This is a genomic window from Maricaulis sp. MIT060901, assembly GCF_047123815.1.
Taxonomy (GTDB): domain Bacteria; phylum Pseudomonadota; class Alphaproteobacteria; order Caulobacterales; family Maricaulaceae; genus Maricaulis.
Genome location: NZ_CP138920.1, coordinates 1936725 through 2167410 on the forward strand (window position 1 = coordinate 1936725; position 230686 = coordinate 2167410).

A 230686-nucleotide genomic window follows, 5' to 3' on the forward strand; every position below is an offset into this window, starting at 1 on the left:
GCTGCCTGTATCCAGATAGGGCAGGCTGAATTTCTGCGACAGGGCTCGCGCAATCGTGCCCTTGCCCGAGGCCAGCGGTCCGTCGACGGCGATGATCATTCCGCCGGCTCCATTTGCGCGCCCAGGGACAGCATGTGATCCAGAAAGTCCGGATAGCTGGTTGCGATCATGCTGGCATCATCAATGGTCACCGCTTCCTCTGCGATCAGGCCCAGAACAAGGGCGCTCATGGCGATGCGGTGGTCGTGATGGGTGATGACATGGCCGCCGCCCGGGACGTCTCCGCCCGTGCCGACAACATCCAAACCGTCATCGCGAATGATTGTCTCGACGCCATTGGCTGTCAGAAGGTCCGACGTGCCCATCAGGCGATCGCTCTCCTTGGCCCGCAGTTCCGCCAGACCGTTCATGCGTGTCACGCCGTCGGCGGCCGCGGCAGCAACGCCCAGGATCGGGTATTCATCGATCATCGAGGGTGCACGCTCTTCGGGAACACTGAGGCCGTTAAGCTTGGAATAGCGTGCGCGAATATCGATGGTCTTTTCACCAGCCATGACCTGCGCAGGCGTGATTGTCAGGTCCGCACCCATCTCCTTGAGCGTGGTGTAAAGCCCGGTGCGCGCCGTATTATCCATCACGCCGCGCAGGGTGACGTCGGAACCCGGGGTGATCAGCGCGGCGACAACCGCGAAGGCTGCAGAGCTTGGATCGCCGGGTACACGGAGCGGCGTGGCGCTGAGTTTCTGTTCGCCTGGCAGGGAGATGGTCCAGCCGCTATCAACGTCCTCGATCGAGATCTCGGCGCCAAACAGCCTCAGCATGGTCTCGGTATGATCGCGGGTCGGGGTTGGCTCGTGGATCACCGTGGTGCCTCGCGCGCCCAGCCCGGCCAGTAACAGGGCAGACTTTACCTGCGCGGAGGCAACGGGCGGCGTATAGGAAATCGCATCGAGCGGTGCGGATTCGACGGTGACAGGCAGGCGACCTTCGGTGGTGGTGACATCAGCGCCCATTTCGGACAATGGATCCGTCACCCGGCGCATCGGCCGCCCTGTGAGGCTTTCATCGCCGACAAAACGCGCCGTTGCACCGGTTCCGGCGACGACACCCATCATCAGTCGCGCACCTGTTCCGGAGTTGCCGAAGTCGAGATCCTGCGCAGGTGATTCGAATTTTCCGCCGAGTCCAGTGACCGACCAGCGATTTTTCCCGAGATTTTTTACATCAGCGCCTAAAGCTGCAATTGCCTTGGCTGTATTGATGACATCCTCGCTCTCCAGCAAACCCTCGATCTGGGTGTTACCGTTAGCAAGTCCCCCAAATATAAGGGATCTGTGCGAAATGGACTTGTCGCCAGGCGCAGCGAAATCGCCATGCAGCGGCTTTGAGCGAGAGGCAGAAAAAGGGCCTTGCAGAGTGGGAGAATTTTGGGGCATCAAGAAAAACACAAGGATTAGGGTGACATCACGGTGATCGGGTTTTGACAGAGCGCGGTGATCGTGGCAACGGGACCCGCCGAAACGAATAGTGGTTGTGAAGGGAAGTCATGGCCAAAGCTGATCTTGGAACCAAGCGCACCTGTCCTAGCTGCGCTGCCAAATTTTATGACCTGGGCCGCCAACCTGCGCGTTGCCCGAAATGTGAGCATGAGTTCGATCCGGAAGCTCTGGAGCCGAAACTGCCGGTAGCGGATGATCCGAAACCGGAAGAGGCCGAGGAGAAGAAGGGCAAGGAAGCCGACGAACAGGACGGTTTCGAGGACGAGGCTGACGATACGCCTGAAGTCGATGAGGCTGCCAATGAGGCACCTGATTCCGATGAGGACGACAATGAGGACGGATCCGGCCTCAGTGACGACATCGGGGATGACTTCGAGTCCGAGGATGATCTCGAGGACGATGATGAGGACGACAACACCAAAGTCCTTATCGACGAGGAAGACGACGAGGATTTCGGCGACTTCAACATCGAGAAAGACGAAGATCTCTGATCTTCTGCAGTAAGGGGCGCAACGGGCTCTTGATCCGGACACGATCCGGGACTAGGTTCCGCGCCTCTTGGCCGCTGACCCCAATGCGGCCAGCCCGAGTTTCGGGGCTATAGCTCAGTTGGGAGAGCGCTTGAATGGCATTCAAGAGGTCAGCGGTTCGATTCCGCTTAGCTCCACCATTATCGAAAACCCCGCCGGAAACGGCGGGGTTTTTTGATCTGGGAGTTTCCCTGTCCTCGCCCCTGATGGGCGAGGTGCGCCGAAGGGGCGGAGTAGGTGGGCGTCGCAAGACGCCATAGAAAGCCCTCCCTGGATTTCTAATCGTACCCGCTAGAGCCTCTCAAGATACTGCGCGGACCGCTGCTCCGCTTCGGTCAACTGGGCTTCTTCGAGTTGGTCTTCGATGCTGGCGGCGCTTTCGGCGGCTTCTAGGTCACCGAGAATGGCAGCGGTATAGAGCAGGGCGAGGGCCTCGATCTGATCGACCTCCCCGCCGTCACCTTCCAGCATTGCCTGCGCGAGTGCGGCCATGCAGAGGCTGTCGCCGCCATTGGCCCCGGCCTGCCAGAAGGCGCGCGCAGCGACCGGGTCAGCCTCGCCTTCCATTCCGGTCATGGATCCGATGCCGAGAATATAATTGGCGCCGGCGAGGGAGGAGTCGGCCGCAAGGGCGGACCGAGCGGCAGCCAGGGCCCCGCTGGTGTCCTCGATGGCCTCCGGGCCGAACATCAGGGCTTCAGCGAGGCGCAGCTGGGCGAAGGCGCCCACATCATTGCGGGTGGAAAGCTGGCGATAGATCGCAAGTCCCCCCTCTGCCTCGCCCTCATAGTCATAGATAAGCAGATCGGCCAGATCGAGGCCGGCACTGGTGTTCTGGCCTTGCCAGGCGAGTTCAAAGAAGGCGCGGGCTCGGTCGAGCTCGGCATTCGTGCCGATGCCGTCGCGATAGACCAGACCCAGTACGTGATTGGCTTCTGCCAGCCCTGCATCGGCTGCCTGGACCAGCCAGTAGCGACCAATGGCGTAGTCCGGATCTCCACTGTCGGGAAAGGTCAGCGCATAGCCATAGCCAAAGGCTGCCGATGTGTCGCCAGCTTCCGCGGCGAGGCGTAGGTCGTCGATATTGTCCTGTGCGTACGTGGTCGAGCTCGAGTTGGCCAGGGCGACGGCCGGGGCAGGAGAGACGAGCAAGGCCGCAGAAATGACAAGTGTGGCGAGGCGCAACATGTGGGTCTCCGGAGACTGTTTCCCCGCAGCATGCCGATCCTAGCTGAATGTGCGATGAGCGCTTACGCAGCGTCTGTGGCAGGCTCGCCCGTGAGGACGGCGAAGATGGCATCCAAGTTCGGCGCGGCGCGCAGGCGCTGGCGGATATCTTCACGGCGCAACATGCGTGAAACACGTGCCAGGGCCTTGAGGTGCTCGGCGCCGGCATCTTCCGGGGCGAGCAGCATGAAGATCAGGTCCGCCGGACGTCCGTCGATCGACTCAAAGTCGACCGGCGAACGCAGGCGGGCAAAAAAGCCCTGCACCCGTTCATTCCCACGAATGCGTGCATGAGGAATGGCGACGCCCTGTCCCACGCCGGTCGAGCCGAGACGTTCGCGCTGAAGAACGGCGTCAAAAATCGTACGCGCGTTCAGCCCGGTAGTCTCTGCAGCCAACTCGGCGAGAGATTGTAGAACTTGCTTTCGGCTCGATGCCCCCAAATCAAGGATGACACCGTCGCCGGGAATGAGATCTGCTAACGCCATTGATAACTTCTAGTGTTTACGCGGTTTCTTTCCGCTCGGCTCGTGACGGGTCTACCCACCCAATGTTTCCATCAGGCCGTCGGTAGACGATGTTGACCCCCCCGTTTGCAGCATTCTTGAACAGCAGAAACGGCGAGTCTGCCGCGTCCAGTTCCAGAGATGCCATGCCCACAGTCATCGTGCGGACTTCACCGGGCTTTTCCGCGATCACTATCGGTTCCGGAGAACCGTTCGCTGCCGGCAGGCTGTCGTCTTCATCGTCGTCAGAGAAGCTGTCACGCATCCCCTTGAGAACGACGAAAGGAAGACTTTCGCCAGGTAGCTCGGACTTATTATCAGCGTGGTGGTTCTTCAGCTTGCGCTTGTAGCGGCGCAATCGCTTCTCCAGCTTGATCATGGTGTCGTCTGCCGCCTTGTAGGCGTCATCCGCTTCTCCATGGGCCTGGAGCATTACGCCGGACGGCAGATGCAAGGAACAGTCGACCCGAAAACCGACCCCCTCGCGTGCGATGGCTACATAAGCCTCGCCCGGGCGATTGAAGTATTTAGAGACCCCGTCCTCGACACGTCCGAGAATTTGTTCCCGAAGTGCATCGCTGACGTCGATGCCTTTGCTGACAACTTGTGTATGCATGCGCTCCTTCCCGCTGGCCATTCACCAGCATGTGAGGCGTTTCCGAACTGCTCCGCCCCTTGGAAAGCGGGCGGAACCTAGTCGCGGGCGGACCCAAGAGTCAATCTTGAAGTTCGTAACGAATCGCACGGACGCGTGGGTGCGCTTCGTCCCGCGAGGCGCTCATTTGCAGCAGACCCTAACCGGCGCGCTTGAGAATGCGTCGGCGCTGGACCGAAGAGGGTATGTTGAGCGCCTCCCTGTATTTGGCCACAGTCCGGCGTGCAATTTCAATCCCTTCGTCACGAAGAAGTTCAACAAGCTTGTCGTCGGATAGCACGTCAGCCAAGGTTTCCTGGCCGATCAGCGTCTTGATCCTGTGACGAACTGCCTCAGCAGAATGGGCTTCTCCGCCCCCGGCGGACGGGATGGCGGAGGTGAAGAAATACTTCAGCTCAAACATTCCGCGGGGTGTGGAAACAAACTTGTTGGACGTCACCCGGCTGACTGTGGACTCGTGCATGCCGATCGCATCAGCCACCGTCTTCAGGTTCAGCGGGCGCAGATAGGCCACGCCGTGAGCCAGGAACATGTCCTGCTGGCGGACGATCTCGCTGGCGACTTTCAGGATGGTGCGCGCGCGCTGATCCAGGCTTTTCACCAGCCAGGAGGCGTTCTGGCTGCATTCAGTGATGAAGTTCTTTTCGTTCTCGGTGCGAGCCGCCGTCTGGACCTCGTTGTAATATCGATTGTTGACCAGCACGCGCGGCAGAGTTTCCGAGTTTAGCTCCACCTGCCACAGACCATCGGGCGCCTGGCGGATGAAGACATCCGGTTCCACTGCCCGGGCTGAGTCATGACCGAAGGCCATGCCCGGCTTTGGCGTCAGCTCGCGGATCTCACCGATCATGTCGTCGAGGTCCTCGTTGTCGACACCGCAGAGCGATTTCAGAGCGTCGTATTCATGCCGTGCCAGGCGTTCCAGATTGTCCAGCAGGGTCGCCATGGCCGGGTCGAGGCGATCTTTTTCGCGCAGTTGCAGGGCCAGGCACTCGCCGAGATCGCGGGCCATGACGCCGGCAGGCTCAAAGCTCTGGGTCATTTCCAGCACAGCTTCGATGCGCGCGCGTTCCAGGCCGAGACGTGTGGCGATCTCGCTCATGTCGGAGCGCAAATAGCCGTCCTCGTCAGCCAGATCGATCAGGTGGGCTCCGATCATGCGGTCAATCGGGTCATTCGTGGCGGTAGCGAGCTGGTCATGCAGGTGTTCGGCAAGGGAGATCTCGCGCGATGAATTGGCGATCGCGTCATATTCCTCGCTGGCGGGACCAGCGCCGCCATTGCCCCAGCTGCCGCCCTGGCCGACAGCGTCAGCAGGCGTGCTCGAGGAAACACCGGACAGATCCGCCTTGGAATCATCGATGTGCAGGACATCCGAATCGGCATCGATCGATTCGTTTGCATCCGCAGATGGAGCGGACAATTCCAGCTCCTGTGGCTCGCCCTCACCTTCCTGGCGCGGTGATTCGGCACTTTCCGAACTCTCGTCGCGTTCCAGCAGCGGATTGCGTTCCAGCTCGCCCTCGACGAACTCGGCAAGCTCCACATTTGATAGCTGTAACAGCTTAATGGCCTGCTGGAGCTGTGGCGTCATCACCAGGGACTGGCCCTGGCGCATATCCAGCTTCTGCATTATTCCAGCCATGAAAACCTCTGTTTGGTACGTTTCCTGCAGAGGTTAATCAGGAAAAGCTTTCTCCGAGATAAACGCGCTTCACATCGGGGTCGGAGCGGATAGCTTCCGGGGAGCCTTCGAACAGCACTTCACCATCATAGATAATGGTAGCCCTGTCAGTGATTTCCAGCGTTTCGCGGACGTTGTGATCGGTGATCAGAATGCCGATTCCACGATCTTTCAGAAAGCGGATCAGGTCACGAATATCGGCGATGGCCAGCGGGTCGATGCCTGCAAATGGCTCATCGAGCAGCATGAAGGAGGGGCGAGTTGCTAGCGCGCGGGCGATCTCCACACGGCGGCGCTCACCGCCCGAGAGGGAGGGCGCGCGCGCGTGGCGCAGATGCGAGATGCGCAACTCCTCGAGCAATTGCTCGACCAGGTCCATGCGTTTTTCACGGTCCTTCTCGACGATCTCGGCGACGGCCAGGATGTTCTGCTCGACGCTCATGCCGTGAAAGATGGATTTCTCTTGTGGCAGATAGCCGATGCCCAGGCGTGCGCGCTGGTACATGGGCAGACGGGTGATGTCTTCGCCATCCAGCAGGATCTTGCCGTAATCGGCTTCGACCAGGCCGGTAATCATGTAGAAGCAGGTGGTCTTGCCAGCGCCGTTCGGGCCGAGCAGGCCGGCCACCTCGCCGCGCTGCAGGGTCAGGGACACGCCCTTGACGACCGGGCGCTTGGCATAGGCCTTGCCGATCTTCTCTACCGTCAAACCGGAAATGCTCGTGGGCGTCTCGACGACGCGTTCGGGGGTCATAACATCCATTGAAGAAGTATCCCGGCCCTAGTTTCCGTCCGTTTCCTCGTCTTCGGCGGGAACGAGTACGGCGCGCACGCGCTGGCCGTCACCCTGCTCGCCGAAGCGGGAATTGCCGCTGACCAGGTCGTTTTCAAAAAAGGTTGTGGTGACTGTGTTGTCGCCCTGGCGAATGACGACATCGCCCGTCAGGGTGATGGTTTCCGCGGCCAGGCTGTAGACACCGCGATCACCGCGCGCAGTCTGTTCCGGCGTGATGTAGAAAACGTCGGTTGTCGCCACGATACGGTCGATATCACCCCAGCCATTAGAGCCACCGGCACCGGTGCCGGTGTAATAGACGTCGATGCGGGCCGCGCGCAGAGCGCTGTCGCCCTGAACTGCGTTGACATTGCCGCGCCAGACGATGCGATGTTCTGCGTCCAGCACCTCGACATGGTCCGCCTCGATGTCCAGCGGCAGGCTGGAATTGCCGATTTGCGCCAGTGCCGGAGCCGTTGGCAGCACCAGAGCGGCGGCCATCAGTGCCATCAAAACCATGGTACGCATCAGTTTCCGTCTCCGTCAGTCTCGGTGCGAGTGCGATCTTGTACGATACGAGCGCGCACACGTCCTTCGAAAATCACACGATCCCCGCCATCATGTATCTCAAACCGGTCCGCACGGATCCGGCCCATCGGTCCATCGCCATCTACTGGCAGTTCTCCGACCACACGTTCCTCCCGCAGGAATACGCGGGCGTGGTCGGTGGCAAAGCTGTAGCCTTCAGCCGTATTCAGATTGACCGCGGTGTTAAGGTCAATGATGCGGTTGGACGGATCGTAGATGCCTGTCTCGGCCAGCACTTGAGAGCCGATGCCACCGCCAGTCAGAAGGTCGTATTCCAGGCGCGGTTGTTCCAGGTCGGTCAGTCCGATGGTGCTGTCGCTGCGCCGGATGGCTGAGTCTGCGGTCACCGTATAAGGCGTCAGGTTCTCGTCCCGACCGGTGAAGCGCGGGTTGAGCATGCGAACATCCGTGCTTACGGCTTCTGTCGTTTCAACGCTGCTGCCTCGATTGCCAAAGAACATCTGGGCAATGACCAACAGTGTGATGGCGGACGCGGCACTGGCAAAAACGATCCGCAGCAGGTTCACAAAAGCGGTTCGACGCCGCGCCGCATTCAGGGTCAGCGCGCGCCGGGGTTCCCAGTTTCCGTGATGTGTCGGCTGCAGGGCTTCCAGGCCCTGCGCGGCACTCGCAGTCATCACCTGATCACTTTCAATTTGGCGCTTGGTAACTCACCTGTTCACTAAGACCAGCCTTTGCGGGCCTTTTCAAGGCGAGCGGCGTTAGGAATGTGCGAAGATATCGGTTTCCGGCCAGCCCATCAGGTCCAGTGCTGCACGGGTCGGCAGGAAATCGAAACAGGCGCGGGCGAGATCCATGCGATCCTCGCGTGTCAGCATGGCGGACAGGCGGTCGCGCAGCTTGTGCAGGTGGAGGACATCCGACGCCGCGTATTCCAGCTGTGCCGGGGAGAGAGTTTCCGCACCCCAGTCAGAGCTTTGCTGCTGCTTGTTCATGTCAGCGCCGACGAGTTCGCGGGTGACGTCCTTCAGGCCGTGGCGATCCGTATAGGTGCGCACAAGCTTGGAGGCGATCTTGGTGCAGAAGACCGGGGTCATCGTCACGCCGAGATATTTGGCGATCATCGCCACGTCGAAACGGGCGAAATGCAGGATCTTCTCGACCTCAGGGTCCGCTAGCAGGCGTTTCAGGTTCGGGCAGTTATAGGACGAGCGGTCCATCTGGACGATGTGGGCATCACCATCACCGGCGGAAATCTGTACGACACACAGCTGGTCACGCACGAGCGACAGGCCCTGGGTCTCGGTATCAATGGCAATAAGCGGCCCCAGTTCGAGGCCGTCGGGCAGGTCGCCCTTGTGGTAGTGGATGGTCATTACTCGATCCTTGTCTGAACAGCCGTCCTAACCTTCCGGGGAAAAATGGGCAATGCCGCTTGCCGCTTTGCTGCTTTTTGAGAAGGGCGAGGGCATCAAGTCTTGCGGTCAAAACGGAGGGCGGCCGACATGCGAGGTGTACGGGGCAGGCATGGCGTTCGACATTACGGACATACAGGAGAAGCGTCTCCTGGTCATCGAGCACTGGGAAAGTGCCGCCAATGAAGTTGTGGTCGAGGCGTCTATCAAGATGGGCGCGCGTGTGGTCGAGCCGGTGTTCAGGCGTATTCTCATCGATGTGCCAAAAGCGTGGTCGAATTCGATCTGGACACTCTGGTCGAGAATAATCGAGACTTCATGGCGCTGACCGCTGACGATGCGCATCTTGCCTACGCCATGCATCCGACTCGTCACCGGGAACAAGCCGCTGCGATCTGCGGTGTTGCCGAGCGGGAGGATTTCGCTCTGTGCATCGACTTTGATCGCGAAGCGGCGCTTGCCTGGTTGATGGAGCAGCCGGTCGAATAGCGTCCGTTTATGACGACGTTTCTGTGACGTTCGCTGAAAAAATCAATATTTCTACATTTCGAGTATGCCCAAAATACAGGCGCTTTTTATTTATAATACCGTCCTTTGGTATGCATTCATGCGGTCTATTAATTGCGCAGTATACGGACTTTACTTTCGCGATCTTTGCTTGTTACAATAGTGTCACATTCAACGATGCACCTGTTCACATTCAGGAGGGTGAAGCATGAAAAAGACAAACATGATGTTTGCCGCATCCCTCGCAGCAATAACGGCTTTTGCGCCGCTTGCTGCCGCTCAGAACTATTCGCGTCCGGACGCATTCCTGCTGGAAGCGATGGGCGAACGCGGCTGGACGGTTTCCTGCCAGTTTGACCAGGCTGATGGCGATCGGGTTTCCACCCGTGATCGAGGCCGCGGTCTGCATGACAATGCGCGTGTTCTTGTCGGTGATGTTGTCAGCGGAACCTGTTCCTATGAGGTTCCGGAGCGTGGCGCGCTGAGGCTGACCATGCGCGTCGAACATACCCGGTTCGAATGCCCATTCACGATCACCGAAGAAGGCTTCTGTCGCGCCCACATGCGGGCAGGCACTTCGGGTAGTTTTCGGATCGAGCGCCTCGCCGGCACCGAAACAGGCACCGCAAGTTAGAATTCTTCCGTAGCGGGAAACCAGCAGGCAAGACCAGGCATGGTCCCTGGCCGCGTAGTGTCTTTCCAGAAGGTCTGCGCGGCCTTTTTGTATGCGGGGTCTAGGGAGGTCAGGCTTCGACCCGACGTTTACGAATATTGCCAAAACGTTCAGGGTTTATGTATTAGAATATTACTGGTCGGGCTTGGCTTCGACACGCATAAGTGGTGCGTCTTCGCGCCCCGCCCAAAGGTGTGAAGGTCTGCAGTCCCGGGCTCTCAACGATCCCGGGCCTCATCCAATGACTGCAAAACACTGCATGCATCCCGCTTCGGCCCCAAAACGAAGCGGGATGAATGCGTTCTGGCGGCCGGCTCCTGTTATCGTCAAAGGCACCCCGCTGTGCTTGTCTGGTCCGGTTCAAGGTTTCGCCGATCTGGCGATAAAGGCCGTAGAGAGACAATCCGTGCATCTGATACATGACGCCAACATGCCCGCGGCCGAAACCATCAGTTTTGAAGATTTTCTGAAGGTCGATATTCGGCTGGGCACGATCACGGAGGCCGAGCTTTTTCCGGAGGCGCGCAATCCAGCGTTCAAGCTTCGCATCGATTTTGGTTCAGGTGTCGGGATCAAGCGCAGCGCTGCGCAGATCACCGATCACTACACCCCGGAAGCGCTGGTTGGGCGCAAGGTGATGGCAGTGGTGAATTTTTCTCCGCGCCAGATCGGTCCTGTCCGTTCCGAAGTGCTGGTCCTGGGGTTCCCTGATAGTGAGGGCGCAATTGTTCTGGCCGCGCCGGATCTGGCCGCTCCAAACGGAGCACGGCTTGCATAGGCACAGGCACCGACAGATGCGGCAGCTGGTAGTATGTTTGAAAATCGGGGAATGGTGCCCAGGAGAGGACTCGAACCTCCACGTCCATACGGACACTAGCACCTGAAGCTAGCGCGTCTACCAATTCCGCCACCTGGGCAGGTGTCAGGAGCGCGGTAGGTAAAGAAGCACGCGGCGCGTGTCAACGCCTCTATGTGCATCGCGCATCTGGAAGTGCAGCGCTCACCATCTCGTCATTCGTGCAAACGCGCGGGCCATGCCATAGCGGTGCCCGGTGTGGCGCCAAAATTGAGAATGTCGATGAGAGTCTCCGTCCTTTTCCTGCTCACCTTGTTTGCAGGAATCGCGCCCGCCCCGGCCCAGCAAGATGATGAGCAGGCCATTCTTGCCATCCTGTCCGAAGGTCCTCTTAACATCGTTCGCGACACTCGTGCCTGGGCCGACAATTTTCACCCGGACTGGAATCTCTGGTTTGTTGGAAATGAGCAGCCCCGACAGCGCGCACCGCACATGCAGGCGGTCTTCGACTATGTCGAGCGCGGCGCAGTGGTCGAGGCCTATCAGCTGAACCTGGTGTCGCTGGAAATTTTCGGTGACCAGGCCCTCGCGCGCTATCATGCCCGAGAGCAAGTGCGCGATCCGCAGAACGGGCTTCGTCTGATCGACTATGCCGCTGTCACCTTTCTGGTGAGGGAGGACGGGCGCTGGCTGATCCGGGCGAGTTCCCTGACTTTCCCGGCAGGTTTCGAGCCGCCTGCCACCGAGTAGCGCTCCAATTGCAGGTCCGGGCCGGGCCGAGGCACATCAACGCATGGACATTGGGGGCGTTTTTTGGTCTACCCGAGGCCACACTCTTCTTTGATGAGGAAACCCTCATGCTTCGCGACGAAATGATCACTGTGTTTGGCGGTTCCGGCTTTGTCGGTCGTCATGTTGTCCGCGCGCTGGCCAAGGCCGGCTATCGCGTGCGTGTTGCCACGCGCCGCCCGCACCTCGCGCAGGACCTGCGTGTGATGGGTGTGGTTGGCCAGGTGCAACTGGTGCAGGCGAATATCCGGGTGCCGAGCTCGGTGGAACGCGCCGTTGAAGGTGCTTCCGGTGTCGTGAATCTGGTCGGCGTGCTGGCCGAGAGCGGTCGCCAGTCCTTTTCCAGCTTGCACGCCATGGGCGCCAAGACGATTGCTGAAGCCGCTGCCGCCGCCGGTATCGACAAACTGATCCAGGTCTCCGCGATTGGCGCCAGCGCCGAGAGCGAATCCAAATATGCCCAGTCCAAGGCCGCCGGCGAAGCCAGCGTGCTGGCCGCTGTGCCGAGTGCGACCGTCCTGCGTCCCTCGATCATTTTCGGGACCGATGACGGCTTCTTCAACATGTTCGGCTCCATTGCCCGCTTCGTGCCGGCACTGCCCTTGTTCGGTGGTGGCAAGTCGCTTTTCCAGCCCGTCTTCGCTGGTGATGTTGGATCGGCCGTCCTCGCGGCTTATCAGAGCGATGCAGCTCGCGGCGAGACCTACGAGCTGGGCGGTCCGGCGACCTATTCCTTCAAGGAGTTGATGGAATTCACGCTGCAGCACACCGCGCGGCCACGTTTCCTGGTGCCGCTGCCGTTCTCGATCGGACAGGTCATTGCGATGTTCGCGGAGATCGCAGCCATCCTGCCCTTCATCCCGTCCTATCTGACCCAGGACCAGCTCAAGCAGCTGCGCAATGACAATGTGGTTTCCGAAGGCGCCAAGACGCTTGAGGATCTCGGCATTGAAGCCGAGACAATGGAAGCGATCGTTCCGGGTTATCTGGCGCGCTATCGTCGTTACGGCCAGTTCCACGAGAGCGAGGCTTGATCCTTCAAGGCATCCGGACAAGCAAAAGGCGACGGTTTCCCGTCGCCTTTTCTTTTGCCTGATTGAGCGGCACTAGCCGGTAGCGGGTTTCCTGCGCCCCATCCGATAAAGAAAGATAAGGCCCCAACCGCCCCCCATGGCGGCAAAGCCCCCGACCCCGGTCAGCCCGTTCCAGGGCCAGGCGGGACTGGCCAGATACATCAGCGAAAATCCCGCCACCGCATTGATCGCACCATGCATGCCTGCAGCTGCGATCACACCGCCCCGTTCCCGGGCGAGGGCGTGATAAGGTGTCAGCATCACGGTGAAGCCGACCATGGCCGCGACGCCGGTCCAGCCCAAGTCGCCGTAGTTATGACCCATCAGGATGATCGGCAGGTGCCACAGGCCCCAGATCACACCAATGACGATGGAGGCGGGCCAGAAGCCCAGATCTGCCAGTCGCGGTTGCAGCCAGCCGCGCCAGCCCAGTTCCTCGCTGATCAAAAGGTAGAAGGTGTTGAACAGCAGGCCCACGCCAAGGCCGACCGTCATCTGGATCATCAACAGGTTTTCGATCGGCATGGGCGCTTCCACGCCCTGAGCATCCAGCTGGGTCTGCATGAAGGTGAGCGGATCGCCGAGTTGCTGCCCAAAGACGTGAACGGTTGCCAGAACCGATGCAATGGTAAGGGCGATCGCCGTGATCCAGCTCAGCACGGTCCAGCTGGCGACCTTGCCAAACCCGAAGCCCCTGAAGCCAAGCGCGTCTGCCCAGCGGTCGCGGTCAAACAGTAGTGTGCACACCACTGCGGCAATCGAGGGGCCGAGCATGAAGAGCATCAGGCTGACCGTGCCCATCGCCGCGCCAAGTCCCGCAAATCCTCCGGACTGGTGGATCCAGGCGGCGACGGCCCAGCTGAGGCCGAATGACAGGGCCAGGAATGTTGTTATCGCGCGCAATTTGCCCTCTCCGCATGTTATTTAGGAAAATCCCTAACATGCGGATCAAGAGTGACAAAGAACTATTTAGTGTATCGCCTAAATAAGGAAGATGATCAACGCGCCACCAAGGGCAAACCTGTAGAGCACAAAGGGCATGAAGCCGACACGGTCAACGAGCTTCATCAACACGGCGATCGCTGCCAGGGCCGAGATGAAGGCCAGCCCGGCCACGATCAACCCGGCCTGGAGGCCTGCCATTGGATCGCTCTCTCCGGCCAGCTGGATGATGGAGATGACAGTGAAGGCGGCGATGACCGGGATGGACATCAACATGGAAAATCGTGCGCTCTCGCTCCGGGTAAGGCCCAGTGCCCGGGCTGCCGTCATGGTGACGCCGGAGCGGGATGCTCCCGGGATCAGTGCGAACATCTGGGCGATGCCGATTAGGGCGGCGTCCTTGAAGCTCATATCCGCGGTCGTCTTCATTTGTGCGCCATAACGGTCAGCCGCCCACAACGGCAGGGCAAAGATGAGTGTGGCGCCTGCAATCACGGCGGGCGAGCGCAGGGCGTCCACCAGATCGAAGATGAACAATCCGCCTGCCAGCAACAGGACCGGAGGCAGGGATGCTGCGACCAGAAGCGCCAGCCGCCCACCTGGTGTGACCTTGCCGGACACCAGTGCGAACTTGCCTTGGACGACAGAGGCGATGTCCCGCCAGAAATAGACCAGTACAGCGATCAAAGATCCGGCATGCGCCATGACATCAATCATCGCACCCTGGTCCGCCGCACCCAGCACGTCCGGCACCAGGATAAGGTGAGCCGAGGAACTGATGGGCAGGAATTCGGTAATGCCCTGGACGAGGGCAAGGATGACGAAATGGATCAGGGACATGGGCAACTCGAAGGCATAAGGCGCACAATCCTTTCCTGTTTTGACGGTGAACGCTAGTCCGGCGCGATGTCGTTTTTGCGACGAAGAGCAGCCTGGAATGTGACAAGCGCGTTCAGCCGCATTGACGCTCGCGCTCCAGCCGACCTAAATCGGTCATCAGGAGATTTCATGCCTCACGATCATGCCAGTGCGACCGGACCGGGTCGGCTCGCCCCGAAGACGCCAAACGCATTACCGGCGCGGCCACCTGGGCCTCGCTGACGGTTGCCGCTGTTCTGGTTCTCTCCAAGGCGGTGGTCTGGTGGATGTCCGGATCTGTCGCGCTGCTCGCCTCGATGGCTGACAGCATTCTCGACCTGACTGCGTCGCTGACGGTGTTCTTCGCCGTACGTTATGCCGCTGAACCAGCGGACGCGGAACACCGGTTTGGTCACGGCAAGGCGGAGGCCTTTGCCAGTATTCTCCAGGCCATGCTGGTCGCTGTTTCCGCCGCACTCTTGCTGCGGGAAGGCATTGAGCATACCTGGCGCCCAGTCGAGATTCGCGCCAGCGGATGGGCTCTGGGCGTGATGATGCTCTCCATCGTTCTCACGCTGGGGCTGCTTTTTGTACAAACACGTGCGGTCGACGAAACCGGTTCGGTCGCGATCGAGGGCGACAGGGCGCACTATCTCTCCGACATCGCCGCTAATCTGGCCGTGATCGCCGGGATTGGTGGTTCCATGCTCGGATTTGCCCGGCTGGATGGTGTTGCTGCGCTTGTGGTCGCGGCCTGGCTAGGCTGGACCGCCTGGGAGGTGGCCAAACGCGCGCTCGACCAGCTGATGGACCGGGAATTGCCCGACGAGGAACGCGCGCGCATCCAGGAGCTCGCCGTGGGTCAGGATCCACGCATCATCGATGTTCACGATTTGCGCACCCGCGCCTCCGGCCCTCTGGTCCATATCCAGTTCCACCTGGCCCTGCCGCCGGAGATGTCGTTGGAAGACGCGCATGAAGTGATGGTGGAGTGCGAGAACCGTCTTCTGGCTGTGTATCCGGCTGCGGATATTCTCATCCATGCTGACCCGCACGGTGCTGCTGAACCGCATGGCGGGGCGTTTTTCCAGGGTGATGCAGGGGCAACTGACAATGGCGCATAATTCTGCCGCCAAACGAGGCTAGACCCGCACCATGCGTCATCTCTTTTTCTGGCCTCTCGATCCCTTTTCTCGCCAGGTCCGCCTGGTTTTGGACGAAAAATCCGTGCGCTACAAAGCCACGATCCTGGAGCCGTGGAAGCGACCGGAAGACCTGCTCACGCTCAACCCGGCCGGCATGACGCCTGTGCTGACCGACAATGCGGGTGGCCAGGAGCGCGTGGTGATCGAGGCGCGCGCCATCGTTGAATATCTCGAGGAGACCACGCCCAGTCCCTGCCTCCTGCCAGGCGGCCCGGCGGACCGGGCCGAGGCGCGCCGTCTGGTGGAGTGGTTTGACCGCAAGTTCGATGGCGAGGTGAATGCCTACCTCCTGCACGAGAAGCTGGAAAAACCGGTCCAGGGTCTCGGCGCACCGGACCCGCAATCCATGCGCGATGGTCGCGACCATCTCAAAGGGCATATGGAACACATGGCCTGGCTTCTGGAGAGCCGCGATGGCCTGGCCGGCCCGCGCTATACCTTGGCCGATATCGCCGCGGCGGCGCACCTGTCCTGCCTCGACTATCTGGGCGAGGTACCCTGGGACCAGTTCGAACCGGTCAAACACTGGTATCAACGCGTCAAATGCCGCCCGGCCTTCCGCAGCCTCCTGGAAGACAAATTGCCAGGCATCCCCCCGTCTGCGCACTATGCGGATCTGGACTTCTGACGGGGTCTGAATGGACCGGGGCGCTATCGAAAATCTGGCTTCTGATATCGGCTTCACTGCCGTGCGGGTGTGCCGTGCCGACGATGCGTGGGCGGCGGCGGAGCGGCTGTCGCAGTTCGTGGCCAAGGATTATCACGGCACGATGGCCTGGATGGAGGAGACGCTGGAGCGTCGCCAGCACCCCACCCACATGTGGCCGGACGCGAAATCGGCAGTGGTGTTTGGGCTGAATTACGGGCCGGATCACAATCCGCTGGCCGCGCTGGAGCGTCGCGATGAGGCGGTGATTTCGGTCTATGCCCAGAACAATGACTATCACGACCTGATCAAGAAACGTCTCAAGCGGTTCGCCCGCGAATTTGTTGCGCAGACAGGTGAGGAGGTGAAGGTATTTGTCGACACTGCGCCGTTGATGGAGAAGCCGCTGGCCGCCAGGGCCGGACTGGGCTGGCAGGGCAAACACACCAATCTGGTCAGTCGCGAGCACGGGTCCTGGCTTTTCCTGGGCGTGATGCTGACGACAGCCGAGCTGGAACCGGACGCACCCGAAACGGATCATTGCGGCTCCTGCACCGCCTGTCTCGATATCTGTCCGACCGATGCCTTTCCCGGGCCTTATCAGCTCGACGCGCGACGGTGCATCTCCTATCTGACGATCGAGCACAAGGGACCGATCCCGCACGAGTTTCGAGCGCCGATGGGCAATCGCATCTATGGCTGTGATGATTGTCTGGCCGTGTGCCCGTGGAACAAGTTCGCGGCGGTGAGTGCGGAGGCGGCTTTTCATCCGCGTGCGGAGCTCAAGGGGCCGCTCCTGTCGGAACTGGTCGTGCTTGACGATACGGAATTTCGCGAAGTTTTTACGGCCTCGCCCATCAAGCGCATCGGGCGAGATCGTTTCGTTCGCAACGTTCTGATTGCTATTGGAAATTCCGGCGATCAAAGCCTGGTTGATCCGGTCATTGAGCAGCTGGAAGATGTTAACGAGTGGGTGCGTGGTGCGGCTGTGTGGGCGCTTTCCCGTCTGGATGCGGATGAGTTTGAGCGTCAAAAAGCTGCGAAAAAGAAAAAAGAGATGGCCAAATCCGTAGTGCTGGAATGGGATCTCGCTAATTCCTGATACTTCGTTGATGGCGCGTTAGACATTTCCAAAGCCCTTTTCAATACGTTCAGGTTAGATGGCGAGGCCGGGGGCTCGCTGAACGGGCAAGTGATTTGGGCTTATGAGTGATACCACCGAGGCGTTTGGCGCCGGATCTCCGACAACACCGATCAGTGTGATGATCTGCGAGAACAGCGCAGTCCAGCTGCGCATCCTCTCCGAGGCGGTGAGGGATGCGGGTTACGAGGTCCAGACTGCAAAGTCAGCTGCCGACGCCCTGGAAGTCATGAAACTCATGCCAGTGGACATTTTCCTGACCGGTATCGAGGTTGGCGAAGTCAACGGAATGGAAGCCTGCTGGTCGCTCAAGGGCAATTCAGATACCGAGTCGACATACACGATTATTGTCACCGCCTCTGGTGAGGAACGGCGTCTCGAGGAAAGCCTGGATGCCGGCGCTGACGATTTCATTCGCAAGCCGGTCAACATGACCGAGCTGCGCGCTCGACTGCGCGCCGCATCGCGCCTGGTGCGCATGCAGAAACAATTCCGCCATCTGGCCGAAACTGACAGCCTGACCGGTTCCGCCAATCGTCGTGCCTTCCTGCAGTATCTCGAGATGGAAGTGCGGCGGTCCGAGCGTCATGCTGCCGAGACCTCCGTCATCATGGTCGATCTCGATCACTTCAAGAACATCAACGATACCTGCGGCCATGCGGCGGGCGACGCGGTGTTGCGTGAAGTCGTCAAAGCGATGCAGTCATGCCTGCGTCCGCGCGACATGCTGGGGCGCCTGGGCGGTGAGGAATTCGCCATCCTGCTCAACGGAACGGATATTTCCGAAGCTTCTACAATTGCCGAGGAGGTCCGGGCCTCGATCGAACAACGGTTGATCGAACTGCCCAGTGGCGAGAAACTCTCGGTCACGGCAAGCTTCGGAGTGTCCAATGTCTGCCCGGCCCTGGGTCAGGACACACCGGAAACCGTGCTCCAGGCCGCCGATGACGCGCTCTATTACGCCAAGCAGTGCGGTCGCAACCAGGTTATCGTCTGTGCTGCAGAGCCGGACGAGCAGCTCGCCGAAGCCTCCTGATCAATCCGCATCGCTACGGCGGACGGCCTCGCTGATGCGGCCTCTGAGAACATAGTGTTCCACCACATCCGGTTGTTGTTCGATGGCAACCAATATGTCTTCCATGGCCTGGTCCAGCGTGCCCAGATTCAATCGGGCTTCTGCGCGGACCGCGCGGGCTGAGGCGTTGTCCGGGTAGATCTCGATCAGATTGGATGCTGCGGTCTCGGCAGCGGGAAATTGTTCCAGGCCCAGATAGGCCTTTGCGTGACCCAGCATCGCGTGCGGTGACAGTTCGACTAGGGCCAGGGCGACCGCGAAACTGCGTTCGGCGGCCTCGAAATCCTCGATTTCCAGCCAGGTGGTGCCAGCTTCGAGCCACATGTCGAGGCGCTCCTGCATCAACAGACCCGGGCGCTCCAGCGAGGCGATGCTCTCGAGCAGGCTCGCGCCGGTATGCGGGTCGCCGACCGCGATGAGGGCCCGGGCCTGACAGTGTTCTGCCGGCCAGCCACCGCCATCATACTTCCATGCCAGGGCGTCTTCATAGGCTTCCACGGCCTCGGTCGCGATCCGTTCCATACACGCTGAATAGCGCTGGTGTTCGTTCAGTTGCGCTGAGCTCTGGGCGAGGGCTGTTGGGGGCGAAAGCAGGGCGAGGGCAAGGGGGAAAAGGATACGCATCAAACACTCCGGGGGACTTGAATGAAGGCTAGGCGGGCAGGGCTTACACGTCCAGAACGGATTGGCATCTGTGGTGCCGTCGCGCACAGCCTACTTGTCTGACGGCGCAAATTGCGCTTCGAAAGCCGGGATGAATATTCTCCAGGTCATACCTCAGCTTGATGCAGGTGGTGCCGAACGGACCACCCTTGAAGTCGCCGAGGCCATCGTCGCGGCGGGTGGCCGTGCGCTGGTGGCCAGCCAGGGCGGACGCCTGGAAGGCGAACTGAAAGCCGTTGGCGGCGAGCTGTTCCGCTTGCCCATGGCGACCAAGAATCCGCTTGTCGCGTGGCAAAACGTCTCTGCGCTGGAAAAAATCATCCGCGCGGAGAATGTCGCGATCGTACATGCGCGCTCGCGGGCGCCCGCGCTCAGCGCCAAGGCGGCCTGCAATCGTACCGGTGCTCATTATGTGACGACCTATCACGGAACCTACAACGCCCGGTCCGGTCTCAAGCGCTGGTATAACTCCTTCATGGCCCGGGGCGAGCTGGTGATCGCCAATTCGACCTTCATTCGCGATCATGTTCTGAGCGAGCACCGGATTGATGAAGCGAAAATCCGGGTCATTCCGCGCGGTGTTGATCTGGCTCGTTTCGACGAAGATGCCATAGACCCTGACCGCGTTCAGGCCCTTGCCGAGGCCTGGGGAATTGATGGCGCTGACCCGGTCGTGCTGATGCCGGGGCGCCTCACCGGATGGAAGGGCCAGCGTGAAGTCTTGCGGGCCTACGGACAATTGCATCGTGCCGGTGCGGCATTGCCGGTTCTGGTCCTGGCGGGCGATGCTCAGGGGCGGGACGCCTATGTCGCTGAGCTGGAAGCCATCATCGCGGAATACGAGCTGAACGACGGGGTCAAGCTGGTGGGCCATTGTTCCGACATGCCGGCAGCGCTGATGCTGAGCCGCCTCGTGCTGACGCCCTCGATCGAGCCGGAGGCGTTCGGGCGCACGGCGGCAGAGGCTGGTGCGATGGGCAAGCTGGTGATCGCGGCCGATCATGGTGGTGCACGGGAGGTCATCATCCAGGCCGATACCGGATGGCGCGTGAAGCCAGGAGATGTAGACGAGCTGGCGGCGACGATTGAACAGGCACTCAATCTGGACGAAACAAGCTATTCCGGCATGAGTGATCGCGCTAGGATGCACGTTCGCCAGTCGTTTTCGACGGAACAATTGCAAGCTTCGACATTGCGTGTCTACGAAGAGGTCTTAAACTCCGCAAAATGAGTGAACCGCAGCGTGATATTGTCTACGTCCTTCACTGGGGCGACCTGGCGAGCACAATCCGCATGTTGGCGATCGCGCCGACCCTGCGTGCCGTACACAAGCGTGACCGTATCGTCCTGCTCACCAAGCCGGATTTCGAGAGCTTTCTCAAACACAGCCCGTATTTCAACGCTATCGAGATCGATGCCCTGCCGGACCAGCGCCAGCTGGTCTCGATCCGCGACAAGCGGATCAAGGCGGCTCATCCGGTGCGCATTTATGATCTCGTAGGCAATAGTGACAGCCGCAAGCTGAAAAAGCTTATCCGGTTCTCCAAATGCGAGTGGGTTGAAGTTATTGCCGATCCCAAATCCGGCGAGCATCCGGTCGACGAGGTTGCCGGCAAGCTGAATGCTGCGTTGGGCTATCAGCCGGCACGTTACCAGCTGGGCGAGGCGCCGCCGCCGGATGCCTCCTGGGTCGATTACCTGGCCAAGAAATCACGCATGCTGGAGCCGGAATACTTCGGTCTTTCAGGTCCTTATGCACTTCTCTGCCCATCGGGCGAAGATGCCAAGGCGCAATTGCGCTGGCCCAAGGAAAAATGGGCGTCTCTGGCGCATGAATTGCTTCAGTTTGGCGTCACGCCCGCGCTGGTCGGCGGCCCCGACACACGCGAAGTTGGTCGTTATGTCAGTCAGGTTGCGCCGGGCGCGCGCGACATTACAGGCAAGGCCAAACTGCCCCAGCTGGCCGGTCTGGCGCGTCGGACCCGTTTTGTCTTCTCCGAGGACGTACCGCTGATGCATGTGCTGGTCGCAGCAGGCGCGCCGACACTCGCGCTGTATTGCAATGTCGAGGATCCTGCCTATATCGCACCGCGTGGCACTGCCCCGGTGATCCTTATGCATGCGCCTACCCTGGCGCAGGTCTCGCCGGCGGAAGCCATTCAAGCCATGAAATTTGCCGGCGGCTTTGCCGATGCGCCCGAGGCTGCCTGACCGCGTCTCACACTTGCTTAATGTGTTCAATTCACCATAGTGCGCGCTTTCCCGCGTGCTGACTGAGGATTTTTGCCCCTTGGGGGCTTGATCCGAAAGGCTTGCGGGAGGATTACTAGGCGACAGTTTGCCGGCCACAAGGGAGATCAGGCCATAGCCCGTAGACCACACGTTGCGACACCGCCCAAGAAAGAAGGGCCACGCATCAACCGAGACATTCGTGTACCGCGAGTGCTCCTCATCGACGAGAATGGAGAAAAGCAGGGAATCATGCCGACCGATGCCGCACTGGAAGCGGCCGAAGAGGTTGGTCTGGATCTGGTCGAGGTTTCACCAAACGCTGATCCGCCCGTCTGCAAGATCGTCGATTACGGCAAGCTGAAGTATCAGGAACAGAAGAAGAAGGCTGAAGCCAAGAAGAAGCAGAAGACCGTCGAGATCAAGGAGATCAAGATGCGTCCGAACATCGATGTGCATGACTATGGTGTGAAGACCAAGGCCATGACGCGATTCTTCGAGGCCGGCGACAAGGTCAAGGTGACCCTGCGTTTCCGGGGGCGTGAAATGGCGCACCAGAACCGCGGTATGGAAATCATGAACCGGGTCAAGGAAGACTTCGCTGAAACCGCCAAGGTCGAGTTCGAGCCGAAAATGGAAGGCCGTCTCATGGTCATGGTCATGGCTCCGCGCTAGGCGCCGGTTTCACTGTAATTCACGAAAAGGGCTGCCTCGGCGGCCTTTTTTGTTTGTGAAATCCCTCTCCGCCACGGGGAGAGGTGGAGCGCAGCGAGGATGAGGGGGCGTGAGCGCAGCGAACCACTAACACCTACCGTCCCAAGTTCCGCAGGATCTCCCGGGCGGCATTGTGCCCCGGAGCGCCGGTTACGCCGCCGCCGGGATGCGTGCCGGAGCCACACTGATAGAGTGCCTTGATCGGTGTGCGATGATCACCATGTCCCAGCACCGGGCGGGCGGAGAAGAGCTGGTCAAGGCTCAGCGCGCCGTGGAAGATATCGCCACCGATCAGGCCGAACTTGCGTTCCAGGTCGAGCGGGCTGTGGATCTGGCGGCCGAGGACCGATGCCTTGAAGCCCGGGGCCCATTTATCAACCGTCTCGATCATCAGATCGGCAACCTCTTCGCGATGATCATCCCAGGAGCGGCCATCAGGCAATTCCGGTTCGACGTGCTGGCAGAACAGGCTGGCGACATGTTGTCCGGCTGGTGCCAGGCTGTCATCGAGTGTGGAGGGGATCAACATCTCCACGATCGGTTCCTTCGACCAGCCGGTACGGCGAGCATCGAAATAGGCTTCTTCCATGTATTCGAGGCTGGGTGCGATGATGATGCCGGCCGTCAGATGATCACCCTCGCCGGGCAGACAGGTAAAGCTGGGCAGTTCCGACAGGGCGACGTTCATGCGGAATGTGCCCGAGCCATTGCGATATCGGCGCATGCGGTCGCGGAAATCATCCGGAAGCGTTTCACCGTCGATCAGCTGGTTGAACAGCAGGGAGGGGTTGAGGTTGGAGACGACGTGTTTGGCAGCGAAAACCTGACCGTCCACCGTGCGTGCACCGGCCGCATATCCATTGCGCACCAGGACCTCCTCGACCTTCGCCCCGGTCACGATCTTCACGCCACGCTCTTCACAGCACCGCGCCATGGCCTGGGTGATCGCGCCCATTCCGCCAATGGCATGACCCCAGGCGCCCTTCTTGCCGTTCACTTCGCCAAAGACGTGGTGCAACAGGACATAGGCGCTGCCGGGGGAGTAGGGGCTGGCGTAATTGCCGACAATGCCGTCAAAGCCGAGCAGGGCCTTGATCGGCGCGCTTTCAAACCAGCCATCCAGCCAGTCGCCCGCTGACTTCGAGAAGAGTTCGATCAGGTCGCGCTTGGCGGTCAGGTCGAGCCTGTTGAGTTTGCCGCCGACTTCCAGGGCGCGGAACATGTCCGGCAGGGCCTTCAGCAATCCGCCTTCGGGCAAGTTGGGCGGGGTCTCCAGTACCAGGTCACGCAGCACGTCTGCGATCGCTTCCAGCCGGTCGTTGAATTCATCGAGCCGTTCGGCGTCGCGCTGCGAGAATTTGGCTGTTTCGGATTTTGTCAGTTCATCGCCGGCCAGCAGATAGCCGTCTTCAAGCGGCAGGAAGTTTCCGATCTTGCGCTCGACGACCTTGAGGCCGTGACGCGCCAGTTCCAGATCCGCGATCACTTTCGGATTGAGCAGGGAGACGGTGTAGCTGGCGGCGGAATTGCGGAAGCCCGGGTGGAATTCCTCGGTCACGGCGGCCCCGCCCACGACATCCCGCGCCTCGAGCACGGTCACGCTGAGACCAGCGGCTGCGAGATAGGCCGCGCAAACAAGGCCATTATGTCCGCCGCCGATGATGAGAATGTCTTGTTCTGGGGCCGGAAGCGGCGAGGAAGTCTGGGTCATGACGGGATTGTTTCCACAGCCCGTCAGTTTCGGCAATGACTAGCCCCACGCGCCCGCGACATCCCGGGCCAAAACCAGCGCTCGTCCTCGCGCAATCAGGCGGCCGTTCTCGCTGCGGCAGGTGGTTTCCAGGTCGACCAGATGTTTGTCCGGGCGCAGGCGGGTGATCTCTACCCGTGCCGTCAGCTCCTCGCCATAGGCCGCATCGCCGAGGAATTCGGTTTCCTGTTTCAGGTAATTCGTGCCTTGGCCCGGCAGATCCACACCGAGTAGATAGGAGAACATGCCGTTGATCAGGGCTTCCGGTACTGCGTGCGTCGAGCCCGGTGCGCCCGAAAGCCGGATGAGATCGTCTCCGTCGGTTCTGGCGAATATGCGAGAGGTTTCGACGGCCTGGCCGGTAGCAAGGGCGGAATTCATCGTGCGATCTCCGTTTCCCCGAGACAGGTCGTCTCACCATCTTCCAAGCGTATCACTTTGAGGGATATCGTCATGTTTTCAGGTGTTTCGCTGGTCATTTCGGCCTCGAAACGAAGCGGGGTGCCGGCCGGCGAGGGTGCAGGATACATGGTCGATTGCCGGATCTGACGTGCGCCCGGGGCCAGTTCCTCGACCAGTCCGCGCAGAACGGAACACAAAAGCGCGCCATGAGCCACCGTCTTTCCAAAGCGGGTGTGTGCGGAAAATTCCGGGTCGACATGGATGGGGTTATCGTCACCGGACAGGCGCGCAAACGCGTCAAAATCATCCTGGGTGAAGGAGAGCTCCCTGACCGCGCGGCTCATTGTGTTGCCTCCGGGCAGGGCAGGAGGTGCTTTTGCACCTTGCCGGCCGCCGTGCGCGGCAGGTCGTATGTGAAGCGAACGTATTTCGGCACCTTGTAGGCCGCCAGACGTTCACGGCACCAGGTGCGCAATTCCTCCTCGCTGGCCTCCTGGTTGACGCGCAGGATGATGTGGGCACAGCCGACCTCACCCCATTTCTCGTCAGCCACGCCGGCAACGGCGCTTTCCTGGACGGCCGGGTGTTCGTCGAGAATATTCTCCACCTCGGCCGGATAGACGTTCTCGCCGCCGGAAATATACATCTCCCTGATCCGGCCGGCGATGAAGCAATAACCGTCCTCGTCAAACCGTCCCAGATCGCCGCTCTTGAGCCAGCCATCCTCGGTGAAGAGCTTTGCGGTCTCCTGCGGACGTTTCCAGTAACCCGGCGTCAGACCTGGACCGCGGAACTGAATTTCGCCGGTTTCGCCCGCCTCCAGCGGCTGGTTGTCCGGGCCGGCGATGCGCGCTTCCACCATCTGCTGGGCGCGGCCAACAGAGCCGATCTTGTCCAGGGCATTGGCTTCATCGACCAGGAAGGCCGTCGGACCGGTCTCGGTCATGCCGAAACCATTGCAAACCGTTGCGCCATGCCTGGCAAAGGTTTCCACCAGTACATCCGCCAGCGGAGCCCCGCCACAAGACCAGTGACGCAAACGGGTGAGATCGGTCTTCTCGAAATCCTCATGCAGGGCGAGGCCGCGATAACAGGCCGGGACACCGATGAAGACATCCAGCGTGCCTTGGCCGATCAGCTTGAGCATCGGGCCGGGCTCGAAACCGGGCAGGACGTGGACCAGCCCGCCACTCATCAATACGGGCAGGGTGTGCAAGTTGATGCCGGCAGTATGAAACAGCGGCAGGAAATTCAGCGTCGCGTCTCCGGGACGCAGGCCAATGGCCTGGCCTATATTGGTATAGTTCACCAGTGCCATCTGATAGGTCTGGATCACGCCTTTGGGTTTGCCCGTCGTGCCCGAGGTGTAGATCAGATACCAGGGCTCGTCGCCGGGCCAGATCTCGCGGCCGGCATGGGGCTCGCAGCGATCCCTGCCTGCGCAGTAATCGCTGTCGATGGCGAGCGGTTCCAGTCCGGTCAGCGCACCGGCCTCGGCGGCTGCTGCGGCGTCTTCCGCGCCTGTCAGCAGGAGTTTCGGCTTGCTGTCCTCGATGAGCACGGTGAGTTCCTTGCCCGGCATGCGCCAGTTCAAAGGCACCAGGATCGCGCCCAGCTTGCCGCAGGCGAACAGCAGTTCGAAGAACTCCACCCGGTTCCGACACAGGACGGAGACACAATCACCCGCTTCAATACCCTGTTCCGCCAGCCAGCTTGCGGCTTTTGATGCGCGCTGTTCGAGCAGGCGGTAGGTGATTTCCTCTCCCGTCTCGATGACATGGAAGGCGGTCGCATCCGGCGTCAGCTTGGCGCGCTGGCGGGTAATGTCGGGCAGGAAAAACATCTAACTCTCACCTTTGGGCGGTGTCTGCGGGTACAGGAAATCATGCATGCGCTGCACGGTCTCATCTCGATCGATGAGTTCGAGGAAGGCCAGGCGTTCGGCGTCCAGCGCTCGTGCAAGCCGGTCAGCGCCGCCCAGGCTGAGCAGGCGACCGGCGCGAATGCTGGCGCGATCAAGGGGCTCGCATTGAGTGATGAGCCGGGCAAGGCGATCATTGAGCTGTCGGCTCTCGCAGACCTCGTCAACAAGGCCCCGTCGGGCCATTTCGCCCGCGTCCAGTCGCTTGTCCATGCTGAGCCAATTGCGAGTGAAACCGGTTCCGGCCCGGTCTGGCATCATCGCCGTCCAGCCACCATCCGGGGCAAAGCCCACGCGGGCATAATAGGGTTGGGCGAAGGCTGTTTCGCTGGCGATGACATGGTCACAGGCCAACATCAGCCCGATGGATCCACCGGTCACAGGGCCATTGAGGGCGCAGACAAGAAGGGCGTTCTGGTCGACAATCCTGAGAAGGCTCTCGTTGAGCGTCCCGACAATGTCACGGGCGAAACCGAGTAGTCCTGCCCGGTTGTGCGAGCGGTCGTAAAACTCCCGGATATCACCGCCACAGGAAAAGGCGGTCCCGCTTCCGGTCAGCACGATCGTTCTGGCTTGCCGATATGTGTCCAGGGCCTGGCAGAGACTGCCAAGCAGTTCCGGCGTCAGCGCATTGCCCCGGTGCGGACGGTTGAGCGTCAGCGTTAGGCAATCACCGTCCAACCGGGTCTGGACCGGGTTATCGACAAGCGCGATCGTCACGGACGAATGCCTTCAGAGATCATCGCGATCGCGGCGTCTGCGACTTCCTCAGCCGGGCGTTCCGTGCCCCAGACACCGAAGCGCAGTCCCAGGAAAACACTCATCCCGATCAGGGCCCAGGCGCGGGTGGACACATCTCCTTCCGTGATCTCGCCGCGCTCCGCAGCTTCACCAAGATTGCGCTTATAACCCTCGGCGAAACGCTGATAGTGTGCCTTGTGTGCATCAGGAGCGACGAATTGTGCCTCCTCGATGATGCGGTAGAGATTCTGGTGTTCGCGGGCAAATTCGATGTAGGCGATCAGGCCTTTTCGCTCGGCATCGATGCGGTCTGTGGCCCCCTCGACGCGCTCGGCGATCCAGGCCCGGACCATCTGACCCATATGAGCCACAAGTGCCCGGAAAATCTCGTCTTTTGAGTCGAAATAGACATAGAAAGTGCCCAGCGCAACGCTCGCTCGACGGGTGATGTCACCGATCGATGTTGCGTGGAATCCATCCTCGCCAAACGCAAGTTCTGCGGCTTCGAGAAGCTTGTTCCGTGTCCGCTGTCCCCTGGCGGTTTTCGGGCTCTTTGAGCTCATGGCTGCATTTTCAGAAGTTGACATATGATTCAGTTTTCACAAGATTGACGATAAATCAATATGACACAATTCGCGCCACCACGATGCGCGAGGGGAGAAACGCCGCAGTGCTCCACGCACGTGCCCACCAGCCGGACGAAACCGGACGCCGCTCCAGCCTCGAATTGAGGGACGGGACCCTGTTGTCCTTCCTCGACGAAGGTTCCGGTGAGCCTGTTGTGCTGGTGCACGGCTGGGCGGTAACGGCGGAGTATTTCGACGCTGTCGCGGCCGAGCTTTCCAGCGATTTCCGTGTCATTCGACCCGACTTGCGCGCTCATGGGCTGACACCTTCCGGTGATCTCCCGCTGGAGATTGGAACGCTGGCTGCGGATCTAGCTGAGGTGTTGGAACAGCTCGATCTGACCAATGCCGTGATCCTGGGCTGGTCGATGGGTGCGCTTGTTGCCTGGCGTCATTTGCTTGAGTTCGGCAGTGAGCGGGTCTCGGGCCACATCATCGAGGACATGACCCCACGCGTGCTCAACACCGCCGATTGGCAGCTTGGCATGTCCAACGGGCTCGATGCGGCCGCCAGTGCCCGCGCCATCCGCGCGATGGAGCGTGATTGGCCCGCTTATGCAGAGGCCTTCACGCCGAAAATCATTTCCCGTGAGCGCGGTATCCGCGATCCGGAACTGATCGGACGTATTCGCGCGGAAATCCAGACACGTGATCCCAAGGCCATGGCCGCTCTGTGGAGCGCCATGGTCCAGGAAGACTTTCGGGCCGAACTGCCTGCCATCACCTTGCCGACCCTGGTGACCTACGGCGAGCGCAGTGACGCCTACGGACCGGAGACGAGCCGGTATCTCGTTGAATCTTTGCCGAATTCGGAACGGAAGGGCTTTCCGCGTTCGGGCCATGCACCGCATCTGGAGGAACCGGAAGAGTTCTCGGAAGCGGTTATCGCGTTCCTGCACCGTGTGCAGACGGGCAGGGACGCTGGACGTAATTTTGAGGGGAGTACCCAATGAAACTGTCAAACAAACTTACCCGCTCGCTGTTGATGGCGAGCACCATGGTGGGCGGCCTGGTTGTCACCGCGCCGGCGCTCGCGCAGGACAATTCCGCCAGTGACGAGGTCATCACCGTCACTGCGCGTCGTCGGGAAGAGAGCCTGCAGGATGTGCCGCTGTCCGTAACCGCTGTCAGCGGTGTCGAGCTGGAACGTTCCGGCGCCGTCGATATTGTCGCGATTGCGGATGTAACGCCGAACGTGACGCTCGAAGTTTCCCGCGGCACCAGTTCCACCCTGTCCGCCTTCATGCGCGGCGTTGGCCAGCAGGACCCGGTCGCCGGCTTCGAATCCGGTGTCGGCATCTATGTTGATGACGTTTATCTGAACCGTCCGCAGGGCGCTGTTCTCGACCTGATCGATGTTGAGCGCGTCGAGGTCCTGCGTGGTCCCCAAGGTACGCTCTATGGCCGCAACACCATCGGTGGCGCGATCAAATACGTGACACGTCGTCTGGATGTTGATGACCCGACCCTATCTGCGCGCGTCAATGTGGGCAGCCACGGCCAGTTCGACCAGATCGTCACGGCGTCCACGCCGCTGAGCGATACATTCCGCGTGGGTGGAACGTTTGCCAACCTGACGCGCGACGGTTTCGGCGAGAACGTCTTTCTCGGTATGGACAACTACAACAAGGACATTTTTGGCTACCGCCTGTCCGCCGAGTGGGAGCCCAGCGACACGGTCTTCTTCCGCCTCGCCTATGACAATATCGAGGACACCTCAAATCCGCGTGGGGGTCATCGCCTGATCCCGGGCGCATTCTCCGGAGCTCCGGTTCTGGATGATGTCCATGACACGCGTGCCGGCCTGATGGTTGTTGATCAGGAAGTCACCTCCGAGGGTATCTCCCTGCTGGCCGAGTGGGAGATCAATGAGAACTGGTCTGTTCGCAATATTCTCTCGGATCGTGAAGACCGTTCGGTCACCCCGATCGATTTCGATAATCTGCCGAGCGGCGATCTCGATGTCCCGGCAATCTATGAAAACGAGCAGTTCTCCGAAGAATTCCAGCTGCTCTATTCCGGCGACCGCCTGAACGGTGTGATGGGGTATTACTACCTCGACGCCAATGCCTCGACGGTCTTTGACGTGCTACTGGCCAATGTCGGTCCGCTGATCAACCTGCCGGGCCTGAATGCCCAGACCTTTGGCGATGTTGCTACCGAGACCTGGTCTGTCTTTGCCAATTTCACCTATGACATCAATGACGAGTTCAGCCTGACCCTGGGCGGCCGCTATACCGAGGATGAGCGTACATCCACGGTTCTGCGTCGCACCTATGTCGGCGGTTTCTCGGAGTTCTTTGGTGGCGCAGGTGTGCCGATCGCCACGACGTCTGACTTCACAGGCACGAACAGCTGGGATGATTTCTCGCCGACCGTGTCGCTGGCTTACCAGCCGAATAGCGCGAACAACTATTACTTCACATTCAGCCAGGGCTTCAAAGGGGGCGGTTTCGACCCGCGCGCCCAGACGACCGCCACGCCGGACTTTGACCAGTCTGGTTCCGTCACCGCGGACGAGATCTATGATTTCATGGCCTTCGATCCGGAAACGGTCGACAGTTTCGAGATCGGCTGGAAATACCAGAGCGGCAGCTATCGCCACAGCCTGGCGTTTTTCCACATGGACTATACCGACATCCAGGTGCCCGGTTCCGTGGGTGTGGACACCAATAATGACGGTGTGAACGACACCTTCACCGGTGTGACCACGAATGCCGGCGCAGCCACCATCCGTGGTCTGGAGTATGAAGGTATGCTCGACATGGGTCAGGACATGATGACCAGTGGCGACAGCCTCTCCCTGGGCTGGGCGATCGGGCTGCTGGACGGCGAGTATGACGAGTTCGTCAACGCTTTCGGTGTGGATGTCTCCGACCAGGTCGTCATCCAGAATACCCCCGATCTGACGGCCTCTTTCACGTTGATATATGTCCGGCCGGTCGCGGATGGAGATCTGCAGGTTTCCAATACGATCAGTCATCGCGGCGATAGCTCCCAGTTCGAATTCCCCTTCCCGGAACTCGACCAGGAAGCCTACACGCTGTGGAATGCGTCCGCTGTTTGGGAATCCGGTGATGGCCGCTGGCAGCTGGGCGTGCATGGTCGCAATCTGACAGACGAGGAATATCGCGTCTCCGGCTATGACTTCGTCAACAACGACACGCTGGCTCCTGAGCTGGGCCTGGAGGGCACGCTGATCGGCTATTACGGTCCGCCGCGCACAGTCACCGCAACGGCCGCCTGGCGTTACTAGGCTGAACATGAAACGGCGGGCCTGGCCCGCCGTTTCTCTTTGTGAGATCTGTCGCATGAGTTCGGGAGAGTGAGCGATGATGAAATGGATTCTGGGCCTGGTGGTCATCCTGCTGGTTGTGGTGGGCTGGATGTTCTTCAAGCCTGAACCGGCGGCGGACCTGCGCCCGGCCTCTGAACGTCCCGTTCCAACGTCGCCATACTGGAGCGAGGACGATCACTGGGTTGATGCCGACGGCATGACTTTCCGCGTCCGCGAGCAAGGACCGCAAGGCGCGCCTGTAATCGTGCTCATCCACGGTTTTTCCTATTCGCTGGAAAGTTTTGACGCCTGGGCGGAAGACCTCGCAGTCGATTATCGCGTTGTGCGCTTCGATCTGCCGGGCCACGCCCTGACCGGTCCCGATCCGCAGCAGCGCTATTCAGTACGCGAGACCGTCGCGCTGACTGCGTCTCTTCTGGACTCGCTGGGCCATGATGATGTGGTTCTGGTCGGTAATTCCCTGGGCGGGCTGGTGTCCTGGCGGCTCGCCGCCGAGCAGCCGGAACTTGTCTCCAGGCTGATCCTGCTGGCGCCGGGTGGTTTCTCAATCAATGGCGTCACCGAGAATCCGGTGCCGGTTCCTGCGCCGGTCGCCTTCTTCATGACCTCTGCTCCGCAAGCCATGGTCGGCGCGGCATCCGCGGGGCTGTTTGGGGACCCGACTAATATGCCGGCTGAATTACCGGGGCGCGTCCACGACCTGATGCGCCAGCCCGGTGTCGGTCAGGCCCTGGTCGAACGCCTGGAGGTCTTCACCCTGCCAGCCCCGGAAACAGACCTTGCCCGGGTCGAGGCTGATACGCTGATCCTGTGGGGCGAACTCGACCGCATCGTCCCGCCCGACCATGGTCCGCGTTTTGTCGACGCCATGCCCTCAGCGCGCCTGGAAGTCATGCCGGGCCTCGGCCATGTCGTGCATGAAGAAGCGCCCGAGGTGAGCCTGGAGCGCGTGCGGGCGTTTCTGGAGGATCAACCCTGAGCGCGTTTGGCGCGGCGCGCTTCGATTTCAGCCTGGAGGTCGGCCCAGTCCTGGGGGTCGATATCGCTTTCGCGCAGGACAACGACACCCGTGCCACCGGCCGGGCTTTCACCATTCAGCAGGCGGCCCAGGGCGTGGGTCTGGGCGGTCGAACGGTTGAGCAGCGGACGATAGGTAACCTGGCGGCCTTGCTGGCGGCGGTCGACCGCGCCTTTGCGAACCAGAGAGCGCAGCGTGTTGAGGGTCTGGCTGGCGCCCTGGCGTGTGGCCACGGCCAGTTCGCTGACTGACACACTGCCCTTGTCCCAGATCACACGCATCGCTTCGTTTTCGCGATTTGTAAGGGCTGTGGCAGACATCACGGACTCCAGACTAAGAACCAAGCGACCCATTCCTGAACAATGGAACAGGATTAACAAATCCTTTGCAATAGCGGGGCCGGTTAACGATTTGGGCGTTTGCAGTGACTGGTCTTGCTGCGTCCCTTCTGTGTTTCTGACCGGTCTCAGTGGAAATCCCGGCTTTTGGGCAGGATGTCTTCGAGGCGTTCGCCGCGCATGATCCGGCGATAGAGAGCGACAGTGCGGGGATCGGCCTGGGGGCGGTTGATCTCGTCGGCATGAGCGGTGGCCTCGGTGAATTCGCCGCCCTCGGCGAGGGCGGCCAGGCGCCAGCTCTGATCGTCGAGCCGGTGGGAGACGAGATGGGTGACCTGGCCTTCCTTCTGCAGGCGGCCGGTTACCGTCAACAGCTTGGCGGCCATGACGGTCTTGCGGTGGCGTTCAAAGGTCTTGGGCCAGACAATGACATTGGCGACACCGGTCTCGTCTTCCAGCGTGGCGAAGATGACGCCACTGGCTGAGCCCGGACGCTGGCGGACCAGGACGAGCCCTGCGATGCTGACCCAGCTACCATCACGCCGGTCAGCGAGTTGGTCGGCGCGTAAAAAGCCCTTCTCCTCGAACTCCTTGCGGAAAAAGCTGATCGGGTGTGCCTTCAGGGAGAGACGCAGGCTGGAATAGTCCTGGGCGACATTCTCAGCCAGCGAGAGCCGGGGCAATTCGACCGGGTTCTCAGCGCCATAATCCTCGGCCTGTTCAAACAGGGGCAGGGGTTTGCCGGCCTGGGCGAGGGCGGACCAGCTGGCCTTGCGGCGGTCCAGCGCGACAGAGCCAAAGGCGTCGGCCTGGGCAAGGCGGTCGATCGTGCCGCGATCCAGCCGGGCCCGGCGGGTCAGGTCGGACACGCTGTTGAATGCGCCACCGTCCTGGCGGGCGGCAATGAGGCGGGCGGCCATGGGTTCTTTCAAACCCTTGATCTGGCGCAGGCCCAGGCGCACCGCAAACCGCCCGCCGCCTTCACCGGTGGGCATGGCAAAGGGCAGGCGCCGATGGGATGAGGGGGGCTGGCAGGCCTCCAGCGTGCAGTCCCAGTCAGAGTGATTGATGTCAGGCGGCCTTACTTCAACACCATGATCGCGGGCATCCCGCACAAGTTGGGCCGGGGCGTAGAAACCCATGGGTTGGGAATTGAGAAGGGCGGCCAGGAAAACGTCCGGGAAGTAGCGTTTCAGCCAGCAGGAGACATAGACGATCAGGGCAAAACTGGCGGCATGGCTCTCCGGAAAACCGTATTCGCCAAATCCTTCGAGCTGTTTGAAACAGCGTTCCGCAAAGTCCGGCTCATACCCGTTGGCGATCATGCCAGAAACGAGTTTGCGGCCCATTTCATGGATGGTTCCGGAACGCCGAAACGCGGCCATCGAACGGCGTAGCTTGTCGGACTCGGCGGGAGTGAAGCCGGCGGCGACGATGGCGATACGCATGGCCTGTTCCTGGAAAAGCGGTACACCGAGTGTCTTGCCCAGAACCTCTTCCAGCTCGGTCGAGGGAAAGTCGACGGCTTCAAGCCCGTCGCGGCGGCGCAGATAGGGGTGGACCATATCGCCCTGGATGGGACCGGGGCGAACAATGGCAACCTCGATGACCAGGTCGTAGAAATTGCGTGGTTTGAGCCGCGGCAACATGGTCATCTGGGCCCGGCTCTCAATCTGGAAGACGCCGACCGTGTCGGCCTTGCAGATCATGTCGTAAACATCCGTATCCTCGGGCGGAATGTCGCTGACTTCCAGCGGGCGCTGATAGACGGTGCGGATCATATCCATCGCGCGGGCGACGCAGGTCAGCATGCCCAGGCCCAGTACATCCACCTTCATCAGGCCGAGCGCGTCGATATCCTCCTTGTCCCATTCCAGCACCGTGCGGTCGGGCATGGCGGCATTGTGCAGGGGCACGATCTCGTCCAGCCGCCCCTGGGTCATGACAAACCCGCCGGGGTGCTGGGAGAGATGGCGCGGAAACCCCATCAGCTCGCGCGCATACCGCAGGGTCTGGCGGATTTCGTCGGCATCGGGGTCCAGGCCCAGCTCGTCGCGAATGCGGTCATCGGTCAGATCGTCACTGTGCCAGCCCCACAGCGTCTTGGAGAGGGCCGAGATGATGTCACCGGACAGGCCGAAAACCTTGCCTACTTCGCGAATTGCACCGCGCGGGCGATAACAATTCACGGTCGCGGTCATGGCCGCACGTCGACGGCCATACTTTTCATAGACATACTGGATGACTTCCTCGCGCCGCTCGTGCTCGAAATCGACGTCGATATCAGGCGGTTCGCCGCGTTCGGCGGACACGAAACGCTCGAAGAGAAGGTCAATGCGCGCCGGGTCGACCTCGGTAATGCCGATAATGTAGCAAACGGCGGAATTGGCAGCCGATCCGCGCCCCTGGCATAAAATTCCCTGGCTGCGGGCAAAACGCACAATGTCATAGACGGTGAGAAAATAGGGCGCGTAATCGAGCTGGTCGATCAGCTGGAGTTCCTGTTTCACGGCCCGGGCGATCTTGCCGGGCGGGCCGGCGGGGTAGCGCATTTCCATTCCGTCACGAGTCAGGCGACGCAGGGTCTGCATGGGCGTCTCGCCTGCACCGATCACTTCGTCGGGATATTGATAGACCAACTCGTCGAGAGAGAAGTTGATCTCCTCGGCCAGGGCCAGGCTGCGGGCAACAGCGTCCTCATATCCCTGGAAGATCCGGTAGAGTTCGTGCGGGGGTTTGAGGTGGCGTTCGGCATTGGCGGCGAGAGCAAAGCCGGCGCGCTTGATAGACACGTGTTCGCGGATACAGGTGACCACATCGGCCAGGGGTTTTCGGCTCGGGGCGTGGAAACGCGCATCCGTGGTGGCGATGGTGGGAATGTCCCAGTCGCGGGCCAGGCGGGTGAGCTCATAAAGGCGGCGGCCATCGCGGCCGTCAAACCAGCGGGTCAGGGCCAGGGCGGCACGGTCCTGGAGGGCGGCGAGAAAGGTGGCGGTCTTGTCCTGCCAGTCCAGCTCGCTCTCGCGTGGCGGGATGATCAGCAGTATCTGGCGGTCGGACTCGCGGATGATATCGTCCAGCCAGAGATCGCACTGGCCTTTCACGGAGCGGAAATTGGCGTCGGTCAGCATGCGGGTCAGGCGGCCATAGGCCTCGCGGTCGCGCGGATAGGCAACGGCCTCGAAACCGCACACCGTGACCAGGCGCACCCCGACCAGGAGTTTGATGCCCGCATCGCGCGCCGCGAGATGGGCCCGCACGATGCCGGCGAAACTGTTGCGGTCGGCAATGCCGATGGCGCTGAGACCCAGGGCCGCGGCCTGCGCGACCATTTCATCGGCATGCGAGGCCCCGGTCAGGAAGGTAAAGTTGGAACAGGCGAGAATTTCGGCGGCATCAGGCATCACGACGCCCCGTGGACGAACCATTCCGGGCTCGTGGTTTCCAGACCGAACAGGCCTTCGCGGTAGAGCCAGAAACGGCGGCCTTCGCGGGTTTCCACACGGAAATAATCACGCGAACGGGGAGAGAGCTGGTCGCGCCACCACTCCGGAGCGAGACGTTCCGGGCCCTCGGCACGGTGGACGAGATGGCGGACCCGGCGCCAGATGAAGCTGCGCGGTGGACCATCGGGGATTTCGGCGACGGCCTGGGCCGGTTCCGGCCGGGCGAGGATGAGCAGGGGGCGATCCGGATCAACCTCGCTTTCCGGGCCTGTGAGCGCCGGTACGGGTGTGTTGTCGCGCACGGCAAGGGCCGTGCCGCCAGGCGCACGGGCGGTGCCTGCATGAGGGACGATGGCAGACCCGGGACCGGAATTCTGGCGCCAACCCGCGGCGCGCTCGGGGATATGGCTTTCCCGCCGGGCCGCACGCTGGACTTGATCATCTCCCAGGCGCACGACGAGACGATCGGTCAGGCGTGCCATTGTGTCCGGCGCCATTTCATCACTGTCCAGCAGGCCGGACTGATGGGTGTTGAGCGCGGTGGTTTCGCTGGCGCGCAATTCCACGACATCAATGCCAAACCCGATATCGATCTCGGCGCGATCGAGTTTTTCACTGAACAGGCGGGTGATATGGGCCGGGTCGCGGGCGGGCGCGGCCGTACCCAGGCTGAGCAGGAGCACTTTGCCATCCACCCGGTAGAGATTGAGTTCGGCGCGGCGCAGGCCCTGGCCATGGGCGTCGAGCTGTTCGCACAGCGTGTTGGCGGTTTCGCGCACAGTCTGTTTGATGCTGTCGAGCAGGAGCAGGGCCTCGGGGAAGCGCAGCCGGGCGCGATAGTGTGTGCGGGGCTGTAGCGGGCTGAGCACTTCCTCGTCCAGCCCGCGGGCCTGGTCGAGGCGGGAGACCAGCTCGCGGCCAAACCGCCGGGCCAGGCTGGCTCGGGGCAGACCGGCCAGATCGCCGACACGCTTGAGCCCGAAACGGCGGAGTTGTTCGGCCATCGCGCCGATACGCAGGGCTTCGACCGGAAGGGCGTTGAGCGGTTCGCTGACCGTGTCGGTGAGGATGAAGCCGGAGCTCTCCCGGCGGGCGGCATAACGCGCCAGCCCCCAGGCGAGGCCGAGGGTCGGGGCCGCCGCCGCGTAGGCGATATAACCCTGTTCCCGAACGGCCTCGAGCGTAGCGGTGACCAGTTTTTCCTCGCCGCCAAACAGGCGGGCGCAGCCGGTGATATCCAGCAATATGCCGTCTTCACCGGGCAGGCCCGGGTCCGGAGCCGTCCAGGGGGACCAGCGGCCACAGGCCCGGGCCAGGGCTTGCAGGAGGCGTTTGTCCAACGCCGGGGAGGCGCTTTCCACCTGCAGGCCCGGTTCCAGGGATTTGGCGTCGGCGACGGCCTGTCCGCGTCTCAGCCCGGCTGTACTGGCCGCCGCATTGAGGGCGTAGAGGCGTTCGCCGCCCGTGGTGGTGTGCACCAGCGCATAGGGGGCGTCAGGCGATCTGACGCTGCGCTGGTGCAGGGGGGAGGTCTGTCGCCGGTCTGTTGGCCAGCGGGGCAGGCTCAAGGACATGAAACGCCGCATGTTTCCACTCGATATCAAAGTTTCTCGGCGGGCCGCCCCGAACCCGTTCCAATTGCGCCCGGAAACATGGAGCTCCCATGCCGGGCAAACCTGTCGCCCCCCGCCAGGCCTCAGCGGGTGAGGGCCGGGCGGAAATTCGCCACCGGGTCAGTGCCGCGCTGGGCTGGACCCGGTCATGTGACCGCAGGATGAGGGCGAGCGCCCCGCGTGCCTGTGCGGCCATGTGCAATCGTTTCGAGGCGGTCAGGTCGTAACGGTGTTCCGCCCCGATCTCGCCCATCAGCCAGGCCCCGGAATTGAGGGCTTCCTCCATGGCCCAGAGCGTGTCGGTGACCTCGCTCGCCTCGACCAGGAGAATGCGTTCCGGGGGCAGGCCCCATTGTTTCAGGGCCAGCGGATAAGGCTGGCCAAAATCCTGGCTGCGCCCGCCCGTGCGCCGCACCCAGACGATGGGGCGGGCGCTTTCATGGCGGCGCAGGGCCTGGGAGAAAAACCCGGTCTGGACCGCCAGGGCCGAAGGCGTGTCGAGATAGTCCTGTGGACAGATCTCGTGCAGGCCCGATTGCAGGTTGATCAGTTCGCGCACCTCTCCCGAGGCCTGTCCCTGCACGCCCGGAGGGGCGGACATGGCAGGCAGGGCCCCGGGCGCAATGTCCCGGATTTTGGCGCGCAGCTGGTCCAGCTGCGGCCGCCCTTTTCGGCGAGAAGACGCAGATCGCATGTTCCAATCCATAATCGATGTTCTCTTTATGTTCTCATCTGGGAGCAAAGAGTCAAGCACAGAATCGCTACCGCGAATCCGGCTTTGAATCCGGGGTTTTGGCCCGGGGAAGCGCCATCACGGCCCCGGGGAGGGAGTTGACCGGCACACATCCGGGGCCTACCGCTGGGGGATGGATGATTTCACTGCCCGACCGGAGACCGGTCTGACCACGGCCCGGGCCCTCGACCCGAAATACTATCTCGGCGAGGACTGGCTGGCCTTTGACCAGAAACAGGTCCTGGCCCCGGCCTGGCAGGTGATTGCTCCGGTCAGCGCCGTGGCAGAGCGTGGTGATCATGTGGTGCGCGAGATCGGCGGAGTGCCGGTCATCCTGGTGCGAGACGAGGCGGGAAAACTCAACGGTTTCATCAATGTCTGTCGCCATCGCGCTGGCCCGCTGGCGCTGTGTGACGGAAAGGGCGCGAAACGCCTGCGCTGTGCCTATCACGGCTGGGCCTATGACCTGCAGGGACAGCTGAAAACGGCGCCGGAAATGCACAATGCGGAGGGGTTTGACCGCTCCGATATCCGCCTGGCCACAATAGATGTGCGCGAATGGGGTGGCATGGTTTTCGCCCGGGTGGGCGAGGGCGAGGCGTTCGAGGATGTCATGGCCGGGATCGCAGACCTGGTGCCGGAGACCGATCTGCTGGACATGCGCCATCACCATCAGCGCGTCTATTCGGTGGATGCGAACTGGAAGGTCTATGTCGACAATTACCTGGAAGGATATCACCTGCCCTTTGTGCATCCGGGGCTGACACAGATCGTGTCCTATCCGGAATACAAGACCGAGCTGGCGCGTTTCTGGTCGCTGCAACGCTCGCCGATCGATGCGGAGACTGCGGCCTATGCGGCGGGCGAGGCGCTCTATTTCTTTATCTATCCCAACACGATGCTGAACATCCTGCCGGGGCGCATGCAAAGCAATCGGGTGATCCCGGACGGGCCGGACAAGTGTCGGGTGGAGTTTGATTTCTATTATGCCCCGGGGGCGGAAAAACGGGCCGATGAAGACGACCGGTTTTCCGATGAGGTGCAGGATGAGGACCGCATGATCTGCGAGCATGTGCAGAAGGGCCTGGCCTGCGGGCATTACCAGCCGGGGCGTTTGTCCCCGGACCAGGAAGCCGGTGTCTGGCATTGGCAGAACCTGCTGCGGGAGGTCTACGCCGCAGCAGACTAGGGGGAGAAATGGCACAGTCAGAGTCGAAAAAGAGCAAGGCAGCGCTGGGGTTCTGGGGCTGTTGGTCGCTGACGGTCGGCGTCATGATCGGATCGGGCATATTCATGTTGCCTACCGTGTTGGCCCCCTATGGCATGATGTCGATGGGCGGCTGGGCGCTGACGGCGGGCGGGTCGATCATCCTGGCCCTGGTACTGGGACGCCTTGCGGGCCGCACCGAACACTCAGGAGGGCCCTACACCTATGCCCGGGAGAATTTCGGTGACCTGACCGGATTCCTGGTCGTGTGGGGGCATTGGGCGTCGTATTTTGTTGCCATTCCCGCGATCGCCATTGCCTTTGTCGGATATCTGGCCGTGTTTGTGCCGGGGCTGGACGGCAATGCCACAGGCCAGGCCGTCGCGGCGCTGGTCCTGATCTGGACGCTGACACTGATCTCGATCCGGGGCGTCAGTTCGGCCGGTCTGGTCCAGGTGATGATGACCCTTCTCAAACTCCTGCCGCTCTTGCTGATTATCGGCGCGGGCATGGCGATGGGCTCAACGCAGAACCTGCCTGCTCTCAATCCCAGCGGGGAGTCCTTGCTCTCCGTCCTGGCCGCGACTGCGCTGTTGACCATGTGGGCCTTTGCAGGCCTGGAGGCCGGCGTCATTCCGGCCGGTGATGTTGAAAACCCGAAAAAGACCCTGCCGCGAGCCGTGGTCACGGGGACGATTTTTACGGCGGTGATCTATGTCGGTTCGACGCTTGCTGTGATGATGCTTGTGCCGTCCGGCGAACTGGTGAACTCGACGTCGCCTTTTGCCGATGCTGCGCGGGCACTGGGCAGCTGGGGCGGGCCCCTGGTTGCCATCGGTGCCATGATCGCCACGGCCGGGTCGCTGAACGGGAATATCTTTACTGCGGGGCAATTGCCGCTTGCTGCGGCACAGGATCGTCTCGCCCCGGCCTGGCTGGGCAAGCTCAATGGCGGACATTCCCCGCAGGGCGCGTTGATCCTGTCCAGCGTGCTGGGTTCGGTCCTGCTGGTCGCCAATTATTCCCGTGGCCTGGTTGGAGCCTTCACCTTCCTGTTGATGATGAGCACGGTGTGCACGCTGGCGCCGCTGTTGATCAGCGCGCTGGCCGAGATCAAGCACAGTTGGCGTTCTGCTCGGGCCTGGGCGGTCGTGGCCTTGATCGGTGCATTGTATTCCACCTTCGCCATCTGGGGCTCCGGACTGGAAGTGATCGGCTGGGGAATCGTGCTGCTGATTCTGGGGCTTCCTGTCTATTTCCTGGGACGTCAGCGCTAGGGCTGTTCGCCTTACAGCCTATCCCGCTTGGCCAAAGGCCTCGTGAGTGCTACTTCGCGCCTCATGAGCAGAGATCCGTCCCTTATCCGCAATTTTTCGATCGTGGCCCACATCGACCACGGCAAGTCGACCCTGGCTGACCGCCTGATCCAGTTCACTGGTGGACTGAGTGATCGCGAGATGAAGGAGCAGGTGCTCGACAATATGGAGCTCGAGCGTGAGCGCGGCATCACGATCAAGGCGCAGACCGTGCGCCTGGATTACACCGCCAAGGACGGGCAGACCTATACGCTCAACCTGATCGACACGCCCGGACACGTGGATTTTGCCTATGAGGTGAACCGCTCGCTGGCCGCTTGTGAGGGCTCGCTGCTAGTTGTCGACGCCTCCCAGGGGGTCGAGGCGCAGACGCTGGCCAATGTCTACCAGGCCATCGAGGTCGATCACGAGATCGTTCCGGTGCTCAACAAGATCGATCTGCCGGCGGCCGAGCCGGAGCGTATCAAGGACCAGATCGAGGACGTGATCGGCCTGGATGCCTCGGAGGCTGTCGAGATCTCCGCCAAGACGGGCCTGAATATCGACCAGGTGCTCGAGGCCGTGGTTCAACGCCTGCCGGCGCCGGAAGCCGGTGATCCGAACAAGCCGCTCAAGGCGATGCTGGTGGACAGCTGGTATGATCCGTATCTCGGCGTGATCTGCCTGGTGCGGATCGTTGAGGGCACGCTGAAAAAGGGCATGCGCGTGCGCCTGATGGGAACCGGCGCGGCCTATCCGGTGGATGGTGTGGGTGTCTTCCGCCCGAAAAAAGAGAATTTCGATGCGCTCTATCCGGGCGAGATCGGCTTCCTGAATGCCTCGATCAAACAGGTTCGTGATGCGCGCGTGGGTGACACCGTCACCGACGACAAGCGCCCGACCGACCAGGCGCTGACGGGATACAAGCCGGCCCAGCCGGTGGTTTTCTGTGGTCTCTTCCCGGTCGACAGTGCCGAGTTCGAGGATTTGCGCGACGCCATCGAGAAACTCGCCCTCAATGACGCCTCCTTCTCCTATGAGATGGAAACATCGGCGGCGCTGGGCTTCGGTTTCCGCTGTGGTTTCCTGGGCCTGCTGCACCTGGAAGTCATCCGCGAGCGCCTCGAGCGCGAATACGATATCGAGCTGATCACGACGGCTCCGTCGGTAGTCTACAAGCTGACCATGACGGACGGCACCGAGATCGATCTGCACAATCCGGCCGACATGCCGGACCCGGTCAAGGTCGATACGATTGCCGAACCTTGGATCAAGGCCACCATTCTGGTGCCGGACGAATATCTCGGCGGCGTGCTGAAGCTCTGCCAGGATCGCCGCGGCGTCCAGGTCGAGCTGACCTATGCCGGCAATCGCGCCATGCTGATCTATGAGCTGCCGCTCAACGAGGTCGTCTTTGACTTCTATGACCGTCTGAAATCGGTCACCAAGGGTTATGCGTCTTTTGACTATCAGTGGATTGATGATCGTGTCGGCGAGCTGGTGAAGATGTCCATCCTGGTCAATGACGAGCCGGTGGACGCGCTGTCGATGGTTGTGCACCGCGCCCGCGCCGAGGCCCGCGGCCGGTCCATGTGCGAAAAGCTCAAGGACCTGATCCCGCGCCACATGTTCAAGATCCCGATCCAGGCCGCCCTGGGCGGACGCATCATTGCCCGTGAAACCCTCGCAGCGATGCGCAAGGACGTGACGGCCAAGTGTTACGGTGGTGACGCCACCCGGAAACGCAAACTGCTGGACAAGCAGAAGGCCGGTAAGAAGAAGATGCGTCAGTTCGGCAAGGTCGACATCCCGCAGGAAGCCTTCATTGCCGCCCTGAAGATGGATGATAACTAGGCGGCGACTTGCCTTTTCCTGTGCCTGCGCCACATTGAATGCTGCTTGCATACGAGGGGATTTCCATGCGCCGTTTTCTGATTGCTTCTGCCGCCGCCTTGCTTACCGCTTCTACTGCCATGGCAGACCTAGAAGCAGGTGATGCTGCCCCGGATTTTACCGTTGATGGGTATCAGGCGGGCGAGGCCCAGACGTTTACCCTTTCCGAAGCGTTGGAGAGCGGCCCGGTCGTAGCCTTCTTCTTCCCGGCGGCCTTCACGTCCGGGTGTGAAGCGCAGGCTGCGAATTTTGCCGAGAATATCGAGCAGTTTGAAGCGCTGGGTGCGCAGGTGATTGGTTTGACGGCCGGTAATGTTGACCGTTTGTCCGACTTCTCCACCCAGCACTGTGCCGATGCATTTCCGGTTTTTGCGGTCAACGACCAGATGATCAGCGATTATGACGCGCGGATGCGTCCTGGCGGCAATTGGACCGGCCGTATCACCTATGTGATCGACCAGGATTCCACGATTGCCTATCACTATGCTGACGGTAATCCCTATCCGCATGTCGACAATTCCCTGGAAGCCTTGCGGGCCATGGGCGGGGCGGACTAGCGCCCACCCAATCAAGTCCATTTCCTGACCGAATATGGCCGCTTTGAGGGCGTTCATGTTCAGGATGAATTCAGTACCCTGCGACAAGAATTCACCTTGCTGACACGTGTGTGGTGATTGCACACGGGTAGGAAGCATGTTCAGATTGGTTTCCTAGGGGGACTTATGATCGCACGCCTGACATCGTTGGCTCTGGCCTCGATCGTCTGCAACGCGCCTGCCATTGCGCAGGACGCCGAACGTGCGCCGCGCTGGGGTGGGATCTATCTTTCCGCCGGCTTTACCCCTGATCCTTATGAATTTGACCTGGAAGCAGGTGGTCCGGTGCATTCCGGCCGCGCGATCCGCAGTTCCTGCCCGGGCAATATCACCGATGAAGCGAGCGTCGAGATCTACTACAATGCGGGGTCATTCCCGCTGATCTTCAGCGCTTATTCCGGCATTGATGCTACGCTCGTCATTCTGGGCCCCGACAACGCCTGGCACTGTGATGATGACAGCGGGCAAGGCACCAATCCGCGCATTGAATTTACCCGGCCGAATTCGGGCAGCTACCTCGTCTGGGTAGGCAGCTATGCGGCCGACACCACCGCTCCGGCAGTTCTGAAAGTCTCGGAAATTGCCCGGTGAACCATGTCGCTCGATCAGGGGAGATGAGCAGATGAAACTACGCAACTGGATACTCGCCACGACATTCCTAGCCGCCGCGTGCGGCACAGCCTCGGCCCAGGACTGGAACGCCCAGCCTGCCTATGGCTCCATGCGCCTGGAGGCGGGATTTGCCGGTGATCCGCGATCTGTCGACATCCAGGCGGGTGGCGCAATCCCTGCACGCAATCTCGACCAGCAGTGCGCGGGTTTCATCACGCACCAGCCGAGTTTCTCACTGGACTACGAGGCGGGTGCTTTCTCGCTCTATTTTGCCGCCGGTTCCGATGCGGATGGATCCATGGTGGTGCGCGCACCGGACGGAAGCTTTCATTGCAATGACGACGCTACCGGTCACGGTCTGAATCCGGGCGTGGCAATCTCCGACCCGATGTCCGGTGAGTACGACGTCTGGGTTGGCTCGCTGGGATATGGCGATGGTTATACGCCGGGCGAGCTGCACATCTCCGAGATCGGGTTTGATACGTCGAACCGTTTCTCACGCTCTGCGGATGCGGAGCTGCAGCCGGACCACGGGCGACTGAATCTGCGGGCCGGATTTGACGATGATCCGCGGACGATGGGCATCCAGGTTGGCGGTGATGTTGATGGCGCGCGCTCTACCCAGAACCAGTGCTGGGGCTCGATCTCGCAGCAGCCGGATGTCTGGATCGACTATGATGCAAATGATGTGTTCGATCTCTATGTTTCCATGCAGTCGGAAGATGACACCACGCTGATCATCGCCGGACCGGATGGTGGGTGGCACTGCGATGACGACACCGCCGGCGAGCTCAATCCGGGAGTGCGTATCCGTGATCCCCAGTCGGGACGTTACGCCGTCTGGGGCGGAGTCTTTGGCGGCGGCGGGGGTGTTGATGCGACGCTCTATGTTTCCGAGCTCGGCTTCCTGGGTGATACGTCCGGTCCGCCACTGCTCGAGTGGAGCGGCACTCCCAATTACGGCGGCGTGTCTCTGGATGCCGGTTTCGCTCCGGATCCGCACAATATCTCGCTCTATGCCGGTGGCGACCAGGATGTTTTCGAAGCGATCGGTGAGAACTGCCGCGGCTATACAACCAGCCAGCCCGACTTCAACCTGGATTATGATGCAGCGATGCTGGATCTTTATCTCTCGGCCTCTTCCGAGGGTGACATCACGATGGTCGTCCGCGCCCCGGATGGTAGCTGGCACTGTGATGATGACAGCGCGGGCGATCTCAATCCGGGCCTGCATTTCGACGAACCTCAGTCCGGTATGTACAATATCTGGGTCGGCACCTATTCCGAGCGCGAGCCGATCCCGGCGACCCTGCACGTTTCCGAACTGGCTTTCGGTGATGAGTACGGAATGGACGAGACGCTCGATTTCAGCCTGGAGGCGAACTATGGCTCGGTAGAGCTTGAGGCTGGCTTCCTGCCGGACCCACATCGCCTGGACTTGCTGGCTGGTGGATCTGTCGAGGCTTCTTCCGGCGCCAACCGGTCTTGTCGTGGATTTGTCTCGGCTGCTCCGGACTATGAGCTGCAATACACGGCTGCCGAACTCGATCTCTTCATTTCCGCCTATGCAGACGGCCATGATCCGACGCTGGTTGTGAACACGCCGAGTGGTGAATGGGTGTGCAATGATGACGCAATCGGCCTCAACCCAGGTATCGCCTTCGAAGACCCGGAAAGCGGTGTCTACGATATCTGGGTCGGTACCTATCTGGAGGATGATTCCTTCGATGCCGAGTTGCAGATTTCCGAAATGGGCTTCGACCAGACGCGCGACTGATCCGGTCGCCTATCGGTGAAACAGGAGCGGCTCCGTGCGGGCCGCTCTTTTTTCATGCGTGGGCCGGTCTGGATGCTTGGCAGGACAAGGGCGTTATACTATATCATCACTCCCTTGCGAGCGCGGAGTACCCGGACGGCATGTCCAACAATCATCTCGATATTGGCGGCATCGCCCTGTCACTGGTTTGCGTGATGCATTGTCTGGTCTTCCCGGCTGCTGCGGTCGCCGCGCCTCTGCTGGCACCAGGGCTGGCCGAACAGATCGGCTTGGCTCATGAATGGCACCTGATCCTGATTGCCATTGCTGCACCTGTTTCCATCATCGCACTGGGCTGGGGCGTGAAGATCTCTGACGGCAGCTGGCGTCTTCTAGCTGCGGGACTTGTTGGCCTGGGTCTGATGGCGCTGGGGGCGTCGCACATGTTCAGCGAGCTGATCGAAACCCTGCTGACCCTGGCCGGTGTCACGACTGTCGCTGTCGCGCACGGATTGAACTACAATCAGCGTCGCCGTCGCGGACATGTGCACGAGCGAGATTGCGGCATGTGCGAGGATGATGTCGCTGCGGGTCGCTAGACTCGCATCCGCGCTTGCAATCACTGAATATCCGCGTATAACGCCCGCTCTTTGAGAAATGGCGTATTGGGCCCGATCGACATGCCCGTGCGCTGAACCCATCGAACGGACCGGGTCAAACCTGTCCTGAAAAGGAGATGTAAATGTCGAAGATGAAGACCAAGAGCGGCGCCAAAAAGCGCTTCAAGCTCACCGCCACGGGCAAGGTCAAGGCCGGACAAGCTGGCAAGCGCCACGGCATGATCAAGCGTACCCCCAAGCAGATCCGTAACAAGCGCGGCCAGACGACCCTGTCTGCCCAGGACGCGCGGATCGTCAAAAAGTACATCCCGAACGGCCTCTAGGCCGCTGGCACCGAGTTAGGAGCACACAGATATGTCTCGAGTTACATCCGGACCGGCGACCGCATCCCGCCACAAGAAAGTCATCAAGAAAGCCAAGGGCTATTACGGCGCACGCCGCAAGCAGTTCCGCACGGCTGTCCAGGCCGTGGAGAAGGCAGGTCAGTACGCTTACCGTGACCGCCGCGCCAAGAAGCGCAATTTCCGCAGCCTGTGGATCCAGCGCATCAATGCCGGCGCCCGCCTGCACGGCATGACCTATTCGGTCTTCATGAACGGCCTGTCCAAGGCTGGCATCGAAGTTGACCGCAAGGTCCTCTCCGACATCGCCATCCGCGAGCCGGAAGCGTTCAAGGCCCTGGTTGACCAGGCGCGCGCTGCGCTGGGCTAAACCCGGCTGAAAAGAATTCCGGAACAGGCCCGCAGGCGCACCGCCCGCGGGCCTTTTCTTTTGTCCGATTGAGTTTGACCGCGCCTCCCGGTCGACACCTGAAAAATCACCGGTTAAACCCTGCAGGACAGGTAAGGGTCACAGCATGACAGACACGTCCAATCTCGACACGCTTGAACGCGATGTCCTCTCCCAGATCGAAGCTGCCGGTAATGAGGCTGGTCTCGATGAAATCCGCGTTTCCGCGCTCGGCAAGAAGGGTTCGGTGAGCCTTATGATGCGCGAGCTGGGCAAGATGAGCCCGGAAGAGCGCCAGGTCATGGGGCCGGCCCTGAATGGCCTGAAGACCCGGCTCAATGACGCCATCACGGCACGCAAGGATACGCTGGAAAATGCGGCGCTAGATGCGGCCCTTGCCAGCGAGACCGTGGATATCTCCCTGCCGGTGCGCCCGCAGCCACAAGGCTCGCTGCACCCGATCACCCAAGTGATGGAAGAGCTGGCCGTGATCTTTGCCGATATGGGTTTCGCCGTGGCGGAAGGTCCCGATGTCGAGGACGATTTCCATAATTTCACCGCGCTGAACTTCCCGGAAGGCCACCCGGCCCGCGACACCCAGGACACCTTCTTCATGCAGCCGGATGCCGACGGCAATCGCAAGGTTTTGCGCACGCATACCTCGCCGGTCCAGATCCGCACCATGCTCGAGCAGGAACCGCCGATCCGCATTATCGCGCCGGGTCGTGTCTATCGCTGTGACTGGGACCAGACCCATACGCCGATGTTCCACCAGGTCGAAGGCCTGGTCATCGACAAGGGCACCCATATGGGCCACCTCAAGGGTGTGCTGCTGGATTTCATCGCCGCCTTTTTCGAGACCGACAAGGTCGAGGCGCAATTCCGCCCGCACCACTTCCCCTTCACCGAGCCGTCTGCAGAGATGGACGTGAAGTATGAGCGGGTTGGCCAGGCCGTGAAGGTCGGCCAGGGCGATAAATGGATGGAAATCCTCGGCTGTGGCATGGTCCACCCGAACGTGATCCGCAATTGCGGTCTCGATCCGGACGAATACCAGGGCTTTGCTTTCGGTATGGGCGTGGATCGCCTGGCGATGCTGAAATACGGCGCGCCGGACCTGCGCGACTTCTTCAATTCCGACAAGCGCTGGCTGGCCCATTACGGCTTCAGCCCACTGCTCCAGGCCAATCTGGCCACCGGCCTTAGCTAAGGAAGATTGCTATGAAATTCCCTCTTTCCTGGCTGAAATATCACCTCGAGACCGACGCATCTCTGGCCGAGATCGCCGATGCCATGACCATGGCAGGTCTGGAGATCGAGGATATCGACAATCCGGCCGAGAAGTTTGGCGAGTTTACCGTCTGCTACGTCAAGGACGCGGTGAAACATCCTGACGCCGACAAGCTGCGTGTGTGCACGGTCGACACCCGGGATGGCGAGAAGCAGATCGTCTGTGGAGCGCCCAACGCCCGTGCCGGCATGTATGCCGTGTATGCACCGCTGGGGACCCATATTCCGGGCCTCGACTTTGCGCTGGACAAGAAGCCACGCAAGATCCGAGGCGTTGAAAGCCATGGCATGATGTGTTCGGCCAAGGAGCTCGAGCTCGGCGAGGACCATGACGGCATCATCGACCTGGACGGCGAGTGGGAAGTTGGAACCCCGGCTGTCGTCGCCCTGGGCCAGGACGACCCGGTCATCGACTTTGAAGTTACCCCGAACCGTCCCGACTGGCTGGGTGTGCGCGGTATTGCCCGTGATCTGGCCGCGACCGGTATCGGTACGCTGAAGGATGTTCCGGTCAACGAGATCGAGGGCTCATTCCCGTGCCCGGTCGAGATCAAGCTGGACTGGCCGGAAGCCTGCCCGGTCTTCATGGGCCGCATAGTGCGCGGCGTGAAGAATGTGGAGAGCCCGGACTGGCTGAAAAAGGCGCTGACCTCCATCGGTCTGCGCCCGATCAACGCCCTGGCCGACATCACCAATCTGATTTCCTACGACCGCTGTCGTCCGCTGCACGTCTATGATGCCAGCAAGCTGACCGGCGCCATCCATGCCCGCAAGGGGGCTGGCGAGACGGACAGGTTCGAGGCGCTGGACAACAAGGAATATGTCCCGGCTGACAGCATGTGTGTCATCGCCGACGAGGCGCGCGCGCTCGGTTTTGGCGGCGTCATGGGCGGTGTTTATTCCGGCTGTGAGAGCGATACGACGGATGTCTTCATCGAAGCCGCCTGGTTCGATCCGCTGATCACCCGCGCCACCGCCAAGGCCACCGGCATCGATAGTGATGCGAAATACCGTTACGAGCGCGGTGTGGACCCGGCGTCCTGCCGTGACGGCATCGAATACGCCACTCGCCTGATCCTGGATATCTGCGGCGGTGAAGCCTCCGAGGTTCTGGTCGCGGGCGAAGTTCCGGCCAAGCCGGCCGACATCGAGTTCCCGGTCACCGAGGTCAAGCGCCTGACCGGGCTGGACCTTCCGCGTGAAGAGATCGTGCGCATCCTGGAAACGCTCGGTTTCGAACCGGTCGGCGAGGGCGATATGCTGACCGTGGGTGTGCCCAGCTGGCGTCTGGATTGTTCGCAGAAAGCCGATCTGGTCGAGGAAGTCGCCCGGATCCACGGGTTCGACAATCTCGAAGCCCTGTCCCTGCCGCGTTTGCCGGGCCGCCGCGAAGCGCCGGCCACACCGATGCAACTGCGTGCGCGTTACGCGCGTCGCGCCCTGGCCAGCCGGGGTTACAGCGAGGCCGTGACCTGGTCCTTCTGTGAAACTTCCCAGGCCGCGCTGTTTGGCGGTCATGGCGAAGGCCTGACGCTGGACAATCCGATTTCATCCGAGCTGGACGTCATGCGCCCGACCGCGCTGATCCACCTGCTGACGGCCATGCAGGCCAATGCGGATCGCGGCCAGGCCGGTGCAGCCCTCTTCGAGGTCGGACCGATTTATCTGTCCGATGCGCTTGACGGCCAGCGCCTTGTCGCAACCGGCGTCATGCCGGTGCAGGCGGACCGTCACTGGACCGGTCAGCGCGAGCCCGATGTGTTCGACGTCAAAGCCGATGTCATGGCCGCTCTGGAAGCGGCCGGTGCGCCGGTCGGCTCGCTGCAGACGGTGGCCGAAGCGCGCGAGTGGTGGCATCCGGGTCGTTCCGGTGTCATGCGCCTGGGGCCGAAAAACGTCATGGCCGAGTTTGGCGAGATCCATCCGCGCGTGCTCAAGGCGCTGGATATTGACGGTCGTGTTCTCGCTTTCGAGATCGTTCTGGACAATATCCCGATGCCGAAAAAGGTGTCCGGTCTGAAAGCCCGCACCCAGCTGGACAAGGCGGACCTGACGCCGGTGCGTCGTGACTTCGCCTTCCTGGTCGACAAGAGCGTTGCAGCCGATGCAGCGATCCGTGCGGCCAAGGGCGCGGACAAACAGCTGATCACGGGTGTTTCTGTCTTCGATGTCTATGAGGGCAAGGGTGTTCCGGAAGGCCAGGTTTCACTGGCGCTGGAAGTCACGCTCCAACCACGTGAAAAGACTCTGACAGACGAGGAAATCGAGGCGGTCGCCGGCAAGATTGTCGCCAAGGTAACCGGTGCAACGGGCGGCAGCCTGCGCAGCTAGTCCGGCATGGCCATCGATCTGGACGAGATCCGAAATGCGAGCCGGGACGTGCAGTCCCGGTTCGTGCTCGATGCCGTCCTGGCCAATCCGCACCATCGCGCCATCCTCGAGCACGATCTAGTCCGGGAGCTGCCCGAGCCCTTCCTGATGGCAGGCTCGGTCTACAAGGCCGTCTGGAATGCGCTGTTGGGCGAGGCACCGGATTTCGGCGTCAATGATTACGACCTAGCCTATTTCAATCCGGACGACCTGACCGAAACCAGCGAGGCGGCGATTGAGGTCTCCATCGCAGACGCTTTTCGCGAACGTGGTATCGAGGTCGAAGCGTGCAACCAGGCGCGTGTGCACATCTGGTTCAACAGGAAATTCGGCACCCGGCGGGAGGCATTGTCTTCATCGCTTGAAGCGGTCGAAAAGTTTGCTTCTCGTACCCATGCAATCGGGCTGTTTGTCGGCGCTAACGGCCAGCCGGCGCTGCATGCGCCTTTCGGTTTCGAGGAGCTTTTGAGCCTTCATATACGCCCGGCGCCGGACCTTTCCGGAGCGGCGGCATGGAATGCCAAATGTGATGAACAATCTTGCCTCTGGCCCGGCTTGCGTTTCGAGCGCGCCTGACTATCGCAATGCGAGAGCCTGATCGAATTAATTCAACCCATTGGGGAATCTCGTCTATTCCACCGAGAGTTGATCAATTTTTTGGGAAAAATCGTCTCTGGCGTATGGCCTGAAAGGACCGGTCGAGCTAACATGGTTAATGGAGCGTTAAGCGCCTGATTGCCCGTTACGGTTTATTGCCCGGGCTAATCGGGGGTGTTGCGGGGCGAATCATTTTGCAGCCGCAAGTAGTTTCCGGGGGGAGTATCGAATGCTGGAGCGGTGGACTGCCTTTCTCGCGCAAGCGGCTGCGACCGTGCTCGTGCTGATTGGCCTTGTCGTGCTTCTGGGCTTTACCCACATGCGAAGCTATCGCGCTGGTTTCTGCGCCAACAATGCCTGTGAATCCGAGGCTGCATTGCCACAACAGACCAGTGACCCCCTGGTGTTGCCGCAACAGAACGAAAGCGGTCTGATGACGGCTACCGCGGCCATGCCGGGCACACAATCGACCAATCCTGCGGCAGCCAGTGGCCAGCCCATACCCGATCCGCCGCCAAACCTGTCCGCGCGTCCCGCTACCGATGATGACGAGGATGAGCTGCCGGTGTCCGATCGTGTTTCGGGCACACGCCAGATCAACGGATCCTCGCGCCGCTCCGGCAGTTCCGGTCGTCGTGGCAGTTATGACGAATACTACCCGACACCGGGTGACGATATCTGCAACGATTATGAAGGCCCGGTGACGGACGCCGACCTGGCGCGTTGCTGGCTGCGCATCGGTGACGCCTATCAGTCCATCGGCCAGCTCGACTTTGCCCGTCGCGCCTGGGACCGCTCGCTGGAGATCGGCGCTTATCGTGGTGCCCAGGCCTCTCTGGTTGCCCAGCAGCGCATGCAGGCGGCGACACTCGCCCAGGCCTGCCGCACGACTTATGAAAGCCTTGAGCGAATTTCCCGTGGCCATCGCCTTGGTGAAGTCGAGGGCGGCGGTATCATCGATCTTCAACTGCGGCAGCAATCCCTGGCTGCGTTGGGGTATTACGCCGATGAGGTGGATGGGTCCTATGGTCCGAACACCCGCCGCGCGGTTCGCGACTTCCAGGCTGATATGGGCTTTGACCAGACCGGCGCGCTCAATCCGCGCGAGACGGTCGACCTGATCTGTCACGCTGCGATCACTGCTCGCGATCCTGGCGCCCAGAACCTGCTGGGCATCATGTTTGCGACCGGTCTGGGTGTGGAACTGAATGTCGACATGGCCATTGAATGGCTGGAGATCGCTGCGACGCGCGGTCATCCGGAAGCCAATTTCAACCTCGCCCTGATTTATGGCACCGGAACGATCCAGGGCAGCTATCGCATGTGCGGTGTCGTCGAGAGCCCGGAGCGTGCGGACAGCTATCTGCGCCGCGCCGCCGAGCTGGAGCACGGTCGTGCGCGCTTTATTCGTGACAATGAGGGTTTCCGCCAGGACGCGGTGTCACGCTGGGACAATATCGCGGCCCGTCTGGCCAGTGAGGCCGCCCAGGCCCGAGATCCGTTCTGGGAAGCCTGGCAGGCCCGCCTCGACGAGGCCGAGGCCGACGCAGCCTATCGGGCCATTCAGCCTGGATGTTATCTGACAGCGGTTGCTGAACGTGCCGCCGCTGCCGAAGAGGACCCGGCGCCCTGATCGGCGCCCGGAGGGAGTGGAAAGATGAAGAAACTCGGACTTGGACTTGCTCTTATCGCGCTGGCAGGCTGTCAATCTGCTGGTTCGCACGAACATATGTTCCACGCGGGTATCGTTCCGGCGGTTGATACCGACCTTGAGGCTCGCAGCATTTGTTCCGCGACCTCTTACGAACAAGATCGCAATATCTATCTCACGGGCGTGCGGGAGATGCGTCGTGGGTTGGGTATCATGCAAGGGCCGGAAATCGGCGGGGTAACGCTTCCGCAAGGCGCCCCGGATCAAAGCCCTCGTTCGCCGAGCGCCTATAACAACCACGAGCCGGCCGTTTCGGATGTGGTGTATCTGATTTCCCAGTTCGAGGCAGAACTTGATGGCTCCTATGACGCGGTCGTCCAGAGCTGTCGAGCTTATAATCAGTGCATGATCCAGAATGATTATACGGAGAGCGATTGTAACCGGATCCAGGGCCAGTGGTCTGACAGCCAGGTGCGCTTCCACCAATTGGCCGAGCGCATGGCTGATGTTCGCGCGCAGGTCGCCCAGTCCTGCGGTGACTGTGTTCCAAGCCATTATCGTGGCCATCACGCACGCCATGAGGGCGAGCGCGGTGATTACGGTGACTATGCCGGTGAGCGTCGCCGTGCAGATACGCCCGACAGCTATTACGGACCCTTCTCGGCCGGGAATGGGCAGCCGAGCACTGGTGACTGATCCAGGCGAAAGCGTTGAATGAGAACGGGGCCCCGCAAGGCCCCGTTTTTGTGTGTGCAGATATCCGGCTAGAAACTGCCGCCGATGCGGTTTTTCCAGTAGCCGACATCCTCGGCATATTTGCCAACCATTTCGCCCAGCACATTGTCCAGCAGCAGGCTGTCAAAACCGATCCACTCATCCTGGTTGATCTCGTCGATACTCGTCATCGAGTGACGCAGGAAGATCACATAAACCCCGATGAGGGCGATGAAGAGGAAGGCGAAGATCAGTCCGAGATCGGCAATGCGAGCCCAGAGGTCAAAGGCGAGGCTGTCGGCGAATATGCTGTTCACTCCGACCATGACGATCAGGAACAGCGCCGGGATCATCACCAGGTAATAGCCGGAATTGCGCAGGATCTGGAACATCACCCCGCGGATGAAGCTCTCGATGAAGAAGATGCGCCACGCGATCCACAAAACGGTCGTGTGCCATTTGCGGGCCTGTTTGGAGAATTCGCTGGCATCCTTTTCCTGACCGACAGTCACTGATTTCGCCAGCCCCTCGGCGGTGCGGAAATGGTCGTTCATGCGCGCCAGATAGCGGGTGATGAAATTGGACAGTTCGCGGAAGTTGTTGCGCTGATAAGGCGCGTACTCCACGTAATAGGCAATCCACATGGCAAAGGCGCCGCCCAGCGTCGTCAGGGCGGCAAACCCGGCCTGGTTGATGTCAGTCACATCCATTGCCAGCGGACCCAGCTGCAAACCATCACCCAGCCCCATCATCGCGGCCAGGCCCAGCGCCACACCATCATTATAGATCAGGTTGATGATCAGGATGGAGGAGATGATGGCGGAAAAGACCACAGTCAGCTTGCGCACATTGCCGTTGATCTCCTTGCGCATCTGGTTGAGCAGGTAAAGGCAGCCGGCATCTTCGGGGAAGTGGCGGGCGATGATCGCACCTTCCTCATCCTCATAGAGGTTCTGACAGTCAGCCGAGATCGGGACCCGACCGTTGAGGAAACGCGTACCTTCGGCGTGATAACGCTCGGCGACCTCATCGCTCAGCTCGGTGGGCATTTTGATATAACCGACAACCACGCTCAGCCAGTTGAAAAGCACGCCATGGCGAGTGATGTGTTTGTCTTCGTGCTTGAAATCCTCGCCCAGGGCCCGCTCGGTCTCGGTCTGTGGTCGCGAGGCCCGGGACAGGGCAGCCCAGGCACTGGTACCGCTGTGCGCAGACTTCACCATGCCCGCCGAGGCATTTCCGCTCGGCTTGATGCGGAAGATGCGCATGACCGGGCGGAAAACCGGGGCGACGACGCGGGAGAGCAATTGCAGTGGGATCTGCCGCGCCAGCACCAGCAGGATCAACAGCCCGATCCCGGCCAGAAGTACAAGTCCGTTCGCCATGATCTCTCCCCACTCTCAACAAACACGTCTTACGGGAAGTATCGCATTTTGAGAGGCTAGGGCGAAGGGGAAACGCCCGGGTCCCGTCCCCTTTTGGCAGCCGGTCGTCCCTGTGCGGCTTCAGTCCTCGTCCGCTGCGAACGCGGCGTGATAGGCAATCGTCACGTGGGTGACATCTATCGGCGCGCCAGACAGGCTGAGCAACTGGAAGGCATCGCCGTACGTCGCTTCCGGGTCAGCCTCCCAGAACCAGTTGATATCGCGTGCCGGCGTGAAGCCGAACCGCTTGTAGTAGGCGGGGTCACCGAGCAGGACGCAGAAGGGAACGCCCAGCTTCTTCAGATACTCCAGCCCGTGTTCGATCAGGGCGCTGCCGATGCCGCGTTTCTGTACATCCGGCGCGACAGCAACGGGGCCAAGCCCGATGCCGTAGAGTTCGGTTCTCGAGGTGGTCCGCCCTGTGACCGGGGAGAACATGATCTCCCCGACGATACGTCCATGGTCTTCGGCGACAAGTTCCAGCGTATCCGCGTCGGCCGCGCGAAGTGCGCGCACAATCCGGCTTTCTGCTACGCCATCAAAAGCGGCGTCCAGCAATTGCCGGACGCCGTCTGTCTCATCCTCGTCGAAAGCGCGGATCTGCATGGCTAGAACGGCAGCCAGCGGCGATTACGCGAATAGGCCAGATAGCCAACATTCGCACCGGCGCGCAGGCCGACACCGGAACGGATCGGGGCGAGGGTGATCTCGTCAGCGCGCTGATAATTCACGCCCAGGCCAGCGATGAAATAGGCCGATCCCTCGACGCCCGGAAAACGCTGATACAGGCGATCGACATCGTCCAGATTATAGACCAGCACAAACACGCGGCTGGCATTGCCACCGGCATCCCACCCGATGGAGGGGCCGCGCCAATAGACTTTCTCGCGCTCGCCGGATTTCAGTGTCAGATAGCCTTCGCCATAGCGAAGGCCGATGCCGACTGCGCCTGCGACTTCCTCGCCGGCAACATAGCCAACCGGGCGCCCGAGATCGGAAAACACGCGCTCCAGCACGCTGGCCGCAGCTTCCGCGGTGACGCCGAAGAAGTCAGCGACAGCATCGACGACCTCATCCTGGGAATAGGTGTCAACGGGTTCGGAGTACTCGCTTGGCTGACCATAATCGGGGTCCTGGGCCAGCCCGGGAGCGGCCAGAAGGCTCAGGGCAGCAAATGCAGAAAGGGCGCGGCGCATGATACTCTCCAAAACTGGGTTCGCGGATCTATTGCCAAGCGAATAGGGCGAGAGAGCGGCGAATCCCTTAGCGCTTGGTTAATCTCGCGAAGAGTTCATCTCTCCAGGCTGCGTCATGATGCATGTTTCATTTTAATCTCTTCCTTTCACTCGATAGATTTCCCGGCAGTGATTGCTGAAGGGGAAAACGCAATGCGCAATGTGCTTTTGATGTCCGTGGCGGGGCTGGCCGTTTTGGCGGCTGCCTGTACGCCGGACAGTGAGACTGAAACCGATATGACCGCTGCCAACGATGCCCAGGTCGAATCTGCGGCTGAGGCCACGATGTCCGACAATGTCCTGCTGGCCGAGTGGAGCGGCCCGTATCAGGGCGTGCCGAACTTTCAGAGCGCGACGCTGGCTGGCCTGCGTTCTGCGGTCGAGGAAGGCATGGCGCTGAACCTGGCCGAAGTCGATGCCATCGTGAACAATCCGGAACCCGCGAGTTTCGAGAACACGATCGTTGCGCTCGAGCGAGCAGGTCAGCCGCTTGGCCGTGTCTTCAGCTATTGGGGTATCTGGTCATCGAATGTGTCGACGCCGGAATTCCGCGATATCCAGCGCGAGCTCTCCCCGCAGCTAGCGGCGTTCAACTCCCGGATCACCCAGAACGAGGCGCTCTTCAGCCGCGTCCGTGCTGTGTATGAGGGCGCGGAAATGTCCGGCCTTCGTGTTGACCAACAGCGCCTTGTCCAGCTGACCTATGATGGTTTCGCCCGCAATGGCGCGACGCTGGAAGGCGAGGCGGCCGAGCGTTATGCGGCGATCCAGCAACGCCTGGCTGAATTGCACACGCAATTCTCCAACAACGTGCTGCACGATGAGGAGAATTACGTCACCTATCTGAGCGCTGACCAGCTCTCTGGCCTGCCGTCCGGCTTTGTTCAGGCGTCTGCAGCAGCGGCATCTGCGCGTGGCCAGGAAGGCCAGTACGCGATCACCAATACGCGTTCTTCCATGTCACCCTTCCTGACTTTCTCGGACGAGCGTGAGCTGCGCGAACAGGTCTGGCGCAATTATTACAGCCGCGGCGATAATGGCGATGAATTCGACAACAACGCCATTATCACCGAGATCCTGCAGCTGCGCCACGAGCGTATCCAGCTGCTGGGTTATGACAATTACGCTCAGTGGCGCCTGGAAAACCGCATGGCGGGCACACCCGAGCGTGCGCTGGAATTGATGGAAGGTGTCTGGGGTGCGGCAGTGGCGCGCATCGAGGAAGAAGTCGCTGATATGCAGGCCCTGGCGGATGCTGATGGTGCCGGCATCACCATCGAGCCGTGGGATTATCGCTATTACGCGGAGAAAGTCCGCCAGGCGCGTTATGACCTCGACAATAACGAGGTCGCCCAATACCTGCAGCTCGATAATCTGCGCGAGGGCATGTTCTACGTGGCCGGCGAACTGTTCGGTTTCGACTTCCGGGCTTTGCCGGTGGGCGAGGTCTCCGTCTGGCATGATACGGTGCGCGTCTGGGAAGTCACCAATCGCGAGACAGGCGAGCATGTCGGTCTGTGGTATCTCGATCCCTTCGCTCGTCAGGGCAAGCGTTCAGGCGCCTGGGCGAACAGCTTCCGTAGCCACACCACCTTTGATGGCCAGACCAATGTCTTGGCGACGAACAATTCCAACTTCGTCGAGCCGGCCCCGGGTGAGCCGGTCCTGGTCAGCTGGGATGATGCGGAGACCTTCTTCCATGAATTTGGCCACGCCCTGCACTATCTGTCTTCCAACGTCGCCTATCCGACGTTGAATGGCGGTGTGCGCGACTACACCGAGTTCCAGTCGCAATTGCTCGAGCGCTGGCTGTCGACCGAACCGGTGATCGCCAACTATCTCGTGCACGCGGAGACTGGCGAGCCGATGCCGGAAGCGCTGATCGAGCGCATCAATGAGGCAGCGAACTTCAATCAGGGTTTTTCAACGGGCGAATATCTCGCCTCGGCCCTGATGGACATGGTCTATCACACGACAGACCCGGCCGAGATCGGTGATCCGGACACGTTTTGAGCGCGAAACGCTGGAGCGTCTGGGCATGCCGTCGGAAATCGTTATGCGTCACCGCAGTCCGCATTTCGGACATGTCTTCTCTGGTGAGGGCTATTCCGCCGGTTACTACGGTTACATGTGGGCGGACGTCCTGACCGCTGACGCGGCTGAAGCCTTTGAAGCGGCACCGGGTGGTTATTATGATGCCGAGATGGCCCAGCGCCTGGTCGACTATCTGTTTGCGCCTCGAAATGCGATGGATCCGGCAGAGGCTTATCGCCTGTTCCGCGGGCGTGATGCCGAAGTCTCGGCATTGATGCGGGATCGCGGATTCCCCGTCACCGAATAGGGTCGACACGAATTGATCAAGGAAAAGGCGGCTCATTGGAGCCGCCTTTTTTACTGCACGCCGATGGATACTCCTGGCGAGCCCCGGAAGCCCAGAAAGAGCGCCCGGACATCTGGTGTGACACTGACGGGCAGAGCGCCTGCGACGCCAGTTGATGTCTATTGCTTCATGTCTGCTTGCGGGCGAACCTGCCGAGCGACATGGCACCCCATACGCCAGTCGGGGAAACAGCGCGTTTCGCCGTCTGTCTGCAGCACGACAACCGGGTTGGAGTGGCGAGAATCCGCACAAATCGCTTGATAGGTGGACTCCACGGCCGCCTTTGGCCCCTCCAGCAATTGCATGAAATGACCGTCCAGCGAGAGCAGGAAGCCCGTAATACCCATCTCGGCATTATTACGGCGTGCCGCGTCGAGAATAGCGTCCAGGCTCGGCTGGTCGAGACCAGGCGCTATCGTGGATACGTATACCAAGCGGTGTACCGCCATTAAATCCTCCAAACTTGTCGACTAAGCCGGGCTCCGCCTCTTCCACCATGTCGTGGCGCTCGCCGCGGCAGTCAATAATCGCCGAATGACCGGTTTATGAGTCCGGAATAGAAGACCGAATTCATGAACATGCGTTCCGTGCCGCGGAATGTCGCTCGGAAAGTCGGATTGTCCGCGAACAGGATGATGCTGCCGCGCCCCATGCGTTGGGCGATGACGGCCGGCGTACCGCCGATCTCGTTCTGGCGCCGCTGGGACGCATAACCGGCCAGCAGTGGATTTTCGGCATATTCCACCACGACCGCAAACGGATCCCGTTCGGGACGGGTGAGGGTCAGCGTGGTGTTGCGGTGCAAGGGAATCAGGCGGTCCGAATAGCCAAAGCCCAGCGGGTGGGAGGTGTCGAGATCGCCCTCGAAAATGGCACCGCCGATGACATGTTCCGCATCATCCGTGGACATGCGGGAATAGTCACGGCGTTCTACCGGTCCGTCCCGGTCGGAGGCGCTGCCGGAGCGGGCGTTGTCGCCGAGCAGGAAGTCACGCTGGACGCGGCGGGCGGAGGCGCGCATGGCGATGATCGTGCCGCCTTCCTCGCGGACCCATTGCTCGACACGTTCCTTGGCGCCGCCCAGATCCGCATTGCCGCCAACGATGACCAAGTGGGTGTAGCGTGACCAGTCGATCCCGCCCAGATCACTCTTGCGGCGCAGGGTGACAGGCATGTGCATGCGGTGATCAAGCTGGTGCCAGACCTCGCCAGTGTCGTAACGCGCCAGGCCATCGCCGAAGAGCACCAGAACTTCCGGCCGGTCCACGGAGCGGAAACCCGAGCCATCGCCCAGATCCGGCGTGTTGTCCGGGGTGGAACCGGAAACAGCGGAATAGACGGCGACACCGTCTTCTTCGGCAATCGTGCTGACCAGGGCGTGGATATCCTCGCGGCTGGCATCCTGGCCCATGAAGGGCACAAAGACAGTGCCCGGACCGAACTCGACCAGGCCTGCATGCGTGTTGATCGTGGTGCCCTGGGTGGCGATACGGACGCGGATGTCTTCGTCCAGCAAGCGATAGAGGGACCGTGGCGCGTAATAGTCCGACCAGCGCAGGATATAGCCATAGCTGGAGACCGGCGGTGCCGGACGGGCCAGCGGACCTGCCATCACCGGTTCGCCCAGCATGGCCGGGTTGAGCGTGTTCAGCGGTGCGAATTCCAGATCGAAGGCCAGCGGAAGGGTCCAGCCGGAGACGTCGTAGAAGATGTTCTCCGCGAACTCGGTCGGCTGGTCGAAGACCGAGCGCAGCATGGTGTACTGTACCTGTTCGACCGGGATCACATACGCCTCGCCCGGCCGATAGGATCGGCCGTCGGCGACGATCTCGCGACCAGCTTCATAGACGTCTATATCGTGGCGATTCATAAGGTCGACAAACATGTTGAGACGGGCCGGGTCACCTTCTGCCGAGAAGACATAACCGCGGATACGGCTATCCTGGGCTGCGGCCAGGCTGTCGGCGAAGAACTGGCGCTGATAGGCGGCAATATCATCGCTCTGGGCCAGGGCGCCGGACACGGTGGTCAGCGAGGTGCGGAAATGCGTCCGCACATTGTCGGCATGGCTGACAATGCCGCGATCCGCCTCGATGAGGCCGCCGCGCGCGGCACCGATTTCGAACAGGATGCCCAGCGAACCATTCACCTGCGGGTAGGTGGAACCCTTGCCGACATAAAAATTGTCGAAACCTTCCTCGGTCGTATAGAGACGGCCTTCACCGTCCAGGAAATCGATGTGATGGGTGGCGATGCCCTGGGTCAGTTCACGTGCCCGTTCCGGGATCAGCGGATTGCGGCGCAGCGGCTCACCCGGGTGGAAATAGAATGTGCTTTCCGTGCCCATCTCGTGGAAATCGGCGGAGACCTGCGGCTTCCAGCGATGCCACTGCTCCATCCAGGCGATACTTTCCGGCTGGGTTTGCAGCAGCCACTGGCGGTTGAGGTCGAACCAGTAGTGATTGGTCCTCGCCTCGGTCCACAGATTGTGCTGTTCGTGTTCCGGATTGGTGACGCGTGTCGTCGCCCCATAGGTCTCGACATGGTTCACACGGCGGGCATGGCCGTCCGGGTTGAAAATGGCCGTGATCAGGATGACAGCGTCATTGAGGGTCTGCTCGATCTCTTCACCTTGCGCAGCGGCATAGTGATAAAGCACCGGAATGGCTGCATCCATGCCGGCGGACTCGGCACCGTGCACGCCGTAATTCATCCAGATGACCGAGGGGCCATCACCCGCAGGGGATGACGGGTCAAGCTGGGCCAGGTGCGCTTCGCGGATTTCCTCGCGACGCGCATGGTTCTCCGGCGAGGTGACGACGAAGAACTGGATCGGACGCCGCTCGTGCGAATAGCCAATGGTTTCGACATGGATGCGGTCGGACTGTCCGGCGATCTCGGTGAGATAGCGCACCATCAGGTCATGGCGGATCGGATGTTCGCCCACGCCAAAGCCGAGGACTTCCTCGGGTGTTGTGATGGCGCTATCGTATTCGACACCTTCAACCTGGTAGAAGCTGACCGGCTCAGCCGCGGCACGGCCGGCAAAGGCGAGTGAAATCGCCAGTATCGCAAAGAGCAAGCGCATGAGGTCCCCTCGAATCTGTTTGGGGGAAAGCTAGCGCTGCTCGGTACTTGGTCCAATGGGGTGCACGATTAAGTTATGTTCGGGCGGGGTTTCTAGCTGCGCCTTCGGCGCGCACCCACTCCACCATTGCTGCGCAATGGTCCTCCTCGCCCATCAAGGGCGAGGATGGCTGTATCGCTGTTGGAGTTCTATCCTTTCCCTCGATGGGAAAGGTGCCCGCGAAGCGGGCGGATAGGGTGCGGCCCGAAAGGGCCGACTTGAAGGACACCCGTGACGATCACATCAGTCCGTTGCCACGAACGCCTTCTCGACCACGAAATCTGCAGGTGCGGCGTTGGAGCCTTCGACAAAACCCCGGTCCAGACAGATCTGGCGGGTGTCCTTGAGCAAGCCCTCGGATCCGCAGATCATCACCCGATCTACCGCCGGGTCGAAGGCCGGAACGCCGAGATGGTCGAACAGCTCGCCGGAATTGATCATGTCGGTGACGCGACCCTTCACCGGGCCGTCATCGCGGGTGACAGACGTGAAGTGCACGAGTTTCTCGCGCGCCATCTCGCCGATCAGCTCGTCTTCCTTGGTCGCGGCGACCAGCTCTTCGCCGTATTTGAGTTCCGCCAGCTCGCGGCAGGTGTGGGTGAGGATGACCTCGTCGAATTTCTCATAGGTCTCCGGGTCGCGGATCAGGCTGGCGAAGGGCGCGATGCCCGTGCCGGTCGACACCATGTAGAGACGCTTGCCCGGTTTCAGAGCGTCGAGCACCAGCGTGCCGACGGGCTTCTTGCCGAGCAGGATTTCATCGCCTTCCTGGATGTGCTGGAGGCGGGAGGTCAGCGGACCATCGGGAACCTTGATCGAATAGAAATCGAGCGCTTCATCCCAGAACGGGCTGGCGACCGAATAGGCGCGCAGCAGGGGTTTGCCGTCTTCTTTCGGCAGGCCGATCATGATGAATTCGCCAGACCGAAAGCGGAAGGCCGCCGGGCGGGTGATGCGGAAATGAAAGAGGCGATCCGTATAGTGTTTGACCGAGAGAACGGTCTCGATCGTATACGGGCCCGGCTTGGCCGAGATCTTGTTTTTTTCGCGCGCAGGCTCAGTGGTCATGACATTCATTTCGTAACTCGTCTGTCGGTGAGGCGCCTAGGCGTCTTCCCCGGGCGCTTCGGTAATCGTCCACGAGGGAACGGGCAAGCCCCGGCTCATAAGGAATTCAGGATTGAACAGTTTACCGGCATAACGCGCACCGGCATCACACAGCATGGTGACGATGGTTTTGCCGGGGCCAAGATCGCGCGCCAGGCGCATCGCGCCAGCGATGTTCACACCGGCAGACCCGCCCAGTGAAAGGCCTTCCTGTTTGATGAGATCATAGAGGATGGGCAGCATTTCCGCGTCTTCGATGCGGTAGATATTGTCGACCTCAAGCCCTTCAAGATTACCGGTGATACGGCCCACACCGATGCCTTCGGTGATGGATGAGCCTTCGCCCTTCAGCTCGCCGGTCGTGTAATAGCTATAGAGCGCAGCGCCCGCCGGATCGGCGACACCTATTTTCACGTCCTTGCTGAAAGCGCGCAGACCTGCGGCAACACCGGAGATCGTGCCGCCGGTGCCTGCCGCACAGATGAAGCCATCAACCTGGCCATGGGTCTGTTCCCAGATTTCCGGGGCGGTGGTTTTCTCGTGGGCCCGGCGATTGGCGAGGTTGTCAAACTGGTTGGCCCAGATCGCCCCGGCCGGATTGCTCTCATTGAGCTCTTCAGCCAGACGTTTTGAGAAGTGTACAAAATGGTTCGGGCTTGAGAACGGCGCGGCATCGACCTCGATGAGGCGGGCACCAAAGGAGCGGACCGTATTCTTTTTCTCTTCCGACTGGGTGCGCGGCATGACGATGGTGACGTCATAACCCAGCGCGCCGCCCACCAGGGCGAGGCCGATGCCGGTATTGCCAGCTGTGCCCTCCACGATGGATCCGCCCGGGCGCAGCGTGCCTGCGGCCTCGGCTTCACGCACGATATTGAGCGCGGCGCGGTCCTTGACCGAGCCGCCCGGATTGAGGAATTCGGCCTTGCCGAGAATTTCGCAGCCGGTCGCTTCCGACGGCCCGTCGAGCCTGATCAGCGGCGTATTGCCGATCAGGTCCAGAACATGTTGTGAAGACACGAGGCGTGCCCTTTCGTCTTTATTCTGCTGCTACCGGAGCTTCTAGCGGGCTCGGGCGGTGAATGCCACATTCTGACTTGTCCTGGCCGGACCAGCGGCCGGAGCGGACATCGCCGTCGGTTGCCGGTGCGGTACAGGTCCAGCAGCCAATGGAGGCATACCCCATTTCCGTCAGCGGGTGTCGCGGCAAATCGTAGCGTTCAAAATACGCATCGATCTCTTCGGCTGACCAGTTGGACAGCGGATTGACGCGAATACGGCCATTGATGCGTTCCACCAGGGGCAGGCTCAGCCGGTCGCCGCCATGGAAACGTTTGCGACCGGTGATCAGCGCATCATACTCGTTCAGCACGCCATCAAGCGGCCGGACCTTGCGCAGATCACAGCAGGCATCGGCATTGCGGCTCCACAGCTTGCCATCTGCATCCTCGGCAGAAATCTCGGTTTCGCTGGGGCGGATGACACGCACATTGGTCAGGCCGAGTTTCTCGCTAAGCTCGCGCTGATACTGCTCGGTCTGAGCAAACAGGCGGCCGGTATCCAGGAAAAGAACCGGGGTGTCCGGTGCCACACGCGATACCAGATGCAAGCCGATCGCGGCTTCGGCGCCAAAGGAGGACATGATCGCAATGCGGCCCTTCCAGGTGTTCTCGATGGCGTCTCGCAGAACTTCCAACGCGTCCTGCTCACGATATTTGGCGTTCAGCTGGGTCAGGTCAGCGCCCGAGCGCTCGCGCAGATCAATGATGGTCGCGGACTGGTCATTGGCCGGTTGATAGGCCAGAGAGAATTGCGCTTCCGCCTTTGCCCAGTCCGCCGCCAGATCGCCGCGATCGGGGGCGATGGCATCAAAACCCACACGCTTCAGGAAACCGGCCTGGTCCGGGATGATATCGCCTGTCGCCCGCAGGCGACCCGCAAAGCCCAGGCGCTGGCGCAGCTGGCTGGCCAGGGTGAAGCCTCGACCGTCCTTGAAGCTGTCGAATTCAATGTCGACCTGGATCGCGCCTTCGACGCGGTCCTTGACGTCGCGCCAGTGGTCCGCGCCATTCAGGGTGACGATATCGCCGCCTCCGGCCGCCAGCTGGGCGTCGGTGAGGGTGCGGGTCTGGTGATCAAGCTGCGAGGTCAGCATAGATAGCCTCCTTGAAAGCGTCGCTCCCCAGGCGGCGCAGCGTGTCGATGAAACATTCATCGCCCCGGCGTTGGGCGAGATAGGATTTGAGGATGCGGGCGATAGCGCCTGGCACGTCTTCCGCGGCCAGGCCCTTGCCGACGATCTCGCCGATCGAGGCATCGGCGCCAAAGGCACCGCCCAGGGTGATCTGGTAGAATTCCTCGCCACGTTTATCGACGCCGAGAACACCAATCGCCGCAACATGGTGGTGGCCACAGGCATTGATGCAGCCGGAAATCTTGATCGTCACCTCGCCCGCGGCCTCGGACAGGCCTTCGGCCTCCAGCGTGTTGGAAATGGCCTGGGAGACCGGGATGGAGCGCGCATTGGCGAGATTGCAGTAGTCCAGGCCCGGGCACGCCACGATATCCGTCGCCAGACCGGCATTCGCAGTTGCCAGCTTGGCATCAACCAGGGCCGTCCACACCGCGAACAGGTCTTCATTGCGCACATGCGGCAGGACCAGGTTCTGGTCCGGGGTCACGCGCACTTCGTCAAAGCCGTAACGTTCCGTCAGGTCAGCAACGACCTGCATCTGTCCGGTCGTGGCATCGCCCGGCGTGCCACCGATCGGCTTCAGTGAGATGACGACGCTGGACAAGCCGGCTGTCTGGTGGTCGCGGCGATTGTGCTTCAACCAGTGGCGGAAAGCGGCGGGGCCGGCTTCGGGCACCGGCGAGACTTCCGTGATCGACGGCGTGGAGAAGAAACTGCGAATGCGCAGGATCTCGCTCTCGGGCAGGCGCAGCTCGCCGTCGCGGATATAGGACCATTCCTCATCCACCTCGGCAGCGAACGCCTCGACACCCAGCGCATCGACCAGGATCTTGATGCGGGCCTTGTAGAGATTGTCGCGACGGCCGTGCTGGTTGTAGACGCGCAGGATGGCAGTCAGATAGCTCAGCAGGTCACGCGGCTCGACGAAATCCTTGACCAGGCGGGCCAGGCGTGGCGTACGGCCCTGACCGCCGCCCACCCAGACTTCAAACCCGCGTGCGCCGGCCTCGTTCTCAACGATCTGCAGGCCGATATCGTGCACACGAATGCCTGCACGGTCCTCGGCAGCGCCATTGATGGCGATCTTGAATTTTCGCGGCAGGAAGGTGAATTCCGGGTGCAGGGTCGACCACTGGCGAATGATCTCTGCCCAGGGGCGGCTGTCTTCCAGCTCGTCTGCGGCCGCACCGGCAAACGGGTCCGCGGTGACATTGCGGATGCAATTGCCTGAAGTCTGGATCGCGTGCATCTCGACCGAGGCCAGCTCCTCGAGAATGTCCGGGATATCGACCAGGGACGGCCAGTTGTACTGGATGTTCTGGCGCGTGGTGAAATGTCCGTAGCCGCGATCGTATTTTCCCGAGATCGTCGCCAGCATGCGCATCTGTTCGGCACGCAGGGCACCGTAGGGAATGGCCACACGCAGCATGTAGGCGTGCAGCTGCAGATAGACACCATTCATCAGGCGCAGCGGCTTGAACTGGTCCTCGGTCAGGCGGCCATCAATGCGGCGCTCGACCTGGTCGCGGAATTCGGCGATGCGTTCGCGGACAAGCCGGGCATCAAAATCGTCATAGCGATACATCAGGCCGCCCCCAGGGTGCGGGTCGTACCTGCTGTCGGGCCGGCGAGGCGAATGCCTTCGCGGCGCCATTTCTGGCCGCCGGGTTCGCCCTCGGTGTAATCGATCAGATAGGGGCCGACGGCGATGCCAAACTCGCCCTCTGCGATGGCGAGGGCATTGTCGGCTTCGTCATTGTCCAGCGGCTGGGCCTCAGCCAGGCTGGGCGTCCATTGACCGTCAGAGGTGCGGTAGATCACGCGACCATCGGTCAGGCGGTTTGCGGTGATGATTTTCATGCGGAGTACTCCAGCGCAGGCACAGCTGCGCGATTGGCAAAGGCGGCGGTCTCGCCGACAAAAATGATGGACGGCCCGGAGACCGCTTCACGCTGGACCAGGGCAGAGAGCTCACCCAGCGTTCCGGTCAGGCGCCGCTCATTGGCATGGGTGCCGTTTTCGACGATGGCGATGGGCGTGGACGGATCGCGTCCGGCCAGCAAGAGTTTTGTCTCGATCCGGGCCGAGGCACCAACACCCATGTAAAAGACACCGGTCGTGTTGGGGGCTGCGAGCATGCGGTAATCCGCGTCCGGGCCATCCTGTTTGACCACACCGGAGGCAAAGGTCACGCTTTGCGCGTGATCGCGATGGGTCAGCGGAATTCCGGCGGAGGCGGCACAGGCAACGGCGGCGGAAATGCCGGGCGTCACTTCGACATCGATACCGGCAGCGCGCACGGTTTCCAGCTCTTCACCGCCACGACCAAAGACAAAGGGGTCGCCGCCCTTGAGGCGGACAACGCGCTGACCCTTGCGGGCCTCGCGAATGAGAATGTCCTCGATACGTTCCTGGGGCACAGGGTGGTGACCCTGTTTCTTGCCGACATCGATGCGCGCAGCATCGCGGCGGGCCAGATCCAGTACCTCTTCACTGACCAGCCGGTCATGAACGATCACATCGGCTTCACGCAGCAGGCGTGCTGCTTTCAGCGTCAGCAATTCCGGATTGCCCGGGCCAGCCCCGACCAGGTGGACAATACCCGCGCGCTCCGGCGCAGGGGCATTGAGCTGGCGCAACATCTCGCGGCGCGCGCCGGACTTGTCACCGGCCAGCGCCAAGTCGCGGGCCTTGCCGCGCAGGGCGCGTTCCCAATAGGCGCGACGATCATCAAACCGTTCGAAGACGGTTTTGACCGTCGATCGCAGTTCACGCGCCAGATCGGCGATGACGCCGACACGCGCGGGAATGAGTTGCTCGATAGCGGCACGCAAATCGACCGAGAGAACCGGCGCGGCTCCGCCCGAGGCGATGGAAATGACGATGCCGTCGCGATCCACGATCGCAGGCGTCTGGAAATCGGATGCGGCGGGACTGTCAACGATATTGACCTGGGAACCAGCCTTGCGAGCCGCATCGGCCTGACGCTCGATCGCGTCCGTCTCGCCACCGGCAATGAAAACTAATGTCGCGCCACGAAAATCCTTCCGTGTCGGCTCACGGCGGATAACCTCGGCGTATTGGGCGATGTCCGAGGGTACGGGATCAGTGGCATCACCGATGAACCACTTCAATCGGCATGGGGAAGCCTTGAATAGACGTACTTTCGGCTCCGCCATCAGGCCGAAGCCCGACACGATGACCGTTTTTCCCTCCAAGGGAATGGAAGCTGGAAATGTACGCATTGTTCAATCCGATCCTGCGCTTTCGTGGCGCGACCGGTTCAATATTTCTATTGCTTATGGTGAATTCAAACGAGGAATATTGGCTTTTCAGTTTAGAAAAACTATATGAAAGCCATGTCCATCGATCGCCTGCCTCCGCTCAACGCCCTGCGCGCCTTCGAAGTCGCTGCCCGCCTGCAGAGCTTCTCCAAGGCAGCAGAGGAACTTGCCGTGACACCGGGTGCGATCAGCCAGCAGATCCGTCTGCTGGAAGATCATATCGGTCAGGCCCTGTTTGAGCGGCAGGGGCGGGTCATGGTGCTGACCGAGGCCGGCAAGGCCGGAGCGGAACTGGCCAGCGATGCCTTTTCGCGACTGTCCGACACGGTGAGAGCCATGCGCAGCCCGTCCCAGCGCCGCAGTCTGACGGTCTCTGTAGCGCCGTCCTTTGCCGGGAAATGGCTGGCACCAAGGCTTTATCGCTTCCAGGAAATCTATCCCGATATCGAGGTCTGGATTTCGGCCGATCGGGAGCGTGCGGACCTGTCGGGCGGAGCAGCGGATCTGGGCATCCGCTACGGTCCCGGCGGCGATGCGACGTTGAATGAACAGCGTCTCCTGAAAGAGGAGGTCCTGCCGGTCTGTTCACCGCAATTGCTGGGAAATGGTTCGAGCATCCGCTCACCGGCGGATCTGGCGCAGCAGACCCTGTTGCACGATGCCTCGCCGGAAAGTGATGTGGATGGCGCGGACTGGCCGTCCTGGTTCCGGGCGCGCGGTGTTCGCGGTCTGCGGGTCGAGGGCGGCGTCCGCTTCAACCAGTCAGCCCTGGTCATCGATGCGGCTGTTGCCGGCCGCGGTGTCGCCCTCGCCAAACGTGCCCTGGCCCAGAATGATCTGGCTGCCGGGCGGCTGGTCGCCATGTTTGCCGATGGCACGGTCCCGGTTCGGTCGGCCTATCACATCGTGACCGCCCGCAATCGCCCGCTCGACGTCGACGCACAGCGTTTCATCGACTGGCTCATTGCCGAGGCGCATGACCATGAACACTCGCTGGACGAGTTGTAGAATTGAGCGGCCCGACCGCCCGTGCAGAGCCGGGCCGCTCCGGGCCTAGAACCGGTAGCGGATGCCTGTGCGAAGGCCTGCGAAGTCCAGTTCATTCTCGCTGACAATACCGCCCTTGTCGCGCGGAGTGTCGAAATCGACATCCGTGCTGATGCGGTATTCGCCGAAGCCGGAAATGCGGTTCGTGAGCGCGATCTCGGCGCCGGCGCCGTAAACGAGGGCCCATTCGTCCTGCTCAACCAAATCGGTTGGCGGGGCGAAAGTGTAGGCGAGGTTGCTGTCGAAACGGTAGTTCGTGGCACCGATCAGGCCGTAGACGCCGAACCGGTCGGTGACGTCCAGCCCGGCGCGGAAATCGATGCCATAGGAGCTGTCCAGCTCGACATTCGAAATGAGAACATTGTTGATGTTCGTCGTTTCCGCCGTTTCATCGGCATAAAAAACCTCGATGGCGGTGAAGTAGTCGTTTTCCAGCTCCCATCGATAGCCCAGGCCCAGGAAGACACTAGCGCTGGTATCGCGGTCTCTGGAGCTGAGGCTGGGCCCGTCGGCTGGTCCGGTGGTTGGGCCATTGCTGCCGGTATTGCGGGTCAGACCCTGTTCGATAGTTGTGTTGTTGAGACCGCCGGAGACATAGAAGCCGTCCTGGGCAAAACTGGTGGAGGAGACGCCGAGCGTGCCGATGGCGATAAGCAGGGCAGTGGAGATTTGGTTTTTCATTTTCGATCCCTTTTTCGGTAGGCGCTTGGTGCGCTGCGCAGAAAAGGGATCGGTCAGCGATCACATTCAAATCAGCTAACCGGAAGAAAATGCTCACGGGGTGACACGGGTTTGCGCAGCGTCATCAACTCCTTGTGAGCTTTCGCGAATGTGAGGATTGCTCACGCCCTGCTTCCGGCGGGGCGTGGAAATGGCGCATGCCAAAACGCTCCGGAGGCCCGGAAAATACGCGCTCCCCCGATCAGGGGAAGGTAAATCGGCCGCGCTCGCGCTAACGTCATCGCTCACTCAGGAGATTGTCATGAAACAGCTGCTCGAACCCGTTTTCACCCTGCTGACTGGCGTCGGCTTCATGCTTTTCCTGGCTGTTGCGATGAAACTGCGAAGACGGATGAGTGATCGAGGTGGCCGGATGATCCTGTTTGGTTACCTGGCTTTTCCGCTGAGCTTCCTTCTCTTTTCCTTCGCCGGTCGGGAAAACACCCTCAACAAGGCGTCCGACATGATCCTCGCCGGTGGGGGTGTTGTGATGCTGGCCATGTTGCTGATCGGAGGTGGTCTCCATCTGCGCCAGGGACGCGATTGAGCTGTTAACGATCACATGACGGCGTTTTCTTGAGACCGCGTCGCAAGCGCAAACAAACAAGGTGTTGCAGGCGAAATCTCCTTGACCGGAAAGGAAGGCTGGTTGTGACTATGCCCTTCGAATGGATACGCAATCAGCCGTCCGGCTGATGTTCTCAGCGCCGGGGAGGGGATCTTGAAGCCGACCGATGTGAAGGATCCGGACTATTTCCATAAAGTCGTGGACTGTCAGTGGGCCTGCCCCGCGCATACGCCGGTGCCGGAATACATCCGGCTGATCGCCCAGGGCAAATTCACCGAAGCCTATCTGGTCAATCGTCGATCGAATGTCTTTCCCGGCATTCTCGGCCGCGTCTGCGACCGCCCGTGCGAGCCGGCCTGTCGCCGCGGTCGTGTCGAGGAAGAGCCGGTCGCCATCTGTCGCCTCAAGCGTGTGGCTGCGGACCATCGCGACGAGGTTGCGCACCTGGTGCCGCAAAGGCCCGAGCGAACCAATGGCAAGAAGATTGCGCTTGTGGGCGCTGGCCCAGCCTCGCTGACCGTGGCCAATGATCTGGCTCCCCTCGGCTATGAGTGCACGGTGTTTGAGGCGATGCACCGCCCGGGTGGTCTGATGATCTCCAACATCCCCGCCTTCCGTCTGCCGGAAGAAGTGCTGGATGAGGAGATCGGCTATATCGAGAAGATGGGTGTCGAGATCAAGCTCAACCACCGTGTCGAGAGCCTCAAGGCGCTCAAGGACGAGGGTTATGACGCCATCTTCATCGGTTCCGGTGCGCCCAAGGGCAAGGACCTGAAGATCGAGGGTCGCGATGAGGCGGAAGCCAATATCCATATTGGTATCGAATGGCTGGAAAACGTCGCTTTCGAGCACACCAAGGCTATCGGCAAGAAAGTTCTGATCATCGGTGTTGGCAATACGGCGATGGATTGCTGCCGGACCTCGCTGCGTCTGGGCGCGGATGATGTGAAGGTCATGGCGCGCAAGCCGCGCGAATTCTTCAAGGCCTCGCCATGGGAGCTTGAGGATGCCGAGGAGGAGAATGTCGAGATCCTCGTCAATCACTCCCCGAAGCGTTTTGTCGTCGAGAACGGCAAGCTGACCGGTATGGAGTTCGAGCTGATGGAATACCAGCTTGATGAAAGCGGTCGTATCACTGACACCAAGGTCGCCGGTCGCAAGATCATCCCTTGTGACGATGTCATTCTGGCCATCGGCCAGGAGAACGCCTTCCCCTGGATCGAGCGGGATGCGGGCATCGAGTTCGACAAGTGGGGCGTACCGGTCGTTGACGAGACCACGCATGAGTCCACGGTCAAGGGCGTGTTCTTTGGTGGTGACAGTGCCTTTGGTCCCAAGAACATCATCTGGGCCGTCGAACATGGTCACCAGGCTGCAATCTCGATCCATAAACACTGCCAGGGCGAAAGTGTCGCCGAACGCATGCCACGCGGGCTCAATCTCAACTCTGCCAAGATGGGCGTGAACGAGTGGATGTACTCCAACGCCTTCGACGCGTCGGATCGCCGGGAGATGCCGCTTGTGGAACTCAAACAGCGCCTGGCCGATCGTCGCAAGGAAGTCGAGGTCGGCTTTACCGACGAGCAGATCATCACCGAGGTTCAGCGTTGTCTGAACTGTGACGTCCAGACGGTGTTCGAGGCGCCGCTCTGCAAGGAGTGTGATGCCTGTCTGGATATCTGTCCGGTGGATTGCCTGTCGATCGTCCCGGCCGCGGAAGAGGCGGATCTGCGCCAGACGCTGCGTGTTCCGGCGAACAATACCGAACAGGCCGTCTATGTCTCCGAGCCACTCAGGGATACGGGGCGGGTCATGGTGAAGGACGAAGACCTGTGCTTGCACTGTGGCCTGTGTGCGGAACGTTGTCCGACCTCTGCCTGGGACATGCAGGACGCTGATATTTTCATTCCTCATGCCATCGAGGAAGCCGAGGGAGTCGCTGCAGAATGAATGCTGTTGCCAAGATCCAGCCCGACGTGCGGGTCAATGATTTCGTTCTCAAGATCGCCAATGTGAACGGAACCGGTTCTGCCTCGGCCAATGGTCTGCTGATGAAGGCCATTTTCCGCATGGGTGTGCCGGTGGTCGGCAAGAATCTCTTCCCGTCCAACATCCAGGGCCTGCCGACCTGGTACGAGATCCGTTTGACCAAGGATGGTTACCGGTCCCGTGCGGGTACGACAGAATTCATGGTCGCCATGAATGCGGAGACCTATGCCCAGGACCTCGCCGAGGTCTCTCCGGGCGGTGTGATCTTGTATGACGACACCTGGCCGCGTCCGGAGATGCACGCCCGCGAGGACATCACCGCGATCGGGGTTCCGCTGGCGCGCATGTGCAATGCCGAGTTCGACAATGCCCGCACCCGGGTGCTGATGAAGAATATGGCCTATGTTGGCGCAGTCGCTGCGCTGACGGGCATTGATGTTGAGATCATCCGCAGCATGGTCGAGGAGATGTTCGGCACCAAGGCGCATCTGATCGAAGCCAATATGAAGGCCATTCAGCTGGGTCTGGACTATATCCGCGAGAAACATGCAGAGCCGCTGAATCTGCGGGTTGAGCCGATGGACAAGACGGCTGGCCACATCATGATCGATGGCAATACAGCGGCCGGTCTCGGTGCGGTTTATGCCGGGGCGACATTCGGTGCCTGGTATCCGATTACCCCGTCGACCTCGCTGATGGATGGCTACAAGGCCTTCTGTGAGAAGTTCCGGGTCGACAAGGAAACCGGAGAGAAGAATTTCTGCATTATCCAGGCCGAAGACGAACTGGCCTCGATCGGCATGGCTGTAGGTGCAGGCTGGAATGGCGCGCGCGCTTTCACCCCGACATCCGGCCCGGGAATTTCGCTGATGAGCGAGTTCATCGGCTTTGCCTATTATGCTGAAATCCCGGTGGTGTTGTTTGACGTCCAGCGCGCAGGGCCCTCAACGGGCCTGCCGACGCGGACCCAGCAGTGCGATCTGACCATGGCGGCCTATGCCAGCCACGGAGATACCAAGCATATCTGTGTCTATCCCGCCGACCCGCGTGAGTGTTTCGAGATGTCGGTCCAGTCGTTTGACCTGGCTGAGCGTTTCCAGGCACCGGTTTTCTTCATGACCGACCTGGATATCGGTATGAATGACTGGATGATTGAGGAGCTGGAATGGGATGACAGCTACGTACCCGATCGCGGCAAGGTGCTGAGTGCCAAGGAACTTGAGGCGATGGAAAAATTCTATCGCTATGAAGATCGGGATGGTGATGCGGTGCCCTATCGAACCTTGCCTGGTACGCATCCCAAGGGCGCTTACTTCACCCGTGGTTCCGGCCATAACTGGAAAGGCGGATACACCGAGGATGGCGTTGAGTACCAGGAAGTGCTGGACCGGCTGACCCGCAAGTGGGAAAGCGCCGCTGACACAGTTCCCGGGCCAGTGATTGTCGACGCGGGCAAGCCGACTCGCCGGGCGATCATTTCGATCGGTGGTTGTGACGGAGCCGTGCGAGAGGCGCTGGACCGGTTCAATGAAGCTGGCTTGCCGCTGAATTACCTGCGAGTGCGCGGATTCCCGTTTAATTCGGAAATCGAAGCCTTCATGGCAGAGCATGACGAGATCTTCGTGGTCGAGCAAAACCGCGACGCCCAGTTGCGCAGCCTGCTGATCAACGAAACTTCGGTCGACAAGACCAAGCTCGTCCCGATCCTGGATTATGCCGGGATGCCCGCCAATCCGGAGTTCATCTACGACGCCATCATGGCGCATTGCGAGACGGAGGAGGCGTAGTCATGACCTCGATGCCGAAACCGAAAATCTCCAAACACCTGCCAACCAACGCGCTGGGCCTGACAATCCGCAATTATGAGGGCGTGATGTCGACGCTTTGCGCGGGCTGTGGCCATGACTCTGTCACCGCGGCCCTGGTCCAGGCCTTCTGGGAGCTGAACCTGGCCCCGGAAAGCGCCGCCAAGGTGTCCGGCATTGGTTGTTCGTCCAAAACGACGGCCTATTTCATGGGGCAGTCGCACGGTATCAACTGTGTCCACGGCCGCATGCCGTCGGTGGCGACAGGCGCAAACGCTGTGAACGGCGACCTGCACTATATCGGTATCTCCGGAGACGGTGACTCGCTGTCTATCGGTTTTGGTCAATTCGCCCATGCCATCCGTCGCAATCTCAACATGCTCTACATGATCGAGAACAACGGTGTTTATGGCCTGACCAAGGGGCAGTTCTCGGCCTCGGCGGATATTGGTACCAAGTCGAAAAAGGGGCTCGCCAACGAGCAGACTCCGATCGATCCGTGTGTCCAGGCGCTGACCCTGGGCGCGGGTTTTGTGGCGCGCAGTTTTTCCGGCGACAAGTCCCAGCTGGTTCCGCTGATCAAGGCGGCGCTGATGCACAAGGGCTTCGCGGTCATCGACGTGATCTCGCCGTGTGTGACCTTCAATGACCACGCTGGCTCGACCAAGAGTTATGCCCATACGTACAAGTATTATCATCCGCTCGTGCATACGGATTTCGTAGCGCAGGCTGACGAGATCACCGGCGCTCCCGATGAGGGCGGCCTGCTGAGCGTGACCTTGCATGACGGCGGCGTTCTGCGCCTGCGCCAGACAGAGAGCGATTATGATCCGCGTGATCGTGCCCAGGCCATTGAGACACTGATGACACCGTCCGATTCGGGCGAGATCCGTACGGGTCTCCTCTATCTCAACGAGGATATGGGTGACATGCACGCGTCCAACAGCCTGCCGGCTCGTCCGCTCAATACCATCCCGCAGGATGTGCTCTGCCCTGGCAGCGAAGCTCTGGCCAAGCTGCAGGCGCGTTACCGCTAGTCTGGGGTATAACTGGTGATGATGAGGCCGCCATCGTGTTCGCCGCGATGGGCCTCATAGTCAGCCTCGGTGGTTTGCGTCAGCGTGGCGTAGACATACCAGGAGCCCGTACCATCCCGCATGGGCGAATAGACCACCTGCCAGAATTGCGGCGGATTGCCCGCGTCCTTCCAGCTGCCGATGGCGCTTTCAATGCGTCCGGATGAGAAGCCGCGGTCGATGAGGGCGTTGATATGATGGCTCAGCTCGTCACCCGCAGTCATGTCTGCCAGCTCGCGCACTGAACCCAGATGGTCGCGCATCGGATCGCTGACCGTTTCCAATGCCAGGTCATCATTGTCCGTGTTCAGCAGGAAACAATGATAGGGACTATGCTCGATCGAGGCGACAAAGTCGTCGAAAGTGCTGCGCGTGTTCGGGTTTTTACGCAGTTTATCAATAGCTTCAATGATATCAGCTGTGGGCTCGGACAAGCCCGCCTCGATGCGCGAGATCGTGGTCTGGCTGGTGCCGACCATCTGCGCGAACGCGCCCTGTTTCAGGCGTAGTCTCTGTCTAAGCGACCGAACGGTCCGGGCCCAATCCATATTCCGACTTCAAAACACTCACTTTGCGGAGGTCAGAAGTCTTACGGCCCTAGGAAAAGTCCGGGCACTCATAGAATATGAATACCCAGACTATTTCATTGACTTGAATTAATTTATGCGAATTCGCCTCAGAAGAGTCCGACGACCTGGCCGTTGTCATCGAGCCCGATCTGTTCCGCCGCGGGATGGCGAGGCAGGCCCGGCATGGTCATGATCGCTCCGCAGATAACGACGATGAAGCCGGCGCCCGCTGACAGTCGGACCTCCCGGACGGGGACCGAGTGATTGGAGGGCGCGCCGCGAAGGTTCGGGTCTGTCGAGAAACTGTACTGTGTCTTGGCCATGCAGACAGGCAAGTGCCCGAAACCGGCCTCTTCCCATTCGCGCAACTGGTCCCGGATCTTCTTGTCAGCCAGCACTTCGTCAGCACGATAGATGGTCTTGGCGACTGTCTCGATCTTTTCGAACAGGCTCAGATCATCACCATAGATCGGAGCGAACTGGGCGACACCGCCTTCGATGATCTCGACCATACGATTGGCCAGGTTCTCAGTGCCTGCCGAGCCATCGGCCCAGTGGCGGCAAAGAATGGCTTCGCTACCCATGGACGCGGCGTATTCCTCGACAAGTGCGACTTCGGCGTCGGTATCGGAGGAGAAATGGTTGATCGCGACCACGGCCGGTACACCGTATTTGCGGACATTCTCGATGTGACGGCCGAGATTGGCGCATCCCTTCTTCAGGGCTTCGAGGTTCTCTTCATTAAGGTCAGCCTTGGCGACACCGCCATTGGACTTGAGTGCGCGGATGGTCGCGACGATGACGACGGCCTTGGGTGACAACCCGGCCTTGCGACACTTGATGTCGAAAAATTTCTCCGCGCCCAGGTCCGCGCCAAAGCCCGCTTCAGTGACGACATAATCGGCCAGTTTCAACGCCGTCTTGGTGGCGATGACCGAGTTGCAGCCGTGGGCGATGTTCGCGAACGGACCACCATGGATGAAGGCCGGATTGTTCTCGAGTGTTTGTACCAGGTTCGGCTGCAGAGCGGTTTTCAGCAGGACTGTCATCGCACCATCTGCCTGGACGTCGCGGCAGGTCACTACCGTCTTGTCGCGGCGGTAGCCGATGATGATATTGCCGAGGCGTCGTTGCAGGTCTTCCAGGTCCTCCGCCAGGCAGAGGATAGCCATGATCTCCGAAGCCACCGTGATGTCGAAACCGGACTGGCCCGGGAAACCGTTGGCCACGCCGCCCAGTGAAGCGATAATCTCGCGCAGGGCACGGTCATTCATGTCCAGCACGCGGCGCCAGACCACGCGGCGCTGGTCGATCTCCAGCGCATTGCCCCAGTAGATATGATTGTCGATCATCGCGGAGAGCAGATTGTGCGCCGAAGTGATCGCGTGAAAATCGCCGGTGAAGTGGAGATTGATATCTTCCATCGGCACGACCTGGGCATGTCCCCCGCCCGCAGCGCCGCCCTTCATGCCGAAACATGGTCCCAGGGAGGGTTCGCGGATACAGATGGTCGCGCGTTTTCCAATCCGGTTCAGCGCATCGCCCAGCCCCACTGTGGTGGTCGTCTTGCCCTCACCGGCGGGCGTCGGATTGACCGCCGTCACCAGGATAAGATTGCCATCTTCGCCGCCATTCAGCGATTTGATGTAGTCCGCCGTCAGCTTGGCCTTGTCATTGCCGTACTGGGCCAGCGCCGTGGACGGGATGCCGAGCTTCTCCGCGACGTCCGTGATCGGCAGCATGTTGGCCGCACGGGCGATATCGATATCACTGTTCAACGTCTTCTCTCCCCCTCGAAGGATATGGTCAGGCGAGCCGAGCCGCAGCCTTGCGGACGACCGGCAGCAAACTGTCTGGATGATCGGTGAGGACCGCCTGCAATTGCTCGCGCATGCGCGGTTCCCAGAAACTCTTGATGTGCTGTTCCACGCCCTCGATCGCCTCCTCCTCGGAATAGGGTTCGAAGAAGCCGGCGATCTGGTTGGCCATGGTGATGAGGCGGTTCTGGTCCATCGGGCCTAGACTCCCAATCGCACGACGCGGCCGCCTGGGCCACGTGTGAGGATTTGCAGATTGATGGCATCGGCCAGCTGCAGCGCCAGCGATGTGGGGGCGGACAGGGTGACCAGTGCTGAAGCGCCCGTCGCGGCGGTCTTGTAGACCAGCTCGTAACTGCACCGGCTGGACATCAGCACGAAGCCGGGCGCCTCGATCCGGCCCGCCGCTGCGAGCAGTCCGATCAGCTTGTCCAGTGCATTGTGACGACCGACATCCTCGCGCACAAACTCGATCACTCCGACCGGCGAACACCAGGCCGCGGCATGGACGCTGTGAGTCTGCTGGTTAAGCGTCTGCCGGTCAGAAATGTTGTTGAAGGCGCGTTCGATCGCGGCGTCGCTGATGTTGAGCGCGCGCCTCTGGCCGGGGCCCGGTGCATGCAACTCCGCCAGGCTTTCGATGCCACACAGGCCACAGCCTGTATGACCGTCGAGGGTGCGCCGGGTTAGGCGGTCACCATTGATGGCCTTCGCCGCGATCCGGATGTCGACCGTGGTACCTTCGGCATAGGTCATGATCTCGATCGCGTCCGGTCGGGCGTCTGCGTTCAGGACGCCTTCCGAGACCGCCAGACCGAAAGCCAGATCTTCCAGGTCACCGGGACTGGCCATCATCACGGTCCAGGCGCGCCCGTTAAAGCCGATCTCGACCGGGTGTTCCGTGGCAATAGCCCAGTGGCTTCCCTCCGCATCCGTGGACGCGATGGCGACATCGAGCGAGGCTTGCGGCAGGTTCAATCCGGTCACTCCGCAGCGGGCACGATATCGATGCGGGCGCGGCGGCGATCGCGTTCGGCCTGCCAGTCCGATGGCATGTTGGATGGGGCGACCTGTACAGCCGTGACCTTGTATTCAGGGCAGTTCGTCGCCCAGTCGGATAACTCGGTTGTCACCACGTTCGCTCCGGATTCCGGGTGGTGGAACGTCGTATACACCACGCCTGGCGGCATGCGATCCGAGAGGACGGCACGGACGGTGATCGCGCCCTTGCGGCTGGACAGGGAAACCATGTCACCTTCGGTGAGGCCGCGAGCGTCTGCATCGGACGGGTGGATCTCCAGCACATCCTCGTCATGCCAGCGCGAGTTCTCGGTGCGGCGGGTCTGGGCGCCGACATTGTACTGGCTGAGAATGCGGCCGGTCGTCAAAAGCAGCGGGAAGGCACGTGTGGTGCGTTCCTCGGTCGGGATGAACTGGGTCAGCATGAACTGGCCCTTGCCCCGCACAAACCCGTCGACATGCATGGTCGGCGTGCCGTTGGGCGCTGCATCGTTACATGGCCATTGCACCGAGCCCTCGCGATCGAGGCGGTCGAAACTGACGCCCGCAAAAGTCGGTGTCAGCGCCGCAATCTCATTCATGATGTCCGCCGATTTCTGATAGCGCATGGGATAACCCAGCGCCTCGGCGAGGCGGCAGACCGTCTCCCATTCCGATAGGCCCTGTTTTTCCGGGAAGGCCGGGCGCACGCGGTTGATGCGGCGTTCGGCATTGATGAAGGTGCCGTCCTTCTCCAGGAAAGACGTGCCCGGTAGGAAGACATGCGCAAAGGCGGCAGTTTCGTTCAGGAAAAGGTCCTGGACGACCACACAGTCCATGGAGCGCAGGGCCGCGATGACATTCTGGGTGTCCGGATCCGACTGGGCGAGGTCTTCGCCCTGGATGAACATGCCCTTGAAACTGCCATCCAGCGCTGCGGAAAACATGTTGGGTATGCGCAGACCCGGCTCGTCGCTGAGCGACTTGCCCCAGCTGGTCTCGAACAGGGCGCGGGTATCGATATCGGAGACGTGGCGATAGCCGGGGAACTCGTGCGGGAAAGACCCCATGTCGCAGGAGCCCTGGACATTGTTCTGGCCCCGAAGCGGGTTCACGCCGACGCCCTCACGACCGATATTGCCCGTCGCCATGGCCAGGTTCGCCATGCCCATCACCATGGACGATCCTTGCGAGTGTTCGGTTACGCCCAGCCCGTAATAGATCGCGGCATTGCCACCCGTGGCATAGAGACGCGCAGCCTGGCGGATTGTTTCCGCGGGCACACCGCTGACCGCCTCAACAGCTTCCGGGCTGTTCTGTTCCTGCGCGATGAAGGCTGCCCAGCGGTCAAAGCTCTCGGCCTCGCAACGCTCGGCAACAAACGCCCTGTCGACCAGGCCCTCGGTGACAATGACGTGGGCCAGGGCGTTGATGATGGCGACATTCGTGCCCGGTCGTAGTTGCAGGTGATGGTCAGCCTGGATGTGCGGAGAGCGGACAAGGTCCGTCGCCCGCGGGTCAGCGACGATCAGGCGGGCGCCAGCACGCAGCCGCTGTTTCATGCGCGAGGCAAAGACCGGGTGGGCATCGGTCGGATTGGCGCCGATGACCAGGATGACATCTGCCTGTTCCACGGATTTGAAGTTCTGTGTTCCTGCAGAGGTGCCGAACGTCGTCTTCAGGCCGTAGCCGGTCGGCGAGTGGCAGACCCGGGCGCAGGTGTCGACATTATTGTTGCCAAAGGCCGCGCGGACCATTTTCTGGACGACATAGACTTCTTCATTCGTACAGCGCGATGAGGTGACTGCGCCGATCGAGCTGCGGCCGTTCTCTGTCTGGATGGCCTTGAAGCGGTCCGCGGCGAAGCCGATGGCCTCGTCCCAGCTGACTTCGCGCCAGGGCTGGCTGATATCCTCGCGGATCATCGGCGACATCACCCGGTCGGGATGGCTGGCATAACCCCACGCAAATCTTCCCTTCACGCAGGAATGGCCCTCATTGGCACCGCCGGACGTGTCCGGTGTCATGCGCACAACTTCATCGCCCTGCAGTTCGGCGATGAAGGAACAACCAACCCCGCAATAGGCGCAGGTCGTGGCAACCTCGCGGCGTGGCTGTCCATGTTCGACGACGCTTTTCTCCATCAGCGTGGCGGTCGGACAGGCCTGGACACAGGCGCCGCAGGACACGCACTCACTGTCGAAGAAACCCTCATCGAGCCCGGCGGAAACCTTGGATTCGAAACCCCGCCCGTCAATGGTCAGGGCCAGCGTGCCCTGGATCTCGTCACAGGCGCGAACGCAGCGCGAGCAAACGATGCATTTGGAGCCATCGAACTGGAAATAGGGATTGGAGGCGTCGACGCCTTCGGCCAGGTGGTTTTCGCCCTCGAAACCGTAACGCACTTCGCGCAGGCCCACTTCGCCGGCGGTGTCCTGGAGTTCGCAATCACCATTGGCGGAACAGGTCAGGCAGTCGAGCGGGTGGTCGGAGATGTAGAGTTCCATCACGCCACGGCGCAGGGCTTCCAGGCGAGGTGTCTGGGTCTGGACCTTCATGCCCTCGGACACCGGTGTGGTGCAGGAGGCGGGGGTTCCCTTGCGTCCCTCGATCTCGACCAGGCACATACGGCAGGAGCCAAATGCTTCCAACCGGTCTGTGGCACAGAGTTTTGGGATGCGTGCTTCCACCTCGGAGGCGGCGCGCATGATGGATGTGCCTTCCGGTACGGTGACCGTCTGGCCGTCAATTTCCAGGCTGACGCGGGTCTCGCTTGTGCGGGCCGGCGTGCCGAAATCATTCTCGCGGCGGCTTCCCATCGCTTTAGTCTACCATGTCTTTGAGTTTCGCGTCCGAGGATGTGAAATCCTCTCGGAAATGGCGAAGCGCGCTCATCACCGGCATCTGGGTCAGGCCGCCCATGGCGCACAGTGATCCGTCCGTCATGATGGTGCACAGGTCTTCCACCAGTTCCAGATTGGCCTCGACATTCTCGCCGTCGCGGATCTTGCTGATCGTCTCGGCGCCTCGCATTGAGCCGATACGGCATGGCGTACACTTGCCACAGCTTTCCTCGGCACAGAATTCCATCGCGAATTCGGCCTGTCTGGCCATGTCGACCGTGTCGTCAAAGACGACGATGCCGCCATGCCCCAGCATCGCGCCAGCCGCGGCGAAGGCTTCGTAATCCATTGGCAAATCGAGACCGTCCGCAGGGATGTAGGCGCCCAGGGGGCCTCCGACCTGGACGGCCTTCAGCGGGCGGCCGCTCAGCGTGCCACCGCCAAAATCCTCGATCAGTTCACGCAGGGAAATGCCGAAATCGGCTTCCAGCATGCCGCCCCGGCGAATATTGCCCGCAAGTTGATAAGCCTGGGTGCCGCGCGAGCGTTCATGGCCGATCTCGGCATAGGCTTCGCCGCCATGCTCCAGGATCCACGGTACGCTGGCCAGCGTCAGGACATTGTTGACGATGGTCGGCTTTCCGAACAGGCCTGAAAGAGCCGGGATGGGCGGTTTGACCCGGACCTGACCGCGCTTGCCTTCCAGGCTCTCCAGCATGGCGCTTTCCTCGCCGCAGACATAGGAGCCGGCGCCGCGACGAACCTCGAGTTCAAATGCCTTCCCGGAGCCGAGAATATCCGCCCCCAGCCAGCCGCGCCCTTCCCAGGACGCGATCGCAGCCTTCAGCGTTGCAATGGCGTGCGGATATTCCGAGCGGCAATAGATGAAGCCCTTTGTGGCACCCACAGCGAGGCCGGCGATGATCATGCCGGCGATCAGCTGGCCGGGATCGCCTTCCATCAACATGCGATCGGCAAAGGTGCCGCTATCGCCCTCATCAGCGTTACAGCAGATGTATTTCTGGTCAGCCTGGGCTTCCGATGCGGTTTTCCACTTGATGCCGGCTGGAAAACCGGCGCCGCCGCGGCCACGTAGTCCGGAGCGAGTCACAGTCTCGACGATGTCCGCTGCGCTCTTGGCAAGCGCGGCGCGCAGGCCGTCCAGCCCGCCACTGGCCTCGAAGGCGTCCAGGTTCAGCGGGTCGATGACGCCGCAACGCTCAAAGATCACACGGCGCTGGATCTTCATCCAGGGCAGGTCCTCGACCTTGCCGACACAAGTCGCATCATCCAGCGGGAAGCCCGTCTCGGCCAGACGTTTTGCATCCATGACGGAGAGGGGACCAAAGCCGATCCGGCCCTCCGGTGTGTCGACTTCCAGAAGGGGCTCCAGCCATAACATGCCGCGAGACCCGGTCCGCACCAGCTGGTCCTGGGGCAGGGCCGCGGCAACGCCGTCGGCGCCGACGGAGAGGGCGGCGGCGTCCCTGGAGAGAAAGAGGCGGGTCGCATCAGCCATCGGCCAACTCCGCTTCCAGCAGCTCGGCGCTGGCGCGGCCGATCAGGCGCTTCCCGATCATCGCGGCCGGGCCCAGGGCACAATTGCCCAGGCAATAGATGGTCTCGCTTGCGATGCCCCTGGCCGACAGGCGCCGGGCCAGCTCTTCGCTGCCCACAGCCTGGCAGGCTTCGGCACGACAGAGTTTGAGTTTCGGCTTGTCGGTGTCGCGGGTGAAATCGCCATAGAAACTGCGAACGCCGTGGATGTCGGCGCGGGATATGTTCAGGTCCTGCGCAATCCGGCGCGCGGCCTCGTCACTGACGCAGCCGAAATGTTCCTGTGTGTCGTGCAGGATTTCCAGCAATGCAGCGGGATCATGATTGTGATGTGCGCAGATCTTCGCAACCACATCGATATCGTGCGGCACGCAGCTCTCCCCGGGAATTATTATTCGTTGCAGGGAGTTTAGCGCTCGTCGCGCCATTTGAAACTGTTTTGTTGACGCACGCGTCAGCCTATAGTCCGCCGCGACGGACTGTTCCCGCATGGACTGTCGCCCTCGCGGCAAGTGTCACACAAGTTTCAAAATCGCCCTGTTCATCTCGCGCAAACAGTGCCAAACAGAAACCAGCTTCCCAAAAATCGCGATTTACGTTATAAAATATAACTCAGAGCGTTACTGCATTCTTCGAAGGGCGGAAGAGTTGCATGTCAGCAATTGAGATTTCGCAGGAACTTCCCGAGCTGCACTGGCCGTCAGTGATCCGGCACTACCGGCATTCGACGGGGCTTAACCAGGGTCAGCTGGCGGATCGTCTCGCCGTGACCCAGACCATGGTTTCGCGATGGGAAGCTGCCGATGCCCGCCCCAGTCCTCGCATCCAGGAATTATTGTTCGATCTTTACTGGGCCGAAAGCGCGACGATTTCGCGTGATGTCTGGGAGCAGCGTGTCGCCCAGAACCCGGCCATTATCTGTGTCGCTGACGGGACCGGACGCATGGCTGTCGCTTCGCGCGGGCTGGCCCGGTTGATGGGGTCGACATCCGAAGAATTGTCGGGCCGCATGATGAAGCACCACTTCCGTGGCGAGATTTTTGACCTTTTTGCAACCTTTGGGCGTGCAGGCTTTTTCGAAGGTCAGGTGGCCAGCGCGGAGAGCGTGGACCTGTTCGAATACCGGCACGGTTCCGGGGAATGGAAACAGGTCTATCTGCACGGGCTGCACCGTCCGGTCCTGATGCCGGGGCCGCGTGTCCTGTGCATGATGTCCGGCGCTGTCGTGAATGAAAGCGTCTATCGCGATGTGAGAGAGCGGCTGGGTGGGCCGGTGGTTGTGCGAAAGGCACTTTGAGGAATGAGCACAGAGACAAACCGGTCCAGTAAACCGGCGCATCTGAGCTGGGGTGAAATTCTCAAACAATACCGTTTTACCAACAATATGAAGCAGATGGCTCTGGCCGATGATCTCGGGGTCACACAGGCGATGGTCTCACGCTGGGAGGCAGACCTGGTCGAGCCGGGTCGGGAAATGCAGGAACGCATCCTCACCCTAGTGTCACCCGAGGAATTATCGGCGCCGATGATCGGCTGGCGGTCCTACATGGCGGAAACCCCGGCCATTGCCGGCGTGGTGTCCAGCTCCGGCATTCTGGAAACGATCAGTGTCGGCATGGAACGCGAAACCGGTCTGAAGCGCATCGACTGCGAAGGCGAGGAGCTTTCTCGGAGCTTCTCGGAAGGACTGCCGCAACTTTTTTTGCGTCTAAAATCAATCGGATTCTTTGACGAACGCGTCGAAACCGTTGAAAGTGTGGACAAGTATGTACTCTGCGACGGGCCTCGAAAGGGTGAAACGCTGTTTGTGCATTCGATGAACTGGTGGCGACGGGGTGAAGACCTCCAGCCGCGCTGGGTGTTCAGCGGAGCGCAGGTCGGCGAGGACGAGTTCGAGGACCTCCAGAAGGAGTTTGGAAGCCAGATTCGTACAACGCCCATAGCTTAGGGCCTGCGGGGGGAACCGTGGCACAAGATTTAAATCTGCCTGTTGCATCCGGAAAAGTGAATTGGCCGTCCATCATCCGGAATTTCCGGATGTCCAAACGTCTGAAGCAGGCCGCTCTGGCTGCCGATCTCGGCGTTACCCAGGCGATGGTTTCGCGCTGGGAGAACGGAGAATCCGATCCACCCGAGCGCGTGAAGCGCCGCATGGCAGAACTTGTTCAAGACGCTTTTGTCGTGGCTCCGGCCCCGACCTGGATGGACCTGGTTACGCTTAATCCGGCCATCGAATTCGTCACCGACTCCCTGGGTATGTTCAAGGCGATCTCGCAAGGTGCAGTCGATATGTTCGGTGTCACTCGCGAGGAGATCGAGGGGCGTCAGGTCTCACAATTTCTGGGCGGCGAGTTTGTCGGCGCCATGGATAATTTGCGTGATAGCGGCATGTTCCAGAACAATCTCGCCTTTGCCCAGAGCATGGGCAGTGTCGAGATCAATGTTGCTTCGGGCATGAAGACGGTTCTGTGTGACTTTATCCACTGGCCGCGCATCTCCGAGGCGCGCACCGTCTATTGCGTGCACTCAGGTGCCGTGATCGACGAGGCAGCCTATTCCCAGCGCCTAGAAAGCCGAAATGGCGAACGTTTTGCGACGCGCAAGACGTTCTAGACAGACAGCTTCCACCCGGTATGAGATACAATAAAGGCGGCCTGAGGGGGCCGCCTTTTTCGTGCAGATGTCTCGCTGCCTAATCGGCGCGCTGGGCGTCGCGGAGTGCCCGGAACTCATTACCTTCATACCAGTTCGGCCAGTCCTGCGAATTCGCGAGACGGTTGCCGACATTGTAGAAGAGCTGGGCGTCTTCGAGCATGCCTTCCATGTTCCAGTCTTCAGAATACTCATCGCCCGGTGCGTGATAGCGATTGGCGCGGTAGTCGGCGCCAAAGGCCTCGCCGGCCTCGCGGCCACCCTCGCGCAGGTCGAAGCCACCGTCTGCATACAGCATCGGCACACCCTGCTTGGCCAGGGAGATGTGGTCGGAGCGGTAGAAATAGCCCGCCTCCGGGTTCGGGTCCGGGACAATATAGCGGTCCTGGTCGGCGGCTTCCTCGGTCAGGATATCTTCCAGCTCGGACGCGCCGTGACCAACAACGACCACGTCACGTGACCGACCGGTTGGCAGGATGGCATCGATGTTGATTCCGCCGACGGTCTGGGAGAGTGGCTCGATCGGATTGACGCCGTAATAAGCAGAACCCAGCAGGCCGGATTCCTCGGCAGTGACAGCCAGGATCATGACAGAGCGTTGCGGTGGATTGGCAGCAAATGCCTCGCCGATCTCCAGGATGGCAGACGTGCCGGTCGCATTATCGACAGCGCCGTTGAAGATACCGTCCTCACCGACACCAAAACGAATACCCAGATGGTCCCAGTGCGCGGTGTAGATGACAAACTCATCCGGACGCTCGGTGCCGCGGACAACACCGGCGACATTGCGGCTGTCCATGGTGCGGGTGGTGTTGCGCAGGGTGCCGGACGCAGTCAGGCCTGTCATTTCAACGGCTTCAAAACCCGGCTGTGCCGCAGCTGCGGTGAGTGCATCGAAATCCAGTCCGGACAGTTCGAACAGCTGGCGTGCGCCTTCCTCGGTGATCCAGCTTTCAACGCCAGCAAATGTGCCTTCACCCGGTTCACGGGCCAGATCCAGCTGGCCACCGGTCCAGGATCCGGAGACGACATTCCAGCCATAGGAGGCCGGGGCGGTCTGGTGGATGACGATGACGCCGTCGGCGCCCTGGCGGGCCGCTTCCTCGAATTTGTACGTCCAGCGGCCGTAATAAGTCATCGCATTGCCGTTGAAGAGTCCGCTTTCCGGATCGCCATAACCCGGATCATTGACCAGCATGACGACTGTCTTGCCGCGCGCGTCGACGCCTTCATAGTCGTTCCAGCCATATTCCGGAGCGACAACGCCATAACCGACAAAGACCAGTTCGGTGTTCTCGATGGCGACTTCGTCATCGGCGCGCTTGGTCCAGTAAACCAGGTCGTCCGGCATTGAAAAACCGAGGCTCTCGCCATTATGGGCGATGTCGAAGCTGGAATTGGCGGTATCCAGCGTGACCTCCAGCAGGGAAACCGGCTGGAAATAGCTGTCGCCATTGCCTGGTTCCAGGCCAATGCGTTGCATCTCGTCGGCGATCCACTGGCTGGCTGCGATGCCGCCGGAGGTCGCCGGAGCGCGTCCTTCGAACTCGTCGCTGGCCAGGGTGGCGATGCGATGGCGCAGGTCAGCTTCCGTGATCTCGGTGGATGTGATGGATGCGGAGTTGGTGTTTTCCGCGGCGTTATCCTCGTGGGCGGCGTCCTCCTCGCCGGCCTGAGTGCAGCCAGCAAGCAGCAAGCTGCTCGCGGCAAAGGCAAAAATCGCGTGTTTCATCAAATGTTCCCCTTGGCGATTGAGGCTGTAGCAGCCAATCTGCCGCACATCCTGCATTCGCAGGCCGGGGACGCAAGCACCTGTTGGCACCGCTTTGACGGAATTGGCATTTGACCATACCTGAATGGTCATTCATGTTTGCGTCCGCATCGTATCGCAACGGAAACATCCGGTGATGCACTCGAGGGGAGAATTAATGTCCGAAGAAACCAAGTCCGAATCGGTCGATACGGAGCCCAAGATCAGCAGCGGTTATCGCGGTGTTGTCATGCTGATGCTGTTCCTTGTTTACGCGTTCAATTTTCTGGACCGGCAGATCATCTCGATCCTGGCTATTCCGATCCAGGAAGAGCTTTCTCTTACGGATGAACAGCTTGGCTTGTTGGGCGGTATCGCCTTCGCGCTGCTGTACTCGACGCTGGGTGTGCCAATTGCCTGGTTTGCTGATCGCCTCGACCGAACCTGGATCATGACGATTTCCCTGACCGTCTGGAGTGGTTTCACGGCTCTCAGCGGTTTCGCGCAAAACTTCATGCATCTCTTCCTGGCGCGTGTCGGTGTCGGCGTTGGTGAGGCCGGAGGTGTGGCTCCTGCCTATACGATCATCGCCGATTATCATCCTCCGGAAAAACGATCGCGCGCTTTGGCTATCTATTCTCTTGGCATCCCCGTGGGCAGTGCGTTTGGCGTGATCGCGGGTTCTCAGATTGCCGGTGGTGCCATTTCGGATGCACTGGACTGGCGCTCCGCTTTCATCATTGTTGGCCTGGCAGGCGTCTTTCTCGCGCCGGTCTTCAAATTCCTGGTCAAGGAGCCCAAGCGTGGCCAGTTCGACGGCGGCAAGACAGTGGACTCTTCGCCTGTCCAGACGGTAGGGGCCTACAGCGCCGACAAGGTGCGCATCCTGTCCATGGCGGGTGCAGTCTTGTTTGCCTTGCCGAGCCTGCTTTCGCTGTTCAACGCGCTCGTCTTTGGCGCCGAGCCGATCCAGTCACCGCTGGTTCTGGTGGCTGGCGCCCTTGTTGGGGCGGTGACCGGCTGGCTGGCCGGAAGCTGGGTTGGCAAGACCACACAAGTGGTCCCGCTGTGCCTTGGAGTTGGTGTTCTGATGTTGCTGCCGGGCCTGGTGACCTGGAGTATTCCAGCCTTCGGCGGAGCCGGGTTTGGCCCGGCTGCGCTCGCATGGTTGGCAGGGCGTTTTATCGCCGGCCTGCTGATCGGTGCGTTCTTCTTTGCCTTCCGTGATTTCATGGAACTTGTGATCAAGAAGTGGAGCTTCTGGCTGATGGTCTTCGGCGCGTCTTCCTCGTCCATGATGGGGTATGGCGTCTTCTTCTGGATCCCGTCCTTCTTTGCGCGCAGTTTCGAACTGAGCCTGATAGAAACCGGCTGGGTCTTCGGCGGTATTCTCTTTGTAGCTGGCAGTCTCGGCATCTTCCTGGGCGGTGTAATGGGTGACTTCCTGGGCAAGAGCAAACGCTCCGCCTACGCGACCATTCCGGCGCTCGCCTTCCTGGTCAGCGCTCCTTTGTACTGGGCAGGCATCATGTCGCCGTCACCGATGTTGTCCGTGATGATCCTGTTCATCCCGACCGCTCTGGGCCTCGCCTGGCTGGGGCCGGTCATCTCAGCGTTCCAGCACCTCGTGCCCCCGCACATGCGTACCAGTGCATCCTCTGTCTTCCTGCTGATCAACAACCTGCTCGGGATTGGCGGTGGCGTTTACGTTCTGGGCCGTGTCTCAACGGTTCTGCAACCGACTTTCGGCGATGGTTCGCTGCGGGTATCGATTGCTATCGGCGCAACGCTTTACCTGGTCGCGGCGGGTTTCATGTTCTGGGCGTCGCGTTATCTGGAGCGCGATTGGGAAGCTGAATAGGGGCAGAGCCGGATGAGTTTCACCGAGCATTATTTCCAGACCGAGGACGGTCCGAAAATTCACTATCGCGATTATCCGGCTGTCGGCGAGGAACGGGGATTGCCCGTGCTCTGCCTGCATGGGCTGACGCGCAATGTGAATGACTTTGCCGAGCTGGCGCCACAGATCGCGGCGCTGGGGCGGCGGGTGATCGTGGCGTCCCAGCGGGGGCGCGGAAAATCGGACTGGGATCCCCGGCCAGAGCGGTATCAGCCGCCGATTTATACGATGGATATGGCGGCCTTGCTCGAAAATCTCGGCATTGCGCGTGCTGTTTACGTCGGCACGTCGATGGGCGGGCTGATGTCGCTGATCACGCCGACCCTGGCGCCGGGCAAGCTGGCCGCGGCGGTGATCAATGATATCGGTGTCGAGATCAATCCCGGTGGTATCGAGCGCATCAAGTCCAACGTTTCCGCACGCGGTGCGGTGAAAACCTGGGACGAGGCGATTGACCGGACGATTGCGTCCAACCTGGACGCCTTTCCCAAACGCAAAGGCGACAGGGAGTTCTGGGACTGGTTTGCCCGCAAGCTCTGGATCGAGGTCGAGGGCGGGTTTGATCTCTCTTATGACCAGGCCATCGTCGAGAAGTTCGACGAGGGCGGGGAACTGCCGGATCTCTGGCCGTTCTGGGAGCCTTTCAAGGCGCTTCCGGTGCTCGTTGTACGGGGTGGAAACACCGATCTTCTGACCATCGAGACCGTTGACAGGATGCGCTCGAAAAAGCCGGGCATGGCCTATACGGAAGTGCCTGATGTTGGCCATGCGCCCTTCATGACAGAGCCAGAGGCCTGGTCCGCAATCACAGACTTTCTGGAACAGGTGGACTAGCGCGCAAGAATTGGCTTGCCCCGAAGAGCTTCCAGCCTAATTCTCTCGCCATAATTTTCGAGGGAGGATGTCGATGGCCTGGAAGGCAAGATTACTCGTGGGCTCGGCGCTGATCGGTCTGGTCGCTGGCGCTGGATTTGCGCAGGATGCACCAATTGTTCAACCGGGGGCTCCGGGGGAGGCCAATCGCCAGCTGAGTGCCGAGGAAGCGGTTGAGATCGCAGCCAATCGGTACTCCGATGATGATGTGCGCTTCATGCAGGGCATGATCCTGCATCATTTCCAGGCGGTGCAGATGGCCGCCCTCGTCGGCGACCGGACCAGCACCCAGTCACTGGTTGATATCGCCAGCCGCATCGATATCTCGCAGGAAGACGAAATTGCCTTCATGCAGTCCTGGCTGCGTGAACGCAGCGAGGACGCGCCGGATCCGGCCAATGACCCGCATGCCATGCATCATGGCGGGCATCACAACATGTCAGGCATGGCCAGTCCGGCCCAGATGGCGGCGCTTGAAGCTGCCAGCGGAACCGCGTTCGACCGGATGTTCCTGGAGCTAATGATCGTCCATCATGATGGCGCCGTGGACATGGTTGACCATCTGCTGTCTCAGCGCGGTTCGGCCTATGACCCCGTGCTGTTTGATTTTGTCAATGATGTGCGCGGTGAGCAGCGTGCCGAGATCCGCCGCATGAATACGATCCTCTCCGGCCTGTCGGAGGACCCGCGCAATGGACTGGCAGCTGGTTTCCGGGACGCAGAGGAAGCGATTTCCAACCTGACCCACCTGGCGAGCCTGCCCAAACCGACCGGATTCTTTGATGTTGAGAACCCGGCGGGCCTGCCACCGGAGATTCCGACCGATGCCACTGACGCGGATATCGAGCGCCGCTTCGGTGATCGTGCGCCGTTCCTCAGCTTCTCCAACACGGATATGGCGTTTGCCGGTAATCTGATGGCGGCTGGTAATTATCACGGCATCAATCTCTACGACATTTCCGGGGACGAGCCGCGTCTGCTCAGCTCGCTGGTGTGTCCGGGTGGTCAGGGCGATGTCTCCATCGTCGGCGATCTGATGATCATGTCGGTTCAAGACACGCGTGGTCGTATTGATTGTGGGCGCCAGGGCATTGTCGAAGAGGTCAGCTCGGAACGGTTCCGCGGTATCCGCATTTTCGATATCTCTGATCCTGTCGCACCTCGCCAGGTCGGTCTTGTGCAGACTTGCCGGGGCTCGCACACCCATTCGGTGGTGTCTGCCGATGACGAAACCATCATTGTCTACAATTCCGGCACCAGCTCGATCCGTCCGGAAGAAGAGCTTGCCGGCTGTGTGGCCGGTTTGCCGGGGGATGATGAGACGGCGCTGTTCAGCATCGATGTCATCGAGATCCCTGTCGCCAATCCGGCGGCGTCGCGCATTGTCGACAGCCCGCGTGTGTTCGCGGATGACGAGAGCGGGCGCATTGCCGGTTTGTGGGCAGGCGGTGACCATGGTGACGGTACCCAGTCCACGCGCCGCACCGATCAGTGCCATGACATCACGGTTTTCCCGTCGCTGAACCTGGCGGCTGGTGCCTGTTCGGGCAATGGCATCATTCTCGACATCACCGACCCGCGTGCTCCTCAGCGTATCGACGCTGTTGTGGACCAGGGGTTTGCCTACTGGCACTCCGCGACGTTTAACAATGATGGCACCAAGGTCCTATTCACCGATGAGTGGGGTGGCGGTGGCCGCCCGCGTTGCCGTGCCCAGGATCCAAGCGACTGGGGTGCAAACGCCATCTTCGATATCGAGAATGGTCGCCTGGAGTTCGCGAGCTATTTCAAGATTCCCTCGGCCCAGACCGAGCAGGAAAACTGTGTGGCGCACAACGGCTCCGTCATTCCCGTGCCGGGGCGCGATATCTTCGTCCAGTCCTGGTACCAGGGTGGCATTTCCGTCATCGACTTCACCGACTCCGAAAACCCGTTCGAGATCGCCTATTTCGACCGCGGTCCGATTGATCCCGACGTGATGATCAGCGGCGGATACTGGTCGTCCTACTGGTATGACGGACGTATCTACGGCACCGAGATTGCGCGCGGCCTCGACGTTTTCGCGCTTTCGGCCAGCGAATTCCTCACGGATAACGAAATCGCTGCTGCCGGCCTCGCCAATCAGGGTGAGATCTTCAATCCGCAGCAGCAATTCCCGGTCAGCTGGCCAGAGCATCCGGTGGTCGGACTGGCCTATGTCGATCAGCTGGCTCGCGACGAGGTCCTGGCAGCTGACGCGGCGGCAAGCCTGTCTGAGGCCCTGCAACAGGCCGCCTCCACACTGGAAGCTGGTGAAGAGAACCGGTCGTTGGCATCCGATCTGCGTCGCATGTCTCGCGACCTGCCACGGGCCGAGCGCGGCAGCCAGTCGGCCAGCCGTCTGAGTGCGCTGGAAGATGTGATTGATGGTGTCTATCGCGCGCTGCGCTAGACGGTCTGTCACCAAGAAGGAAAGCCGCTGCCCGGAGGGTGGCGGCTTTTCTGCATTCTAGCCCAGGGCGGACCTGATGAGGTCGGCATTTGGTTTTTCGTTCCAGAACAGACGGCTGCCGCCGTCACCGCTGATGTCTACGGCGCAGGTATTACCCGTCTTGACCTTCACGTCCGCGTCCGGCCCGGTGAGCGCGTTGTACATGTAGCGCAGGATGCCGTTGGAGGTGATGACGACCGTCAGGCCATCCAGCTCGGCCGCAGCCGCCATGGAGGCGAGCGCATTGCTGCGCAGCGTATCCTCGCTGGGGGACCAGTCCGCGCCGGGCGGGCGTCGGTGGTGGAGATCCCATTCCTCGCGAGCCTTAGCACCGAATTCGGCAATGATTTCGTCACAGGACTTGCCGCCCCAGGAGCCGTAATCGATCTCGCGCAGGCGTTCGTCGATCCGGACCTCGCCGTCAAACCCGGTCAGTTCGGAGACGATTTCGGCGGCGCGGCGGGTGCGCTTGAGCGGACCGCAAATGATGTGCGCGGGCGTCAGGCCGGCATCGCGCAGGGCCTCGCCCAGAGCGGCGGCCTGTTGCTCGCCCTTTTCCACCAGCGGCAGGTCTTCCTTCGCGCCGACCCAGACGACCTTGTCGCCGGGACCGAATGTATTGCCGTGGCGGGCCAGCAGGATCTTGCTCATCACACGAGCTCCCCTTCGCGCTTGATAATGTCCTCGACGCGTGTCGCGTCCTCGGGGCTGTCGACAGACCAGGCCGAGCGGCCGCGATAATCGGTCAGCACGACCTGGATCGGAATGCCGTTTTCCATCGCACGAAGCTGTTCGAGGCTTTCGGTCAGTTCCAGCGGTGTGGGTTCGAGATCGACCAGTTGTTGCAGCGTGTCGCGGCGATAGCCGTAAAGGCCGATATGCTGATAGACCGGCGCGCCCGTTTCCGGCTTGCGGCGGAAGGGGATGACATTCTTGGAGAAATACATCGCGCGCAGGGTCTTGTCGAAAACCACCGTTGTGCCACTGGCCGAGCCATTGGCCTTGTCGACGCGCATGCGCGCTTCGGTGTCGGCAGGCAAGGCGACCGCGGGCGTGGCCATCGGCATGTCCGGATTGTCGCGCAGAGTGGTGGCCACATCGCCGATCACCCAGGGTGGGATCAGCGGGGCATCGCCCTGGACATTGATGATGATCTCCGCATCGCTCTCGAGGCGGTTCAGCGCATCGAGTGCGCGCTCGGTGCCGTTGCGGCAATTCTCGTCCGTCATTACCGCCTCACCGCCGGCCGCCTGGACGGCGTCAACGATGCGCTGGTCATCCGTCGCCACCACGACACGGTCCACGCCGTCAGCCGCCGCCGCGATGCGCCAGACACGCTCGACCATCATCTGACCGGCAATTTTCGCGAGCGGTTTGCCGGGGAAACGGGTGGAGCCGTAACGGGCAGGAATAACAGCAAGAACGGACATGGAGATCTCCTTCGCCTTCGGCTTGTTCCACATCCGCGGGCCGATTTCCACTCCCCGCGGCAATGCTGCCATGCTCGCGCGCGCAGGTTCAGGGTCTGGACATGTCCAGTGGCGCCCCCTAAGGCCTTGAGCTGGTTTTATTGCAAGCGCGAAAAGGTAAGCAAATGCGCCACTTCCTGACGACAGCCGATTGGTCCCGTTCCGAACTTCAGGGCCTGCTCGACCGAGCAGCCGCCTTCAAGTCCGGTGCGGTCAGCCGATCGCTCGAAGGGAAGTCCATCGCGCTCTTGTTTTTCAACCCGTCACTGCGAACCCGATCAAGCTTTGATATCGGGGCTCATCAGCTGGGCGGTCACGCCATTGTTCTGGACGCCAAGGGGGCGACCTGGCCGCTGGAGTTTTCTGACGGCACCGTCATGGATGGTTCCGAGGAGGAGCATGTCCGTGAGGCTGCGCGGGTCCTGTCGAGTTATGTCGACCTGATCGCCATTCGCTGTTTCCCGGAGTTCAAGGACTGGGGCGCGGAGCGTGAGGACCCGATGATCTCGGCCTTTGCCCAGCACGCCACGGTGCCGGTGATCAACATGGAAACGATTGTGCACCCCTGCCAGGAACTGGCCCTGATGCTGGCTCTGCAGGACCGTCTCGGATCAGTCGAGGGCAAGGAGTTCCTGCTGACCTGGGTGCCGCACCCCAAGCCGCTGAACACGGCGGTGGCCAATTCCGCCCTGTTGATTGCATCCAAATTCGGAATGAATGTCCGCATGCTGGTGCCGGACGAGGCCTATCGCCTGGACGAGCGCTACATGTCCGCCGCCGAGAGATTCTGCGGAGATGCAGGTGCTAATCTGACCCTCACAACCGATGTTGAGGCTGCCTACACCGGCGCGGATGTCGTTTATGCCAAGAGCTGGGGCGCCTTGCCGTTCTACGGCAACTGGGATGACGAGGCGCCGCTGCGGGCCAAGGGTGCGGACTTCATGATCACGCCGGAAAAGATGGCGATGACCAATAACGGTGTTGTCAGCCACTGCCTGCCCATGCGCCGCAATGTGAAGATCGCCGATGCCGTGGTCGACAGCCCGGCTTTCCTGGGTATCGAGGAAGCGGGAAATCGCCTGCACGTGCAAAAGGCCATCATGGAAACCCTGGCCAAACAGGGAGGGTCGTGATGAGCGAGAATTTTTCCGAGGTTCGCCAGACGATCGTCCAACTGCTTTCCCACATGCGGGACGGCAAGGAAATCCGTGAATATCTGAGCCGTTTCTCCGGCCTGGAACAGGAACGTTTCGCCGTCATCAAGGTCGGCGGTGCAGTGATCCGGGATGATCTGGAAGCGCTTTCAGCCTCCCTGGCCTTCCTGCAATCGGTCGGCCTCTCGCCCATTGTCGTGCACGGCGGTGGCCCGCAGCTGGACGAGGCGCTGGAGACGGCAGGCATCGAAACCGAGCGTGTGGATGGTCTGCGCGTGACCCGTGAGCAGGCGGTTCCCGTCATCCGCGAGACACTGACCCGCGCCAACTTGGCCATTGTTGACGGCGTACGCGCGGCGGGCGGCCAGGCGGCGGCTATTCCCGGTGGTGTGTTCGAGGCGCGCATGATTGACGAGGCCCGGCTGGGTCGGGTCGGTGAACCGACGGACATACGTCTCGACCTGGTCGCGGCGGCCGCCCGTGCCGGCCAGGCGCCGATACTGGCCTGTCTGGGTGAGACGCCGGATGGCAAGCTGGTCAATATCAACGCGGACAGCGCCGTGCGGGCACTGGTGGAGGCGCTGCAGCCTTACAAGGTAGTTTTCCTGACCGGGACCGGTGGTTTGCTGGATGCGGAGGGCGAGATCATTTCCTCCATCAACCTGGCGACCGACTACCAGGAGATTGTCGCGGCCGACTGGGTGTCGGGGGGCATGCAGCTCAAGATCGACGAGATCAAGCGCCTGCTGGAAACCCTGCCGCTGTCCAGCTCGGTGTCGATCACCAAGCCCAGGGCGCTGGCGAGTGAGCTCTTCACTCACGCCGGGGCCGGTACACTGGTGCGTCGTGGTGAGCGGATCTTTGCCCTGGATGACAAGACCGCGCTGGACATGGCCCGGCTGGAGGGGCTGGTTGCCCGCGCCTTTGGCCGTCCGACCGTGCCCGGCTATTGGGACGGGCTGGCGCTGGATCATGCCCTGGTCACGGAGAATTATCGCGCTGCCGCCCTGACGACCCGGCTGGCCGGGTCCATCTATCTGGACAAGTTCGCCGTGCTGGACGAGGCTCGTGGCGAGGGGTTGGGCCGTGCGGTCTGGCAGCGTCTGATCGAGTATGCGCCAGAGCTGGTCTGGCGTTCGCGCACGGATAATCCGGTCAATGGGTTCTATTTCGACCAGTGTTCGGGCGCTGTTCGCCAGGATGAGTGGACGGTGTTCTGGCGTGGTGAGAAATCAATGGCCGATCTGCAACCGGTATTGGAACAGGCCTTTTCACTGCCGGCAACGCTGGAGAGTGCGTCATGACGGTACGTGTCGGACTGGTTGGTGCCCGTGGTCATACCGGCCGTGAGCTCCTGCGCCTGATCGCAGGTCGTGACGATATGGAGCTCGTCTTCGCAAGCTCCCGCGAGTTCGCCGGCAAGCCGGTCGCGGATATGGCTCCGGAAGTAAGCAATGGTCTTGGTTTCGAGGCTCTGAGCCCAGCGGATGTCGCCTCGCGTGAGGTGGATGCCGTGATCCTGGCCTTGCCCAACGGGGCCGCTGCCGGATTTGTGAAGGCCATCGATGACGCAGGGCGAGACCCGGTCATTGTCGATCTCTCAGCGGACTATCGGTTCGACGACAGCTGGGTCTACGGCATGCCGGAAGTTTATGGGCGGGAGACCCTGGCCTCGGCGCGTCGTATTTCCAACCCGGGCTGTTATGCGACGGCAGGCCAGATGGCGATCGCACCGGTGCGCGAGCGTCTTGGTGCGCCGGCTCACGTTTTTGGCGTATCGGGCTATTCCGGTGCAGGCACGACGCCGTCACGCAAGAATGACCTGGCGGCGCTGAGAGATAATCTCATGCCCTATGCCCTTGCCGGGCATATCCATGAGCGAGAAATGAGTCGGCATCTCGGTGTCGAGGTCCAGTTCACGCCTCATGTCGCGGCCTTCTTTCGCGGTATCGTGGCGACCGTGCATCTGGGATTTGCCGAGGCGATTACCGGCGAGGAATTACGCCGTGCCTTCGCGGATTTCTATGCAGGTGAGGCACTGGTCGAGCTGGCTGATGGTATCCCGGAAGTTATCGATGGTGCGGGCAAACCCGGCATCACGATCGGTGGTTTCCAGCTGGCCGATGATGGGCGACGTGCCGTCATCGTGTCCACGCTGGACAATCTGCTCAAGGGCGCCGCGGTCCAGGCAATGCAGAACCTCACCCTTGCCGTTGGCTTGCCGGAGGAGCGGGGCTAGCGCGGGCGATTCATGTAAGCCACATCGTAGCTCGCCCACAGCTCGAGAAGCTCGCTTGTGCGTTCCACACGCTGATGCCCCGAGGCCCGCCATAACGTGAAATCGCGCGTTTTGTTGCCGTCGAGCGCGATCGAGATATCGCCGATTTGCTCGATCCGGGCGAAATCGCCCTGGAACATCGGCTCTTGCCAGCTGCGTTGCGAGACAATGAGGATATCACCGGTAAACTGCTCTGGCAGCGGCCAGCCCTGTTCAGCGTGATTGGTCGCGCCTGGAAAGCGCAGCCACATCTTCACGGTGTCTTCCGGTTGGTTTCCGTATCTCTGCACCTGGTGGAACACATTCCGGTTATCGAAGACAATGTACGTGTAGTCATCGGCTTGTGCTGCTTGGGAAATTCGGTCTGCGGTCTCCTGCCAGGCGCGGACACCCTTGGTGGAGTTGCTGAGTCCTGCGGCAACAGTCCAGGACGGAACACTCGCAATGACCATCAGTGCGATCATGCTGACGGAATGGGCGGCTATCGACCCCCAGAGCACAGAGCGCCGCCATCGAGGGCCTTGCAACAGGAAGAAGACCACCAGCAGGCTGCCGGCAAGGTAGGCGGACACGGCCCAGTTGGCATGTGCCCGGGAGATGAAGGCCTGAACGGATACGGTCAACAGAGGTGGCAGGATGAAGAGACTGAGGAGCAGGGCGTCGGGGTGAACCGATTTGCGCTGGCGCAGGGTGCGATACAGCACGCCGATCAGGATCACGAAGAGGGCTGGGCCGAAGACGCCAAGTTGACCAGACAGGAAGTCAAAAAGCTCTGCCGGGTGGAAGAGGTTGCCGCCCCAATTTGCGTTGGCCGCGGTGTGAGAGACCGTGGCGAAGTCGTGGGCAGCGTTCCAGAGCAGGTTGGGCAGCAGTATCAGGGTGCCAAGCACCGCGGCTACGACACCCTTCAGGGACAGAAGCGCTCGCCGCGCAGGCGCGTCCAGGACAAGCGACAGGCCTGTTCCCACGACAAAATAGATCATGGCGTATTTGGCGAGCATACCCAGCCCGATCGCGACGCCCAGTCCGACCGCATGACCCCAGCTGGCCTTCGTGCGCAGTGCGACTAGACAATAAAACGCCGCTGCCCAGGCCGCCATCATGGGGGTGTCAGTAGACATGACGGCGTTGGACATCCAGACCGCTGGAATGGTTGTGAAGGTCAGAGCGACCCAGAACCCCGTGCGCGCATTCCAAAGACGGCGTGCTGCCAGGAAGAGGAAACTCAGCGTGGCGATATTGAGGAGGGGCGCAGGCAGCCGGACTGCAAAGTCTGTGTCGCCGAACAGGCTGGTGCTGACGGCAATCAACCAGGCAATCATCGGCGGTTTCGAGTAATAGCCCCAGTCAAACTCGCGTGACCAAACCCAGTATTGCGTTTCGTCTGCGTAGAGTTCCAGTGGATTGAATGCCAGGGCGAGAATTCGCAGCGCGGCGGAGACGAGGATCAGGATCGCGGTGAACTGTGTCCAACGTGATTCTTCGGTTGGCGACTCGATGGGCGACATGTTCAGGATGGTCCAGCTGAATAGTGTATCATTTTCGCCGCAGCCTAGGCGGTTTCGATGCGATGTCCAGATTCAAGAAACTGTCACATAATTATCACCGGCGCATGGCCACCCACAAAATGTTGTGACTCGCCTGTCTGGCGAACAAGATCTGGTAAGGTTCGGGTATGTTCGTAATGTGACGTGTTTGTGACGCCGTTTCAGGGGTCATAAAAGCTTCATTCTGGCGTCTTGGATTCTTCTAACAGGCGGCGTAGGAGGCCCATGCTTCGTTAAAGAGGGCGTCTGCCCTCGTTGGTCGTTCTATTGGGGGACATCCAAATGTCTTTTACAAAAAAATTCGCCTTCAGCGCGGCGACGGTCGCTCTGCTGGCAGCAGCTCCCGCTGCCGTTTACGCACAGCAGACTACGTCTACGCTGCGTGGTTCCGTAACCTCTGAATCCGGTGAGGCTCTCTCCAACGCATCGGTTACCATCGTGCACCTGCCGACAGCGTCCACGTCGACGGTTCAGTCCAGCGCGAACGGTTCGTTCAGCGCAACCAACCTGCGCGTCGGTGGCCCTTACCGCGTCATCATCCAGGCTGAAGGCTACGAGCCGGCTGTTCTGGAAAACATCAACCTGGCGATCGGTTCCCAGGCACCGCTGCGTGTTTCCCTGTCCTCCGGTGGCACCACCGACATCATCACGGTTCGTGGCGAGCGTCTCGACACGCTGACCCTGGACACGGGTATCGGCTCTGTCTTCTCCGCCGCTGACCTGGCTGTTCAGCCGACCGTCAACCGCGACTTCACCGACATCCTGGCTCGTGACCCGCTGGTAAACTCCAACGGCAATGGCGAACTGAACATCGCTGGTGTTGGCACGAACTTCAACGCCCTGAACCTCGACGGTATCGAAATCGGCGAGCAGTTCGGCATCAACTCTGACGGTGTATTCCCGTCCCAGCGTCCGCCGGTTGACCTCGACGCGATCGAGTCCGTCTCCGTTACGGTTGCTGACTTCTCCGTCCTGAACAACGGCTTCCAGGGTGGTTCCATCAACGTTGTGACCCGCTCCGGTTCCAACGAGTTTGACGGCGTGCTCGGCTACTACCGTTCCGAAAGCGACTTCGTTGGTGATCGCGCCTTCGGTCGTGACTACGACGTGGGCAATTTCGAAGAAGAAGAAATCTCCATCAACATTGGTGGTCCGATCGTCGAAGACCGTCTGTTCTTCTTCGTCAACTACTCGGACTTCGAGCGTACGGCTCCGCAAAACCCGAACCTCGGTGATACGCAGGTCGGTCTGTTCGACGCCATTCGTACCCTGACGCAGAACACCTATAACTACGACCCGGGTGAAAAGACGCTCTCCAGCGATGCTGAGACGACCGAGCGCCTGCTGACGAAGTTCGACTGGAACATCAATGATGACCACCGTGCGACCTTCACCTACATGACGCTCGACGAAGGTCAGCTGGCCAGCACCGGCTCCTTCGACTTCCCGAGCGCGACGCGCCGCGAAACCGTTACCACCGACCAGTACTCCTTCGAGCTGCTGTCTGACTGGACCGACCGTTTCTCCACGCTCGTTCGCATCGGCTCCCGTGAAACCCAGCAGCGTCGTACGCCGCTTGGTCAGGCTGGCGGTCCGTCCGGCTCTGATTTCATGAGCTTCAACATCCGTGACATCGACGGTGCAGACCCTTGGTTCGCAGCGAACGGCCTCGACGGTGCCGCCCTGGTCGGCAGCTCGCCGGTCAGCGTTTTCCTCGGCCCAGATCGTTTCGATCAGGCGAACGCCATCGACGACGAGCTGTTCACGGTTTACGCGCAGGGTAACTACGCCTGGGGTGACCACAACATCACCTTCGGCATGCGTTACGAAGACTACTCGGTCCTCAACGTATTCGTACCGGGCTCTTCCGGTGTTGCAGTCTTCGACAGCATCTCGGACTACGCCAACCAGCTGGCTTCGGACTTCTTCGTTGACCTGCCGGCGTCCGGTAATGTTGCTGACGGCATCACCAACTACTCCTACGAGCTGTGGTCCTTCTTCGCGGAAGACACCTGGGCTGTTACGCCGACGTTCGAGGTCAATTACGGCCTTCGTTACGAGCGCATCTCCCAGGACGACCTCGCTCCGGAGCGTCTGGACACGATCCTTGAAAACGGTGACCGCCGCACGTTCCAGGAACTCTATGGCATCTCCGGTCGTGACAATCTCGACGGCGTTGACATCCTGCTGCCGCGCGTTGGCTTCAACTGGTCTGTAAACGACCGCCTGACGGTTCGTGGTGGTGCTGGCCTGTTCTCTGGCGGTTCCCCGGCAGTCTTCTTGGCCAACAGCTTTGTTCCGCTGACCTTCCGTGGATCCATCGATCCGCTCGCGGGTATCCAGGGCAACACCATCCCGGCTGCCGCTCTGACGCAGATCGCTGATGCTGCTGCCAATGCCAACGGTCGTTTCGTCCCGGCATTCGGCGTCTTCGGTCCGGACTTCGAGATCCCGGGTCAGTGGCGTTTCGCACTCGTTGGTGAGTACAACCTGAACCTCGATCGCTGGGGTCTGGGTGACGACTACCGTGTCACGGCTCAGTACGTTCACTCCGAAGCCCACAATCAGCTGCACTTCGTCAACCTCGGTTGGCAGCGTGCTGATCTGCAGGAGTTCGTTGGCGTCGCACCGGACGGCCGTGTGATCTACCCGAACATGAACGAGCTGGAAGAATCCGCTCCGATCCTTCTGACGAACACCGACGAAGGTTCTGCGGACATCTTCTCCATCGCTCTGGCCAAGCGCTATGAGAATGGCTTCTCGTTCGACATGTCCTACACCAACACGAGCGCAGAAGACGTGTCCCCGTACACCTCCTCGCGCGCCATCTCCAACTTCCGCGGCAATCTCGGCCCGGATCGTCAGGCAGATGTTGCTCACACCTCTACCAACGAGATCGAGCACGCATTCAACATCTTCCTGAGCTATGAGCGCGACTTCATCGGCGATCTGACGACGAACGTCTCTCTCTTCGGTACGATCCAGTCCGGTCGCCCGTTCGGTTACGGCATGCGCAGCTTCCGTCACCTGTTCGGTGTCGCCTCTGACGGTGAATTCCCGTACGGCAACAACGACCCGCTCTACATTCCGGAGCTCAACGCTGCCGGTACGGGCTTCGACGATCCGCTCGTGACCTTTGCTTCCCAGACCGTGCACGATGAGCTTTTCGAGTTCGTCCAGGCGCGTAGCCTGGAAGGCTATGCAGGTTCCATCATGCCGGTTCTCAGCGACAACGGTCCGTGGACCCAGCGTTGGGATCTGAGCCTCGAACAGGAACTGCCGGGCATCGGTGCTGCCGATCGCTTCGTCGGTGACAACAACTTCAAGCTCACCTTCGACATCTTCAACGTCATGAACCTGCTCAATGATGACTGGGGTCAGCGCGTGAACGGTCCGAGCTTCCAGGGCGAGACCACGGTTCGTGCCCGTCTTGTTGATGCGAACGGCAACGAACTGCGCGGTGGCCGTGGCGAAGACGTCTGTGGCGTCACCACGACCTGTACCTACCTGTACCGCTTCATGGAAACGGACGCAGACGGCAGCGAGCTGTTCTTCGAGAACCAGGCTGCATCTGTCTACCAGGTCCGCGTTGGTCTGCGTTACGAGTTCTAAGAACTCAACGCCAAGCGAATTTGCGGAAGGGCGGCCCTCGGGTCGCCCTTCTTCATGTCCGGAACTCGTTTCCCGGGGCGAGCTGTGCTAGATGCCGCCGCCATGACCGAGACCCACCTGCCCCATGAAACGGCCGTCCAGGACCGTCTGTTCACCTGCTGGCCCGCTGCGCGCGATTACTGGCCTGCGGCGCTGGAGGACGTCTGGCCGGAATACCGCGCCTTTCTGAACCTGGCCGTGGAGCCTGCGCCGAACGGAAGGCGGCTGCCGCTGACCATCCTGGCCTCCACGGGGGAGGCGGAGGCTTGTGCCCGGGCGGCAATGGGCAATCGTGCCGAGGTTATCCGGCATCCCTATGGGGATGTTTGGACCCGCGATACCGGCCCGGTCTTCCTGCGCCGGGCTGGGGAGCTGCTCGCAGTGCGCTTCCGCCATAATGGCTGGGGCGGAAAATACCTTTATCCGGGCGATGCCGAGCTAGGCGAGAAGATCGCCGAACTGGCCGGCGCGCGCATCGTGCCGGTGGATCTGGTCGGTGAGGGCGGTGCGCTGGAGTTTGACGGTGAAGGCACCGTCCTGACGACCCGTCAGTGCCTGCTCAACTCCAATCGCAATCCCGGGCCGAGCGAGAGCCAGGTCGAGGACCGGCTGAAAAAGGCCCTGGGCATCGAGAAAGTCCTGTGGATCGATGAAGGCATGATCGCAGATCATACCGATGGACATATCGACAATATCGTGCGGTTTGTGCGTCCTGGGGTGGTCGTCTGCCAGATGCCGTTCGGAGCGGATGATGAACAGGCGCGGGTATTCCCCGCCATTCTTCGCCAGCTCCAGACCATGACCGATGCCCGCGGCCGCAGGCTGCAGGTTCACATCATTCCCGGTCCGGGACGGTTTGAGGACGAAGACGGTGAGCTGATGCCGGCCAGCTATATGAACTGGGTCATCGGTCCACGGAATATCGTTGTTCCGACCTATGGATCCCAAAGCGAGGGAGCCGCGCTGCGCATCCTTCGCGGGCTCTTCCGCAATCACAGGATTGTCGGCTCGCGATCTGACGCTATTCTAACTGGCGGGGGGGCGTTTCATTGCGTGACGTGTCACGTCCCGGGAGGTCCGGAGTGTTTCGAACAGGCATAGCCCTTGTCGCATTCATGAGTTTTGGCGTGTCCGCACTGGCGGATGACGCTGCTGTGCGCAGTTTCGACTATCTCGACGCGGTCGAGGCCCAGTTCGCCCGCGCCATCGCAGACCAGCGCATCGTCGGCCTGGCGGCTGCCGTGATCGAGAATGGCGAACCGGTCCTGATCTATACCCACGGCGAGTCTGCCGCGGGCAGTGGCGAGGCGGTGACGCCGGAAACCATGTTTCGCGCAGCTTCGGTATCCAAGACCTTCACCGGCACGCTGATGGCGATGTTGGAAGCCGAAGGTCAGCTCGATCTCAGCGCTCCGGTGCCGGAAAGCGTGATGAACCTGCAGGGCAATCGCGCGCCGACCATCGAGGAAGTGCTGAGCCATCGCACCGGCCTGCCACCGAATGCCTATGACAATATCCTGGAAGCGGGGCGCGATGTTGATGATGTACGCGAACGGCTTGCAGGCGTTGATCTCATCTGTCCCGTTGGCAGTTGTTACACCTATCAGAACGTCGCCTTTTCCTCGGTTGAGGGTATTGTCGAGGCGACAATTGGCCAGCCCTATTCCACATTGCTCGACCAGGCCTTGTTTGACCGTATCGGCCTGCCCAGTGCCAGTGTCGGTACGTCAGCCCTTCAGACGGAGGACAGCTGGGCTGCACCGCATCGCGGCTGGCGCCGGGGAAGTAATCGCGCCGGCGACCCGGACACGCATTACGACAATGTGCCCTCGGCAGCCGGTGTGAACCTCTCTCTCATGGACATGATCGCCTGGGCCCAGGCGCATCTGGGGTCACGACCGGGCTTGTCCGAGGATGTGCGGGAACGCGCGCATTCGCGGCTGACCGAAACACGTCGGGAAACGCGCCGGCTTGGCGCCCTGTCGGATCGAGTCTCCAATACCTGGTACGGGCTGGGCTGGCGCATCTATGATTGGGGGGACCGCACCCTGGTGCTTCATTCCGGATATCTTTCGGGGTATGGGGCACAGATCGTGATGGAGCCGGAGACTGGCTTTGCCTTTGTCGCGCTGTGGAATTCCGACAATCGCCCGGCCTGGTGGCTGTGGCCGGTGGTGATGGATTTGCGCACCGGGCAGAGTGACGGATCTCGCTGGCTCGACCGTTTTGACGAGGGCTAGATAGTGAGCGCAACCATTTCTGTCGCCGTATTGCAGGCGGCATTTGGCGAGGACATTCAGGCCAATATTGCCACAATAGATCGTCTGGCGCGTGACGCTGCAGCCGCGGGCGCGCAGGTCATCCTGCCGCCGGAATTGTTCCAGGGACCGTATTTTTGCAAGACTCAGGAAGAGGAGCACTTCGCGCTGGCCTGGCCTGCTGACGAACATCCGTGCGTCCTGACGCTGGCACCGCTGGCTAGGGAGCTCGGTGTCGTCATTCCGGTGTCCATCTTCGAGAAGGACGGGCCGAACTACTACAACTCGGTGGTGATGCTGGATGCGGACGGTGGTGTGCTTGGCACCTATCGCAAGAGCCATATCCCCGACGGGCCGGGCTACCAGGAAAAGTTCTACTTCCGCCCCGGTGACACCGGTTTCAAGGTCTGGAACACGGCGTTCGGGCGAATTGGTGTGGGCATTTGCTGGGACCAGTGGTTCCCGGAAGCAGCGCGTGTGATGACCCTTCAGGGCGCGGAATTGCTGCTCTATCCTACCGCGATCGGTTCGGAGCCCCAGGACGAGAGTCTGGAGACTTCCGCGCGCTGGCGGCGTGCGATGCAGGGGCATGCCGTGTCCAACGTCATTCCGGTGGCCGCGGCCAACCGGGTTGGTGATGAGGATGGTCAGCTGTTCTACGGAACCTCGTTCATCTGTGACCACACAGGCGAGGTGATGGTGGAATTGGATCGTGAAGAGACGGATTTCAGACTGTGGTCGTTTGATCGCGTCGAAGTCGAACGTGACCGGGCTGCGTGGGGCTTTTTCCGCGATCGTCGTACCGATCTCTACAGCGATTACTTCAAGCCGGCCTGATCGGCCTCGCGCGAGAGTATCGTATTTCCCGGAAGTGAAAATGCCAGCAGGATGGCGACGGCAACGGACGGCCAGGCAAAGGCGATGGCCTGATCGGTCTGTCCCTGGGTGAGTGCAAGTGCTGATGCCGTGAAACCGGTTGCAGCCAAGGCTGCAGCGGCGAGCATTATTGTGAATCGAATGACCATCCAGTCCTCCCAATCCCCGCTCTGTTATTGCCGTCCCTCAGCTCGTTAAGCATCGCACACGGGGATGAACGACTCCTTATCCCCGATTGGCGAAAGTACTTTGTTTAATAAAGTTTCTTCGTTCTAAACGGGAGAAAGTCATGAACAGGAATGGAATCAGATGTTTGTTGGCCGCGGTATCCGCAGCTGGTTTGGCGAGTGTTGTTGCGGTGTCAGCTGTTAACGCGCAGGAAGCTGAAAGCACCCGTCCCGCAGAGGCGCTAGGCTGGATGCAGGGGCAATGGCAGGGCGAGGGCTGGATCATCGATCGCGGTGGCGAGCGCCGGACCTTTGCTGTCGATGAAAGCGTGCGTGCGGCAGCGCAGGGGCATGTCCTGCAGATCCATGGCGTGGGCCGGTCTGACGGCCGCGTCATTCATGATGCAGCGGGCTTTGTCACCGCCGGTGCTGACGGATTCGAGATGCGGGCTGTGAACATGTACGGCCAGGCGCTTACCGCCCCGATGCAGGTCACCGACAACGGCTTCGCATGGCAGTTGCCAATGGGTGATTACGGCCGCGTCGAGTATGTCGCCGAATATGATGGCGAACACTGGATCGAGACGGGATCATGGTGCCCGACCGGCGGCGAGTGTATGCAGAATTTCCGCATGCAGCTCACACGCACGGGCGCCGTCGACTAGGACAGTACGGAGACGGCGATGTGTGCGCCGCCTTCCAGCAGGCCGCCGCGAATGCCATCAAAGATAAATTGGGCGGCCAGAGCGGCGAGGATCACACCGAGAATTCGGGTGATCATCGCTGCAATGCTGTCGCCGATGAATCGCATGATCGGGCCGATCGCCAGGAAGATGATCAGGCACAGCAGCAGGTTGATGCCCGCGCTGCCCAGGATGACGGCCTTGCTCAGCAGGCCGGAATTGGCCGGGTCCGACATCAGCAGCATCATGGTGGCGATGGAGCCCGGGCCGGCCAGCATCGGGATCGCCATCGGAAAGACGGAGATATCTTCGTGGGTGCCCGGAATGGTGTCGTCTTCCTCGGAGAGCTTCTCCGCGCGCTCTTCACGACGCTCGGTTCGCTTCTCGAAGATCATTTCCAGCGCCATCATGAACAGCAACACGCCACCCGCCGCGCGGAAGGCGTCGAGACTGATATGCAGCGCACCCAGCAACCATTCCCCGATCAGGGCAAAGCCCAGAAGGACGCCGGTCGCGATCACCACGGACTTGATCGCCATGGCGCGGCGGTGTTCGTTCGATGAACCATTGGTCAGCGCACCAAATATTGGCGCGACGCCGGGCGGGTCGATAGCGACGAAGAATGTCACGAAAGCGGTGGTGAAAAGTTCGATCATGGCAAGTGTCCTATTCCAAGGCCCGCATATCGCTGGAACCAGGCAAGGTCACGCACAATTTTATGATCGGGGCGCAAATCATCCATGCATTAGCGCATGGATGATCGCAAAGTGGCTAGCGTTTTAGCAGTGCTTCGAGTGACCGAGGCAGGGCGAATGCTCCGCGGTGTACGGCCGGGCTGTAATAGCGCGTGTCGATGTCGAGCGCTGCAAAGCGCTCCTCGACAACGCCGGCAGCAGGAGCGATGCGGCTTTCATCATCGGTTGCGAAACCAAGCGTCATCACACCGCCGGAGAACGTCGGCACGGTGATGGCGTAGAAGCCGTGGTGCTTGAAGATGCGCGAGAAGTACTCCGACGTGTTCTCGACGACGTCGGAATGCACCGAAGCCAGGCCAGACTGGGTGACCAGGATGCCGCCCTCGGCCAGTCGCCCATGACAGGACGCGTAGAATTCCTCGGTGAACAGAACGGCGCTCGGACCGACCGGGTCGGAACTGTCGATGATGATCAGGTCGAACAGCTCGTCGCCTGTCTTCATGTAATCGACGCCGTCGACAATCTTGATCTCCACACGACTGTCATCAAAGGAGCCGTTGGAAACTTCCGGCAGCCATTTGCGCGAGAACGTGATGACGTCTTCATCGATCTCGGCGAGCACGATGCGTTCAACGCCAGGATGGCGCTGGATTTCGCGCATGGCGCCACCATCACCACCGCCCACGATCAGCACGGATCTCGCTGAGCCGTGCGCCAGCAGCGGCACATGCGTGACCATTTCGTGATAGATGAACTCGTCGGACATGGAGACCTGGACTAGGCCATCGATGGCCAGCACGCGGCCATGGGTCTCATTGTCGAACAGGATCAGGTGCTGGAGGTCGGAGTCCTCGGCATAGATCAGCTCGTCGACCCGCAGGCTGTTGCCGACAGACGGGGTCAGGCTTTCCTTGAACCAGAGCTGGCCCTCATCATCCTTGAAGCAATACTTCGGGATCATGCGCCTTCACCCCGCAGGACTTCCGTCACACGGGCCTCGCCGGCCTGGAAGGCGGCCTTGAGGATGGCAACAGCCTTTTGCGGCTGGGCATCCCCGCACATGAAGACGTCAAACGCCGCATAGTTGCGTTCCGGCCAGGTGTGGACAGAGATGTGGCTCTCGGCCAGGACCGCAACGCCGGAAATGCCGCCATTGGGTTCAAACACATGGGTGTGAATGTGCAGCAGGGTAGCGCCACATTCTTTCACACAGTCATGCATGGCCTGGCGAATGACACCGTCATTGTTCAGGTCATAGGCGTCAATCAGGTCAATGATCAGGTGACGGCCGGCAACTTCCTTGCCGTCGACCATGATGAAGTGATCGGCAGCCTCTTCGGCCGTCTCACGCGGGATATCGATCGTGGAAATCATGTTCATCGAGCCAGATCCTTTTCGATGAATGCGCCTTGCGCAGAACGGGTAACAAGATCGCCAAACATTGTGGCGAACGGACTGTCGGAGACTTCGGCGGTTTCATAAGTGCCAAAGCCGTTGAACTTGGTGGCCAGAGCGGCGCCATAGGCTCCGATCATGCCGACCTCGATGTAATCGCCCTCGCGAATGTCGTCGGGCAGGAGGTTCGGGCCGGGCAGGGTGTCGATGGAATCGCAGGTCGGACCGAACAGCGTGTAGTCCTCCAGCGTGGCGCTGAAGATGCCGCTGGCGCGCAGGATGCGCATCGGGAATTTCCAGTCCGCATGCGCTGCATCAAACAGACAGCCATAGGAGCCGTCATTGATGTAGAGCGCCTTGTCCTTGCGCAGATCGACACGGACGACCACGGATTCGGCCTCGGCTACGAGGGCCCGGCCGGGTTCACACCACAGCTTGGCATTCTCCAGCACGAGCATGTCCTCGAATGCATCGGTGATGGCATCGACAAAACGCTGCATCTCCGGCGGTTCCATGCCCGGATAGACACACGGGAAACCCCCGCCGACGTCGACGATATCCACGGTCACACCCGCCTGGACGATCAGCCGGGAGGCTTCAAGCATGGCGGCGCGATACGCAATCGGTTCCATGCACTGGCTGCCGATATGGAAGCTGACACCGAGTTCCAGCGCGTGTTCGCGGGAGGCGCGGATCAGGTCCGGCCCATCCGTATGCGATACGCCGAACTTTCCGGCGAGCGAGAACAGCGCGAAATCGCTGGCGACAGCCATGCGGACAACCAGTGTCAGGTCCTTTGCATGGTCTGTTTCCTCGAGGATCTTCATCAACTCGTCATGCGTGTCGAGCGCGAAGATCTTTACCCCATGATCAAAATAGGCCTTGCGAATGGAAAGCCGGCTCTTGATCGGGTGCATGTAGGCCATGCGCGCATCGGGACACCGTCGCGCGACAAGTTCGATCTCTGGCAACGAGGCGACTTCGAAGAAGTCAGTGCCTGACGCGTACAAACCATCAATCACCCAATCGCTCGGGTTGGCTTTGACGGCGTACAGGACGTCGCCTGGAAAATTCTCCTGGAACCAGCGGCTAGCTCGGGCCAGACATTCCGGACGTCTTACAACGACCGGGTCTTCTAGGTGCCGTGAGCGGACCAGGTCCAGGGGCGTATGGTACGTGGACAATTCACGTGACCCCCTGTTGGCAGTTAACCCAATCCGGCATCGTCGCCTCCGCCGGGTTGCGCGCTACTACTGGCAAATTTTCGGGATGTAAAGTCCGAAAATCGAAATTTCTGATAACTGGTTGAATTTCCGATTTGGCGCTCGGAAGGGGCACGGCGGCGTCAGAGTTTCTGGCGCCAGCGCAGGGCAAGATAGCCCGCAGGGGACGGCGCTGACCAGCTGCGGCCGGCGTCACATTTTCGCAAAATGTCTATACGGATTAAAATCTTGCGACTCACTTCCCTGGCGGACCTGGCGTCATCGCGAGGCCCTGACCGCAGTGTAGCGGATATTCCGGGTTGTCACAAAAATTTCAAAGCACATCGCCGCGGGTTGGGGCGCATTTGCGACCGGAAATGATCACCCTGTTATAGCAACAACATTCATGGTTATCGGACATTCCGGCACCGCGTCTCCGGGCGTCCCAATTCGGGCCGTCATCAATCCATCAAATCAGTGTCATTCAGGCGTAACAAAGCTGGGTTTTATCGCCGCCCCAAGTGGTGGCGCCCCCTCACGACGGGACGTCACCTCGGGTGATTTTGTCCTTTTTGGGGGTCTTCAATGTCGGTGAAGCAAAACTTCCGCAAGCTTCTGCTTGTTTCTACGTCGTGCGCATTCTTCGCAGCGTGTGCAGATACGTCCATTTCGTCTCCGGGCGATACGAATATCGGTACACCGCCGGGCGGCGGTGGCGGCAATGGCGGTGGTGGCAACCAGACCACGATCGATCTGGTTCCGGCCGGTGGTTGTGGTACGGGGTCTGTCCGCCAGGCGACTGTCGTCAACGGTGACGTCACCATCAATGCCTGTGAGATCACCGGCAATATCACGCAGGACACCGCTATCGCCCAGAATGCTGGTGTTCTGGTGACCGGGCCGACCTTCATCGGTTCCGACGGTGGCGCCCAGATCACGCTCGAGATCGGCGCTGGCGCCACGCTCTTCGGTTCCGCCGGTTCCGACTACATGGTTGTTGCTCGCGGCTCTCGCATCGAAGCGAATGGAACGGCTGCTGCCCCGATCATCATGACCTCACGCCAGGATGTCGAAGGCACGGTCGGTGAGAATGATCGCGGCCAGTGGGGCGGTCTGATCATCAACGGTTTCGCGCCGATCAATGCCTGTATCGATGGCACGGCTGCCGGCGGTTCCGCCGATTGTGAAAAGTCTGGTGAAGGTTCTTCCGGTCTCTTCGGTGGCGACAACCCGGCGGACGACAGCGGCTGGCTGCGTTACGTCCAGGTGCGTTACGCCGGTTTCCTGATCAACAACGAAGACGAGCTGAACGGCATCGCCTTCCAGGGTGTGGGTTCCGGCACGGACGTCCATCACATCCAGGTCCACAATAATGCCGATGACGGTATCGAGATGTTCGGTGGCGCTGTTGACGTCCGCAATGTTGTCCTGACGGGTAATGCGGATGACAGTTTCGATTACACCGATGGCTGGGTCGGCCGTGCGCAATACGTTCTGGTTCGCCAGTCCGGCGATGATGCCGACCAGGGTTTCGAGTTCGACAACCGCTCGTCCAACAACGACCTGACCCCGCGTTCCAACCCGCGCATCGCCAACTTCACCATCATCGGTGAACGCAATGCCGCAGAATCCGACGACGGCATCCTGCTGCGCGCCGGCACGGCTGCCGAGCTCTACAACGGCATCGTGGTCGACATGGGCGAGGAATGCCTGGATATCGATGACGCTGCGACCTTTGACGGTATCAACGGCACGAATGGTCGTCCGGCGAACGAAGACATCATCATCCAGTCCGTCTTCTTCAACTGCCCGACGAACTTCAAGGATGACGGTGCGGACGACCTCGCCGACGTGGCGAATTTCGTCACCAATACGATGATCAACAATGTCGACGCCTCTTCCAACTCCATGTCCGGTATCCTCCCGGGCCCGCAGGAGCTGGCTGTTGTCGCGACCGACGTGAACGCAATCGACCCCTGGTTCGACGCCACGACCTATGCCGGTGCCTTCTCCGGCACGGACACCAACGCGTCCAACTGGGCCGCAGGCTGGACTTTCGATCTGTTCGAAGACCCGGGCTGCCCGACGGGTACGACGGAGTCTGCCGAGGTTCTCAACGGCCAGCGTGTCTGCCAGATCACCGGCAATATCACCTCGGACGTTCGCCTGACGCGTGGTTCCATTTACGAGCTGGTGGGTCCGGTCTTCGTCGGTGTTGACCGCGGTGCCGACCCGGCTTCCCCGCTGCCGTCCGGCCTCGAAGCCAGCCTGACGATTGACCCGGGTGTCACCATCTTTGGTACCGCCGGTTCGGACTACATCGTTGTTGCGCGTGGATCCCAGATCTTCTCCAACGGTACGTCTGCAGCTCCGGTTGTCATGACCGCCCGCTCCGACGTCGAAGGCACTGTGGGCGCCAATGACCGCGGTCAGTGGGGCGGACTTGTCCTCAACGGTCGCGCGCCGATCAATGCTTGTATCGACGGTACGGCGACCGGTGGCACGACGGATTGTGAAAAGTCCGGCGAGGGCTCATCCGGTCTCTTCGGTGGCGCAACGCCGACCGATGACAGCGGCGACCTCTTCTACACCCAGGTCCGTTATGCCGGCTTCCTGATCAACAATGAGGACGAGCTCAACGGCATCGCCTTCCAGGGCATCGGTTCCGACACCAATGTTGATTACATCCAGGTCCACAACAACGCTGACGATGGCATCGAGATGTTCGGTGGCGCTGTTGACGTTCGCCACGTTGTCCTGACGGGCAATGCTGATGACAGCTTTGACTACACCGATGGCTGGGTTGGCCGTGCTCAGTACGTGATCGTTGCCCAGTCCGGCGACGATGCCGACCAGGGTTTCGAGTTCGACAACCGTTCTTCGAACAACGACCTGACGCCGCGTTCCAACCCACGCATCTCCAACTTCACCATCATTGGTGAGCGTGGCGCGGCGGAATCCGACGACGGTATCCTGCTGCGTGCCGGTACGGCCGGTGAGCTCTACAACGGTATCGTTGTCGACATGGGCGAGGAGTGCCTGGATATCGATGACGCCGCGACGTTCGACGGCATCAACGGCACGAATGGCCGTCCGGCTGCGGAAGACATCATCATCCAGTCTGTCTTCTTCAACTGCCCGACCAACTTCCGTGACGATGGTGCATCCGATCTGGCGGACGTGGCGAACTTCGTCACCAACACCATGATCAACAATGTTGATGCAGCGGCTAACACCATGACCGGTTTCACCTTCATTCCGGGCAATACCGGTGTGGTTCCGGGGGCGTCCGAGCAGGCTGTTGTCGCCACCGACATCAATGCCATCGACGCCTGGTTCGATGACGCCCAGTACGCGGGCGCCGTCGAGGATGCCAATGACACCTGGTACCAGGGCTGGACCTACGTCCGCACCCAGTAACGCACTCACGCGGTTCCCGCCGGAAAGCACCGCCGGGAACCGTATCTGTCTCATGCAGTCACATGGTGATTAAGATGAAAACCAATCGAATTGCACTTTCGGCTGCGTTACTGGCGACCACGACCCTGGCCCCGTTTGCAGCCTCCGCGCAGGATGCGCCGATCGATGACCAGATCACGGTCCGTTATCAGTACATTCCTGATGACCGTCGCGTGACGTCTGAAGTCTCCGCAGTCCTGTCCCTGGAAGATCTGGAAACCACGGGTGACAGCGATCTCGCTGGCGCTCTGGTCCGCATTACCGGTATCTCCACCACGGGCGGCCGTTTCGCGGTTGTTCGTGGTCTCAACGAGCGCTACTCGAATACGCTTCTGAACGGCTCTCCGATGCCGTCTCCGGAACCGTTCCGCCGCGCTGCCCCGCTGGACATTTTCCCAACCAACATTCTCTCAAATGTTCTTGTCCAGAAGACTTTCTCGCCGGAGTTCCCTGGCGAGTTTGGCGGTGGTGTCATCGGGATCGAAACAGCAACCCTGCCGAATGAGGGCTTCTTCACAGCTTCCATCGGCGGCAGTTTTGACACGGTCACGACGGGCAATCGTGGTCTGACCTATGCCGGCTCCGATACGGATTGGCTGGGTTATGATGATGGCCTGCGCGACGTTCCGGCCGAGCTGGCCGCAATCTTCGACACCACGCGTGTTGGCAACAACCTGCCCGCCGACCAGCAGCAGGCGATCGGCCGTTCCCTGGTCAATTCCGAGCTGTGGGTTCTCCAGGCCGTTGATACGGATGCAAACGGTTCCGTCGACCTGTCGGCCGGTGACCGTTTCGACTTCGACAACTTCTCTCTCGGCCTGCTCGGCGCCGTTTCCTACTCCAATGAGTGGGAAACGCGTGAAGGCCAGCGCGGCAAGGGCTCCATCGGTGCCAATGGCCTGATCTATGAAAACGGCCCGGTTACGGCTGACCGTTCTGGTCTGGCCCCGCTCGGTGAGGGCATCAACAACTTCATGTCCACGGAAAACCAGATCGACGTGTCGGCGATGGTTTCCGTCGGTGTGGATTGGTACAACGACCACGAGATCAACCTGCTGAGCATGGTTCTGCGTTCGACGTCCAAGGAAGGTCGCACGGAAGAGCAATTCAACGCCGGTTCCTCTGCTGTTGTGCGCGGTGATTCCACCGAGTGGTTCGAGCGCCAGGTCATCTTCAACCAGCTGCGTGGTGAGCATGTCTTTGCGAACCTGAACGACCTGGCTGTCGACTGGCGCATCTCCGAAGCGACTGCGACACGGGACGCTCCGTATCAGCGCTTCGTGAACTACCAGTTTGACGATGCCCGCGGTGCCTACCGTTATGAAGGCGACATCAACGACAATTTCACGCGTTTCTCCGAGATCGAAGACGTCACCTCCGACTACGGCGTTGACCTCTCTTTCCCGGCGACCGTGTTTGGTCTCGATGCCGAGTTCAAGGCCGGTTACTCCAACACCTCCCGCGAGCGTGAAGCCTTTACCCGTCGTTTCTCCTTCGAGCAGGGTTCTGTCGGTATCCCGGCTGACCTGCTGTTCTCCCGCATCGACTACATCTTTGCTGCGCAGAACATCGTCGATGAGCGTCTGCGACTGGTCGAGACCGGTGGTCTGACCTTCCCGGAAGCCTATCGTGGCGAGCTTGATGTTGAAGCATACTATGTCGGTACCGACGTTGCTCTGAACGATTTTGTCCGCGCCGCGGTCGGTTTCCGCTTCGAGGACGGTACGCAGTCCGTCGACACCTTTGCCTACCCGCCGGGTGTGCCCAATGGTGTCGATACGGCTCCGATCGCCGAAGAATACGCTCTGCCGGCTGTAACGCTGACGTGGACGTTTGCCGACAATATCCAGCTGCGTACGGGTTACTCCCAGTCGATCGCCCGCCCGCAATTCCGTGAGCTGGCTTTCTCAGAGTTCTTCAACACCGATACCGACCAGCGTTTCCAGGGCAATCCGTTTCTCGTGAACACCGAAATCGAGAGTTTTGATGCTCGCTTGGAATACTATTTCGGTCGAGATCAGTTCTTCACCGTCGGTGCTTTCCACAAGATCATGGAAAACCCGATCGAGGAATTCATCATTCCGATCGGTGATGGTCTGAACACGTCCTTCATCAACGCCCCGGAAGCGACGCTGACCGGTGCGGAGTTCGAATTCGAGAAAACGTTCGACCTCTCCAACCGTTTCCAGAACGCGTTGTTCGCGGACCGGGAATGGTTCTTCAAGACCAACTACACCTACATTCAGTCGGAAGTGTCTGCTGAAGGTAATGTGATTGTTGCCCAGGGTGCCTTCGGTCAGCCGCAGGCCCTGTCCCTCAACGCTGCCGGCTTCATCGAGGACGGTCGTGCCCTGCAGGGTCAGTCCGAACACCTGTTCAACGCACAGATCGGTTTCGAGGCCAATGACGGCCGCTCCCGCGCGGCGGTTCTCTACAACTATACGGGTGAGCGCACGCGTGCCGTGGCCAACCTCTCCGACAATCTGCCGGAGATCGTTGAGCAGGTGCCGTCCTCCCTCGACTTCGTCTACAGCCGCACGGTCAACGTGGCTGATGCTGACTGGGATATCGGTTTCTCCGTCCGCAACATCCTTGGCGACGACTATGAGGCGACCCAGTCTGACGACACGGTCGAGCTGCCGGTTGATACCTATGACGTGGGTACTTCCTTCAGCATCTCGATTTCCCGTCAGTGGTAGAAAAATAGACCGGGGCGGGTTAGCGCCCGCCCCGGGCATTAAGGGCAGGATAACCTGCACTCGGGAGACGTTTGACGGCAGTCCGATATTTCGGATACTGCCGCAACGTGTCCCATCTTTTGTTTGTGCCGGGCTGCGTGGCGGTGCGACTAGATACAGGTAGTGATTTGAACGGGATCCTTGTGCATACGAGTGCCAAACGCCAGAGGGGGCAGCTGCCCCGGCGTGCTGCCGCGATCCTCGAGGTCGTGATGCTCGCTTTTCTCGCTCTCATTCTGGCGCGTTTTCATCCTGTTCATCGCCTTTGGCGCAAGTGCGGGCGATTTTTTCGCTCGATCAATCCGACAGCCGCAATGCCGCCGCACGTTCTGCGGATCTGCAACGGGATCTGGAAAACACGGACTTCTCGCAGCTCTTTGCTGACCGTCGCCGGACCGAAGAGGTCGCTGTGCAGGCGGCGATCGTTCCGGAAACCAGTCTCAACCTGGTCCTGCGCGGGATTCGCATGGGCGCTGACCCGCAATCCGGTGCCGCCCTGATCCAGGTCGCCTCCGCCGGGCAGTCCTTCGTTCGCGTGGGCGAGGAAATCAGCGACGGGGTCGAGCTGGCCGAGGTACACCGGGACCATGTCCTGATCTCGCGCCGCGGCATCGTTGAATCGCTCTATCTCCGTGAAGCTGCCCAGCGGGAGGCCGCCGTCTCGACGCCGGTGACGGAACCGACGGAGAGCGCGCCGCAAGCCCGTACCACCTATACGCCGCGACAGATCGCCAGTGCTCGTGGCCGGCCCGGACAGCGCACCGACATCAACGGTCTGTTCCAGGTCGAGCCCCGTTACATAGACGACGCAGTTGTCGGTTATGCCTTTGTTGCGGGTAATCGCGCGCTGCTGGAATCGGTTGGCCTGCGCATGAATGACATTCTGGTGGAGGTCGCAGGGCAGCCTGTCGCCGACGCCGACCAGATCGAAGACCTGTTCAACCGCCTGCGCGGCAGTGGCGGTGTTGAAATCGGGGTCGTCCGGTCCGGGATCGCCCTAACTCTCACGGTGGACATGCCCTGATGTTTAAACTTGTTACACGCGCACTGCTCAGCGCCCTGGTCCTCTCCGCGGTCCAGCCTGCTTTTGTCGCCCACGCCCGGCAGCATGTGGTCAATTTCAACCAGGCCGAGATCCAGGCGGTGATTGATGACGTGTCCTCGGTGACTGGTCACACCTTCATTGTCGACCCGAATGTGCGCGGCAGGGTGACGATCACCTCGCAGGCACCGCTGTCCTCCGAGCAGTACTTCCAGGTCTTCCTGTCGACCATGCGCGTGCATGGTTACACCGTCGTGCCGACTGCGTCTGGTGCCTATCAGATCGTTCCGGACCAGACCGGTGCCCGCAGCACCAGCCCGGTGAACCAGAACCTGCGCGGTGACCAGTATGTGACCCGCGTCGTACGCCTCAATCATGTCGGCACACGCGATGCGCTCAACGTGCTGCGTCCGATCATCAATCCGCAGGGCTCGATCAACGCGACGGAAACGGGCAATGCGCTGGTTATCGTCGACTATGCGGAAAACATGAATCGCATCCGCCAGGTCATTGCCGATCTGGATCGTGACACCTCGGTCTTTGAAATGGTCGAGCTGGAGAATGTGTCCGCTGCGGAAATGGTCCGTATCATCGAGACAGTGCGCGATCGCAATCGTGCTTCCGAGGATGACATGGTCTTTAATGTGACTGTCGCATCAATCCCGGCGTCCAACACGGTGCTGCTGCGCGGCAATGCCAATTCCGTCGCCGAAATGGCCCGCCTTGTGCGCCAGGTCGACAGCGTCAGCCAGTCGAACCAGAGCTTCCGTGTCATCTATCTCAACCATGCCGATGGCGAGGACCTGCTGCCGATCCTGGAACAGGTTGTCGAGACGCTGACCGATGCAGAGGGCACGGCCCGGCGCCCGTCCGTCTCCTATCACGCACCGACCAACGCCATGGTCATCAACGCAGCGCCGGACGTGCAGCGCGAGCTGGAACTGGTCGTCTCCCAGCTCGATATCCGTCGCCCCCAGGTTCTGGTGGAAGGCATAGTCGTCGAGATCTCTGACTCAATCGCTGAAGAGCTGGGCGTTCAGATGTTGCTGGCGGGCGGCAACAATAGTGACTCACCGCTGGCGATGACGCGGTTCAATTCGAACACGCCGGACCTGCTGGCCCTTACGGGTGCGCTGGCGGGGACGGGCGATAGTTCCGATACCAGCACCGATACCCTGCGTGATGCGGCCTTGGCGTCCTTGCTGGGTGTGCGGGGAACCGCGCTGGGTTTCGGAGGTCAGAACTCCGACGGGACCTTGTTCGGCCTGGTCCTGAACGCCGTTGAAAACGACGTCGACAGCAATCTGCTCTCGACCCCGTCCATCCTGGCGATGGACAATGAGGAAGCCTCTTTCCACTCCGGACAGGAAATCCCGATCACTACTGGCGAAGTGCTGAGTGCCGATAATTCCAATCCGTTCCGCACCGTTGAGCGTGAGGAAGTCGGTGTCAAACTGACGGTGCGTCCGCAAATCACCGAAGGTGACACGGTGCGCCTGTATATCGAGCAGGAAGTTTCCAGTGTTGCCGGCGCCGTCACGACCGGATCCAGTGATCTGATCACCAACAAGCGCACCATCCAGACCACGGTGCTGGCCGACAATGGCGAGATTATTGTTCTGGGCGGTCTGATCGAGCAGGATGACCAGAGTACAGTCAACGGCGTCCCCGGGCTTTCCCGCGTACCCGGCGTTGGCCGTCTGTTTCGCTCGGAGAGCGACACCACACGCCGGACCAATCTGATGGTCTTCATTCGCCCGACAATTATCCGCAGCGAGGCGGACATGCAGGCGCTGACGGAGAATCGTTATGACTACATCGCCGGCCAGCAGCGTGTGACCAATGACAATGGCACCAGCAGCCTGGAAGAGATCATGAACATGCTCATGGTCGACCTGCCGGCGTCCGAGGCGGCGAATGAGAACTGAGACGACCGAGGACACGACTGAGGAAGGCCGGGCCCGAACCCCGATCACCTACAGTTTTGCACGTCAGAAAGGTGTCGCCTTCCAACCGGAAAACGGTGGCGCCTTCCTTGTGCGTGCCGGCGCGGACAAGCGGGCCCTGCTGGAGCTGTGCCGTGTCCTCGGGCGCGAATATCCTGTCAGCGAGTATGAGGCCCAAGCCTATGACAAGGCGCTGTCGGATATCTACGCCTTTGACAGTATCGATGCGGACGAGCTCGAGGACGAGGAGGGCGATGAGAGTCTGTCCCGCCTCATTGACGAGATCCCGAAGACCGAGGACCTGCTCGACAGCGCCTCGGATGCGCCGATCATCCGGCTGATCAATGGCATGATTGCCGAAGCCGTTCGCACCAATGCGTCCGACGTGCATGTCGAGCCGTTCGAGGACCGTGTTTCCATTCGCTATCGCATCGACGGCGTGTTGCAGGAGGCCGTCGCGGTATCACCAAAACTGGTGAGCCCGCTTGTCTCGCGCATCAAGGTCATGGCGCGTCTCGACATTGCCGAAAAACGCATCCCCCAGGATGGTCGCCTGACCATCACGCTGGGCGGCAAGGCGGTGGATGTCCGTGTCTCCACCCTGCCGGCTCGTTATGGCGAGCGGGTTGTCTTGCGTCTTCTGGACAATTCCCAGGCGCGTTACGGCCTGGACGATCTGGGGATGCCGGCCGAGATGCTGGCGGATTTCCGCAAATCCCTGGCTCAGCCCAATGGCATTATCCTGGTCACCGGCCCGACCGGCGCGGGCAAGACGACGACGCTGTATGCCGGGCTCAACCTGCTCAACGATGCCAGCCGCAATATTCTCACCGTGGAAGACCCGGTCGAGTACGCCATTGACGGCATTGGCCAGACCCAGGTCAACGCCAAGGTCGGCATGACTTTCGCCGCCGGGCTGCGCGCCATCCTGCGCCAGGACCCGGACGTGGTCATGGTCGGCGAGATACGCGATGTCGAAACCGCCCAGATCGCTGTCCAGGCCAGCCTGACCGGTCACCTCGTCCTGTCCACAGTGCACACCAATTCAGCCGTCGCCGCGATCGCGCGCCTCAAGGATATGGGGGTTGAGTCCTATCTGCTCGCCAGCACGCTCACCGGCATAGTCGCCCAGCGCCTCGTGCGCCGTCTGTGCACGCACTGCCGCGAGGAATACGAGCCGGATCCGTCCGAACTGGAACTGCTCGGCTTGCCGGCCAATACCGATGCGCAACTCTATCGTCCGGCGGGTTGTCACAAGTGCAAGCAGACCGGTTATGACGGCCGGACGGGTATCTACGAGCTGGTCGTTGTCGATGATGCCCTGCGCCGTCTGATCCATGATGATGCGCGAGAGGCCGACATGGCCGGACACGCATTTGATGTGCGCAAGACGCTGTTTGAAAACGGTGTCGACCTGGTCCTGGAGGGAGCCACCAGCCTGTCGGAAGTCCTGCGTGTCTGTCGCGAGGACGGAGATCGTCATGCCGGCGTTTGAATATGAAGCGCTGGATGCGACGGGCAAGAAATCCCGCGGCCTGATCACGGCTGACAGCGAGGTCGCTGCGCGTCGAGAGCTGCGTGGCCGCGCGATGGCGCCACTGAGTATTCGTTATGCCGACCAGCGTGCCGAACGCCGGGCGAAGTCCATGGGCGAGCGTTCGAGCGGTTTCTCCCTGGCGCCGTCAAACCTGTCCAATCGCGAGTTGATGCTGATCACACGCCAGATGGCCAGCCTGATCGGCGCAGGCATGCCAATTGCTGAAACGCTCGGGCTGATCGCGCACCAGGGCAGCAAACACCACGCCAAGCGTATCCTGACGGCGGTCCGCGCGCGGGTCACGGAGGGCGAAAAACTCTCCACGGCCATGGACGGTTTTCCGAACTCCTTTCCGCCAGTCTATCGCGCCATGGTCGCGGCGGGCGAAAATTCCGGCGGGCTGGATGCGGTTCTCGAGCGCCTGGCTGACTACCTGGAGAAGGATGAAGCCGTGCGCAGCCGCGTCACGGGCGCGATGATCTATCCGGCGATCCTGTCCATAGTCGCGCTGGGTGTCGTCGCCTTGTTGATGACCTTCATCGTGCCGCGCATTGCCGAACAGTTTGTCGGCATGGGCATGGACCTGCCCGGCCTGACCCGGGCGATGATCGCGATTTCTGCATTCCTCCAGGTTGGCTGGCCGTTTCTGCTGGCGGGCATTCTGGTGCTCGTCGTGATCAGCGTCCTTGCTCTGCGACAGGAGCCGGTACGCCGGTCGCTGGATGGTTTTCTGGCCCGTATTCCGGGGCTGGGCGGTTTTCTCGAACATGCCGAGAGCGCCCGCTTTTGCCGGACGATGAGCATACTCATCGACTCCGGCAGCGTGCTTCCTGACGCGCTGCGGGCAGCACGCCGTGCCGCTGGCAATCTCGCTTTCCGCGATGAGCTGGGCAAGGTCATCCGGGACGTTGAGAGCGGGCGGGGCCTGTCGGACGCCATGCGTAACAGGGGATGGTTCCCGCCGCTTTCGCTTTTCATGATCGCCGCCGGTGAACGGTCCGGCGCGCTGGGGGAGATGTTTCGGCGCAGTGCCGATCAGCTCGACCAGGATGTCGACCGCACCATCTCGGTCGGTCTCAACCTGCTGGAGCCGGGGATTATCCTGGTACTCGGCGTGGTCGTTGTGACCATCGTCCTGTCGATCCTGCTCCCCATTCTTCAACTCAATACCATGGCACTGGGCTAAGGAGGCGCAGATGCAGAACCAGAACGAGACCGAAAAGCCGGTCGTGGAAATGCCGGACAAGGACGCCGGTTTCTCCCTGACCGAGATCATGATCTCGGTTTTCATCATTGGCCTTTTGGGCACGATCGTCGTGATCAATGTCATGCCGCTGGGCGAACAGGCTTCGGTCCAGAAGGCCCGCGCGGATATCGCGACACTTGAACAGGCGCTGGATGCCTATCGGCTGGACATGCGTCGTTATCCCACTGTCGAGGAAGGTCTCGACGCGCTGATCAACGCGCCGCGTGATGCGGACAATTACCGCGAGGGTGGATATATCCGCCGCCTGCCGGACGATCCGTGGGGCAATCCCTACCAATATGTCTATCCGGGCGAAAACGGTGTCTTCGACGTCTACTCCCTTGGTGCCGACGGCCGTGAGGGTGGCGAGGACAATGACGCGGACATCGGTAACTGGCAGGGTTGATGTCCGGGCGCGCCCATAACGAAGCCGGTGTCTCGCTGATCGAGACGCTCGTGGCGGTGGCGATTATCGGCATCGTGGCGACGGCTGTTGTCCTGTCCATCCAACCTGGAAGCGACCCGCTGGATGAGGAGGCCGATCGCTTGCTCGCACGCCTGGTGTTTGCCGAACAGGACGCCATCAGTACCGGCCAGCCGGTGGGCGTGGTCATCGAGGGTTTCGGTGCGGGCTACAGTTTTCATCGCTATGTCGATCAGCGCTGGTGGCCGGTGCGCGATGTGGATGCGCTGGGTGCACACATCCTGGAGACCGGTTTCCGTCTGCGTGTCGATGAAGCCATCCTCGCCGCAGCCATCGTTGGCGAGGGTGAGGAGCGCCCGGTGATTCCGGCGTTCTGGTTTGACCCGGCGGGCATGACCGAACCCTTCCGCCTGCGTCTTGAAGACGCCGGTACAGTGCTGGAGCTCGTCTGGACCGGTGATGCCGATACGCGCTGGGAGGTCATCGACTAGCTCATGCGCACCTCGACTACAGATCAATCCGGTTTCTCCCTGATCGAAATGATGGCGGCGCTCGCTGTTGTGGCGCTGGCAGGGATTGCCGTTGTGCAGATGTTGCAGACGACGACGCAGAACACCGCGGCGCTGGAAGAGCGTTCTCTCGCCATGCTGGCAGCGGAGAATATCCTCAACGAGCAACTCCTTATTGCCGAGGGTCGCGGCAGCCGTTCGGGATCTTACAGCCTGGCCGGGGTGGAGTATGACTGGCGCCTCGCCATCAATCGGACGACTGACACGGCGCTGATGCAATATGTCGTGACCATTCATCCGGACCGCCAGGACCGGATACTGGCGCGGATCGAGACCTTCCGGCGCAGGAGTGTCACATGACGTCTGCCCAGTCCGAAGCCGGTTTCTCCCTGGTCGAGATCCTTGTCGCGACGGCGGTGTTCGCTGTTGTTGGTGTGATCTCGGTGGCGCTGTTGTCGACGACGATCACGGCCCAGGAGGTCAATGATGACGCCCTCGCGCGCATCAACGCGCTTGATCGTGCGCGTGTATTGCTCCGGGAAGATATCGGTCAGGTCGTCCAGCGCAGCGCCCGGGCCGAGGACGGAGCAGTGCGTCCGGCCCTGTTCGCAGGGGATGCCAATGGCCTAACGGACCGTTTTGCGGGGGACGGCGATGAGGTCATTCTCTCGCTCACACGTCGCGGCCGTTCCAATCCGGGGCTGGTGCGGGCGCGCAGCTCGCTCATCCATGTCCAGTATGTATTGCGCGACGGGCAGTTGATCCGCCGGGTATCCGAACACCCCGACATCACGCCGCTGACCCGCTGGGCGGAACAGGTGATCTTGCAGGGCGCGGACGAGGTCGAACTGGGCTTCATGGTCGGATCGGTCTGGCAGTCACGACTGGCCACACGCCCCGGCCAGGAAGGCGCCAGCCTGCCACGCGCCGTGCGCCTGCGGCTCACGACGACACAATGGGGGGCGCTTGAGTTCCTCGCGCTGACGTCGGAGGTGCGGCTGTGAGGCTATCTCGCCGGGATAAGTCAGAATGCGGCGCGTCCCTGGTCAGCGCGCTGTTGCTGGTTGCCGTAATGAGTTCGCTTGCGATGGCACTGGTCACGGACCTGCGTTTCTCCATGCGCCGCTCCGCCAATCTGGAAGTGCGGGACCAGGCCTATTGGTACGCCATGGGCGCGCGCGAATTTGCCGAGATCTCGATCGAGCGTGCCATGCAGGCCCCGGATGACATGCTGCGTCCCGATGCAGACTGGCTGAGCGGCCAGCGGGTCTTCCCGATCAATGATGGCCAGCTTGTCGGCCGGGTGCGCGATGCCAGCAATTGCTTCAATCTCAACAGCCTGGTGAGCATCGAGGCTAACGGTCTCCTGGTCGGAGATCCGCTGCAGCAGCGTCGTTTCGATGCGCTCCTGCAGGCCATCGGCCTGCCGGTTCAGCAATCCGCCACGATCACTGCCGAGCTTGTGGATTGGCTGGACAGCGATCAGCGTCCGGTCATCAGCGGGGCGGAGGATGACAGTTATGCTCGCGCCGGTCGGCACTACCGCACGGGCAATACATTATTGGCCGAGCGTGAGGAATTGCTGGCACTGGCCAGCATGACGCCACGTCTCTACAGCGAGATCGCACCATTTGTCTGCGCCCACCCGGTGGTCGATAACGTGCCGCTGAACATCAATACGATGCAGTTTGACCAGGCGCCCTTGCTCGTGGCGATGTTCGAGGGTGAGCTTTCCCGCACGACAGCGGACGCCCTCTTGATCGAACGCCCCCAGACCGGGTTTGACGCCATGCAGGTCTTTTGGGAGCAGGACGTGTTCGAGGCGATGGAAATCGAGTCCCACCACCGCCAGGCCGTCGGTCGGACGAGCGAGTATTTTCAGATTGAGGTCGACGTGCTTTATGCCGGTGCGCGCTTCAGGCTGAGCGAAATGGTCGAGTGGCGAGGGGGCATTCGCCGCCTTACCCAGCGATACGGAAGTTTTTCATGAGCCAGGATCTCATTCTCCTGATCCATCCCGATGGCAGCGGACGCTGGTCGATCATCGACCGCGCCAGCGGTCAGCGCGGCGCGTCGGGGGATTTCGGCGCTGACAGTACGCCGACAGGAGTGCCCGAAGCGGACATCGACCGCACAATCTGCCTCCTGCCGGCCGAGCGGATCTTTGCCAGCCGGATCACCTTGCCGGCGCGCAGCGAAGCTGAAGCGCGCCAGGCAGCACCTTTCATGATCGAGGATGAACTGGCCGTGGAACTGGATGAGACCAGCGTCAGCATTGGCCCGCGAGACGAGACGGGTGAGCGCTGGGTTTATGCCGTAGACCGGGACTATGCTGACAGCCTGCTGGATCGTCTGGACGGCGCTGTTGTGCGTCCCGTTCACATCCTGCCGGATGCCCAGGCGTTGGCTGATCCGGAAGCTGCACTCAGCCTGGTCGATCGCCGGGGCGATGTTCTGTTCTGGTATGCCGACGACATCGCTGGCGATGGCAGCCGTGCCGGCGGCGCGGTCTCGCCGGGCCTTTTCCCGCATCTCGCAGCCGAGATTGTCGGTGCAATTGGTGAGGGACAGGTCTCGGTCTCGCCTTCTCTTGGCCTGATGGGTGCACGCTTTTCCAATCGCGCTGCCGGCGAAGCGGACATGGCGGCGTCGGGTCTGTCAGACGAGATGCTCAAGCGACTGCCGGCCTTGTTCGGAGAGCGCTGGCGGTCGGCCTTCGACTGGCTCGATGTTCTGCGGCCGCTGCGCACAAGCGCCATCCTGGCCGCCGCCGCGCTGGTCGGATATTGTGCTCTGCTGCTGGGTGAGGCTTTCTATTTTCGGTATCAGGCCGACCGGTTCGACGGCGCTGCAATTGCCGAATACCGCTTTGTGAACCCCGATTTCACCCGTGCCACCATACCCGCCGAGGTAGACCGGATGGTCCGCCGGGACCTGCGAGAGCTGGGCGGCGGTGACAGTTCGGCCTTCCTTCAGCTCAGCGCTGCCCTGACCGAACTGGTGGCGGATAATGAGCGAGTGCGCATCGACAGTCTTCGTTTTGACCAGTCGCGGGAAGAATTGCGGGTCTCGGCCCTGTTCACGGAATTTGCCGATTTCGATGCCCTGACAGCGCGGGCCGGACAGATGGGGCTGGAACTGGAGGATGGCGGTGTGCGTGAAGCTGAAACCGGTCTCCAGGGCGAGTTTACGGTGAGGGTGCGATGAATCCGGTTGTCCAGATGATCCGCACCTATTGGGATGGTCGAACGCCCCGCGAACAGGTCCTCTATGGTGTGATGGCGGTGTTGATGGCTGTGCTGTTACTGACAGTCGCCGTCATCCAGCCACTGCAATCCTTCCATGCGCGCTCCCAGACCGATTACGCCGCATCGATGCGGCTGTACCGCTCGATCCAGCAGGATGCTCAGACCCTGCGGGAGCTTCAGGCCGGCGCGCAAACGCAGGCCGGTAGCCAGCAATCCATCCGTTCCATCGTTGGGTCGCTGGCCCTGGGCGAAGGCATCGCCATTTCGCGCATGATCCCGGGTGACGATGGTTCGCTGGCCGTGACTATCGAGCGCGCGGATACCGGCGCGGTGATGCGCTGGCTGGTCAATCTGGAACAGCGGTACGGCATCCGTGTGGTTTCCTCGACCCTGGATCGGCACGAGACCGGCATGACCCAGGCCTCTGTGGTGTTGCGGCGCGGGGGAGGTCTGTGATGGCGCGGCGTCTGGGTGTGCTGGCGGGGCTGGTGCTGGTCTGGCTGATCGTGCTCTTGCCGCTCAAGGCGGTGATGATGCTGGCTGGCGGAGCCGGGGCGTTCGGCTATCCGGATGTCTATGGCAGCGTCTGGGATGGCCGTATCTACGGCCTTCGTATGGCGGGAATGCCGGTGCGCGAGATCGAGATGTCAGCGGATCCGCTGCCCCTGTTTGTAGGTCGGCTGGCCGCGCGCTGGCGGGTGTCCGATGACAGTGCGCGAGGCAGTGGCCATGTCGTCCTGGGTCGCGAGACGATCGAGATCCGTGACATGTCGCTGCTGGTTTCCATCGATCGTCTGGACCTGCAGACCCTGCCCGGGCTCGACCGCTCGCAGATGATCGATATCGATGTGGACAGCCTGTCCATGCGTGCAGGGCAATGCGAAGCGGCGCAGGGACGTGTGCGCACTGCCGCACTGGAGCGATTCGCCGCGAGTTACGGTTTTGAGGGTCCGTCCATGCTGGGCATCCTGTCGTGTGAAAACGGCGCCCTGGTGTTGTCGCTGGATGGTGCTGCGGCGGATCTGGAAGTGACAGGCACGGTGCGCATGACCGGTCAGGACTATGCCTGGGACATGGAGCTGCGCACCGGGCGTCCTGAACTTGCCGAAGTGCTGGCCCTTGCCGGCATGACCCGGAACGGGGATATCTGGATTTATCAGGGGAGTGAGCGTCTTGCCATTGAATAAGGTCCAGCCTGTCAGCGTTCTTGTCCTGGCCCTGGCGGTGTCAGCCTGTGCATCGACCGAAGGCGCTCTGCCCGTGTCCGGATCGGGCGGTATGCGCTCGGCTGAAGTGACGGAGCCGGCGACACCGGCCAATGAACTGGCGCCCCAGATCCTGCAGCCCGGTGAATGCGGTACCTTTTTCTGGACCGCGGATTCCGAGCATCGCTTTGTCGCCTTTGAGAATGAAACGCGCGGTTATGCGCAGCTTTTCGTCAATGGCCAGGCAGAGAGCTTTTCAGGTCAGCGTCTTGACGGGCTGCATGTGGCCGGCGATCACTATCAACGTGACTTTGCTGATCCGGCACGCGATCTGGATGTCGAGATTGAGGGTCGGATAGGCGATCCGTTGCCCACCGGTCAGCGGATCGAACGCGTGGTCATGCGCATCCAGAGGACTGATGGAGCGCTCCTTGTTGTACCGCTGATCGGGCATTACGCCTGTCGCTAGACGGGCGGCCCTAGAAATAGAGGCCGGCTTGCGGCCAATAGGCCTTAACCAGCCAGATAAGGCCGATGCCGAAGGCCAGCCAGGGACCAAAGGCCAGCATGGTTGTGCCGCTGGGCTTCTGGCCGCGGATCACGGACATCAACAGGACAAAGAGCAGGGCTGCGAAACTGGCGACCAGCAGGATGAAGGGCAGTGCCATCGCTCCGCACCATGCACCGCCGGCCGCAAGCAGTTTGGCGTCTCCGCGCCCCAGCCCGTCGCGACCGCGCAGGTGTTTGTAGGCGATCTCCAGTCCTACAAGGCCCAGATATCCCAGCGCTGCGCCTATAAGTGCGGGTAGAAGACGATCAAAAACAAGGATGTTGGCGATCAGGCCGGCGGGAATCAGTGGCAGGGTGATGGCGTCCGGCAGGCGATAGGTCAGGGCATCAATGTGTGCCAGAACTGCCAGACAGATCAATAAAACAGCGCTCAGGAGAAGGATGAGCATACAAAGCCCTTGTCATTGCTACATCATACGCATACGCCAGTTTCGAAACGTGATGTAGGGGGAGGATTGGATGCCCGATCGGGAGACAGCTCTCAAGGCAGAAAATCTGCGGATGACCTTCGGCGAGACGAAGGCTCTGGATGATGTATCGCTGACAATTGATCCGGGCGAGATGGTCGCACTGATCGGTCCGTCAGGATCCGGCAAGTCGACCTTGCTGCGTGTGGCCGCGGGTCTGCAGGTCGCGGACCGCAATTCCGGCCCGGTCCACGTGCTCGGCCAGCGCATGCAGGAAAAGGGCAAGCTGTCCTCTTCCGTGCGTCAGTATCGCGCGCGGCTCGGCTTTATTTTCCAGCAATTCAATCTGGTTGGTCGCCTGACCCTGTTCCGCAACGTCCTGCTGGGCGCGCTGGGGCAGATTTCCCTGTGGCGCGGCGCGCTGGGGATTTTCCCCAACGAGACCAAGCAGAAGGCGATGGATGCGCTGGAGCGTGTCGGTATCGCTGATTTTGCCGGTCGCCGCGCGTCCAACCTGTCCGGTGGCCAGCAACAGCGCGGCGCCATCGCCCGGGGCCTGGTTCAGGGCGCGGAAATGCTGTTTGCCGACGAACCGATTGCCTCGCTGGACCCGGTTTCCGCCCGCAAGGTGATGGAGCTGCTGGCCGAACTGAATGAGCGGGATGGCCTGACGGTTGTCGTGACGCTGCACCAGATCGGTTATGCACGTGAGTTCTGTGATCGCATCGTCGCCCTCAATGCCGGCCAGATCGTCTATGACGGCCCGCGTGACGCGCTCACCCAGGAAAAGCTCATCGAGATCTACGGTACCGAATACGAGGCTGCCTTCTACGGCGCCGAGGAGGACGCGTGATGCGTGTCAATTCTATCCTTTTCAGACTGCTTGCTCTGGTCACACTCCTGCTGGCGGCTTGTTCCGAAGTCGTAACCGACACACCGGAAACGCGCGCGGAGCTGCCGGGCGAACGGCGCACAATCAATTTCGGCATCATTGCCACCGAATCCACCAGCACGCGTGAGACCAACTGGCGTCCCTTCATCGAGGCGATGTCGGAATGGACCGGTTATGACGTGCAGCCCTACTATGCGTCCGACTATGCCGGCATGATCCAGGCGATGCGATATGACAGCATCCAGGTCGGCTGGTTTTCCAACTTCTCCGGCCTGCAGGCCGTGCGCCTCGCTGATGGCGAAGTGTTCGCTAAATCGACCTATCCGGATGGCGGTGAGGGGTATTACTCCATCTTGCTGGTGCCGGTAGACAGTCCGATCCAGTCGGTTGAGGACATCCTGACCTGTGACGGGTCGATTGATTTCGGCCTGGGCGATCCCAACTCCACGTCGGGCTATCTGGTGCCGTCGGCCTTCATCTTTGCGCCGCGTGGTATCGACCCGGCCGAGTGTTTCGGTTCCGTGCGCAATGCCAGCCACGAGGCCAATGCTCTTGCTGTTGCCAATGAGCTGGTCGACGTTGCTGCCAATAACTCCACCAACATGCTGGTCCTGCGCCGCTCCCGTCCGGACGTGGCAGCCCAGCTGCGCGAGATCTGGCGTTCGCCGATGATCCAGACCGATCCGATCATCTGGCGGTCTGACCTGGATGATGAAGTCAAGCAGCGCCTGCAATACTTCTTCATGAATTACGGTCGCATGGGCACACCGGAAGAGGTCCAGGCCGCGCGCGATGTACTGACGCCACTGCTCTTTGGTACATTCCTGCCGTCGTCCAATGCGCACCTCGATCCCATCGTACAGCTGGAAATCGTGCGGGACCTGACTGCCGCGCGTAATGATCCCGACCTGACCCCGGCTGAGCGCGCGGAACGTGTCGCCGAGCTGGAAGAACGCTTGGCCCAGGTCGAGGCCGGCAATTCCGGTCTCGTCAGTCTTGCTTCCAGCGTTGAAGGTGCGGATACGGGCGAGCCGGGCGATGCTGAAACGCAAACCTCGCTGGTGAACGCCCAGTCCGTACTGGCCTTCGGTGGGACCCTGGTGCTGCTGACCTTGCTGTTGTTCGCGACTGCGCCGCGCGGACCCGGACCGCGCACGCCGCTGAGCGAACGCCTGGCCAATGTCGGCATTGTTGTGGGCATTGTCGTGGTTCTGGTGTGGAGCTTTGACTCCTCGGACATGGACCGTTCCTACCTGCTGGTGGAAAACGCCAATGACATGGGCGAGTTCATCGCCGGTTTCTTCCCGACGGATATCACCGACGCCGCGTCGCGGTCGCACTATTGGGACGAGTTGAGCGCGGGCATTGCCGAGGCCATGCCGCAGATGATCGTCACCGTCCAGATCGCGATCTGGGGTACGTTTATCTCCGTGATCGCCGCCATTCCGTTCGGTCTTCTGAGTGCGCGTAATGTGGCGCCTCTGTGGGTCGTGCAGCCGGTGCGCCGCCTGATGGACGTCTTCCGTTCAATCAATGAGCTGATCATCGCGCTGGTCTTCATCGCCGCTGTAGGACTGGGGCCTCTGGCCGGTGTGATGGCGCTGGCGGTGCACACCACCGGTGTCCTGGCCAAGCTCTTCTCTGAAGCGGTGGAAGCGATCGATAACGGGCCTGTTGAAGGGATCCGGGCCACGGGCGCGCGGCCTCTGCACGAGGTGATCTGGGCGATCATTCCCCAGGTGGCACCCCTGTGGACGTCTTTTGGTCTTTACCGTTTCGAGTCCAACGCCCGCTCGGCGACGGTTCTCGGTCTCATCGGTGCCGGTGGTATCGGCCAGATCCTGTTCGAGGCGGTGCGTGCCTTTGACTATCAGCGTACGGCAGCGATCGTCCTGGTCATTGTCATCGCCGTCAGCCTGATCGATGTCATGTCCCAGATGTTGCGCAAGCGCCTGGTCTGACCGGGGCTCACAGCCAGACAAAAAACAGGCCGGACATTGTCCGGCCTGTTTTCATTTGGACGTATTGATCGTGCCTAGCTATCGATCGACTTCTGGCCGCGCAGGCGTTTCCAGAACCGCCGGCGTTCCGGCTTGGGATGCGGTTTCAGATTGTCCAGGAAGTCCAGTGCGCACTGGGTCCAGGAGTGTTTTTCCGCGTGCGCCCGCGGCGCAGCGCGGTCGATTTCCAGACAGTCCATGCAGGCCTGCCGCAGGTCTTCATTGATGAAGCCGCCACCGGAGCCGGGGATGATGTCTTTGGGGCCGTGAGCCGGGAAGGCCGCGACCGGGGTGCCACAGGCCATCGCTTCCAGATTCACCAGGCCGAAAGTGTCAGTCCAGCTCGGGAAGACAAAGACATCCGCATCGGCAAAGTGGCGGGCCAGCTCGTCACCGAATTTCGGGCCGGTGAAGACAGCGTCGGGATATTTCGCCTTCAGCTCTTCCATCTGGGGGCCGTCACCGACGATGACCTTGGTGCCCGGCAGGTCGGTTTCCAGGAAGGTCTCGATATTCTTCTCAACCGCAACCCGGCCGACATTGACCCAGACCGGGCGCTCGAGGCCGGCAAAGACATCCTCGCCATTCATCATGCGCTTGGCCGGGTTGAAGAGCTCGATGTCCACGCCCCGCGCCCACGGCGTCAGATTGTTGAAACCGCGCTTGGTCAGATCATCGCGCATGGACGGCGTCGTCACCATCATGCGGCCACCGGCATTGTGGAACCAGCGCATGAAGGCGTAACCGGCAGACAGCGGGATGAAGCCGAAGCGCGCGTTCACATATTCGGGGAATTTGGTGTGATAGCTGGTGGTGAAGGGCAGTTTCCACTTCACGCAGATGCGGCGCGCCGCCAGGCCGAGCGGGCCCTCGGTCGCGATGTGGATGGCTTCCGGCTCGAACTCGGTGAAGCGGCGGGCGATGTCCTTGCGGGCGCCCATGGCCAGCTGGATCTCCGGATAAGTCGGCAGTGGCATGGTCTTGTAACCCAGCCCAGGATGGATCACCTCGACTTCGCGACCCATCTCGCGCAGCTCGGCGACGGTGCGGGAAAGGGTGCGAACCACACCATTCATCTGCGGTTCCCAGGCATCGGTCACCAGCATGATACGCTGCGGGCGTTCATTGCTGTCTTCGGCGTCCGGGCCGTTGGTGGTGACGATATTACTCGCGAGGTCAGCGGTTTTGCTCATCAATTTCCTCTGCTTTTCAGCCGCCCGAGGCGGTGAAAATCCTTACTGTCTGCATGCGTCTTAGCGCATTCGTGCACAATCGCGAAGTGCAACAGCACACTGGGCTTGCGAAGCGGCGTTTGCGGGAGCAATGTCCGCTCCGAAATTTTGGATCCAATAGAAGGTTTGTGCCATGAATGTTCAGGCCCGGAATTCCATTGAATGGGATGAAATTGACCATTTGAAGTTCGCCAATGAGAGCGAGCTGGTACAGAGCCTTGTCGAGCAGATCGGCTTTTCCGATCAGACGCGTGACAAGGTCCGTGATGATGCGATTGATCTGGTGAAGCGCGCCCGTGCGTCGACACGCACGCGTGGCCTGATGGAATCCTTCCTCCAGGAATTCGGCCTGTCCAACAAGGAAGGCCTGGCTCTGATGTGTCTGGCCGAGGCGCTGCTGCGCGTGCCCGATGGCGCGACGGCGGACAAGCTGATTGCCGAGAAGATCTCGACAGGTGAGTGGGGTGAACATGCCGGCAAGTCGGAGAACTGGCTGGTCAATGCTTCCACGCTCGGCCTGATGCTGACCGGCAAGATCATCGATGTGGATCCTGAGGCACGTCAGAATCCGGGCGTTTATCTGAAAAAGCTGACGGCCCGCGCCGGTGAACCGGTCATCCGAGCGGCCACCATGCAGGCCATGCGAATCATGGGCGAGCAATTCGTGCTTGGACGCACGATCTCTGCCGCGCTCAAGCGGGCGGGCAAACACAAGGAAATCGGTTCCTTTGACATGCTGGGTGAGGGCGCGCGTACCGCCGCTGACGCCCAGCGATATCACCAGCGTTATCTTGATGCGATCGAGGTCGTCGGTGCCTCGCGTGGTGAAGGTCCAATCGAACAGGTGCACGGCGTATCCGTGAAACTCTCCGCGCTGAACGCCAGCTATCTCGCCATCAAGCAAGAGCGCGTCATGGACGAGCTTTACCCGATGGTGCTGGAACAGGCACGGGCAGCCAAGGCGCATGATATCGGCTTTTGCATTGATGCTGAGGAATCCGATCGCCTGGTCATTTCGCTGAAAATCCTTGATCGCCTCGCGCGGGACCCGTCCCTGCGCGGCTGGAATGGGCTAGGTCTGGCGGTGCAGGCCTATCAGAAACGTGCCGGTGCCGTGATTGATGGTCTGGTCGAACTGGCGAAACAGAGCGGACGGCGTTTTCTCGTGCGCCTTGTGAAAGGCGCCTACTGGGATACCGAGATCAAGTTCGGCCACCAGATGGGCTGGCCGGACTTCCCGGTCTGGACGACCAAGACGGCGACGGATCTGCACTATCTGGTCTGCGCCAAGCGCATGCTGGCCGCGCCAAAGGAGATCTATTCCCAGTTCGCGACGCATAATGCGCACACGCTGGCCTCGGTCCGGGAACTGGCCAGCCAGGCGGGTGTCGAGGCATATGAATTCCAGCGTCTGCACGGCATGGGCGAACCGCTCTATGCGGCCTCGCACGAGGCGCACGGCGAACGCACGGTTCGGGTCTATGCGCCCGTGGGCAGTCACGAAGACCTGCTGCCCTATCTGGTGCGCCGCCTGCTGGAGAATGGTGCGAACACCTCTTTTGTCCATTCTTTCCTGGATGACGCGGTGCCGGTTGAGGACGTGGCCCGCGGCCCGTTCGACAAGGCCGCAGGTATTGACCGTCATCCGCAGATTCCGCTGCCCGACGACCTTTATGGCGAGGAGCGCGCGAATTCGGTGGGCGTGGACATCAGCCAGCTGGCAGTCCAGCAGCGCCTGGCGAAGGCCATGACCGATCTTCAGGCCGAGCTGCCGATCAGCGCAGGTCCCATGATTGACGGTCGCATGCTTACCGGCGAGGTCGAGGCATTGATGAGCCCGGTCGATCGCAGCCAGCATGTTGGCAATGTGGTCCAGGCCAGCGAGGCGGATGTGGATGCGGCCTTCAAGTCCGCTGCCGCAGCCTACCCGTCCTGGAACGCGGCCGGCGGCGCCACGCGTGGTGCCATCCTGCGGGCCATGGGTGATGCCATGGAGAAGAATATGGACCGCCTGATTGCGCTGATGTCGCGCGAGGCGGGCAAGAATATCCCGGACGGGATCGCGGAAGTTCGCGAAGCCGTCGATTTCTGTTGTTTCTACGGCGCCCAGGCCGAACGCGAGTTCACCGGGGCAGAGCGTCTGCCCGGTCCGGCGGGCGAGACCAATCATCTCGGCCTGCAGGGGCGCGGTGTCTTTGTCTGTATCAGCCCTTGGAACTTCCCGCTGGCGATCTTTGCCGGCCAGGTCGCTGCGGCGCTGGCCGCGGGCAATACGGTGCTGGCAAAGCCGGCAGAGCAGACACCCGTCATCGCATGTGAAGCCGTGAAGCTGTTCCAGGAGGCTGGCCTGCCGGCCGAGGTACTGCAGCTGCTGCCGGGCACCGGCGAGACGGTGGGGGCTGCCTTGACGCGTGATGACCGCACGGCCGGTGTGGCGTTTACCGGATCCACGGAAGTCGCCCGGCTGATCAACCGTTCGCTGGCGGCGCGTGACACGGCCATTGCGCCGCTGATCGCGGAGACCGGCGGGCTCAATGGCATGTTTGTCGATACGACCGCCCTGAAGGAACAGGTTGTCGATGACGCCGTCATGTCTGCTTTCGGTTCGGCCGGACAGCGCTGTTCGGCCCTGCGAATCATTTTCCTGCCCGAAGATACGGCGGATGATTTTGTGGAAGGCCTGTGCGGCGCCATGGATGAGCTGGGCTTGGGTAACCCGTCTGAAGTGATGACGGATGTCGGTCCGGTCATCGATGAGGAAGCCCTGGCGATTCTCGAATCACACATGGAGCGCATGACGCGTGAGGCCACGGTCATCAAACAGCTCGACACCGGTATGGCAGGAGAGCATGGCAGTTTCTTTGGTCCGGCCCTTGTGGAGCTGCCCTCGCTGGATCTTCTCGAGCGCGAGGTCTTTGGTCCGGTGCTGCATGTGTATCGTTACAAGCGCAAGGACCTCCCCGCGATTGCCGCGGCTCTTGCAGCCAAGGGTTATGGTCTGACGCTGGGCATTCACTCCCGTCTGGAGTCTTTCCACAGGCAAATTCAGTCGATCGTTCCGGCCGGCAATGTGTACGTGAATCGCAACATGATCGGCGCTGTTGTCGGCGTTCAGCCGTTCGGCGGAGAGGGCTTGTCTGGCACGGGTCCCAAGGCCGGAGGCCCGCATTATTTGCACCGTTTTGCGGGCGAGAAAACGGTCACGATCAACATCTCTGCGCAAGGCGGGGATCCGGAGCTTCTTAACCTTTCATGAGGCTCGGTTAACGCCGCTTAACCCTTGTCTCACAGGCCTGTCACGCCCCTTAACGCGGTGTGACACGGCCTGTCTGCGGTTAAGAACTTGTTTACCAAAAAATCAGCCCAAAGACTGTTCTGGCCGTTGACCGGCTTTTCGGGGTGAGCCACTATATGTTGGGTCAGCTGGACACAGCGGCACACTATACAGATTTTTCGACCTATTCGGGTTTGTACGCCGCGCAAGCATATTTTGCGCGAACAGGACATTTTTGACTCTGGGTTTGGGGAGCAAAACCGCATGACACCTCTGGATACAGCCACCACTCGTATTGTTGACGAAGATCAGGTTGAGCGTGCTTCGTCTCGTCGTGGCAAACCGAGGGCCAATGAGGCCTCCCACCTGCGTGTGGTCGAGGGCGTCAAGGTTGATCGTTCGCGTGACGCGCTGTTGACGGATTTCGGCAAGAAGACGCTGGAAGATCGTTACCTGCTGCCCGGCGAGTCCTACCAGGACATGTTTGCGCGTGTCGCCACGGCCTATGCCGATGACGCCGAGCATGCCCAGCGTCTTTATGACTACATCTCCAATCTCTGGTTCATGCCGGCCACGCCGGTCCTGTCCAATGGTGGCGCCGACCGTGGTCTGCCGATCTCCTGTTTCCTGAACTCTGTCGGTGACAGCCTGGACGATATTGTTGGCACCTGGACCGAGAATGTCTGGCTCGCGTCCAATGGCGGCGGAATCGGCACCTATTGGGGCGATGTTCGCTCCATCGGCGAGAAAATCGGTGATGTTGGCCAGACTTCCGGCATCATTCCCTTCATCCGCGTCATGGACAGCCTGACGCTGGCGATTTCCCAGGGCTCACTGCGCCGCGGTTCCGCTGCCGTTTACCTGGACGTGCACCACCCGGAAATCGAGGAATTCCTGGAGATCCGCAAACCGTCCGGCGATTTCAACCGCAAGTCCCTGAACCTGCACCATGGTCTCAACATTTCCGACGCTTTCATGGAAGCTGTGCGTGATGATGGCGAGTTCGAGCTGAAATCCCCGAAAACGGGTGATGTGGTTAAAACGATCAATGCCCGCAAGCTGTGGCAGAAGATCCTCGAGCTGCGCCTGCAGACCGGCGAGCCCTACATCATCTATTCCGACACGGTGAACAACGCGCTTCCGGCTCACCAGCGCAAGCTGGGCCTGAAAGTGCGTCAGTCCAACCTGTGCGCCGAGATCATGTTGCCGACCGGTTATGACCAGAATGGTGAAGAGCGCACGGCGGTTTGCTGCCTGTCGTCGCTCAACGCTGCCAAATATCTGGAGTGGAAGGACGACGAGACCTTCATCGAGGACATTTTCCGTTTCCTCGACAACGTCCTTGAAGACTTCATCCAGCGGGCACCGGAAGAAATGGACCGCGCGGTCTATTCCGCTATCCAGGAGCGTTCTGTCGGTCTCGGCCTGATGGGCATGCACACTTTCCTGCAGCAGATGAATGCGCCGTTTGAAAGTGCCATGGCCAAGTCCTGGAACATGAAGCTGTTCAAGCATATCCGCCAGCAGGCTGATGCGGCTTCGGTCAAGCTGGCCGATGAGCGTGGTGCGTGCCCGGATGCGGCGGCAAGCGGTGTCAAGGCGCGTTTCTCCCACAAGCTGGCCATCGCGCCGACAGCGTCCATCTCCATCATCTGTGGCGGTGTCTCTGCCGGCATCGAGCCGATCCCGGCCAATGTTTACACACACAAGACCCTGTCCGGCTCCACCACGGTCAAGAACCCGCAGCTGGAAGCCGCGCTCGAGGCCAAGGGTCTCAATACGCCGGGTGTCTGGGCCACGATCCTGGAACATGAAGGGTCCGTACAGCACATCGAGGAGCTGGACGAGCACGAAAAGGCGCTGTTCCGGACCGCCTTTGAGATCGACCAGCGCTGGGTCATTGAACATGCTGCTGATCGCACGCCGTTTGTCTGCCAGTCCCAGTCGCTCAACATCTTCCTGCCGGGCGATATCGATAAATGGGACCTGCACATGCTGCACTGGTCGGCCTGGGAAAAGGGCATCAAGTCGCTTTATTACTGCCGCTCCAAGTCGGTCCAGCGTGCTGCCTATGCCGGTTCGGAAAGCAAGTCCGAAGCCGAGCAGTCCATGGCGGATGCCGCGCCGACCGATTACGAGGAGTGCCTCGCCTGTCAGTAAGCGCGATCAACTGAAATGACGCCAAGCAAGAAGCCCGGGTTGCGCAACCCGGGCTTTTTCTTTTTTTCGGCACCACCGGGAATGGATATTAACCATTTCGCTTCTTGGGCGAATCCTGATGCAAATACATTCACGCTTTGCGAGAATTCGCTCAGGGAGAGAGTTTGATGCGTATGGGACGAAAGTCAGAACTGACTTTGGCGACGCTTATCGCGCTTTCCGGAGTGTCTTATGTATTGATGACACCCGGGCAGGCTGTTGAGTGGGAGAATCCTTCTGCCCTTATCCAGGCCAACCTGGCGGCAGAAGGTGAAATTCGGCCCTTATCCGCGTCGGCGGCGAATATTGCCCGCACAGCGCTATCGCTGGATGCCGATATCGCTGGCCAGAATGCCTTTGCGGCGTCGACACTGCCTCATGCGACAACGATCGATCTGGGCCCTGCCGGTGAGCTGAGCGTGGCTGTGCTCGATGATGACACAGGCGATGTGGCCTTTGACCTGCTCGCCATCACGGCGGATAACCGCTCTCCATTGGTCTTCGAGCCCGAGCGGGACGAGACAACGGTCGCGTTGGCCTATCAGCGCTCCTTTGATTCCTACGGCGGTTCCGATGAGCTGGATGTCAGCATCATCCCGCGGGCCGGAGTCAGTCTGGGCAATGACGGCACGGCAGCCGGTGCAGGCGCTGAACTGCGTGTCGGCCAGCACCTGGGCAATTCGCTGCAGGGCGAACCGCGCTGGTACATGTTCGCAGGCGCTGATCGCCGGGCCCTGCTGTACAATCCGAGCGAGGGTGCCAATTTCGACAGTGCTATGGCTCTGACCCGCCGCGAGGTTATCGGCGATGCCCAGGCCGGAGTGGCGGTGCGGTTTGGCGATGCGGATCTTTCTGTTGCCTATGTTCGCCGCGAATACCAGCATGTGGCCGGTGTCACTGCCTTCGAGGAATCCGAGGAATTTGGCGCGGTCACTCTGAACTGGCGCTGGTAGCGCTGTCGGTGACCTTGGGTCACTCTTGGTTTCAAGCAGGCAGCTCTGGGAGGAATGTCATGAAACATTCGCTTCTGTCCTGTCTCGTCTTGGCTTTTTCGCAACCCGCTTTGGCGCAGTCGCAGGATGCTGATCCGGTAGTCTTATCGGGCGCCACAGTCATCAATGGTGATTACTGGATCGAGCGCGCCAGTATTGTGGTCCGGGATAGTCGGATCCAATGCGTGGGCGAGCCCGAAGCGTGTGAATACCCGGAAGATGCGGACATTATCGACCTGGATGGGCGGTTCATCACGCCAGGCCTGGTGGACGCGCATGTGCATTTTGCCCAGACCGGGTGGCTGGACGGGCGCCCCGATGGCCTGCTGGCCCCCGACGTGCATCCGTATGCCGAAACAGTTGGCGAGTTGCGCCGGAATCCCGACCGCTGGCACGCGGCATACCTGTGCTCAGGGATCACCGCTGTCTATGATGTTGGTGGTCAGGCCTGGACCGTAACAGGCGAGCATGCAACGGACACCGATCGCCCGGACCGTGTCCATGTCCGGGCAGCAGGTCCGCTGATCACGCATGCCAGTGCCCGCAACCGGTTCTTTCTGGGAGAGGGCGCGGCCGATCAGCCGTTATTCCTGCCGATGTAATGCATCGATGGTGTTCGCGAACAGGTGCGGTACCTGCAGCAGATTGGCGCAGAGGCGGTGAAGGTCTGGTATCTCGTGCCGCGCCCGGCGCAGCGCGAACGCCTGGATGCGCTGTTGATGGAAATTGGTGCTGCGGCGGACGAGGCGGGTCTGCCGATGATTGTCCACGCGACCTCCTTGCGTGAAGCAAAGCTGGCCCTGCGTGCCGGGGCCCAGATGCTGGTTCATTCGGTTTCTGATCAGCCGGTCGATGAAGAATTCCTGGAGCTGTTGACCCGTAATGAAGCGGTCTACGTGCCAACCTTGCAGGCTGGGTCTAACTGGAGCCGAGCGCTTGCCAGTGTCACTTTCGCTGCTGCCGCACCTGTTGATGATCCCAATGGTTGTGTTGACGATGCGATCCGCACGCGCATCAATTCACCGGAAGAATTGCAAGCAAATCTCAACCCGGCGCTGACACCGGCCTGGGCCTATCGCAGCCTCGAGGCCAATGGTGCGGAAATCGCCCTCATGCAACGAAATCTCGTGGCGGTGTATGAAGCGGGCGGACGTATTGCCACCGCGACGGATGCCGGCGATCCGATGACGTTGCGTGGTCCGTCGATCTATCGCGAGATGGAGATGATGCAGGCAGCCGGACTCAATCCGGAGGCAGTGATCGAGATGTCGACCCGCGGCGGGGCCATTGCCATGGGACGACAAGATGAATTTGGCCAGATCGAGGAAGGCATGGCCGCCGATTTGATCATCCTGTCGCAGGACCCGCGCGAGGATGTTCGCAATTTCCGCTCCCTGACCCATGTGATGCGGGCAGGTGTGCTGCGTGCACAGTCCGAACTACGTGTCACTGAGGTTGATTAGGCGCTGAATCCTGTGGAGCAGTCTGTGGAAAACCCTACCCTTTGCACACTAGGGCTAGACGTAAACCCCGCGTTTACCACAATATATAGATATTGAGCGGCTCAGCCGTTTTGATTCCGACCGAGGTGTTTCCATGACCGCTGCTTCCGACCTGCCGGGCCTTTTGACGTCCAGCCATTCCTACAAGCCGTTCCGCTATCCGTGGGCGTATGATTTCTGGAAAAAGCAGCAACAGGTTCACTGGATGCCGGAAGAGGTTCCGCTCGGTGAGGACTGCAAGGACTGGGCAACCAAGCTCAATGACCAGGAACGCAATCTGCTGACGCAGATCTTCCGCTTCTTCACCCAGTCCGATGTTGAGGTGAACGACAACTATATGGAGCGCTACAGCCGCGTCTTCCGTCCGACGGAAGTGAAGATGATGCTGTCATCCTTCTCCAACATGGAGACGATCCATATCGCCGCCTATGCGCTGCTGCTCGAGACGATCGGCATGCCGGACAGCGAATTCTCCGCTTTCATGGAATACGAGGCCATGGCGGACAAACACAATTACATGCAGGAATTCGGTGTTGAGAGCGAAGCTGACATCCTGCGTACTGTGGCCATGTTCGGCGCCTTCACCGAAGGTCTGCAGCTGTTTGCTTCCTTCGCCATGCTGATGAATTTCCCGCGCCTCAACAAGATGAAGGGCATGGGCCAGATCGTCACCTGGTCGATCCGCGATGAGAGCCTGCACTGCGAGGGCATGATCAAGCTCTTCCACGCCTTTGCCGAAGAGACCGGCGCGCTGACGCAAGAGGTCAAGGACGACATTGTCGAGTGCTGCAAGACGGTTGTCCGCATGGAAGACAAGTTCATCGATCTCGCCTTCGAGATGGGTGATGTCGAGGGCATGACGCCGGACGATATCAAGCAATACATCCGCTATATCGCCGACTGGCGCCTCGGCCAGCTCAAACTGCCGCCTATCTATGGCGTGAAGGAGCATCCGCTTCCGTGGCTTACGGAGATCCTCAACGGTGTCGAGCATGCCAATTTCTTCGAAGCCCGCGCGACCGAATATTCAAAAGGCGCGACACAGGGTGACTGGCATGGTAATGACGGCGTCTGGTCCATGTTTGACCAAATGAAAACCAAGCAGAGCGAAGACGCTCTGGCCGACTGATCAACTCCGCTTCGGCGTCGAGTTGCGGGCGATCCAGCGATCTACTTTCGGGGAGGAAAGAAGCGAGCTGGGTCGCCCATTTTATTGCGTGGTCTGCGGAAGATCATGCTCGCAATTGATCGTGACCATGCTGCCAAGCCTGTCGCGCTGATAGGAAATCACCGCCCCGGGCGCACAGGCTTCGCGCATCCGCTCGAAGCTCCTGGCATCCAGATAATCCAGATAAATCGTCCCGGCCCCACCAATGGCGATCACCGACACGGTCAGCGCCAGGATCGTCGTGACAATCTTCATCGCACCCTCCGAGATGGTTCCGCGTAGGAAGAGCTGATTTGCCCGGTGGTGGAATGTCTAGTTGAGGAAGCGAGACCTGCAGACCTCGGTGGAGTTTCTTCGAAGGCACTGACGCCATTGAGTGAGGGCCGCTCCGACTGGGCTGCCCTCTACCGAAATGTCGATCGGCGGAACATTATGATCGAAGACCGGTACGGGTGCCGAAGCTGAAGGTGGCGTCTCCCAGTAAAACTCCAGCATCGCGACTTCTTCTGGTGTGAATTCGTAATCGGTTGCGGTCAGGCGACGTCCGACATCCAGCAAGATAAAGCGATCGCCTTCGCGACCGATGGCCTGCAGATCTCCAAAGACGATGATCTCGATGCGGCGAACCTCATTCGCGAACCTGACATCATCGTGAAAACGCACGATGTGCGCCTGAGCGTTCACCATTGAAAGCAGGCGGGTGGCTGGATAAAGGAGGTCAGTCAGATCTGGAAACATGCCGTGCCGATGAGCATCTCTTGAGACATTGATACGTTGTGGGGCAAATGAGGTCGCCGCCCAGACCGGCAGATCGCTTTCGATCTGTCGATGTATAGCGAGGAACGGTGCAACTTCATCGGCCAGTGCGAGCGTCTCGCTCTGGAGGATGCGCAATTCCGACTGGTTGTCCATGGCGAGGGCCCGCCGCGAGGTAAGGGATCGCTGCATCGTTTCAGCCCGGTTTTCAGCTTCCGACGCCGCGAGTTGTTGGCGGCTCGCTAAGGTTCTCCGCTCGGCAAGCCGCTCGGTTTGTCTCACCTGTGCTTCGTTCGCGTATTCAGTGAGCGCGTCATCAAGCTGATCCAGCAGATCCGCGGCCTCACCATGAACCGCCGGACGGCCCGTTCGTGACAGTTCGACTGAAGAGATCGTGCGAGACTCAGAGGTCTGGAGGTGTCGATACCCCTGGTAGGACAAGAAAGGTGACCAGCGGAGACTGGCTAGGACGCTCGGTGATTGTTCCGGACAGCCCTGTGTCGCGCAGACCGGACGCTCGCGCGGAAACTGTGGCGGCTGCGGAGTGGGATTCATTTCTGCGAGGAGCTCGATCGCATCATCAAAAGTCTCGATGGCCTGGTCGTATTCGAACCGGAGGAAGAAATTGATCGGTTGCTCCTCAAGGTCTGGAGAAACGATTTCGCGGTGCAGACCTTCGGCCGCAGAAGCACCGGGCAGGCTGGCGACCACCGGATCGGTCCAATTATCCGGGAAATGACCGAGCCGGTTCTGTTGGCGACTCCGTCCTCGGTTGAGCTCATTCAGAACCTCGTTGTGGAGCTGAACCAGGAGGTCGGCGCGGGCGATCTGCGGGTCCTCGATCATGTGCCGGAAAAGCGACACTCTATCAGTCCTCGAAACTTCGCCCGGGGTCGAACCAGCATCGACTGGCAGCCGGTTGCTGATGAGGTCCAAGAGTGCAATCACCGCCGTATCTTGTTGGTCACGCGCGGCCCGGTACTCCGCATGCTTCGACCGAGCCAGCTCCAGCATGACTTCCTGCGCGGCGATGATTCTGTCGTATTCGGCTATCAGTGTCTGTGACCAGGCGATCGACCGTGAATCAACCCGAGAGGCAAGAAGGGCATCAGTTTGTTGATCATCCAGCTGATCGATTTCTTGCTGAATGGCCCGTCCAGCCTCTGTGGCAAGAGCAGAACGGTTGACGAATTCCGAAATGGTTTCCGGCCCGGGCTCCTGAGCTGCTGCAAGCTCTGGAACACTACCAACGCTCGCCCCAGCCAGACAAAGACCAGCCACTACCAATCCTGCAAATCTACGCATCTATCCCCCGCATGCCGCAATTCTAGCGCGTGCAATGCGACGAGATAAAGGCGTAGCCACTACTCCCTCGCCAGCACCACCTGATAATGCATGCTTTCAAAGTCGAGGGCGAAGGATGTGTTGCGGCGGATGATGTTGTTGCCGATCATGGCAATGTCGCCCAGGGCGTTTTCCTCGTCGGCGATGATGTCGATCTGTTCGAACAGGACCGGACCGCCACCCAGGCCCAGCGTGATGTTGCTGGCGCGCCAGGCCTGGCGGGTTTCGGTGCCGCCGATGCCGGTGACGGTTTCGGACCGGTCTTCCAGCTGTGCCTGCTCTGCGTCGCTGAGATGGCGCAATATGTCCGGGCGCAGCTGGGAGCGCGAGGCACCGCTGTCGAAATGGGTGCCACGGTAGATGCCGTGAATACGGGCCGCCAGGCCGATACCGCTGCCGTGCCAGAACAGGCTGTCGGCGCTGTCCGGCAGGCGGGTGACATGGTCACCCAGGCGCAGGCCCTGGCCCTGGTCGGTCCACTCCACCTGTTCAGCTGCGGCAAAGACCGGCAGGCCAATGATCATGTCCAGCGTGTATTCGCTATTGATGAAGGTCAGCATCTCGTCCGGCAAAACCAGGAAGAGCACGTCATGGAAGACCATCTCTCCCATCGCGATGCGGGATGCCATGGCCAGTTCGCCTTCGACGGGAGCTGTTGTGGTGCCGACATTGACCGTTCCGTCGAGGAATTCAAAACCCTGTTCCCGGGCGATTTAGGTCATGACCACATTGATCTCGGCCCCGGTGTCCAGGATGGCCGGCACTGAGGTACCACCAGCCATGGTGATATCGGCGCGCAGCTGGTTGATGCGGTCAATACGGGTTGGAAGTGTTGTGCCGCTGGCACCGGTACGGGACATGGCCGGCTGGTTTGCGGCGATGGCCAGCAGGGCGATTTCGTCAGCCCGGTCCTGGCCGGGGTCTGCAGTAAGGCTGGCCTCTAGAGCCTTCAGGGCCTCGGCGTAATGGGTGCCCAGCTGGAGGCGTTCCTTAAGCAGGTAGAACCCTGCCGCGCGTGCCGCGTCGTCAAGCGTGTCAGCCTGGGAGAGGAAGCGGGCGAGGGCGGTGTGATCCTGGCTGAACATGGCATCTGACCACACCCGCTCGAAACCCTGCGCGTCGCTCCCGACAAGAGCTTCGCGGTGCGCGACGACAGAGCCGCGCTCACGCAGATCCGCGAGCTGGGTATCCTAGCTGAGCGTGGCTAGCGCAAGCAGCGCGCTGGTGATGGAAACGGAAAACATGGTCACCCCCAAAATGGCTGACATCACCGTGCCGGGGGTAAAGACCGCGCGCTATCGGGACCGTTTTCTGCGCCGTCCCCCTAGTCCGAGACCCTCTGGGTGATCTCCGATGTGCGGATACCTTGCTGGTAGGTGATCGGCAGGGCCACAACGCTCTGCACGAACTGGAAGAGATAGGTCATTAGTGCGAACACTGTCCCGATCGGCGCATCCAGGCGGGTGACCGCGTCATAAATACCAAACAGCATGGCGGCGATCAGGAAGAGATAGGTCAGGCCGAAATTGAGGCTTTCCAGATCGGACAGGCGCACCTGCCACATGGCCAGCCGCCGGAAGTGGCGGTTGCGGCTGGACGCGCGCATGCGTTCGAACACCTCGATCTGGCGTTCATACTGGTTGTTGAGCGCCTTGTTGAGGGTGTGGATGCGCCTGCTGGCGATCCAGAAAACAAGACCGGTCAGCACGGTCGCCACGGTGGCGACCACGAAGACGCGGAAATCCAGAAAGGCGATCATCACCAGCGAGCCGATCAGGGTGAAACCGGCGGTCAGGGACAGCGGCAGGATCTGTTCGAAGAAATCGACGACTTCCTTGATCAGGTCCGCGCGCGCATTGACCTGGGTGATCGGTGAGCCCTTGGCCTGTTCCCGCGCAACCAGGTCAGAGCCGACCCTGGCGTAGATGCGGGTATAGACACGGGTGTCATACATGCGCCGGACAATGCCCACGATGATGAAGGTGAGTTCCAGCGCGACCAGCCAGGCGAGGCCTGTCCAGTCCTGTTCCACCAGTCGGTTGATGGCGATGCCCAGCACGAGTGGTTCAGCGACCCCGAGCACATTCTCGACCGTCAACAGCGCAAACGTGCCGGAAATCTGCGGCCAGAACCGCTTGAAAATCGAGCCGTGACTGACCGCTTCGGGGGGCGTGTCAGCCGGTGTTTCGGCCGCTACTTCAGAAGGAGTTTCAGAGCTCATGTCGCGCGGCTTACACCGCTCTGACAGGGCAGGCGAGGGGGAAATCGGAGCGAACCATCCCGGTCCGCCCCGATATCCGCTGTCTGGGCTAGATCACCACCTCACCGGCGGGTTCACGCATGTTGTAGCGCGAGGCCATGACGCGGCCATAGGCACCGCCATTGCCGATCAGGATGACATCGCCCTCACGCGTTTCGGGCAGCAGGCGCTGGGCGCCCAGCCGGTCGGCGCTTTCGCAGATCGGCCCGACAATATCGGCGATCATGTCCGCATCCTCATCGAGGCGCGTGAGATTGACGATCTCGTGGCGGGCACCATAGAGCGCCGGGCGGATCAGCGAGTTCATGCCGGTATTGATGCCGACAAAACGCGCATCGGGCGTCTGTTTGACCTGGGTCACCCGGGCCAGCAACACACCGGCCTCGGCGCTGATATAACGGCCTGGTTCCAGCCAGAACTCATACCCGGGATAGGCGGTTTTCAGCTCACCCAGCATGATGTCGAGTTGGTCGGTGTTGATGCGCCGCGGACCGGAGGCCTCGTCAACGCCCAGACCGCCGCCCAGATCGAGCACTTTCACGTCGGGCAGGTCCTGCGCGGTCTCGGTCAGGAAAATGCCGACACGCCGCCAGTGTTCCGGATCGGAAATGCCCGAGCCGGAATGCACGTGCAGGCCGGTGATCTTCGCGCCCGCCGTCCGGGCCAGCTCGATGGCTTCCGGCAATTCGTCGCGGTGCAGGCCGAATTTGGCTTCCGGCCCCGCTGTGCGCACGTGTTTGTGGTGGCCTTCCGGGCGCTGGGGATTGATGCGCAGGGTGATCCCGGCGCCCTTGAACAGTTCCGGCCAGTGCCGCAGCGGGTGCAAGCCGTCCAGGGTCAGGTGAATGCCCATCTCCAGCGCGACGGCATATTCCTCGCGCGGGGCGAAGTTGGGCGTGAAGAGGATGCGCTCCGGTGTCAGCGCGGGCGCTACAGCGCGAGCGGCCTCGACCTCGTTGATGGAGACACACTCAATGCCCAGTCCTGCTTCAACCGCGGTGCGGATGATGTCGGCATGGCCATTGGCCTTCATCGCATAGAAACCGCGATCAAGATTCTTCAATCCGGCGATCGCCTCGCAGCGCTCGCGAACCGTATCGCGGTCATAGACGTACACCGCGTCGTTCTCGGGGCAGGCCTCGAGCAGGGTATCGCGTTTGCTGCGCCACCAGACGGCCGGCGCATCGGCTTTTGCGGTCTTGTCCGCGCCGAGCTCCGCCCAGCTGGGACCGAAGGTCTCGTCCAGCGGCTTGGGCTGGATCAGCTGGTCGTGCAGCTTGCGGCAGAGCGGCTTGCCCTGGTCGCCATCGACCACAACGGTGAAGTTGAGATCATTCGCTGCCTGCGAGATCAGGCGCACCGGATAATGTGCGAAACGCCTCCATCGCCGGGCCAGCTGGGCCAGCAGGGCGCGGACGCCGCGTCCAACCAGGCTGACGGCGGCACAGTCTTCCAGCACCGAGACGCGGGCGATCTCGGCGAGGTCGGCCTCCAGCGCCGTCAGAACGGCTGGCGTCAGGGACGGGTCATCATCCAGCGAGACGGTGACGCTGGTTTCCGATGTCGAGACCAGGTCGATCGATACGCCATGCCGCGCAAAGGGCTCGAACGCCCTGGCCAGGAAGCCGGACGCCCGCCACATGCCGCTGGTATCCAGCGTGATCAGGCGAACGCCGTTCTTGACCGAAACGGCTTTCAGACGCGGCGCATCCTCCGACGGGGTGGCGCTGATCACCGTGCCCGGCATCTTGCGCTTGTGCGTGCAGCGGATCTCCATCTCGATACCGGCATTGCGAACCGGGGCGATGGCGCGCGGGTGCAGGACCGACGCGCCCATGGAAGCGATCTCCTGGGCCTCGTCATAACTCAGCGCCTTGATCTGGCGCGCGGAGCCCGTCAGCCGCGGATCCGCCGAGAAGAAGCCGGGCACATCGGTCCAGATTTCCAGCCGTTCAGCCTGCAGCTTGGCGGCAAAATAGGCTGCAGACGTGTCGGAACCTCCACGGCCGAGCAGGGCGGTGTCGCCGTCCGCACGCCCGCGATAAATCCCTGGTCAGGACAACATCGCCATCGAAGCGTTTTTGGAGTTTTTTGTCCGGGTCGTGTTCACAATCCGCATCGACATAGCCTGCGATCCCGCCAGCTGGCCGGGCAGTCAGCGCAGTCCGGGCGTCCAGCCATTCGCAATCGCGGCCGATCTGGTTGAGCCAGGCGCGCCCAGCGTCGTCGCCATCAACTCACCTTGGCACAGGATGCGTGCATGCAGGCGCGGGCTGGCATCGCCTGTCAGCGCCAGGCCGGCGCTAAGCCGGTCCAGCTCGTCAAAATTGGTTGCCAGCAGCGCTTCGCCATTAAGATCCAGCTCGTCGGCCAGCTTGATATGCCGGGCCTTGGTAAACGCCAACGCCTCGCTGCCATCGCCGTCACGGGCGGTGCGGACCAGGTCTTCCAGCGCGTCGGACACACCGCGAATGGCGGAGTGAACGACAAGCACCCGTTTCTTCGCCTTGCGGAGTTTCTTGATCCGTTTGGAGATGACCTGCCAGTCAGAGAGGATTTGACACTCGTTCCACCGAATTTGAGAACGATCCAGTTGCTTGAATTGGGCATGGTAATCTCCTTTCTCCCGCCAAAATCGGGCAGCGGCGTGGATACAGGCCACAGGAGACCACGCCAAACACACATTTGCGCATGGCGGCATGTATTTTCAGGGCGCGCGCAAGCAAAGTGCGCGATCAGTCGAAAACAGGCTCGCGTTTTTCAAGATTGGACATCACAGCCTCGACCTGGTGCGGCTGGCCGATGACGGCCTGCTGTTCGCGTGATTCCGCCAGCAGGATTTCGCCGGAAGACTGGTCATCCAGCCCGTTGATCAGACGTTTTGAGCCGCGAATGGCGGACGGGCTGCGCGCGGCGATCTGGCGGGCGATTTCAAAGGCGCGTTCCAGCGGGTCTTCGGCGGTTTCCGTGACCAGTCCCAGTGTGCGGGCTTGGCCACCGTCGATGCGCTGGGCCGTATAGGTCAGCTGGCGCAGGACATCATCGCGCAACAGCCGGCGGGCGAGTGCGAAACCGGACATGTCAGGCACCAAACCCCACTGGGTCTCGGCGATTGCGATCCTGGAATCTTCAGCGGCGATACGCATATCGGCGCCGAGCGCGACCTGGAGTCCGCCGCCAAGCGCACCGCCACGAATGGCAGCAATCACGGGCACCGGCAATTCATGCCACGCGTAAGCAGCGAATTGCGGTCGGTTGCAGAGCCCGTGGGTCCGCTCTTCCAGGGACAGCGCCTTGTCCGGATCATCACCGGCCATCGCCGCAAAACTCATGAAGTCCAGCCCGGCGCAGAACATGCGTCCGCGACCGGAGAGTACGGCAACCCGGACGCTCTGCTGATCACCCAGCCACTCCGCAGCCTCGATCAGTGCGTCAAACATATCTCCGTCCAGCGCGTTGAGCTTGTCCTCGCGGATCATCTCGACATGGGCGATATGGTTTTCGATCGAGATCTCGACCCGATCCCTGAAAATCTGGCTCATACGTGTTGGCTCCTGTTTGCAGGCAGATTGATCGGGTTGTGGGGCGCTGCCAAGCCCACATGCTCGCATTTCACCCATTTACCGCCGCCGCGATTTCGTGCATGAGGTGCGCGATGACAGAGTTTAAAACTGCGACCACACCCCAGGACGCCGTAGATCAGCTCAATGCGCTCTATCAGGCGTCTGTCGACCGTCTTCGAACGGCACTGAAGATATTCCTGGACGGAGGAGCCCCGCCAAGCGCCGATGATCGCGCTGCCGGGGCTTTTGTTTATCCGGCCCTTCGCGTCAGCTATCTGCCGGACGGCCCGCCGCCTCCGGTTAGCCGCGCTTTTGGCAAGTTCACCGATCCGGGCGTTTACGAGAGCACAATCACCAATCCGGCGCTGTTCCGTGACTATCTGATCGAACAGCTCGAACTGCTCAATGATGGCTATGAAATCACCATCGAGGTCGGCCCGTCGACGACTGAGATCCCGTTCTCCTATGTCCTGGATGGTGCCGACGATCTGGACATGAATGCCGCCAGCCCGGCCGACCTGGTGCGCCACTTCCCGTATGCGGACCTGTCCAAGATTGATGATGACCGACCCAATGGTCTCAAGCCCAGCGCACCGGGCGAGACGCGGCCGCTCAGCCTGTTCGACGCTCCGCGTGTCGATTATTCGCTGCAGCGTCTGCGTCACTATACCGGCACGCCGTACGAGGATGTTCAGCAATTCATCCTGTTTACGAATTACCATCGTTATGTTGATGCCTTCACCAGCTGGGCCATTCGCCAGCTGAAGGAAGACAATCATTATGAGAGCTTCTCCGCCGCCGGCAATGTGACGGTGGATGCGGATACGCCCAACGCCCATGCGGTTGTGGAGGGAGCGCCCTGGCGGCGCTTCCAGATGCCGGCCTATCACCTGAAGGCACCGGGCGGACGGGGGATTACCCTGGTAAATATCGGCGTCGGTCCATCCAACGCCAAGAATATCACAGACCACCTGGCAGTCCTGCGGCCGCAATGCTGGCTGATGATCGGTCACTGCGGTGGCCTGCGCCACTCCCAGCGTCTGGGAGACTACGTGCTCGCCCACGCTTATCTGCGTTATGATGCAGTGCTGGACGAGGATATCCCGGTCGAGGTGCCGATCCCGCCGATCGCGGAAATCCAGATCGCCCTGGAGAACGCTGTGGCCAGCGTCAGCGGAGACAGCAAGGAAGATCTCAAATCCCGCCTGCGCACGGGTACAGTGGCGACCTATGCCGACCGGAACTGGGAATTGCGATACGCCGCCCAGGCCCGTCGTATCAACCAGTCCCGAGCGATTGCCGTGGACATGGAAAGCGCGACCATCGCTGCCAATGGCCTGCGCATGCGTGTGCCCTATGGAACGTTGCTCTGTGTTTCCGACAAGCCGCTGCATGGCGAGCTGAAACTGCCGGGCGCTGCGAACCTGTTCTATCAGCGTTCGGTGAGTGAACACCTCGCCGCCGGGATCGAGACCATCGAAATCCTCAAACGTGATGATGCCTCGGCTCTGCATTCGCGCAAGCTGCGCAGTTTCGACGAACCGCCCTTCAGGTAACTGTCATGCGTGATCTCCTTCCGGTCTGGTTGCCGCGCGCCGCGATAGAGGCCTTGCTGATTGTGTTTGCGGTCGTGCTGGGTTTCCTCGTCAATGAGTGGCGGGCTGATCGCGCTGCGGAAACGCGGGCCAACCTGGCACTGACCCGCATCGTGGGCGAGATGCGCGACAATCTGGAAGCGCTGGAAACAGCGGCGGAGTATCACGCGCAGATCGTGGAAAATCTCACTGCGATCGAGGCTGAGGTCCAGTCCGGGGAATTGCCGTCCAGTGCCAACCTCTTCGAGACGGTGATGCCGGCCATGCCGATGGGCATCAGCCCGCCCATCCTGTCCGATGTGGCCTGGGAGTACGCAGGCCAGACCGGGGCGCTCGATCAGCTGGATTTCGAGATCATGTCCGAAGTCGCCCGGCTGTATTCGGTTCAGGAATTGGGAACCGAGACGACCTGGAAAATGATCATCGATGCCTTTTTCTTCAACGAGGAAAGCTTCGAGATCCGCGAAATCTCGGCCAAGCTCTCCTTCATGCGTCTGTCCTTCACGGAGCTGGTGTCGCAGGAACGGTCGCTGATCTTCACCTATCGATCCGTCATTCCCCAGGTCGAGGCGCTCGTCGGGATCGAGCCAGCTGCAGAGGATGTTGGCGAGTAACGCGACGCTTTTTCTTGCTCCGGATCGCGCACTCGCGTACCTCCACATCATGACTCGTGTAAAGCCGCTTGAAGGTGTCCATAACTTTCGTAGTTTCCATGGCTATGAGGGCCTTGAAGGTGCTCGCGTGCGTGACGGACTGTACCGGTCCGGGCATTTCTCGCGCTCCTCCGAGGCTGACCGGGACTTCTTCAAATCCCTGGGCATCGCCGTTGTTGCCGATCTGCGCCGCCCGCGTGAGCGCGCGCTGGAACCGTCCAACTGGGACGCGGCGCTGGGACTGCGGGTGATTGATTCAGATCATGATGATCACGATGAACCGCCGCATCTTCAGTTCATGCGCAAGGGCGATCTCTCTGCCGAGGCGGTGAAGGGCTATATGATGTCCGCCTATCGTCGCATCCCGATGGAAGAGGGCAATCAGGTCGTGTTCCGCGAGGCGTTCAAGGCGCTTGCCTCGGGTGAGGCCGATAATGGTTTCCTGGTGCATTGTGCGGCCGGCAAGGACCGCACGGGGATTTTCTGTGCGCTTGTCCTGGGTGAATTGGGTGTCGGTTACGACGTCGTCCGCGACGATTACGAGCTGACCAATTCCGCTGTTGATTATGACAGCCTGGTCCCCAAGGTGCAGGCTCGCATGCAGGACATGCTGGGCAAACAGGTCGACGAAGCGTCGCTGCGCACTTTCCTGGGTGTTGATGGCGCCCTGCTGGACGAGGCCTTTGCCACGATCGGCGATGTGGACCGCTATCTGCGTGAGACACTGGAAATCAGCGATGACGAGCGCGATGCGCTGCGCGCGCGCTGGCTGGAGCGGTGACGCTGTCCATGTCGGAAACCGTATCGCCGCCGCTTGCCAGGGTACTGCCCTGGCGTGACCCGCTGGCGGCTTTTTCAGGCTTTGAAACTGAACGCCTGTCGCTTCTCTTGCATGACGGCCAGAGCGGACGGGCCCGGATCTTTGCACGTCCCGACGTGGTGGTAAGCGGAGAGACCGGTTCCGCATTCGCAAGCTTTGCCGAGCGATTTCGCCAGATGGACAAGGGATTGTGGGCGGGTCTGTTCGGTTATGATCTTGCGGGGGCTTTTGAGCGTTTGCCGCGGCTGGACCCGGCGTGGCCGGTTCTGGCCATGGCGCATTATCCAGTCTGGGCCGAGCTGGACCGTGATGCAAGCGAGATCCGGGTGCATGGTGAGCCGGGCGAAGCGGTCGAAGCGTTCATCGAAACGCTCTGCCGATCCTATCGCGCCCTGCCCCTCCCGGGGGAAAAGGCCAGCTGGTCCGCGAACTGGGCACGGGATGTCTATCTGGATGCAGCGCGACGGGCCCGGGATTATGTGCACGCGGGTGACGTCTTCCAGGTGAACCTGTCCCAGCGTTTCACTTCAGAACTCGCCAGCGGCGATCATCCCTATGCGGTTTTCGAGCGCCTGTGCGCCGCCAGCCCGGCCCCGCACGCGGCCTATCTGCGCCTGTCGGATGACGAGGTCGTGCTGACCAACTCTCCCGAACGTTTCATCTCGGTGCGGGAAGGACAGGTGGAGAGCCGTCCGATCAAGGGAACCCGGCCGCGCCTCGATGATCCGGAAGCTGACGCAAAGATGCACCGAGAGCTCGCTGTGTCTCGCAAGGACCAGGCGGAAAACCTGATGATCGTGGATCTGATGCGTAATGACCTGTCGCGTGTCTGTGAACCGGGATCGGTCGCAGTGCCGCGCCTGTGTGAGGTCGAGAGTTTTGCCAATGTGCACCATCTTGTGTCGGACGTTACCGGCCGGCTGCGCAGCGACTGTGACCTGGTGGATCTGATGCAGGCGAGTTTCCCGCCTGGATCCATTACCGGAGCGCCCAAGGTCCGCGCGATGGAAATCATCAGCGAGCTGGAAGGTGAGGCGCGCGGTCCCTATTGCGGTGCGCTGGGCTGGATGACACCGGATGGTGAAATGGATCTCAATGTGATGATCCGCACGGCCTCCCTGCGACGGCAAGATGATCGTTGGAGCGCGGAGATCCGCTCTGGCGGTGGTGTCGTCGCTGACAGTGATCCGGACGCCGAGTATGAAGAGACGCTGGCCAAGGCCTCGGCCCTGAAGGCCGCGATGGGGGCGTCATGACAGTCTGGATAAACGGCGATTGGCGCGATGACGCCGCGGTTTCATATCGTGATCGAGGCTTCACCCTGGGTGATGGCCTGTTCGAGACCATCGCGGTTGAACGGGGTGTGGCGCTGGGGTTGGAGCGACATATCGAACGCCTGCGCTCCAGCGCTGACGCGCTGGGCCTGGCCGATCCGCTCGCGGGGATCGATCTCGCGGGGTTGATCGGGCAAGGCGCACAGGCATCCGGCCTGGCCAGCGCAGTGGCGCGTTTCTCGGTTTCCGCCGGATTGTCCGCGCGAGGGCTGGAGCGCGCGGACCAGCCTGAGCTGACCCGGGTGCTGCAGTTTTCCGGGCGGCCCCAGTCAGCCAAAAGCATTAACCTCGCCCTTGCGGATATCAGGCGCTCGCCGACCTCGCCGTCAGCGCGTTTCAAGACATTGAGCTACGCCGACAACATCTTCGCTCGCCGCCAGGCCTGCGCTGCAGGTGCTGACATGGCGGTGTTGCTGGACGAGGATGGCCGGGTCTCCGGTGGCGATTGTGCCAATCTCTACTGGGCCGTGGATGGGCAACTCCATACGCCGGCACTTGCCTGTGCGGTGCTGCCGGGAACGGTCCGCGCGTCTCTGCTTGCACAGCTGGATCTGAATGAAGTATCGGCGTCGCTGTCTGACCTGGCTTCAGCAGACTCGATTTTTGTCAGTAATGCGGTGATGGGCGTGGTTCCGGTATCCGGTCTCGACGGCAAAAAGCTCACTGTGGATCACGCCCTGCTGGAGACGCTGCGCGAGGCCCTAGCTCAGGACCGCGATACCACGATCGAGCGGCGCGGGCGCAGGTAGAAAATCTCGCTGATATCGAAATGGCTCATGCCCAGTTGCGAAAACAGGGTGTGATAGCGGTATTCGACCTCGACCATGATGACCGAGCGATTGGTCTGCAAAACGCCGTTGGGCGTGCTCACCGAACTGCCTTCGGCCAGGGGAGCCATGCCGGAGGCATCACTCCACTGGACCTCGACATCGCCATCGCCATCCATCAACAGCGAGCTGACGCGCAATTGCAGCGGGCCGGAATCAAAGGGCACGATGATGGCGTTTCCGGCATTGAGAATATCGACAATCTCGTCATCGGTGATCACGTCGTCCTGGGCGATGAGGTCGGCAATCGCGCTGGCCGTGCTGGTGATCTTGCGATCAATCGACAGGGCAAGCGAGACCTCGACCGAACCGAGATAGATGATCAGCATCAGCGGCGCGATAATGGCAAACTCGACCGCAGAGATGCCACGTTCATCTCGCTGGAAGCGTTTGAGGAGGCTGGAAAGGTGATCAATCATCGAACGGCTCGTTTCTGAAGACGGTCGCAGACGTGATCAGGCGCTGATTGTTTTCCATGTTGGACATGCCGATCCCGAAAGAGGGGGTCATCAGCGACCAGCGATAAAAGACACGCACCAGAACAATGTCGCCGGCATCACCCGGGTCCCAGCCGAAGCCGGCGGAATCCAGCGAGCCGTCTTCCTGCACCGGGCTGGACTGATCGACATCACCGAAATCCTGAAAGACCTGCACGTCGATCGACAGACGATCGCAATTGCCGATGACATCGATCCGCGCACAGATCTCGTCCAGGAAGGTTTCGCGTGTCGTGCCGCCGGTCTGGGCCTGGCCCGTGCGGATTTGGCGCGCGGTTTCCAGCACGGCGTTTTCCAGAACCGTGCCCGTGAAAAAGACCGCCGCGACTTCCAGCATGGCGAACAGCAGGAAGAAGAAAGGTGCCGCGATCAGCGCAAACTCGACAGCGGTGGCGCCGTCCTCATTGCGCAGGGCACGTCTCAGCCTTGCTTTCACGCTGTTGGAAACACGCTTGAACATGGGTCTAGTTCCCGGCGTCGTCTTCCCCGAGCGCGGCATTGGCCGTCGCCAGGCGATCCAGCTGCTGGTCTCCCAGCGCATCCGTGCGGGCCGTGTCATCACCCACACGCGGGATCTCGTCACAGACATCGCCACACGACAGGGTGAAGCGGTTCGGGCCGCGGAACATGGCGACCTGGTTGTCATTATGATTGCTGACCACGATCTCGGACTCGTAGATCACCCGGCCGATACGATCGATGGCGATGACATTGGTCCGGCCCTGCAGGCGGCCGGTCAGGATCAGCGTGCGACCATCATGAACCAGCGCATCCGCGATGGAGGGATTGCCGACGACAACAGCGCTGGCCGTACCGGGCAGGCGAATGACTTCGGCATGCTCGGCGGCGAGGATCACTTCATCAGCCCAGCTTGCGCTGAGGCTTGTGCAGGCCAGAGTTAAGGCGATTGCGAACTGGCGGATCATGATCGGCTTCCAATCTCGTGGTGATCGAATGTTGGCAGCCAGTATCCCTCGCGCGCGTAAATCTTTCATAAACAGGGCTGTTTCGTTTATTTACAGTCTTTAAAGAACTCATTTTGTGTTTGTTAACTATAAGCCACGTTGATGCGTGTATAGATTTTGTTAAGTACGTGTTTTTACTAAATCGAAATTCTTCCCGTGTTTAGTTGGCATCGTTCAGGAGGGGTCGGGACGGATCGGCTCCTGATGGTGAGGTACCTTAACGGGAGTAATAAAAATGAAATTCGTTTCTCGCTTTTTTAAAGATGAATCTGGTGCAACGGCCATCGAGTACGGCCTGATCGCAGCCCTGATTGCAGTCGTCATTATCGGCGCTGTAACCGCACTTGGCGCTGGCGTATCCGGCAACATGCAGACGGTTGCTGATGCGCTCTAAGTGAGACGCACTTAGCGAACTACGGAATGAGCCGCCCAATCGGGCGGCTCTTTTCTTTTGTGCCAACGGAAGATTAAGCCTTGCCGTTGCACTCTCCCGGCAGACACGCCAGTCGGGGACAAAATGATTATTCAGATTACTTCACTTGTATTTGCCGGTCTTTTGATCGCGGGCGCGCTCAGCGATGCCTGGCGCTACAAGATCCCGAACTGGCTGAGCGGTGCCCTGCTGGTGCCGTTCATCATCGCTGTCATCCTCAATTTTCCCGGCTGGGGCGCGCTCGGTCTGCACCTGGCGACCGGAATTGGGGCGCTGGTGCTGGGCATGCTGATTTTTGCGGCCGGCTGGTGGGGCGGCGGGGATGCCAAGATGTTCGCCGCTGCCGCCTTCATGTACGGCTGGCCGCTGGGCGTGAGCTTCCTGTTCTACACGGCTCTGGCTGGTGGCGGACTGGTCCTGGTGCTGATCGCCTTGCGTCACACGCTTCCCGCGTTTCCGGCCCTGGCCAAACACACACCTGGAACAGCCCTGGTGCAGGGGGCTCCGGTGCCGTACGGGATTGCAATTGCGATCGCCGGCCTGTTGCTGATGCCGCAAACCGGTCTGCTTTCAACTTTTTGACGAGTTATTCGAAAATCGCATTTTAGAGCGCATTCGCGCTTTAGTATTAACGTCACTTTGAGGAATTCAGCGTCTCATCGCAATCGTATTCGTGCGTCGAGAGGTTTGGAGTTCCATGAACGCGCTTCGTATAGGCATTCTGGCAGCAGCAGCCGTGGCAGCGATTGCCGTGGCATTTTTCGTGCGTCAGGCAATGACCGTTGAAGAGCCGCAGCTTGCCCAGGTTGAGCAGCGACCGGCCACTCGTATCCTCGCCGCACGCCGGGATATCAATGTCGGTGAGCGCGTCAGCGCCAGCGACTTCTACTGGCAGTCCTGGCCCGAAGAGGCCGTCTCCGCCGGTTACATCGTCGAAAACAGCGGTCAGGATGCGTCCGAGTTTGCGGGTGCAGTGGTCCGCTCCGCCATTCGCCAGGGTGAGCCGGTCACCGGTCGTCGCCTGGTCCAGCAGGGCGATGCAGGCTTCATGTCTGCGGTCCTGTCTCCGGGCATGCGCGCTGTTGCTGTACCGACATCGGCCGAGACGGGCGCGGGCGGGTTCATCCTGCCCAATGACCGTGTCGATGTGATTGTCTCCTTCCAGCAGGAAAACGAGGAAACCCGTCGCCGCGAATTCGTCGCCCAGACTGTTGTCGAGAATGCTCGCGTTCTGGCGATCGACCAGACCTATGCAGATGAAGAGGGTGAGGGCACTGTGGTTGGTGAGACCGCGACGCTGGAGCTGACCTCAGCCCAGGCCCGCGCTGTTTCCCTGGCCGTGGCCCAGGGCGAGGTCACCCTGGTCCTGCGCGCGCTTGAAGACACGACCACCGGACCGTCGCTGGTTTCCGGTGGCGAGAATGTCGCCGCCTCGGTCGGCAATTCCGATGATGATGAAAGCCGCCGCGTCACCCTGATCCGTTACGGACGGGCACAGACGCTGGCCCTGGCAGGTGGCGAGTGAGGTTGCTGGTCATGTTTCGCGCGTTAGTCCTCTCCCTGTTCGCGACTGCCCTGGTGGCTCCGGCCTGGGCCCAGCCCGCCGGTACCGAGCGTGGCAATACGATGCAGGTCTATATCCGCGAGCCGGGTGAAGGTCCGGTCTCGGAAGATCTCGATCTGCCGCTCAACAAGGCTGCGGTTGTTCATCTGCCGGTTGATGTCGCAGACGTCCTCGTTACCAACCCGGAAGTCGTCGACGCCGTCGTTCGCACGCCGCGCCGCGCCTATCTGATGGGCATGGGTATCGGCCAGACGAATGCCTTTTTCTTTGATGCCAATGGCCAGCTGATCCTGGATCTGGACCTGCGCGTCGAGCGCGATCTCGCACCGCTGCAGGACTCCATGAACCGTTTCCTGCCGGACGCCCGTGTCCAGGTCGAGGCGATGAATGACCACATTGTCCTGTCCGGCTCTGTGCCCAACGCCATGGCCGCTGATACGGCGATGCAGATCGCCCAGCGCTGGGTCGAGGATCCGGAGCACATTCTCTCCATGCTGGAGATCGAGGCGCGTGAACAGGTGATGCTGAAAGTCCGCATCGTCGAGATGGAACGTACCATCGTGCGCCAGCTGGGCATCAACCTGTCCGCCGGCGCGACCAGCGGCGAGTTCGATGTCCGTGTTGCGACTGATCACGAGTTTTCTCTCGCGGGCCGTTTCCTGCGGGGCGCCCAGACGGCATTTGACTGGGTCAATGGCGATCCCGGCAATGGTGTGAACAACGTCTCCGGCCTGTTGCAGGCGATGGAGCGTGTCGGACTGGTGCGTACCCTGGCCGAGCCGAACCTGGTGGCGATCACCGGCGAGAGCGCGAACTTCCTGGCAGGTGGAGAATTCCCGGTGCCGGTCGGTCGTGACCGCGATGGCAATATCATCATCGAGTACAAGTCCTTTGGTGTCGGCCTGGGCTTTACGCCGGTCGTCTTGTCGGAAGGCCGTATCTCCATGCGCATCTCCACCGAGGTGTCGGAGCTGACGACCCAGGGTGCACTGAGCTTCAATGAAGGTCAGGTCACTGACGACAACGGCGAAGTCGTTGGTGTTCTGGAAGGTCTGACCATTCCGGCGCTCAGCGTGAATCGGGCCGAGACGACGGTCGAGTTGCCTTCCGGTGGCAGCCTGGTCCTGGCCGGTCTGATCCAGGAAGAAACGCGTCAGAACCTGGACGGTGTTCCGGGTGTCCAGAACCTGCCGGTTCTGGGAGCGCTGTTCCGCTCGCGCGATTTCGAGAACGAAGAAACCGAACTGGTAGTCCTGGTCACGCCTTACCTGGTGGACCCGGCCGATCCGAACGATCTGCAAACCCCGGCGGATGGTTTCCAGACAGCATCAGAAGCCGAGACGCTGCTGTTTGGTCGCCTTAACCGCGCCTATTCGGTTCCGGGTTCCGACACGGGTGACCGTGGCTGGAGTGGCCCGATCGGGTTCCTGTTCGACTAGTGGAGTTGGTGATGGTGTCGAAGAAGATGTTCAAAGCCTCGCTGATGGCCCTCGTGATCAGCACCGGTCTTGCCGGCTGCGCCACGACCGCGACCGATCTGGACCTGCCGCAGGCAACTGCGCGTGCCGAGACCTATCGCAGTGAGTTTGTTGTTGATCCGCGGGACAACGGCCTGACCTGGGCGCAGCAGAGCCAGCTGGCGATGATCGCTGACGAATACAAGGCCCGTGGCCATGGTCCGCTGGTGATCAGCTATCCGCAGGGTGCCGCCAATGAGCAGGCCGCCATGCACGCCATCGCCGAGGCCCGCAACTACTTCTATGCGGCTGGCCTGGACTGGCGACAGATCGAGGGTGGCGCCTATCTGGCAAACGGTGCCGGCAATGGCGCCCTGGTCTTTTCCTTTACGCGTTACGAGGCTGTCGCTCCGAATTGTGATGGCTGGAACAATCTCGCCATGGATCTGGACAACCGGCATTCGCGCCGGTTCGGCTGTTTCATGGCGGCAAACCTGGCGGCAACCATCGCGGATCCCCGCGACCTGGTGGCGCCACGCACTATGGATGCCCCAGATGGAGAGCGTCGCCAGACGGTTCTCGATCGCTATCGGGCAGGCCAGTCAACCGCAAGCGAACGCAGCGACTATGAAAGTGGTGCTGTCTCGCAGGTCGGAAACTAAGGGGGCGAAAGGAGCGAGATATGGCTGACAATCGTGCCCTGAAAGACGAGTTTTACGAGGACGATGATCCCTTCATGGATGCTGCAGACGTCGAGCGCATGATGCTTGGTGAGGCAGCGTTTGATGACTTGCCTCCGGAAGAGACCTCCGACACCGGTCATCGTTTCGGCGCCAGCGCTGTAGAGCTGGACGATGACCCCTTCATGGTTGATGAGGAGGCCGAGGCCTTCGAGACACCGCTCGAGGGCGAGGTCGACAATCCGCTGTTTGCAGAGCTCCAGAGCGAGCTGGAATCTGCGCCCATGGGCGAGTCCCTCTATGGTGAAATCGACAATGATGTACCGGATCAGCCGGTGCCGCGTATCACCATCGGTGCGTTCTGCGAGCGTTCCGAGACAGGTGCCCTAGTGTCCGTGGCGTCCGAGGATCGCCGCCTGTCCAAGGCCCATGTCGACGTTCAGATGGGCGGCCTGCCGGCAGCGATCGAGCGTTATCATGACGAGACGACACCCAATCTTCTGATTATCGAGACCGGGATGCGCGGTCGTGGTTTGTTCGACCAGCTCGAAGAACTGGCCGGTGTCTGTGACCCGGACACCAAGGTGGTCATCGTCGGTGCGACCAATGACATCGTGCTCTACCGCGAGCTGATCAAGCGCGGCGTAAGCGAATATCTCGTGCCGCCGATGACGCCGCTGCACCTGATCCGCACGATCTCCGAGCTGTTCCTCGATCCGGACCAGCCCTTCGCGGGCAAGACCGTGGCCTTTATCGGTTCCAAGGGTGGTGTCGGCTCCTCGACCATTGCGCATAATTGTGCGTGGGCGTTGACCGAGAACCTGGCCCAGGACGCCGTGTTGATGGACATGGATCTTTCCTGGGGTACTGCCGGTCTGGATTTCAACCAGGATCCGACCCAGACACTGGGCGATGCGCTCAGCGAGCCGGATCGTCTGGACGATGCCCTGCTGGATCGCCTCTTGGTGCGCTGCACCGACAGGCTCAGCCTGTTCTCGGCTCCGGCCACACTCGATCGCGACTGGGAGTTCGCGCCGCAGGATTATGAAAACGTGCTGGAGAAAGTGCGTCGCCAGGCGCCGTTTGTAGCGCTCGACCTGCCGCATGTCTGGCTGCCCTGGGTCAAGCAGACGCTGCTGTCGTCCGACGAGGTGGTGCTGACGGTAACGCCGGACCTGGCCTCCCTGCGCAATGCGAAAAACCTGTTCGACTTGGTGACCGGTGCGCGTCCCAATGACGAGCCGCCGAAGGTTGTCGTGAACATGGCTGGCATGGCCAAGCGTCCGGAAATCCCGCTCAAGGATTTTGCCGATGCGCTGGGGTCCCCGCCAGTTCTCGTCCTGCCGTTCGAACCACAGCTGTTTGGCAAGGCCGCAAATAACGGACAAATGATCCACGAGCTGGATCCCAAGTCCAAGGCTGCTGACGGTTTTGGGCATCTCGCCTCGCTGGTGACGGGGCGCACGCCGCCGCCACCGCGCAAGCGCTCTCTCTTTTCCAAGCTTTTCGGAGGCTAACACGCCATGTTCGGCAAACGTGCCGGAGGACCTCCTGCCGCCCCAGCCCGCAAGGCACCGACCACCCAGGCCGCCGAGCCTGAAGCCCGCCCCCAGACGGAGGCGGGTCCTGGTCGTTCTGCGGAGAAGGTAGAGAAGAAGGCGGCTCCGAAACCGGCACCCAAGCCAAAGCGTGTTGCCAAGAAGCCGGCCGATAATGGCGGGCGCTCGGAAGAGTATTACGCCGTCAAGACGACGATCTTCAACGCGCTAATCGATACGATCGATCTGGGTCAGCTTGCCCGTCTCGACCAGGACACGGCGGCAGAAGAAATCCGCGACATTGTCACCGAGATCATCTCGATCAAGAACGTCGCCATGTCGATCGCCGAGCAGGAACAACTGCTCCAGGACATCTGTAACGACGTTCTCGGCTATGGCCCGCTCGAGCCGCTGCTGGCTCGCGATGATATCGCCGACATCATGGTCAATGGTGCTGACAGCGTTTTCATCGAGGTCAACGGCAAGGTCGAGAAGACCAACATCCGTTTCCGCGACAACGGCCAGCTGATGAATATCTGTCAGCGGATCGTGAGCCAGGTCGGCCGCCGGGTCGATGAGAGCTCGCCGATCTGTGACGCCCGTCTTGCAGACGGTTCGCGTGTCAACGTGATCGCCCCGCCGCTGGCGCTGGATGGTCCCACGCTGACCATTCGTAAGTTTAAAAAAGACAAGCTGACCATGAGCAATCTGGTCGACTTCAACTCCATCACGCCCGACGGCGCAAAAGTGCTGGGCGTGATCGGCGCCAGCCGCTGTAACGTGCTGATCTCCGGCGGTACCGGTTCGGGCAAGACGACGCTGCTGAACTGCATGACCGGCTATATCGAGGAGGATGAGCGCGTCATCACCTGTGAGGACGCCGCGGAACTCCAGCTGCAACAGCCACACGTGGTCCGTCTCGAGACCCGCCCGCCAAACCTTGAGGGTACAGGCATGGTCACCATGCGTGACCTGGTCAAGAACTGCCTGCGTATGCGTCCGGAACGGATCATCGTGGGTGAGGTGCGTGGCCCGGAGGCGTTCGACCTCCTGCAGGCCATGAACACGGGTCACGACGGTTCAATGGGTACGCTGCACGCCAACTCCCCGCGCGAAGCTCTCAGCCGTATTGAATCCATGATCACGATGGGCGGTTACAATCTGCCGGCCAAGACCATCCGCGAGATGATCGTCGGCTCGATCGACGTCATTATCCAGGCTGCCCGCCTTCGCGATGGTTCACGCAAGATCACCCATGTCACGGAAGTGGTTGGTCTGGAAGGCGATGTCATCATCACCCAAGACCTCTTTGTCTACGAGATGAAGGGCGAGGATGGCGATGGAAAGATCCTCGGCCAGCACCAGTCGACGGGTATTGCCCGTCCGAAATTCTGGGATCGTGCACGCTATTTCGGTCTGGAGCGCGAGCTCGCCCAGGCCCTGGATGCATCGGAGGCGTAAGGCATGAACGGCGACATCCTCTTCATTCTCGCCGCTGCGGCCGCCTTTGTGGCGGTTGGCGGTGTCGGCTGGGTCGCCGTCGGAGCCATGGGCGATGCCCAGAGCAAGCAGCGCGTGACCCGCGCGGTCGGCGGTGCCTCGGCTGCACGTAGCAAACGCGGAAGCGGCCCGCAGGACCAGGCGGCACAGCGCCGCAAGCAGATCTCTGACTCGCTCAAGGATATCGAGCAGAAACAGAAGGATCAGCGCGCCAAGAGTATCTCGCTGAAATCACGTATTCAGCAAGCCGGGATGGAATTTTCGCCGACCGCCTTCTGGATCGGATCGCTTGTTTCGGCGCTGGTCGTGGCAGCCATTGCCTTTTTCACCGGCCAGAGCCTGCTGGTTGTCGGCGGCGCGACGATTGTGGGCGGTCTTGGCTTGCCGCGCTGGTGGCTGGGTTTCCTGCGTAGCAGCCGTCAGAAGAAATTTACCCAGGAGTTTGCCAACTCTCTCGATGTCATCGTGCGGGGTGTGAAATCCGGCCTTCCACTCAATGAATGTCTCAAGATTATCGCCGCGGAATCCCCGGACCCGGTCGGTTCCGAGTTCAAAGAACTTTGCGATGGCATCGCCATGGGCGTTTCGCTGGAGGAGAATCTCAACCGCATGTGTGACCGCATGCCCCTGGCTGAGCTCAACTTCTTCCGTACCGTCCTGATCATCCAGCAAAAGACCGGTGGTAACCTCGCCGAGACGCTGGGCAATCTCTCCGTCGTGCTGCGTTCACGCAAGCTGATGCGCGAGAAGATCAGTGCGCTGTCGTCCGAGGCCAAATCCTCTGCCGCCATCATCGGTTCCCTGCCGCCTGGCGTTCTGGGCATCGTCTATGCGACCACCCCGTCCTACATGAACCTCATGTTCGTTGACCCCACCGGACAGCTGATGTTGCTGGGCGGGGCGACCTGGATGTTCATGGGCATCATGGTCATGCGCGGCATGATCAACTTCAAGATCTAGGTGGGACATGTTCGGTATCGGCTTCGTAGAAATCCGGGATTTTCTCACTGATCCGCAGATGCTGCTGACGGTGGTCTCCGGCCTGCTCGTTTTTGCCACCATTGTCACCCTGACTTCGCCCATGTTCAGCGGCGACAAGCTCGACAAGCGTATCAAGGGTGTGCAGCACCGTCGTGAGGAGCTGCGCCGCAAGAACCGTGAACAGCTTGAGGCCGATGCGCGGGCGAAACACGAAAGTCGCTCTATCCGGGGCGAGGAGGCCAAGGGCCTCATGCGCAAGGTCGTGGATTCGCTCAACCTGCAAAAGGCCTTCGAGGATCCCGAGCTGCAGGCCAAGCTGGCGCAGGCCGGCCTGCGCGGAAATCGCCCGACGGTGACCTTCTACTTCTTCCGCCTGACGGCGCCTTTCGTGATGCTGGGCGGGGCGCTCTTTTATCTGTTCATGGTCAATGATTTCGGCCTGCCGACCATCACGCGATACTGTTTCGCCCTGGGTATCGGTATGCTGGGCTATTATGCGCCGAACCTTTATCTCTCCAACCTGGCTGCCAAGCGCCAGCAGTCAGTCATGGGCGCATTCCCGGATGCCCTGGACCTCCTGTTGATCTGTGTGGAATCGGGAATGTCAGTTGAAGCGGCTTTCCACAAGGTCTCTACGGAGATCGGTGCCCAGTCCGTTGAACTGGCTGAAGAGTTGTCCCTGACCACGGCGGAGCTCGCTTATTTGCAGGATCGCCGGATCGCCTATGAGAACCTGGCCAAACGCACCAATCACCCGGGGGTAAAAGCGGTCTGCACCTCGCTGATCCAGGCGGAGCGATATGGTACCCCGCTGGGACAGGCCCTGCGGGTCATGGCCAAGGAAAACCGGGACATGCGTCTGGCCGCCGCCGAAAAAAAGGCGGCCTCGCTGCCGGCCAAGCTGACAGTTCCAATGATCGTGTTTTTCCTGCCCGTACTGTTCGTGGTTATTCTCGGACCGGCCATCATCCGCTTCAATAGTCTGTGACGAAATTGATTTGGCGCGGTAATTGAATAGTCTGCGTCATGTTACAGAAGTGGACACCGCCCATGTTTTCGGGCCGCAATTCAGCGGAAAAGCGTCGTGAAGCGATTGAGGCGGCCGATCTGGCCGTCGCTGAAGCGATGACCGCTATCAACAACGAAGACGTCGAAGCGGCTCGCAAGGCGCTGTCCGAAGCGCCCAAGACCCATTTTGCCGATGTTGGCTGGAAGGTTGGCCTGGCGGGAGCGATGGTTGATTTGATGGCTGGTCGCATGCGCAGTTCTGTGAACAAGTTCGTCGCCGTGTGCAGCCGTCTGGATGACACGTCCCTGTCCAAGGACGACAAGAATTATCTTCGTCTGTATGCGCTCTATCGCACCAGCGAGGCCAGCAAGGACCGCAAGGCGCCGCCGGCCCTGCGTGAACTGGTCGAGGATTTCCGTTTCGACCACACCCTGGTCGACCCGGTCCTGCGCAAGGACTTCCCGTTGAAAAAAGTCGACCCGGAAGCCGAGGTCGCAGCCCCGCCTCCACCACCTCCTGCGGTTTGAGATTGTCTGATCTCACGCCAACTCGCTGCGCTCGCGGCTCCGATGGGGCGGGCTGACCGCCTGGCGCGCGGTCGCGCTTGCGAAGTGGTTTTCGATCTCACGGCAGTTCGCTTTGCTCACGCCTCCGATGGGGCGGGCTGACCGCCCGGCGCGCAGTCGCGCTTGCGACGCCTTTGGCGTCGGAGGTTGGTGTTTTCCTCCCCCTCCAGGGGGAGGTCCCGCGAAGCGGGGGAGGGGGAACACCAAAACCTCCACGCGCCAGGACGCTGGAGTGAGAGGCATGCGGAAGGCCGGCGAAACCGGATGTATATTCAAAAGCAGGGGTTAAAGGCCTCCCGCACACGGGTCTGCTGTCTGTCATGCCCTTGTGACCCCGAAGGGTCGACAGACGCTTCCCGCACATCCACGCCCGAAAAGACTGAGCTCTCGCCTCCCACGACATGGATCACGGGTGATTATGGGGGAGGATCGAGCTGTGTGGATATCTTCCCCGCTCGCGGGGAAGTGGGCTCGCCGTAGCCAACGGCGAAGGCGGGGTCGAAGGGGCGCGAACGCTAGTGAGAACAACACCTTCGCGCTACGCCCCCTCCGTCCCTTCGGGACACCTCCCCGGGGGGAGGATAACTCAAACCGTCTGTTTCTTTCCCGGCACGGCAAACAGCGCCAGTGCAGCAATGGTCCACGATCCCGCCGCGATGAAGAAGGTCAGTATGGCCTGGCCACCCAGGAAACCGGTCAGGATGGGCCCCATGACGCCGGCGACGACCATTTGGGGCAGGACGATGAAGAAATTGAAGATGCCCATATAGATACCCATCTTCCTGGCCGGCAGGGCGTCGGAGAGGATGGCGTAGGGCATGGTCAGGATGGAGCCCCAGGCCATGCCGATGCCGATCATCGGGATCAGTAGCATGTTCGGGTCCGAGATGAAGTAGAGCGAGGCATAGGACAGGGCGCCGGCACACAGGCTGAAACCGTGAGCGAAACGGCGATTGATGCGCGCCGAGATCAGCACCAGGGCGATCGCCCAGACAGCGGACACACCATTATAGGTGCTGAACAGCGTACCGACCCAGTTGGCGCCCTGGTTATAGGCTTCCGAGGTCGGGTCCGAGCTTCCGTAATGATGCGCGGCAATGGCGGGCGTCGTGTAGACCCACATGATGAACAGCGCGAACCAGGAGAAGAACTGGACGACTGCCAGGCGCTGCATGACCTTCGGCATGGAGACCAGGTCGGTCATGATGTGACTGACGAGATTGTTCGTCTGCTGGCGCATTTTGAACAGGGCGTGGGTCAGGAAGGCGAGGCCGATACCGCCCGCTGTCACTGTCAGCACATATAGTTCAGGCGCCATCTCGAAGCGATAAATGGCAAAACTGCCCAGCGCGAAAACCATCAACAGGCTGACGGCATTGGCGATGAAATAGCTGGCGGATTTCTCCTGCGGCTCGGAAGAATTGCTCCGGCCGGCATCCTTGCTTTCTTCCTTGTCGAAGCTGGCGAGTTGTTCCGGTGAATATTCGCGTGTGGACAGGATCGTCCATCCCACCGCGATGAACATGGCGATGCCGCCGATATAGAAGGAGTATTTGACCGAGTCCGGGATGACGCCTTCCGGGGCGGTTGTGGCGACGCCAAACCACTCCGTCAGAATGCCCGGCATGGCCGAGGCGAGGGCGGCACCAGCACCGATCAGGATGGTCTGCATGGCAAATCCCTGGGTGCGCTGGCGCGAGGGCAGCATGTCCCCGACAAAGGCGCGGAAGGGTTCCATGGACACATTGATCGAGGCGTCGAGCACCCACAACATCACCACGCCGGCCCACAGATAGGGCGAGTGCGGCATGATGAAGAGGGAGAGTGTGGACAGCACGGCACCGGCCAGGAAATAGGGGCGACGGCGGCCCAGCGGGCCCCAGGTGCGGTCGGAGAAATGGCCGATCAGCGGCTGTACCAAGAGGCCCGTTACCGGTCCGGCGAGCCAGTAGATCGCCAGGTTGGACACATCCGCGCCCAGGGTCTGGAAGATCCGGCTGATATTGGCGCCCTGCAGGGCAAAAGCCATCTGGATCCCGAAGAAGCCAAACGACATGTTGAAAATCTGCCAGAAACCCAGCCGAGGCTTTAACATGCCTTTCTCCCCGTTTTCATAATTTTGCGAATATTGCGATATCGGGTTGAGCTTGTCGAGTAGAAAGGTCGGCGGCTGACTAGCCTATGTTTAGCAACCTTGAGCGGTCTATCAGCGTCCTGTGTCGGCGGGTTTGTGTTCTCTCGTGGTGGTCGAAATATGCAATAAATTGCAAGATCGGTGAAATTGGTGTTCTCTCGGAGAAAGTGAGCGGTGGAGCTTGCAATTCCGTTTTCGCCGTTTACCACTGCAAATGCTGCAAAAAAGACAAGAGGGCTATGAAATCGTGACGAAAAAGACCACTCGTCTGGAAGATCTCGCCAAGCGGGCCGGTGTCTCTGTGTCCACCGCGTCACGGGCATTGAATGACAGCCCCTCCGTCAATATGCGCACCAAGCAGGCGATCTGGAAGCTCGCACGGGAGCTGGATTATCCCTTCCGCCGTCACATGCCGGCCGGGCCGATCGGGGCCAAGGCGACGATCTCCATTGTGGTGCCCAAGCCGCAGGACCGCGATACCCGCCTGTCCGATCCGTTTTTCTTCGAACTGCTGGCCGGTGTTGGTGATGCCGCGCGTGAGCGCGATTGCGACATCCATATCTCGCATGTCACACCGGGTAGTTATGATGACCTGGTAATGTCGATGACGACACACCGCGCCGATGGTGTGATCTTTGTCGGGCAGAGCACGCTGCACAACGCCTTCAACCGGCTTGCCGAGACCGAGGGGCGTTTCGTGGTCTGGGGCGCCGAGCTTCCCGAGCAGCGCTATTGCTGTGTCGGTTCGGACAATTTCGCCGGTGGTCGCCGGGCTGCGGCGCACCTGGCGCGACTGGGGCGCAAGCGTATCGCCTTTCTGGGGCAGTCCGAGGCGCCGGAAGTCATGCAGCGTTTCCGCGGTTATCGCGATGCGCTGGATGCGGCGGGGCTTGATGTGAGTGACGAGCTGGTCATCCCGTCCCATTTCGACGTGGAGTCGGCGGAGGCCTCGATCGAGGCTGTGGTCAAGAATGGTGTCGAGATCGACGGTATAGTCGCGGCCAGTGACGTGATTGCCTTTGGTGCCATTCGCGGTCTGCAGCTGGCCGGTCTGACCGTGCCGAAGGATGTCTCTGTTGTCGGTTACGACAACATCTCCTTTGCGCGCTATTCCAATCCCGCGCTGACCACGATTGACCAGGACATGGCCGCGGCGGGTCGATTGATCCTGTCCAAACTGCTCGACTTCCGTGGGCCACAGGCGCGTCGTTCCGAGCGCCTGTCGACCGACCTTATTGTGCGCGCCAGCTGTGGCGCCTAGGTGCGCGCCGCAATCAGGCCTGCATAGCCGGCGAGACTATCGCCATCGCTGTCGTGATTGACGCTCTCGATCACCGTCCATCCGGCCGGCAACTGCCAGTCAATCTTTTGTGCGCTCAGATTGAAGGCGCAGAGCAGGGCGTCATTGCCCGAGCCACGCTGAAAGATTGCCAGCTTGTCCGGTGTGTCTCCGAAAAAGCGCATGGAGCCTTCGCGCAGGGTGCTGTTTTCACGGCGCAGGGCCAGAATGCGTCTTGCAATGGTGAGCGTTGAATTCTCGTCTGCAGCCTGCAGGTCGACGGCAAGCTCGGCGTGGCGTGGATCCACCGGCAGCCAGGGTTCGGCTGATGAAAAGCCGGCGTTTTCAGCGTCGTGCTGCCAGGGCATGGGGGTGCGGGCGCCATCGCGACCGAGGGTCTCCGGCCAGTTGGTGATGGCTTCGGGGTCCTGCAGTCTCTCAAATGGCACATGCGCCTGGGGCAGGCCCAGCTCCTCGCCCTGATAGATGAAGATGTTCCCGCGCAGGCTGTTCAGCAGCAGGAAGGACATGCGGGCGAATGCGGCCTGGTTCTCCTCGCTCGCCCATCGCGAAATCGCACGCGGTGCGTCGTGATTGGAGAAAGTCCAGCTCGGCCAGCCGGTCTCGTCATTTTCCGGCCAAAGCTCGGTAGCTTCCCGGATCAGGTCCGCATTAAGCGCGTTGGCGTAGAGATAGAGGAAGCCGTAGGCACTGTGCAGCCGGCCCGGCGGGGCGGTGTAGAGCTTCATCTCTTCCTGTCCGCGCTCGCCGCCGACTTCTGCAACGAGGAAGCGCCCGGAATATGTGTCAGCCTGGGCGCGCAGTTCCTCCAGGAAATCAATGATGGCCGGGTGGGACTGGTTATAGAAATGGTGCTGGAAGTCGAAGGGGCGGGTCTTCTTCGTGCTGGCATCCCGGACCGGCGGATTATCGCGCATGTTCAGGTCGTGCATCATGAAGTTCACGGCATCCAGGCGAATGCCGTCTACACCGCGATCCAGCCAGAATTTCTGCGTGGCCAGGATGGCGTCCTGGACGGCTGGATTGTGCACGTTGAGATCGGGCTGCTGTGGCAGGAAGTTGTGCAGATAATACTGTCCGCGCCGAGCATCCCAGGTCCAGGCCGGACCACCAAAAACGGATTGCCAGTTTGTCGGCGGGGAGCCGTCCGGGTTGGCGTCAGCCCAGACAAACCAGTCGGCCTTGTCATTGTCCCGGCTGGTGCGGCTTTCGCGGAACCAGTCGTGCTGGTCCGAGGCATGTGAATAGACCTGGTCGATAATGACTTTCAGGCCGAGCTCATGTGCACGCGCCAGCAGGGCGTCGAAGTCTTCGAGAGTGCCAAAAATCGGATCTACGTCACAGAAGTCGGCCACGTCATAACCGAAATCGGCCATCGGGGATTTGTAGAAGGGGGAGATCCAGACGGCATCCACGCCCAGCTCGGCAATATGCTCGAGGTGTTGGGTGATGCCGGGCAGGTCGCCGATTCCATCGCCGTTCGAGTCGGCATAGCTGCGGGGATATATCTGGTAGATCGTCGCGCCTTTCCACCATTCCGCCTGCGGTGACGGTTCGGCGGATGATCTGACAAGCATCTCCATCGTGGTGTTCCCCTTTGTCCTTCTTAACGCCCTAGTTTCGTTGGGCGAATTCGCAGTTGTGTGAGATGCAAGCGCAAGTCTTGCTTTCACAAAGTCTGCAAAAATTGCAGAAAATTGCAAAACATGTCAACGCCCAAGAATTCGCGATATGCTATATATAATTGAGATAGATCGGATGTAACAATTTCGCTACAGTTTATTTATCTCCGAAAATTTCATCCACTTGATGCTTGCCGAGAGGTGCGATTTTCATTAATTTGCAAGCTGGCTACCCAGTCACGTGTGGAAAAGTGACGGGTGTGAGGGAGGAAATTTATGCGCAAGATCACGAAATCTCGCCGCGGTATGCTTATGGCGACGGCGGCATCTTCAGTCGCCCTGGGGCTGAGCCCTGCGAGTGCAGCGATTGCCCAGGACGAGGAAGCTGGCCCAACTGAGGTCATTACCGTCACCGGTATCCGCGCCGCCATAGAGAGCTCGATCGAGGCGAAGCGCGAGTCAACTTCAATCGTCGAGGCAATCTCGGCAGAGGACATCGGCAAGCTGCCGGACGTTTCCATCGCGGAATCGCTGGCGCGTCTGCCGGGTCTTGCCGCGCAACGTGTTCGCGGTCGCGCTCAGGTGGTTTCCGTGCGCGGTCTCGGTCCGGACTTCACGACTGCACTTCTGAACGGGCGTGAACAGGTCACCGCTGGCGATAACCGCGGCGTCGAGTTTGATCAGTATCCGTCCGAGCTGATCAACCAGGCGCTCGTCTACAAGACACCGGACGCCCAGCTGGTCTCGCAAGGTCTGGCCGGTACGGTCGATCTTCGCACCATCCGCCCGCTCGAGTTTGGCAACCGCTCGGTCAGCCTGAGCGCAAGCTATGAGATGAACATGAATGATCAGCTCAATGCTGATTATGACGATACGGGTTACCGTCTGACGGGTACCTATGTGAACCAGTTCGCTGATGACACGGTCGGCCTGGTTTTCTCCATTGCTCACCAGAATACACCGACGCAGGGTGAGAAATACGAAATCTGTAACTTCCAGGACCTGAGCGGAAACAATGGTCCGGAATGTTTCAAGATGTTCTCCGAATCCCGCGATCTTGACCGTACAGCGATGCTGGGCACGCTGGAATTCGAGCCGAATGACACGTTCAATGCGTCTGTTGACGTGATGTACACCGAGTTTACCGATGGCGGTGTCCGTCGCGGTATCGAACTGGCAACCGGCAACTGGCTGGGTGACAGTAATTCCGGTATCTCCCATCAGACCATTGAGGCCTCAAATGGCCTGGTAACAGCCGGCACGTTCTCTAACGTCTTTGGTGTCGTTCGCAACGACGTGCAGGAGCGAGACGCCGAGCTGTTCTCGCTCGGTTTCAACGCTCAGTGGCGCCCATTCGACAACTGGGAGTTTGAAGCTGATGTCAGCCACTCCCGTGTCGAGCGTACGGCACTCGATTTCGAAAGCTATATGGGTTTCGCAGAAGGCGGTTGGCCGAATTACCCATCGGCCATCGATGATGTGAACTACAACTTCAACGGCAATCGTTATCGCTTCAATTCTTCGGTTGGTGCCGGGTATGCCGACCCGTCTTTGATGGTGCTGACCGACCCGGGCGGCTGGGGCCAGGACGGCTTTAACAAGACGCTCAACACCGATGACGAGCTGAACGCTCTGCGCCTCAGCGCGACGCGTGAGTTCGCACAGGGCTTCTTCACGTCCATCGAAGGCGGCCTGTATATGACGTCGCGTGAAAAAGAGCGCGAAACGATCGAGAACTTTGTCGACCTTGCCAGCGGAAATGGCGCTGAGGCTATTCCGAGCCAGTACCTGATGGCACCGACCAGCCTGAGCTGGGTGTCCAACATCGAGGTGCCTGCCTACGATCCGACAGCCCTGTTGAGTGACGGCATCTACACGCTGCGTCCGCTGAACCCGGCCTTTATTGTCGGCAAGCAGTGGCGCGTCGAAGAAGACGTGATGGTTGCGTACGGGCAGGCCAATTTCGAATCTCAGCTTGGCGACGTTCCCTACTTTGGTAACGTTGGTGTCCAGGTAGTCCAAACCGACCAGAGCTCTTCGGGCCCGGCCTCTTACTTTGACCCGAATCTGAACACGAGCATCGTGCTGGATACGCCCGTTTCGGCAGGTGATGACTATACCGAGGTGCTTCCTAGCTTGAACGTCAGTTTCGAGTTGAACGAAGACACATATCTCCGCTTGGGTGCGGCACGGACGCTGGCCCGGGCACGTATGGATGATATGCGCGCCTCTGTTTCCGTGAACGCACCGGACGCTACGGTTTGTAGCGTCGATCCGGTATCTGGAACGTTTACTTATACGCCGCCGTCGGACACGACGCGGTCCTGTCTCAGCGGAAGCTCGGGCAATCCGTTCCTGCGTCCGTACATCGCTGACAGCTTCGATATTTCGCTCGAGCGTTACTTCGGGGATGGTGCAGGATACTGGTCCATTGCGGCATTCCACAAGGAAATCGACAGCTGGGTCTTCGGCTCGGTTCCGTTCACGGTTGATGCTTCGACTGCTGTCGATGACATCTTCGGTGCTGGTACGGCTGCGGCCAACCCGGGCGTCGGCGATGCGCGTTTCTCTGCGGCCGAGAACGTCAATGGGGGTTGGCTCCGCGGTATGGAATTCTCGCTCAGCCTGCCGGCTGAAGTCTTCCTGCCGGAAATGTTCGAAGGCCTCGGAATGTTCGCGACCTACTCGATCACGGACAGCGAAATCCAGCCTCCGACGGCGAACAGCCCGATCACCATTCCGGGCCTGTCGGAAACCCTCGGCAACATCACGGTCTACTATGAGCGTGAGGGCTGGGAGTTCCGCGTTTCCAATCGCTGGCGTTCCGATTTCCTGGCCGAGCTGCCGGACTTCACCGGTCAGCCGGACTTCCGCTCCGCTCTGGAAGAGTCGGTTGTGGATGCCCAGATCGGTTACGAGTTTGCCGAAGGTCCGCTGGATGGCCTGACTGTACAGCTGCAGGCGAACAACGTCTTTGACGAACGTTTCGGTACGTTCGTGAACGGTGATGAGCGTCAGGTCCGTAACTGGGAAGAGTATGGTGCGACCTACACTTTCCGCCTGAGCTGGCGTCGTTAAGTCTCTCCTGAGTGACTAGACTGAGCCCCCGCCGGCCTGTTCGGCGGGGGCTTTTTTATGGGCGTCGCAGCGGCTTGATCCCCGGGCCGGACGCGTGAAAAACTCTGAACCGGGATTTGAGGGGCCGCGCATGGAAAACTCACGGATCAAGCGTCTTCTGGTGGTCGGCGGCGGTACGGCTGGCTGGATGGCCGCTGCTGCACTGTCCAAATTCCTGGGCGAGGGGCTGGAGATCTCGCTCGTCGAGTCTGATCAAATCGGCATAGTCGGTGTGGGCGAGGCAACGATCCCCCAGATCAAGCATCTCAACCGGGCGCTGGAACTGGACGAGCGGAAATTCGTGGCCCGGACCCAGGGTTCGTTCAAGCTGGGCATCGAGTTCCAGAACTGGCGCCAGAAAGGCCACGCCTATCTGCATAATTTTGGTTCCATCGGGCTGAATGTGAACTCCACGCATTTCCACCATTATTGGCTGCGCAGTCGTGCAGAGGGCAATGAGCTGGACCTGTGGGACTACTGCGTGAACACCGAGGCCGCCCGCCAGGGGCGGTTTGCGCCATTGGAAAAGCTGGGCTCGTCGCCGCTCAACGGAATCGCCTACGCCTATCACTTTGACGCGGCGCTCTATGGCCAGTTCCTGCGCAACTATGCCGAACAGCGTGGCGTGACGCGGATCGAGGGCCGGATTGTTGATGTTCACCAGGACAGCGAGAGCGGTGAGGTGCGCAGTGTCGAGCTTGAGAGTGGGCAGAAAGTTGAGGCGGATTTCTTCATTGATTGCTCCGGCTTTCGTGGCCTGTTGATCGAAGGCGCCCTGGAAACCGGATATGAGGACTGGACGCACTGGCTGAAATGCGACCGCGCGTTTGCCGTGCCGAGTGAGAATGCTGGGCCGATCCGCCCCTATACCCAGTCGATCGCCCATGATGCTGGCTGGCAGTGGCGCATTCCCCTGCAGCATCGCACCGGCAATGGTCATGTCTTTTCCAGCGCCTATACCGACGAGGATGCGGCTCGCGAGACCCTGCTGGCCAATCTGGAAGGCGAGCCCCTGTCTGATCCGCGACTGATCCGTTTCACAACAGGTCGCCGGAAGAAGTTCTGGAATCGCAATGTCGTCGCGCTGGGCCTGGCAAGCGGCTTCCTGGAGCCGCTGGAATCCACCTCCATCCATCTTATCCAGTCCGGGATCAGTCGCCTGGTTCCGCTCTTCCCGGCCGGCGCGGGAGGTGAGGCGCTGGCGGATGAGTATAATCGCCAGATGGGGCTGGAATACGAGAAGATCCGTGACTTCATCATCCTGCACTATCACCTCAACGAGCGCACGGATTCACCCTTCTGGATCGATTGCCGTGAAATGGACGTGCCGGACACGCTGGTGCGCAAAATGGCGCTCTTCCGCGAGAGCGGACGGCTCTATCACGAGCAGGAAGACCTATTCACGGATTCAAGCTGGCTCCAGGTCATGCTGGGCCAGGGTATCACGCCGCAAGCCTATCACCCGGTGGCAGACGACATGTCTTCTGAGCGGCTCGAGGGGTTCCTGGGGGATATACGGCGGATCGTCACGTCTGCGGCCGGGCAGTTGCCGTCGCATGAGGACTTTGTTCGCTCAAACTGTCCTGCGCCTGCAGGCTAGGTGCTGGCCAGCAGGTCGTGGGCCTTGCAGTGCCGGTCTACGAATTCCTGGTGCGACAGCATTGCGCCGGACGCTTCGTCGATGGCGCGCTTGATGCCAGACAAATAGCGCGGGCCGTCGACGCCGCGGATATCGACCAGGCTGTCATATCGATCCGGTGTCGGGCCCTGTCCCAGGAAAACAGCCAGCCAGCTGGGGTTGGTGAAGAGCTCGATCTGGCGCGCAACCAGGCGACCATTGCGCTGGAATTGCTCGATCTTGTACGCCAGCGTGTCGGGGATCTGCATCTCCCGGCAATAGCGCCACAATTCCCCGTCCTGCCGATCGTTCAGGCAGTAGTGCAGGATCAGGAAATCCCGGATGCTCTCGTATTCCTCGATGGTCAGCCGGTTGTATTCCTCGGCGGAAAGTGGGCTCGCATCGCGGCCCGGGAACAGCGCCAGGAAGCGCATGATGCCGATCTGGATAAGATGCAGCGAAGTGGATTCCAGCGGCTCCAGGAAGCCGGCAGACAGGCCGATCGCCACGCAGTTCCTGTTCCAGAATTTCTTCCGGCGACCGGTGGTAAAGCGCAGCAAACGCGGGTCCGCGAGCGCCTCGCCGTCCAGGTTGTTCATCAGCGTGTCGGTCGCCGTCTGGTCGTCGACAAACTGGCTGCAATGCACATAGCCATTGCCGGTGCGATGCTGCAGGGGGATGCGCCATTGCCATCCGGCCTCGCGCGCGGTCGAGCGGGTATAGGGGGTGAAACCTTCGGGGCCGCTGCGTTCGCAGGGCACGGCGACGGCCCGGTCGCAGGGCAGCCAGTGTGTCCAGTCCTCATATCCGGTTTCCAGGGCGCCTTCGATCAGCAGGCCGCGGAAGCCGGTGCAATCGACAAAAAAATCGCCATCAATGACCTGTCCATCAGCCAGGGTGATGGACTCGATAAAGCCGTCCTCATTGCGCAGGGCGACATCGGTGACGCGGCCTTCGATACGCCTGACGCCCTTGCTTTCGGACAGGCGCCGCAGAAAGTGCGCATAGAGCCCGGCGTCAAAATGATAGGCATAGTCAAAGGTCGACTGGATCTGGCGCGGATTGTTCGAGGGCTGGGCAAACCGGCCCTGTTTCGCCATGCCCCAGCACATGGAATATTCCTGCAATTCCTCCGCCTTGCCCTCGGCAAACGCCTTGAACCAGTACTGGTAGAGCGGCAGCGTGTCGAAGTCGGCGCCGAAATGTCCGAACGGGTGGAAATAGCTGTGTTGTTCCTTCCGCCAGTCTACAAACTCGATGCCCAGTTTGAACGAGCCCTGGGTCTCGCGCACAAAGGTCGCCTCGTCGATGCCCAGTGAGGCATTGAAGCGCTTGATGTGCGGGATGGTCGCCTCGCCGACACCCACGGTGGGGATGTCCTCGGACTCCACCAGCACGATCTCGCAGCCACCGCGCGTGGCATTCGATAGTGCGGCAGCGGCCATCCATCCGGCAGAGCCGCCGCCGACAATGACGATCTTGCGCAAGGCCTCAGACATTTTCGCCCTTTTCACTCTTCGGGAGGGGTTTTACACGAAGCCAGAGAAGCGCGGACAGGGCAAGGGATGCCGCCGCGATGGCGAAGAGCAGGGATTTGTCCTCGACCCGCTGCAGCAGCAGGCCGATGCCCATCGAGACCAGTAGCTGGGGCAGGACAACGGACAGGTTGAAAATGCCCATGAACAGCCCCATCCGCGTGGCATTGATGCGCTGGGACATGATGGCAAAGGGCAGGGAGACGATTGCGGCCCAGCCGACGCCGAGAATGGCCATGATCAAGTAGAGCGCGAGCGGTGAGGTCCCGGCAAAATAGGCGATCCCATATCCCATCGACATGACTGCCAGGCAGGCGGCCTGCAGGCGCACGCGCGGCATCTTCCTCGCCAGCGGGTTCAGCACGAAGGCCGGAAGGGCGGCTGCGACCCCGTTGAGGATCAGGAATGAGAAATTGGTGATGCTGCCCCAGCTCGCGCTGCCCGCATCGGGCATGACGTGTTCCAGATACGGGTAATAGAAGACGAACATGGTCTGTACGCCAACCCAGGAGAAGGAGTGGGCGGCCATGATCTTCTGGAATTCGGTGAGGTCGTTCTTGCCGGCCCCGGCGCTCGGCTTTTTCAGGAACAGCACCCAGATCATCAAAATGGCAGTGGCCGCTGCGCAGGCCCATTCGATGACATGGCCGGAGCGTTCGATGGAAAAGGCGCGTTCAACGAGCGCGTAGATGTCGTAGGCGAAAATGCCCCACAGCGGCAGCGTGCCGATGGCGATCAAGCGGAGATCGAAACCGCCTTTCTGCTCGTTTTCCTCTTCGCTTCCCAGTTCGCGCGGTTCTTCCATCAGCATGGCCGGGATGAGTGTGAAGAGCAGGACGAGTCCGGCGCCGATATAGATCAGGGTTTCATTGCCCAGGGTCGCGCCGATGGCATAGGCCAGCATGCCGAACGTGCCCGACACCGTCTGCATCCAGGTATAGCCGCGCGTCCGCAGCTCGCCTTCCGGGGTGAGGTCGGAAATCACCGCACGGGTCGGGTTGAAGCTGACATTGATCGACAGATCCATGACCAGGGCAACCGCCAGGGCCACGCCGACGATCTCGGTCAGGCCGAGCGCGCTGGAGATCAGGCCGATATTGGGCAGGGCAATCAGGGCGAGGGCTGTCATCACCCCGCCGATGAGAATAAACGGGCGGCGTCTGCCGCCCCAGAACCAGACCTTGTCGGAAATCATGCCGATAATCGGCTGGCCGAGAATGCCGGCAATCGGGCCGGCGGCCCAGACAAGTCCGATTTCCTCGAGGTTGAGGTCGTATTTGGAGCGGAGAATGGCGCTCAGGGCCGCGATCTGGATCGACAGGGCAAACCCCATCGCCGTCGCAGGCAATGTCATCAGCGCAAAAAAGGGCTTCGACAGCCGTTTCTGCATCTCGAGCATGGTGGTTCTCCCCTCCCGGCGTGTCTTTTGACACATTTATGCAAAAACAATGGCAGAATGATTGCTGCGCGTCACGGGTTTTCACTGTATTGTTTGCTAAATTCGACAGAGTCCGTTTTGGAAGATTCCGCAAAATAGACTGCGGTTGTGGTGAAGGAGAGGGTCATGTCCGAGCAGGATTGGTGGCGGGGTGCCGTCATTTACCAGATCTATCCGCGGTCCTATCTGGATACGACGGGCAATGGTGTGGGTGATCTGAAGGGTATTCACGACAAGCTCGAATACATCGCGGATCTTGGGGTGGACGGGATCTGGATTTCACCCTTCTTCACCTCGCCGATGGCGGATTTCGGGTATGACGTGTCCGACTATCGCGATGTCGATCCTCTTTTCGGATCGCTCGCGGATTTTGATGCGATCATCGAGAAGGCGCATCGTCTGGGCGTCAAGGTCCTGATCGACCAGATCTATTCGCACACCTCCGACCAGCATGCCTGGTTTGGGGAAAGCCGCCGCGATGGAGGGAGTGACAAGGCGGACTGGTATGTCTGGGCCGATGCCCGGCCGGACGGCTCTCCGCCCAATAACTGGCAGAGTTTCTTCTTTGGTCCGGCCTGGACCTGGGATGCGCGTCGCGGCCAGTACTACATGCACAACTTCCTGCCCCAGCAGCCGGACCTGAATCTGTGGAATCCCGAGGTGCGCGCCGAGATCTGTGACACGCTGCGCTTCTGGCTGGATCGCGGTGTTGATGGTGTGCGTCTGGATGCGATTTCGCATTGCCTGCACGATCCGCAGATGCGCGATAATCCGGCGCGGGAAAATCCCGATGCCAAAAAGCCCGGCGACATGCAGAGCATGGTGCACACGGTCGGCCTGCCCGATACGGCAGAGTTCATGCGCGAGTTGCGCGCCGTGCTGGACGAATATCCGGGACGGTTTGCGGTGGGGGAGATCGGGGGCGAGGATCCGCTGGCCCAGGCCGTGACCTATGCTGACCCCGAGCGTTCCCTGCAGACGGCCTATAATTTCTCCTTCCTGTTCAAGGGGCCGCTGACGCCGGCGCTGATCCGCGAGGCGATCGAGGATCAGCTGGTACGGCATCCAAGCGGTTGGCCGACCCAGGTGTTCTCCAATCATGACGCCGTGCGGGCGCCGACACGCTGGGGCGGGGCGGATGCGTCGCCGGCCTATGCGCAAATGCTCAATGCGCTGCTGCTCAGTCTTTATGGCTCGGTCTGTCTTTATCAGGGCGAGGAGCTGGGTTTGTGCCAGGCGGATGTGCCCTATGAGCGCCTGGTCGATCCTGAGGCGATCAAGAACTGGCCGCACACGCTGGGCCGTGATGGTGCGCGCACGCCCATGCCGTGGACGCGTGAGGCGCCCTGGGCTGGCTTCGCCGGGCTAGAGCCCTGGCTGCCGGTGGATGCGCGTCATGTCGACCTGTCTGTCGAGGCCCAGGCGGGTATTGACGGCTCGACGCTGGAAGTCACCCGGGCGCTGCTGAAGAACCGAAAGGCGTCCGCCGCATTGCAAACCGGTGAAATCCGCTTTGTTGATGCCGGTGAGAATGTGCTGTGTTTCGAGCGCGTGTCCGGTGATGAGCGCGTGATGTGTGTGTTCAATTTCGGCGACGCGGAGAGCGAAATTGAACTGCCGGGACGCTGGTACGGAATGAGCGATATTACTCTTCCCGCGGTTTGCGATGGGAGCCGGTTGCGATTGCGGGGGCACGGCTTCTGGCTGGGTCTCCCGGCCTGAGGTCGGAAGATTTCATTTGCCGCTTCCCGGCTTGCGAGGCATGATTGCAAAAACTCGCAAAACCAAGGGAGAGGTTTATGCGCGCAGCCCTGTTCGGATCGACAGCATTTCTTGCACTTGCATTGGCTTCTTGCTCGCAAGAACCGGTGGGTCAGACTGTCGAGCCTGTGTCGCAAAACACCGAAAACGGAGTCGCGGAAACTGTCGCGCCTGACCCGGCACGCATGCGGGCCGAGATCAATTCCGATGGCTCCATCCGGGTCATGTTCCGGGGTGATGCCGCCCGCTCGACAGATCCGGCCGATTACCGGTTAAGCGATGGCGAGGGCAATGTCTTGCCGATTTCAACCGTGCTCCCCACGGACGCGTCCGGCGCCCTGATCTTCTCCAGTGAAGCGCTGGGACCGGCGCGGGTCTATTTCGTCGAACAGCTGGAGATGGGGCTTCGCGCCCGGGCGCGTTTTGATGGCTGGTTCCGCACGCTCTATTCCGACAAGCCGCTGGGCGCGAATATCGCTGCCGACGGTTCGGCCACCGACTTCCGCATTTTTGCGCCGCGCGCGGACCGGATCCGGATCTATCTCTACGAAGGTCCGGAAGATGGGCCGGAGCAGGCCACCGAGGCCGTCTGGATGCAGCGCGACGCGAACGGCGTCTTCGAGGCACAGTTCGAGGGTGATCTGCACGGTGTCTACTATGACTTCACGGTGCATGGGCCGAACGATCCGGGCAACCAGTTCTACGGGACCGAGCCGGTGCACATTTCAGACCCTTATGCCCGGGTGAATGTCGACGGGTTCGGCAAGAGCCGTGTGTGGCGCGCCACCATCCCGGCGACGCCGCTGGTCAATGGCCGTCCGCCCATGCAGGACGTGGTCTCCTATGAGGTGCACGTGCAGGATTTCACCGATCTCCTACCGGTGGCCGACGAGCTGGGCAGTTCCATCCCAGCCTTTGCCACCCCGGGCCTGACCAATTCGCGTGGAGAGCCGATCGGCTTTGATCACCTGGTCAATCTGGGCATCAACACGGTGCACCTGCTGCCGGTGCAGGAATTCATCCACTACCCGACCGAGGAGTGGGCGGCGGGGCATGGCGATGTGCCGATCCTGCAGGAGCTGGGCATTGCGCACGAGGATTATCAGTGGGGCTATCGTACCACGCATGCCTTTGCCATCGAGAGCCGTTATCGCCAGACGGGAACGGACTGGGGCGCCCAGCGTGACCAGTTCCGCGATCTGGTCCAGGCCTTCCACGACCGTGGCATCGCCGTGATCATCGATATGGTGCCCAACCATACCGGCGAGAGCATGGAGGATCGCGACACACCGCTGAACTTCTCGGGTCTCGACCGGTTCTACTATTACCGGCTGAACGAGGATGGCGTGCATATCGGCACGTTCGGCAACGAGGTGAAGACCGAGGACCGCCCGATGGTCCAGCGCTGGCTGATCGACCAGTGCCGCCAGCTGATCGAGGAGTTCGGCATTGACGGTTTCCGCATCGACCTCGCGGGCCAGATCGACGAGCAGACGCTTTACGCCCTGCGCCGCGAGCTCGGTGAGGATGTCATCATCTATGGCGAGCCGTGGATTGATGTGAACGACCCCTGGATCCGCGAAATGCCGGACTGGGACTGGTACAAGGAAGATGCGCCGATCACCTTCTTCCAGGACAATGCGCGTGACGCCTTTGTTGGTTCGCCCTTCGTGCTGGAGAATCCGGCGACCGATCTGGGTTGGTCAGGCGGCAATGCAGAGCTGCGCGAACGCGTCATGACCGCGATCGCCAATTCCTTTGACGACGAGCCGGTCTCGCCCAATCAGGGCCTCAACTACATGGACATCCATGACAACTGGACGCTGGCGGACCGGTTTGCGCTCAGTGACTGGGATGGTCGCAATGGCGTGAACGAGCCGCACTACCGCATCGCGGCAGGCCTGCTGTTTACCTCGCTCGGTCCGGTGGTCATCCATGGCGGATCCGAATTCATGCGCTCCAAGGGTATCGCCCCCCTGCACGAACAGCATGTCGAGACGGATTATCGCAACATCCATCTGAAGGGACGCGAGGACACGTTCAATGTCCGCACACCCAACCAGTTTGTCTGGGAGAATATCGGCGCGACTGCCGATGAGGCGCCAGCGGATTACGCCGGCATGCTGGACTGGTGGCGCGGTCTGATCCATTTCCGCCTCTCTGACGAGGGCGAGGTCTTCCGGATCGCAGAGCACCGTGATGGCCACGTTCGCTGGTTCACGCCGGATGACGGTCACCTGCTCGCCTATACGATGGGCGACAGTGTGCTGGTGGCCGCCAATGTCGGAGCGAGCGACGCGCAAATCCCTGTTGAATTGCCGGAGGGAAACTGGGTCCGCATCGCCGATGGTGAGGTGATTGACCAGGAAAATGGTGTTGGCGGGGCGCTGTCCGGTGGCCGTGAAGCGGTTGCAGCGCAGGCAGGCACCTTGCAGATCTGGGTGCGGCGCTAGCGGGCGCTGTTGTGTATGGGGAGGAGTTTCACCCCTCCTCGCCGAGCAGGAAGATCAGAACTTCGTCAATCCGCGCCTGCCAGGCGGCCTCATTATGGTCGGCTCCCGGATAGACGCGTGAGACAAACTGCTCGTTCTCGACAAAGCCGTGCACCTGCATCACGGGATCGATTGCCTCCTGGTAGGGCGCATACAGCGCATCCAGATTGATGCTGCCGTGATCCATCCAGATGCGATGGCGAGAGGGATCAAACGGTGCCTGCCGGATGAAGGTCCGCCAGTACGGAATTAGCATGTCCTGCCAGCGTGCCGCCTCGTCCCCGACCAGCGTCCCGGAGACGCGGATTGGCCAATGCGTAGACAGCGCGGCAAACTGGCCGAAATCATCCGGGTGGCGGCTGAGCGTGTAGAGCGAGATCAGCCCGCCCATGCTTGATCCCATCAGGCTGGTCGAGGTCGCATCGGGGCGGGTGCGAAAGGTTGCGTCGATATACGGCTTGAGTTCGAGGACGATGAAGTCGGTATAGGCGTCGGCGAGCGGGGTCGCATCGGTGGTCTCGAAAACGAGCGCGCGTTCCGGAGCAGGAAGAGCCTCGACGATGGACTGCGGGGCATAGTCCCGGCGACGCTGGGGCGAGTTCCAGATGCCGACCACGATGGCTGGTTCGATCCGGCCTTCACCGATCAGCCTGTCCATCGCCTCATCCACTTCCCAGGCATCTCCGGCATAACTGAAACCGGGCTCGAACAGGTTCTGGCCGTCCTGGGCATAGATCACCGGGTAGTGCCGGTCACTCTCAGCATATCCCGGCGGCAGATAAATGGAGAGGTTCCGGTCGAGCACATGTTTGGCCGGGAAGTTCTCCACGCTGATGATATGGCTCGGCGATACGGGGGCAGGATCTGATGTGCTGCTTTGCGATGGTGAGCAGGCGGCCAGCGTGCCCGCAGCGAGGAACGCGGTCGTTCGGCGCATGATCAGTTCTCCGCCACGAAGCGGATGGCTGCTCCTCCGCCCGGGACCAGGGTGAACTCGATCTCGTCGGTCGAGGTGACCTGCATCTCCCGGATCATCATGGCATAGGGGTTGTGTTCCCAGTGTGCGTCGGGGTGATCGAGGTAGAGCTGCGCGGGTATAGGTGCGTCCGTCTTCCAGGAAGTCCAGGCCAAGCCCGACATGGCGTGCCGCGCCGCCATTTGCTGCGCCGACATACCAGTCCGCGCCGCCCCGTTCCTGGCGCGCAAAGACGATATGCTGGCCCGGTTCTCCTTCCAGCGCGATGGAGGTTTCCCAGTCCGTCGGCACATCGCGGATGAACTGGAAAGCGTCCGGGCGGGCCAGGTAGTTATCCGGCAGGTCCGCCGCCATCTGGATGGGGCTGTAGATGGTGACATAGTGCGCCAATTGCTGGGCGAGCGTGGTCTGCACCCGGCTTGGTGCATCTTCACCGCGCGGCATCAGATCAAAGATACCGGGCGTGAAATCCATCGGGCCCGACAGCAGCCGGGTGAATGCGAGAGTGGGGACATGTTCCGGCGGGTTCGGCGGAACACCCCAGGCGTTGTATTCCTGGCCGCGCGCGCCCTCGCGCGAAATCCAGTTCGGATAGGTGCGGCGAATGCCGGTGTCCTTGACCGGTTCGTGTGCATTGATCGAGATCCGGTGTTCAGCGGCGGCCTGGAGCACCCGCAGATGGTGGTTCACCGCATATTGCCCGTAATGCCATTCATAGCGCGGTGTGCCGTCTGCTTCATAGCGCACCAGGTCGCCGGCATCAGCGACGTAACCCGTTTTGACCTGTGAGATGCCAAGGCGTTCATAGAGGGCAAAGCCGGCCTCCATCTGGTTCTCGTAATTGGTCAGATCGCCGGAGGTCTCGTGGTGACCAACCAGACGGACGCCGCGCTCGCGCGCATAGGCAGACAGGGCTTCGATATCAAAATCCGGATAGGCCTCGGTAAAGGAAAAGGTCTCCTGGCGATTGAACCAGTCGCCATCCCAGCCGAGGTTCCAGCCTTCCACCAGGATGCCGTCAAAGCCGTTTTCGGCGGCAAACTCGATCATCTCGCGCGTGTTTTCATTGGTCGCGCCGTGGTTCGGGCCAGAGCCCCAGGTCTGCGTATTGATATGCATGCCCCACCAGATGCCGACATATTTTCCCGGCTCCACCCAGCTGACATCGCCAAGCACATTGGGTTCGTTCAGATTGAGGATGATGTCGGAGTTGATCAGTCCCACGGCCGCATCAGCGATCTGGATGGTGCGCCAGGGAGTCGTGAAATTCGCGTCGGCGTGAACGGCGATGCCATCGGGTCCCGGGGCCAGCTTGACGTCCAGAATGCCGCCGCGCTGCTGGTCCAGATAGAATCCGGAATAATCGTGCAGGGCCGCTTCATGAATGGCGACCCACGGGCCGTCATCCGGCAGGCGGGCTGTAAAGGGTGAATGGGCGCGATCCACCTCGCTCAGGGATGTTTCCTCGTAGATGTATTCATACCGGTTCCAGCCCGCAGCCGGCACCCACCAGGCGGTGGATTGCTCGGGTAGATTGAAACGGGTCATCTCGTCGATGATCGCATGCGGAGCGTCGCCCATAACCTCATATCGAAAGCCGACGCCGCTATCGAAGACGCGGATGCGCAGATCGAAGCCGCGCTCCGGATTGCCGGCGTAGCGGAAACTGGCAACGAGCTCGTTGTGGTGGTCGCGGACCAGGCGCCGCTCGCCCCAGGGCTGTTCCCAGGTATCGTCATGGCTGCCGGTTTGTGTGCCGGTCAGGGCGAGACCGGTTTCAAGCGGGGCGCCTTCAGCAAATCGAAAGCCGAGCCGGGAGGCGCGCACAACCGTCTCATTGTCCAGGGCCACGGCATATCGCGGTGCGCCCTGTTCGCTCCAGACCGTGAAGGCGATGCGGCCATCGGGAGAGGTGATGCGGGCAGGCGCGTCCTGTGCGTGGGCATTTGACGTGGTCCCCACCGCGGCCGCAAGCAGCATGAAGGCGATTGACAGGATTAGCGGGCGGCGTGGCATGTTGTGCTTACCTCTGTGCAAAAACATGCAAACAAAAACGCACATTTGATACTGTAGCAAGGGATAATAATGCAAACAGCTCTGATAAACGAACGGGTCAGCTGATCTTAGCCGGTCCGTTATGGCTGGTTTAGCCTTGCGGCTATTCGAATCTCCGAACGAGATTTTCCGCGCCGCCCCGGTGCTTGGTTTCGCGCAAGGTGAGGCCGCTAGCCACCGGTCCGGGCCATGGAGCGGCTTACCGCCGGTCCGGCATTCACATCAAAGTCGTGACGCTCCGGCTTGTCCTGCATTGCCGCATCCAGCTGCGCGTTCAGCGCCGCAGCGCCGCCATTGCGTAACGCCGCCCTAAGATCAACGGAGTTTTCCTTGCCCAGACACATGAACAGCGTACCCGTACACGTCACCCGGACCCGGTTGCAGCTGGCGCAGAAATTATGACTGAGCGGGGAAATGAAGCCGAGGCGCCCACCGGTTTCAGCGACCTTTACATAGCGCGAGGGACCACCCGTATCGAGCGGGATGTCCTGCAGGGTGAATTGCTCTTCCAACCGGCTTCGGACGATGGCGAGGGAGAGGAACTGGTCGGACCTGCGAGTCTCGACCTCGCCGACCGGCATGACCTCGATCAGGCTCATATCCATCTTGCGCCCGTGCGCCCAGCTCATGAGATCGGCGATCTGGTGCTCATTCTCTCCCTTCAGGGCGACAGCATTGATCTTGACGTGCAGACCGGCCTTACGGGCCGCATCAATTCCACGCAACACGTCCGCGAGCCGGCCATTGCGTGTCAGCCGGCGGAACATCACCTCATCCAGCGTGTCCAGCGAAACATTGATGCGTTTTACGCCAGCGGCGGCGAGCTGGTCGGCATATCGTTCCAGCAGGGTGCCATTGGTGGTCAGCGCGATTTCGCTAAGGGCTGATTTGCCCAGCCGCTGGCCGAGTGCCTCGATCAGGGTGATGACATCGCGTCGCACCAGCGGTTCGCCACCGGTAATGCGGATCTTGCTGACGCCGCGGGCGATGAAACTGTCACAGATCGCCGCCAGCTCCTCATAGCTGAGCAGATCCTTCTTGGGCAAAAACTCCGGTTGCTCATCCATGCAGTAATGGCAACGCAGGTCGCAGCGATCCGTGACCGACAGGCGCAGATAGGTGATCTGGCGCCCGAAGGCGTCGATCAGGGGCGACCGGGTCAGGGATTTCGACTGGGTATCCACGCTTGGTCCTGCTTTGGCATCTGTTTCGTATTTAGGTCAGCTTTACGGCAAATGCGAATATGCAGCGCCGTTGATCAGCCAGACGTGAAGACCCGTGTGGTGCAAGCAATCGCGCCTTGTTGTCGCAGCGGGCTGGTCAAGGCGTTTTCTGTGCGGCAACAAGGAGCTGATGCCCTTGCTTCTCGCGGTTTTCTTTCTGGCGACAGCCACGCTTTACGCCTCGGTCGGATTTGGTGGTGGCTCGACTTACACCGCGATCCTGGCAGCCACGGGCGTCGATTATGCCCTGATCCCGATCATTTCGCTGATTTGCAATATCGCCGTCGTCGCCGGCAGCTGCTGGCGTTATGGGCGAGCCGGCCTGCTTTCGGTGCAGCGGCTGGCCCCCGCGCTTGCGGTCTCGATACCGCTGGCCTGGCTGGGTGGACGTATGCAGCTGTCCGAAGATGCTTTCCTCTACTTGTTGTCGGGAGCGCTCGTATTGTCCGCCCTAGTATTGCTCGTTCGACCACCAAGGCTTGCGGGTGTTTCGAGCACGGGCGCTGCGGGCTGGGCGCTGTATCTGGCCGGCGGCGCTACCGGGCTTCTGGCCGGGCTGGTCGGAATAGGTGGCGGGATATTCCTGGCACCATTGCTCTACATGATGCGCTGGGGCGAGGAAAAGCAGATCGCGGCCGCATCCAGCCTGTTCATCCTGCTCAACTCGCTGGCCGGACTGGCGGGGCAGTTCAGCAAACCGGGAATTGCGATGCAGCCGGTGATCGACCATCTCGTCTGGCTCGTCCCGTCCGTGGTCCTGGGCGGCTGGATCGGCAATCACTTGGGTATCCACATCCTGCCGGCCAATCGGGTGAGACAGGCCACCGGCCTTCTGATTCTGGTGGTCGCGGTTCGTCTGCTGTTTCGTGCCGCCGGGTAGAGTAGCGACCCATCGCTGACCGGCGCGTCAGCGCCCGCCTCGCCATTCTTTGACCACAGTCCGGCGCAAGATCGCACGCGGCGTGTATTGCGAGGGACGGTTCATGCGTGAGTGGGTGCAGCGGCCCGCCCTGTTGGGGGCGGCGTTCTGGTTTGCCGGTTTCGTTGGTGGTTGCAGTCAGGACCAGCCAACCGTCATGTCTGACATGATCACGGTGCCGCGTGCCGCCTATGACGGGCTTATCACAGCCGAGCGGGTCGATTTCATTGCACTGGACCTCCAGACCGGCCGCAAACTGGTTCTGGAAGGGTCGCGTATCTATGAACGCCATGCACCCTGGTCGACCTTCAAAATTCCCAACACATTGATCGGCCTGGAGACGGCTGAATGCCTCGATCCGGAACAGGTGCTGGTCTGGGATGCGGAGCGCTGGCCAGCTGCCGATTTCTGGCCAACGGCGTGGCACGGCGAACATGACCTGGAATCAGCCTTTCGCAATTCGGTCGTGTGGTATTACCGGCAGCTCGCGCAGTGTGTGGGCGGCGGCCGTTATCAGTCCGTCCTGGCAGACTGGAATTACGGCAATGCCCAGTTGAATGCGGGTGATGATGCATTCTGGCTTGGCGGCGGATTACAGATCTCGCCCTGGGAGCAGGTGCGCTTTCTGCAGGATTTGCATACCGGCATGATCGAGGTAGCCGATTCAGCTCTGCAGCGTCTCGCTACGATCAGCCTGGATGAGGCGTTTGCAACGTCCGGCCTGCGCGGCAAGACAGGGGCCGGCTCCACGCAGGATGGCGCCTGGGAGGGCTGGTATGTCGGCTATGTTGATGCAGGCGAGGGGGCGGGTGTGGTTTTCGCCCTCTATGCGAGTTCGGACGACTACGCCGACATCCGCGATTTCCGACGGGCCTTTGCCGTGGAGTTGTTGACGGATGCCGGCTATCTGCCGAACTAGGCAGCCACTGTTGGCTGCGCCCGTGACTCGTTAGCTGCGGGTGAAAACCCCACCATGAACTCGGTCAATGCCGGGCGGTATTTACGACCGATCCGAACCTTCGATCCATTGTTGAGCTCCACCGCATAAACACCGTGCTTGTCGCTGAGCGTCTTCACGAGGGCACGTGTATTGATGATGCCGGAGCGGTGAATTCGCAGGAAGGCCGATGGATCGAGCGTCTCCTCAAGTTCACGCATGGAAATGCGGTGCAGCAACTGGCGATGCTGAAGATGGAAGTACACATAGCCCCGTGCCGCTTCGATCCAGATGATCTCGGATTGCGGTACCCGGATGATCTCGTTGCGCTGCTTGATCCAGAAATCCTTGAAGTTTGGTGAGGTCGCGCCGGGTGTACGAGATTGCCGGAGCGCTTCAATCGTCTCTGTCATAACTTCAATTCGAGCGGCCGCTTCGCGTTCGCGAAGTTGCGTGTCCAATCGTCGAACTGTTTCTTCCAATCGCACTGGATTAACCGGCCGCAGGATAAAATCGGAAGCGCCCATATCAAACGCAGGTGCTGCCATCTCAGGAAGATTGCTGCACAAAACGACCAACGGGTACATGCCGACTTCGTTCAATTCGCGCGTGATGCGTTCAAACTCGAAACCATCGGCGTCCAGGAAAAGGACATCCGGGTTTAATTCCTTGCAGGCTGTTACTAAGGCCCGACCTGAGCGATAACATTCGACAGATCGAACCCGCGGGAAACCGATCAGCGCATCACGCAGGTGTTCGGCCTGAGAGATGCTCGATTCGTAAGCGACCATTCGCATTTTTTAGTCCTCAACAATGGTGGCGCCAATTTCCTGGCGCCCTGCCTTTCGACATCCATTCCGAGAGATCCCCACCCTACAGAACTTGGGTCAACTCGCCCTCCGGAACGCTCCATCGACACAGAAAACTCACAGCCGTTGGTCGATCCTCCCAAGCATTGAGGGCACGAAAATGGTCGCTCGTTCAGGCTGGGGTTGTCAACGGCAGATCGCCTGACGCTGTCGCGATATTCATGAAATATTGTTCAGCAAAGGGACCGGAAAAGCCGCAAGTCCTGTCGTTCGGGGGGCGGGGTCAGCCGTTCGACGATGCCCTGATTCTTTTGTTACAATTTAAGGCCGCTTTATGCTTGCCGCCCTGGATTTGGCGCGCGTCATTATCTGTTCGTGATTGCAAACCCGGCTTGTGACGCAAGCCCGAGGTTCGTCACATTACGGTTTCGTTGTGCTCGATCCATGCGGCCTTGTCCCCTTTGCGCGGGGGCGGATCGTATCGGTACAAGCGGGTCGACCACCTCTGTCGTGATCAATCTAAGCCCTTTGAGTAAGGGCAGGACTGCTACCGAGGGGTACTTATGCAATTCAAAGATAAAAACGGTATGCTGGCGTCGACCATGCTGGCTGGCCTTTCAGCGCTGAGCCTGGGCGTCGCTCCGGCATATGCGCAAGATGTTGAGCAAATCGATCCAGACGCTCAGCAAGGGGAAACTGCGCCGCAGGACCGTATTACGGTAACCGGTTCACGTATCCGTCGCGATGCATTCTCGTCCGCGCAGCCGCTTCAGGTTGTTGATGCTGAAAGCGCTGTTCAGCTGGGTGCTGTCGACGCTGCTGCCATCATCGCTCAGTCAACTACGTTGAGTGGCGAGCAGATTGGTGCCGCCATTAACACTGCTTCCGGTCAGTCGAATGCCACCGAAATTCCGCCGGATGGTGGTGTCGGTTCCCAGAACGTTGGTTTGCGTGGCCTCGATGCCGAGCGTACTCTTGTTCTGATGAATGGTCGTCGTCTCGCGCCTGCAGGTGTAGGGGGGGCTCCGACGCGCCCTGACCTGGGTTTGATCCCGTCGTCCCTCATCGATCGTGTTGAGATTCTGACCGGTGGTGCGTCGTCGATTTATGGTGCGGATGCTGTTGCTGGTGTCGTAAACATCATTACGAAGACCGAAACGGAAGGAATGGAAATCGACTTCTTCCGTTCATTCCCGGAAGTCGGCGGTGGTGTTGAATCTCGCGCCTCCTTCGTCATCGGACAATCCTCGGACAACGGTTACATCAACTTCGCGGCGGAGTACTTCCAGCGCACCGCGACCCGCTTTACCGATATGCCGGGCCCTCATTGTGATGTCGATATTCGTGACATCTTTGTCGATGGCGAGTTTAACAATCGCCAGACTCTCTGCGTGAGTTTCTTCCCGGACAATGCGTATTCGACTTCCAACAATGGCGAGCTGTGGTTCTATCAGCCTGGTCAGACGGGAACGTTTACGGATCTGAACGGAGCCACTGTCTCCATCGATGATTGGGTATTCCGCACCGATGGTATCTGGGCCGGGGACCAGGTTGGAGCCGTCTTTGACCGTTTCCTCTGGGCTGTTGATTCAGCGCCTGGTTACAATGCGCCGCAGCAATTCGGTGAATTCAACGACAATGACGAACGTCTCAATGCTGACTTCCGCCAGGCTGTCCAAACCTTCTCCTTCGTCACGACAGGTGAGATGGACCTGGACATCACGGATAGCTTTGCTCCGACCTTCTTCTTTGAACAGTTCTACTCAAATCGTCAGACGCGTTCCCGCGCTATGGGCGAGCAGGCTCTGCCGGAACTGCCAGGCTTCATTCCGGAGCTGAACGCGGCCGGAGATGACTGGGTTCGTGATGGAAACGGTGATGTTGTTCTCGTCGACAACCCGCTGAACCCGTTCCCTGAGGACGGTGAAGGTATCTTCATCATGGATGAAGACTTCACTCAGATTCGTGAAGCTGAAGTTGAACAGATCCGCTTCGTCGGCGGTTTCCGCGGCGATATCGGCCAGCTCTTCGGCATTGGTTCGAACTGGGAATATGAAGCTTTTGGTTCCTATGATCGTTCTTTGGGCTATCAGGCTCAGGAAGTTCTGTTCTCGCCGAATATCGTTCTGGGTTCCCAGTACGTCTTTCTTGATAATGACGGCACGCTGTCTTGTGGTATCCCGCAGGGCTTGCCGGGTGGTTTCTCCAACCAGGGTTCCCCGACTGTTAACTTCAACATGTGGCCGGACAGCACAGTCGACCGCTGTCAGCCGATTGACTGGTTCGCGCCGAGCGTTCTTGAAAACGGTGCCTTCGCAACTGACTCCGAGCGCGATTTTGTCACCGCCCTGCGGACAAACCGCACGACGGTTGAGCAGGTTATCTTTGGTGGCTTCGTCTCCGGCGATCTCTGGGAGATGCCGGGTGGTGTTGTCGGTTCCGCCTTCGGTATGGAATACCGCATCGATAAGATCGACAGCTCCAATGATGTGACGGTTACCCGCGGTCTGCAGGCGACTGAGACACTTCAGTCCGAAGCAAACGCGGCGGGCGAGACCTGGCAGCGTGACATTTTCGGCGAGATCAGCCTGCCGCTGATTTCAAATGTTCCGTTCATTCAGGATCTGAGCGTGGATCTGTCGGCCCGTCATACCGAAGAGAAGAACTTCGGTGGTGAAACCACGTACGGTGTTCGGTCTTTCTGGCAGGTCAATGACTGGCTTGCGTTGCGCGGTTCCTACAACACGGCCTTCCGTGCTCCGAACCTGCGCGAACAGTTCCTGGCCGATAATGCCTCCGGCACGACGGCCTCTGGTGGCGACCCGTGTCGGGTTCCGGGTTTGGCTCGTGTAGACACCAATAATGATGGCGTCTTCGAATACGATGCGACCCAGGACACGCGTTCTGCCAACCTGTTGGCACAGTGTGTGGCTTCCGGTGCCGACCCGACCGCTCTGGCCCTGGCGAGCACGAGCTCGGTCTCCGTGCCGGTTCTCACCTCGGGTAATGTCGAACTGATGCCGGAGACGGCCGAAACGGTCACCGCCGGTTTTGTTATCCAGCCGGACACCGACTGGAACCCCGCGTTTGACTTCCTGTTCGACGACTTCTCCGCGTCTGTCACCTACTGGGGTGTTCAGATTGAGGACACAGTCGAAGAACTCTCCGCCGGTTCTGTGATTGGCGGATGTTTCAACGGTCAGACCCCGACGCTGTCCAGCGCCCTGTGTGAGCGCATCGAGCGACTGAACACGGGTAACCCGGCTCTGAACGGCCTTGCGTCTGTCACCATTGACTTTGTCAACCGCGGCATCATCGAGACTGATGGCCTGGACGTGAACTTGCGCTTTGGTCGCGAGTTCAATGTGATGGACCGTGATTTCTACGTGTCACTCACATCCAACAACTCCTATGTCTTCTCCTACAAGGAGCAGGCGCAGGCTGGAGATCCGTTTGATCAGGATGTTGGCGAGGACTTCCGTCCGCGCTGGACGTCTGACCACAACTTCACGGTCATGCAAGGTGATTGGTCCTGGAACTGGCAGATGCGCTACACCTCTGGTGTCGGAACGCGTGATCGCCAAGACCAGTTCTTCCCGGATGGCTTTGTCGGTGGTTCTGTATGGTGTGAGTGGTCGAACCCGAATGACCGCTCGAATCCGGTCAACAACTGTACGGTTTCGGTCCTCGAGGGCATCGACAATTACTGGCAGCACAACACGTCTCTCACCTTCGAGCGCGAAACGTGGCGTATGACGGTCGGCGTTGCCAACGTCTTCAACGAGCTGGTCCGCATCGACAGCAGCTCCGGCATTCGTAACCGTAATGGCTACGTTGTCGGTGGCCGCTATGACACTGGTGGTCGTCGCGCGTTCGTAAGCTTGAACAAGCGCTTCTAAGAACCAGCACCCCGGGCGGATTTGCCCTCTGCCCGGGGTGTTGTTCGAGCTTGGTATTTCACGATCTTACCCCGCTTGAAGCGAGAACCTCGCCAGTTGCTGGCGGGGTTCTTGTCATTTGACCGGGAGTTCTGTGGTGTTCTTGATCGCCTCCATGGCGAAACTGGCGCTGACATCTGACAAGGGGGCGATGGTGATCAGGCGTTTGTAGACCTCGTCATAATCCTTCACATCCGGCACCACGATCTTGAGCAGATAGTCGATATCCCCGCCCATGCGGTAGAATTCGACGACCTCCGGCATGCGCGAGACCCCGTCCGCGAAACGGCGTAGCCATTCGCCGTCGTGATTGCTGGTCCGTACCGAAATGAAGAGCGTCGCATTCAGGCCCAGAAGGTCGGGATCAAGCAGGGCGACACGTTTGCGGATATAGCCGGCATCGGTCAGCCGCTTGATGCGGCGGGTCGTCGGCGTGGCGCTCAGGCCAATCGTATCAGCGATTTCCTGCACGGTACGGTCAGAATCGGTTTGCAATAACTCAAGAATGGATCGGTCGTGGTGATCGAGTGACATATTTTCGGCCATGATAGTGTTCATCGCTATTTTAGGCGTGTTGTTTGGCTGAAGATAGCGAAAAACGCTCCCTGATTGGCGCTAGATTATTTCCCGGGCAGCTACTCGGGCAAAATCATGGACGGTCAGATCTCGGAAATCGCTGGATGGGCTTCGGTCCGTTCTGGTCTGGTGGGCGTGACCGCCACGCTGCGCACGCCCTATGGCGAGCGTCCTCTAATTTATGCTGATTTCACCGCTTCGGGCCGTGCCTTGCGCCAGGTCGAGGACGCAGTCGTGGATCTGCACACGCTCTACGCCAACCCGCACACCGAGGACAGCGAGACCGGTCGCGCCTCGGGTGCCTGGCTGCGCGAGGCAGAAGCTGTGATCCGGCGCTGTATAAATGCAGACGAGGGTGATGCGCTGATCACCTGCGCTTCAGGCGCAACCGGTGCCATCCACAAACTGCAGGAAATCCTGGGCATCACCTTGCCGCCGGCCAGTGCCGACCGACTGGCGAGCCTCGAGGTTAAGGATCGCCCGGTCGTTTTCATCGGTCCTTATGAACACCATTCCAACGAGTTGAGCTGGCGTGAAAGCCTGGCGGAGGTCGTGACGGTGCCGCTCAATGAATGCGGCGATGTCGATTTGATGGCGTTGGAAGAAGCGCTGCATGATCCGGCCTATGAGGGGCGCTTGAAAATTGGCGCCTTCTCGGCAGCCTCCAATGTGACCGGGCTCAAGACCGATCTGGTCAATCTTGCGCAGCTCCTGCACGAACATGATGCCATTTTGTGTGTCGATGCCGCAGCAAGCGCGCCCTATGCGCGAATCGACATGCATCCGGCCGAGCATCAGAACGCACAGGTCGACGCAGTGTATTTCTCGCCGCACAAATTCCTAGGCGGGCCCGGGGCATGCGGCGTGCTGGCCTTCAGCAAATCCCTTTATCGCAAAGACCTTCCTCCCACCCAGAGCGCAGGCGGCACGGTGCGTTATGTCTGGAAGGATGGACATGACTTTATCGAGGATGTGGAAGCGCGTGAGCGCGCTGGGACGCCGGGCGTGCCCCAGGTTGTACGCGCTGCGCTGGCGATGCAGATCCAGGCCGAGATCGGTTTTGAGTTGATCGAAGATCGGGAGCAGGCTGCCCTGATGAGGGCCTTTGAAGTCTGGAGGGACAATCCCGGTATCGAGATCCTGGGGCCGGAATGTCCGACGCGTCGGCTGGGCATCGTCTCCTTCAATATCCGTGACCGGAAGGGCGAGCTGGTTCATCCGCGCCTGGTTACGGTTCTGCTCAATGATCTGTTCGGAATCCAGTCACGAGCAGGGTGTTCCTGCGCTGGGCCCTATGGACATGACCTGCTGGGCATTAGCGACGAGGATACGCAACGGATCCGTGCCAAGGTGCTGGACGGTGAAGCCGGCGCTCGTCCGGGCTGGTGCCGGGTCAGCCTGCATTGGGCCATGAGCGAGGAGGAGATTGGCTATCTCATCGAGGCAATTGGTTTCCTGGGTCAGCATGGCTGGAAATTTGTCGAGCAGTACCGCTTCGACCCGGCCAGCGGGCAGTGGGAGCACAAGACCTGTCGGGCCGCTCGCACGCCGGTTTTTCCGAGCTCGATTCTGACATCGACCCCGCGCGAGATGACGCGGTCGCGGCCGGTGCGGGAGCTGATGCGAGAGGCCATGTCTGTCGCCAACAGCGCTGTGCTTTAGCCCGGCATCCGGTGCGCAGAGTTTTCCGTCGATTGTCCAAGCCTGTCCATATCGCGTTCAGCTAGCTGGACGGTCCCTGAATGACGGGCTCAGCATACGCTCATCGAGCCTTCCGTATTTCTGTACATGCCTTCGATGCATCGGGCGTCAGGCACACCAGTTACGGAGTAAGTTCATGAATATGCGTTTTGTCCTCGCCAGTGCCCTCGCTGCAGTCTCTGTTTTCGGCGCGGCCGATGCAGCCGAGGCCCAGTCCCGCAACCGGGTCACGGTCCAGCAGGACGGCTATCAAAACGAGATCGCTGGTCGCCAGGGTGGTTATGGCCAACGCATGGTGATCCGCCAGCGCGGTGGCCGCCAGCACGTCACCATCATCCAGGACGGCGCGCGCAATGGCACGACGGTGGGACAGAGTGGCTATTACAATCAGTCGCATGTCGACCAGTATGGCCGGGACAATGATACCGTCATCGGACAGGATGGTGTCGACAATTACAGCTACAGCCGCCAGACCGGTCGCCGCAATATCGTCGGTGTGTCCCAGATGGGTCGCAACAACACTGCCGTGACGGACCAGTTCGGCAACAACAACGGTGCCGGCATCATCCAGGTCGGCGATGGCCACAACGCCACTATTCGTCAGTCCGGCAATGGCAATGTAACGCTGGTTATCCAGGGTGATCACTAGGCCCGGTTCGCAGTCAGGCCGATGCCATGGCGTCGGCCTCCGCGATCAACACATCATGAGTCGGTGTTCGTACACCGGCTTTTGGCTGCCTGCTCAGCGGCGGTATTTCAAAAGACCCGCATCCCGGAGGTGGTCGTCGATCATCTCGCGCTGGTCCACGCTGAGTGGTGTCAGGCGAGGATAGACCGGCTGGGCCCGGTCATTGCTCCAGGCCTGGTCCCAGTGATCCGTGCCAGCGATAAAGGCGCGCAGCATGGCCTCGCCGCCGGTCTCGAATGCCCCGATCAGACAGGTGTCGACATAGGATTGCGGAACGGGATGATCAGCATCGGCGGTTTCGTGTTCCGTGTTAACGACGATCCAGAACTTGCCAGCGGGCAGGTCAGCCGCGTCCAGGCTTGAGCGCTCGACCGGCGTCCACACATATCCGCGCTCGCGATGGCGCATGTCTGGATTGATCTCCACAGGCACCAGCACCGCGTCCAGCGTCGAGGTCACATCCTCAACCAGGCCCAGATAGGTCGCTGCCTCGTCCCGATATCGCACTGACCACGCCCGCCGCCAGCCTGGCAACGCCACCTTCAGCGCCGGCCCGGTCATGTCCGAATAGGTCTCGCGGCTATGCCGGCTGAGAATACTGCCATAGCCAATCATGTAGTCCGTGGCGGTCATTCAGGCTCCAAACGCAACGGTGCGCGGATTGCTCCGCGCCCCGAGAGTGGGTTGTCAGGCTGGTGAAGTCTAGCGCCTTTACTGCGCCGGATAATAGGTCGGGGAACCCGGACCGACCGGCATGTCGAAACCGAAGGCCCAGACGAAGAAGAAGACACTCCACGTCAGGATGAAGAAGATGGAGTAGGGCAGCATCATCGCGATCATGGTGCCCACGCCCAGATCCTTCTTGTAGCGTGTCGCCCAGGCCAGGATCAGGCCGAAATAGCTCATCATCGGCGTGATGATATTCGTGGTGGAATCACCGATCCGGTAGGCGGCCTGGATGACTTCCGGCGAATAGCCGATCAGCATCAGCATGGGCACGAAGATCGGGGCGGTGACCGCCCACTGTGCCGAGGCCGAGCCCAGCGACAGGTTGATGATCGCGCACATCAGGATGAACAGGAAGAAGAGCAGCGGGCCGGTCATGCCGGTGCTCTGCAGGAAGTTGGCGCCCGAGACGGCACTGATCGCACCGATATTCGTCCAGCCGAAGAAGGAGACGAACTGCGCGGCAAAGAAGACCAGTACGATGTAGAGGCCCAGCGAGGACAGGCCGGTAGCCATGCCGTCGATGATATCGCGGTCATTCTTCATCGTGCCCGCGCCGCGACCATAGGCGAAACCGGTGGCAACGAAGAAGATCAGGATCCAGACGACAAAACCGCGGAAGAAGGGCGAGTTGAAGCGGTCACCCGTATCCGGATTGCGCAGGATGCCCCATTCCGGGATCAGCGTCAGCGCCATCAGACCAAGCACGCCCAGCAGTGCGAGAAAGGCGTAGAACAGACCCTTCTTCTCCTCGCCGGAGAGCGTTTCCATCATGCGCTTGTCCAGCACGGAGTCGTCGGCCTGTTCGGGGTTGTAGGGCCCCAGCTTGGGTTCGACGATGAAGATGGAAACCAGCGAGCCTACGGTCGTGATCAGGAAGGTCGAGGCCACCATGAAATACCAGTTCGCCGTCGGCAGAACGATATAGTCCGGGTCGATCAGGCGCGCCGCTTCCTGGGTGATCCCGGCGAGAAGCGGGTCGATCGTGCCGATCAGGATATTGGCGCTGTAGCCGCCGGAGACACCCGCAAAGGCGGCTGCCATGCCCGCCAGCGGGTGACGTCCAAGGGCGTAGAAAATGGCGCCTGCGAGCGGGATCAGAACGACATAACCAACTTCTGACGCGGTGTTGGAGACGATGCCGGCAAAGACAATGGCGACGGTCACAACGTGACGCGGGGCGCCCAGCACCATGCCGCGTACGGCGGCAGAGAGCATGCCGGACTTCTCGGCAACACCGACGCCCAGCATGGCGACCAGGACGACACCGAGGGGCGCAAAGCCGGTGAAATTGGTGGTCAGACTGGTCCAGATCCGCCGGAAACCATCCGCATTGAACAGGCTGACCGCGCGGATCATGCCGTCATCGGCGACCCCGCGGGCCCCTGCCGGACGTGGATCTTCCACCGCCAGGCCGAGCCAGCCGAACAGGCCGGAGAGAAGGATGATGCCGATTGCCAGAATGGCAAAGAGCGTCACCGGGTGGGGCAAGAGATTGCCCAGGAATTCAACACCATCAAGAAAACGCGTGAACGCGTTCTTCTTGGGGGCAGGGCTCTGGCTGTCAGCCATGTTCAGGCTCCTGTTTGCACAACACTGAAGGCAAGCCGGGCGCGCGCAGCCATGCCGGGGCGGGCCGCTGGTGCGGTCTCGCCCGGTCAGGTGCAGACGTCCTGGATCTTCCCCTCATTTTCCTCGCCGCGGATTTGAGCGGTTTTGCGCTGCCGGGGCAAGTCTTGTGCTGCCGAGCACGGGTAACACTTCTGCAATGAAAAAGGGCCCGGCAGCAAACTGCCAGGCCCCAATTCTGAGATACGGGTCTCGTTACCAGATCGAGACGCGCTCTTCCGGTGCCAGGTAGAGGTCGTGCTCCTCGGTGATGCCGAAGGCCTCGTACCAGCCGTCCTGGTTACGCAGGGCACCGTTGATGCGGTACTGGGCAGGAGAGTGCGGACCGCGACGCAGCTGCTGAACCAGCGCCTGCTCGGTGTAGAGGTTCCGCCAGACTTGGGCCCAGGCCATGTAGAAGCGCTGATTGCCGGTGTATCCATCGAGGACCGGAGCTTCACCGCCATGATCTTCCAGGTAGAGCTGGTAAGCGCGGAAGGCCATGGAGAGGCCGCCAACGTCACCGATATTCTCACCCAGGGACAGGCGACCGTTCACAAACTCGCCCTCGATCGGGGAGAATTCGCTGTACTGAGCGGCCAGGCGATCGGTCATGCCGTCGAAATTGGCGCGGCTTTCCGCCGTCCACCAGTCACGCAGCACGCCGTCACCATCAGAACGGGAACCCTGGTCGTCAAAACCGTGGCCCATCTCGTGGCCGATTACGGCACCGATGCCGCCGAAATTCACAGCCGGGTCAGCATACGGGTCGAAGAACGGACCCTGCAGAATGGCTGCCGGGAAGACGATCTCGTTGGCCGTGGACGAGTAGTACGCGTTCACGGTCTGCGGAGACATGCCCCATTCCCAGTCGCGGATCGGGCCACGCAGGCGTTCGCGGCTGTCTGCGCGGAACCAGGCCGAGATGCGTTCGGCATTGCCGAACAGGTCGTCAGAGCGGATCTCGATGCTGGAGTAATCCGGCCACTGGTCCGGATAACCGATTTTCGGTGTGAAGTTCTCGAACTTGTAGATCGCGCCTTCGCGGGTCTCTTCGTCCATCCAGTCCAGCGTTTCCAGACGCTCACGCAGGGCACGGCCCAGATAGTCCACGAGGACTTCCATCTGTTGCTTGTACTCCGGCGGGAAGAAGCGCTCGACATAGATCTGGCCAAGCGCCATGCCTGCAGAACCATTCACATACTGAATGGCACGGGCTTCCAGGTCACGCGGTTGTTCGACACCGGACAGCGTACGGCTGAAGAAGTCGAAGGAGCGCTCGTAGAATTCCGGCGTCAGGCGGCCGCTGTTGGAATTGACATAGCGATAGGTCAGCCAGTCCTGCCAGGTCTCGACAGGAACTTCGCCAAACAGGGTGGCGAGGGACTGGATTGCCGTATCCTGGCGGATGACAACTTCGGTCTGGTCCGCAAAGTCGAGCGCATCCATGAAGGTTGCCCAGTTGAAGCCCGGCGCGCTGGCAGCCAGCTCGTCGGTCGTCATCAGGTTATAGGTGCGCGTGCGGTCACGGCTGTCCTGGCGGGTCCAGTGAACCTGGGCGAACTGGGTTTCCAGATCCAGGATGCGCTGGGCGCGCTCGGCACCATTGTCCATGCCGATAAAGCCGAACACATCAGTGATGTAGGCGACGTAAGCGTCACGGAAACCCTGATAGCGCTCGGTGTCTTCCAGATAGTAGTCACGGGTCGGCAGGCCCAGACCGGACTGGCCGACGGAGACGATGTAACGGTTCGGGTTGCCCTGGTCGCGGCCAACGCCGGCGCCAAAGATAGAGGCCGTTCCCGGCTGCCCCATCAGGTTGGCAATGTCGTCATGCGTGCTGGCAGCTGCAATCGTGTCGATCATCGGGCGGACCGGATCGAAACCGCGGGCGGTCAGCGTGTCCTGGTCCATGAAAGATGTGTACAGATCACCGATCTGCTGCTGCGGCGTGCCCGCTTCAGCGTTGGCTGCGCGCGCTTCGGAGATGATGCCGTCAATACGCTCTTCCGAGAGCAGGAAGAGTTCGGTGAAAGACCCGAAACGCGAGAAGCCCTGGGGCAATTCGCTCTGGTCCAGCCAGCCGCCGTTTACATAGCGGTTGAAGTCATCACCCGGGTGCACGCTGTCATCAACGTGCTCGTATTCAATACCCCAGGTGCCCAGGCGCGGATCGCCGGCAGACGGATCACCAACGCTGGTGGTCTGTGCGACTTCGCTGCCGGAAGCAGCGGAATTGTCGGCGGTGTCGGTGGTTTCAGTTGCCGGTGTGCATGCGGCGAGCAATGTCAGGCTTGCACTTGCCATAAGTAGTTGTCGCAAATTGGCCTCCCCCAATTGGAACTATGAATATGTCAGTGTGCGGTAACTTAGTGCTTTGCGACCGGCGTGCAACTTACGCATTCGTGAGGATTGTAGAGACGAAAAAGCCCGGCGGTGAAAACCGCCGGGCTCCTGTTTCAAGTGTTGTCGTCTCTACCAGACCGTGACGCGTTCTTCCGGCGGCAGGTACAGCTCGTGATCTTCGGTGATACCGAATGCCTCATACCAAGCGTCCTGGTTGCGGACCGTACCGTTCACGCGATACTGGGCCGGAGAGTGCGGCCCGACACGCAGTTGCTGGACGAGCGCTTGTTCAGTGTAAAGATTGCGCCAAACCTGCGCCCAAGCCATGAAGAAACGCTGATCTCCGGTGAAACCATCGAGAACCGGTGCTTCTTCCCCCTGGTCCTGCAAATAGAGCTGATAAGCCCGATATGCGAGGTCGACGCCTCCGACATCGGCGAGGTTTTCTCCGAGTGACAGGCGCCCGTTCACGAATTCACCTTCAACTGGGGAAAATTCGCCATATTGCTCGACAAGACCTTCAGTGCGTGCGTCAAAAGCCGCGCGGCTCTGTTCCGTCCACCAGTCGCGCAACATTCCCGTGCCGTCCGAGCGGCTGCCCTGATCGTCAAAGCCATGCCCCATCTCGTGTCCGATCACTGCGCCGATTCCACCGAAGTTTACCGCGGGGTCTGCAAACGGGTCGAAGAACGGCCCTTGCAAGATCGCTGCAGGGAAGACGATTTCATTGGACGTTGGTGCATAATAGGCGTTCACCGTCTGCGGTGACATGAACCATTCCCAATCACGGACAGGACCGCGCAAGCGGGCGCGGGTGTCTGCACGTGCCCAGGCTGAGATGCGCTGGGCATTGCCGAACAGATCGTCGGACGCGATTTCGATCGAGGAATAATCCGGCCATACGTCCGGATACCCGATCTTTGTGATGAAGCTCTCGTATTTGACGATGGCTTCCGCCCGGGTCTCATCATCCATCCATTCCAGCGTTTCCAGGCTCTCGCCAATGGCACGACTGACATACTCGACGAGCGTATCCATTTGCTGCTTGTATTCAGGCGGGAAATATCGCTCGACGTAAATTTGGCCAAGGGTCATGCCCATGGATCCGTTCACGTACTGGACCCCACGCGATTCAAGCGGTCGCGGCTGATCCGTTCCTGAAAGCGTGCGGCTGTAGAAGTCAAACGAGCGCTCGTAGAATGATGGCGAGAGCACATTGCGATTGCTGGCCACATACCGAAAGCTAAGCCAGTCCTGCCATGTGGATACCGGGATCTCCGAAAAGAGAACCGCCAGCGATTCGATTGCTGTATTCTGACGAAGGACGATCTCGGTCTGGTCAGCATACTCCAGCGCTTCGAGATAGCGTGTCCAATTGAAACCGGGCGCTGTTGTTGCAAGATCAGCGGTCGCGGTCAGATTATATGTGCGCGTGCGATCACGGCTTTCTTCATTGGTCCAGTGCACCTGGGCGATGGCCGTTTCCAAGTCCAGCACGGCTTGTGCCCGCTCTTGGCCCTGGTCCATGCCGATCAGGCCGAATACATCTCCGATGTATTCCAGATATCCATCCCGGATACCTTGATAACGTTCACTGTCTTCAAGATAATAATCGCGTGACGGAAGTCCCAGCCCACCCTGGCTGATGTAGACGATGTAGCGTTGCGGATTGCCTTGGTCCTGGAAGGAACTGGTCCCGAAAATCGTCGATGTGCCGGGTTGACCCATGAGAGTTGCGATATCGTCATGCGAGCTCGCTGAGGCGATCTGGCTGAGCATCGGGCGAACCGGATCGAAACCCAGCTCTTCGCGACGTTCCTGATCCATGAAGGACGAGTAGAGATCACCGATTTGCTGTTGCGGTGTTCCAGGGGCGCCATTCTGTTCCGACGCTTCCTGGATGATGCCATTGATCCGCTCTTCAGACAGCAGGAAGAGTTCGGTGAATGAGCCGAAACGCGAGAAACCCGGCGGCATTTCTGTGCTGTCCAGCCAACCGCCGTTGACGTAGCGATTAAAGTCATCGCCCGGGTGAACGCTGTCATCGATGTATTGCGTTTCGATGCCCCAATCACCAAGACGAGGTTCATTGGCGCTGGTTTCGCTGGAGGCTGCCTGGTGTGCGGCGTCCTGGCTTGCTGTTGTGTCGTTGGCAGGCGTTTCAGCTGCTGGTGTGCATGCTGCGAGCAAAAGAAGGCTCGCGCCTGAAAGTAGAAGTGTACGCACGGTCGCGTCTCCCCCAAAAATAAGAAAGTTGCGTCCCCTTCACAGCCAAACTAGCCGTTTCGTTGGTGTGTGCAACTTACGCATCCGTGAGGTTTGAAAAACGAAAAACCCGGCAGCGAGCGCTGCCGGGTTTTTGTACTCTTGCGAGCTGCTTACCAGATTTTGACGCGCTCTTCCGGTGGCAGGTAGAGGGCGTGATCTTCAGTGATGTTGAAGGCCTCGTACCAGGCGTCCAGATTCCGGACGACACCATTGGTGCGGTATTGCGACGGGCTGTGCGGGTCGGTCGACAGACGCGAAATCAGATTGTCTTCGCGATACAGGCGACGCCAGACCTGAGCCCAAGCGAGGAAGAAACGCTGATCGCCGGTGAAACCGTCGATCACCGGTGCTTCGCCACCATGATGTTCATCGACATAGTTGCGGTAGGCCGTGTAAGCCATTTGCAGACCACCCAGGTCGCCGATGTTTTCACCCATGGTGAAAGTGCCATTCACGAACATGCCCTCAACCGGGGAATAGCCGTCATACTGGGCGCCGAGGCGACCGGCACGCTCCTCGAAGCGGGCATTGGTGCCTTCCGTCCACCAGTCATTGACCGAGCCGTCATAGTCGAAACGACGGCCCTGATCGTCGAAACCGTGGCCGATTTCGTGGCCGATCACGGCACCGATGGCGCCGTAATTGATCGCGGCATCAGCGTTCGGATCAAAGAACGGAGCCTGGAGGATGCCTGCCGGGAAAGTGATCTGGTTCATCAGCGGGTTGTAAGACGCGTTGACCGTCTGCGGCGGGTAAGGCCACTGGGTGCGATCAACCGGACCCATCAGGTCCTCAACCTGGTCATTCCAGTTGAACTCAGCCAGGCGGATCATATTACCGAACAGGTCGTCCGCACGTACTTCCAGCGCGCTGTAGTCACGCCAGTTGTCCGGATAACCGATGCGCGGTTCGAAAGTGGACAGTTTCTGCAGGGCGTTGGCACGCGTCTCGTCATCCATCCATTCCAGATTGTTCAGGCGGCCTTCAAACGCTGTTGTCAGGTTGGCGACCAGCTCTTCCATGTCCGTCTTGGAGGACGGCGGGAAGTAGCGCTCGACATAAACCTGCCCGACAACTTCACCCAGCTGGCCACCAACCAGACCGACACCGCGCAGATCGCGCGGACGCTGATCCGGTGTACCGTTCAGGGTGCGGCCAAAGAAGTCGAAGCTGGCCTGGTCAAATGCGACCGGCAGGCGGGCCGTGTTGTTATTGATCGTGTGGAAGATCATGTAGTCGTGCCACAGCTCGACCGGGGTCTCGGTGAGAATGGTCGCAGCACCCTCGATCGCGCTCGGCTGAGCGACGAGGAAGGTCGGGACTTCGGCCAGGCCCATGCTCGCCATGCCGTCAGCCATGTTGAGAGCCGGAGCCAGCTCGTCCATCTGCTGCAGCGTCATCGGGTTGTAGATTCGCTGGATGTCGCGGCTTTCGGCCTGCGTCCAGTGAACGCCGGCGAGACGGGTTTCCAGCTCCATGATGGCAGCTGCCTTTCCGGCGCCGCCCTCAATGCCCGCAAGATCGAAAATGGTTTCGATGTAGGCGACATAGGCCTCGCGATAACGGGCGAAGGCGTCGTTTTCCTCATCCAGGTAATAGTCGCGATCCGGTAGGCCCAGCCCGCCCTGTCCAACAAAGACCGTGTAGCGTGTCGGGTCGGCGAGATCAGGGATAATGCCGAAGCCGTAGGGCGCCGGGTGGTGCAGGCTGGCAAACAGCGCAGAGATCTCGTCATGCGTGCTGGCGCCACGAATTTCCGCGAGGAACGGCTCCAGCGGCTCGATACCGCGTGCGTTCAGTGTGTCCGTGTCTATCCAGCTGGCGTAGAGGTCGCCGACCTGCTGCTGCGGAGAGCCCGCTTCGGCATTGGCGCTGGCCAGTTCCAGGATGATTTCCTGGACCTGTTGCTCGGCCTCGATGGCGAGTGCCGTGAACATGCCGTAGTTGGAGCGGTCTTCCGGGATGGTCGTATTGTCCAGCCATGTGCCATTGGCATAACGGAAGAAATCGTCACCCGGATGATAGCTGGCATCCATGCCGTCTACATCGAAACCCCACGTGCCGATATCGGCCATGGCGGTTGTTTCGGTAGTGGTGGAGGCGCCACTGTCGGTGGAAGTCACCGTCGCCGGGTCGCAAGCTGCCAGCAATACGAGTGCCGAACAGCCCAGCAAAATCTTTTTCATGATGTTCCCCTCGAAAAGAAAATCCCCTGCGCCGACCCGGCGCAGGGGGAAAGTATGCTACTCGGCCGGCGAATGGTCGAGGTGACCGGGCAGTTCGCCATGAGCAAAGTCAGTGTCCTCGTAATCGCTGCCCAGAGACGGCTGTTTCTTGCCTGTCCACATGCCGCGGAAGAAGCGGGCGATATCGACGCCGATGCCGTACAGGGCAGGGACGAAGAAAAGCGTCAGGAAGAGTGCGAAGACAACCGCGAAGCCAAGGGCCACGACCATGGGCTTCAGGAACTGAGCCTGGGTCGATTGTTCCGCCATCATCGGGAAGATGCCGAGGAAGGTGGTGACCGAGGTCAGCAGGATCGGACGGAAACGCTGTACGCCAGCGTCTACCAGCGCCTGGAAAGCGCCTACTCCATTGGCCCGCAGCCGGTTTACGAAGTCGATCAATACGAGGTTGTCATTGATCACAACGCCTGCTGCTGCACCCACACCGAAATAGGAGAAGAGCGCGATCGGGATGTCGTAAAGGTAATGCCCGAAGATGGCGCCCGTCAATGCGAACGGGATGGCGATCATGATCAGGATCGGCTGGAAATAGGACCGGAAAGCAATCGCCAGCAGCAGATACATGGATGCCAGCGCAAGCAGCAGGAGGTTCCTGACTTCCTGCATGAATTCACGCTCACCCTCGGCCTGGCCGATCTCGTCGCGAGAGACATGCGGGAAACGCGTGTCAAAGTTCGGCCAGAACTCGTTGGTCAGGCTTTCCTCGACAGCGCCGCGTGCGATCGGGTCAGACAGCTCGGCCGTGACGGTGACCGTCCGCATGCCATTGCGGCGACGGATACGGTTGAGGCCCGGTGCGAACTCCACATCGGCGACAGCTGACAGCGGAACCTCACGCCCATCGGCGGTGCGGATGCGCAGGTCACGGAGCGTGTCCAGCGAGCGGCGGCTTTCCTGGTCGAGGCGGATCATCACCCGAACGTCCTGACCATCGCGTGGCAGGCGTTGCGCCTCCTCGCCGTAGAAAGCCTGGCGGACCTGGCGTGTCACGTCCGACAGGGTCAGACCCAGCGCCTGGGCGTCCGGTCGCATCGTGAACTGCAGTTCCTGGGTCGAGGTCTGCATGGAGTCGACGATGTCATACAGGGTGTCATAGCTGCGCAGCTGACCCTTGAGGGCATCGGCTGCCTCGCGCAATTCGTCGAGGTCCTGTCCGGACAGGGCGAAACTCACCGAGTTCCCACCTTCGTTGATGGTGGAGTCGAAGCGGACTTCTTCAGCGTCCGGAACCGGTCCCATCATTTCACGAATGGTCTGTGCAACTTCAACTGTCGGCAGCGAACCTGGACGGTCCTCCGGCTCCGCGAGCGTGATCCAGGCGCGGATACTGCCGTCGGTGGCCACTGTCGAACGGCTCTCGATCATGTCGACATTGTCCGGGTATTGCGTGCGGTAATACTGCAGCGCTTCATCCTGGGCAGCGTCGAGTTGACTCCGGACCTGTTCGGTGCGGCTCCACGGCGTGCCTTCGGCCAGCTGGATCGAGACCTGGATCGTCTCGTTCTCGATCTGTGGCATGAAGACCGACCCGACCCGGTTGGTGCTCATCAGCGTGATGGAAACGAAGAAGATACCGGTGAACGCGATGACCGTTGCATAACGATTGCGGATCGAGAGCTTGGCGAGCGGACGATAGATGCCGCGTGCGAAGGCGACCAAGGTGTGGGCAATGCCGCGCTGGAGCGCGATCAACGGCCCGAAAATACCCTTGTTGGACTGCGGCTTCAGATGGCTCAGGTGAGCCGGCAGGATCAGCAGCGATTCAATCAGGGAGAAGGTCAGGGCCGCGATAACCACCAGGGAGATCTGCTTGGTAAACTGAACGGTCGGTCCCGTGATCAGCATCCAGGGCGAGAACATCATGATGGTCGTGATGACGGCGAAGATCACCGGCTTGGCGACCATCTGCGTGCCGACCACGGCGGCGGTCAGGCCTTTTTCCCCGCGTTCTACCCTGTCGTGGATGTTTTCCCCGACCACAATCGCGTCGTCGACCACGATACCGATGACGAGCAGGAAGGCGAACAGCGACAGCATGTTCAGCGAGACGTCCATCATGGGCAGCAGCAGGAAGGCACCACCAAACGCGGTGAAAATTCCCACTGTGACCCAGAAGGCGACATCAGGGCGCAGGAACAGGAAGAGGACGATCAGAACCAGACCGCCACCGATGAGGGCGGAGTTCATGATGGTGTCCATGCGTGCCTTGTACATCTCGGAATTGTCCCACCACAGAGACAGGGAGACGCCGTCAGGCAGTTCCGCGCGCTTGCTTTCCAGATACTCCTGAACGCCGTTGGAGATATCGACGACGTCAACATTCGGGGTGGTCTGCACATAGACCACGACCATGTTCTCGCCGTTATAGGTCGAGGCCAGGTTGGCATCGACAAAACCGTCATTGACGCGCGCGACGTCGCGGACGCGCAAGGTGCCACCATCACGCGTTTGGCGAATGATGATGTCCTCGAATTCAGCTTGTGAATCCGCCAGCTGGCGGGATGTGAGGCTGAGATCGCCGAGTTCTGTGCGGACGCTGCCGGCTGAGGCATTGAGGGAGCTGGAGCGAACTGCGCGGGACACTTCGTCAAAGCTCAGGCCGTAGCGCTGCAGGCTCTGCTCGGACAATTCGATGGAGACCTCTTCATTGAGGCGTCCCATGATGCCGACGATGGAAACACCGGGCACCTGGTTGGCAACCTCGTCGCGGATCTCATCTGAAATCTGCTGCAGGTCACGGCGATCAATATCACCATGCACGGCAAAGCCGATCAGCCAGTCCGAGGCGCGCCACTGGTTGACGAACGGGCGGAAGGAGGATTGCGGCAGGTTGTTCACCGAGTCGACGTTTAGCTTGATCTCGTCGATGAAGGACGGGATGTCGACGGACGGCTTGCCGGCGATGTTGATGAAGCCGCTGCCTTCAACGGCCGTCGAGGTGATCGTGTCAACGCCGTCGATATCGATCAGCGCTTCCTCGATCCGGACGATAATCTGTTCCTCGACTTCCTGCGGCGAGGCGCCTGGCCAGGCCACGGAGACAGTGGCTCCGTTGATGGCGACGCTCGGGAAGACCTCGCGGTTGAGCTGGAAATATCCGAACAGGCCGCCCAGCAGGGCCACGATCATCAGCAGGTTGGCAGCGACGGAATTCGCAGCAAACCATCCGATGATGCCCTTGGGAGCTTCCTGATGTGTTTCGTTAGGGTCGGTCATGGCCTTGTCCTTCAGATATGTTTGCTGGATTAACCTGCGCTGGAAACGGGCTCGCCGCTATTGCCAGCATCGGATTCGGCCAGGCCTTCTTCCGCGTTGTCGGATTCGGTTTCGATCGTCGCGGAGAATGCCGCGATGACTTCGCCATCGTTGTCGAGCGACTGGATGCGCATGCCGTCATTGGCACCGCGAACCGGAGAGATCACGACCATTTCGCCACCGCGAACACCGGAGGAAACGATCAGGCTCTCGGCGTTGGAGGTGACAACATCGACCGTCCGGACGGACAGGCGACCACCCGGCTCGGCGACATAGATCGTGTTTTCGCCGCGCAGGGCTGCGCGTGGCAGGACGTAGACATTCTCGACTTCACGTCCCTCGATTTCGGCGGTCAGGAACAGGCCAACGGCCAGCGGCGAACCGCTCTCGGCGGCCGTGCCGTACGGGTCTTCGACTTCGGCGATGGCGTAGAGAACGCGCGTCTGTGAATCGATGGCACTGTCCGTACGCGTGATTTCCGCGTTCCAGGAGCGCTGCTGACCTGCAACGACCGCAGACAGGGTGACCGGAATACCGGCGCCTTCCTCGGCAGCGTTGAAGGCGACCGGGATGCCCAGCAGCCCCAGATCATAATCGGTCAGGGGCAGGCGAACCTGCACGCGGTCGGTCGAGAAGACTTCGCCCAGGGGCGTGCCGGCGCTGACGAACTGACCGAGATCTGCGTTCTTGGAACGGACGCGGCCAGCGAACGGTGCGGATACCCGCGTACGCTGGAGGTCCAGACGCGCATCCTGAAGTGTGGCGCGGGCCGCTGCGAGCTGGGCGCGCGCTTCGGCCAGCTGCGGTTCGCGCAGCGTCAGGGAAGAAGCTTCACCTTCACCCAGTTGCTCCCATTCCGAGCGTGCGAGGTCTGATTCAGCCTGTTCGCGAGCCAGACCCTGCTCGGCCTGCGCGACCTGGGCCTCGGCACGGGTTACCGCCAGGCGGTAATCAGCGTCCTCGATGCGAACCAGGGTCTCGCCGGCCTCGAAGAAACCGCCCTCGATGAAGTCCGGATTTACATAAGTGATGCGTCCAGACACCTGCGGAACCAGGTTGATCTGGGTGCGTGGCCGCGCTTCGCCCTGGGTGACAACGGTCAGCGAAACCGTGTCCAGCTGGGCTTCAGATACAAAGACCGCTACGGGACGCGGCGCCGCATTGGCGCGCTCCGGTTGCGGGGCGGTGGCGTTGAGCATGACGACGACGCCGATGATGGCGGCAACAACAACACCGATGATGATGAAACGTCCGATGAAAGCCATGATTATTCTCCAGTATGCGCAGCCGGGTCTGCGGACGCGGCCGCGGAGAAATCGCCGGCGATGGCGAGATAAAGGTCCACACGATTTGCCGCGCGAGCGCGGTGTGCTGAGATGTACTGACTCTCCGCGCTGATGCGGCGGGAGTATGCGTTGAGCAGGTCGAAGATCGTCGCGACACCACGAGCATATTGCTGGGTGACAAGTTCCTCGGCCTCGGCGGCCTCCTCGAAGGCCCTACCTAGGCTGTCAACGCGTGACGCCAAGATGGTGTCGGCGTAAATAGCGTTTTCTGCTTCCTGCCAGGCGCCCAGAACCGTCTGGACATAGCTGGCGATCTGCAGTTCGGCATTGGCGATGGCCTGGTCGCGCTGGGCGCGAAGCTGGCCGCCACGGAAGATGGGTGCCGTCAGGGAGGTGGTCAGCGAGGACAGCAGACCGTCCATATCCGTGAGATCCTCAATGTTTGCCCCGCCTGTGCCGGAGGAGGCCGACAGCGAGAGGCTCGGGAAGAGCGCTGCGCGGGCGGCGTCAACACGCAAACCGGCTGCGACCAGACGGCGTTCAGCCGCGATCACGTCCGGACGACGGGTCAGCAGGTCCTGCGGCGAACCGAGGCCGGCGAGTTCACCGAGCGTCGGGAAGTCTGCATCGCGTTCGATGCGGGCGGAGGGGTAACGGCCCAGCAGGGTTTCAAGGCTGCGGGCAGAGGAGGCTTCAGCCCGGCGACGCGAGGCGAGAGCGGCTTCGGATGAAGCCAGGGCGCTGCGCGCCGTGCGCACGTCGGAACTGCGAACGAGGCCGCGGGCAAAGCGGCGCTCGGTCAGGGCAAGGGCGTTTTCCTTGGCGGTGAAGTCGCGCTCGGCGAGTTCGGTCTGCAGGCGGGCTTCGGTCAGGTCGAGCCAGGCCTTGGAAACCAGACCGGCGATCGATAATTGCGATCCGCGCAGGTCCTGGGCGGCCGCTTCGGCGTCGAGATCAGCCGCGTTGGCGTTATTGCGAACGCGCCCCCACAGATCGACTTCCCAGCTTGAGGATAGTCCCAGTGAGAACTGGTCCGAGGACGGACCGCTGTTCGGCTCGTTCCGTGTGTGCCCGAAGGATGCGCCGAGCGTCGGCAGACGGCTGGCGCCGGCGATCCGGGCGCTGGCCCGTGCCGAGTCATAGCGAGCCAGCGACTGGGCCAGGCTCGGATTGCCTTCAAAGGCTTCATCCACAAGAGAAACCAGACGTGGCGCATTGAATGACGCCACCCAGTCGCTCACGTGTGGACCATCACCTGCATCGGGTGCGCTGGACCAGTTGTGAGGCGCCTGGGGGAGGACGTCCTGAGATTCAAAGGCCGGCACACTGGCGCAAGACGCTGCCGTCAACGCTGTCGCCAGTATGAGTAGATTTTTACGCATGCGTGTGCCCCGCACATTCTTACTTCGACTCTGTCGGCATCCTATGATCGGCATAGCGAAAGTCAACATAAATTTATCGAAAAACATTAAATGCCTATCGAATGACATGAAAAGCCTCTCGTTTTTCGAGATGTGAAATTTCTGTAAGCATCTCTTGGCTCATGGATTCGATGCATTTGCGCCGTTGATTGGATGCGTTTTGCGGCAGAAATATTTCCAAAACGCGACAAATCTCAGTATTCCGATAATCTATTCACTGAATGAGGAGCGCCTGGTGAGTTCTCGTCTGCACCGAAACCAACCATCCACTCGTATTCGCCGCCGCGATACTGCTGCTGTCGCTGCTCTTGGGGGCGGTGTAGTATTGCTGTTGTGGCTGTTTGGCGAGCTCGCCTTTGTGCAGGCTTTTGTGGCGATCGCGACCATCACTGCCCTCTCGGTCATCTACTTCCTGACCGTAAGTACGTCTCTGCCCCCGCAGGTGGATCTGTCCTATGAGGAAGGTGGTGAAGATGCTGGTGACGGCGCCGGAGAAAGTTCGCCCGGTCTGACGGCACAAGACCTTCTCTACAGCCTGCCTATTCCCGTGATCGTCATTGCCGGTTCCGGCAAGGTTGAGGATGCAAATCCCGAGGCCCGGAAGTTTCTCGGGCTGGGCGACGGCGTTGTTCACCTGTCCGGTGTGCTGCGCCAGCCTGAAATCCTTGAAGCGGTTAGCGCCGCCCTGCGCGGGGAGAGCGTCCAGCCGGTAGAATACTCAACCATGGCGCCGGTCGAGAGCCATGTCCGCGCCTTTATAGCGCCACTCGGTCAAGCCGATGCACCGGATGTCGAGCGCCGCGCGATGCTCGTGCTGACAGATGAAACCTCGATCAAGCGTGCTGACCGCATGCGGGCGGACTTCCTCGCCAATGCCAGCCATGAGCTGCGCACCCCGCTCGCATCACTGGCCGGTTTCATCGAGACCTTGATGGGGCACGCCAAGGATGATCCCGACGCACGTGATCGATTCCTGTCGATCATGTTTGACCAGACCGAGCGCATGCAGCGCCTGATCAATGATCTCCTCTCGCTGTCACGCGTGGAAATGGATGAGCATGTCGCTCCTGTTGGAACAGTTGATCCGGGTGCCGTCGTGGAGGATGTGGTCAGTTTCCTGCGTCCGCAGATCGAGAAGCAGAACATCACTGTTGATCAGTCACTGAATGAGGCGGCGAGAGCGATCGCAGATCGTGACCAGCTGACGGAAGTGGTCCAGAACCTGATCGAGAACGCCATCAAGTATGGCGGTCAGGATGCACGAATTGGCGTCACCGTAACCGCCGCCGTCTCTCGCGATGCTGCCGAGCGCCCGCCGCTGAGCCTGGGCCAGGGTTCAAGCCGCTTGACACTTGCGGCCCCGAAGGTCGAGGCGGACAGTCGATATGTAGCCATCCGTGTCCAGGATACCGGCAAGGGAATCCAGCGCCGCGATCTGCCCCGGCTGTCGGAGCGTTTCTATCGTGTCGATGGTCAGAAAAGCGGCCCCAAGGAAGGGACCGGTCTTGGCCTTGCGATTGTGAAACACATCGTCAATCGCCATCGTGGCGGTTTCACTGTTGAAAGCGCGCCCGGGGTGGGATCGGTATTCTCAATCTTCCTGCCCGTGGATCCGACAAGTGTTGTTGAGCCCGAAAACCTTGCGAATTAGGCAAATTTCGACAAAAACCGCACAGTGTCACAAAACAGTTATAAGACTGTCATAAATCGGCGCATCAAACGCACTAGTACACGCTTCTCGTTTAGTCAGGCCTGTTGGCTGCGGATCAGTGTGTCGAAACAAACCTCCTCGTGGTTCAGCCGCGAGGGCACGGAGATCAAATGAACCAGACACAGCATTCGCACATTGTGTCCGCCTATGGGGCAGAACTCGACCAGCTGGCCGATGATCTGCTGCGCATGGGCGGTCTGGTGGAAACCCAGCTGACTGAATCACTGCAAGCCTTTATTCGCCGAGATTTGTCCGTCGTGCCTGCTGTGCGCGAGCGGGAAAAGAAAGTGAATGAACTGGCAGCCGGTGTCGAACGGCGGGTTGTGCGCCTCTTTGCTCTTCGCCAGCCGATGGCGGCCGATCTGCGCGTGACGATCTCGGCGATGAAGATCGCCAGCGATCTCGAGCGTATGGGTGATCTCGCCAAGAACATCGCCTTCCGCGCCGAGGACATGAACGAGTTCCCGCCCATGCCGGTACTCGGACAGATCGAGCGTCTCGGTGCCGTGGTCGCAAAGCAGCTTCGTGATGGTCTGGACACGCTGTCCAACCAGGACGTCGCTTCAGTGATCCGGGTCTGGCAGGCCGATGACGAGGTGGATGAACACCACAACGCCGTCACCCGCGAGGTTCTGATGTCGATGACCCAGAACCCGCAATTCGTGGAACCGGGTGTCCCGGTTCTTTTTGTCTCAAAGAATTTGGAGCGGCTTGGCGACCACGTCACGAACATCGTCGAAGCCGTACATTTCATGGCCACGGGTGAGCAGTTGGAAGACAGCGACACGCTCGAGGCCTGACGCAGGAGTGCAGGCATGAAACCCCAAGTGATTGTTGTTGAAGACGAAGACGCTCTCGCAACGCTGCTTCAGTACAATCTGGAGAAAGAGGGGTATCAGGTCCGCGTGGCGGGCGATGGCGAGGAGGGCCTGATCCTCGCCGAGGAAGAAACACCGGACCTCGTATTGGTCGACTGGATGTTGCCGAAAGTCTCGGGCATTGAAGTGTGTCGACGCCTGCGTGGGCGCCAGGAAACCGCCAATGTGCCTATCATAATGCTGACAGCCCGTGGCGAGGAAACCGATCGGGTGCGCGGCCTTGATACAGGCGCGGACGATTATATCGTCAAGCCGTTCTCGATGACGGAATTGTTCGCCCGGATTCGCGCCGTGCTGCGCCGGATCCGCCCGGGGCTCGCCGAGGATGTTGTCCGCCAGGGCGATATTGCCATGGACCGCGTCGCGCACCGTGTGAAGCGATCCGAACGCGAGATCCATCTCGGGCCGACCGAATTTCGTCTGCTCGACTATCTCATGCAGCATCCGGGGCGGGTTTTCTCCCGCGAGCAATTGCTGGACGCTGTCTGGGGCTCCGACGTCTATGTCGAGGCGCGCACGGTGGATGTTCATGTCGGTCGCTTGCGCAAGGCTCTGAACACCAAGGAAGAGCGCGATCCGATCCGCACCGTACGGTCAGCGGGCTATTCCTTCGACACGTCGGGGCTCTAATTCCCCGCCAATCGGAACAGATACTGTTCTCGTTTGGCCATTAATGTCGGGTTCAGTCGCGATTATGTCTCTTGTGAACACTCAAGGAGGCAATAATGCGCTGGGCTGGTTTGATCATTTCCGCAGGTATTCTCGCCGCGATCGCCGTTTCGATCGTCGCTGCGCCGAGCGGTTCGTCACTGTATATCTAGAACTCGTAACTCTTCCGGGACGTTAGCCCGGTGGTCGCTTGCTCCCCGGTGGCCGCTTTCTAGGATGACAGCTTTACCGTTCAGGGAGCTGTTCTTTGCAACACCTCATCACAAGTCTGGCCGTATTGGGCCTCGTCCTCTCTGCCTCCGTGTCAGTTCAGGCCCAGGATGCATCTCGCTCCGAAATCCAAGCCGCATCTGTCACGCTGGAAGATTTCCAGCCGACCCTTGGGCGCTGGCAAGTCACCAACTGGCTGATGACCGGGCCCGGGCAGATGGAAGAACACCATTTCTCCATTCACGTCGCGGCCGATCTCGGCGGCAAGGGCCTGCGTACCGACTGGTTCATGCAGGACGGAAGGTATTTCGGCACGGTGTTGCAGACCCTGCATGTCGGTGGCCAGGGGCTGGACCAGCTCTATTACTCCGCCGCCGAGGATAGCTGGGCGATTTCCGAACAATACCCGGTGCTCCGCGAAAACGGTTTCGGCACGCAGTTCGAGGGATAGGACCAGTTCGGCCCGTTCGAGGCCCGGAGCCAGACAAGTTTCCTGTCGGATGGTGGTGGTTTCGACTGGACCCTCGAACGACGCTATCCGGGCACGGACTGGTTTGTCATCGACCGCGGCGAGGCACGTCCGCTCCCTGACTAGGTGGTGAGGCATCCCCCCCATAGAAAAAGCGGCCACCCCGGGGGAGAGGTGGCCGCTATTCTGCCGGACGGGGGGTGAGAGGGGGTGTCCGGCTAGAAATTGTAACGGCGTGTAGCCGCAATCGCGTCGAGGGCAGCAGCAGCGTCGGAATTGCGACGGCGGCGCTTCTGGCTCGGCTGGTAGGCCATGTTGGCGTGGGCTTCACAATAGGTGCTGTCGCCGGTTGTCTTGCGCCCGCAGAAGCGGAAGTTGGACGAAGCCGGGTCGCCGATCGGCCATTTGCACATGCTGTCACGCAGGGTCAGGACAGTGGCAAACTCGCCAGAGGGCAGTACGGCAGGCTCCACCGGTGCCTGCGGCGTTGCAGGTGGCGCTGAGGGGGAGGGGCGCGCCGGGGTGCGCGCAACAGGCGGGGTAGAAGCCGTGGTTGTACGCGGCCGAGAGGGTTTCACAGTGCGACGTGCCGGACGAGACGGCGTTGCGCGGCCTGACAGGCCCAGGCGATGGACCTTGCCAATCACCGCATTTCGGGTCACACCGCCAAGCTGTTTAGCAATCTGACTCGCGCTCAGGCCTTCCGACCAGAGTTTTTTGAGTTGTTCTACGCGTTCGTCCGTCCAAGCCATCGCCCTAGATCTCCCGGTGGGGTGCGCTCTTTACCTTGATGGGGGTAAAAGGCGCATATCTCAATTCATGTTTAATTACACTAGATATTGTATCCAAGACGCCGACTGCCACAAGATGGGGCGATGTCCTTGCCTGTGGAAAGATCTCTTGTCAGGCCAATCGTTAACGGTGATGGTTACCGAGACCTTAAGGGTAATTCGATATGAGTAACTCAAGCTTAAGACCTGTGACCGCGCCGCGGCAATTTGGAGCTGTAAACTGGCTAGGCCTTTGGACTCTTTACAAAAAAGAGGTCCGACGCTTCATGAAAGTCGTGTTTCAGACCGTGATGGCCCCGGTCGCCACGACGCTGTTGTTCATGACGGTTTTTGTGGTGGCAATCGGGTCAAGCCGACCTGCGATTAATGGTGTGGATTTCCCCGTCTTCCTCGCTCCGGGTTTGATCCTGATGGGCGTGCTCAACAATGCGTTCGCCAACTCTTCCTCATCGCTCCTGGTGTCCAAGGTCCAGGGCAATACGGTCGACTTCCTGATGCCGCCGCTTTCTGCGCTGGAGTTGTTCATTGCCTTTGTGGGAGGTGCCATCACCAGAGGTCTTGTTGTCGGCCTGGCGACAGCCCTTACCATGTTGCCCTTCGTCAATATCGTACCCGTCCATTTCTGGGCCGTTTTCTATTTCGGCATCGGCGCAGCCATGATGCTGGCCATGGTCGGGGTGGTTGGCGGCATCTGGGCCGAGAAGTTTGATCACCTTGCCGTGGTGAACAATTTTTTCATCATGCCCGCGACCTTCCTGTCAGGGACATTCTACTCGGTGACCATGCTGCCCGATGCGGTCCGCTCGATCAGCTATTTCAACCCGTTCTTCTATATGATTGACGGCTTCCGCTACGGATTTACCGGACAGGCAGACGGCTCGCTGGTGATCGGTGTTGCGGTGGTCGCGGTGATCAATCTTGCTTTGGCGGTGAGCTGCTATGCGGTGCTGCGTGCAGGCTGGCGCTTGAAGAGCTGATCTTCCCGGCCTAGACCGGAAGAAACGGCGTCCAGTCGGGGGCGCTGATAAATAGCTTATAGGGGAGTTACGCTCATGCCAGCGCCGATGATGGACACGTATGCGCCGCCGGATCTGAATTTTGAACGCGGTGAAGGTGTTCGCCTGATCACCGACAAGGGTGACAAATACCTGGATTTCATTTCCGGTATTGCCGTGAATTGCCTGGGTCATGCGCACCCCAAGGCGGTTGCAGCGCTCACCGAACAGGCTGGCAAGCTGTGGCACCTCTCCAACATGTTCCGCGTCCCGGCCGGTGTTGAGCTGGCAAAGAAGCTGACCGATGCGACGTTCGCTGACCGTGTCTTCTTCACCAATTCCGGCGCGGAAGCCATGGAATGTGCGCTCAAGACGGCGCGCCGCTATCATTTCGTGAACGGCAATCCGCAGCGCTACCGCATCATCACCTTCACCGGCGCTTTCCACGGCCGCACCTATGGCGCCATCAATGCCGGCGGCAACCCGAAATATCTCGAGGGTTTCGGCCCGGCGATGGAAGGTTTTGACCAGGTCGAGTTCGGTGACCATGAAGCGCTCAAGGCTGCCATCACCGAGGAAACCGCCGCGATCTGCATCGAGCCGGTCCAGGGTGAAGGTGGTGTCCGTGCTGTTCCAGAAGCGTGCCTGCGCGGCATTCGTGAACTGGCCGACGAGCACGGCATCCTGGTCATCTATGATGAAGTCCAGTCCGGTGCCGGCCGTACCGGCAAGCTGTTCGCCCACCAGTGGGTTGAAGGTGCTGAACCAGACATCATGGCGTCTGCCAAGGGCATTGGCGGCGGTTTTCCGATGGGCGCCTGCCTGGCCACCGAAGCGGCCGCTGAAGGCATGGTCGTTGGCACGCACGGTTCCACCTATGGCGGTGGCCCGCTGGCCATGGCTGTCGGCAATGTCGTCTTTGACGAGCTGACCGCTGACGGTTTCATGGAACAGGTCAATGATGTCTCCAACTTCCTGCGCCAGCAGCTGCACGGTCTTCTCGACCGTCACGCTGACAAGGTCGAGGAAGTTCGCGGCAAGGGGCTGTTGATCGGTATCAAGCTGAAAGCCGGATATGATCCCAAGAAGCTTGCAGGTCTGTGCCGCGATCGCCATCTGCTGGTTGGTGCGGCCGGGGACAATGTCTCCCGCATGGCGCCGCCGCTTGTGATCACCCAGGACGATGCCAGTGAAGCCGTTGCCATCATTGACGAGGCACTCGGCCAGCTGGAAGCCAGCTAGACAGAAGACGCATTCATGACAGACGCCCCCAATGACCCGCTTGGCGAACACGATGACATCGTAGCCGGTTTTCAGGTTGAAAACCGTGCGGTGAGGGGGCGTGTGTCGCGTCTCGGCGAGACGCTCAACCTCATTCTCTCGGCGCATGACTATCCCGAACCGGTCGCACGCATGCTCGGTGAGGCGGTGTTGTTGGCCGGCCTGGTCGGCAATGCGCTGAAGTTTGACGGACGCCTGATCGTCCAGGCGCAGGGCAATGGTCCGCTCGCCTTCATTGTCGCGGAGTATGTCGCGTCACAAGGCGTACGGGGCTATGCCAAGCTTGATCGCGAGGCCTATGAAAAGGCCGTCGCGGCCAAGCCCGAGGATATGAGCTGGGTCAAATGCCTGCTCGGCGAAGGCCGGTTGGCGCTGACCATTGATCACGGCCCGAACATGGAGCCGTATCAGGGTGTGGTCCCACTGGAAGGCGACAGCCTGGTGGACGCCGCGGAAACCTATTTCCGTCAGTCCGAGCAATTGCCGACCCGGATCCGTGTGGCGGTGGGCGAGCATTGGGACGAGGCCGGAACGAAGACCTGGCGTGGCGGCGGCATGATGCTGCAGGCCTTTGCCAGCGACGAGACCCGTGGCGAAGTCGCCGATGACTGGGATCATTGCCGCGCCCTGTTCGAGACCATCGAGGACGCGGAATTGCTCGACCCGGATCTCTCGGCCGGCACGCTGCTCTATCGCCTGTTCAACGAGGACGGCGTCCGCCTGTTCGAACCCATGGCCCTGCCTCGCCGCTGCGGCTGTGACCGCCAGCACCTGATGACCATCCTGCAGCGCTTCTCCCAGGACGACCGTGACCACATGCTGGTCGACGGCAAGATCGTCATGACCTGCGAGTATTGCAACAAGGACTGGGCCTTCACGCCGGAAGAGCTTGGCGGTTGATCAGTACCGCCAGAAGCGCGGGCTCAGAAAGACCAGGACGGCCAGGACTTCCAGCCGGCCGATGAGCATGTTGCCGGTGAGGACCCATTTGGCGGTGTCCGGCAGGTCGGCGAACGTGCCTGACGGACCGATCATCTCGCCCAGGCCCGGGCCGACATTGGCGAGGCTGGTGGCGGCGCCGGAGAGCGCTGTGGTGGTGTCCAGCCCGATCAGTGAGAGCAGAGCTGCACTGACGGCATAGACCGCAAAGAACACGAAGAAAAAGCCGAAGACGGAGTGGAGCGCACTGTCGGCAACGCTGCGGCCATTATAGCGGATCGGGATGATGGCGTTCGGGCGCAGCAGGTTTTCCATGTAGCGCCGCATGGCCGACCCCGCGATCTGATAGCGGAAAATCTTGACGCTGCAGGTCGTCGAACCGGCACAGCCCCCGATGAACATGAAGACAAAGAAGGCGGCCTGGGCCGGCGGCCCCCAGCCGTCATAGTCCGCGGTCGCGAACCCTGTTCCCGTGATGATGGACACCACATTGAAGCTCGCCACGCGCAGGGCCGAGCCATCGCCATGGGCGTCGGTGGAGGCCAGGAAAAACGTGAAGCCCAGCGTCGCGACCAGCACGATCACGAAGAAACCGCGCACCTGGGCGTCCTTCCACAACGCGCCCGGCTTGCCGCGCAGGGCCAGCAGGAAAATGCCAAATGGCAGCGCTGCGAGCAGCATGAAGGTCAGCGCAACGAGATCGGAGCCGCCCTGGGTGAAGGCGCCCAGACTGTCGTCCGAGGTCGAATAGCCCCCCGTTGCCACCGTGGTCATGGCATGGGCGATGGATTCCAGCCAGCTCATGCCGGTGAGCCCGTAGGCAATCGCACACGTCACGGTCAGCGCCAGATAGATCAGTGAAATCGCGGAGGCGATTTCCTGGGCGCGTGGCAGGACCTTGTCCGAGGCGTCGGAACTTTCCATACGAAAGAGCTGCATGCCGCCAATGCCCAGCATCGGCCAGAAGGCCATGGCGGTCACGATAATGCCGATGCCGCCGATCCATTGCAGGATGGCGCGCCAGATCAGAATGCCATCCGGCCGCTCGTCCAGCCCGGTCAGGATTGTTGATCCGGTTGTGGTGAGGCCGGAGACCGCCTCGAAAATGGCGTCCGTCCAGTTCAGCCCCTCATCGGACAGGTGCAGGGGCAGGGCGGCTGCAAGACACAGGGCGACCCAGGCGCCGACTGTCAGCACGAAGGCCGCGCGCGGCGTCAGCCCCTTCACCTCCGAGCGCATGGCCAGCATGACGGCGCCGCCTATGAAGGTGGTCAGCACGCCGGACAGCAAAAACGCGTCTGCGGTCGCATTATTCCCGTCTGCCAGATCGAGAATGCCCGGAATGAACATCATCAGTCCGAGCACGCCGACCATGGCGCCGATGGCGTAGAAGACGGGGCGGAGGGAGCCTGTCACGAGGGCGCTGGCCTAGTGGATCCGGGCGACGTCGTCGGGACGGTCCAGCGAGAAGCTGGGAATGATGGCGGCAAAGCTCTCGCCATCGGTTTCCACCATCTCGTAACTGCCCTGCATGAAGCCGGACGATGTCGTCAGCGGCGTGCCGCTGGTATAGCGAAAGCGCTGGCCCGGCTCGATGACCGGCTGTTCGCCAACCACGCCGGGGCCCTGGACATGTTCCTGGCGACCGAAGGCATCGGTGATCACCCATTTGCGCGAGATCAGCTGAACCGGCCGCTGGCCATGGTTCTCGATCTCGACCGTATAGGACCAGACGAAGCGCCCCGCCTCTGGCTCGGACTCATCCTCCATGTAATCCGGCTCGACGCGGATCAGGATGTCGCGCGTCGTGGATTCATATCCCTGGTATTCTTCTTCGGTCATTCCTGCAGCGTTCATTGCGGCGAACGTCCCCACCAAAACTGCGCGCATCATCCTCCTGTCGGCGGCGCGGCTCAAGTCCTACGGTCAGCATAGCTGGACAGCAGCCTCGGGATGGTCAACATGAAGCGCCAACTGACTCGAAGCTTGATGATGTCTTCTCACGGAATTTTATCGGATCGCCAGCTCGCCGCGCTTGTCGCCGAGGGTGGTGTTGTCACGCAGGATGCGCTCGCGGACGGACAGATCCAGCCCGCCAGCCTGGACTTGCGTCTTGGACGCATCGCCTACCGCCTGCGCGCCAGCTTCCTGCCCGGATCGGGACGCTCGATCCAGTCGCGGCTGACGCCGGACCTGGTCATGCACACGATTGACCTGGAACAGGGCGCGGTGCTGGAGACCGGCTGTGTCTACCTCGTACCCTTGCTGGAAGGGCTGAAACTGCCCGCGGGCATGACGGCGGCGATGAACCCGAAAAGTTCTACCGGCCGCATCGATGTCTTTACACGGGTCATTGCGGATGGCGCGGAAGCATTTGACCAGGCACCTGAGGGCTATGAAGGTCCGCTCTTTGCGGAAGTCTCGCCGCGCACCTTCTCCATTCTTGCGCGCACAGGTGACCGGCTCGGCCAGGTGCGTTTCCGCCAGGGCGGACATCATCCGACCCGGGAACAGACCGTCAGCGTGGACCTGGAAGGTTTCGACAACGGCATCGTCGGATACCGCGCACGTCGTCATTCCGGCCTGGTCGATCTGGCCGGAATTGGCGCGCATCCGCGTGAGCGTTTCTGGGAGCCGGTGACGGCGCCGGACGGCCAGCTGGTTCTGGATCCCGACGAGTTTTACATTCTGGCGTCCCGCGAGGCCGTGGCGATACCGCTCAGCGATGCTGCGGAAATGGCGCCAATCGCTCCGGAGATTGGCGAGTTTCGCGCCCATTACGCCGGTTTCTTTGATCCGGGTTTTGGCGTCAGCGAAGCTGGCGGCAGCGGGTCCCGTGCCGTACTGGAAGTGCGCGGCCGGGATGTGCCCTTCATTCTTGAACACGGTCAGCCTATTGCCCGTCTGGTGCATGAGCCGATGCTGGAAACGCCTGCTGAGGCATACGGTCAGGTGGCATCAAACTACCAGGCTCAGGGGCTGAAACTGTCGAAATTCTTCCGTTAGGAGAATTCCGGCATATTTCGGATCATAATGTATGAATTTGGGGTGACGTTCAGGGTTTCCCCAAAAATCTATGCTTCGATTTCGCCTGGAGTTTCCAGAAGGCGTGTGTATGTCGATCGAAGTAAACGCTCTTGAGATGCGTGGTGTCGCGCTTGTCAAAGTAGTCGGCGAGATTGCTCGGACTGACCTGGGCGCAGCTTTGATTGTCATGGAAAAACGTGTCGATAGTGGCGATCTCCGGGGGCTTGTCGTGGATGCCCGCGAGGTCGAGCTGCATGAACGCAAGGCTTTGGGACTGGAGATGTGGGAAGATGCACTGTCCGCACTGCCACCGGGTTTTCCGGTCGCCTATATCGCTCCGCCAGGATTTGAAGAAAAGCGTGCTGAAGGTGTGGCTGAAACGGCGCGCGAATGGGCGAGCAATCTGAAACTCTTTGAAACAGTCGAGCGCGGTGAAAACTGGGTAAGCGCTCAACTCGCCAGACGGTCGATGCTGGCCGGTTAGATCGGCGACTGCGCAGTCAGCGGCGCATCTGGCTGAGATCAATTCCCATATGAGCGGCCACATTGGCCAGCATGAATAGGACCAGCACGCCGCTGCCAAGCGCCACGATGGTCCACGGGATCATGCGCGGCCCTTTCTCGGGCTGTGCGGGAAGGTTGCCGCGCCATCGTGCGAGTAGGAAGAGGCCCACGCCCAGAACGAGCATGATGATCGTCGGTGTCATCGGCAGATACATCAGTTTTCGTCCGTTAATCCGTGCTCCGTCTTGTCCCAGAAATAGGGGTTGAAGGCGAGCTGCCACAAGGCCCGAACTGCAGAGGGGGTGAGAAGTGGCCAGTAGAGGGGCATGGTCAGCAAGTCGAACAGACGGGCAGTCCACCCCATGCGGCGCATGCCGAGCCAGGCCGTTGCTGCTGCCACCGCGTAACCGGTCACAGCAAACAGATAATAGGGCCACAAGTCGCGCAGCGCGCCGGGTTCCTGGGTCAAGGCCAGCGTTGAGAGGGCGGCAAAGGGCAGGTGCAGCAGCGCTGCGGCAATCGCGGCACCCAGAGTCAGGGAGAGCGCGATCCAGTGCGGAGGTCGTGTCGCGCCTGTCGTTTTGCGTGAATGAACGGCGAAGGTCTGGATATAGCCCTTGATCCAGCGTGTGCGCTGCAAAAACCAGGGCCGGACCCGAAACGGTGCTTCCTCCAGCGTGGGTGGGGCGATCAGGTCGCAGCGATAACCCGCGCGGTGCAGTCGGAAGCCCAAATCGGCATCCTCGGTGACATTGTGGGCGTCCCAGCCGCCAACGCGTCTCAAGGCCTCGGCGCGGAAGTAGTTGCTAGTTCCGCCCAGCGGTAGTGGCCAACCCAGTCGTACAAAAAACGGTAGCATGACCCGGAAGTGAGCTGCGTATTCCAGTGCGAACTGGCGCGTGAGCCAGTTCTTGTCACGGTTGTACCAGTTGAGCGGGGCTTGCAGACAAGCCAGGTCGGGACCAGCCTGCTGAAAGGTCAGCGCTGCGGTCATGACCTGGTCCGGTGACGGTCGATCCTCGGCGTCATAGACGGCGATGATCTCGCCACGGCTGTGGCGAAGGGCAAAGTTCAGGGCGCGCGGCTTGGTCCGGGGTTCACCAGGTGGTGTCGCCAGGATGGTGACCTGGCGTGTGACCTCGCAGGCCCTCGCGGCATTGATCGTCGCTGTGTCGTGCTCTTCCAGGGCCAGGATCAGCTGCAGGCGATCGTCTGGATAGTCCAGGTCCATAAGCCGCTTGAGCAATTCCGCCATAACCCGCGCCTCGTCATAGGCCGCAACGATTATGGTGACCCGCGGCAGGGTGGCGAGGCGTTCTCCGGTAACAGCTTTGCCGTGCGCCGCTGGCATGATGAGCGCGAGCACTCTCAGCAGGATGGTCGTCGTGAAGAACAGGCCGGCGAGCAGGAGCAGGGCCGGTTTCAGGCCGGGTATTAGCCCGCTCAACCCGGCGATTAGCAAGAGGAGGGCCACGGCCAGTCCGACCACCTGCCGGCCACTCAAGCCGGAGCGTGCGCTCATGTCCGGGTGGAGTCGGCTGAATTGCTGACTCGCTTCGCTGGCCCAGATCCGCGGGCGCAGGGCGCGTGCCTCGTCCGGGGCGGGTTTGTCCGGGTCTTCTTTCGCCAATGAGCTTCACCTCTGAAGCACGATGCTAGCGCAACAGCAACCTTAAGGCGAGTCTCTCAATCCTTCAGGCGCCAGGGCCCACGGCGGGAATGACGATCAAATGGCGCACCTGTGTCCCCCAATGACTGGCTCCAGCTCGGGAAGCTCGCGCAGTACGCGAATGAACGAAGATGTCTAAGCTTGCGGGTTGAAGACGTGCAGGAGTTCAGGCGCTTCGAACGGTTCTCCGGTGAAGCCGTAAGCCGCCGCCGCGGCAGTCGGGTACCCGGCCGGCAGATCGCGCGTCTTGCCTGCTGCCATGGCCAGCTTGTGCGCAAAACCGCCAATGCCGGGATTGTGTCCGACAACCAGAATCCGGTCCTCGCGAGCGAAACCGTCGAGCACTGCGCGCTCAAGCATTTCGGTGCTGGCATGATAGAGCGCCATGGGATCATCGATCGCCGGCTTGCCCAGGGCGGGCAGAAGCTTGTCGAAGGTCTGGCGCGTTCTCCATGCGGGAGACACCAGTGCCAGGTCCACCTCCAGCCCCGCAGCAGCCAGTTCTTCGCCAGCACGCACACTGTCCTCGCGACCGCGCTGGGTCAGCCCGCGCTGGAAATCGTCTTCAGCTTCCAGGCGGTCAACAGCCTTGGCGTGACGCATAAGGATGAGAAGCTTGGGCATGCGGGCAGTCCTCACATTCTGCTTACCGAACCGATTGCCCCTTGTAATCGAGGGGCAAGAGGCGCACCTAGGTCTACGCTGATTTTTACCCCTCGCAAACGCAAGGAGAGCATGATGGGTCTCTTGTTAGGCGATACCGCCCCGAATTTCGACATCGCTACCAATGAAGGCGATATCAATTTCCACGAATGGATTGGTGACAACTGGGTGATTTTCTTCTCTCACCCGGCTGACTACACCCCGGTCTGCACGACCGAGCTGGGCTATACGGCCAAGCTGAAAGACGAATTTGCCAAGCGCAATGCCAAGGCGATCGCCCTGTCCGTCGACAGTGTTGAAGACCACAATGGCTGGATCAAGGACATCGAGGAAACGCAAAATGTTTCCATGAATTTCCCGATCATCGCCGATATCGACCGCACGGTGGCCGGCCTCTACCAGATGATCCACCCGAATGCGGATCCCAAAGTCACCGTTCGGTCGGTCTATGTCATCGATCCGAACAAGAAGATCCGCGCGACCTTCACCTATCCGCCGAGCGCGGGTCGCAATTTCGATGAGGTCCTGCGCCTCCTCGACAGTCTGCAGCTGACAGACGAGTTCAAGGTCGCGACGCCGGTGAACTGGACGGATGGTGATGATGTTATCGTTGTGCCGTCGATCTCCGACGAAGAAGCCGACAAGCTTTTCCCGGCGGGTTACAATCGGATCAAGCCGTATCTGCGCGTGACGAAGCAGCCAAACAAGGTTTCCGAACCGGCTGAATAGTCCGTCAGGATAGCGAGATGCACACAGGGGTCGCTGCGGCGGCCCCTTTTGTTTGTCTGTCGAGCTTTCGGTGCGGGATTTCGAAGTTTAATCCGGAGAGGTCGCGGGGAGGCAGTATAGATAGCTGCCTCCCCGCGGAGTTCCGGCCAGGTGGGTTCGGGGGGATCGAGGCCGGTTCGGGGTACATGCGTTGCCGGGCCAGTGCTTCGTTCGGTCCGACATGTGTTCAACGCGAGGGTGACGGAAATCCGTCGCCGGAACTGCATCCCGTTTCAGAACTGTTCCGGCGAATAGAACTCGCTGACCGGCATGTCCCGTTTGAGGCGTTTCAAAAGCCCGTCCCGTGGATGGATGTAGAGCTGTCCCTTGCGCGGCCCGGAGCGCCAGAGGAAACGGCCCGGCCAGAGCCAGTTGCCGTCCTTGCCGATCGCCGGGCGGGCGACAAAGTCATGGACGTGCTCGAGAATGTGCATTTGCACCGTATTTTTCGGCGAGATGTTTTCGCGCAGCTCCGAATAGACCTTGTTCCAGGGGCGTCCGACCTGTTTGCCGAGATAACGTTTGAGGGGCGCCAGGTTCTCGTTGAGGTCTTTTGTGCGGGTGCCATTCGTAACGCGCTGACGGCGAATGCCGATGCGAGGCGGCTGGTTCTCTCCATCCTGCTTGATCTTCATGCGGTTCAGCTTGCGGGTGCGCCATCCACGGCGGGGACGTTCCACGATGACCTTGTTCATGTCCTTGCGCATAATCGCCTCCTGCGGTGGCGGGCAGGGCCGTAGCCCTACCCTTTCACACAAACCACCTGTTTGAGCGTGTGGACGATGTCCACCAGCTCGGACTGGGCCGCCATCACCGCGTCGATGTCCTTGTAGGCCATCGGCGTTTCATCGATGACGCCGGCATCTTTCCGGCACTCCACACCTCCCGTCGCCTTGCGGTGATCGGAGAGGGTGAAGGCCTGTTTGGCCGCCGAGCGGGACATCACCCGGCCTGCGCCGTGCGAACAGGAGCAGAAGCTGTCTGCGGCGCCCTTTCCACGCACGATGAAGGACCGGGCGCCCATCGACCCCGGGATGATGCCGAGCTCGCCCTCGCGCGCCGATACAGCCCCCTTCCGGGTCAGCCAGACATCCGCGCCAAAGTGATGTTCCTGCTCCACATAATTGTGGTGACAGTTCACCGCCGCCTTGTCCGTCTTGAACCGGCCAAGCGTCTTGCGCAGCGCCATGAGCGTCCGCTCCATCATCGCTTCACGGTTCTCGCGGGCATAGTCCTGGGCCCAGCCGACCGCCTCGACATAGTCGTCGAACAGGTCTTCGCCCTCTACGAAGAAGGCGAGGTCCTTGTCCGGCACGTGGAAGTCCAGAACACGCCGCGCCAGCTCCTCCCGCGCACGGGAGATGAAGTGTTGCCCAATCATGTTCCCGGTTCCGCGAGAGCCGGAGTGCAGCATCACCCAGACACGGTCCGCTTCATCCAGGCAAAGCTCGATGAAGTGGTTGCCGCCCCCCAGGGTGCCCAGCTGGCCATCCACCTTGTGAGTTCCGATCTTGCGATGTTTCGCCTTGATCAGATCCAGACGCTCCATCAGGCCGGACGCCTTGAGGCGGGTGCCGGTCGAGCTGGGCGCAATGCGGTGGTCGCCGCCCTTGCCGTTTCCGACAGGGATGGCGGCCTCGATGGCGTCGCGGGTTTTCCTGAGATTGTCCGGTAGGTTCCGGGCCTCGAGACTGGTGCGAATGGCCATCATTCCACAACCGATATCCACCCCGACGGCAGCCGGGATAATCGCGCCCTTGGTCGGGATCACCGATCCAACCGTCGCACCACGCCCGAAATGAACGTCCGGCATGGCAGCGACATGGCGGTGGATGAAGGGCAGGCCGGCGACATTGCGCAATTGTTCAATTGCGCTGTCATCCACCGGCACGCCCTTGGTCCAGGCCTTGATATGTCCACACGATGTTTCAATCGCTTCGTATTGCGTCGACATGACACTTTCCCCTCGAAGAGGGGCCTTTCTGGTTCTGGCGGTAAAGCGAGGCGAATATGGGAGGGGCCGTGTTGGGGGCACGACCCCTCCCTTCTCATGTCCTGACCGCCGGGTGTGGGGGGAGAGGCGATCAGAACAAAAAAACCCTCCTCAAGCAGCGCTTGGGAGGGCGGGTCACCGGGACTGTGGGGGAACAGTCTACCGAGTGAGCGCGGTACCCTCCGCGTGCGCGAACTCATTCAGCCAGGTCGGCTGAATAAAGAGGCGATATGTCGTCTGCACTACGCGCATCTTTGTCTCGAGTTCAGCGCCCACGCGGGGCGTTCGGTTAATAGGAAACCTGCTTATGAATGAGCATATTCAAGGCGGCAAGTATAAAATTTGACCTGTGGCATCGAAAATCGCGTCTGTGGCGAATTTAACACATGGTGGCGTTATCACAGGTGAATTGGGGGCTGAAAGTGTGTTGCAGGTGCAACGATTATTTATGGGAACTCCGCGTGAACCAGCTCTTGATCAGCATCAACGCCACGACTGCAGCTGCGACCAGACAGAAAAAGGCCATTAATAACCACATTGCGGCAACTTCATTAAAACCCTCGCGCGCCTGATCGCGTGTAAGAAGCTCGCTCGAGCTTGTGGTGATCCGGAACACACGGTGCGTCGATGGCAGATAATGGAGAGTTATCGGCCCCTCTGTCTCTTCGATCTCTCGGATCGAGTGGCGGAATCCTCTCGGTGGATTGAAGGAGAAGGCTTGATTTTGCCCTTCAAGATGTAGGACGACGCGCGATACATAGGATGTGCTCCGGCTTGAGCGGCCCGTTTGATAGAGCCGCTCGATCCGGCCCGTCGCGTGTTCTAGTTCACTCTCCTGCGGGAAGCTTGCACGGTGCGATTGGGCGAGAAAGAACATCGCGACCGCCCCCGCCATGAATGAAAGCAGGCCGATTATCAGGGGGCGACGCGCTGGTGGCATCGGTTTCTTCAAATAGGCGGGATATAGCGCCATGCGGGGTCATCCGAAGGTGTACGTTGCCGATCCAATTTAAGGATGTGTGAGCGAATAGATAGTGGGACATCGCTTGACGCTTTGCCCCATCCCCTCTACCTCGCGATGTTTTCCGCAATGCAACAATAGAAAGACCGATCCCATGTCCACCGATCTTGCCCAAAACGCTAAAGCCTGGCCGTTTGAACAAGCGCGCCTGCTGAAAAAGCGGCTGGACAAGCTCGGTCGAAAATCCGGGCCGGTCGTGTTCGAGACCGGCTATGGGCCGTCGGGCCTTCCGCACATGGGGACGTTTGGCGAGGTGGTGCGCACCTCCATGGTTCGCCGGGCGTTTGAAGAGCTGACGGGCGGGGCCTATGAGACGCATCTGATCTGTGTCTCGGACGATATGGACGGCATGCGCAAGGTGCCGGATAATCTGCCCCAGCAGGAGATGCTGTCGGAATACCTTCAGATGCCGCTGACCGTGGTGCCAGACCCGTACGGTACGCATGAGAGTTTCGGCCATCACATGAATGCGCGCCTGCGCGCCTTCCTCGACAGTTTCGGCTTCTCCTATGAGTTCAAGTCGGCAACCGAGCTCTACAAATCCGGTGCCTTTGACGCGATGCTTCTGAAGGCGGCGGAGAAGTATGAGGACATCATGAAAGTGATGCTCCCGACACTGGGTGAGGAGCGCCAGGCGACCTATTCGCCCTTCCTGCCGATCCATCCGGAAACCGGTCACGTCCTCTACGTCCCGATGAAGTCTGTCGACGCCAAGGCGGGCACCGTCACCTTTGACGATGAGACAGGCCAGGAATTCACCGTTCCGGTCACCGGCGGGAATGTGAAGCTGCAGTGGAAGCCGGATTTCGGCATGCGCTGGGCGGCGCTGGGCGTTGATTTCGAGATGTTCGGCAAGGACCATCAGGCCAATGCGCCGATCTATTCGCGCATCTCCCGCATCCTGGGTGCCGAGCCGCCGACGCAGTTTGTCTACGAGCTGTTCCTGGATGAGAAGGGCGAGAAGATCTCCAAGTCCAAGGGCAATGGCCTGTCGGTCGAGGAGTGGCTGAAATACGCCCCGCAGGAGAGCCTGAGCTACTATA

General features: G+C 60.7%; 198 protein-coding genes, 2 tRNA genes and 3 pseudogenes (2 of these 203 only partly in view). 112 read left to right on the top strand and 91 right to left on the bottom strand.

Translation table 11 applies throughout. From position 1 onward, the window contains the following. Positions 1-99, bottom strand: partial view of a (d)CMP kinase gene (gene cmk, locus SIC17_RS09580; RefSeq protein WP_291891304.1) — the 5' end (the start) only. It extends 528 nt beyond the left edge of the window; the window shows 99 of its 627 coding nt (coding positions 1-99); its start codon is at positions 97-99; the stop codon falls past the left edge of the window. Next, positions 96-1436, bottom strand: coding sequence for a 3-phosphoshikimate 1-carboxyvinyltransferase (gene aroA / locus SIC17_RS09585; protein ID WP_291891306.1), 1341 nt, complete (start codon positions 1434-1436; stop codon positions 96-98). The genes cmk and aroA overlap by 4 nt, the downstream gene beginning before the upstream one ends. Before the next feature lie 110 nt (positions 1437-1546). Here aroA and SIC17_RS09590 point away from each other — a divergent pair, with 110 nt between their 5' ends. Further along, complete coding sequence (locus SIC17_RS09590; protein ID WP_291891308.1) at positions 1547-1990, top strand: TIGR02300 family protein; 444 nt, start codon at positions 1547-1549, stop codon at positions 1988-1990. A 103-nt stretch (positions 1991-2093) separates the two neighbouring features. Further along, positions 2094-2169 (top strand) — tRNA-Ala (locus SIC17_RS09595). Between the two features lie 151 nt (positions 2170-2320). Here SIC17_RS09595 and SIC17_RS09600 read toward each other — a convergent pair. The 8 genes from SIC17_RS09600 to SIC17_RS09635 form a co-directional block, all read right to left on the bottom strand. Beyond that, positions 2321-3217, bottom strand: a complete 897-nt coding sequence (locus tag SIC17_RS09600; protein WP_412545211.1) for a tetratricopeptide repeat protein — start codon at positions 3215-3217, stop codon at positions 2321-2323. Between the two features lie 62 nt (positions 3218-3279). Then, positions 3280-3744, bottom strand: a complete 465-nt coding sequence (gene ptsN / locus SIC17_RS09605) for a PTS IIA-like nitrogen regulatory protein PtsN (RefSeq protein ID WP_291891312.1) — start codon at positions 3742-3744, stop codon at positions 3280-3282. Positions 3745-3760: 16 nt separating this feature from the next. Beyond that, the gene (hpf, locus tag SIC17_RS09610; protein WP_412545212.1) at positions 3761-4378 is read right to left on the bottom strand and encodes a ribosome hibernation-promoting factor, HPF/YfiA family; all 618 of its coding nucleotides are present in this window, start codon (positions 4376-4378) and stop codon (positions 3761-3763) included. A 178-nt stretch (positions 4379-4556) separates the two neighbouring features. Next, positions 4557-6062 carry an RNA polymerase factor sigma-54 gene (gene rpoN, locus SIC17_RS09615; protein ID WP_291891316.1) on the bottom strand — a complete coding sequence of 502 codons (1506 nt, stop codon included), beginning with the start codon at positions 6060-6062 and terminating at the stop codon, positions 4557-4559. Between the two features lie 37 nt (positions 6063-6099). Then, positions 6100-6855 carry an LPS export ABC transporter ATP-binding protein gene (gene lptB, locus SIC17_RS09620; RefSeq protein WP_366940051.1) on the bottom strand — a complete coding sequence of 252 codons (756 nt, stop codon included), beginning with the start codon at positions 6853-6855 and terminating at the stop codon, positions 6100-6102. Between the two features lie 27 nt (positions 6856-6882). Then, a complete protein-coding gene (locus tag SIC17_RS09625) occupies positions 6883-7404 on the bottom strand; it encodes an LptA/OstA family protein (RefSeq protein WP_291891318.1) in 522 nt (173 codons plus the stop codon). Next, positions 7404-8102: an LPS export ABC transporter periplasmic protein LptC gene (gene lptC / locus SIC17_RS09630; protein ID WP_291891320.1), complete on the bottom strand. Its 699-nt coding sequence runs from the start codon at positions 8100-8102 to the stop codon at positions 7404-7406. Before lptC ends, SIC17_RS09625 begins: the two co-directional genes overlap by 1 nt. Before the next feature lie 84 nt (positions 8103-8186). Beyond that, positions 8187-8801, bottom strand: a complete 615-nt coding sequence (locus SIC17_RS09635) for a ribonuclease D (protein ID WP_291891322.1) — start codon at positions 8799-8801, stop codon at positions 8187-8189. A 151-nt stretch (positions 8802-8952) separates the two neighbouring features. Here SIC17_RS09635 and SIC17_RS09640 point away from each other — a divergent pair, with 151 nt between their 5' ends. The 4 genes from SIC17_RS09640 (at position 8953) to SIC17_RS09655 (ending at position 10798) form a co-directional block, all read left to right on the top strand. Next, positions 8953-9168 (top strand): hypothetical protein, encoded by a 216-nt coding sequence (locus tag SIC17_RS09640; RefSeq protein WP_291891324.1) that lies wholly within the window; start codon positions 8953-8955, stop codon positions 9166-9168. Further along, positions 9159-9329 (top strand): hypothetical protein, encoded by a 171-nt coding sequence (locus tag SIC17_RS09645; protein ID WP_291891325.1) that lies wholly within the window; start codon positions 9159-9161, stop codon positions 9327-9329. The genes SIC17_RS09640 and SIC17_RS09645 overlap by 10 nt, the downstream gene beginning before the upstream one ends. A gap of 226 nt (positions 9330-9555) precedes the next feature. After that, a complete protein-coding gene (locus tag SIC17_RS09650; RefSeq protein ID WP_291891327.1) occupies positions 9556-9981 on the top strand; it encodes a hypothetical protein in 426 nt (141 codons plus the stop codon). Positions 9982-10426: 445 nt separating this feature from the next. Beyond that, positions 10427-10798 carry a tRNA-binding protein gene (locus tag SIC17_RS09655; protein ID WP_412546918.1) on the top strand — a complete coding sequence of 124 codons (372 nt, stop codon included), beginning with the start codon at positions 10427-10429 and terminating at the stop codon, positions 10796-10798. 52 nt (positions 10799-10850) lie between these two features. Here SIC17_RS09655 and SIC17_RS09660 read toward each other — a convergent pair. Beyond that, a tRNA-Leu gene (locus tag SIC17_RS09660) sits at positions 10851-10937 on the bottom strand. 161 nt (positions 10938-11098) lie between these two features. Between SIC17_RS09660 and SIC17_RS09665 the strand changes: the two genes are divergently transcribed. Beyond that, a complete protein-coding gene (locus SIC17_RS09665) occupies positions 11099-11566 on the top strand; it encodes a nuclear transport factor 2 family protein (protein ID WP_412545213.1) in 468 nt (155 codons plus the stop codon). A gap of 107 nt (positions 11567-11673) precedes the next feature. Next, complete coding sequence (locus tag SIC17_RS09670) at positions 11674-12639, top strand: complex I NDUFA9 subunit family protein (protein WP_291891332.1); 966 nt, start codon at positions 11674-11676, stop codon at positions 12637-12639. Between the two features lie 72 nt (positions 12640-12711). Here the strand turns inward: SIC17_RS09670 and SIC17_RS09675 are convergent, their stop codons facing one another. Together SIC17_RS09675 and SIC17_RS09680 are read right to left on the bottom strand one after the other, a co-directional pair. Next, positions 12712-13581 (bottom strand): CPBP family intramembrane glutamic endopeptidase, encoded by an 870-nt coding sequence (locus SIC17_RS09675; protein ID WP_412545214.1) that lies wholly within the window; start codon positions 13579-13581, stop codon positions 12712-12714. Between the two features lie 78 nt (positions 13582-13659). Then, positions 13660-14460, bottom strand: a complete 801-nt coding sequence (locus SIC17_RS09680) for an undecaprenyl-diphosphate phosphatase (protein ID WP_291891336.1) — start codon at positions 14458-14460, stop codon at positions 13660-13662. Between the two features lie 230 nt (positions 14461-14690). Between SIC17_RS09680 and SIC17_RS09685 the strand changes: the two genes are divergently transcribed. The 4 genes from SIC17_RS09685 (at position 14691) to SIC17_RS09700 (ending at position 18506) form a co-directional block, all read left to right on the top strand. Then, positions 14691-15602, top strand: coding sequence for a cation diffusion facilitator family transporter (locus SIC17_RS09685; protein ID WP_412546919.1), 912 nt, complete (start codon positions 14691-14693; stop codon positions 15600-15602). A 31-nt stretch (positions 15603-15633) separates the two neighbouring features. Then, a complete protein-coding gene (locus SIC17_RS09690) occupies positions 15634-16311 on the top strand; it encodes a glutathione S-transferase family protein (RefSeq protein ID WP_412545215.1) in 678 nt (225 codons plus the stop codon). 10 nt (positions 16312-16321) lie between these two features. Next, positions 16322-17431 carry a tRNA epoxyqueuosine(34) reductase QueG gene (queG, locus tag SIC17_RS09695; protein WP_412545216.1) on the top strand — a complete coding sequence of 370 codons (1110 nt, stop codon included), beginning with the start codon at positions 16322-16324 and terminating at the stop codon, positions 17429-17431. 103 nt (positions 17432-17534) lie between these two features. Next, complete coding sequence (locus SIC17_RS09700; RefSeq protein WP_291891344.1) at positions 17535-18506, top strand: diguanylate cyclase; 972 nt, start codon at positions 17535-17537, stop codon at positions 18504-18506. On the opposite strand, the gene SIC17_RS09705 is transcribed toward SIC17_RS09700, so the two are convergent. Next, positions 18507-19169: a tetratricopeptide repeat protein gene (locus tag SIC17_RS09705; protein WP_412545217.1), complete on the bottom strand. Its 663-nt coding sequence runs from the start codon at positions 19167-19169 to the stop codon at positions 18507-18509. Positions 19170-19299: 130 nt separating this feature from the next. Here SIC17_RS09705 and SIC17_RS09710 point away from each other — a divergent pair, with 130 nt between their 5' ends. From SIC17_RS09710 to infC, 3 genes are all read left to right on the top strand, one after another. Next, complete coding sequence (locus SIC17_RS09710) at positions 19300-20439, top strand: glycosyltransferase family 4 protein (RefSeq protein ID WP_412545218.1); 1140 nt, start codon at positions 19300-19302, stop codon at positions 20437-20439. Beyond that, positions 20436-21419: a glycosyltransferase family 9 protein gene (locus tag SIC17_RS09715; protein WP_291891350.1), complete on the top strand. Its 984-nt coding sequence runs from the start codon at positions 20436-20438 to the stop codon at positions 21417-21419. The genes SIC17_RS09710 and SIC17_RS09715 overlap by 4 nt, the downstream gene beginning before the upstream one ends. A gap of 153 nt (positions 21420-21572) precedes the next feature. Then, entirely contained in the window at positions 21573-22112 is a 540-nt protein-coding gene (gene infC, locus SIC17_RS09720) for a translation initiation factor IF-3 (RefSeq protein ID WP_291920038.1), read from the top strand. Positions 22113-22245: 133 nt separating this feature from the next. On the opposite strand, the gene SIC17_RS09725 is transcribed toward infC, so the two are convergent. From SIC17_RS09725 to SIC17_RS09750, 6 genes are read right to left on the bottom strand one after another with little or no spacing between them, the layout of a single operon-like run. Beyond that, a complete protein-coding gene (locus SIC17_RS09725) occupies positions 22246-23862 on the bottom strand; it encodes a phytoene desaturase family protein (RefSeq protein ID WP_412545219.1) in 1617 nt (538 codons plus the stop codon). Positions 23863-23901: 39 nt separating this feature from the next. Continuing rightward, entirely contained in the window at positions 23902-24282 is a 381-nt protein-coding gene (locus SIC17_RS09730; RefSeq protein WP_412545220.1) for a phosphate acetyltransferase, read from the bottom strand. Beyond that, on the bottom strand, positions 24279-24647 hold the full coding sequence (locus SIC17_RS09735) for a MaoC family dehydratase (protein ID WP_291891356.1): 369 nt from the start codon (positions 24645-24647) through the stop codon (positions 24279-24281). Before SIC17_RS09735 ends, SIC17_RS09730 begins: the two co-directional genes overlap by 4 nt. Then, complete coding sequence (locus SIC17_RS09740; RefSeq protein ID WP_412545221.1) at positions 24644-26146, bottom strand: acyl-CoA synthetase; 1503 nt, start codon at positions 26144-26146, stop codon at positions 24644-24646. The genes SIC17_RS09735 and SIC17_RS09740 overlap by 4 nt, the downstream gene beginning before the upstream one ends. Beyond that, entirely contained in the window at positions 26147-26944 is a 798-nt protein-coding gene (locus tag SIC17_RS09745; protein ID WP_291891359.1) for an enoyl-CoA hydratase/isomerase family protein, read from the bottom strand. Then, positions 26941-27528, bottom strand: a complete 588-nt coding sequence (locus SIC17_RS09750) for a TetR/AcrR family transcriptional regulator (protein ID WP_412545222.1) — start codon at positions 27526-27528, stop codon at positions 26941-26943. The genes SIC17_RS09745 and SIC17_RS09750 overlap by 4 nt, the downstream gene beginning before the upstream one ends. A 107-nt stretch (positions 27529-27635) precedes the next feature. Between SIC17_RS09750 and SIC17_RS09755 the strand changes: the two genes are divergently transcribed. The 3 genes from SIC17_RS09755 to SIC17_RS09765 all read left to right on the top strand — a co-directional run bounded on the left by SIC17_RS09755 (position 27636) and on the right by SIC17_RS09765 (position 31868). Beyond that, entirely contained in the window at positions 27636-28544 is a 909-nt protein-coding gene (locus SIC17_RS09755; RefSeq protein WP_412545223.1) for an alpha/beta fold hydrolase, read from the top strand. Beyond that, complete coding sequence (locus tag SIC17_RS09760; RefSeq protein WP_412545224.1) at positions 28541-30847, top strand: TonB-dependent receptor; 2307 nt, start codon at positions 28541-28543, stop codon at positions 30845-30847. Before SIC17_RS09755 ends, SIC17_RS09760 begins: the two co-directional genes overlap by 4 nt. Before the next feature lie 76 nt (positions 30848-30923). Next, entirely contained in the window at positions 30924-31868 is a 945-nt protein-coding gene (locus tag SIC17_RS09765; protein WP_412545225.1) for an alpha/beta fold hydrolase, read from the top strand. Here SIC17_RS09765 and SIC17_RS09770 read toward each other — a convergent pair. From SIC17_RS09770 to SIC17_RS09785, 4 genes are all read right to left on the bottom strand, one after another. Continuing rightward, positions 31859-32227, bottom strand: coding sequence for a BlaI/MecI/CopY family transcriptional regulator (locus tag SIC17_RS09770; RefSeq protein WP_291891368.1), 369 nt, complete (start codon positions 32225-32227; stop codon positions 31859-31861). The genes SIC17_RS09765 and SIC17_RS09770 overlap by 10 nt on opposite strands. Positions 32228-32373: 146 nt before the next feature. Beyond that, positions 32374-35649, bottom strand: coding sequence for an error-prone DNA polymerase (locus tag SIC17_RS09775; protein WP_412545226.1), 3276 nt, complete (start codon positions 35647-35649; stop codon positions 32374-32376). Beyond that, on the bottom strand, positions 35649-37169 hold the full coding sequence (locus SIC17_RS09780; RefSeq protein ID WP_412545227.1) for a DUF6504 family protein: 1521 nt from the start codon (positions 37167-37169) through the stop codon (positions 35649-35651). Before SIC17_RS09780 ends, SIC17_RS09775 begins: the two co-directional genes overlap by 1 nt. Positions 37170-37185: 16 nt before the next feature. Beyond that, the gene (locus SIC17_RS09785) at positions 37186-37998 is read right to left on the bottom strand and encodes an ImuA family protein (protein ID WP_412545228.1); all 813 of its coding nucleotides are present in this window, start codon (positions 37996-37998) and stop codon (positions 37186-37188) included. A gap of 172 nt (positions 37999-38170) precedes the next feature. Here SIC17_RS09785 and SIC17_RS09790 point away from each other — a divergent pair, with 172 nt between their 5' ends. The 14 genes from SIC17_RS09790 to SIC17_RS09855 all read left to right on the top strand — a co-directional run bounded on the left by SIC17_RS09790 (position 38171) and on the right by SIC17_RS09855 (position 53349). After that, positions 38171-39226 (top strand): aromatic ring-hydroxylating oxygenase subunit alpha, encoded by a 1056-nt coding sequence (locus SIC17_RS09790; RefSeq protein ID WP_412545229.1) that lies wholly within the window; start codon positions 38171-38173, stop codon positions 39224-39226. Positions 39227-39234: 8 nt separating this feature from the next. After that, complete coding sequence (locus SIC17_RS09795; RefSeq protein ID WP_412545230.1) at positions 39235-40521, top strand: APC family permease; 1287 nt, start codon at positions 39235-39237, stop codon at positions 40519-40521. 63 nt (positions 40522-40584) lie between these two features. Continuing rightward, positions 40585-42393, top strand: coding sequence for a translation elongation factor 4 (lepA, locus tag SIC17_RS09800; protein ID WP_291897627.1), 1809 nt, complete (start codon positions 40585-40587; stop codon positions 42391-42393). A gap of 65 nt (positions 42394-42458) precedes the next feature. Then, entirely contained in the window at positions 42459-42989 is a 531-nt protein-coding gene (locus SIC17_RS09805; protein ID WP_412545231.1) for a peroxiredoxin, read from the top strand. A gap of 165 nt (positions 42990-43154) precedes the next feature. Further along, positions 43155-43619, top strand: coding sequence for a peptidase S1 (locus SIC17_RS09810; protein WP_412545232.1), 465 nt, complete (start codon positions 43155-43157; stop codon positions 43617-43619). A 31-nt stretch (positions 43620-43650) separates the two neighbouring features. Then, positions 43651-45417: a hypothetical protein gene (locus SIC17_RS09815; RefSeq protein ID WP_412545233.1), complete on the top strand. Its 1767-nt coding sequence runs from the start codon at positions 43651-43653 to the stop codon at positions 45415-45417. A gap of 140 nt (positions 45418-45557) precedes the next feature. Then, a complete protein-coding gene (locus SIC17_RS09820; protein WP_412545234.1) occupies positions 45558-45995 on the top strand; it encodes a MerC domain-containing protein in 438 nt (145 codons plus the stop codon). Between the two features lie 143 nt (positions 45996-46138). Beyond that, entirely contained in the window at positions 46139-46339 is a 201-nt protein-coding gene (gene rpmI, locus SIC17_RS09825; protein ID WP_291891393.1) for a 50S ribosomal protein L35, read from the top strand. Between the two features lie 31 nt (positions 46340-46370). Then, the gene (gene rplT / locus SIC17_RS09830; RefSeq protein ID WP_291891395.1) at positions 46371-46727 is read left to right on the top strand and encodes a 50S ribosomal protein L20; all 357 of its coding nucleotides are present in this window, start codon (positions 46371-46373) and stop codon (positions 46725-46727) included. Positions 46728-46872: 145 nt separating this feature from the next. After that, on the top strand, positions 46873-47955 hold the full coding sequence (pheS, locus tag SIC17_RS09835; protein ID WP_412545235.1) for a phenylalanine--tRNA ligase subunit alpha: 1083 nt from the start codon (positions 46873-46875) through the stop codon (positions 47953-47955). An 11-nt stretch (positions 47956-47966) separates the two neighbouring features. Next, entirely contained in the window at positions 47967-50366 is a 2400-nt protein-coding gene (gene pheT / locus SIC17_RS09840) for a phenylalanine--tRNA ligase subunit beta (RefSeq protein WP_412545236.1), read from the top strand. A gap of 6 nt (positions 50367-50372) precedes the next feature. Next, entirely contained in the window at positions 50373-50981 is a 609-nt protein-coding gene (locus tag SIC17_RS09845) for a nucleotidyltransferase family protein (RefSeq protein ID WP_412545237.1), read from the top strand. Positions 50982-51231: 250 nt separating this feature from the next. Then, entirely contained in the window at positions 51232-52635 is a 1404-nt protein-coding gene (locus SIC17_RS09850) for a peptidoglycan-binding protein (protein ID WP_291891402.1), read from the top strand. Between the two features lie 24 nt (positions 52636-52659). Continuing rightward, entirely contained in the window at positions 52660-53349 is a 690-nt protein-coding gene (locus SIC17_RS09855; protein WP_291891403.1) for a hypothetical protein, read from the top strand. Between the two features lie 68 nt (positions 53350-53417). Here the strand turns inward: SIC17_RS09855 and SIC17_RS09860 are convergent, their stop codons facing one another. The 3 genes from SIC17_RS09860 to SIC17_RS09870 form a co-directional block, all read right to left on the bottom strand. After that, positions 53418-54752 (bottom strand): hypothetical protein, encoded by a 1335-nt coding sequence (locus SIC17_RS09860; RefSeq protein WP_291891404.1) that lies wholly within the window; start codon positions 54750-54752, stop codon positions 53418-53420. A 120-nt stretch (positions 54753-54872) separates the two neighbouring features. Continuing rightward, positions 54873-55397, bottom strand: coding sequence for a GNAT family N-acetyltransferase (locus SIC17_RS09865; protein WP_412545238.1), 525 nt, complete (start codon positions 55395-55397; stop codon positions 54873-54875). A 2-nt stretch (positions 55398-55399) separates the two neighbouring features. Continuing rightward, complete coding sequence (locus SIC17_RS09870) at positions 55400-55987, bottom strand: DUF1134 domain-containing protein (protein ID WP_291891406.1); 588 nt, start codon at positions 55985-55987, stop codon at positions 55400-55402. A gap of 192 nt (positions 55988-56179) precedes the next feature. On the opposite strand from SIC17_RS09870, the pseudogene SIC17_RS09875 reads away from it, so the two are divergent. Further along, positions 56180-58367 (top strand): annotated as a pseudogene (locus SIC17_RS09875) (M3 family metallopeptidase). A gap of 158 nt (positions 58368-58525) precedes the next feature. Here the strand turns inward: SIC17_RS09875 and SIC17_RS09880 are convergent. The 8 genes from SIC17_RS09880 to cysG form a co-directional block, all read right to left on the bottom strand. Further along, positions 58526-58855: a BLUF domain-containing protein gene (locus SIC17_RS09880; protein WP_412545239.1), complete on the bottom strand. Its 330-nt coding sequence runs from the start codon at positions 58853-58855 to the stop codon at positions 58526-58528. Between the two features lie 71 nt (positions 58856-58926). Beyond that, the gene (locus SIC17_RS09885; RefSeq protein WP_412545240.1) at positions 58927-61494 is read right to left on the bottom strand and encodes a M14 family zinc carboxypeptidase; all 2568 of its coding nucleotides are present in this window, start codon (positions 61492-61494) and stop codon (positions 58927-58929) included. Between the two features lie 282 nt (positions 61495-61776). Continuing rightward, a complete protein-coding gene (locus SIC17_RS09890) occupies positions 61777-62610 on the bottom strand; it encodes a ferredoxin--NADP reductase (RefSeq protein WP_412545241.1) in 834 nt (277 codons plus the stop codon). 27 nt (positions 62611-62637) lie between these two features. After that, the gene (locus SIC17_RS09895) at positions 62638-63660 is read right to left on the bottom strand and encodes a cysteine synthase A (RefSeq protein WP_291891411.1); all 1023 of its coding nucleotides are present in this window, start codon (positions 63658-63660) and stop codon (positions 62638-62640) included. Between the two features lie 19 nt (positions 63661-63679). Further along, positions 63680-64795 (bottom strand): phosphoadenylyl-sulfate reductase, encoded by a 1116-nt coding sequence (locus SIC17_RS09900; RefSeq protein ID WP_412545242.1) that lies wholly within the window; start codon positions 64793-64795, stop codon positions 63680-63682. Then, complete coding sequence (locus tag SIC17_RS09905; protein WP_412545243.1) at positions 64776-66419, bottom strand: nitrite/sulfite reductase; 1644 nt, start codon at positions 66417-66419, stop codon at positions 64776-64778. Before SIC17_RS09905 ends, SIC17_RS09900 begins: the two co-directional genes overlap by 20 nt. Next, positions 66419-66694 (bottom strand): DUF2849 domain-containing protein, encoded by a 276-nt coding sequence (locus SIC17_RS09910; RefSeq protein ID WP_291891414.1) that lies wholly within the window; start codon positions 66692-66694, stop codon positions 66419-66421. The genes SIC17_RS09905 and SIC17_RS09910 overlap by 1 nt, the downstream gene beginning before the upstream one ends. Then, positions 66691-68079 carry a siroheme synthase CysG gene (cysG, locus tag SIC17_RS09915; protein WP_412545244.1) on the bottom strand — a complete coding sequence of 463 codons (1389 nt, stop codon included), beginning with the start codon at positions 68077-68079 and terminating at the stop codon, positions 66691-66693. The genes SIC17_RS09910 and cysG overlap by 4 nt, the downstream gene beginning before the upstream one ends. A gap of 114 nt (positions 68080-68193) precedes the next feature. Here cysG and gcvA point away from each other — a divergent pair, with 114 nt between their 5' ends. Further along, entirely contained in the window at positions 68194-69126 is a 933-nt protein-coding gene (gcvA, locus tag SIC17_RS09920) for a transcriptional regulator GcvA (RefSeq protein WP_412545245.1), read from the top strand. A gap of 45 nt (positions 69127-69171) precedes the next feature. On the opposite strand, the gene SIC17_RS09925 is transcribed toward gcvA, so the two are convergent. Beyond that, entirely contained in the window at positions 69172-69846 is a 675-nt protein-coding gene (locus SIC17_RS09925) for an outer membrane protein (RefSeq protein ID WP_412545246.1), read from the bottom strand. 301 nt (positions 69847-70147) lie between these two features. On the opposite strand from SIC17_RS09925, the gene SIC17_RS09930 reads away from it, so the two are divergent. The 4 genes from SIC17_RS09930 (at position 70148) to SIC17_RS09945 (ending at position 75284) form a co-directional block, all read left to right on the top strand. Then, on the top strand, positions 70148-70432 hold the full coding sequence (locus SIC17_RS09930) for a hypothetical protein (RefSeq protein WP_412545247.1): 285 nt from the start codon (positions 70148-70150) through the stop codon (positions 70430-70432). A 174-nt stretch (positions 70433-70606) separates the two neighbouring features. Continuing rightward, positions 70607-72403, top strand: a complete 1797-nt coding sequence (locus SIC17_RS09935; protein ID WP_412545248.1) for an FAD-dependent oxidoreductase — start codon at positions 70607-70609, stop codon at positions 72401-72403. Next, entirely contained in the window at positions 72400-74229 is a 1830-nt protein-coding gene (locus tag SIC17_RS09940) for a 2-oxoacid:acceptor oxidoreductase subunit alpha (RefSeq protein WP_412545249.1), read from the top strand. The genes SIC17_RS09935 and SIC17_RS09940 overlap by 4 nt, the downstream gene beginning before the upstream one ends. A gap of 2 nt (positions 74230-74231) precedes the next feature. Further along, positions 74232-75284, top strand: coding sequence for a 2-oxoacid:ferredoxin oxidoreductase subunit beta (locus SIC17_RS09945; RefSeq protein ID WP_412545250.1), 1053 nt, complete (start codon positions 74232-74234; stop codon positions 75282-75284). Here SIC17_RS09945 and SIC17_RS09950 read toward each other — a convergent pair. The 7 genes from SIC17_RS09950 to SIC17_RS09980 form a co-directional block, all read right to left on the bottom strand. Further along, positions 75281-75871: a helix-turn-helix domain-containing protein gene (locus SIC17_RS09950; RefSeq protein WP_291891422.1), complete on the bottom strand. Its 591-nt coding sequence runs from the start codon at positions 75869-75871 to the stop codon at positions 75281-75283. The two genes, SIC17_RS09945 and SIC17_RS09950, sit on opposite strands and share 4 nt — an antisense overlap. 128 nt (positions 75872-75999) lie before the next feature. After that, the gene (locus SIC17_RS09955) at positions 76000-77634 is read right to left on the bottom strand and encodes a formate--tetrahydrofolate ligase (RefSeq protein ID WP_412546920.1); all 1635 of its coding nucleotides are present in this window, start codon (positions 77632-77634) and stop codon (positions 76000-76002) included. Between the two features lie 64 nt (positions 77635-77698). After that, complete coding sequence (locus tag SIC17_RS09960) at positions 77699-77905, bottom strand: formate dehydrogenase subunit delta (protein WP_291891424.1); 207 nt, start codon at positions 77903-77905, stop codon at positions 77699-77701. 5 nt (positions 77906-77910) lie between these two features. Next, complete coding sequence (fdhD, locus tag SIC17_RS09965) at positions 77911-78696, bottom strand: formate dehydrogenase accessory sulfurtransferase FdhD (RefSeq protein ID WP_412545251.1); 786 nt, start codon at positions 78694-78696, stop codon at positions 77911-77913. Further along, a complete protein-coding gene (fdhF, locus tag SIC17_RS09970) occupies positions 78693-81527 on the bottom strand; it encodes a formate dehydrogenase subunit alpha (RefSeq protein ID WP_412545252.1) in 2835 nt (944 codons plus the stop codon). Before fdhF ends, fdhD begins: the two co-directional genes overlap by 4 nt. Positions 81528-81531: 4 nt before the next feature. Beyond that, complete coding sequence (locus tag SIC17_RS09975) at positions 81532-83070, bottom strand: NADH-ubiquinone oxidoreductase-F iron-sulfur binding region domain-containing protein (RefSeq protein ID WP_412545253.1); 1539 nt, start codon at positions 83068-83070, stop codon at positions 81532-81534. Beyond that, complete coding sequence (locus SIC17_RS09980; protein ID WP_412545254.1) at positions 83063-83479, bottom strand: NAD(P)H-dependent oxidoreductase subunit E; 417 nt, start codon at positions 83477-83479, stop codon at positions 83063-83065. Before SIC17_RS09980 ends, SIC17_RS09975 begins: the two co-directional genes overlap by 8 nt. A 281-nt stretch (positions 83480-83760) precedes the next feature. On the opposite strand from SIC17_RS09980, the gene SIC17_RS09985 reads away from it, so the two are divergent. From SIC17_RS09985 to SIC17_RS09995, 3 genes are all read left to right on the top strand, one after another. Further along, positions 83761-84405: a helix-turn-helix domain-containing protein gene (locus SIC17_RS09985; protein WP_412545255.1), complete on the top strand. Its 645-nt coding sequence runs from the start codon at positions 83761-83763 to the stop codon at positions 84403-84405. Positions 84406-84408: 3 nt separating this feature from the next. Continuing rightward, positions 84409-85056: a helix-turn-helix domain-containing protein gene (locus SIC17_RS09990; RefSeq protein WP_412545256.1), complete on the top strand. Its 648-nt coding sequence runs from the start codon at positions 84409-84411 to the stop codon at positions 85054-85056. 89 nt (positions 85057-85145) lie between these two features. Then, positions 85146-85721: a helix-turn-helix domain-containing protein gene (locus tag SIC17_RS09995; protein WP_412545257.1), complete on the top strand. Its 576-nt coding sequence runs from the start codon at positions 85146-85148 to the stop codon at positions 85719-85721. 79 nt (positions 85722-85800) lie between these two features. Here SIC17_RS09995 and SIC17_RS10000 read toward each other — a convergent pair whose 3' ends face one another. After that, positions 85801-87492: a M28 family metallopeptidase gene (locus tag SIC17_RS10000; protein ID WP_412545258.1), complete on the bottom strand. Its 1692-nt coding sequence runs from the start codon at positions 87490-87492 to the stop codon at positions 85801-85803. 196 nt (positions 87493-87688) lie between these two features. Between SIC17_RS10000 and SIC17_RS10005 the strand changes: the two are divergent. From SIC17_RS10005 to SIC17_RS10020, 4 genes and pseudogenes are all read left to right on the top strand, one after another. Continuing rightward, a pseudogene (locus SIC17_RS10005) lies at positions 87689-88327 on the top strand (MFS transporter); the annotation flags it as partial. Positions 88328-88807: 480 nt separating this feature from the next. Further along, a complete protein-coding gene (locus tag SIC17_RS10010) occupies positions 88808-89371 on the top strand; it encodes an MFS transporter (RefSeq protein WP_412546921.1) in 564 nt (187 codons plus the stop codon). A 12-nt stretch (positions 89372-89383) separates the two neighbouring features. Beyond that, on the top strand, positions 89384-90244 hold the full coding sequence (locus tag SIC17_RS10015) for an alpha/beta fold hydrolase (RefSeq protein WP_412545259.1): 861 nt from the start codon (positions 89384-89386) through the stop codon (positions 90242-90244). Between the two features lie 73 nt (positions 90245-90317). Next, complete coding sequence (locus tag SIC17_RS10020; protein WP_412545260.1) at positions 90318-92714, top strand: DUF305 domain-containing protein; 2397 nt, start codon at positions 90318-90320, stop codon at positions 92712-92714. Positions 92715-92771: 57 nt separating this feature from the next. On the opposite strand, the gene SIC17_RS10025 is transcribed toward SIC17_RS10020, so the two are convergent. Together SIC17_RS10025 and kdsB are read right to left on the bottom strand one after the other, a co-directional pair. Further along, the gene (locus SIC17_RS10025) at positions 92772-93404 is read right to left on the bottom strand and encodes a histidine phosphatase family protein (RefSeq protein ID WP_291891435.1); all 633 of its coding nucleotides are present in this window, start codon (positions 93402-93404) and stop codon (positions 92772-92774) included. Further along, complete coding sequence (kdsB, locus tag SIC17_RS10030) at positions 93404-94183, bottom strand: 3-deoxy-manno-octulosonate cytidylyltransferase (RefSeq protein ID WP_412545261.1); 780 nt, start codon at positions 94181-94183, stop codon at positions 93404-93406. The genes SIC17_RS10025 and kdsB overlap by 1 nt, the downstream gene beginning before the upstream one ends. 164 nt (positions 94184-94347) lie before the next feature. Here kdsB and SIC17_RS10035 point away from each other — a divergent pair, with 164 nt between their 5' ends. Genes SIC17_RS10035 through argC form a run of 3 tightly spaced genes read left to right on the top strand, consistent with a single transcriptional unit; the run spans position 94348 to position 97615 of the window. Next, entirely contained in the window at positions 94348-95355 is a 1008-nt protein-coding gene (locus SIC17_RS10035; protein ID WP_291891437.1) for an N-acetylornithine carbamoyltransferase, read from the top strand. After that, entirely contained in the window at positions 95355-96680 is a 1326-nt protein-coding gene (locus SIC17_RS10040; RefSeq protein ID WP_291891438.1) for an acetylglutamate kinase, read from the top strand. Before SIC17_RS10035 ends, SIC17_RS10040 begins: the two co-directional genes overlap by 1 nt. Then, positions 96677-97615, top strand: coding sequence for an N-acetyl-gamma-glutamyl-phosphate reductase (gene argC, locus SIC17_RS10045; RefSeq protein ID WP_412545262.1), 939 nt, complete (start codon positions 96677-96679; stop codon positions 97613-97615). The genes SIC17_RS10040 and argC overlap by 4 nt, the downstream gene beginning before the upstream one ends. Here argC and SIC17_RS10050 read toward each other — a convergent pair. Continuing rightward, positions 97612-99162, bottom strand: a complete 1551-nt coding sequence (locus tag SIC17_RS10050) for an ArnT family glycosyltransferase (protein WP_412545263.1) — start codon at positions 99160-99162, stop codon at positions 97612-97614. The genes argC and SIC17_RS10050 overlap by 4 nt on opposite strands. 321 nt (positions 99163-99483) lie before the next feature. Between SIC17_RS10050 and SIC17_RS10055 the strand changes: the two genes are divergently transcribed. From SIC17_RS10055 to aguB, 4 genes are all read left to right on the top strand, one after another. Further along, a complete protein-coding gene (locus tag SIC17_RS10055) occupies positions 99484-102813 on the top strand; it encodes a TonB-dependent receptor domain-containing protein (RefSeq protein ID WP_412545264.1) in 3330 nt (1109 codons plus the stop codon). 102 nt (positions 102814-102915) lie between these two features. Then, a complete protein-coding gene (locus tag SIC17_RS10060) occupies positions 102916-103953 on the top strand; it encodes an agmatine/peptidylarginine deiminase (protein WP_412545265.1) in 1038 nt (345 codons plus the stop codon). After that, the gene (locus SIC17_RS10065) at positions 103935-105092 is read left to right on the top strand and encodes a serine hydrolase domain-containing protein (protein WP_291891443.1); all 1158 of its coding nucleotides are present in this window, start codon (positions 103935-103937) and stop codon (positions 105090-105092) included. Before SIC17_RS10060 ends, SIC17_RS10065 begins: the two co-directional genes overlap by 19 nt. A 3-nt stretch (positions 105093-105095) precedes the next feature. Beyond that, on the top strand, positions 105096-105947 hold the full coding sequence (gene aguB, locus SIC17_RS10070) for an N-carbamoylputrescine amidase (protein ID WP_412545266.1): 852 nt from the start codon (positions 105096-105098) through the stop codon (positions 105945-105947). On the opposite strand, the gene SIC17_RS10075 is transcribed toward aguB, so the two are convergent. After that, complete coding sequence (locus SIC17_RS10075) at positions 105929-106135, bottom strand: hypothetical protein (protein ID WP_412545267.1); 207 nt, start codon at positions 106133-106135, stop codon at positions 105929-105931. The two genes, aguB and SIC17_RS10075, sit on opposite strands and share 19 nt — an antisense overlap. A 209-nt stretch (positions 106136-106344) precedes the next feature. On the opposite strand from SIC17_RS10075, the gene SIC17_RS10080 reads away from it, so the two are divergent. Then, on the top strand, positions 106345-106818 hold the full coding sequence (locus SIC17_RS10080; protein WP_412545268.1) for a hypothetical protein: 474 nt from the start codon (positions 106345-106347) through the stop codon (positions 106816-106818). Here SIC17_RS10080 and SIC17_RS10085 read toward each other — a convergent pair. The 4 genes from SIC17_RS10085 to SIC17_RS10100 all read right to left on the bottom strand — a co-directional run bounded on the left by SIC17_RS10085 (position 106815) and on the right by SIC17_RS10100 (position 110110). Then, entirely contained in the window at positions 106815-107492 is a 678-nt protein-coding gene (locus tag SIC17_RS10085; RefSeq protein ID WP_412545269.1) for a MarC family protein, read from the bottom strand. The two genes, SIC17_RS10080 and SIC17_RS10085, sit on opposite strands and share 4 nt — an antisense overlap. Positions 107493-107607: 115 nt before the next feature. Beyond that, positions 107608-108492, bottom strand: a complete 885-nt coding sequence (gene speE, locus SIC17_RS10090) for a polyamine aminopropyltransferase (protein WP_412545270.1) — start codon at positions 108490-108492, stop codon at positions 107608-107610. Beyond that, positions 108489-108911, bottom strand: coding sequence for an adenosylmethionine decarboxylase (gene speD, locus SIC17_RS10095; protein WP_291891449.1), 423 nt, complete (start codon positions 108909-108911; stop codon positions 108489-108491). Before speD ends, speE begins: the two co-directional genes overlap by 4 nt. Beyond that, positions 108908-110110 (bottom strand): type III PLP-dependent enzyme, encoded by a 1203-nt coding sequence (locus SIC17_RS10100; RefSeq protein WP_291891450.1) that lies wholly within the window; start codon positions 110108-110110, stop codon positions 108908-108910. Before SIC17_RS10100 ends, speD begins: the two co-directional genes overlap by 4 nt. A gap of 603 nt (positions 110111-110713) precedes the next feature. On the opposite strand from SIC17_RS10100, the gene SIC17_RS10105 reads away from it, so the two are divergent. From SIC17_RS10105 to SIC17_RS10175, 15 genes are all read left to right on the top strand, one after another. Continuing rightward, positions 110714-113548, top strand: coding sequence for a hypothetical protein (locus SIC17_RS10105; protein ID WP_291891451.1), 2835 nt, complete (start codon positions 110714-110716; stop codon positions 113546-113548). Positions 113549-113622: 74 nt separating this feature from the next. After that, positions 113623-116286 (top strand): TonB-dependent receptor domain-containing protein, encoded by a 2664-nt coding sequence (locus tag SIC17_RS10110; protein ID WP_412545271.1) that lies wholly within the window; start codon positions 113623-113625, stop codon positions 116284-116286. Positions 116287-116599: 313 nt separating this feature from the next. Beyond that, positions 116600-117349 (top strand): type II secretion system protein N, encoded by a 750-nt coding sequence (locus SIC17_RS10115; protein WP_412545272.1) that lies wholly within the window; start codon positions 116600-116602, stop codon positions 117347-117349. Continuing rightward, positions 117349-119295 (top strand): secretin N-terminal domain-containing protein, encoded by a 1947-nt coding sequence (locus SIC17_RS10120; protein ID WP_412545273.1) that lies wholly within the window; start codon positions 117349-117351, stop codon positions 119293-119295. The genes SIC17_RS10115 and SIC17_RS10120 overlap by 1 nt, the downstream gene beginning before the upstream one ends. After that, the gene (gene gspE, locus SIC17_RS10125) at positions 119285-120808 is read left to right on the top strand and encodes a type II secretion system ATPase GspE (RefSeq protein WP_412545274.1); all 1524 of its coding nucleotides are present in this window, start codon (positions 119285-119287) and stop codon (positions 120806-120808) included. Before SIC17_RS10120 ends, gspE begins: the two co-directional genes overlap by 11 nt. After that, entirely contained in the window at positions 120795-122036 is a 1242-nt protein-coding gene (gene gspF / locus SIC17_RS10130) for a type II secretion system inner membrane protein GspF (RefSeq protein WP_412545275.1), read from the top strand. The genes gspE and gspF overlap by 14 nt, the downstream gene beginning before the upstream one ends. Positions 122037-122046: 10 nt before the next feature. Continuing rightward, on the top strand, positions 122047-122502 hold the full coding sequence (gene gspG, locus SIC17_RS10135; protein ID WP_291891457.1) for a type II secretion system major pseudopilin GspG: 456 nt from the start codon (positions 122047-122049) through the stop codon (positions 122500-122502). Further along, positions 122502-123011 (top strand): GspH/FimT family pseudopilin, encoded by a 510-nt coding sequence (locus SIC17_RS10140; RefSeq protein WP_412545276.1) that lies wholly within the window; start codon positions 122502-122504, stop codon positions 123009-123011. Before gspG ends, SIC17_RS10140 begins: the two co-directional genes overlap by 1 nt. Before the next feature lie 3 nt (positions 123012-123014). Then, complete coding sequence (gene gspI / locus SIC17_RS10145) at positions 123015-123389, top strand: type II secretion system minor pseudopilin GspI (RefSeq protein ID WP_412545277.1); 375 nt, start codon at positions 123015-123017, stop codon at positions 123387-123389. Then, positions 123386-124033: a type II secretion system minor pseudopilin GspJ gene (gspJ, locus tag SIC17_RS10150; RefSeq protein ID WP_412545278.1), complete on the top strand. Its 648-nt coding sequence runs from the start codon at positions 123386-123388 to the stop codon at positions 124031-124033. The genes gspI and gspJ overlap by 4 nt, the downstream gene beginning before the upstream one ends. 68 nt (positions 124034-124101) lie before the next feature. Then, on the top strand, positions 124102-125019 hold the full coding sequence (gspK, locus tag SIC17_RS10155; protein WP_412545279.1) for a type II secretion system minor pseudopilin GspK: 918 nt from the start codon (positions 124102-124104) through the stop codon (positions 125017-125019). After that, entirely contained in the window at positions 125016-126236 is a 1221-nt protein-coding gene (gene gspL / locus SIC17_RS10160) for a type II secretion system protein GspL (protein WP_291891462.1), read from the top strand. The genes gspK and gspL overlap by 4 nt, the downstream gene beginning before the upstream one ends. Beyond that, positions 126233-126733 (top strand): type II secretion system protein GspM, encoded by a 501-nt coding sequence (gene gspM, locus SIC17_RS10165; RefSeq protein WP_412545280.1) that lies wholly within the window; start codon positions 126233-126235, stop codon positions 126731-126733. Before gspL ends, gspM begins: the two co-directional genes overlap by 4 nt. After that, positions 126733-127464 (top strand): type II secretion system protein N, encoded by a 732-nt coding sequence (gspN, locus tag SIC17_RS10170; protein ID WP_412545281.1) that lies wholly within the window; start codon positions 126733-126735, stop codon positions 127462-127464. Before gspM ends, gspN begins: the two co-directional genes overlap by 1 nt. Further along, positions 127451-127951 (top strand): hypothetical protein, encoded by a 501-nt coding sequence (locus SIC17_RS10175; RefSeq protein ID WP_291891465.1) that lies wholly within the window; start codon positions 127451-127453, stop codon positions 127949-127951. Before gspN ends, SIC17_RS10175 begins: the two co-directional genes overlap by 14 nt. A 10-nt stretch (positions 127952-127961) precedes the next feature. On the opposite strand, the gene SIC17_RS10180 is transcribed toward SIC17_RS10175, so the two are convergent. Continuing rightward, a complete protein-coding gene (locus tag SIC17_RS10180; protein WP_412545282.1) occupies positions 127962-128441 on the bottom strand; it encodes a prepilin peptidase in 480 nt (159 codons plus the stop codon). A gap of 70 nt (positions 128442-128511) precedes the next feature. Here SIC17_RS10180 and phnC point away from each other — a divergent pair, with 70 nt between their 5' ends. Together phnC and phnE are read left to right on the top strand one after the other, a co-directional pair. Then, on the top strand, positions 128512-129312 hold the full coding sequence (gene phnC, locus SIC17_RS10185; protein WP_291891467.1) for a phosphonate ABC transporter ATP-binding protein: 801 nt from the start codon (positions 128512-128514) through the stop codon (positions 129310-129312). Next, entirely contained in the window at positions 129312-131312 is a 2001-nt protein-coding gene (gene phnE, locus SIC17_RS10190; RefSeq protein ID WP_412545283.1) for a phosphonate ABC transporter, permease protein PhnE, read from the top strand. The genes phnC and phnE overlap by 1 nt, the downstream gene beginning before the upstream one ends. Before the next feature lie 74 nt (positions 131313-131386). Here the strand turns inward: phnE and SIC17_RS10195 are convergent, their stop codons facing one another. Then, entirely contained in the window at positions 131387-132457 is a 1071-nt protein-coding gene (locus tag SIC17_RS10195) for a glycosyltransferase family 4 protein (protein WP_366940053.1), read from the bottom strand. Between the two features lie 259 nt (positions 132458-132716). Here SIC17_RS10195 and putA point away from each other — a divergent pair, with 259 nt between their 5' ends. From putA to SIC17_RS10225, 6 genes are all read left to right on the top strand, one after another. Next, positions 132717-135839, top strand: coding sequence for a bifunctional proline dehydrogenase/L-glutamate gamma-semialdehyde dehydrogenase PutA (gene putA, locus SIC17_RS10200; protein ID WP_412545284.1), 3123 nt, complete (start codon positions 132717-132719; stop codon positions 135837-135839). Between the two features lie 282 nt (positions 135840-136121). Further along, positions 136122-138017: a ribonucleoside-diphosphate reductase subunit alpha gene (locus SIC17_RS10205; protein ID WP_412545285.1), complete on the top strand. Its 1896-nt coding sequence runs from the start codon at positions 136122-136124 to the stop codon at positions 138015-138017. A 167-nt stretch (positions 138018-138184) separates the two neighbouring features. Next, positions 138185-139009 carry a lipid A-modifier LpxR family protein gene (locus tag SIC17_RS10210; protein WP_412545286.1) on the top strand — a complete coding sequence of 275 codons (825 nt, stop codon included), beginning with the start codon at positions 138185-138187 and terminating at the stop codon, positions 139007-139009. Positions 139010-139068: 59 nt separating this feature from the next. After that, on the top strand, positions 139069-139650 hold the full coding sequence (locus SIC17_RS10215) for a hypothetical protein (protein ID WP_412545287.1): 582 nt from the start codon (positions 139069-139071) through the stop codon (positions 139648-139650). Positions 139651-139674: 24 nt separating this feature from the next. After that, positions 139675-140511 carry an amidohydrolase family protein gene (locus SIC17_RS10220; RefSeq protein WP_412545288.1) on the top strand — a complete coding sequence of 279 codons (837 nt, stop codon included), beginning with the start codon at positions 139675-139677 and terminating at the stop codon, positions 140509-140511. Between the two features lie 133 nt (positions 140512-140644). Beyond that, positions 140645-141679, top strand: coding sequence for a ribonucleotide-diphosphate reductase subunit beta (locus tag SIC17_RS10225; RefSeq protein WP_291891475.1), 1035 nt, complete (start codon positions 140645-140647; stop codon positions 141677-141679). Positions 141680-141760: 81 nt separating this feature from the next. Here SIC17_RS10225 and SIC17_RS10230 read toward each other — a convergent pair whose 3' ends face one another. From SIC17_RS10230 to SIC17_RS10265, 8 genes are all read right to left on the bottom strand, one after another. Further along, entirely contained in the window at positions 141761-141973 is a 213-nt protein-coding gene (locus SIC17_RS10230; protein WP_412545289.1) for a hypothetical protein, read from the bottom strand. 57 nt (positions 141974-142030) lie between these two features. Further along, entirely contained in the window at positions 142031-143779 is a 1749-nt protein-coding gene (locus SIC17_RS10235; RefSeq protein ID WP_412545290.1) for a hypothetical protein, read from the bottom strand. Between the two features lie 59 nt (positions 143780-143838). Beyond that, positions 143839-144447: a hypothetical protein gene (locus SIC17_RS10240; RefSeq protein WP_412545291.1), complete on the bottom strand. Its 609-nt coding sequence runs from the start codon at positions 144445-144447 to the stop codon at positions 143839-143841. An 84-nt stretch (positions 144448-144531) separates the two neighbouring features. After that, the gene (locus SIC17_RS10245) at positions 144532-144903 is read right to left on the bottom strand and encodes a hypothetical protein (RefSeq protein WP_412545292.1); all 372 of its coding nucleotides are present in this window, start codon (positions 144901-144903) and stop codon (positions 144532-144534) included. A gap of 239 nt (positions 144904-145142) precedes the next feature. Further along, entirely contained in the window at positions 145143-146039 is an 897-nt protein-coding gene (locus SIC17_RS10250; RefSeq protein WP_412545293.1) for an ABC transporter six-transmembrane domain-containing protein, read from the bottom strand. Between the two features lie 88 nt (positions 146040-146127). Further along, positions 146128-148125, bottom strand: coding sequence for a bifunctional aspartate kinase/diaminopimelate decarboxylase (locus SIC17_RS10255; protein WP_412546922.1), 1998 nt, complete (start codon positions 148123-148125; stop codon positions 146128-146130). A 108-nt stretch (positions 148126-148233) separates the two neighbouring features. Then, positions 148234-148572, bottom strand: coding sequence for a hypothetical protein (locus tag SIC17_RS10260; RefSeq protein WP_412545294.1), 339 nt, complete (start codon positions 148570-148572; stop codon positions 148234-148236). Between the two features lie 241 nt (positions 148573-148813). Continuing rightward, positions 148814-149620 carry a crotonase/enoyl-CoA hydratase family protein gene (locus SIC17_RS10265; RefSeq protein WP_412545295.1) on the bottom strand — a complete coding sequence of 269 codons (807 nt, stop codon included), beginning with the start codon at positions 149618-149620 and terminating at the stop codon, positions 148814-148816. A gap of 113 nt (positions 149621-149733) precedes the next feature. On the opposite strand from SIC17_RS10265, the gene SIC17_RS10270 reads away from it, so the two are divergent. The 5 genes from SIC17_RS10270 to SIC17_RS10290 are packed head-to-tail and all read left to right on the top strand — an operon-like array spanning position 149734 to position 154792. Further along, positions 149734-151197 (top strand): AMP nucleosidase, encoded by a 1464-nt coding sequence (locus SIC17_RS10270; protein WP_412545296.1) that lies wholly within the window; start codon positions 149734-149736, stop codon positions 151195-151197. Between the two features lie 5 nt (positions 151198-151202). Then, on the top strand, positions 151203-151850 hold the full coding sequence (locus tag SIC17_RS10275; RefSeq protein WP_412545297.1) for a hypothetical protein: 648 nt from the start codon (positions 151203-151205) through the stop codon (positions 151848-151850). A gap of 49 nt (positions 151851-151899) precedes the next feature. Beyond that, a complete protein-coding gene (locus tag SIC17_RS10280) occupies positions 151900-152670 on the top strand; it encodes a tyrosine-protein phosphatase (RefSeq protein ID WP_291891482.1) in 771 nt (256 codons plus the stop codon). Between the two features lie 8 nt (positions 152671-152678). After that, positions 152679-153965 (top strand): aminodeoxychorismate synthase component I, encoded by a 1287-nt coding sequence (gene pabB / locus SIC17_RS10285; RefSeq protein ID WP_291891483.1) that lies wholly within the window; start codon positions 152679-152681, stop codon positions 153963-153965. Beyond that, positions 153962-154792, top strand: coding sequence for an aminotransferase class IV (locus SIC17_RS10290; protein ID WP_412545298.1), 831 nt, complete (start codon positions 153962-153964; stop codon positions 154790-154792). Before pabB ends, SIC17_RS10290 begins: the two co-directional genes overlap by 4 nt. Here the strand turns inward: SIC17_RS10290 and SIC17_RS10295 are convergent. From SIC17_RS10295 to SIC17_RS10305, 3 genes are read right to left on the bottom strand one after another with little or no spacing between them, the layout of a single operon-like run. Beyond that, positions 154750-155289 carry a TadE/TadG family type IV pilus assembly protein gene (locus SIC17_RS10295; protein WP_291891485.1) on the bottom strand — a complete coding sequence of 180 codons (540 nt, stop codon included), beginning with the start codon at positions 155287-155289 and terminating at the stop codon, positions 154750-154752. The two genes, SIC17_RS10290 and SIC17_RS10295, sit on opposite strands and share 43 nt — an antisense overlap. Further along, positions 155282-155827 (bottom strand): TadE/TadG family type IV pilus assembly protein, encoded by a 546-nt coding sequence (locus tag SIC17_RS10300; RefSeq protein WP_412545299.1) that lies wholly within the window; start codon positions 155825-155827, stop codon positions 155282-155284. Before SIC17_RS10300 ends, SIC17_RS10295 begins: the two co-directional genes overlap by 8 nt. A 4-nt stretch (positions 155828-155831) precedes the next feature. Beyond that, positions 155832-156293, bottom strand: coding sequence for a pilus assembly protein N-terminal domain-containing protein (locus SIC17_RS10305; RefSeq protein ID WP_291891487.1), 462 nt, complete (start codon positions 156291-156293; stop codon positions 155832-155834). A 274-nt stretch (positions 156294-156567) separates the two neighbouring features. Here SIC17_RS10305 and SIC17_RS10310 point away from each other — a divergent pair, with 274 nt between their 5' ends. The 10 genes from SIC17_RS10310 (at position 156568) to SIC17_RS10355 (ending at position 166021) form a co-directional block, all read left to right on the top strand. Beyond that, on the top strand, positions 156568-156726 hold the full coding sequence (locus tag SIC17_RS10310) for a Flp family type IVb pilin (protein ID WP_291891488.1): 159 nt from the start codon (positions 156568-156570) through the stop codon (positions 156724-156726). A gap of 123 nt (positions 156727-156849) precedes the next feature. Further along, entirely contained in the window at positions 156850-157347 is a 498-nt protein-coding gene (locus tag SIC17_RS10315) for a prepilin peptidase (RefSeq protein ID WP_412545300.1), read from the top strand. Between the two features lie 115 nt (positions 157348-157462). Then, on the top strand, positions 157463-158290 hold the full coding sequence (gene cpaB, locus SIC17_RS10320) for a Flp pilus assembly protein CpaB (RefSeq protein WP_291891490.1): 828 nt from the start codon (positions 157463-157465) through the stop codon (positions 158288-158290). A gap of 11 nt (positions 158291-158301) precedes the next feature. Beyond that, complete coding sequence (locus tag SIC17_RS10325) at positions 158302-159768, top strand: type II and III secretion system protein family protein (RefSeq protein WP_412545301.1); 1467 nt, start codon at positions 158302-158304, stop codon at positions 159766-159768. Positions 159769-159779: 11 nt separating this feature from the next. Beyond that, the gene (locus SIC17_RS10330; protein WP_291891492.1) at positions 159780-160448 is read left to right on the top strand and encodes a CpaD family pilus assembly protein; all 669 of its coding nucleotides are present in this window, start codon (positions 159780-159782) and stop codon (positions 160446-160448) included. Between the two features lie 20 nt (positions 160449-160468). After that, positions 160469-161983: an AAA family ATPase gene (locus SIC17_RS10335; RefSeq protein ID WP_412545302.1), complete on the top strand. Its 1515-nt coding sequence runs from the start codon at positions 160469-160471 to the stop codon at positions 161981-161983. 6 nt (positions 161984-161989) lie between these two features. Beyond that, on the top strand, positions 161990-163465 hold the full coding sequence (locus SIC17_RS10340; RefSeq protein WP_291891494.1) for a CpaF family protein: 1476 nt from the start codon (positions 161990-161992) through the stop codon (positions 163463-163465). A 3-nt stretch (positions 163466-163468) separates the two neighbouring features. Then, positions 163469-164464 carry a type II secretion system F family protein gene (locus tag SIC17_RS10345; protein ID WP_412545303.1) on the top strand — a complete coding sequence of 332 codons (996 nt, stop codon included), beginning with the start codon at positions 163469-163471 and terminating at the stop codon, positions 164462-164464. A 7-nt stretch (positions 164465-164471) separates the two neighbouring features. Then, positions 164472-165473, top strand: a complete 1002-nt coding sequence (locus SIC17_RS10350; protein ID WP_291891496.1) for a type II secretion system F family protein — start codon at positions 164472-164474, stop codon at positions 165471-165473. Positions 165474-165535: 62 nt separating this feature from the next. Beyond that, on the top strand, positions 165536-166021 hold the full coding sequence (locus tag SIC17_RS10355; RefSeq protein WP_291891497.1) for a hypothetical protein: 486 nt from the start codon (positions 165536-165538) through the stop codon (positions 166019-166021). Between the two features lie 625 nt (positions 166022-166646). Here the strand turns inward: SIC17_RS10355 and SIC17_RS10360 are convergent. Then, positions 166647-168155, bottom strand: coding sequence for an MFS transporter (locus SIC17_RS10360; protein ID WP_412545304.1), 1509 nt, complete (start codon positions 168153-168155; stop codon positions 166647-166649). Positions 168156-168441: 286 nt separating this feature from the next. On the opposite strand from SIC17_RS10360, the gene SIC17_RS10365 reads away from it, so the two are divergent. After that, positions 168442-169455: a LacI family DNA-binding transcriptional regulator gene (locus tag SIC17_RS10365; RefSeq protein ID WP_412545305.1), complete on the top strand. Its 1014-nt coding sequence runs from the start codon at positions 168442-168444 to the stop codon at positions 169453-169455. Here the strand turns inward: SIC17_RS10365 and SIC17_RS10370 are convergent. After that, a complete protein-coding gene (locus SIC17_RS10370) occupies positions 169452-171077 on the bottom strand; it encodes an alpha-glucosidase (RefSeq protein WP_412545306.1) in 1626 nt (541 codons plus the stop codon). The genes SIC17_RS10365 and SIC17_RS10370 overlap by 4 nt on opposite strands. A gap of 315 nt (positions 171078-171392) precedes the next feature. Between SIC17_RS10370 and SIC17_RS10375 the strand changes: the two genes are divergently transcribed. Beyond that, a complete protein-coding gene (locus tag SIC17_RS10375) occupies positions 171393-174194 on the top strand; it encodes a TonB-dependent receptor (protein WP_412545307.1) in 2802 nt (933 codons plus the stop codon). Positions 174195-174324: 130 nt separating this feature from the next. Further along, positions 174325-175833, top strand: coding sequence for a tryptophan halogenase family protein (locus SIC17_RS10380; protein ID WP_412546923.1), 1509 nt, complete (start codon positions 174325-174327; stop codon positions 175831-175833). Here SIC17_RS10380 and SIC17_RS10385 read toward each other — a convergent pair. Both SIC17_RS10385 and SIC17_RS10390 read right to left on the bottom strand, forming a co-directional pair. After that, complete coding sequence (locus SIC17_RS10385) at positions 175830-177350, bottom strand: tryptophan halogenase family protein (protein ID WP_412545308.1); 1521 nt, start codon at positions 177348-177350, stop codon at positions 175830-175832. The genes SIC17_RS10380 and SIC17_RS10385 overlap by 4 nt on opposite strands. After that, positions 177343-178785, bottom strand: coding sequence for an MFS transporter (locus SIC17_RS10390; protein ID WP_412545309.1), 1443 nt, complete (start codon positions 178783-178785; stop codon positions 177343-177345). The genes SIC17_RS10385 and SIC17_RS10390 overlap by 8 nt, the downstream gene beginning before the upstream one ends. A 165-nt stretch (positions 178786-178950) precedes the next feature. On the opposite strand from SIC17_RS10390, the gene SIC17_RS10395 reads away from it, so the two are divergent. Both SIC17_RS10395 and SIC17_RS10400 read left to right on the top strand, forming a co-directional pair. Next, positions 178951-180546, top strand: a complete 1596-nt coding sequence (locus tag SIC17_RS10395; protein WP_412545310.1) for an alpha-glucosidase family protein — start codon at positions 178951-178953, stop codon at positions 180544-180546. 146 nt (positions 180547-180692) lie between these two features. Next, positions 180693-183038, top strand: a complete 2346-nt coding sequence (locus tag SIC17_RS10400; protein WP_412545311.1) for an alpha-amylase family glycosyl hydrolase — start codon at positions 180693-180695, stop codon at positions 183036-183038. Between the two features lie 28 nt (positions 183039-183066). On the opposite strand, the gene SIC17_RS10405 is transcribed toward SIC17_RS10400, so the two are convergent. The 3 genes and pseudogenes from SIC17_RS10405 to moaA all read right to left on the bottom strand — a co-directional run bounded on the left by SIC17_RS10405 (position 183067) and on the right by moaA (position 187292). Continuing rightward, the gene (locus SIC17_RS10405) at positions 183067-184014 is read right to left on the bottom strand and encodes an alpha/beta hydrolase (RefSeq protein ID WP_412545312.1); all 948 of its coding nucleotides are present in this window, start codon (positions 184012-184014) and stop codon (positions 183067-183069) included. Positions 184015-184016: 2 nt separating this feature from the next. Further along, a pseudogene (locus SIC17_RS10410) lies at positions 184017-186033 on the bottom strand (glycoside hydrolase family 97 protein). A gap of 245 nt (positions 186034-186278) precedes the next feature. Then, the gene (gene moaA, locus SIC17_RS10415; RefSeq protein ID WP_412545313.1) at positions 186279-187292 is read right to left on the bottom strand and encodes a GTP 3',8-cyclase MoaA; all 1014 of its coding nucleotides are present in this window, start codon (positions 187290-187292) and stop codon (positions 186279-186281) included. 169 nt (positions 187293-187461) lie between these two features. Between moaA and SIC17_RS10420 the strand changes: the two genes are divergently transcribed. Continuing rightward, the gene (locus SIC17_RS10420; RefSeq protein ID WP_412545314.1) at positions 187462-188211 is read left to right on the top strand and encodes a sulfite exporter TauE/SafE family protein; all 750 of its coding nucleotides are present in this window, start codon (positions 187462-187464) and stop codon (positions 188209-188211) included. A 103-nt stretch (positions 188212-188314) separates the two neighbouring features. Further along, positions 188315-189169 carry a penicillin-binding transpeptidase domain-containing protein gene (locus SIC17_RS10425; protein WP_291891511.1) on the top strand — a complete coding sequence of 285 codons (855 nt, stop codon included), beginning with the start codon at positions 188315-188317 and terminating at the stop codon, positions 189167-189169. Here the strand turns inward: SIC17_RS10425 and SIC17_RS10430 are convergent. Then, positions 189166-189984 (bottom strand): LytR/AlgR family response regulator transcription factor, encoded by an 819-nt coding sequence (locus SIC17_RS10430; protein WP_291891512.1) that lies wholly within the window; start codon positions 189982-189984, stop codon positions 189166-189168. The two genes, SIC17_RS10425 and SIC17_RS10430, sit on opposite strands and share 4 nt — an antisense overlap. A 575-nt stretch (positions 189985-190559) precedes the next feature. Between SIC17_RS10430 and SIC17_RS10435 the strand changes: the two genes are divergently transcribed. Continuing rightward, complete coding sequence (locus SIC17_RS10435) at positions 190560-193895, top strand: TonB-dependent receptor domain-containing protein (RefSeq protein ID WP_412545315.1); 3336 nt, start codon at positions 190560-190562, stop codon at positions 193893-193895. A 114-nt stretch (positions 193896-194009) separates the two neighbouring features. On the opposite strand, the gene SIC17_RS10440 is transcribed toward SIC17_RS10435, so the two are convergent. Next, positions 194010-194480 carry an Lrp/AsnC family transcriptional regulator gene (locus tag SIC17_RS10440; RefSeq protein ID WP_291891514.1) on the bottom strand — a complete coding sequence of 157 codons (471 nt, stop codon included), beginning with the start codon at positions 194478-194480 and terminating at the stop codon, positions 194010-194012. Between the two features lie 105 nt (positions 194481-194585). Here SIC17_RS10440 and SIC17_RS10445 point away from each other — a divergent pair, with 105 nt between their 5' ends. Together SIC17_RS10445 and SIC17_RS10450 are read left to right on the top strand one after the other, a co-directional pair. Further along, a complete protein-coding gene (locus SIC17_RS10445) occupies positions 194586-196172 on the top strand; it encodes an aminotransferase class V-fold PLP-dependent enzyme (protein ID WP_412545316.1) in 1587 nt (528 codons plus the stop codon). 175 nt (positions 196173-196347) lie between these two features. Next, positions 196348-196860 carry a curlin-associated protein gene (locus SIC17_RS10450; RefSeq protein WP_291891517.1) on the top strand — a complete coding sequence of 171 codons (513 nt, stop codon included), beginning with the start codon at positions 196348-196350 and terminating at the stop codon, positions 196858-196860. 93 nt (positions 196861-196953) lie between these two features. Here SIC17_RS10450 and SIC17_RS10455 read toward each other — a convergent pair whose 3' ends face one another. From SIC17_RS10455 to SIC17_RS10490, 8 genes are all read right to left on the bottom strand, one after another. Then, on the bottom strand, positions 196954-197532 hold the full coding sequence (locus SIC17_RS10455) for a hypothetical protein (RefSeq protein ID WP_412545317.1): 579 nt from the start codon (positions 197530-197532) through the stop codon (positions 196954-196956). A 78-nt stretch (positions 197533-197610) separates the two neighbouring features. Then, positions 197611-199197 (bottom strand): AbgT family transporter, encoded by a 1587-nt coding sequence (locus SIC17_RS10460; RefSeq protein WP_291891527.1) that lies wholly within the window; start codon positions 199195-199197, stop codon positions 197611-197613. 252 nt (positions 199198-199449) lie between these two features. Further along, positions 199450-201555 (bottom strand): M13 family metallopeptidase, encoded by a 2106-nt coding sequence (locus SIC17_RS10465; RefSeq protein ID WP_412545318.1) that lies wholly within the window; start codon positions 201553-201555, stop codon positions 199450-199452. A 153-nt stretch (positions 201556-201708) separates the two neighbouring features. Continuing rightward, a complete protein-coding gene (locus SIC17_RS10470) occupies positions 201709-203805 on the bottom strand; it encodes a M13 family metallopeptidase (RefSeq protein ID WP_412545319.1) in 2097 nt (698 codons plus the stop codon). A 152-nt stretch (positions 203806-203957) separates the two neighbouring features. Beyond that, positions 203958-206033, bottom strand: a complete 2076-nt coding sequence (locus SIC17_RS10475; RefSeq protein ID WP_412545320.1) for a M13 family metallopeptidase — start codon at positions 206031-206033, stop codon at positions 203958-203960. Between the two features lie 57 nt (positions 206034-206090). Further along, positions 206091-209309 (bottom strand): efflux RND transporter permease subunit, encoded by a 3219-nt coding sequence (locus SIC17_RS10480; protein ID WP_412545321.1) that lies wholly within the window; start codon positions 209307-209309, stop codon positions 206091-206093. A 29-nt stretch (positions 209310-209338) separates the two neighbouring features. Beyond that, positions 209339-210613, bottom strand: coding sequence for an efflux RND transporter periplasmic adaptor subunit (locus SIC17_RS10485; protein ID WP_291891536.1), 1275 nt, complete (start codon positions 210611-210613; stop codon positions 209339-209341). A gap of 2 nt (positions 210614-210615) precedes the next feature. Then, positions 210616-212016, bottom strand: coding sequence for an efflux transporter outer membrane subunit (locus tag SIC17_RS10490; RefSeq protein ID WP_412545322.1), 1401 nt, complete (start codon positions 212014-212016; stop codon positions 210616-210618). Positions 212017-212290: 274 nt separating this feature from the next. On the opposite strand from SIC17_RS10490, the gene SIC17_RS10495 reads away from it, so the two are divergent. The 4 genes from SIC17_RS10495 (at position 212291) to SIC17_RS10510 (ending at position 215974) form a co-directional block, all read left to right on the top strand. Next, positions 212291-213706: a sensor histidine kinase gene (locus SIC17_RS10495; RefSeq protein WP_291891540.1), complete on the top strand. Its 1416-nt coding sequence runs from the start codon at positions 212291-212293 to the stop codon at positions 213704-213706. Between the two features lie 170 nt (positions 213707-213876). Next, positions 213877-214566 carry a phosphate signaling complex protein PhoU gene (gene phoU / locus SIC17_RS10500; protein WP_291891542.1) on the top strand — a complete coding sequence of 230 codons (690 nt, stop codon included), beginning with the start codon at positions 213877-213879 and terminating at the stop codon, positions 214564-214566. Between the two features lie 15 nt (positions 214567-214581). Next, the gene (gene phoB, locus SIC17_RS10505) at positions 214582-215274 is read left to right on the top strand and encodes a phosphate regulon transcriptional regulator PhoB (protein ID WP_291891544.1); all 693 of its coding nucleotides are present in this window, start codon (positions 214582-214584) and stop codon (positions 215272-215274) included. Positions 215275-215560: 286 nt separating this feature from the next. Next, positions 215561-215974 carry a hypothetical protein gene (locus SIC17_RS10510; protein ID WP_412545323.1) on the top strand — a complete coding sequence of 138 codons (414 nt, stop codon included), beginning with the start codon at positions 215561-215563 and terminating at the stop codon, positions 215972-215974. Positions 215975-216210: 236 nt separating this feature from the next. On the opposite strand, the gene SIC17_RS10515 is transcribed toward SIC17_RS10510, so the two are convergent. Continuing rightward, positions 216211-216744 (bottom strand): GcrA family cell cycle regulator, encoded by a 534-nt coding sequence (locus SIC17_RS10515; RefSeq protein WP_291899532.1) that lies wholly within the window; start codon positions 216742-216744, stop codon positions 216211-216213. Between the two features lie 203 nt (positions 216745-216947). Here SIC17_RS10515 and SIC17_RS10520 point away from each other — a divergent pair, with 203 nt between their 5' ends. From SIC17_RS10520 to SIC17_RS10530, 3 genes are all read left to right on the top strand, one after another. Next, complete coding sequence (locus SIC17_RS10520; protein ID WP_412545324.1) at positions 216948-217760, top strand: ABC transporter permease; 813 nt, start codon at positions 216948-216950, stop codon at positions 217758-217760. Between the two features lie 75 nt (positions 217761-217835). Further along, positions 217836-219020, top strand: a complete 1185-nt coding sequence (locus SIC17_RS10525) for an aspartate aminotransferase family protein (RefSeq protein ID WP_291891552.1) — start codon at positions 217836-217838, stop codon at positions 219018-219020. A 15-nt stretch (positions 219021-219035) separates the two neighbouring features. Next, the gene (locus SIC17_RS10530) at positions 219036-219959 is read left to right on the top strand and encodes an Hsp33 family molecular chaperone (protein WP_412545325.1); all 924 of its coding nucleotides are present in this window, start codon (positions 219036-219038) and stop codon (positions 219957-219959) included. On the opposite strand, the gene SIC17_RS10535 is transcribed toward SIC17_RS10530, so the two are convergent. Beyond that, a complete protein-coding gene (locus SIC17_RS10535; RefSeq protein WP_412545326.1) occupies positions 219960-221414 on the bottom strand; it encodes a TrkH family potassium uptake protein in 1455 nt (484 codons plus the stop codon). It abuts the gene before it with no gap. Between the two features lie 12 nt (positions 221415-221426). Continuing rightward, on the bottom strand, positions 221427-221840 hold the full coding sequence (apaG, locus tag SIC17_RS10540; RefSeq protein ID WP_412545327.1) for a Co2+/Mg2+ efflux protein ApaG: 414 nt from the start codon (positions 221838-221840) through the stop codon (positions 221427-221429). Between the two features lie 147 nt (positions 221841-221987). Here apaG and SIC17_RS10545 point away from each other — a divergent pair, with 147 nt between their 5' ends. Next, positions 221988-223004 (top strand): 2'-deoxycytidine 5'-triphosphate deaminase, encoded by a 1017-nt coding sequence (locus tag SIC17_RS10545; RefSeq protein WP_412545328.1) that lies wholly within the window; start codon positions 221988-221990, stop codon positions 223002-223004. A 109-nt stretch (positions 223005-223113) separates the two neighbouring features. Next, entirely contained in the window at positions 223114-223509 is a 396-nt protein-coding gene (locus SIC17_RS10550) for a hypothetical protein (protein ID WP_412545329.1), read from the top strand. Between the two features lie 16 nt (positions 223510-223525). On the opposite strand, the gene SIC17_RS10555 is transcribed toward SIC17_RS10550, so the two are convergent. From SIC17_RS10555 to SIC17_RS10565, 3 genes are all read right to left on the bottom strand, one after another. Beyond that, the gene (locus SIC17_RS10555; RefSeq protein ID WP_291891563.1) at positions 223526-223744 is read right to left on the bottom strand and encodes a hypothetical protein; all 219 of its coding nucleotides are present in this window, start codon (positions 223742-223744) and stop codon (positions 223526-223528) included. After that, complete coding sequence (locus SIC17_RS10560) at positions 223744-225159, bottom strand: glycosyltransferase family 2 protein (protein WP_412545330.1); 1416 nt, start codon at positions 225157-225159, stop codon at positions 223744-223746. The genes SIC17_RS10555 and SIC17_RS10560 overlap by 1 nt, the downstream gene beginning before the upstream one ends. Before the next feature lie 174 nt (positions 225160-225333). Then, the gene (locus tag SIC17_RS10565; RefSeq protein ID WP_291891565.1) at positions 225334-225822 is read right to left on the bottom strand and encodes a SixA phosphatase family protein; all 489 of its coding nucleotides are present in this window, start codon (positions 225820-225822) and stop codon (positions 225334-225336) included. 114 nt (positions 225823-225936) lie between these two features. On the opposite strand from SIC17_RS10565, the gene SIC17_RS10570 reads away from it, so the two are divergent. Continuing rightward, entirely contained in the window at positions 225937-226590 is a 654-nt protein-coding gene (locus tag SIC17_RS10570) for a peroxiredoxin (protein ID WP_291891567.1), read from the top strand. A 272-nt stretch (positions 226591-226862) separates the two neighbouring features. Here the strand turns inward: SIC17_RS10570 and SIC17_RS10575 are convergent, their stop codons facing one another. The 3 genes from SIC17_RS10575 to SIC17_RS10585 all read right to left on the bottom strand — a co-directional run bounded on the left by SIC17_RS10575 (position 226863) and on the right by SIC17_RS10585 (position 229595). Beyond that, complete coding sequence (locus SIC17_RS10575; RefSeq protein WP_412545331.1) at positions 226863-227336, bottom strand: hypothetical protein; 474 nt, start codon at positions 227334-227336, stop codon at positions 226863-226865. A 35-nt stretch (positions 227337-227371) separates the two neighbouring features. Then, positions 227372-228583: an RtcB family protein gene (locus SIC17_RS10580; RefSeq protein ID WP_412545332.1), complete on the bottom strand. Its 1212-nt coding sequence runs from the start codon at positions 228581-228583 to the stop codon at positions 227372-227374. Positions 228584-229064: 481 nt separating this feature from the next. Next, a complete protein-coding gene (locus SIC17_RS10585) occupies positions 229065-229595 on the bottom strand; it encodes a hypothetical protein (protein ID WP_412545333.1) in 531 nt (176 codons plus the stop codon). A gap of 142 nt (positions 229596-229737) precedes the next feature. Between SIC17_RS10585 and SIC17_RS10590 the strand changes: the two genes are divergently transcribed. Beyond that, positions 229738-230686, top strand: the 5' portion of a protein-coding gene (locus SIC17_RS10590) for a lysine--tRNA ligase (RefSeq protein WP_412545334.1). Its footprint extends 641 nt past the window's final position; 949 of the gene's 1590 nt are visible here — the first part of the coding sequence; it begins with the start codon at positions 229738-229740; the stop codon falls past the right edge of the window.

Excerpts from the sequence above, each read along its gene's own strand:
- SIC17_RS10460 (WP_291891527.1), bottom strand. The coding sequence starts at position 199,197 with ATGGCTGACAGCCAGAGCCCTGCCCCCAAGAAGAACGCGTTCACGCGT.
- SIC17_RS10455 (WP_412545317.1), bottom strand. The coding sequence starts at position 197,532 with ATGACCGCCACGGACTACATGATTGGCTATGGCAGTATTCTCAGCCGG.
- SIC17_RS09815 (WP_412545233.1), top strand. The coding sequence starts at position 43,651 with ATGAAACTACGCAACTGGATACTCGCCACGACATTCCTAGCCGCCGCG.
- phoU (WP_291891542.1), top strand. The coding sequence starts at position 213,877 with ATGAACCAGACACAGCATTCGCACATTGTGTCCGCCTATGGGGCAGAA.
- gspN (WP_412545281.1), top strand. The coding sequence starts at position 126,733 with ATGGCGCGGCGTCTGGGTGTGCTGGCGGGGCTGGTGCTGGTCTGGCTG.
- SIC17_RS09740 (WP_412545221.1), bottom strand. The coding sequence starts at position 26,146 with ATGTTTTTCCTGCCCGACATTACCCGCCAGCGCGCCAAGCTGACGCCG.
- SIC17_RS10530 (WP_412545325.1), top strand. The coding sequence starts at position 219,036 with ATGACAGACGCCCCCAATGACCCGCTTGGCGAACACGATGACATCGTA.
- SIC17_RS10250 (WP_412545293.1), bottom strand. The coding sequence starts at position 146,039 with ATGAGCTCTGAAACTCCTTCTGAAGTAGCGGCCGAAACACCGGCTGAC.
- SIC17_RS09790 (WP_412545229.1), top strand. The coding sequence starts at position 38,171 with ATGGATGATTTCACTGCCCGACCGGAGACCGGTCTGACCACGGCCCGG.
- SIC17_RS10570 (WP_291891567.1), top strand. The coding sequence starts at position 225,937 with ATGGGTCTCTTGTTAGGCGATACCGCCCCGAATTTCGACATCGCTACC.
- SIC17_RS09960 (WP_291891424.1), bottom strand. The coding sequence starts at position 77,905 with ATGGACCAGAACCGCCTCATCACCATGGCCAACCAGATCGCCGGCTTC.
- SIC17_RS09730 (WP_412545220.1), bottom strand. The coding sequence starts at position 24,282 with ATGAATTCCGCCCTTGCTACCGGCCAGGCCGTCGAAACCTCTCGCATA.
- cpaB (WP_291891490.1), top strand. The coding sequence starts at position 157,463 with ATGAACGCGCTTCGTATAGGCATTCTGGCAGCAGCAGCCGTGGCAGCG.
- SIC17_RS09985 (WP_412545255.1), top strand. The coding sequence starts at position 83,761 with ATGTCAGCAATTGAGATTTCGCAGGAACTTCCCGAGCTGCACTGGCCG.
- aroA (WP_291891306.1), bottom strand. The coding sequence starts at position 1,436 with ATGCCCCAAAATTCTCCCACTCTGCAAGGCCCTTTTTCTGCCTCTCGC.
- gspF (WP_412545275.1), top strand. The coding sequence starts at position 120,795 with ATGCCGGCGTTTGAATATGAAGCGCTGGATGCGACGGGCAAGAAATCC.
- SIC17_RS10210 (WP_412545286.1), top strand. The coding sequence starts at position 138,185 with ATGCGTATGGGACGAAAGTCAGAACTGACTTTGGCGACGCTTATCGCG.
- SIC17_RS09600 (WP_412545211.1), bottom strand. The coding sequence starts at position 3,217 with ATGTTGCGCCTCGCCACACTTGTCATTTCTGCGGCCTTGCTCGTCTCT.
- phoB (WP_291891544.1), top strand. The coding sequence starts at position 214,582 with ATGAAACCCCAAGTGATTGTTGTTGAAGACGAAGACGCTCTCGCAACG.
- SIC17_RS10350 (WP_291891496.1), top strand. The coding sequence starts at position 164,472 with ATGTTCGGTATCGGCTTCGTAGAAATCCGGGATTTTCTCACTGATCCG.
- SIC17_RS10435 (WP_412545315.1), top strand. The coding sequence starts at position 190,560 with ATGCAATTCAAAGATAAAAACGGTATGCTGGCGTCGACCATGCTGGCT.
- SIC17_RS10340 (WP_291891494.1), top strand. The coding sequence starts at position 161,990 with ATGTTCGGCAAACGTGCCGGAGGACCTCCTGCCGCCCCAGCCCGCAAG.
- SIC17_RS10345 (WP_412545303.1), top strand. The coding sequence starts at position 163,469 with ATGAACGGCGACATCCTCTTCATTCTCGCCGCTGCGGCCGCCTTTGTG.
- SIC17_RS10485 (WP_291891536.1), bottom strand. The coding sequence starts at position 210,613 with ATGGCTTTCATCGGACGTTTCATCATCATCGGTGTTGTTGTTGCCGCC.
- SIC17_RS10050 (WP_412545263.1), bottom strand. The coding sequence starts at position 99,162 with ATGTCGCCCATCGAGTCGCCAACCGAAGAATCACGTTGGACACAGTTC.
- SIC17_RS10180 (WP_412545282.1), bottom strand. The coding sequence starts at position 128,441 with ATGCTCATCCTTCTCCTGAGCGCTGTTTTATTGATCTGTCTGGCAGTT.
- SIC17_RS10450 (WP_291891517.1), top strand. The coding sequence starts at position 196,348 with ATGAATATGCGTTTTGTCCTCGCCAGTGCCCTCGCTGCAGTCTCTGTT.
- ptsN (WP_291891312.1), bottom strand. The coding sequence starts at position 3,744 with ATGGCGTTAGCAGATCTCATTCCCGGCGACGGTGTCATCCTTGATTTG.
- SIC17_RS10370 (WP_412545306.1), bottom strand. The coding sequence starts at position 171,077 with ATGGAGATGCTTGTCAGATCATCCGCCGAACCGTCACCGCAGGCGGAA.
- SIC17_RS09925 (WP_412545246.1), bottom strand. The coding sequence starts at position 69,846 with ATGAAAAACCAAATCTCCACTGCCCTGCTTATCGCCATCGGCACGCTC.
- SIC17_RS10235 (WP_412545290.1), bottom strand. The coding sequence starts at position 143,779 with ATGCGTAGATTTGCAGGATTGGTAGTGGCTGGTCTTTGTCTGGCTGGG.
- SIC17_RS10295 (WP_291891485.1), bottom strand. The coding sequence starts at position 155,289 with ATGATTGATCACCTTTCCAGCCTCCTCAAACGCTTCCAGCGAGATGAA.
- rplT (WP_291891395.1), top strand. The coding sequence starts at position 46,371 with ATGTCTCGAGTTACATCCGGACCGGCGACCGCATCCCGCCACAAGAAA.
- SIC17_RS10085 (WP_412545269.1), bottom strand. The coding sequence starts at position 107,492 with ATGATCGAACTTTTCACCACCGCTTTCGTGACATTCTTCGTCGCTATC.
- SIC17_RS10245 (WP_412545292.1), bottom strand. The coding sequence starts at position 144,903 with ATGTTCAGCCAGGATCACACCGCCCTCGCCCGCTTCCTCTCCCAGGCT.
- SIC17_RS10020 (WP_412545260.1), top strand. The coding sequence starts at position 90,318 with ATGGCCTGGAAGGCAAGATTACTCGTGGGCTCGGCGCTGATCGGTCTG.
- SIC17_RS10275 (WP_412545297.1), top strand. The coding sequence starts at position 151,203 with ATGCGTGATCTCCTTCCGGTCTGGTTGCCGCGCGCCGCGATAGAGGCC.
- fdhF (WP_412545252.1), bottom strand. The coding sequence starts at position 81,527 with ATGGGAAGCCGCCGCGAGAATGATTTCGGCACGCCGGCCCGCACAAGC.
- SIC17_RS09885 (WP_412545240.1), bottom strand. The coding sequence starts at position 61,494 with ATGCGCTTGCTCTTTGCGATACTGGCGATTTCACTCGCCTTTGCCGGC.
- SIC17_RS09640 (WP_291891324.1), top strand. The coding sequence starts at position 8,953 with ATGGCGTTCGACATTACGGACATACAGGAGAAGCGTCTCCTGGTCATC.
- SIC17_RS10290 (WP_412545298.1), top strand. The coding sequence starts at position 153,962 with ATGACAGTCTGGATAAACGGCGATTGGCGCGATGACGCCGCGGTTTCA.
- SIC17_RS10575 (WP_412545331.1), bottom strand. The coding sequence starts at position 227,336 with ATGCGCAAGGACATGAACAAGGTCATCGTGGAACGTCCCCGCCGTGGA.
- SIC17_RS09690 (WP_412545215.1), top strand. The coding sequence starts at position 15,634 with ATGCGTCATCTCTTTTTCTGGCCTCTCGATCCCTTTTCTCGCCAGGTC.
- gspM (WP_412545280.1), top strand. The coding sequence starts at position 126,233 with ATGAATCCGGTTGTCCAGATGATCCGCACCTATTGGGATGGTCGAACG.
- phnE (WP_412545283.1), top strand. The coding sequence starts at position 129,312 with ATGCGTGTCAATTCTATCCTTTTCAGACTGCTTGCTCTGGTCACACTC.
- pheT (WP_412545236.1), top strand. The coding sequence starts at position 47,967 with ATGAAATTCCCTCTTTCCTGGCTGAAATATCACCTCGAGACCGACGCA.
- SIC17_RS10475 (WP_412545320.1), bottom strand. The coding sequence starts at position 206,033 with ATGAAAAAGATTTTGCTGGGCTGTTCGGCACTCGTATTGCTGGCAGCT.
- SIC17_RS09855 (WP_291891403.1), top strand. The coding sequence starts at position 52,660 with ATGAAGAAACTCGGACTTGGACTTGCTCTTATCGCGCTGGCAGGCTGT.
- SIC17_RS09900 (WP_412545242.1), bottom strand. The coding sequence starts at position 64,795 with ATGCTGACCTCGCAGCTTGATCACCAGACCCGCACCCTCACCGACGCC.
- SIC17_RS09725 (WP_412545219.1), bottom strand. The coding sequence starts at position 23,862 with ATGACCCAGACTTCCTCGCCGCTTCCGGCCCCAGAACAAGACATTCTC.
- SIC17_RS10305 (WP_291891487.1), bottom strand. The coding sequence starts at position 156,293 with ATGATCCGCCAGTTCGCAATCGCCTTAACTCTGGCCTGCACAAGCCTC.
- SIC17_RS10375 (WP_412545307.1), top strand. The coding sequence starts at position 171,393 with ATGCGCAAGATCACGAAATCTCGCCGCGGTATGCTTATGGCGACGGCG.
- SIC17_RS10390 (WP_412545309.1), bottom strand. The coding sequence starts at position 178,785 with ATGCTCGAGATGCAGAAACGGCTGTCGAAGCCCTTTTTTGCGCTGATG.
- SIC17_RS09680 (WP_291891336.1), bottom strand. The coding sequence starts at position 14,460 with ATGTCCCTGATCCATTTCGTCATCCTTGCCCTCGTCCAGGGCATTACC.
- SIC17_RS10525 (WP_291891552.1), top strand. The coding sequence starts at position 217,836 with ATGCCAGCGCCGATGATGGACACGTATGCGCCGCCGGATCTGAATTTT.
- SIC17_RS09795 (WP_412545230.1), top strand. The coding sequence starts at position 39,235 with ATGGCACAGTCAGAGTCGAAAAAGAGCAAGGCAGCGCTGGGGTTCTGG.
- SIC17_RS09625 (WP_291891318.1), bottom strand. The coding sequence starts at position 7,404 with ATGCGTACCATGGTTTTGATGGCACTGATGGCCGCCGCTCTGGTGCTG.
- SIC17_RS09760 (WP_412545224.1), top strand. The coding sequence starts at position 28,541 with ATGAAACTGTCAAACAAACTTACCCGCTCGCTGTTGATGGCGAGCACC.
- SIC17_RS09670 (WP_291891332.1), top strand. The coding sequence starts at position 11,674 with ATGCTTCGCGACGAAATGATCACTGTGTTTGGCGGTTCCGGCTTTGTC.
- SIC17_RS09910 (WP_291891414.1), bottom strand. The coding sequence starts at position 66,694 with ATGAAAATCATCACCGCAAACCGCCTGACCGATGGTCGCGTGATCTAC.
- SIC17_RS10205 (WP_412545285.1), top strand. The coding sequence starts at position 136,122 with ATGACACCTCTGGATACAGCCACCACTCGTATTGTTGACGAAGATCAG.
- gspL (WP_291891462.1), top strand. The coding sequence starts at position 125,016 with ATGAGCCAGGATCTCATTCTCCTGATCCATCCCGATGGCAGCGGACGC.
- SIC17_RS10335 (WP_412545302.1), top strand. The coding sequence starts at position 160,469 with ATGGCTGACAATCGTGCCCTGAAAGACGAGTTTTACGAGGACGATGAT.
- SIC17_RS10010 (WP_412546921.1), top strand. The coding sequence starts at position 88,808 with ATGGGGTATGGCGTCTTCTTCTGGATCCCGTCCTTCTTTGCGCGCAGT.
- SIC17_RS10000 (WP_412545258.1), bottom strand. The coding sequence starts at position 87,492 with ATGAAACACGCGATTTTTGCCTTTGCCGCGAGCAGCTTGCTGCTTGCT.
- lptB (WP_366940051.1), bottom strand. The coding sequence starts at position 6,855 with ATGACCCCCGAACGCGTCGTCGAGACGCCCACGAGCATTTCCGGTTTG.
- SIC17_RS09995 (WP_412545257.1), top strand. The coding sequence starts at position 85,146 with ATGTCCAAACGTCTGAAGCAGGCCGCTCTGGCTGCCGATCTCGGCGTT.
- SIC17_RS09975 (WP_412545253.1), bottom strand. The coding sequence starts at position 83,070 with ATGGCTGATGCGACCCGCCTCTTTCTCTCCAGGGACGCCGCCGCCCTC.
- SIC17_RS10025 (WP_291891435.1), bottom strand. The coding sequence starts at position 93,404 with ATGAGCAAGATCCTGCTGGCCCGCCACGGCAATACATTCGGTCCCGGC.
- rpmI (WP_291891393.1), top strand. The coding sequence starts at position 46,139 with ATGTCGAAGATGAAGACCAAGAGCGGCGCCAAAAAGCGCTTCAAGCTC.
- SIC17_RS10420 (WP_412545314.1), top strand. The coding sequence starts at position 187,462 with ATGCCCTTGCTTCTCGCGGTTTTCTTTCTGGCGACAGCCACGCTTTAC.
- SIC17_RS10440 (WP_291891514.1), bottom strand. The coding sequence starts at position 194,480 with ATGGCCGAAAATATGTCACTCGATCACCACGACCGATCCATTCTTGAG.
- apaG (WP_412545327.1), bottom strand. The coding sequence starts at position 221,840 with ATGACCGAAGAAGAATACCAGGGATATGAATCCACGACGCGCGACATC.
- SIC17_RS09940 (WP_412545249.1), top strand. The coding sequence starts at position 72,400 with ATGAATGCTGTTGCCAAGATCCAGCCCGACGTGCGGGTCAATGATTTC.
- kdsB (WP_412545261.1), bottom strand. The coding sequence starts at position 94,183 with ATGTCCGTTCTTGCTGTTATTCCTGCCCGTTACGGCTCCACCCGTTTC.
- SIC17_RS10405 (WP_412545312.1), bottom strand. The coding sequence starts at position 184,014 with ATGCGCCGAACGACCGCGTTCCTCGCTGCGGGCACGCTGGCCGCCTGC.
- argC (WP_412545262.1), top strand. The coding sequence starts at position 96,677 with ATGACGGTACGTGTCGGACTGGTTGGTGCCCGTGGTCATACCGGCCGT.
- SIC17_RS09950 (WP_291891422.1), bottom strand. The coding sequence starts at position 75,871 with ATGGATTGGGCCCGGACCGTTCGGTCGCTTAGACAGAGACTACGCCTG.
- SIC17_RS10230 (WP_412545289.1), bottom strand. The coding sequence starts at position 141,973 with ATGAAGATTGTCACGACGATCCTGGCGCTGACCGTGTCGGTGATCGCC.
- lptC (WP_291891320.1), bottom strand. The coding sequence starts at position 8,102 with ATGACTGCGAGTGCCGCGCAGGGCCTGGAAGCCCTGCAGCCGACACAT.
- SIC17_RS10195 (WP_366940053.1), bottom strand. The coding sequence starts at position 132,457 with ATGCTGGTGACCGATGCCTGGGAACCGCAGATGAATGGTGTGGTTCGC.
- SIC17_RS10550 (WP_412545329.1), top strand. The coding sequence starts at position 223,114 with ATGTCGATCGAAGTAAACGCTCTTGAGATGCGTGGTGTCGCGCTTGTC.
- SIC17_RS09705 (WP_412545217.1), bottom strand. The coding sequence starts at position 19,169 with ATGCGTATCCTTTTCCCCCTTGCCCTCGCCCTGCTTTCGCCCCCAACA.
- SIC17_RS10015 (WP_412545259.1), top strand. The coding sequence starts at position 89,384 with ATGAGTTTCACCGAGCATTATTTCCAGACCGAGGACGGTCCGAAAATT.
- SIC17_RS10075 (WP_412545267.1), bottom strand. The coding sequence starts at position 106,135 with ATGGTCATTCGATTCACAATAATGCTCGCCGCTGCAGCCTTGGCTGCA.
- hpf (WP_412545212.1), bottom strand. The coding sequence starts at position 4,378 with ATGCATACACAAGTTGTCAGCAAAGGCATCGACGTCAGCGATGCACTT.
- SIC17_RS10585 (WP_412545333.1), bottom strand. The coding sequence starts at position 229,595 with ATGGCGCTATATCCCGCCTATTTGAAGAAACCGATGCCACCAGCGCGT.
- SIC17_RS09820 (WP_412545234.1), top strand. The coding sequence starts at position 45,558 with ATGTCCAACAATCATCTCGATATTGGCGGCATCGCCCTGTCACTGGTT.
- SIC17_RS10055 (WP_412545264.1), top strand. The coding sequence starts at position 99,484 with ATGTCTTTTACAAAAAAATTCGCCTTCAGCGCGGCGACGGTCGCTCTG.
- SIC17_RS10580 (WP_412545332.1), bottom strand. The coding sequence starts at position 228,583 with ATGTCGACGCAATACGAAGCGATTGAAACATCGTGTGGACATATCAAG.
- SIC17_RS09865 (WP_412545238.1), bottom strand. The coding sequence starts at position 55,397 with ATGCAGATCCGCGCTTTCGACGAGGATGAGACAGACGGCGTCCGGCAA.
- SIC17_RS10490 (WP_412545322.1), bottom strand. The coding sequence starts at position 212,016 with ATGCGTAAAAATCTACTCATACTGGCGACAGCGTTGACGGCAGCGTCT.
- SIC17_RS09700 (WP_291891344.1), top strand. The coding sequence starts at position 17,535 with ATGAGTGATACCACCGAGGCGTTTGGCGCCGGATCTCCGACAACACCG.
- SIC17_RS10425 (WP_291891511.1), top strand. The coding sequence starts at position 188,315 with ATGCGTGAGTGGGTGCAGCGGCCCGCCCTGTTGGGGGCGGCGTTCTGG.
- gspJ (WP_412545278.1), top strand. The coding sequence starts at position 123,386 with ATGACGTCTGCCCAGTCCGAAGCCGGTTTCTCCCTGGTCGAGATCCTT.
- SIC17_RS10395 (WP_412545310.1), top strand. The coding sequence starts at position 178,951 with ATGTCCGAGCAGGATTGGTGGCGGGGTGCCGTCATTTACCAGATCTAT.
- SIC17_RS10555 (WP_291891563.1), bottom strand. The coding sequence starts at position 223,744 with ATGTATCTGCCGATGACACCGACGATCATCATGCTCGTTCTGGGCGTG.
- SIC17_RS10215 (WP_412545287.1), top strand. The coding sequence starts at position 139,069 with ATGAAACATTCGCTTCTGTCCTGTCTCGTCTTGGCTTTTTCGCAACCC.
- SIC17_RS10360 (WP_412545304.1), bottom strand. The coding sequence starts at position 168,155 with ATGTTAAAGCCTCGGCTGGGTTTCTGGCAGATTTTCAACATGTCGTTT.
- speE (WP_412545270.1), bottom strand. The coding sequence starts at position 108,492 with ATGATCCCGAAGTATTGCTTCAAGGATGATGAGGGCCAGCTCTGGTTC.
- SIC17_RS10325 (WP_412545301.1), top strand. The coding sequence starts at position 158,302 with ATGTTTCGCGCGTTAGTCCTCTCCCTGTTCGCGACTGCCCTGGTGGCT.
- SIC17_RS09905 (WP_412545243.1), bottom strand. The coding sequence starts at position 66,419 with ATGTATCGCTATGACGATTTTGATGCCCGGCTTGTCCGCGAACGCATC.
- SIC17_RS10060 (WP_412545265.1), top strand. The coding sequence starts at position 102,916 with ATGACCGAGACCCACCTGCCCCATGAAACGGCCGTCCAGGACCGTCTG.
- SIC17_RS10385 (WP_412545308.1), bottom strand. The coding sequence starts at position 177,350 with ATGTCTGAGGCCTTGCGCAAGATCGTCATTGTCGGCGGCGGCTCTGCC.
- SIC17_RS10105 (WP_291891451.1), top strand. The coding sequence starts at position 110,714 with ATGTCGGTGAAGCAAAACTTCCGCAAGCTTCTGCTTGTTTCTACGTCG.
- SIC17_RS10240 (WP_412545291.1), bottom strand. The coding sequence starts at position 144,447 with ATGGCATCCCGCATCGCGATGGGAGAGATGGTCTTCCATGACGTGCTC.
- SIC17_RS10445 (WP_412545316.1), top strand. The coding sequence starts at position 194,586 with ATGGACGGTCAGATCTCGGAAATCGCTGGATGGGCTTCGGTCCGTTCT.
- SIC17_RS10140 (WP_412545276.1), top strand. The coding sequence starts at position 122,502 with ATGTCCGGGCGCGCCCATAACGAAGCCGGTGTCTCGCTGATCGAGACG.
- SIC17_RS09845 (WP_412545237.1), top strand. The coding sequence starts at position 50,373 with ATGGCCATCGATCTGGACGAGATCCGAAATGCGAGCCGGGACGTGCAG.
- SIC17_RS10225 (WP_291891475.1), top strand. The coding sequence starts at position 140,645 with ATGACCGCTGCTTCCGACCTGCCGGGCCTTTTGACGTCCAGCCATTCC.
- SIC17_RS09645 (WP_291891325.1), top strand. The coding sequence starts at position 9,159 with ATGGCGCTGACCGCTGACGATGCGCATCTTGCCTACGCCATGCATCCG.
- queG (WP_412545216.1), top strand. The coding sequence starts at position 16,322 with ATGGACCGGGGCGCTATCGAAAATCTGGCTTCTGATATCGGCTTCACT.
- SIC17_RS10110 (WP_412545271.1), top strand. The coding sequence starts at position 113,623 with ATGAAAACCAATCGAATTGCACTTTCGGCTGCGTTACTGGCGACCACG.
- SIC17_RS09930 (WP_412545247.1), top strand. The coding sequence starts at position 70,148 with ATGAAACAGCTGCTCGAACCCGTTTTCACCCTGCTGACTGGCGTCGGC.
- SIC17_RS10035 (WP_291891437.1), top strand. The coding sequence starts at position 94,348 with ATGCGCCACTTCCTGACGACAGCCGATTGGTCCCGTTCCGAACTTCAG.
- SIC17_RS09850 (WP_291891402.1), top strand. The coding sequence starts at position 51,232 with ATGCTGGAGCGGTGGACTGCCTTTCTCGCGCAAGCGGCTGCGACCGTG.
- SIC17_RS09945 (WP_412545250.1), top strand. The coding sequence starts at position 74,232 with ATGACCTCGATGCCGAAACCGAAAATCTCCAAACACCTGCCAACCAAC.
- SIC17_RS09805 (WP_412545231.1), top strand. The coding sequence starts at position 42,459 with ATGCGCCGTTTTCTGATTGCTTCTGCCGCCGCCTTGCTTACCGCTTCT.
- SIC17_RS10515 (WP_291899532.1), bottom strand. The coding sequence starts at position 216,744 with ATGGCTTGGACGGACGAACGCGTAGAACAACTCAAAAAACTCTGGTCG.
- SIC17_RS09715 (WP_291891350.1), top strand. The coding sequence starts at position 20,436 with ATGAGTGAACCGCAGCGTGATATTGTCTACGTCCTTCACTGGGGCGAC.
- pheS (WP_412545235.1), top strand. The coding sequence starts at position 46,873 with ATGACAGACACGTCCAATCTCGACACGCTTGAACGCGATGTCCTCTCC.
- SIC17_RS09860 (WP_291891404.1), bottom strand. The coding sequence starts at position 54,752 with ATGGCGAACGGACTTGTACTTCTGGCCGGGATCGGGCTGTTGATCCTG.
- SIC17_RS09785 (WP_412545228.1), bottom strand. The coding sequence starts at position 37,998 with ATGCGATCTGCGTCTTCTCGCCGAAAAGGGCGGCCGCAGCTGGACCAG.
- SIC17_RS10270 (WP_412545296.1), top strand. The coding sequence starts at position 149,734 with ATGACAGAGTTTAAAACTGCGACCACACCCCAGGACGCCGTAGATCAG.
- SIC17_RS10480 (WP_412545321.1), bottom strand. The coding sequence starts at position 209,309 with ATGACCGACCCTAACGAAACACATCAGGAAGCTCCCAAGGGCATCATC.
- SIC17_RS09750 (WP_412545222.1), bottom strand. The coding sequence starts at position 27,528 with ATGAGCTCAAAGAGCCCGAAAACCGCCAGGGGACAGCGGACACGGAAC.
- SIC17_RS10355 (WP_291891497.1), top strand. The coding sequence starts at position 165,536 with ATGTTTTCGGGCCGCAATTCAGCGGAAAAGCGTCGTGAAGCGATTGAG.
- SIC17_RS09710 (WP_412545218.1), top strand. The coding sequence starts at position 19,300 with ATGAATATTCTCCAGGTCATACCTCAGCTTGATGCAGGTGGTGCCGAA.
- SIC17_RS10120 (WP_412545273.1), top strand. The coding sequence starts at position 117,349 with ATGTTTAAACTTGTTACACGCGCACTGCTCAGCGCCCTGGTCCTCTCC.
- SIC17_RS10545 (WP_412545328.1), top strand. The coding sequence starts at position 221,988 with ATGATGTCTTCTCACGGAATTTTATCGGATCGCCAGCTCGCCGCGCTT.
- SIC17_RS10310 (WP_291891488.1), top strand. The coding sequence starts at position 156,568 with ATGAAATTCGTTTCTCGCTTTTTTAAAGATGAATCTGGTGCAACGGCC.
- SIC17_RS10280 (WP_291891482.1), top strand. The coding sequence starts at position 151,900 with ATGACTCGTGTAAAGCCGCTTGAAGGTGTCCATAACTTTCGTAGTTTC.
- SIC17_RS10520 (WP_412545324.1), top strand. The coding sequence starts at position 216,948 with ATGAGTAACTCAAGCTTAAGACCTGTGACCGCGCCGCGGCAATTTGGA.
- SIC17_RS09735 (WP_291891356.1), bottom strand. The coding sequence starts at position 24,647 with ATGAGCCGCGCGGTCAGGGAGCTCTCCTTCACCCAGGATGATTTTGAC.
- SIC17_RS09765 (WP_412545225.1), top strand. The coding sequence starts at position 30,924 with ATGATGAAATGGATTCTGGGCCTGGTGGTCATCCTGCTGGTTGTGGTG.
- SIC17_RS09665 (WP_412545213.1), top strand. The coding sequence starts at position 11,099 with ATGAGAGTCTCCGTCCTTTTCCTGCTCACCTTGTTTGCAGGAATCGCG.
- SIC17_RS09870 (WP_291891406.1), bottom strand. The coding sequence starts at position 55,987 with ATGCGCCGCGCCCTTTCTGCATTTGCTGCCCTGAGCCTTCTGGCCGCT.
- SIC17_RS09810 (WP_412545232.1), top strand. The coding sequence starts at position 43,155 with ATGATCGCACGCCTGACATCGTTGGCTCTGGCCTCGATCGTCTGCAAC.
- gspG (WP_291891457.1), top strand. The coding sequence starts at position 122,047 with ATGCAGAACCAGAACGAGACCGAAAAGCCGGTCGTGGAAATGCCGGAC.
- gspE (WP_412545274.1), top strand. The coding sequence starts at position 119,285 with ATGAGAACTGAGACGACCGAGGACACGACTGAGGAAGGCCGGGCCCGA.
- SIC17_RS09635 (WP_291891322.1), bottom strand. The coding sequence starts at position 8,801 with ATGACCATCCACTACCACAAGGGCGACCTGCCCGACGGCCTCGAACTG.
- SIC17_RS09880 (WP_412545239.1), bottom strand. The coding sequence starts at position 58,855 with ATGGCGGTACACCGCTTGGTATACGTATCCACGATAGCGCCTGGTCTC.
- SIC17_RS09770 (WP_291891368.1), bottom strand. The coding sequence starts at position 32,227 with ATGTCTGCCACAGCCCTTACAAATCGCGAAAACGAAGCGATGCGTGTG.
- SIC17_RS10300 (WP_412545299.1), bottom strand. The coding sequence starts at position 155,827 with ATGTTCAAGCGTGTTTCCAACAGCGTGAAAGCAAGGCTGAGACGTGCC.
- gspK (WP_412545279.1), top strand. The coding sequence starts at position 124,102 with ATGAGTTCGCTTGCGATGGCACTGGTCACGGACCTGCGTTTCTCCATG.
- SIC17_RS10565 (WP_291891565.1), bottom strand. The coding sequence starts at position 225,822 with ATGCCCAAGCTTCTCATCCTTATGCGTCACGCCAAGGCTGTTGACCGC.
- SIC17_RS09955 (WP_412546920.1), bottom strand. The coding sequence starts at position 77,634 with ATGCTGCCGATCACGGACGTCGCGGAGAAGCTCGGCATCCCGTCCACG.
- SIC17_RS09775 (WP_412545226.1), bottom strand. The coding sequence starts at position 35,649 with ATGCCTGATGCCGCCGAAATTCTCGCCTGTTCCAACTTTACCTTCCTG.
- SIC17_RS10040 (WP_291891438.1), top strand. The coding sequence starts at position 95,355 with ATGAGCGAGAATTTTTCCGAGGTTCGCCAGACGATCGTCCAACTGCTT.
- SIC17_RS09590 (WP_291891308.1), top strand. The coding sequence starts at position 1,547 with ATGGCCAAAGCTGATCTTGGAACCAAGCGCACCTGTCCTAGCTGCGCT.
- lepA (WP_291897627.1), top strand. The coding sequence starts at position 40,585 with ATGAGCAGAGATCCGTCCCTTATCCGCAATTTTTCGATCGTGGCCCAC.
- SIC17_RS10265 (WP_412545295.1), bottom strand. The coding sequence starts at position 149,620 with ATGAGCCAGATTTTCAGGGATCGGGTCGAGATCTCGATCGAAAACCAT.
- SIC17_RS09990 (WP_412545256.1), top strand. The coding sequence starts at position 84,409 with ATGAGCACAGAGACAAACCGGTCCAGTAAACCGGCGCATCTGAGCTGG.
- SIC17_RS09650 (WP_291891327.1), top strand. The coding sequence starts at position 9,556 with ATGAAAAAGACAAACATGATGTTTGCCGCATCCCTCGCAGCAATAACG.
- putA (WP_412545284.1), top strand. The coding sequence starts at position 132,717 with ATGAATGTTCAGGCCCGGAATTCCATTGAATGGGATGAAATTGACCAT.
- cysG (WP_412545244.1), bottom strand. The coding sequence starts at position 68,079 with ATGCGTACATTTCCAGCTTCCATTCCCTTGGAGGGAAAAACGGTCATC.
- pabB (WP_291891483.1), top strand. The coding sequence starts at position 152,679 with ATGTCGGAAACCGTATCGCCGCCGCTTGCCAGGGTACTGCCCTGGCGT.
- rpoN (WP_291891316.1), bottom strand. The coding sequence starts at position 6,062 with ATGGCTGGAATAATGCAGAAGCTGGATATGCGCCAGGGCCAGTCCCTG.
- SIC17_RS09890 (WP_412545241.1), bottom strand. The coding sequence starts at position 62,610 with ATGAATGTCATGACCACTGAGCCTGCGCGCGAAAAAAACAAGATCTCG.
- SIC17_RS10315 (WP_412545300.1), top strand. The coding sequence starts at position 156,850 with ATGATTATTCAGATTACTTCACTTGTATTTGCCGGTCTTTTGATCGCG.
- SIC17_RS10330 (WP_291891492.1), top strand. The coding sequence starts at position 159,780 with ATGGTGTCGAAGAAGATGTTCAAAGCCTCGCTGATGGCCCTCGTGATC.
- gspI (WP_412545277.1), top strand. The coding sequence starts at position 123,015 with ATGCGCACCTCGACTACAGATCAATCCGGTTTCTCCCTGATCGAAATG.
- SIC17_RS10430 (WP_291891512.1), bottom strand. The coding sequence starts at position 189,984 with ATGCGAATGGTCGCTTACGAATCGAGCATCTCTCAGGCCGAACACCTG.
- phnC (WP_291891467.1), top strand. The coding sequence starts at position 128,512 with ATGCCCGATCGGGAGACAGCTCTCAAGGCAGAAAATCTGCGGATGACC.
- gcvA (WP_412545245.1), top strand. The coding sequence starts at position 68,194 with ATGTCCATCGATCGCCTGCCTCCGCTCAACGCCCTGCGCGCCTTCGAA.
- SIC17_RS10380 (WP_412546923.1), top strand. The coding sequence starts at position 174,325 with ATGGAAAACTCACGGATCAAGCGTCTTCTGGTGGTCGGCGGCGGTACG.
- speD (WP_291891449.1), bottom strand. The coding sequence starts at position 108,911 with ATGAACATGATTTCCACGATCGATATCCCGCGTGAGACGGCCGAAGAG.